General features: G+C 68.6%; 222 protein-coding genes, 3 tRNA genes and 1 pseudogene (1 of these 226 cut by a window edge). 85 read left to right on the top strand and 141 right to left on the bottom strand.

What is annotated here, in order from left to right:
* Positions 1-483, top strand: the 3' end of a protein-coding gene (locus tag ACWIBS_RS08925) for a hypothetical protein (RefSeq protein WP_376126991.1). It extends 588 nt beyond the left edge of the window; the window shows 483 of its 1,071 coding nt (coding positions 589-1,071); its start codon lies beyond the left edge, outside the window; its stop codon occupies positions 481-483.
* Here the strand turns inward: ACWIBS_RS08925 and ACWIBS_RS08920 are convergent.
* The 18 genes from ACWIBS_RS08920 to hisC form a co-directional block, all read right to left on the bottom strand.
* Positions 455-2,440: a cytochrome c oxidase assembly protein gene (locus ACWIBS_RS08920; RefSeq protein ID WP_376127061.1), complete on the bottom strand. Its 1,986-nt coding sequence runs from the start codon at positions 2,438-2,440 to the stop codon at positions 455-457. The genes ACWIBS_RS08925 and ACWIBS_RS08920 overlap by 29 nt on opposite strands.
* Positions 2,441-2,628: 188 nt before the next feature.
* Positions 2,629-2,916 (bottom strand): HU family DNA-binding protein, encoded by a 288-nt coding sequence (locus ACWIBS_RS08915; protein ID WP_376126992.1) that lies wholly within the window; start codon positions 2,914-2,916, stop codon positions 2,629-2,631.
* A 97-nt stretch (positions 2,917-3,013) separates the two neighbouring features.
* Entirely contained in the window at positions 3,014-4,153 is a 1,140-nt protein-coding gene (locus ACWIBS_RS08910; protein ID WP_376126994.1) for an alpha/beta hydrolase, read from the bottom strand.
* A gap of 79 nt (positions 4,154-4,232) precedes the next feature.
* A complete protein-coding gene (rpsN, locus tag ACWIBS_RS08905; RefSeq protein ID WP_376126996.1) occupies positions 4,233-4,538 on the bottom strand; it encodes a 30S ribosomal protein S14 in 306 nt (101 codons plus the stop codon).
* A gap of 4 nt (positions 4,539-4,542) precedes the next feature.
* Positions 4,543-4,713: a 50S ribosomal protein L33 gene (gene rpmG, locus ACWIBS_RS08900; protein ID WP_165140426.1), complete on the bottom strand. Its 171-nt coding sequence runs from the start codon at positions 4,711-4,713 to the stop codon at positions 4,543-4,545.
* Positions 4,713-4,949, bottom strand: coding sequence for a 50S ribosomal protein L28 (rpmB, locus tag ACWIBS_RS08895; RefSeq protein ID WP_376126997.1), 237 nt, complete (start codon positions 4,947-4,949; stop codon positions 4,713-4,715). The genes rpmG and rpmB overlap by 1 nt, the downstream gene beginning before the upstream one ends.
* Before the next feature lie 107 nt (positions 4,950-5,056).
* Positions 5,057-5,725: a DNA-3-methyladenine glycosylase gene (locus ACWIBS_RS08890; RefSeq protein WP_376127063.1), complete on the bottom strand. Its 669-nt coding sequence runs from the start codon at positions 5,723-5,725 to the stop codon at positions 5,057-5,059.
* Positions 5,722-7,116 carry a hypothetical protein gene (locus ACWIBS_RS08885; RefSeq protein WP_376126998.1) on the bottom strand — a complete coding sequence of 465 codons (1,395 nt, stop codon included), beginning with the start codon at positions 7,114-7,116 and terminating at the stop codon, positions 5,722-5,724. The genes ACWIBS_RS08890 and ACWIBS_RS08885 overlap by 4 nt, the downstream gene beginning before the upstream one ends.
* Entirely contained in the window at positions 7,106-7,891 is a 786-nt protein-coding gene (locus tag ACWIBS_RS08880; protein WP_376127000.1) for a TIGR03943 family putative permease subunit, read from the bottom strand. Before ACWIBS_RS08880 ends, ACWIBS_RS08885 begins: the two co-directional genes overlap by 11 nt.
* Positions 7,884-8,906 (bottom strand): permease, encoded by a 1,023-nt coding sequence (locus ACWIBS_RS08875; protein ID WP_376127065.1) that lies wholly within the window; start codon positions 8,904-8,906, stop codon positions 7,884-7,886. Before ACWIBS_RS08875 ends, ACWIBS_RS08880 begins: the two co-directional genes overlap by 8 nt.
* 7 nt (positions 8,907-8,913) lie before the next feature.
* The gene (locus tag ACWIBS_RS08870; protein WP_376127002.1) at positions 8,914-9,327 is read right to left on the bottom strand and encodes a Fur family transcriptional regulator; all 414 of its coding nucleotides are present in this window, start codon (positions 9,325-9,327) and stop codon (positions 8,914-8,916) included.
* 10 nt (positions 9,328-9,337) lie between these two features.
* Positions 9,338-10,195 carry a metal ABC transporter permease gene (locus ACWIBS_RS08865; RefSeq protein ID WP_376127004.1) on the bottom strand — a complete coding sequence of 286 codons (858 nt, stop codon included), beginning with the start codon at positions 10,193-10,195 and terminating at the stop codon, positions 9,338-9,340.
* Positions 10,192-10,998: a metal ABC transporter ATP-binding protein gene (locus ACWIBS_RS08860; protein ID WP_376127006.1), complete on the bottom strand. Its 807-nt coding sequence runs from the start codon at positions 10,996-10,998 to the stop codon at positions 10,192-10,194. The genes ACWIBS_RS08865 and ACWIBS_RS08860 overlap by 4 nt, the downstream gene beginning before the upstream one ends.
* Positions 10,995-11,954 carry a metal ABC transporter solute-binding protein, Zn/Mn family gene (locus tag ACWIBS_RS08855; RefSeq protein ID WP_376127008.1) on the bottom strand — a complete coding sequence of 320 codons (960 nt, stop codon included), beginning with the start codon at positions 11,952-11,954 and terminating at the stop codon, positions 10,995-10,997. The genes ACWIBS_RS08860 and ACWIBS_RS08855 overlap by 4 nt, the downstream gene beginning before the upstream one ends.
* A gap of 57 nt (positions 11,955-12,011) precedes the next feature.
* The gene (locus ACWIBS_RS08850) at positions 12,012-13,304 is read right to left on the bottom strand and encodes a dihydrolipoamide acetyltransferase family protein (protein ID WP_376127009.1); all 1,293 of its coding nucleotides are present in this window, start codon (positions 13,302-13,304) and stop codon (positions 12,012-12,014) included.
* A 104-nt stretch (positions 13,305-13,408) separates the two neighbouring features.
* Positions 13,409-14,392 (bottom strand): alpha-ketoacid dehydrogenase subunit beta, encoded by a 984-nt coding sequence (locus ACWIBS_RS08845; RefSeq protein ID WP_376127011.1) that lies wholly within the window; start codon positions 14,390-14,392, stop codon positions 13,409-13,411.
* The gene (locus tag ACWIBS_RS08840) at positions 14,389-15,525 is read right to left on the bottom strand and encodes a thiamine pyrophosphate-dependent dehydrogenase E1 component subunit alpha (RefSeq protein ID WP_376127012.1); all 1,137 of its coding nucleotides are present in this window, start codon (positions 15,523-15,525) and stop codon (positions 14,389-14,391) included. The genes ACWIBS_RS08845 and ACWIBS_RS08840 overlap by 4 nt, the downstream gene beginning before the upstream one ends.
* 4 nt (positions 15,526-15,529) lie before the next feature.
* The gene (hisC, locus tag ACWIBS_RS08835) at positions 15,530-16,642 is read right to left on the bottom strand and encodes a histidinol-phosphate transaminase (RefSeq protein WP_376127014.1); all 1,113 of its coding nucleotides are present in this window, start codon (positions 16,640-16,642) and stop codon (positions 15,530-15,532) included.
* A gap of 119 nt (positions 16,643-16,761) precedes the next feature.
* On the opposite strand from hisC, the gene ACWIBS_RS08830 reads away from it, so the two are divergent.
* A complete protein-coding gene (locus ACWIBS_RS08830) occupies positions 16,762-17,160 on the top strand; it encodes a phage holin family protein (RefSeq protein WP_376127016.1) in 399 nt (132 codons plus the stop codon).
* On the opposite strand, the gene ACWIBS_RS08825 is transcribed toward ACWIBS_RS08830, so the two are convergent.
* The 3 genes from ACWIBS_RS08825 to ACWIBS_RS08815 all read right to left on the bottom strand — a co-directional run bounded on the left by ACWIBS_RS08825 (position 17,108) and on the right by ACWIBS_RS08815 (position 21,468).
* The gene (locus tag ACWIBS_RS08825; protein WP_376127018.1) at positions 17,108-18,478 is read right to left on the bottom strand and encodes a hypothetical protein; all 1,371 of its coding nucleotides are present in this window, start codon (positions 18,476-18,478) and stop codon (positions 17,108-17,110) included. The two genes, ACWIBS_RS08830 and ACWIBS_RS08825, sit on opposite strands and share 53 nt — an antisense overlap.
* A complete protein-coding gene (locus tag ACWIBS_RS08820) occupies positions 18,475-18,726 on the bottom strand; it encodes a hypothetical protein (RefSeq protein WP_376127020.1) in 252 nt (83 codons plus the stop codon). The genes ACWIBS_RS08825 and ACWIBS_RS08820 overlap by 4 nt, the downstream gene beginning before the upstream one ends.
* 93 nt (positions 18,727-18,819) lie before the next feature.
* The gene (locus ACWIBS_RS08815; protein ID WP_376127022.1) at positions 18,820-21,468 is read right to left on the bottom strand and encodes an ExeM/NucH family extracellular endonuclease; all 2,649 of its coding nucleotides are present in this window, start codon (positions 21,466-21,468) and stop codon (positions 18,820-18,822) included.
* Between the two features lie 143 nt (positions 21,469-21,611).
* Here ACWIBS_RS08815 and ACWIBS_RS08810 point away from each other — a divergent pair, with 143 nt between their 5' ends.
* Complete coding sequence (locus ACWIBS_RS08810; RefSeq protein ID WP_376127024.1) at positions 21,612-22,118, top strand: low molecular weight protein-tyrosine-phosphatase; 507 nt, start codon at positions 21,612-21,614, stop codon at positions 22,116-22,118.
* A 28-nt stretch (positions 22,119-22,146) separates the two neighbouring features.
* Positions 22,147-23,529: an adenylosuccinate lyase gene (gene purB / locus ACWIBS_RS08805; RefSeq protein ID WP_376127026.1), complete on the top strand. Its 1,383-nt coding sequence runs from the start codon at positions 22,147-22,149 to the stop codon at positions 23,527-23,529.
* Here purB and ACWIBS_RS08800 read toward each other — a convergent pair.
* From ACWIBS_RS08800 to ACWIBS_RS08745, 12 genes are all read right to left on the bottom strand, one after another.
* Entirely contained in the window at positions 23,526-23,831 is a 306-nt protein-coding gene (locus tag ACWIBS_RS08800; RefSeq protein ID WP_376127028.1) for an amino acid transporter, read from the bottom strand. The two genes, purB and ACWIBS_RS08800, sit on opposite strands and share 4 nt — an antisense overlap.
* Positions 23,828-24,526, bottom strand: coding sequence for an acyl-CoA synthetase (locus ACWIBS_RS08795; RefSeq protein ID WP_376127029.1), 699 nt, complete (start codon positions 24,524-24,526; stop codon positions 23,828-23,830). The genes ACWIBS_RS08800 and ACWIBS_RS08795 overlap by 4 nt, the downstream gene beginning before the upstream one ends.
* Positions 24,527-24,629: 103 nt before the next feature.
* Positions 24,630-26,267 (bottom strand): HNH endonuclease, encoded by a 1,638-nt coding sequence (locus tag ACWIBS_RS08790; protein ID WP_376127030.1) that lies wholly within the window; start codon positions 26,265-26,267, stop codon positions 24,630-24,632.
* Between the two features lie 156 nt (positions 26,268-26,423).
* The gene (locus ACWIBS_RS08785) at positions 26,424-27,197 is read right to left on the bottom strand and encodes a siderophore-interacting protein (protein WP_376127067.1); all 774 of its coding nucleotides are present in this window, start codon (positions 27,195-27,197) and stop codon (positions 26,424-26,426) included.
* 25 nt (positions 27,198-27,222) lie between these two features.
* The gene (locus ACWIBS_RS08780; protein ID WP_376127032.1) at positions 27,223-28,011 is read right to left on the bottom strand and encodes a thioesterase family protein; all 789 of its coding nucleotides are present in this window, start codon (positions 28,009-28,011) and stop codon (positions 27,223-27,225) included.
* Positions 28,012-28,062: 51 nt separating this feature from the next.
* Complete coding sequence (locus ACWIBS_RS08775) at positions 28,063-28,632, bottom strand: NADPH-dependent FMN reductase (RefSeq protein ID WP_376127034.1); 570 nt, start codon at positions 28,630-28,632, stop codon at positions 28,063-28,065.
* A gap of 154 nt (positions 28,633-28,786) precedes the next feature.
* A complete protein-coding gene (locus ACWIBS_RS08770) occupies positions 28,787-29,620 on the bottom strand; it encodes an ABC transporter permease (protein WP_376127036.1) in 834 nt (277 codons plus the stop codon).
* Positions 29,617-30,483 carry an ABC transporter ATP-binding protein gene (locus tag ACWIBS_RS08765; protein ID WP_376127037.1) on the bottom strand — a complete coding sequence of 289 codons (867 nt, stop codon included), beginning with the start codon at positions 30,481-30,483 and terminating at the stop codon, positions 29,617-29,619. The genes ACWIBS_RS08770 and ACWIBS_RS08765 overlap by 4 nt, the downstream gene beginning before the upstream one ends.
* An 88-nt stretch (positions 30,484-30,571) precedes the next feature.
* Positions 30,572-31,375: an ABC transporter permease gene (locus tag ACWIBS_RS08760; protein WP_376127039.1), complete on the bottom strand. Its 804-nt coding sequence runs from the start codon at positions 31,373-31,375 to the stop codon at positions 30,572-30,574.
* Positions 31,372-32,295 (bottom strand): ABC transporter ATP-binding protein, encoded by a 924-nt coding sequence (locus ACWIBS_RS08755; RefSeq protein WP_376127041.1) that lies wholly within the window; start codon positions 32,293-32,295, stop codon positions 31,372-31,374. The genes ACWIBS_RS08760 and ACWIBS_RS08755 overlap by 4 nt, the downstream gene beginning before the upstream one ends.
* Positions 32,292-32,588: a transcriptional regulator gene (locus tag ACWIBS_RS08750; protein ID WP_376127043.1), complete on the bottom strand. Its 297-nt coding sequence runs from the start codon at positions 32,586-32,588 to the stop codon at positions 32,292-32,294. Before ACWIBS_RS08750 ends, ACWIBS_RS08755 begins: the two co-directional genes overlap by 4 nt.
* Positions 32,581-33,270, bottom strand: a complete 690-nt coding sequence (locus ACWIBS_RS08745) for a hypothetical protein (RefSeq protein ID WP_376127045.1) — start codon at positions 33,268-33,270, stop codon at positions 32,581-32,583. The genes ACWIBS_RS08750 and ACWIBS_RS08745 overlap by 8 nt, the downstream gene beginning before the upstream one ends.
* Before the next feature lie 86 nt (positions 33,271-33,356).
* On the opposite strand from ACWIBS_RS08745, the gene ACWIBS_RS08740 reads away from it, so the two are divergent.
* A complete protein-coding gene (locus ACWIBS_RS08740; protein WP_376127047.1) occupies positions 33,357-33,752 on the top strand; it encodes a PPOX class F420-dependent oxidoreductase in 396 nt (131 codons plus the stop codon).
* A gap of 20 nt (positions 33,753-33,772) precedes the next feature.
* Here the strand turns inward: ACWIBS_RS08740 and ACWIBS_RS08735 are convergent, their stop codons facing one another.
* From ACWIBS_RS08735 to ACWIBS_RS08705, 7 genes are all read right to left on the bottom strand, one after another.
* Positions 33,773-34,786 carry a sugar phosphate isomerase/epimerase family protein gene (locus ACWIBS_RS08735; protein WP_376127049.1) on the bottom strand — a complete coding sequence of 338 codons (1,014 nt, stop codon included), beginning with the start codon at positions 34,784-34,786 and terminating at the stop codon, positions 33,773-33,775.
* Positions 34,783-35,892, bottom strand: coding sequence for a Gfo/Idh/MocA family protein (locus ACWIBS_RS08730; protein ID WP_376127051.1), 1,110 nt, complete (start codon positions 35,890-35,892; stop codon positions 34,783-34,785). Before ACWIBS_RS08730 ends, ACWIBS_RS08735 begins: the two co-directional genes overlap by 4 nt.
* Positions 35,889-36,860 carry an ABC transporter permease gene (locus tag ACWIBS_RS08725; protein WP_454136815.1) on the bottom strand — a complete coding sequence of 324 codons (972 nt, stop codon included), beginning with the start codon at positions 36,858-36,860 and terminating at the stop codon, positions 35,889-35,891. The genes ACWIBS_RS08730 and ACWIBS_RS08725 overlap by 4 nt, the downstream gene beginning before the upstream one ends.
* The gene (locus ACWIBS_RS08720) at positions 36,857-38,377 is read right to left on the bottom strand and encodes a sugar ABC transporter ATP-binding protein (RefSeq protein WP_376128978.1); all 1,521 of its coding nucleotides are present in this window, start codon (positions 38,375-38,377) and stop codon (positions 36,857-36,859) included. Before ACWIBS_RS08720 ends, ACWIBS_RS08725 begins: the two co-directional genes overlap by 4 nt.
* 5 nt (positions 38,378-38,382) lie before the next feature.
* On the bottom strand, positions 38,383-39,561 hold the full coding sequence (locus tag ACWIBS_RS08715; RefSeq protein WP_376128980.1) for a levoglucosan dehydrogenase: 1,179 nt from the start codon (positions 39,559-39,561) through the stop codon (positions 38,383-38,385).
* 65 nt (positions 39,562-39,626) lie between these two features.
* Positions 39,627-40,790: a substrate-binding domain-containing protein gene (locus ACWIBS_RS08710; protein ID WP_376128982.1), complete on the bottom strand. Its 1,164-nt coding sequence runs from the start codon at positions 40,788-40,790 to the stop codon at positions 39,627-39,629.
* Positions 40,791-40,848: 58 nt separating this feature from the next.
* Positions 40,849-41,673: a sugar phosphate isomerase/epimerase family protein gene (locus tag ACWIBS_RS08705; RefSeq protein ID WP_376128984.1), complete on the bottom strand. Its 825-nt coding sequence runs from the start codon at positions 41,671-41,673 to the stop codon at positions 40,849-40,851.
* Between the two features lie 150 nt (positions 41,674-41,823).
* Here ACWIBS_RS08705 and ACWIBS_RS08700 point away from each other — a divergent pair, with 150 nt between their 5' ends.
* Complete coding sequence (locus ACWIBS_RS08700; RefSeq protein WP_454136812.1) at positions 41,824-42,984, top strand: ROK family protein; 1,161 nt, start codon at positions 41,824-41,826, stop codon at positions 42,982-42,984.
* Positions 42,985-43,056: 72 nt separating this feature from the next.
* On the opposite strand, the gene ACWIBS_RS08695 is transcribed toward ACWIBS_RS08700, so the two are convergent.
* The 7 genes from ACWIBS_RS08695 to ACWIBS_RS08665 are packed head-to-tail and all read right to left on the bottom strand — an operon-like array spanning position 43,057 to position 50,877.
* Positions 43,057-44,106, bottom strand: coding sequence for an ADP-ribosylglycohydrolase family protein (locus ACWIBS_RS08695; RefSeq protein ID WP_376128988.1), 1,050 nt, complete (start codon positions 44,104-44,106; stop codon positions 43,057-43,059).
* Positions 44,103-44,885: a hypothetical protein gene (locus ACWIBS_RS08690; protein WP_376128989.1), complete on the bottom strand. Its 783-nt coding sequence runs from the start codon at positions 44,883-44,885 to the stop codon at positions 44,103-44,105. Before ACWIBS_RS08690 ends, ACWIBS_RS08695 begins: the two co-directional genes overlap by 4 nt.
* Positions 44,882-45,739: a GntR family transcriptional regulator gene (locus ACWIBS_RS08685; protein ID WP_454136809.1), complete on the bottom strand. Its 858-nt coding sequence runs from the start codon at positions 45,737-45,739 to the stop codon at positions 44,882-44,884. Before ACWIBS_RS08685 ends, ACWIBS_RS08690 begins: the two co-directional genes overlap by 4 nt.
* The gene (locus tag ACWIBS_RS08680; protein WP_376128993.1) at positions 45,736-47,016 is read right to left on the bottom strand and encodes an ABC transporter permease; all 1,281 of its coding nucleotides are present in this window, start codon (positions 47,014-47,016) and stop codon (positions 45,736-45,738) included. The genes ACWIBS_RS08685 and ACWIBS_RS08680 overlap by 4 nt, the downstream gene beginning before the upstream one ends.
* Positions 47,013-48,242 (bottom strand): ABC transporter permease, encoded by a 1,230-nt coding sequence (locus ACWIBS_RS08675; RefSeq protein ID WP_376129063.1) that lies wholly within the window; start codon positions 48,240-48,242, stop codon positions 47,013-47,015. The genes ACWIBS_RS08680 and ACWIBS_RS08675 overlap by 4 nt, the downstream gene beginning before the upstream one ends.
* Positions 48,243-48,244: 2 nt before the next feature.
* Positions 48,245-49,768, bottom strand: a complete 1,524-nt coding sequence (locus tag ACWIBS_RS08670; RefSeq protein WP_376128995.1) for an ABC transporter ATP-binding protein — start codon at positions 49,766-49,768, stop codon at positions 48,245-48,247.
* A 29-nt stretch (positions 49,769-49,797) separates the two neighbouring features.
* Positions 49,798-50,877 carry a BMP family lipoprotein gene (locus tag ACWIBS_RS08665; RefSeq protein WP_376128997.1) on the bottom strand — a complete coding sequence of 360 codons (1,080 nt, stop codon included), beginning with the start codon at positions 50,875-50,877 and terminating at the stop codon, positions 49,798-49,800.
* A gap of 176 nt (positions 50,878-51,053) precedes the next feature.
* Here ACWIBS_RS08665 and ACWIBS_RS08660 point away from each other — a divergent pair, with 176 nt between their 5' ends.
* Both ACWIBS_RS08660 and ACWIBS_RS08655 read left to right on the top strand, forming a co-directional pair.
* On the top strand, positions 51,054-52,076 hold the full coding sequence (locus ACWIBS_RS08660; protein WP_376128999.1) for an adenosine deaminase: 1,023 nt from the start codon (positions 51,054-51,056) through the stop codon (positions 52,074-52,076).
* 143 nt (positions 52,077-52,219) lie between these two features.
* Positions 52,220-52,741 (top strand): DUF1801 domain-containing protein, encoded by a 522-nt coding sequence (locus ACWIBS_RS08655; protein ID WP_376129001.1) that lies wholly within the window; start codon positions 52,220-52,222, stop codon positions 52,739-52,741.
* Here the strand turns inward: ACWIBS_RS08655 and ACWIBS_RS08650 are convergent.
* The 4 genes from ACWIBS_RS08650 to ACWIBS_RS08635 are packed head-to-tail and all read right to left on the bottom strand — an operon-like array spanning position 52,702 to position 59,529.
* Entirely contained in the window at positions 52,702-55,407 is a 2,706-nt protein-coding gene (locus ACWIBS_RS08650; RefSeq protein WP_376129065.1) for a TIM barrel protein, read from the bottom strand. The two genes, ACWIBS_RS08655 and ACWIBS_RS08650, sit on opposite strands and share 40 nt — an antisense overlap.
* A gap of 35 nt (positions 55,408-55,442) precedes the next feature.
* Entirely contained in the window at positions 55,443-57,206 is a 1,764-nt protein-coding gene (locus ACWIBS_RS08645) for a thiamine pyrophosphate-binding protein (RefSeq protein WP_376129003.1), read from the bottom strand.
* A gap of 11 nt (positions 57,207-57,217) precedes the next feature.
* Complete coding sequence (locus ACWIBS_RS08640) at positions 57,218-58,084, bottom strand: citryl-CoA lyase (protein WP_376129004.1); 867 nt, start codon at positions 58,082-58,084, stop codon at positions 57,218-57,220.
* Positions 58,081-59,529, bottom strand: a complete 1,449-nt coding sequence (locus ACWIBS_RS08635; protein ID WP_376129006.1) for an aldehyde dehydrogenase family protein — start codon at positions 59,527-59,529, stop codon at positions 58,081-58,083. Before ACWIBS_RS08635 ends, ACWIBS_RS08640 begins: the two co-directional genes overlap by 4 nt.
* 269 nt (positions 59,530-59,798) lie before the next feature.
* On the opposite strand from ACWIBS_RS08635, the gene ACWIBS_RS08630 reads away from it, so the two are divergent.
* From ACWIBS_RS08630 to dctP, 6 genes are all read left to right on the top strand, one after another.
* Positions 59,799-62,777, top strand: a complete 2,979-nt coding sequence (locus tag ACWIBS_RS08630) for an outer membrane protein assembly factor BamB family protein (protein ID WP_376129008.1) — start codon at positions 59,799-59,801, stop codon at positions 62,775-62,777.
* A gap of 101 nt (positions 62,778-62,878) precedes the next feature.
* The gene (locus ACWIBS_RS08625) at positions 62,879-63,493 is read left to right on the top strand and encodes a hypothetical protein (RefSeq protein WP_376129009.1); all 615 of its coding nucleotides are present in this window, start codon (positions 62,879-62,881) and stop codon (positions 63,491-63,493) included.
* Between the two features lie 224 nt (positions 63,494-63,717).
* The gene (locus ACWIBS_RS08620) at positions 63,718-64,353 is read left to right on the top strand and encodes a TRAP transporter small permease (RefSeq protein WP_376129011.1); all 636 of its coding nucleotides are present in this window, start codon (positions 63,718-63,720) and stop codon (positions 64,351-64,353) included.
* A gap of 3 nt (positions 64,354-64,356) precedes the next feature.
* Positions 64,357-65,634: a TRAP transporter large permease gene (locus ACWIBS_RS08615; RefSeq protein ID WP_376129013.1), complete on the top strand. Its 1,278-nt coding sequence runs from the start codon at positions 64,357-64,359 to the stop codon at positions 65,632-65,634.
* A 31-nt stretch (positions 65,635-65,665) separates the two neighbouring features.
* The gene (locus tag ACWIBS_RS08610) at positions 65,666-66,115 is read left to right on the top strand and encodes a type II 3-dehydroquinate dehydratase (RefSeq protein ID WP_376129015.1); all 450 of its coding nucleotides are present in this window, start codon (positions 65,666-65,668) and stop codon (positions 66,113-66,115) included.
* Positions 66,116-66,316: 201 nt separating this feature from the next.
* Positions 66,317-67,375: a TRAP transporter substrate-binding protein DctP gene (gene dctP, locus ACWIBS_RS08605; protein WP_376129016.1), complete on the top strand. Its 1,059-nt coding sequence runs from the start codon at positions 66,317-66,319 to the stop codon at positions 67,373-67,375.
* A gap of 62 nt (positions 67,376-67,437) precedes the next feature.
* Here dctP and ACWIBS_RS08600 read toward each other — a convergent pair whose 3' ends face one another.
* Positions 67,438-68,205 (bottom strand): IclR family transcriptional regulator, encoded by a 768-nt coding sequence (locus ACWIBS_RS08600; protein WP_376129018.1) that lies wholly within the window; start codon positions 68,203-68,205, stop codon positions 67,438-67,440.
* Positions 68,206-68,208: 3 nt separating this feature from the next.
* Positions 68,209-68,964, bottom strand: a complete 756-nt coding sequence (locus tag ACWIBS_RS08595) for an IclR family transcriptional regulator (RefSeq protein WP_376129020.1) — start codon at positions 68,962-68,964, stop codon at positions 68,209-68,211.
* 115 nt (positions 68,965-69,079) lie between these two features.
* Here ACWIBS_RS08595 and ACWIBS_RS08590 point away from each other — a divergent pair, with 115 nt between their 5' ends.
* Both ACWIBS_RS08590 and ACWIBS_RS08585 read left to right on the top strand, forming a co-directional pair.
* Positions 69,080-69,976, top strand: a complete 897-nt coding sequence (locus ACWIBS_RS08590; protein WP_376129021.1) for a shikimate dehydrogenase — start codon at positions 69,080-69,082, stop codon at positions 69,974-69,976.
* On the top strand, positions 69,957-70,622 hold the full coding sequence (locus ACWIBS_RS08585; RefSeq protein ID WP_454136802.1) for a TetR/AcrR family transcriptional regulator: 666 nt from the start codon (positions 69,957-69,959) through the stop codon (positions 70,620-70,622). The genes ACWIBS_RS08590 and ACWIBS_RS08585 overlap by 20 nt, the downstream gene beginning before the upstream one ends.
* An 11-nt stretch (positions 70,623-70,633) precedes the next feature.
* Here ACWIBS_RS08585 and ACWIBS_RS08580 read toward each other — a convergent pair whose 3' ends face one another.
* The 12 genes from ACWIBS_RS08580 to ACWIBS_RS08525 all read right to left on the bottom strand — a co-directional run bounded on the left by ACWIBS_RS08580 (position 70,634) and on the right by ACWIBS_RS08525 (position 81,609).
* Positions 70,634-71,395 carry an IclR family transcriptional regulator gene (locus ACWIBS_RS08580; RefSeq protein WP_376129025.1) on the bottom strand — a complete coding sequence of 254 codons (762 nt, stop codon included), beginning with the start codon at positions 71,393-71,395 and terminating at the stop codon, positions 70,634-70,636.
* Positions 71,392-72,135, bottom strand: a complete 744-nt coding sequence (locus ACWIBS_RS08575; protein WP_376129027.1) for an IclR family transcriptional regulator — start codon at positions 72,133-72,135, stop codon at positions 71,392-71,394. Before ACWIBS_RS08575 ends, ACWIBS_RS08580 begins: the two co-directional genes overlap by 4 nt.
* 149 nt (positions 72,136-72,284) lie before the next feature.
* Entirely contained in the window at positions 72,285-74,327 is a 2,043-nt protein-coding gene (locus tag ACWIBS_RS08570) for a ThuA domain-containing protein (protein ID WP_376129029.1), read from the bottom strand.
* Between the two features lie 143 nt (positions 74,328-74,470).
* A complete protein-coding gene (locus ACWIBS_RS08565) occupies positions 74,471-75,562 on the bottom strand; it encodes a Gfo/Idh/MocA family protein (RefSeq protein ID WP_376129031.1) in 1,092 nt (363 codons plus the stop codon).
* A complete protein-coding gene (locus tag ACWIBS_RS08560; RefSeq protein WP_376129032.1) occupies positions 75,559-76,503 on the bottom strand; it encodes a YncE family protein in 945 nt (314 codons plus the stop codon). The genes ACWIBS_RS08565 and ACWIBS_RS08560 overlap by 4 nt, the downstream gene beginning before the upstream one ends.
* Before the next feature lie 302 nt (positions 76,504-76,805).
* Positions 76,806-77,591, bottom strand: a complete 786-nt coding sequence (locus ACWIBS_RS08555) for an acetoin reductase (RefSeq protein WP_376129034.1) — start codon at positions 77,589-77,591, stop codon at positions 76,806-76,808.
* A 14-nt stretch (positions 77,592-77,605) separates the two neighbouring features.
* Entirely contained in the window at positions 77,606-78,286 is a 681-nt protein-coding gene (locus ACWIBS_RS08550) for a recombinase family protein (protein ID WP_376129035.1), read from the bottom strand.
* 104 nt (positions 78,287-78,390) lie between these two features.
* Positions 78,391-79,488, bottom strand: a complete 1,098-nt coding sequence (locus ACWIBS_RS08545) for a PD-(D/E)XK nuclease family protein (protein WP_376129036.1) — start codon at positions 79,486-79,488, stop codon at positions 78,391-78,393.
* A gap of 141 nt (positions 79,489-79,629) precedes the next feature.
* Positions 79,630-80,193 (bottom strand): TM2 domain-containing protein, encoded by a 564-nt coding sequence (locus ACWIBS_RS08540; protein WP_376129038.1) that lies wholly within the window; start codon positions 80,191-80,193, stop codon positions 79,630-79,632.
* 327 nt (positions 80,194-80,520) lie between these two features.
* The gene (locus ACWIBS_RS08535) at positions 80,521-80,760 is read right to left on the bottom strand and encodes a toxin (protein ID WP_376129039.1); all 240 of its coding nucleotides are present in this window, start codon (positions 80,758-80,760) and stop codon (positions 80,521-80,523) included.
* Entirely contained in the window at positions 80,757-81,020 is a 264-nt protein-coding gene (locus tag ACWIBS_RS08530) for a ribbon-helix-helix domain-containing protein (protein WP_376129041.1), read from the bottom strand. The genes ACWIBS_RS08535 and ACWIBS_RS08530 overlap by 4 nt, the downstream gene beginning before the upstream one ends.
* Positions 81,021-81,144: 124 nt before the next feature.
* Entirely contained in the window at positions 81,145-81,609 is a 465-nt protein-coding gene (locus ACWIBS_RS08525) for a hypothetical protein (protein ID WP_376129042.1), read from the bottom strand.
* Between the two features lie 235 nt (positions 81,610-81,844).
* Here ACWIBS_RS08525 and ACWIBS_RS08520 point away from each other — a divergent pair, with 235 nt between their 5' ends.
* The 3 genes from ACWIBS_RS08520 (at position 81,845) to ACWIBS_RS08510 (ending at position 84,026) form a co-directional block, all read left to right on the top strand.
* Positions 81,845-82,921, top strand: a complete 1,077-nt coding sequence (locus tag ACWIBS_RS08520) for an alpha/beta fold hydrolase (RefSeq protein WP_376129044.1) — start codon at positions 81,845-81,847, stop codon at positions 82,919-82,921.
* A gap of 24 nt (positions 82,922-82,945) precedes the next feature.
* Entirely contained in the window at positions 82,946-83,545 is a 600-nt protein-coding gene (locus tag ACWIBS_RS08515) for a TetR/AcrR family transcriptional regulator (protein ID WP_376129046.1), read from the top strand.
* A 178-nt stretch (positions 83,546-83,723) separates the two neighbouring features.
* Entirely contained in the window at positions 83,724-84,026 is a 303-nt protein-coding gene (locus tag ACWIBS_RS08510) for a putative quinol monooxygenase (RefSeq protein WP_376129048.1), read from the top strand.
* A gap of 545 nt (positions 84,027-84,571) precedes the next feature.
* On the opposite strand, the gene ACWIBS_RS08505 is transcribed toward ACWIBS_RS08510, so the two are convergent.
* The 3 genes from ACWIBS_RS08505 to ACWIBS_RS08495 all read right to left on the bottom strand — a co-directional run bounded on the left by ACWIBS_RS08505 (position 84,572) and on the right by ACWIBS_RS08495 (position 85,768).
* Complete coding sequence (locus ACWIBS_RS08505; RefSeq protein ID WP_376129050.1) at positions 84,572-85,027, bottom strand: flavodoxin family protein; 456 nt, start codon at positions 85,025-85,027, stop codon at positions 84,572-84,574.
* A gap of 241 nt (positions 85,028-85,268) precedes the next feature.
* Positions 85,269-85,508: a toxin gene (locus ACWIBS_RS08500; protein ID WP_376129039.1), complete on the bottom strand. Its 240-nt coding sequence runs from the start codon at positions 85,506-85,508 to the stop codon at positions 85,269-85,271.
* Complete coding sequence (locus ACWIBS_RS08495) at positions 85,505-85,768, bottom strand: ribbon-helix-helix domain-containing protein (RefSeq protein ID WP_376129051.1); 264 nt, start codon at positions 85,766-85,768, stop codon at positions 85,505-85,507. Before ACWIBS_RS08495 ends, ACWIBS_RS08500 begins: the two co-directional genes overlap by 4 nt.
* Positions 85,769-86,086: 318 nt before the next feature.
* Between ACWIBS_RS08495 and ACWIBS_RS08490 the strand changes: the two genes are divergently transcribed.
* Both ACWIBS_RS08490 and ACWIBS_RS08485 read left to right on the top strand, forming a co-directional pair.
* A complete protein-coding gene (locus ACWIBS_RS08490; RefSeq protein ID WP_376129053.1) occupies positions 86,087-86,524 on the top strand; it encodes a helix-turn-helix domain-containing protein in 438 nt (145 codons plus the stop codon).
* Between the two features lie 25 nt (positions 86,525-86,549).
* Complete coding sequence (locus tag ACWIBS_RS08485) at positions 86,550-87,128, top strand: PIN domain-containing protein (RefSeq protein ID WP_376129055.1); 579 nt, start codon at positions 86,550-86,552, stop codon at positions 87,126-87,128.
* Positions 87,129-87,347: 219 nt separating this feature from the next.
* Here ACWIBS_RS08485 and ACWIBS_RS08480 read toward each other — a convergent pair whose 3' ends face one another.
* A complete protein-coding gene (locus ACWIBS_RS08480) occupies positions 87,348-87,557 on the bottom strand; it encodes a hypothetical protein (protein WP_376129056.1) in 210 nt (69 codons plus the stop codon).
* A 576-nt stretch (positions 87,558-88,133) separates the two neighbouring features.
* Positions 88,134-89,507, bottom strand: a complete 1,374-nt coding sequence (gene dnaB / locus ACWIBS_RS08475; RefSeq protein ID WP_376129058.1) for a replicative DNA helicase — start codon at positions 89,505-89,507, stop codon at positions 88,134-88,136.
* Between the two features lie 475 nt (positions 89,508-89,982).
* Between dnaB and ACWIBS_RS08470 the strand changes: the two genes are divergently transcribed.
* Together ACWIBS_RS08470 and ACWIBS_RS08465 are read left to right on the top strand one after the other, a co-directional pair.
* On the top strand, positions 89,983-90,939 hold the full coding sequence (locus ACWIBS_RS08470) for a hypothetical protein (RefSeq protein ID WP_376129060.1): 957 nt from the start codon (positions 89,983-89,985) through the stop codon (positions 90,937-90,939).
* Positions 90,940-91,020: 81 nt separating this feature from the next.
* Positions 91,021-92,565, top strand: coding sequence for a chaplin family protein (locus ACWIBS_RS08465; RefSeq protein WP_376129061.1), 1,545 nt, complete (start codon positions 91,021-91,023; stop codon positions 92,563-92,565).
* Positions 92,566-92,893: 328 nt separating this feature from the next.
* Here ACWIBS_RS08465 and rplI read toward each other — a convergent pair whose 3' ends face one another.
* The 4 genes from rplI to rpsF all read right to left on the bottom strand — a co-directional run bounded on the left by rplI (position 92,894) and on the right by rpsF (position 94,643).
* The gene (rplI, locus tag ACWIBS_RS08460) at positions 92,894-93,346 is read right to left on the bottom strand and encodes a 50S ribosomal protein L9 (protein WP_376130124.1); all 453 of its coding nucleotides are present in this window, start codon (positions 93,344-93,346) and stop codon (positions 92,894-92,896) included.
* 10 nt (positions 93,347-93,356) lie between these two features.
* Positions 93,357-93,611, bottom strand: a complete 255-nt coding sequence (gene rpsR, locus ACWIBS_RS08455; protein ID WP_045276591.1) for a 30S ribosomal protein S18 — start codon at positions 93,609-93,611, stop codon at positions 93,357-93,359.
* A gap of 83 nt (positions 93,612-93,694) precedes the next feature.
* Positions 93,695-94,228 (bottom strand): single-stranded DNA-binding protein, encoded by a 534-nt coding sequence (locus ACWIBS_RS08450; RefSeq protein ID WP_376130128.1) that lies wholly within the window; start codon positions 94,226-94,228, stop codon positions 93,695-93,697.
* Between the two features lie 4 nt (positions 94,229-94,232).
* Entirely contained in the window at positions 94,233-94,643 is a 411-nt protein-coding gene (rpsF, locus tag ACWIBS_RS08445) for a 30S ribosomal protein S6 (RefSeq protein WP_376130208.1), read from the bottom strand.
* Positions 94,644-94,898: 255 nt separating this feature from the next.
* On the opposite strand from rpsF, the gene ACWIBS_RS08440 reads away from it, so the two are divergent.
* Positions 94,899-96,050 (top strand): hypothetical protein, encoded by a 1,152-nt coding sequence (locus ACWIBS_RS08440; RefSeq protein ID WP_376130131.1) that lies wholly within the window; start codon positions 94,899-94,901, stop codon positions 96,048-96,050.
* A 3-nt stretch (positions 96,051-96,053) separates the two neighbouring features.
* On the opposite strand, the gene ACWIBS_RS08435 is transcribed toward ACWIBS_RS08440, so the two are convergent.
* The 5 genes from ACWIBS_RS08435 to ACWIBS_RS08415 all read right to left on the bottom strand — a co-directional run bounded on the left by ACWIBS_RS08435 (position 96,054) and on the right by ACWIBS_RS08415 (position 102,805).
* Positions 96,054-96,434: a DUF779 domain-containing protein gene (locus ACWIBS_RS08435; protein WP_376130134.1), complete on the bottom strand. Its 381-nt coding sequence runs from the start codon at positions 96,432-96,434 to the stop codon at positions 96,054-96,056.
* A gap of 179 nt (positions 96,435-96,613) precedes the next feature.
* Entirely contained in the window at positions 96,614-98,164 is a 1,551-nt protein-coding gene (exaC, locus tag ACWIBS_RS08430; protein WP_376130137.1) for an acetaldehyde dehydrogenase ExaC, read from the bottom strand.
* Between the two features lie 117 nt (positions 98,165-98,281).
* Positions 98,282-99,595, bottom strand: coding sequence for a GAF domain-containing protein (locus ACWIBS_RS08425; RefSeq protein ID WP_376130140.1), 1,314 nt, complete (start codon positions 99,593-99,595; stop codon positions 98,282-98,284).
* A gap of 59 nt (positions 99,596-99,654) precedes the next feature.
* On the bottom strand, positions 99,655-101,142 hold the full coding sequence (locus ACWIBS_RS08420; protein ID WP_376130143.1) for a CCA tRNA nucleotidyltransferase: 1,488 nt from the start codon (positions 101,140-101,142) through the stop codon (positions 99,655-99,657).
* A gap of 10 nt (positions 101,143-101,152) precedes the next feature.
* Positions 101,153-102,805, bottom strand: coding sequence for a DUF7059 domain-containing protein (locus tag ACWIBS_RS08415; RefSeq protein WP_376130146.1), 1,653 nt, complete (start codon positions 102,803-102,805; stop codon positions 101,153-101,155).
* 94 nt (positions 102,806-102,899) lie between these two features.
* On the opposite strand from ACWIBS_RS08415, the gene ACWIBS_RS08410 reads away from it, so the two are divergent.
* The 4 genes from ACWIBS_RS08410 to trxA all read left to right on the top strand — a co-directional run bounded on the left by ACWIBS_RS08410 (position 102,900) and on the right by trxA (position 108,108).
* Positions 102,900-105,035: a DUF6049 family protein gene (locus ACWIBS_RS08410; RefSeq protein WP_376130149.1), complete on the top strand. Its 2,136-nt coding sequence runs from the start codon at positions 102,900-102,902 to the stop codon at positions 105,033-105,035.
* Entirely contained in the window at positions 105,032-106,633 is a 1,602-nt protein-coding gene (murJ, locus tag ACWIBS_RS08405; RefSeq protein ID WP_376130152.1) for a murein biosynthesis integral membrane protein MurJ, read from the top strand. Before ACWIBS_RS08410 ends, murJ begins: the two co-directional genes overlap by 4 nt.
* Before the next feature lie 94 nt (positions 106,634-106,727).
* Complete coding sequence (trxB, locus tag ACWIBS_RS08400) at positions 106,728-107,714, top strand: thioredoxin-disulfide reductase (RefSeq protein WP_376130155.1); 987 nt, start codon at positions 106,728-106,730, stop codon at positions 107,712-107,714.
* A gap of 70 nt (positions 107,715-107,784) precedes the next feature.
* Positions 107,785-108,108 (top strand): thioredoxin, encoded by a 324-nt coding sequence (gene trxA, locus ACWIBS_RS08395; protein ID WP_376130158.1) that lies wholly within the window; start codon positions 107,785-107,787, stop codon positions 108,106-108,108.
* A 57-nt stretch (positions 108,109-108,165) separates the two neighbouring features.
* On the opposite strand, the gene ACWIBS_RS08390 is transcribed toward trxA, so the two are convergent.
* From ACWIBS_RS08390 to rpmH, 10 genes are all read right to left on the bottom strand, one after another.
* Positions 108,166-108,513 (bottom strand): tryptophan synthase subunit alpha, encoded by a 348-nt coding sequence (locus tag ACWIBS_RS08390; protein WP_376130161.1) that lies wholly within the window; start codon positions 108,511-108,513, stop codon positions 108,166-108,168.
* Positions 108,514-108,599: 86 nt separating this feature from the next.
* Positions 108,600-109,604: a ParB/RepB/Spo0J family partition protein gene (locus ACWIBS_RS08385; RefSeq protein WP_376130164.1), complete on the bottom strand. Its 1,005-nt coding sequence runs from the start codon at positions 109,602-109,604 to the stop codon at positions 108,600-108,602.
* Positions 109,604-110,587 (bottom strand): ParA family protein, encoded by a 984-nt coding sequence (locus tag ACWIBS_RS08380; RefSeq protein WP_376130167.1) that lies wholly within the window; start codon positions 110,585-110,587, stop codon positions 109,604-109,606. Before ACWIBS_RS08380 ends, ACWIBS_RS08385 begins: the two co-directional genes overlap by 1 nt.
* Positions 110,588-110,753: 166 nt before the next feature.
* Positions 110,754-111,050, bottom strand: a complete 297-nt coding sequence (locus ACWIBS_RS08375) for a GIY-YIG nuclease family protein (RefSeq protein WP_376130170.1) — start codon at positions 111,048-111,050, stop codon at positions 110,754-110,756.
* A 1,301-nt stretch (positions 111,051-112,351) separates the two neighbouring features.
* Entirely contained in the window at positions 112,352-112,975 is a 624-nt protein-coding gene (gene rsmG, locus ACWIBS_RS08370) for a 16S rRNA (guanine(527)-N(7))-methyltransferase RsmG (protein ID WP_376130173.1), read from the bottom strand.
* 21 nt (positions 112,976-112,996) lie between these two features.
* Positions 112,997-113,512, bottom strand: a complete 516-nt coding sequence (locus ACWIBS_RS08365) for a Jag family protein (RefSeq protein WP_376130176.1) — start codon at positions 113,510-113,512, stop codon at positions 112,997-112,999.
* A 30-nt stretch (positions 113,513-113,542) separates the two neighbouring features.
* Entirely contained in the window at positions 113,543-114,643 is a 1,101-nt protein-coding gene (gene yidC / locus ACWIBS_RS08360) for a membrane protein insertase YidC (RefSeq protein ID WP_376130179.1), read from the bottom strand.
* A gap of 8 nt (positions 114,644-114,651) precedes the next feature.
* On the bottom strand, positions 114,652-115,008 hold the full coding sequence (yidD, locus tag ACWIBS_RS08355; RefSeq protein ID WP_376130182.1) for a membrane protein insertion efficiency factor YidD: 357 nt from the start codon (positions 115,006-115,008) through the stop codon (positions 114,652-114,654).
* Positions 115,005-115,343: a ribonuclease P protein component gene (rnpA, locus tag ACWIBS_RS08350; protein ID WP_376130185.1), complete on the bottom strand. Its 339-nt coding sequence runs from the start codon at positions 115,341-115,343 to the stop codon at positions 115,005-115,007. The genes yidD and rnpA overlap by 4 nt, the downstream gene beginning before the upstream one ends.
* Before the next feature lie 9 nt (positions 115,344-115,352).
* A complete protein-coding gene (rpmH, locus tag ACWIBS_RS08345; protein ID WP_043595303.1) occupies positions 115,353-115,490 on the bottom strand; it encodes a 50S ribosomal protein L34 in 138 nt (45 codons plus the stop codon).
* A gap of 319 nt (positions 115,491-115,809) precedes the next feature.
* On the opposite strand from rpmH, the gene dnaA reads away from it, so the two are divergent.
* The 10 genes from dnaA to ACWIBS_RS08295 all read left to right on the top strand — a co-directional run bounded on the left by dnaA (position 115,810) and on the right by ACWIBS_RS08295 (position 126,692).
* On the top strand, positions 115,810-117,234 hold the full coding sequence (dnaA, locus tag ACWIBS_RS08340; protein WP_376130190.1) for a chromosomal replication initiator protein DnaA: 1,425 nt from the start codon (positions 115,810-115,812) through the stop codon (positions 117,232-117,234).
* A gap of 395 nt (positions 117,235-117,629) precedes the next feature.
* Complete coding sequence (dnaN, locus tag ACWIBS_RS08335) at positions 117,630-118,778, top strand: DNA polymerase III subunit beta (protein WP_376130211.1); 1,149 nt, start codon at positions 117,630-117,632, stop codon at positions 118,776-118,778.
* 186 nt (positions 118,779-118,964) lie between these two features.
* Positions 118,965-120,122 (top strand): DNA replication/repair protein RecF, encoded by a 1,158-nt coding sequence (gene recF / locus ACWIBS_RS08330; protein WP_376130193.1) that lies wholly within the window; start codon positions 118,965-118,967, stop codon positions 120,120-120,122.
* Positions 120,115-120,603: a DUF721 domain-containing protein gene (locus tag ACWIBS_RS08325; RefSeq protein ID WP_376130197.1), complete on the top strand. Its 489-nt coding sequence runs from the start codon at positions 120,115-120,117 to the stop codon at positions 120,601-120,603. The genes recF and ACWIBS_RS08325 overlap by 8 nt, the downstream gene beginning before the upstream one ends.
* 122 nt (positions 120,604-120,725) lie before the next feature.
* Positions 120,726-122,765, top strand: coding sequence for a DNA topoisomerase (ATP-hydrolyzing) subunit B (gyrB, locus tag ACWIBS_RS08320; protein WP_376130200.1), 2,040 nt, complete (start codon positions 120,726-120,728; stop codon positions 122,763-122,765).
* 42 nt (positions 122,766-122,807) lie between these two features.
* Complete coding sequence (gene gyrA / locus ACWIBS_RS08315) at positions 122,808-125,453, top strand: DNA gyrase subunit A (protein WP_376130203.1); 2,646 nt, start codon at positions 122,808-122,810, stop codon at positions 125,451-125,453.
* Positions 125,450-125,854 (top strand): DUF3566 domain-containing protein, encoded by a 405-nt coding sequence (locus ACWIBS_RS08310; RefSeq protein WP_376130205.1) that lies wholly within the window; start codon positions 125,450-125,452, stop codon positions 125,852-125,854. The genes gyrA and ACWIBS_RS08310 overlap by 4 nt, the downstream gene beginning before the upstream one ends.
* Before the next feature lie 75 nt (positions 125,855-125,929).
* Positions 125,930-126,003, top strand: a tRNA-Ile gene (locus ACWIBS_RS08305).
* Between the two features lie 13 nt (positions 126,004-126,016).
* Positions 126,017-126,089 (top strand) — tRNA-Ala (locus tag ACWIBS_RS08300).
* Positions 126,090-126,269: 180 nt separating this feature from the next.
* The gene (locus ACWIBS_RS08295) at positions 126,270-126,692 is read left to right on the top strand and encodes an NUDIX hydrolase (RefSeq protein ID WP_376129366.1); all 423 of its coding nucleotides are present in this window, start codon (positions 126,270-126,272) and stop codon (positions 126,690-126,692) included.
* A gap of 10 nt (positions 126,693-126,702) precedes the next feature.
* Here ACWIBS_RS08295 and ACWIBS_RS08290 read toward each other — a convergent pair whose 3' ends face one another.
* On the bottom strand, positions 126,703-127,266 hold the full coding sequence (locus ACWIBS_RS08290) for an aminoacyl-tRNA deacylase (RefSeq protein ID WP_376129364.1): 564 nt from the start codon (positions 127,264-127,266) through the stop codon (positions 126,703-126,705).
* Positions 127,263-127,847 (bottom strand): DNA helicase, encoded by a 585-nt coding sequence (locus ACWIBS_RS08285; RefSeq protein WP_376129363.1) that lies wholly within the window; start codon positions 127,845-127,847, stop codon positions 127,263-127,265. Before ACWIBS_RS08285 ends, ACWIBS_RS08290 begins: the two co-directional genes overlap by 4 nt.
* Before the next feature lie 102 nt (positions 127,848-127,949).
* Between ACWIBS_RS08285 and ACWIBS_RS08280 the strand changes: the two genes are divergently transcribed.
* Positions 127,950-128,507, top strand: a complete 558-nt coding sequence (locus ACWIBS_RS08280; RefSeq protein ID WP_376129361.1) for a peptidylprolyl isomerase — start codon at positions 127,950-127,952, stop codon at positions 128,505-128,507.
* A 19-nt stretch (positions 128,508-128,526) separates the two neighbouring features.
* Positions 128,527-129,423: a rhomboid family intramembrane serine protease gene (locus ACWIBS_RS08275; protein ID WP_376129360.1), complete on the top strand. Its 897-nt coding sequence runs from the start codon at positions 128,527-128,529 to the stop codon at positions 129,421-129,423.
* A 131-nt stretch (positions 129,424-129,554) separates the two neighbouring features.
* On the opposite strand, the gene ACWIBS_RS08270 is transcribed toward ACWIBS_RS08275, so the two are convergent.
* A complete protein-coding gene (locus ACWIBS_RS08270; protein ID WP_376129358.1) occupies positions 129,555-129,794 on the bottom strand; it encodes a cell division protein CrgA in 240 nt (79 codons plus the stop codon).
* 55 nt (positions 129,795-129,849) lie between these two features.
* Between ACWIBS_RS08270 and ACWIBS_RS08265 the strand changes: the two genes are divergently transcribed.
* From ACWIBS_RS08265 to ACWIBS_RS08255, 3 genes are read left to right on the top strand one after another with little or no spacing between them, the layout of a single operon-like run.
* Positions 129,850-130,626 (top strand): class E sortase, encoded by a 777-nt coding sequence (locus tag ACWIBS_RS08265; protein ID WP_376129356.1) that lies wholly within the window; start codon positions 129,850-129,852, stop codon positions 130,624-130,626.
* Positions 130,626-130,781: a hypothetical protein gene (locus ACWIBS_RS08260; protein WP_376129354.1), complete on the top strand. Its 156-nt coding sequence runs from the start codon at positions 130,626-130,628 to the stop codon at positions 130,779-130,781. Before ACWIBS_RS08265 ends, ACWIBS_RS08260 begins: the two co-directional genes overlap by 1 nt.
* On the top strand, positions 130,778-131,401 hold the full coding sequence (locus tag ACWIBS_RS08255) for an anthranilate synthase component II (RefSeq protein ID WP_376129352.1): 624 nt from the start codon (positions 130,778-130,780) through the stop codon (positions 131,399-131,401). The genes ACWIBS_RS08260 and ACWIBS_RS08255 overlap by 4 nt, the downstream gene beginning before the upstream one ends.
* 11 nt (positions 131,402-131,412) lie before the next feature.
* Here ACWIBS_RS08255 and pknB read toward each other — a convergent pair whose 3' ends face one another.
* The 7 genes from pknB to ACWIBS_RS08220 form a co-directional block, all read right to left on the bottom strand.
* Entirely contained in the window at positions 131,413-133,110 is a 1,698-nt protein-coding gene (gene pknB / locus ACWIBS_RS08250; RefSeq protein WP_376129350.1) for a Stk1 family PASTA domain-containing Ser/Thr kinase, read from the bottom strand.
* A gap of 48 nt (positions 133,111-133,158) precedes the next feature.
* Positions 133,159-134,883: a serine/threonine-protein kinase gene (locus ACWIBS_RS08245; protein ID WP_376129348.1), complete on the bottom strand. Its 1,725-nt coding sequence runs from the start codon at positions 134,881-134,883 to the stop codon at positions 133,159-133,161.
* Entirely contained in the window at positions 134,880-136,352 is a 1,473-nt protein-coding gene (locus ACWIBS_RS08240; RefSeq protein ID WP_376129346.1) for a peptidoglycan D,D-transpeptidase FtsI family protein, read from the bottom strand. The genes ACWIBS_RS08245 and ACWIBS_RS08240 overlap by 4 nt, the downstream gene beginning before the upstream one ends.
* Before the next feature lie 73 nt (positions 136,353-136,425).
* Positions 136,426-137,808 carry an FtsW/RodA/SpoVE family cell cycle protein gene (locus tag ACWIBS_RS08235; protein ID WP_376129344.1) on the bottom strand — a complete coding sequence of 461 codons (1,383 nt, stop codon included), beginning with the start codon at positions 137,806-137,808 and terminating at the stop codon, positions 136,426-136,428.
* Positions 137,805-139,043 (bottom strand): PP2C family protein-serine/threonine phosphatase, encoded by a 1,239-nt coding sequence (locus ACWIBS_RS08230; protein ID WP_376129343.1) that lies wholly within the window; start codon positions 139,041-139,043, stop codon positions 137,805-137,807. The genes ACWIBS_RS08235 and ACWIBS_RS08230 overlap by 4 nt, the downstream gene beginning before the upstream one ends.
* An 11-nt stretch (positions 139,044-139,054) precedes the next feature.
* A complete protein-coding gene (locus ACWIBS_RS08225; RefSeq protein ID WP_376129342.1) occupies positions 139,055-139,576 on the bottom strand; it encodes an FHA domain-containing protein FhaB/FipA in 522 nt (173 codons plus the stop codon).
* Positions 139,573-140,313, bottom strand: coding sequence for an FhaA domain-containing protein (locus tag ACWIBS_RS08220; protein WP_376129340.1), 741 nt, complete (start codon positions 140,311-140,313; stop codon positions 139,573-139,575). The genes ACWIBS_RS08225 and ACWIBS_RS08220 overlap by 4 nt, the downstream gene beginning before the upstream one ends.
* Positions 140,314-140,456: 143 nt before the next feature.
* Here ACWIBS_RS08220 and ACWIBS_RS08215 point away from each other — a divergent pair.
* A tRNA-Leu gene (locus ACWIBS_RS08215) sits at positions 140,457-140,540 on the top strand.
* A 53-nt stretch (positions 140,541-140,593) separates the two neighbouring features.
* Here the strand turns inward: ACWIBS_RS08215 and ACWIBS_RS08210 are convergent.
* The 3 genes from ACWIBS_RS08210 to ACWIBS_RS08200 all read right to left on the bottom strand — a co-directional run bounded on the left by ACWIBS_RS08210 (position 140,594) and on the right by ACWIBS_RS08200 (position 142,921).
* Positions 140,594-141,568 carry a magnesium and cobalt transport protein CorA gene (locus ACWIBS_RS08210; RefSeq protein ID WP_376129339.1) on the bottom strand — a complete coding sequence of 325 codons (975 nt, stop codon included), beginning with the start codon at positions 141,566-141,568 and terminating at the stop codon, positions 140,594-140,596.
* Positions 141,569-141,764: 196 nt separating this feature from the next.
* The gene (locus tag ACWIBS_RS08205) at positions 141,765-142,256 is read right to left on the bottom strand and encodes a GNAT family N-acetyltransferase (protein ID WP_376129337.1); all 492 of its coding nucleotides are present in this window, start codon (positions 142,254-142,256) and stop codon (positions 141,765-141,767) included.
* 26 nt (positions 142,257-142,282) lie between these two features.
* Entirely contained in the window at positions 142,283-142,921 is a 639-nt protein-coding gene (locus ACWIBS_RS08200) for a GntR family transcriptional regulator (protein WP_376129368.1), read from the bottom strand.
* A 259-nt stretch (positions 142,922-143,180) separates the two neighbouring features.
* On the opposite strand from ACWIBS_RS08200, the gene ACWIBS_RS08195 reads away from it, so the two are divergent.
* Positions 143,181-143,387, top strand: a complete 207-nt coding sequence (locus tag ACWIBS_RS08195) for a cold-shock protein (RefSeq protein ID WP_376129336.1) — start codon at positions 143,181-143,183, stop codon at positions 143,385-143,387.
* 51 nt (positions 143,388-143,438) lie between these two features.
* Here ACWIBS_RS08195 and ACWIBS_RS08190 read toward each other — a convergent pair whose 3' ends face one another.
* The 5 genes from ACWIBS_RS08190 to ACWIBS_RS08170 all read right to left on the bottom strand — a co-directional run bounded on the left by ACWIBS_RS08190 (position 143,439) and on the right by ACWIBS_RS08170 (position 149,616).
* The gene (locus ACWIBS_RS08190; protein WP_376129335.1) at positions 143,439-145,520 is read right to left on the bottom strand and encodes a bifunctional lysylphosphatidylglycerol flippase/synthetase MprF; all 2,082 of its coding nucleotides are present in this window, start codon (positions 145,518-145,520) and stop codon (positions 143,439-143,441) included.
* A gap of 4 nt (positions 145,521-145,524) precedes the next feature.
* The gene (locus ACWIBS_RS08185; protein ID WP_376129334.1) at positions 145,525-146,799 is read right to left on the bottom strand and encodes a hypothetical protein; all 1,275 of its coding nucleotides are present in this window, start codon (positions 146,797-146,799) and stop codon (positions 145,525-145,527) included.
* Positions 146,792-147,475, bottom strand: a complete 684-nt coding sequence (locus ACWIBS_RS08180; protein WP_376129332.1) for an HAD hydrolase-like protein — start codon at positions 147,473-147,475, stop codon at positions 146,792-146,794. The genes ACWIBS_RS08185 and ACWIBS_RS08180 overlap by 8 nt, the downstream gene beginning before the upstream one ends.
* A 17-nt stretch (positions 147,476-147,492) precedes the next feature.
* Positions 147,493-148,188, bottom strand: coding sequence for an endonuclease NucS (gene nucS / locus ACWIBS_RS08175; protein ID WP_376129331.1), 696 nt, complete (start codon positions 148,186-148,188; stop codon positions 147,493-147,495).
* Between the two features lie 201 nt (positions 148,189-148,389).
* Positions 148,390-149,616: an MFS transporter gene (locus ACWIBS_RS08170; protein WP_376129329.1), complete on the bottom strand. Its 1,227-nt coding sequence runs from the start codon at positions 149,614-149,616 to the stop codon at positions 148,390-148,392.
* 59 nt (positions 149,617-149,675) lie between these two features.
* On the opposite strand from ACWIBS_RS08170, the gene ACWIBS_RS08165 reads away from it, so the two are divergent.
* The 7 genes from ACWIBS_RS08165 to mnhG all read left to right on the top strand — a co-directional run bounded on the left by ACWIBS_RS08165 (position 149,676) and on the right by mnhG (position 157,193).
* Positions 149,676-150,719, top strand: coding sequence for a LacI family DNA-binding transcriptional regulator (locus ACWIBS_RS08165; RefSeq protein ID WP_376129327.1), 1,044 nt, complete (start codon positions 149,676-149,678; stop codon positions 150,717-150,719).
* A 113-nt stretch (positions 150,720-150,832) separates the two neighbouring features.
* Positions 150,833-153,865: a Na+/H+ antiporter subunit A gene (locus tag ACWIBS_RS08160; RefSeq protein ID WP_376129325.1), complete on the top strand. Its 3,033-nt coding sequence runs from the start codon at positions 150,833-150,835 to the stop codon at positions 153,863-153,865.
* A complete protein-coding gene (locus ACWIBS_RS08155) occupies positions 153,865-154,428 on the top strand; it encodes a Na(+)/H(+) antiporter subunit C (protein ID WP_376129323.1) in 564 nt (187 codons plus the stop codon). Before ACWIBS_RS08160 ends, ACWIBS_RS08155 begins: the two co-directional genes overlap by 1 nt.
* Positions 154,425-155,987: a Na+/H+ antiporter subunit D gene (locus ACWIBS_RS08150; protein WP_376129322.1), complete on the top strand. Its 1,563-nt coding sequence runs from the start codon at positions 154,425-154,427 to the stop codon at positions 155,985-155,987. Before ACWIBS_RS08155 ends, ACWIBS_RS08150 begins: the two co-directional genes overlap by 4 nt.
* Positions 155,984-156,568, top strand: coding sequence for a Na+/H+ antiporter subunit E (locus tag ACWIBS_RS08145; protein ID WP_376129320.1), 585 nt, complete (start codon positions 155,984-155,986; stop codon positions 156,566-156,568). The genes ACWIBS_RS08150 and ACWIBS_RS08145 overlap by 4 nt, the downstream gene beginning before the upstream one ends.
* Positions 156,565-156,834, top strand: a complete 270-nt coding sequence (locus ACWIBS_RS08140) for a monovalent cation/H+ antiporter complex subunit F (RefSeq protein ID WP_376129319.1) — start codon at positions 156,565-156,567, stop codon at positions 156,832-156,834. Before ACWIBS_RS08145 ends, ACWIBS_RS08140 begins: the two co-directional genes overlap by 4 nt.
* Positions 156,831-157,193: a monovalent cation/H(+) antiporter subunit G gene (mnhG, locus tag ACWIBS_RS08135; RefSeq protein WP_376129317.1), complete on the top strand. Its 363-nt coding sequence runs from the start codon at positions 156,831-156,833 to the stop codon at positions 157,191-157,193. The genes ACWIBS_RS08140 and mnhG overlap by 4 nt, the downstream gene beginning before the upstream one ends.
* A gap of 13 nt (positions 157,194-157,206) precedes the next feature.
* On the opposite strand, the gene ACWIBS_RS08130 is transcribed toward mnhG, so the two are convergent.
* Both ACWIBS_RS08130 and argG read right to left on the bottom strand, forming a co-directional pair.
* Positions 157,207-159,813 carry a penicillin acylase family protein gene (locus ACWIBS_RS08130; protein ID WP_376129315.1) on the bottom strand — a complete coding sequence of 869 codons (2,607 nt, stop codon included), beginning with the start codon at positions 159,811-159,813 and terminating at the stop codon, positions 157,207-157,209.
* Between the two features lie 201 nt (positions 159,814-160,014).
* Entirely contained in the window at positions 160,015-161,457 is a 1,443-nt protein-coding gene (argG, locus tag ACWIBS_RS08125) for an argininosuccinate synthase (protein WP_376129314.1), read from the bottom strand.
* Between the two features lie 76 nt (positions 161,458-161,533).
* On the opposite strand from argG, the gene ACWIBS_RS08120 reads away from it, so the two are divergent.
* The gene (locus tag ACWIBS_RS08120) at positions 161,534-162,478 is read left to right on the top strand and encodes a DUF1254 domain-containing protein (protein ID WP_376129312.1); all 945 of its coding nucleotides are present in this window, start codon (positions 161,534-161,536) and stop codon (positions 162,476-162,478) included.
* 42 nt (positions 162,479-162,520) lie between these two features.
* Here the strand turns inward: ACWIBS_RS08120 and ACWIBS_RS08115 are convergent, their stop codons facing one another.
* Positions 162,521-163,192: a peptidylprolyl isomerase gene (locus ACWIBS_RS08115; protein ID WP_376129310.1), complete on the bottom strand. Its 672-nt coding sequence runs from the start codon at positions 163,190-163,192 to the stop codon at positions 162,521-162,523.
* 39 nt (positions 163,193-163,231) lie between these two features.
* Positions 163,232-163,969, bottom strand: a complete 738-nt coding sequence (locus ACWIBS_RS08110; RefSeq protein ID WP_376129308.1) for a Pr6Pr family membrane protein — start codon at positions 163,967-163,969, stop codon at positions 163,232-163,234.
* A gap of 77 nt (positions 163,970-164,046) precedes the next feature.
* On the opposite strand from ACWIBS_RS08110, the gene ACWIBS_RS08105 reads away from it, so the two are divergent.
* Together ACWIBS_RS08105 and ACWIBS_RS08100 are read left to right on the top strand one after the other, a co-directional pair.
* Entirely contained in the window at positions 164,047-165,333 is a 1,287-nt protein-coding gene (locus ACWIBS_RS08105) for an adenylosuccinate synthase (protein ID WP_376129307.1), read from the top strand.
* Positions 165,334-165,412: 79 nt separating this feature from the next.
* Positions 165,413-166,588, top strand: a complete 1,176-nt coding sequence (locus ACWIBS_RS08100; protein ID WP_376129305.1) for a lactonase family protein — start codon at positions 165,413-165,415, stop codon at positions 166,586-166,588.
* A 270-nt stretch (positions 166,589-166,858) separates the two neighbouring features.
* Here the strand turns inward: ACWIBS_RS08100 and ACWIBS_RS08095 are convergent, their stop codons facing one another.
* Complete coding sequence (locus ACWIBS_RS08095) at positions 166,859-168,046, bottom strand: AI-2E family transporter (protein ID WP_376129303.1); 1,188 nt, start codon at positions 168,044-168,046, stop codon at positions 166,859-166,861.
* Positions 168,047-168,096: 50 nt separating this feature from the next.
* Here ACWIBS_RS08095 and ACWIBS_RS08090 point away from each other — a divergent pair, with 50 nt between their 5' ends.
* Positions 168,097-168,393: a chorismate mutase gene (locus tag ACWIBS_RS08090; protein ID WP_376129302.1), complete on the top strand. Its 297-nt coding sequence runs from the start codon at positions 168,097-168,099 to the stop codon at positions 168,391-168,393.
* A gap of 30 nt (positions 168,394-168,423) precedes the next feature.
* On the opposite strand, the gene ACWIBS_RS08085 is transcribed toward ACWIBS_RS08090, so the two are convergent.
* From ACWIBS_RS08085 to ACWIBS_RS08075, 3 genes are read right to left on the bottom strand one after another with little or no spacing between them, the layout of a single operon-like run.
* Complete coding sequence (locus ACWIBS_RS08085; protein WP_376129300.1) at positions 168,424-169,119, bottom strand: hypothetical protein; 696 nt, start codon at positions 169,117-169,119, stop codon at positions 168,424-168,426.
* Positions 169,116-170,030 (bottom strand): ABC transporter ATP-binding protein, encoded by a 915-nt coding sequence (locus tag ACWIBS_RS08080; protein ID WP_376129298.1) that lies wholly within the window; start codon positions 170,028-170,030, stop codon positions 169,116-169,118. The genes ACWIBS_RS08085 and ACWIBS_RS08080 overlap by 4 nt, the downstream gene beginning before the upstream one ends.
* The gene (locus ACWIBS_RS08075; RefSeq protein ID WP_376129296.1) at positions 170,027-170,413 is read right to left on the bottom strand and encodes a GntR family transcriptional regulator; all 387 of its coding nucleotides are present in this window, start codon (positions 170,411-170,413) and stop codon (positions 170,027-170,029) included. Before ACWIBS_RS08075 ends, ACWIBS_RS08080 begins: the two co-directional genes overlap by 4 nt.
* Positions 170,414-170,749: 336 nt before the next feature.
* Here ACWIBS_RS08075 and ACWIBS_RS08070 point away from each other — a divergent pair, with 336 nt between their 5' ends.
* The 3 genes from ACWIBS_RS08070 to ACWIBS_RS08060 are packed head-to-tail and all read left to right on the top strand — an operon-like array spanning position 170,750 to position 173,963.
* Positions 170,750-172,060, top strand: a complete 1,311-nt coding sequence (locus ACWIBS_RS08070; RefSeq protein ID WP_376129294.1) for a quaternary amine ABC transporter ATP-binding protein — start codon at positions 170,750-170,752, stop codon at positions 172,058-172,060.
* The gene (locus ACWIBS_RS08065) at positions 172,060-172,992 is read left to right on the top strand and encodes an ABC transporter permease (protein ID WP_376129292.1); all 933 of its coding nucleotides are present in this window, start codon (positions 172,060-172,062) and stop codon (positions 172,990-172,992) included. The genes ACWIBS_RS08070 and ACWIBS_RS08065 overlap by 1 nt, the downstream gene beginning before the upstream one ends.
* Before the next feature lie 44 nt (positions 172,993-173,036).
* Positions 173,037-173,963, top strand: a complete 927-nt coding sequence (locus tag ACWIBS_RS08060; protein WP_376129290.1) for a glycine betaine ABC transporter substrate-binding protein — start codon at positions 173,037-173,039, stop codon at positions 173,961-173,963.
* Positions 173,964-174,053: 90 nt separating this feature from the next.
* Here the strand turns inward: ACWIBS_RS08060 and ACWIBS_RS08055 are convergent, their stop codons facing one another.
* Positions 174,054-174,395, bottom strand: a complete 342-nt coding sequence (locus ACWIBS_RS08055) for an FCD domain-containing protein (protein ID WP_454136904.1) — start codon at positions 174,393-174,395, stop codon at positions 174,054-174,056.
* Between ACWIBS_RS08055 and ACWIBS_RS08050 the strand changes: the two genes are divergently transcribed.
* Both ACWIBS_RS08050 and ACWIBS_RS08045 read left to right on the top strand, forming a co-directional pair.
* On the top strand, positions 174,327-175,442 hold the full coding sequence (locus ACWIBS_RS08050) for an ATP-binding cassette domain-containing protein (protein WP_376130214.1): 1,116 nt from the start codon (positions 174,327-174,329) through the stop codon (positions 175,440-175,442). The two genes, ACWIBS_RS08055 and ACWIBS_RS08050, sit on opposite strands and share 69 nt — an antisense overlap.
* Complete coding sequence (locus tag ACWIBS_RS08045) at positions 175,439-176,128, top strand: ABC transporter ATP-binding protein (protein WP_376130217.1); 690 nt, start codon at positions 175,439-175,441, stop codon at positions 176,126-176,128. The genes ACWIBS_RS08050 and ACWIBS_RS08045 overlap by 4 nt, the downstream gene beginning before the upstream one ends.
* Before the next feature lie 68 nt (positions 176,129-176,196).
* Here ACWIBS_RS08045 and ACWIBS_RS08040 read toward each other — a convergent pair whose 3' ends face one another.
* From ACWIBS_RS08040 to ACWIBS_RS08020, 5 genes are all read right to left on the bottom strand, one after another.
* Positions 176,197-177,003, bottom strand: coding sequence for a hypothetical protein (locus tag ACWIBS_RS08040; protein ID WP_376130220.1), 807 nt, complete (start codon positions 177,001-177,003; stop codon positions 176,197-176,199).
* Between the two features lie 9 nt (positions 177,004-177,012).
* Positions 177,013-177,903: an HlyD family secretion protein gene (locus ACWIBS_RS08035; protein WP_376130223.1), complete on the bottom strand. Its 891-nt coding sequence runs from the start codon at positions 177,901-177,903 to the stop codon at positions 177,013-177,015.
* 46 nt (positions 177,904-177,949) lie between these two features.
* Positions 177,950-178,081, bottom strand: a complete 132-nt coding sequence (locus tag ACWIBS_RS08030; RefSeq protein ID WP_376130226.1) for a hypothetical protein — start codon at positions 178,079-178,081, stop codon at positions 177,950-177,952.
* A gap of 10 nt (positions 178,082-178,091) precedes the next feature.
* Entirely contained in the window at positions 178,092-180,482 is a 2,391-nt protein-coding gene (purL, locus tag ACWIBS_RS08025) for a phosphoribosylformylglycinamidine synthase subunit PurL (protein ID WP_376130310.1), read from the bottom strand.
* Between the two features lie 102 nt (positions 180,483-180,584).
* Complete coding sequence (locus tag ACWIBS_RS08020; RefSeq protein ID WP_376130229.1) at positions 180,585-181,592, bottom strand: ABC transporter permease; 1,008 nt, start codon at positions 181,590-181,592, stop codon at positions 180,585-180,587.
* Positions 181,593-181,720: 128 nt separating this feature from the next.
* Here ACWIBS_RS08020 and ACWIBS_RS08015 point away from each other — a divergent pair, with 128 nt between their 5' ends.
* The 5 genes from ACWIBS_RS08015 (at position 181,721) to ACWIBS_RS07995 (ending at position 186,213) form a co-directional block, all read left to right on the top strand.
* Positions 181,721-182,320, top strand: coding sequence for a TetR/AcrR family transcriptional regulator (locus tag ACWIBS_RS08015; protein ID WP_376130232.1), 600 nt, complete (start codon positions 181,721-181,723; stop codon positions 182,318-182,320).
* Positions 182,321-182,383: 63 nt separating this feature from the next.
* On the top strand, positions 182,384-183,523 hold the full coding sequence (locus ACWIBS_RS08010; protein WP_376130313.1) for a threonine synthase: 1,140 nt from the start codon (positions 182,384-182,386) through the stop codon (positions 183,521-183,523).
* A 17-nt stretch (positions 183,524-183,540) separates the two neighbouring features.
* A complete protein-coding gene (locus tag ACWIBS_RS08005; protein WP_376130235.1) occupies positions 183,541-184,182 on the top strand; it encodes a helix-turn-helix transcriptional regulator in 642 nt (213 codons plus the stop codon).
* A complete protein-coding gene (locus ACWIBS_RS08000; protein WP_376130238.1) occupies positions 184,166-185,089 on the top strand; it encodes an ornithine cyclodeaminase family protein in 924 nt (307 codons plus the stop codon). Before ACWIBS_RS08005 ends, ACWIBS_RS08000 begins: the two co-directional genes overlap by 17 nt.
* On the top strand, positions 185,086-186,213 hold the full coding sequence (locus ACWIBS_RS07995; RefSeq protein WP_376130241.1) for a DSD1 family PLP-dependent enzyme: 1,128 nt from the start codon (positions 185,086-185,088) through the stop codon (positions 186,211-186,213). The genes ACWIBS_RS08000 and ACWIBS_RS07995 overlap by 4 nt, the downstream gene beginning before the upstream one ends.
* Positions 186,214-186,231: 18 nt before the next feature.
* On the opposite strand, the gene ACWIBS_RS07990 is transcribed toward ACWIBS_RS07995, so the two are convergent.
* Both ACWIBS_RS07990 and ACWIBS_RS07985 read right to left on the bottom strand, forming a co-directional pair.
* The gene (locus ACWIBS_RS07990) at positions 186,232-186,690 is read right to left on the bottom strand and encodes a DUF1801 domain-containing protein (protein ID WP_376130244.1); all 459 of its coding nucleotides are present in this window, start codon (positions 186,688-186,690) and stop codon (positions 186,232-186,234) included.
* Positions 186,691-186,771: 81 nt separating this feature from the next.
* Positions 186,772-187,152 (bottom strand): cupin domain-containing protein, encoded by a 381-nt coding sequence (locus ACWIBS_RS07985; RefSeq protein WP_376130247.1) that lies wholly within the window; start codon positions 187,150-187,152, stop codon positions 186,772-186,774.
* A 156-nt stretch (positions 187,153-187,308) separates the two neighbouring features.
* Here ACWIBS_RS07985 and ACWIBS_RS07980 point away from each other — a divergent pair, with 156 nt between their 5' ends.
* Positions 187,309-187,560, top strand: coding sequence for a type II toxin-antitoxin system Phd/YefM family antitoxin (locus ACWIBS_RS07980; RefSeq protein WP_376130250.1), 252 nt, complete (start codon positions 187,309-187,311; stop codon positions 187,558-187,560).
* The gene (locus ACWIBS_RS07975; RefSeq protein ID WP_376130253.1) at positions 187,557-187,943 is read left to right on the top strand and encodes a type II toxin-antitoxin system VapC family toxin; all 387 of its coding nucleotides are present in this window, start codon (positions 187,557-187,559) and stop codon (positions 187,941-187,943) included. The genes ACWIBS_RS07980 and ACWIBS_RS07975 overlap by 4 nt, the downstream gene beginning before the upstream one ends.
* Before the next feature lie 22 nt (positions 187,944-187,965).
* Here ACWIBS_RS07975 and ACWIBS_RS07970 read toward each other — a convergent pair whose 3' ends face one another.
* Together ACWIBS_RS07970 and ACWIBS_RS07965 are read right to left on the bottom strand one after the other, a co-directional pair.
* Positions 187,966-188,595, bottom strand: coding sequence for an NAD(P)-dependent oxidoreductase (locus ACWIBS_RS07970; protein WP_376130256.1), 630 nt, complete (start codon positions 188,593-188,595; stop codon positions 187,966-187,968).
* Positions 188,592-189,062 carry a MarR family winged helix-turn-helix transcriptional regulator gene (locus ACWIBS_RS07965; protein WP_376130259.1) on the bottom strand — a complete coding sequence of 157 codons (471 nt, stop codon included), beginning with the start codon at positions 189,060-189,062 and terminating at the stop codon, positions 188,592-188,594. Before ACWIBS_RS07965 ends, ACWIBS_RS07970 begins: the two co-directional genes overlap by 4 nt.
* A 69-nt stretch (positions 189,063-189,131) precedes the next feature.
* On the opposite strand from ACWIBS_RS07965, the gene ACWIBS_RS07960 reads away from it, so the two are divergent.
* The 4 genes from ACWIBS_RS07960 to ACWIBS_RS07945 all read left to right on the top strand — a co-directional run bounded on the left by ACWIBS_RS07960 (position 189,132) and on the right by ACWIBS_RS07945 (position 192,544).
* On the top strand, positions 189,132-190,010 hold the full coding sequence (locus tag ACWIBS_RS07960) for an SDR family oxidoreductase (protein WP_376130262.1): 879 nt from the start codon (positions 189,132-189,134) through the stop codon (positions 190,008-190,010).
* Positions 190,011-190,224: 214 nt separating this feature from the next.
* Positions 190,225-190,599: an ArsR/SmtB family transcription factor gene (locus tag ACWIBS_RS07955; RefSeq protein ID WP_376130265.1), complete on the top strand. Its 375-nt coding sequence runs from the start codon at positions 190,225-190,227 to the stop codon at positions 190,597-190,599.
* Between the two features lie 2 nt (positions 190,600-190,601).
* Positions 190,602-191,582: an SRPBCC family protein gene (locus ACWIBS_RS07950; protein ID WP_376130268.1), complete on the top strand. Its 981-nt coding sequence runs from the start codon at positions 190,602-190,604 to the stop codon at positions 191,580-191,582.
* A 65-nt stretch (positions 191,583-191,647) separates the two neighbouring features.
* Positions 191,648-192,544 carry a TerC family protein gene (locus tag ACWIBS_RS07945; RefSeq protein WP_376130271.1) on the top strand — a complete coding sequence of 299 codons (897 nt, stop codon included), beginning with the start codon at positions 191,648-191,650 and terminating at the stop codon, positions 192,542-192,544.
* Positions 192,545-192,757: 213 nt separating this feature from the next.
* Here the strand turns inward: ACWIBS_RS07945 and ACWIBS_RS07940 are convergent, their stop codons facing one another.
* The 3 genes from ACWIBS_RS07940 to ACWIBS_RS07930 form a co-directional block, all read right to left on the bottom strand.
* Positions 192,758-194,050: a cytochrome P450 gene (locus ACWIBS_RS07940; RefSeq protein ID WP_376130274.1), complete on the bottom strand. Its 1,293-nt coding sequence runs from the start codon at positions 194,048-194,050 to the stop codon at positions 192,758-192,760.
* A 156-nt stretch (positions 194,051-194,206) separates the two neighbouring features.
* Positions 194,207-194,650, bottom strand: a complete 444-nt coding sequence (gene sufU, locus ACWIBS_RS07935) for a Fe-S cluster assembly sulfur transfer protein SufU (protein WP_376130277.1) — start codon at positions 194,648-194,650, stop codon at positions 194,207-194,209.
* A complete protein-coding gene (locus ACWIBS_RS07930; RefSeq protein ID WP_376130280.1) occupies positions 194,647-195,984 on the bottom strand; it encodes an aminotransferase class V-fold PLP-dependent enzyme in 1,338 nt (445 codons plus the stop codon). Before ACWIBS_RS07930 ends, sufU begins: the two co-directional genes overlap by 4 nt.
* A gap of 108 nt (positions 195,985-196,092) precedes the next feature.
* Between ACWIBS_RS07930 and ACWIBS_RS07925 the strand changes: the two genes are divergently transcribed.
* Positions 196,093-197,190: a VanZ family protein gene (locus tag ACWIBS_RS07925; protein ID WP_376130283.1), complete on the top strand. Its 1,098-nt coding sequence runs from the start codon at positions 196,093-196,095 to the stop codon at positions 197,188-197,190.
* 78 nt (positions 197,191-197,268) lie between these two features.
* Here ACWIBS_RS07925 and ACWIBS_RS07920 read toward each other — a convergent pair whose 3' ends face one another.
* Genes ACWIBS_RS07920 through ACWIBS_RS07910 form a run of 3 tightly spaced genes read right to left on the bottom strand, consistent with a single transcriptional unit; the run spans position 197,269 to position 201,257 of the window.
* Positions 197,269-198,489 (bottom strand): amidohydrolase, encoded by a 1,221-nt coding sequence (locus tag ACWIBS_RS07920; RefSeq protein ID WP_376130285.1) that lies wholly within the window; start codon positions 198,487-198,489, stop codon positions 197,269-197,271.
* Positions 198,490-198,546: 57 nt separating this feature from the next.
* Entirely contained in the window at positions 198,547-199,551 is a 1,005-nt protein-coding gene (locus ACWIBS_RS07915) for a LacI family DNA-binding transcriptional regulator (protein ID WP_376130288.1), read from the bottom strand.
* 23 nt (positions 199,552-199,574) lie between these two features.
* On the bottom strand, positions 199,575-201,257 hold the full coding sequence (locus ACWIBS_RS07910) for a glycoside hydrolase family 13 protein (RefSeq protein ID WP_376130291.1): 1,683 nt from the start codon (positions 201,255-201,257) through the stop codon (positions 199,575-199,577).
* A 55-nt stretch (positions 201,258-201,312) separates the two neighbouring features.
* On the opposite strand from ACWIBS_RS07910, the gene ACWIBS_RS07905 reads away from it, so the two are divergent.
* The gene (locus tag ACWIBS_RS07905; RefSeq protein ID WP_376130294.1) at positions 201,313-201,828 is read left to right on the top strand and encodes an adenine phosphoribosyltransferase; all 516 of its coding nucleotides are present in this window, start codon (positions 201,313-201,315) and stop codon (positions 201,826-201,828) included.
* A 26-nt stretch (positions 201,829-201,854) separates the two neighbouring features.
* Here the strand turns inward: ACWIBS_RS07905 and ACWIBS_RS07900 are convergent, their stop codons facing one another.
* From ACWIBS_RS07900 to purS, 3 genes are read right to left on the bottom strand one after another with little or no spacing between them, the layout of a single operon-like run.
* On the bottom strand, positions 201,855-202,778 hold the full coding sequence (locus ACWIBS_RS07900) for a 2-hydroxyacid dehydrogenase (protein ID WP_376130297.1): 924 nt from the start codon (positions 202,776-202,778) through the stop codon (positions 201,855-201,857).
* 34 nt (positions 202,779-202,812) lie between these two features.
* Positions 202,813-203,520 carry a phosphoribosylformylglycinamidine synthase subunit PurQ gene (purQ, locus tag ACWIBS_RS07895; protein ID WP_376130300.1) on the bottom strand — a complete coding sequence of 236 codons (708 nt, stop codon included), beginning with the start codon at positions 203,518-203,520 and terminating at the stop codon, positions 202,813-202,815.
* Complete coding sequence (purS, locus tag ACWIBS_RS07890; RefSeq protein ID WP_376130302.1) at positions 203,517-203,765, bottom strand: phosphoribosylformylglycinamidine synthase subunit PurS; 249 nt, start codon at positions 203,763-203,765, stop codon at positions 203,517-203,519. The genes purQ and purS overlap by 4 nt, the downstream gene beginning before the upstream one ends.
* A 297-nt stretch (positions 203,766-204,062) precedes the next feature.
* Here purS and ACWIBS_RS07885 point away from each other — a divergent pair, with 297 nt between their 5' ends.
* The 5 genes from ACWIBS_RS07885 (at position 204,063) to ACWIBS_RS07865 (ending at position 209,927) form a co-directional block, all read left to right on the top strand.
* Complete coding sequence (locus ACWIBS_RS07885) at positions 204,063-205,328, top strand: ABC transporter substrate-binding protein (RefSeq protein WP_376130305.1); 1,266 nt, start codon at positions 204,063-204,065, stop codon at positions 205,326-205,328.
* Between the two features lie 95 nt (positions 205,329-205,423).
* Entirely contained in the window at positions 205,424-206,470 is a 1,047-nt protein-coding gene (locus tag ACWIBS_RS07880; protein ID WP_376130724.1) for a carbohydrate ABC transporter permease, read from the top strand.
* On the top strand, positions 206,467-207,384 hold the full coding sequence (locus ACWIBS_RS07875; protein ID WP_376130721.1) for a carbohydrate ABC transporter permease: 918 nt from the start codon (positions 206,467-206,469) through the stop codon (positions 207,382-207,384). The genes ACWIBS_RS07880 and ACWIBS_RS07875 overlap by 4 nt, the downstream gene beginning before the upstream one ends.
* Positions 207,385-207,423: 39 nt before the next feature.
* Positions 207,424-208,893 (top strand): GH1 family beta-glucosidase, encoded by a 1,470-nt coding sequence (locus ACWIBS_RS07870; RefSeq protein ID WP_376130718.1) that lies wholly within the window; start codon positions 207,424-207,426, stop codon positions 208,891-208,893.
* Positions 208,894-208,913: 20 nt separating this feature from the next.
* Positions 208,914-209,927, top strand: coding sequence for a LacI family DNA-binding transcriptional regulator (locus ACWIBS_RS07865; RefSeq protein WP_376130716.1), 1,014 nt, complete (start codon positions 208,914-208,916; stop codon positions 209,925-209,927).
* A 12-nt stretch (positions 209,928-209,939) separates the two neighbouring features.
* Here the strand turns inward: ACWIBS_RS07865 and ACWIBS_RS07860 are convergent, their stop codons facing one another.
* Both ACWIBS_RS07860 and ACWIBS_RS07855 read right to left on the bottom strand, forming a co-directional pair.
* Positions 209,940-210,785, bottom strand: coding sequence for a VOC family protein (locus ACWIBS_RS07860; protein WP_376130713.1), 846 nt, complete (start codon positions 210,783-210,785; stop codon positions 209,940-209,942).
* A 181-nt stretch (positions 210,786-210,966) separates the two neighbouring features.
* Positions 210,967-212,301, bottom strand: a complete 1,335-nt coding sequence (locus tag ACWIBS_RS07855; RefSeq protein ID WP_376130710.1) for a uracil-xanthine permease family protein — start codon at positions 212,299-212,301, stop codon at positions 210,967-210,969.
* A 148-nt stretch (positions 212,302-212,449) separates the two neighbouring features.
* Between ACWIBS_RS07855 and ACWIBS_RS07850 the strand changes: the two genes are divergently transcribed.
* Both ACWIBS_RS07850 and ACWIBS_RS07845 read left to right on the top strand, forming a co-directional pair.
* Complete coding sequence (locus tag ACWIBS_RS07850) at positions 212,450-213,268, top strand: ABC transporter ATP-binding protein (protein WP_376130707.1); 819 nt, start codon at positions 212,450-212,452, stop codon at positions 213,266-213,268.
* Positions 213,250-214,827, top strand: coding sequence for a hypothetical protein (locus ACWIBS_RS07845; RefSeq protein WP_376130704.1), 1,578 nt, complete (start codon positions 213,250-213,252; stop codon positions 214,825-214,827). The genes ACWIBS_RS07850 and ACWIBS_RS07845 overlap by 19 nt, the downstream gene beginning before the upstream one ends.
* Position 214,828: 1 nt before the next feature.
* On the opposite strand, the gene ACWIBS_RS07840 is transcribed toward ACWIBS_RS07845, so the two are convergent.
* Entirely contained in the window at positions 214,829-215,812 is a 984-nt protein-coding gene (locus ACWIBS_RS07840) for a phosphoribosylaminoimidazolesuccinocarboxamide synthase (protein ID WP_376130701.1), read from the bottom strand.
* A 257-nt stretch (positions 215,813-216,069) separates the two neighbouring features.
* Here ACWIBS_RS07840 and ACWIBS_RS07835 point away from each other — a divergent pair, with 257 nt between their 5' ends.
* Both ACWIBS_RS07835 and ACWIBS_RS07830 read left to right on the top strand, forming a co-directional pair.
* Positions 216,070-216,306, top strand: coding sequence for a type II toxin-antitoxin system Phd/YefM family antitoxin (locus ACWIBS_RS07835; protein WP_376130698.1), 237 nt, complete (start codon positions 216,070-216,072; stop codon positions 216,304-216,306).
* Positions 216,303-216,692 carry a type II toxin-antitoxin system VapC family toxin gene (locus tag ACWIBS_RS07830; protein WP_376130695.1) on the top strand — a complete coding sequence of 130 codons (390 nt, stop codon included), beginning with the start codon at positions 216,303-216,305 and terminating at the stop codon, positions 216,690-216,692. The genes ACWIBS_RS07835 and ACWIBS_RS07830 overlap by 4 nt, the downstream gene beginning before the upstream one ends.
* A gap of 32 nt (positions 216,693-216,724) precedes the next feature.
* On the opposite strand, the gene purD is transcribed toward ACWIBS_RS07830, so the two are convergent.
* Positions 216,725-217,996, bottom strand: a complete 1,272-nt coding sequence (gene purD / locus ACWIBS_RS07825; protein ID WP_376130692.1) for a phosphoribosylamine--glycine ligase — start codon at positions 217,994-217,996, stop codon at positions 216,725-216,727.
* Positions 217,997-218,123: 127 nt separating this feature from the next.
* On the opposite strand from purD, the gene ACWIBS_RS07820 reads away from it, so the two are divergent.
* Positions 218,124-218,480, top strand: coding sequence for a sterol carrier family protein (locus ACWIBS_RS07820; RefSeq protein ID WP_376130689.1), 357 nt, complete (start codon positions 218,124-218,126; stop codon positions 218,478-218,480).
* Positions 218,481-218,583: 103 nt separating this feature from the next.
* On the opposite strand, the gene ACWIBS_RS07815 is transcribed toward ACWIBS_RS07820, so the two are convergent.
* The 3 genes from ACWIBS_RS07815 to ACWIBS_RS07805 are packed head-to-tail and all read right to left on the bottom strand — an operon-like array spanning position 218,584 to position 221,539.
* Positions 218,584-219,360, bottom strand: coding sequence for a heme ABC transporter ATP-binding protein (locus tag ACWIBS_RS07815; RefSeq protein ID WP_376130686.1), 777 nt, complete (start codon positions 219,358-219,360; stop codon positions 218,584-218,586).
* Positions 219,357-220,430 carry a FecCD family ABC transporter permease gene (locus tag ACWIBS_RS07810; protein ID WP_376130683.1) on the bottom strand — a complete coding sequence of 358 codons (1,074 nt, stop codon included), beginning with the start codon at positions 220,428-220,430 and terminating at the stop codon, positions 219,357-219,359. Before ACWIBS_RS07810 ends, ACWIBS_RS07815 begins: the two co-directional genes overlap by 4 nt.
* A complete protein-coding gene (locus ACWIBS_RS07805; protein WP_376130680.1) occupies positions 220,427-221,539 on the bottom strand; it encodes a heme/hemin ABC transporter substrate-binding protein in 1,113 nt (370 codons plus the stop codon). Before ACWIBS_RS07805 ends, ACWIBS_RS07810 begins: the two co-directional genes overlap by 4 nt.
* A 151-nt stretch (positions 221,540-221,690) precedes the next feature.
* Between ACWIBS_RS07805 and ACWIBS_RS07800 the strand changes: the two are divergent.
* Positions 221,691-222,949 (top strand): annotated as a pseudogene (locus tag ACWIBS_RS07800) (hypothetical protein); the annotation flags it as partial.

Below are 222,949 nucleotides of genomic sequence, written 5' to 3'. Positions count from 1 at the left end.
CTGGTCTTCTCTCCCGCGTTCTACTCGGTGTCGGTCGACACCGCGATCTCGTCGACCGCCGGCGTGGGAGTGCTCTCGGACAGCCCGTTCTCGGCCGTCGCGGTCGACGTGCAGGCCGAGCCCACCGAGGAGTTCGTGGCGGTCGTGCAGCAGCGCGTCGAGGAGTTCCTGACGTCGTGCGCGACGCAGCAGGTGCTGCAGCCGACGGCATGCCCCTTCGGGTTCTATGTGCAGGAGCGCATCGCGTCGGAGCCGGTGTGGTCGATCGTCGCGCAGCCCGTCATCACGCTCGTGCCCGACGGCGCGGCGTGGGTGATCCCCGACACCGAGGCGATCGCGCACATCGATGTCGACATCCGCTCGCTCTTCGACGGATCGGTCAGGTCCGTGAGCGAAGACGTGCCGTTCGTGCTGACGGCGCTCATCACGGTGCTGCCCGACGGCACCGCGACGATCACCGTCGGCGGGCCTGGTCTTCCCTGACGCTGCGGCGGGCGTCGCGCTCGGCCAGCTGCGCCAGCTGCGCGTTGTAGGCCTCGAGCTCGGCGTCATTCGTGCGGTCGGCGTGCCGGTCGCTGCGCTTCTGCACCCGGGCGTCGGAGCGCGACCACTGGATCGCGACCGTGACGGCGAGGATGAGCGTCGGGATCTCGCCGACCGACCACGCGACGCCACCGCCGATGTACTGGTCCTCGAGCGGTGTCGCACCCCATTCGCGGCCCATCGACCCGTACCATTCCGCGACCATGAGCCCGGACTGCATCATGATCGAGATGCCGAAGAACGCGTGCATCGCCATGACGCCGACGAGCAGCAGCAGGCGGCCGGGGTACGGCAGACGCCACGGCACGGGGTCGATGCCGATCAGCGTCAGCACGAAGAGGTAGCCCGAGATGAGGAAGTGCGCGACCATCCACTCGTGGCCGAGGTGGTCGTACAGCGCCCAGCGGAAGAGGTCGGTGTAGTAGAACACCCACAGCGACACGACGAAGATGCCCGCGGCGACGAAGGGGTTCGTCAGAACGCGGGACACCGGCGTCTGCACGGCCCACAGGATCCACTCGCGGCCGCCTCGCGTGCCGTCCTCGCGCTTGCGGATCGCCCGCGCCGCGAGCGTCACGGGGGCGCCCACGACCAGCAGCAGGGGAATCGCCATCCCGAGCAGCATGTGCCCGATCATGTGCACGCTGAACAGGTAGTCCTGGTAGACGTTGATGGGTCCCGCCGTCACCCAGAACAGCAGCAGCAGTCCGAGCGTCCAGGACACGGATCGCAGGAGCGGCCAGCGGTCGCCGCGCACGTGCAGGCGTCGCACGCCCGCCCAGTAGAAGAAGAGGCCGAACGCGACGGCGAAGACCCAGATGAGGTCGGGGTTCCACGACGTCAGCCAGCGCTCGGGGGTCAGTTCCGGGGGCAGCGGAGCGAGTGTCAGGATCTGCGCCGGCGTCGGCACGGCGGGGATGACGGGCTCGACGGGCGGAGGCGTGCGTGCCAGTGCCGCGGCGGCGCCGCTGGCGATGCCCATGAGGGCGAGCTCGAAGGCGATGAGCCCCCAGAAGCGCCGTGACGCGCCGTCTTCGCGCAGCCGTGCGATCAGCCGCTGCCGGTACCAGGCACCGAGCGCGCCGATCGCGATGAGGGCGACGATCTTGACGATGAGGATGACGCCGTAGGCCGAGGCGAGCATCGACCATTCGCCGAGCCCGATCATGGCCCGCACCGTGCCGCTCGCGGCGACGACGATGAAAGCCGCGAGCGCGATGCTCGAGTAGCGGCCGAGCACCGTGGCGACACCGTCGCGATCGAGGAGCGGCCGCACGAACACCATGAGCATCAGTCCGCCGAGCCACACGGCGGCGCCGATGATGTGGATGATGATCGCCGTCATCGCCTCGTGGTGGAACGCCGCCTCGCCGGAGTGTCCCTGCGTGCCCATCGGCACGAGCGTGGCGATCGACAGTGCCGCGACGAGCAGCGTCGCCGTCCACGACCGGACGGCGAAGGTCAGCACCGTCAGCAGCGCTCCCGCGACCGTCGTGATGAGCCACGTGCGGCCCACTTCGGTCTCGGTGAAGAAGCGCCCCAGCTGGGCCCCGAATTCGGGGCTCGCGCTGATCGCCGGGTTGAACGCGTCGACGAACGTGAAGAAGCCCGTCGCGCCCGCGGCCACGGTGAAGACGGCGGCAGAGACGGATGCCGCATCCAGCGCCGTGTCGAAGGGGCGCTCGCCCGCCTTGAGCGCGAACAGCGCCGTGACGAGGACCCCGACGACGCCCGCGGCGGAGAGGTTGACGAGCAGCTTCGAGATCGGAAGCCCCCAGCGCACGATCGGACCGGGGTCGGCGATCGCGAGCGGCTCCGCGCCGCCACCGAAGGCGAGCGCCCAGGCGAGGGTGACGAACGCGGCCACGACGAGGATCGCCGGGCCGACGGAGCGCAGGCTGCGCGGACGCGCTCGCCGCGCGGCTCCGGGCGGCGCAGCAGCGACGTGGGAAGAAGGCGCGGGGGTCACGATCCCAGCCTAGGCGCGCAGAAGGGGGATGCCGAGCGTTCGGCATCCCCCTTCGAGAGACAGAGGTCTCGATCCGCCTCGACGCTGCCCGCGGCAGCGTCGACCCGGGATCGCGGTTACTTGACGGCGGCCTTCAGCTTCGAGCCGGCCGTGACCTTGACGCGCTGGCCCGCGGGGATCTTGATCTCTTCACCGGTCTGCGGGTTGCGGCCCGTACGTGCCGACGTCTCGACGCGCTCGAACGAGATCCAGCCCGGGATCGAGACCTTGCTGCCCTTGGCGACGGCCTCGGAGACGGTCGAGAAGAGTGAGTCGAGCATGCCCGACACGGCGGACTGGCTCTGGCCGGTCGCGCTGGCGATGCTCGCGACGAGTTCGGTCTTGGTGATGGACTTGTCAGCCATTTGGGTTGTCCTCCAAGGCGGCTTGAGCACCGCCCCTATTGCTGGGACCGGTTGGCGAGCGCCTTCCGGCTGGTCGGATCGACCGCCTTGACTATAGTCACGAATCCGCGGAATCACGCGGATTTCTGCCGCTTTTCGACGTTCGTGACGGCGTGTCGGGGTCTTCTGTGGCTGTTGGGGCCGCTGTGGCGACCGTTTCGGGGGTTCCGGCGTGCAGACGGCGCAGCGCCGCGACGACGTCGTCGTGCCAGCGACGGGCGGCCGGGAGGGCACCGGTGAAGAGGGGAGTGTCGTGAGTCACGCCGAGATACTGCGCCACGCTCGCGTCGACGCCGGCCGCGCGCAGCGCCGCGCCATAGGCCGCCCCGTCGCCGCGCAGCGGGTCGTATTCGGCGGTCAGGATGACGGCGGGCGGCAGCCCCGCGTGCGACGGTGCGCGCAGCGGTGAGGCGTACGGTTCGCGCGCGTTCCCGGCCTCGCCCAGGTAGGTCCGGGCGACCGAGCGCAGTTCGCGCAGCGCGATGATGCTCGGGATGCCGAGCGCCCGGGTCGCGCGCAGGTCGAGGTGCCTTCCGGTGAGGTCGGTGACGGGGACTTCGAGCAGCTGCAGTCGCAGCGGCATCGCGGCGCGGTCACGGTTGACGAGCGTGAGCGCCGCGGCGAGGTTCGCTCCGGCCGACGTGCCCGCGACGGCGATCCGGTCACGGTCGATGCCGAGGTCGTCGGCCTGCGCGAAGAGCCACTCGAGCGCACGATAGGCCTGCTCGACCTGCACGGGGTAGCGCTGCTCGGGGGCGAGCGCGTAGTCGACGGCGACGATGACGACGCCCGCATCCTGCGCACGGCGGCGGAACGCGGCATCCGTCGTGGGATAGTCGATGCCGCCGATGCGGAACGCCCCGCCGAAGAAGGCGAGCACCGCCGGCAGGGGGTTCTCGGCGAGGGTCGGCCGGTATACGCGCACACGGAACGACGGCTCTGCCGCGACCTCGTGCTCGCTCGTCGGCAGATCGGGTCCGGGGGTGCCGACCGTGCGCAGCTCGGTGCGGTCCCACGCGAGTGCGGCCCGGCGATGACGCGCGCGCGGGCTCAGCGGCGCTTTCGGACTCGGGGGTGCCGATGGGCGTGAGAACGGCCAGAGCGCCGCCAGCCGCGAGCGCGCCGAACCGACCGCCTGACCGAGCAGGTACCGGCGGTGCACTCGAAGTCGCTCGGCGAAGAAGGGATCCAGCGGCACGCGTCCATTCGACCACGACGCGCCCCGGGAAAGGCGAAAGGCCCGGAGCGGACTCCGGGCCTTTCTGCTGCGGTGGTGCTTACCAGCTCGACTTGGTCACGCCGGGCAGCTCGCCACGGTGCGCCATGTCGCGGAAGCGGACACGCGAGATGCCGAACTTCGTCAGCATGCCGCGCGGGCGGCCGTCGATGACGTCGCGCGAGCGCAGACGCACGGGCGACGCGTCGCGGGGCAGCTTCTGCAGACCCAGGCGGGCGGCTTCGCGCTCTTCGTCGGTCGAGGTCGGCGAAACGAGCGCCTTCTTCAGTTCGGCGCGCTTCGCGGCGTAGCGGTCGACGACCGCCTGGCGCTGCTGGTTGCGCGCGATCTTGCTCTTCTTGGCCATGCGATCAGCGCTCCTCTCGGAAGTCGACGTGCTTGCGCACGACAGGGTCGTACTTCTTCAGCACGATGCGGTCGGGGTTGTTGCGGCGGTTCTTGCGCGTCACGTAGGTGTACCCCGTGCCGGCGGTCGAACGCAGCTTGATGATCGGACGGACGTCCTGAGACTTCTTGGCCATCAGAGCTTCACACCCTTCGCGATCAGGTCCTTCACAACCGACTCGATACCGCGCGCATCGATCACCTTCATGCCCTTAGCGGACACGTTGAGGGTGATCTTGCGGCCGAGCGAAGCCACGAAGTAGGTCTTCCTCTGCACGTTCGGGTCGAAGCGGCGCTTCGTCCGGCGGTGCGAGTGCGAGATGTTGTGACCGAAGCCGGGAACTGCTCCAGTCACCTGGCACACTGCTGCCATAGTGATGTCTCCTTAGTACCGTGACACCGGACGGTGTCACCCAAGATCCCTTGTCTGCATCCTCGTGAGGATACGTACTGCGTACTGGAGTGCACGCAGACAAAGAGTCAGCCTAGCACAGGGCCGGCGCCGCGCCCCCACCGGAAGGCGGACACGGTCGGGTCCCCCGGGATCCAGAAGCGCCACGGAAAGACGGCCGTGCCCGCGACGCCCGCGACGCCGACGCGCGGCCCCGTCGCGACCTCGGCGAGGGGCTCGTCGCGCAGGGCGAGGCGCGCGACGGCTCCGTGCAGCGCCGCGCCGGTGACGACGTCGATGCCGTCATGCAGCGGATGCCGCAGGCCGACGGCGTCGCCGAGCCGGCCGGGACCGCGGGCGAGGTCGCGCGCGACGCGCGCGGCGGGGCGACGCCGGGATGCGGCATCCGCTCCGTCGATCACCTCTCCCCCGCGCAGCAGGACTCCGCCGGCGAGGCCGTCGGGTCCGCACACGACGTTGACGCACGAATGGATGCCGTGGCTCAGGTAGACGTAGAGGTGCCCGGGCTCGCCCCACATGGTCGCGTTCCGCGCCGTGCGCCCCATGCGCGCGTGCGAGCCGGGATCGGGCACGTCGCCCGTGCCGCGACCGTGGTAGGCCTCGACCTCGGTGATGCGCACGGCGACCTCTTCGCCCTCGACGACCGTGCGCAGCACTCCGCCGAGCAGACGCGGCGCGACCGCGAGCGGAAGGGCGGCCAGCTCGTCGCGAGCGGCGGGATGCAGCGCCGCCGTCATGAGGTCGGCACCCGGCACCACGAGAGCGCGAAGCCCTCCAGCGACACGACGGGCTCGGCGTCGTCGAGCTGGAAGATCCGCGTCTCGAGCCGTTCCGGCAGGGGCAGCAGGTAGCCGTCGTAGGGGTTGTCAACGGCGTCGGGGGCGACGGTCACGGCGGCATAGCGCCCACTGGGCGAGACGCACGTCTGCATGAGCGCATCGGTGGGGCCGATGTCGGCGATGCCGCGGCTCGCGCCGTCGCCGTCCACGAGCGCGACCGACGTGCCGAGCGAGCGCGTGCCCGTCTCGTCGAGCACGACCGACGAGCGCAGCGTGCCGCCCCCGGGCACGGGCAGCGCCGTGCCGAGGAGGCCGAGCTCCTCGTCGGGCGTGACGAGCGGGCGCTGGGTGCCGTCGGTGAGGTCGAGCACGACGATGCCGTCGAGTCGCTCGACGATCGCCGCGGTGCCGGCGACGCCGTCGATCGAGATCGCGGTGCCCAGCGAGGTCGCCTCGCCGCCTTCCGCGCCCGTGAGAAGCAGGTTCCCGTCGAAGGTGAGCAGCAGGATGCTGTCGGTCTCGGGCACGAACCGCCACTGCGCGATCCGCGCATCGGTGCCGGCGACCTCGATCCGGGTGGGTGTGTCGCCCGCAACCGTGAACAGGGCGCTCTCGAGGCCGCCCGCGTCGCTGAGGGTGGCATCCGAGTAGGTGAAGCCGATCAGATCGCCGCGGTCGGCCGCCTGCAGGTGCGTCACGACGCCGTCGTCGCCGGGGAGCGGCAGCGCGCGCTCGCCCGAGCCGTCGAGGTCGGTCACCAGCAGCGCGGGGCGATCGTCGGCCGTGCGCACCGAGACGACGAGCTGCGATGCCGTCGCGCGGAAGTCCTCGATGTCGGGATGACTGAACACCGGCACCGCCTCATCGCCCGTGAGGTCGGTGCGGAAGATGGTGTCGTCGCTCGGGCCGCCGCGCTGCAGCAGGTGCACCGCGATGGGCGGTGTGCGGAACGTCTCGACGATCGATCCGTCGGGACCGCCGCCGAGGCCCCGCACCCCGTCGATCGTCACGGTGTACTCCGTGTCGTCGCGCAGCGGCACGCCGAACCGCACGCCCACGCTGCGGCCGGACGTGTCGACGGCGAACGGCGTCTCGGGCGTGACGGTGACCTGTGCGGGGTCGACCTCGGCGAGCGACTGCGACGTCGTCACGATGATCCGCGAGCCGGATGCCGCCACCGAGGCCGCCGGATCCACCTGCACATCCGTGATGCGCGGACCCTGCACGACGCCGATCGCCGCGGCTCCGGCGCCGGCGACCGCGAGCGCCGCGACGACCGCGACGAACGAGACCAGGAACGCCCGGCCGCGCCGCGCGCGGGAGCGGCCCCGACGCGTGTCAGTACTCATAGGGGTCACCGGGTTCGTCGATCGCCGTCACGTCGCTCGCCGCGATCGCGAGCCGCCCGTCGCCGGTTGCTCTCACCGTGCCCGTCACGGTGACCCACTGGCCCGTGTCCGGCACGCTCCCGGTCGTGATCGGCACGTTCGCCGGCTGCGCATCGATGACGCAGTGCGTGATGACCAGGCGCGTCAGATCGAAGCCGTCGTCGCCGGGGGTGACGAAGCCCGTCAGGGTGACCGGGTCGCCGTCGAACGCGTCGGGGTTCGTCGCGGTCGCGAACACCGCCGACCACTCCCCGACCCCGAACGTCGAGGTGTCGCCCGTCTCCGCGAGCGTGACGGCGTCGGCTCCCGCGAACAGCGGCGGCGCTCCGATGTCGCGGGACATCGCGAGTTCGGCGCTGAGGGATGCGGGAGGCAGCACGAGCGTCAGCAGCACGACCCCCGACGCCGCGACGCCCCCTGTCGCGATGGCGACCCGCCCCGCGGCGGCACCGGCGCGCTGCCGCGCGGGTCTCTTCGGGTGCGCGGACGACGGATCCGCGTGGTCGTGACCGTGGTCGTGACCGTGGTCGTCTTCGGCGCCGAGCGGCAGCGCGAAGCTCGCGACCGCGCCGATCAGCACGATGACCGCCATCCCGACGGCGAACCACGCGGAATCGGGATTGACATACAGGGCCAGGCGATCGGTCGCCGCGAGCGCGATCGTGACGACCGCGAGCACCGAGGCGAGGCCGACGCCGAGCCAGCGGGTCAGGAGCGCGCGAGAGGGGTCAGCCAATGAGGTTCACCCCCGCCCCGATCGCGAAGGCCGCGAGCACGACGATGACGACGATCCCCGCGAGGGCGCGCGTCGTGAAGGTCGTGCGCAGCAGCGCGAGCATCTTGACGTCGACGAGCGGCCCGACGAGGAGGAACGCGATGATCGAGCCCGGCGTGAAGGTCGACGCGAACGACAGCGCGAAGAACGCGTCGACGTTCGAGCAGATCGACACGACCATCGCGAGCGCGATCATAGCGACGATCGACAGCGCCGGATTCGACCCGATGGCCAGGAGCGCTTCGCGCGGGATGAGCACCTGCACGGCGCCGGCGAGCGCCGAGCCGATGACGAGGGCGGGCATGACGGCGCGCAGCTCGACGATGAACTGGCTGAGGGTGCGACGGCCTCGCTCGGCCGCGCCGTGCGCGTGTGCGTGCTGGCGGGCGCACGTGCTGCGGAAGCGGTCCGTGAGCAGTCCGTCCGGCGACGGATGCCGCGAATACAGCCAGCCGATGAGGTTCGCGATGAGGAATCCGCCGACGAGCCGGACGACGAGGATGCCGTCGGAGTAGCCGAACGCCTGGTGCGTCGTGATGATGACGATCGGGTTCACGATGGGCGCCGCGATCAGGAACGTCAGCGTCTCGGGCACCGTGAAGCCGCGCATCATCAGTCCGCGCGCGAACGGCACGTTGCCGCACTCGCACACCGGCACGACCATGCCCAGAAGCGACAGCACAGCCCGTCGCGCCCACGCGCGCCGCGGCATCCATCGCTCGATCGCACCGGGCGGGATCCACACCTGCACGACGATCGAGAGCACGACGCCGAGCGCGACGAACGGGAGCGACTCGATCAGGACGCTGATCGCGAGGGTCAGGCCGTCCTGCGCGCGGGCAGGCAGGCGCGCCGGGAAGAGCTCGGGCACGAAGAGGTCGATCGCGAACAGGCCCACGACGACGGCGGCGCCGATGACGAGGGGGACGAGAAGGCGTCCTGCGCGCGGGCGATCCGTCGAACCGCCGGGGCGCAGCGCGAAATCAGCCCGCGACACGCTCGCTCGTCCGCGACCGCGCGCAGGTCGCGCACAGCCCGAAGATGTCGACGACGTGCTCGGCCTCGGCGAAGCCGTGGCTCTCGGCGGTGCGGCGGGCCCACTGCTCGACGTCGGACGCCTCGATCTCGACCGTGAGTCCGCACGAACGGCAGATCAGGTGATGATGGTGCGCCGTCGTCGTGCACGCGCGGTAGAGGGCTTCGCCCTCGGGGCTCTGCAGCGAATCCGCTTCGCCCTGCGCGGCGAGACCCGCCAGAGCCCGGTAGACGGTCGCCAGGCCGATGCCGGTGTTGTCTTCGCGGAGCGTCGCGTGCAGCGTCTGCGCGCTCACGAAACCCGGGGTGTCGGCGAGGGCTTCGCGCACGCGCTCGCGCTGCCACGTGTTCCGCTGGGCCATGCCGGGGAGTCTACCCGCGGGCTCTGAGCGGTGCCCGGGAGCCGCGGAACCGGCACACGAGGTAGATCGCGAACGAGATCGTCGTGATGTAGGGGCTGACGGGGAGCGTGCCCATGATCGCGAGCAGGATGCCGCCCACGGCCGAGACGAAGCCGAAGACGGCGGCGAGCACGGGCACCGCGACGGGTCCCGTCGCGACGCGCATCGCGGCGGCGGCGGGAGTCACCAGGAGCGCCATGACGAGCAGGGCGCCGATGATGTGCACCGCGACGGCGACCATGAGGCCCAGCAGCAGCATGAACGCGAGCGACACCGCTGTCGTCGGCACTCCGCGTGCGGCGGCGGACTGCGGGTCGAGCGAGTCGAAGCGCAGGGGCCGCCAGATGAGCAGCATCCCGACCAGCACGAAGACGCTGATGCCGATGAGCCAGCCGAGCTCACCGGTCTGCACCGACACGATCTGACCCGTCAGCAGACTGAAGCGGTTGGCGCTGCGGCCGTCGTAGAGCGAGAGGAAGAGGATGCCGAGCCCCAGACCGAACGGCATGAGCACGCCGATGATCGAGTTGCGGTCGCGCGCGCGGGCGCCCAGCCAGCCGACGATCGCGGCGGCGAGCACCGATCCGACGATCGAGCCCGTCACGACGTCGACGCCGATGAGCAACGCCGCCGCGGCGCCCGCGAACGACAGCTCGCTGATGCCGTGCACGGCGAAGGCCATGTCGCGCTGCATGACGAAGACTCCGACAAGACCTCCGACGAGGCCGAGGACGGCGCCCGCGATGACGGAGTTCGACACGAGCCCGAGGATCTCGGCGTAGTCGCCCAGACCCCCGAACATGGCGTCGGCGATGTCGGACCAGCTCATTCGTGCTCTCCGTCGTGGTGGTGGTGAGCGCTCTCGGCGTCGGGGGCCCCGACGACGACGAGCCGGTCGCCCGCGCGCAGCACGAACACGTGTGCGCCGTACAGGTCGGTGAGCACGTCCGAGCGCAGCACCTCGCCGGGTGTGCCGAGCATGAACCGGCCGTTCGCGATGTACAGGATGCGATCCACCTTGCCCAGGAGCGGGTTGATGTCGTGCGTGACGAGCAGGACGGCGGCACCGGCGTCGCGGCGGTGGCGGTCGATGAGCCCGATGACGGCTTGCTGATTGGCGAGGTCCAGACTCGTCAGCGGCTCGTCGCACAACAGCAGTCGCGGATCGTCGGCGAGCGCCTGGCCGACGCGCAGGCGCTGCTGCTCGCCCCCCGACAGCAGGCCCACGGGCCGGTCGGCGAACGCGCGCGCGCCGACGGCGTCGACGAGCGCGTCGATGCGCGCGCGATCGCCGCGACGCGGGAAGGGCAGGCCGAAGCGGTGCCCGTCGACGCCGAGGGCGACGAGGTCGCGGCCACGCAGCGACGTCTCGGGCGGCAGCGGTCGCTGCTGCGGGATGTATCCGACGCCGCGGTTGCCGCGGTGGTGCACGCGCTGGCCGAACACCTCGATCCCACCGCCGCTGAGCGGCTCGAGCCCGAGGATGGCGCGCAGGAGGGTCGTCTTGCCGGTTCCGCTCGGCCCGAGCACCGCGATGAGCTCGCCGGGCGCGACGTCGAGGTCGAGACCCGACCACAGTTCACGGTCGCCGCGGTGCAGCGACGCGTCGCGGATGACGAGCGGGTGGGTCATCCGCGCAGCGCCTCGCCGAGCAGGGTGACGTTGGCCTGCATCCACTCGAGGTACGTCTGGCCCTCGGGCAGCGTCTCGCTGAACTCCACGACCGGGATGCCGAGCGACGCGGCGTCGTCGGTGATCGCGGTCGTCTCGGCCCCGCCGGTCTGGCGGTTGACCACGACGGCGGCGACCTGCCCGGTCTGCAGGAGCTTCGTCGCAGCCAGCAGCGTCGCCGCGGGCACATCGCGCCCGTCTTCGACGGCGTGCGTGAAGTCGTCGGGTGCGATGTTGACGAGGCCGGCCGCCTCGGTCAGGTACAGCGAGACGGGCTCGGTCACGAAGATCTCGGCGCCGCCGAATTCGGTCGACAGCGTCCCGAGCGTCGACTCGATCTCGTCGATGCCGTTCGTGAACTCGGCCAGGTTCGCCGCGAACGCGTCGGCGTTGTCGGGATCGAGCGCGCTCAGCTCCATCGAGATGGCCTCGGCCAGGTGCGCCATGACGTGCGGGTCGTACCAGACGTGCTCGTTGACCGAGTGGTCGTGGTCGTGGTCGTGATCGTGGTCGTCGTCGCCGTGGTCGTGGTCGTGGTCGCCGTGGTCGGCGGGGGGCGTCGCCTCGGAGAACTCGACGGCGGGCACGACGGGCCGGACAGCTCCCGCCCCGTCGACGAGGGCGTCCATGAACGCGTCGTACCCGCCGCCGTTCATCACGACGAGATCGGCGCGCGACACCGAGAGCTGGTCGCGCGCGCTCGCCTCGAACGAGTGCGGATCCTGCGAGGCCGACGACACGATCGACACGACGCTCACGGCGTCGCCGCCGATCGCCTCGACGATCTGCCCGTAGACGTTCGTCGAGGCGACGACCGAGATGCGACCGTCCTCGGCCTCGGCGCCGGTCGAACAGCCCGCGAGGGCGAGGGTGGCGGTCAGGGCCACAGCGGTCAGGATGCGTCGCGTCGAAGTCACTCGCAGACTCTAACAGCTAATGAGAATCGTTCTCAACACGGGTGCGGCCGCGCGGCCTCAATCGAGCAGCAGCGCGGGCTCCTCGAGCACCGAGGCGACATCGGCGATGAAACGCGACATGCCGTCGCCGTCGACGACACGGTGATCGAAGGACCCCGCGACCGTCGTGACCCAGCGCGGGCGGACCTCGCCGTCCACGACCCACGGCTTCTGCCGGATCGTGCCGAGGGCCACGATCCCGGCCTCACCGGGGTTGATGATCGGGGTGCCGGCATCCATTCCGAACACGCCGATGTTCGTGATCGTGATCGTGCCGTGCTGCTGATCGGCAGGAGTGGCGCGACCCTCGCGCGCCGTCGCGGTGAGCTTCTCGAGGGCGCGGGCGAGCTGGCGCAGGTTGAGGTCCTGCGCATCTTTGATGTTCGGCACGAGCAGGCCCCGCGGCGTCGCGGCGGCGATCCCGAGGTTGACGTAGTGACGCACGCGGATCTCGGCGCCGCCGTCGACCTCGACCCACGCCGCGTTGACCATGGGCGTGCGGCGGACGGCCCAGATGACGGCGCGCGCCATGATCAGCAGCGGCGAGACCTTGACGTCGGCGAAGTCGGGCGAGGCCTTGAGCCGCTTGACCAGTTCCATCGTGCGGGTCGCATCGACGTCGGTCCACACCGAGACGTGCGGCGCCGTGTACGCCGACCGGACCATGCCCGACGCCGTCGCCTTGCGGACGCCCTTGACGGCGATCGTCTCCTCGCGGCCGGCGCCGTCGTCGCCGACGGCGATCGTCTCTTCGCGCACGGCGCTGCGCTCGGGCGTCGCGATGTTGCGGAACACCGAGGCCTGCGACGCGTGGGTCACGACGTCGTCGCGCGTCACCTCTCCGGCGGGGCCCGTCGCCGTGACGGTCGACAGGTCGACGTCGAGATCGCGCGCGAGCTTGCGGATCGGCGGCCTCGCCACGACCCCGGTCGACGCCTCGATGCGCTTCGCCTGGTCGGCGGGCTTCTTGCGCCGCGACGTCACCTCGCCGCCGGTCCCGTACCCGACGAGGACCGAGCCGCCGTCGTCTGCGGGGGACGGCGCCGCCGCCGGCGGTGCGGGCGGGGTCGCAGCATCCGTGATCGTGATGATCGCGGCGCCGACCTCGACCGTCGCGCCCTCGGCCGCGAGCAGGTCGCCGACCGTGCCGGCGAACGGCGACGGCAGCTCGACGAGCGACTTCGCCGTCTCGATCTCGACGATGACGTCGTTGACGGCGACCGTGTCGCCCGGCGCGACGCGCCACGAGACGATCTCGGCCTCGGTCAGTCCCTCGCCCACGTCGGGCAGCGTGAAGGTCTGCATGCTCATGCTCATTCCTCTCCGAACCCGCGAGACTGCAACGGAGCGCCGAGACTGCGGGGTTCACCCGCTGTCTCGGCCTCCCGGTGCAGTCTCGCGGTCATGGGTGGGGGTCAGTAGGCGAGGGCGCGGTCGACGGCCTCGAGGATGCGGTCGGCGTCGGGCAGGTACGTGGCCTCGAGCTTCGCGGGCGGGAAGGGCGTGTCGAAGCCCGACACCCGCAGCACGGGCGCCTCGAGCGCGTAGAACGCCCGCTCCATGACGGTCGCCGCCACTTCGGAGCCGAGCGACGTGAAGCCCGGCGCCTCCTGCGCGTAGACCATGCGGCCGGTGCGGCGCACGGAGTCCAGGATCGGGCCGTAGTCGATCGGCGACAGCGAGCGCAGATCGATCACCTCGCACGACGTGCCCTCGGACTCGGCGAGCGCCGCCGCCTGCAGCAGCGTCGTCACCATCGCGCCGTGCCCGACGAGCGTGACGTCGGTGCCGGGGCGCACGAGCCGCGACGCGTGCAGCGGCAGCGGGCGGGTCGTCGTGTCGACCTCGCCCTTCTGCCAGTACTTCGCCTTCGGTTCGAGGAAGATGACGGGGTCGGGCGAGTCGATCGCATCCTGGATCATCCAGTACGCGTCGTTCGGCGTCGACGGGCTCACGACCCGCAGGCCGGGCGTGTGGGTGAAGTACGCCTCGGGGCTCTCCTGGTGGTGCTCGACGGCGCCGATGTGCCCGCCGTACGGGATGCGGATGACGACGGGGAACGACATCGCGCCCTCGTGCCGGTTCGTGATCTTCGCGAGCTGCGACGTGATCTGATCGAACGCGGGGAACACGAAACCGTCGAACTGGATCTCGCACACGGGCCGGAAGCCCGCCATCGCGAGGCCGATCGCCGTGCCGACGATGCCGGACTCGGCCAGCGGCGTGTCGATCACGCGGCGGTCGCCGAACTCGGCCTGCAGCCCCTCGGTGACGCGGAAGACGCCGCCGAGCGGACCGATATCCTCGCCCATCAGCAGCACGCGGTCGCTGTCGGCGAGCGCTGCGCGCAGTCCCGCATTGAGGGCGCGGCTGAACGCCATGGTGGTCGTCTCGCTCATGCGCCGGCCTCCTCGAACGATGCCTCGTAATCGGCCAGCCACGCCCGCTGCTCGTCGATGAGCGGATGCTGCGCGCTGTAGACGTGCGAGAACATCACGTCGTTCGGGATGCTGCCCAGCTCGGTCGTGCGCACCCGGATGTCGTCGGCCGTCGCCTCGGCTTCGGCGTCGACGTCGGCGAAGAAGGCGCTCGATGCACCCCGGCCCTCGAGATACGTGCGCATCCGCGCGATCGGGTCGCGCTCGGCCCAGGACTGCTCCTGCTCGGACGTGCGGTACTTCGTGGGGTCATCGCTCGTCGTGTGCGCGCCCATGCGGTAGGTCAGCGCCTCGATCACTCGGGGACCGGCGCCCCTGCGCGCCTCATCGAGTGCCGTGCGGGTGACGGCGTAGCTCGCGAGGACGTCGTTGCCGTCGATCTGGATGCTCGGGATGCCGTAGCCGTGGCCGCGGCGCACGAGCGGAACGCGCGACTGCGTCGAGACGGGCACCGAGATCGCCCACTGGTTGTTCTGCAGGAAGAACACCTCGGGAGTGCGATAGCTCGCGGCGAACACCATCGCCTCGTGCACGTCGCCCTGACTCGAGGCGCCGTCGCCGTAGTAGACGAGGACGGCCTCGTCACGGTCGGGATCGCCCGTGCCGCAGCGGCCGTCGAAGACGAGTCCCATGCCGAAGCCCGTCGCGTGCAGCGTCTGCGCACCGAGCACGAGCGTGTAGATGTGGGTGTTGCCGTTCGCAGGATCCGTCGGGTCCCACCCGCCGTGCGTCACGCCGCGCATGAGGCGGATGATGTCGATCGGGTCGACGCCGCGGATCTTGGTCACGACGTGCTCGCGGTAGGACGGGAAGAGGTGGTCGTGCGGCCTGGCCGCGCGCGCCGAGCCGACCTGTGCGGCCTCTTGCCCGAAGCTCGGAGGCCACAGGGCGAGCTGCCCCTGACGCTGCAGGTTCGTCGCCTGCCGGTCGAAGGCGCGGATGACCGCCATGTCGCGGTAGAGACGCTCGAGCTCTGTCTCGGGGAGCGCGTCGATGAGCGCCAGGTACGGTTCGGCGGCGGCGGTCGGGGCGAACGTTCCGTCGGCCGCGAGAACGCGGACGACCTCGGACTCCTCGCTGAGGGGCGTCGTCATCGTTCTACGCTATCGACCGGCCCGAGTGCCCTTCTGGGAGGTCCTTCACAACGGATGCCGCAATCCGTAGGACGTTCTCGACAGAGGCTTCCTCGCCGACCGAGATACGGATCCCGTCGCCCGCGAAGGGTCGCACGATGAGTCCGGCCGCGTCGAACGCCTCGGCGATCGCGAGCGTCTCGTCGCCCGCAGGCAGCCAGACGAAATTGCCCTGCGCCTGCGGGACGGCCCAGCCCGTGTCGCGGAGCGCCGCCGCGAGGCGATCGCGACGCTCGGCGATCGTGCGCACACGCTCGAGCAGGTCCGCCTCGGCGTCGAGGCTCGCGAGCGCGGCTTCCTCGGCGTGGTTCGTGACCGACAGGGGGATGGCGGTGCTCCGTGCCGCATCGAGGATGCGCGGGTGCCCCACGGCGTAGCCGACGCGCAGACCCGCGAGACCGAACGCCTTCGAGAACGTCCGCAGCACGACGACGTTCGGGCGGTCGGCGGCCCGAAGGACGCGCTCGCCGTCGACGGCGTCGGGGTCGGTCACGAACTCGGCGTACGCCTCATCGAGGACCACGAGCACGTCGGCGGGCACCTGCGCGACGAACGCGTCGAACTCCGCCTGGGTCACGATGGGGCCCGTGGGGTTGTTGGGGCTGCACACGATGATGGCCCGCGTGCGGTCGGTGATCGCGGCGGCCATCGCCGGCAGGTCGTGGCGCGCATCGGCGGTCAACGGCACCTGCACGGCGGTCGCCCCCGCCACGACGGCGAGCCACGGGTAGGCCTCGAACGAGCGCCACGCGTAGACGACCTCGTCGCCGGGACCCGACGTCGCCTGCACGAGCTGGGCGAGGATCGACACGCTGCCGGCGCCGATGTGGACGGAGTCCGGCCCGACGCCGAAGCGCTCGGCGATGCGCTCACGCAGACGCGCCGCCGACGCGTCGGGGTAGCGGTTGAGCGAGGTCGCGGACTGCACGGCCTCGAGCACGCCCGGCAACGGGTCGAACGGGTTCTCGTTGCTCGACAGCTTGAACGCTTCGCCACCGGCCTGCCGGCCCTGCTTGTACGGCGGCAGGGCGGCGATCTCGGCACGGACGCGGATGGGGAGGTCGGAGGCTTCGGTCACGATGCAGAGTCTACGAGCGAGAGCGGATGCCGCGTCAGTCGGCCGTTGATACCATTTCGGAACCGGGCGGCAGCGCTGTTCTCGCTCGCGCGGGTGGAGCGCGTGCGAGACTGCCGGGTATGCGCTTCATCATCCGCGTCGTCATCAATGCGTTCGCCATCTGGATCGTGACGCTCATCCCCGCGTTGCAGGTCAGCGTCATCGCGTTCCCTCCCGGCGAGACGCTCCAGCTCGTCCTGACCCTGCTGCTCGTCGCGGCGATCTTCGCGATCGTCAACACGATCATCGGCACGGTCATCAAAGTGCTCGCCTTTCCCCTCTATGTCCTGACCCTCGGACTCATCGGGCTCATCATCAACGCCTTCCTCCTCTGGCTGACGGGGTGGATCACGTCGTTCTGGGACTGGGGCCTGCGGGTAGAGAGCTTCTGGTGGGGTGTGCTCGCGGCGATCCTCATCTCGCTCATCAACTGGCTCTTCGGAATCCTGCTGCGCCCCCAGCAGAAGCGGCGGGACTGACGGCGCGTTCCGCACCGAACTCGACGACGTCGACCCGCTCGGCCGTGCCGAGTTCGGCGAAGACGGCACGCACGGCCTCGACGCGCGGATCCGTCGACGCGTCGACCATCGCCGCCGTCTCGGCGTAGTACCTCATGCCGTGCGACGGCGTCGCGGCGTCGATCACATCGGGCGTCGGGTCGGTCGAGCGTTCGACGACGAAGCTGCCGGGAGCCCCGACAGGCGCCATACTGCCGCCGCCGGCGAGCCCGGCGATCGGGTCATCGGTGTGGCGCAGCGCGACGCTCAGCGTGCGGTGCCCCACATCGGCCTCGACGGGAGAGCCGAACGAGACGAGCGTGCGCGTGTCGTACCCTCCCTCGAGAGCGAGGTGCGACGTGATCATGGCGCCCTGCGAATGCCCGAAGGCGTGCACCGTGTCGCCGGGGCGCGCTCCGGCGGATTCGAGCGCGGCGAGGGTCGCCTCGTAGGAGGCCGACGCCCGTTTCGCCGCGAGGTCGACGTTCGACCGCGCATCCCACGCCTCCGGCCCCCCGGCGCCGGCCGACTTCGTGCCCGACACGTAGACGGCGTACTGCGCCGATCCGCCCGGCATGGCGTACCGCTCGACCCGCACGCGCGTCGCACCGTCGCCGGGCATGCGGGATGCCGCAGCAGCGAGGCTCGCCGGAGCCGTCGTCGTGCCGGTGGACACGCGCTCCACCGTGACCGCGTCTCGCGCGGGAGCGAGTCGCTCATGCCGGCCGATCTGCCCCCAGCGGCTGAACCCGACGACGCCCGCTCCGAGGATCGTGCCGAGCCCGCCGACGACTCCTCCGACGACGGCAGCGGGAGCGCTGAAGATGCCGCCCAGATCGAAGCCCGTCTCGGTGGCCTGGCGTACGAGCTCGGACGGCCACATGATCGCGCGCTCGAACGCGAGCAGCGACGCCTGCTCGCCGATGCCGGAGTACTCCGCCCCGAGCGCGGCGCGACGGCGGGCGATCCGGTCCAGCGCGGCCTCGTCCCCCGTCGCGACGGCTGCCGCGTGCTGCGCATCGAGGTCGACGAGCTCGTAGATCGCCGCGGCCGCCCGCAGTTGCTCGGCGATCGCGTCGGCATCGAACTGCACGTGCAAGAGCCGCCTCGACAGCACGGATGCCGCACTCTGAGCCCCGGCATGACGCTCGGCGAACAGCATGTTCTGCACCGCACCGAGGCGTGCCGCCAGCTCATCGAGCTCGACGCGGGCACCGACGAACCGTGCCGCCGTCGCACGCAGCGTCTCGGTGTCGACGGCGACGGCACCACCGCCGCGGATGTCGAGCTCGCCTGTCACAGCGGGCCTCGATCGAGGCGCGCCCACTCGAGCGCGCGAGCGTGGACCGCCGCGGCTCTCGCCGTGTCGGCGAGCGCCGCCAGGCTCGCGACGTCGCCGGCCCAGCGTTCGGCGCGCTCGTGGAACGCCGTCGCCGCGCTCGACTGCCAGTCGGTGAGGCCCGAGAGGGTGCGCGCGTGCTGTGCGGCGTCGACGAACCGGCGGGCCAGCGCGTCGAGCTCCCGGATGATGATGTCGAGCTGCGTCACCCAGCCATGATCGGCGCGTCACTCATCGCACGACCGGCGCCCACCGGCATCCGTGCACTCCCGGGCTGTTGCCCCGGCTGGGGAGGAACCGGGTCAGCGGCGGAAGATCGCGGTTCCCACGTAGACCTTCGCCGTGGCGGTCGAGCTGTTGCCCGCGGCATCCGTGGCCGTATAGGTGAACGTGTAGACGGCGTCGTTCACGGCGCGGACGCGGAACGACGTGTCGCTGAGCGTGGTGATCGCCGCCCTCTTGGCGCCGGTCGCCGTCGCCGAGGTGAGCGTCACCGTGACGTCGCCGCTGTCGTCGGTCGCGCGCACCGTCATGTCGACACGGCGGTCGCCGATCGGCAGGACGATCCACCGCTGCGACGGCGTGACCGTGATGCTCGGCGCTGTCGTGTCAGGCGCCTCGAGGTCGAGCCCCACGACGACGGGGTCGTGGTCGCTCGAGCGGTAGACGTCCGGTGCATACAGGGCATCCTGCGCGTCGGCCTTGAACGTCATGTCGTAGTCGATGAGGCTCGGCTCGTCGGCGTTGACGTTCCACACGGCGGCGCCGGCGACCTCGTCGACGATGTCGCTGCCGGCCAGCGCGTGGTCGAGCGAGCCGAGCTGCCCGTCGAACACGTACGTGTAGCTGTCACCTCCGACGACGTCGCTATAGCCCGCGCCGTAGAGCACCTGCAGGGGGTCTTCCTGCGCGTAGGCGTTCAGGTCGCCGAGGATCAGCTCGCGCCCCGCGCCCTGACCGGTCGGATCGGTCGCGAGCCAGTCGGCGAGCGCCGCGGCCGCCTGCGTGCGCACGCCGTTGCAGTTGCCCTGCCCGTTCGGATCGGTCGGATCGCCGACGGCGGCGCAGGTCGAGCCCTTCGACTTCAGATGGTTCACGACGACCGTGAAGGATGCACCGTGCGCGTCGGTGAAGCTCTGCGTGAGGCCGGGCCTGTTGAAGTCGTCGAGCCAGCGCGAGTCCTGGGACTGGTCCATGAGCTGGAACGCGCCCGCCGGGGTGACCGATGCCGGCTTGTACAGGATCGCCGTCGCGATGACGTCGGTGCCGATGACGCCCGTCTCGATGTGGTCGTAGACGTCGGCGCCGAGCCGGGTGTTGAGCGCGGCGGCGAGGGCGGCGACGGCGGTGCCGTTGTTCTCGATCTCGACGAGCCCGAACACGTCGGCGTCGATCTCGGCGAGCGCCGTGACGATCTTCGCCTGCTGGCGTTCGAATTCGACCGGGTCGTCGGCGCCGCGCGCGTCGGGACCCGTGAGCGTCGTGAAGTAGTTGAGCACGTTGAAGCTGGCGACCGTCAGATCACCCTCGACCTCGGGCGCGGGCGGGCGCGGGTTCGCGACCTCGACGTCGGCTCCCTGCGTCGGCTGGACCGCCCACGTGTCGAAGCGGTAGTCGAGCACGCCCGTCACGTTCGCGACGAGGTCGCCGCCCCGGAAGCTGTTCTGCAGCGTGAACTCGGCGCCGTTCGGGTGGATCGCGGGGTCGGGGTTCTGTATGCCGCGGCCGTCGTCGACCGTGATCGACTCGGCGGCGTTCCGCGCGGCGAGCGCGACGGCTTCGGGTGAGCCGGCGTCGTACAGCTGCGTCGGCTGCATCTGGCGGCCGAGCGTCAGGGTGATCGTGCCGAACCGGCCGAACTCGAAGTGCTCGCCGATCGCGAGCTGCTGCGGCAGCGTCACGCGCATGCCCTCGAGGGCTTCGCGCTGCTCGGGCGTCGCGGGGAGCGTGAGCGGCGTCGCCGCCGGCAGCTCGGCCGTGCCGCACACCTCGATGCCGCCGGCCGTGATCTGCGTCATCCCGAACGCCTCGTCGGCGACGCCCGCGACGCTCACGACGTCGCCCGCCGCGACGTCGGCACCGCCGGGAGCGTAGACGAAGATGCCGTCCGAGGTCGCGGGGTCCGCATCACCGGCGTCCTGCACGTAGTAGCCGTCGAACCCGCCGACCTGGAAGTCGCCGACCACGGTTCCCTCGACGCGCACCGTCGTGCCCGGCACGGGCGTCGCCGAGCCCGCGCCCTGGATCGACCCGATCGTCACGGCGTCGAGGTCGCATCCCGCCTCACCCGGACCCGGCTCGGTCGGCTCGAGCGTCGTCGTGTTCGCCGCACCGGGGGTGTTGACGGCCTCACCGGCCACGAGAGTGCCCGTGAACCCCGGGATGCCGGCGAGATCGAAGTCGTTGCGCACCCAGTCCGCGGCGCCGTCGGGCATGCGCGACGCCCCTCCGGGAGCGAAGGCGAGACCGTCGTACGCGACGCCGAGCGTCACACCGCCGTAGGTCAGGTCGGTCGCGCCGCCGTCGTGCACGGCGACGGCGTCGACGACCTCGAATCCGAACCCGTCGTCGATGACGCCGTCGTCGTCGGCGTCAATGTCGGTGCCGACCGCCGGGATCGTCCCTGTCACGAGCAGCAGGCTCAGGCTGCCGTTCTCGAGCGTGTTGGCCGCGAGTTCGGCGAGCGACCGGCCCGCGGCATCCGGAGCGGGGAACGTGATGACGTTGTCGACGACGCCCGTGGCCGGAGCGTCGCCCTCGACGCCCAGCAGCGCGTAGCCGACGAGGTCGACGCCCGCGGGAACCAGCAGCTCGACGTATTCGACGTCGGCGCCGGCCGTCGATGCCGAGAACTCGTTGATGACGAGTTCGGGCGGCGGCGCGGCCGACGCGGGGGCGGAGCCGACCAGCACGAGTGCGACAGCGGCGATGAGGGCGGAAAGACGACGCACGGCAACCTCCAGCAGAGACGCGGGGAGCGGTTTTCAGGGGTAACGCTAGGGGAAGCGGCATCCGCGCGGAAGACCCTGCGGCGGAACATCCGTCGTCGAATCGGATGATGCGTGCGCGCGGACGGCACGCCACAATGGAGGCCATGACTGCGACCGCCGTGGATCCCTTCCGCGTCGTCTTCGTCTGCACCGGCAACATCTGCCGCTCCCCCATGGCCGAAGTCGTCTTCCGACGATTCGCGGATGCCGCGGGCCTGGGCGCCCGCGTCGGCTCTGCGAGCGCCGGCACGGGCGACTGGCACGTGGGCGAGCGCGCCGATCACCGCACTCTGGCGGCCCTCGAGCGCCGCGGCTACGACGGCGCGCGGCACCGCGCGCGGCAGTTCGCGCACACCGACTTCGAACGCAGCGACCTCATCGTCGCGCTGGATCGTTCGCACGAGCGGATCCTGCGGGGGTGGGCGCGCTGCGAGGCCGACACCGACAAGATCGCGCTGCTGATGTCGTTCGATTCGTCGCCGCACGTCATGGACGTGCCCGACCCCTACTACGCCAGCGCCGGAATGTTCGATGACGTGCTCGGTATGATCGAGACTGCGAGCCGGGCGCTCTTCCGGCAGCTCGAACCCGCGATCCGCCCGGCCGTCTGACGTCCGCGCTGTCGCCGACGGGAGACCCGTGACCTCTCTGCCTCCCCAGCCGCTCAGCCCCCTCGACGGCCGCTACCGCGCCGCCGTCACGGGGCTCGCCGACTACCTGTCCGAGGCCGGCTTGAACCGCGCCCGCGTCGAGGTCGAGGTGGAGTGGCTCATCGCCCTCACCGACCGGTCGCTCTTCGGCACGTCGCCACTGCCGGACGACGACAAGGCGCGGCTGCGCGCGCTGTACCTCGAGTTCGGGCAGGCCGAGATCGACTGGCTGGCCGAGAAGGAGGCCGTCACCCGCCACGACGTCAAGGCCGTCGAGTATCTCGTGCGCGATCGCCTGTCGACGCTGGGACTCGACGCGATCGCCGAGCTCACGCACTTCGCGTGCACGAGCGAGGACATCAACTCCGCCTCGTACGCCCTCACGGTGCAGCGTGCCGTCGTCAACGTGTGGCTGCCCAAGCTGCGCGACGTCATCGCGCGGCTCGGAGAACTGGCGATCGAGCACCGGGATGCCGCGATGCTGTCCCGCACCCACGGTCAGCCGGCGACGCCGTCGACGATGGGCAAGGAGCTCGCCGTGTTCGCGTGGCGCCTCGAGCGCGTCGCCCGCCAGATCGAGGGCGGCGAGTACCTCGCGAAGTTCTCCGGCGCGACGGGCACGTGGTCGGCGCATCTCGCCGCCGAGCCCGACGCCGACTGGGTCGAGATCTCGCGTTCGTTCATCGAGGGACTCGGCATCGGGTTCAACGTGCTGACGACCCAGATCGAGTCGCACGACTGGCAGGTCGAGCTCTACGACAGGGCGCGCCACGCCGGCGGCATCCTGCACAACCTCGCGACCGACGTGTGGACGTACATCTCGCTGGGCTTCTTCTCGCAGATCCCGGTCGCCGGTGCGACGGGGTCGTCGACGATGCCGCACAAGATCAACCCGATCCGGTTCGAGAACGCCGAGGCGAACCTGGAGATCGCCGGCGGGCTGTTCCAGACTCTCGCGCAGACCCTCGTGACCTCACGCCTGCAGCGCGATCTCACCGACTCGACGACGCAGCGCAACATCGGCGTCGCGTTCGGCCACTCGCTGCTCGCGCTGGACAACCTGCTGCGCGGCCTCGGGGAGATCTCCCTCGCGCAGCCCGTTCTCGACGCGGACCTCGACGCGAACTGGGAGGTCCTCGCCGAAGCGATCCAGACCGTCGTGCGCGCCGAGATCGCGGCCGGGCGCTCGCAGATCACCGACCCGTACGCCCTCCTGAAGGACCTCACGCGGGGCCGCCGGGTGGGCGCGGTCGAGCTGGCGGAGTTCGTGCGCGGCCTCGACATCGGCGACGCGGCGAAGGAGCGCCTGATCGCGCTGACACCGGCCGGCTACACCGGCATCGCCTCGCGCCTCGTCGACGAGCTGAACTAGCTCTTCGCGTCGTCGTCCTGCTCTTCTTCGGGCAGCAGGACGGCGCGGTCGACCGTCTTGGTGATCTGGGCGGGATCGATCGCGAGCAGCAGCAGCGCGACGACGACGAGCACGACGACGAACGTGATGCCCGCCACGACGGCGGCCACGACGAGCGCGTGCTCGGACTGGCCGTCGAAGCGCTGCTGGAAGAAGCCCATCGAGACGAGGGTCACGACGCCGGCGAACAGCGCGGACCCGAATGCGAGGCCGAGGAGCTGAATCGGCTTCATGAGGTCACGACGAGTGGGGCGTTCAGTCATGACTGATCCTCCGATTCGGGGCGGTTCGCGGCGTCCACCGGCGTGCGACGCGGCGAGAACCCGGCGATGCCGAGATAGACCGCGACGATCGCCGCGTAGACGCCGAAGAGGCCGACGGCGATCGTGATGCCGGTGAGGGTGTACGACGCGTTCGCCTCTTCGACCGTATAGGGCAGGGCGTATTCGGCGGGCACGAGCAGGAGCGCGACCGCGAGGGCCACGCCGGCGATTCCGACGACGATGGATTCGCGGGCCGCGAGCGGCGAGACGGATGCCGCGGGCGTGCCGTCCGACCACGGCGCGACGTCGCCCGGCTTGAGCGCGCGCGGACCGCGACGGGCGACGAAGCCGTCGATCGCCTCGACGAGTCCCGTCGTGAACGCCCACGTGATGACGATCGCGAAGAAGCCGGTGGAGGTGCGCAGATCGCCGACGCTCGCGACCATGCCCGCCGCGATCGTCAGCGCCGCGAGGATGATCGAGGGCCAGCGCCGGCCGGTGGGCTGGACGAGCCACGCCGCGAGGACGTGCACGATGCCCGTCGCGAGGGCGAAGCCCCCGAAGACGGCGAGGCCGACTCCCGCGGAGTGGTCCTGCGAGAAGGTGACCATGATCGCCGCGATCGCCGCGAAAGCGGCGCGCGCGAGCTGAACGTGGCGCGCGTCGAAGACACGGGAAGAATTGGCGGTGGTCACGGGGTTCCTCAGAAAGAAGAGCGGCGTGTCCAGTCTAACCGGGGTGCGCCGCGCGGTCGCCCGGCGGCAGCGGTCACGCCGCGCGGTCACCCGGCGGCAGTGGTCACGCCGCGCGTGCCCAGCCGTCGGGATCGAACCGTCGTCGGCCACCCAGTCGTGGGGTGCGGGTCGCGTCGAGGTGGGACGGGGGAATGAACCAGACGGTGCCGCCGGTCGGATCGCCGCCCGGTGGCGGGTCGATCCGGATCTCCCAGCCGTCGGCGTGGACCCGGTGATGACACGACGCGCACAGCAGAATGCCGTTGCCGAGATCCGTCGGGCCTCGGTCGCGATCCCACCAGAGGATGTGGTGCGCTTCGGTCGTCGACGGTGGCAGGTGGCAGAACGCGCAGCCCCCGTCACGCTCGGCGAGAGCAAGACGCTGTGCCGTCGTGAAGAGGCGCTTCGCGCGCCCCATGTCGAGGATCTCACTGTCGCCGCCCAGCACGCACGGCACGATCGAGGCCGCGGCCGCCATGCGGCGCGCTGTTCCCGCGTCGATCGGCTGATCGATCCCGTCGATCTCGCCGATTCCCTCGCCCGTCGTCAGCGCGCTGAGCGGCATGCGCACGACGACGGTCGTCGCCGCGGCCGGTACGCGGTCATCGGTGCACCCGAGCAGGTGGCGGCAGATCATCGCGAGCGCGTCGGCCTGCATCTGCGGGATCGAACGCGTCTCGGGCGCGACCGCTGCCGGCCCGACCGCGACGCCACCCGCGCCGTCCTCTGGGCCCGCCGCGACGCCTGCCGGACCGGCCGACTCGCCTGCCGAGCCGACCGACTCGCCTGCCGGACCGCCCGCGTCGCCGACCGCACGGACCGCACCGACCGCACCGACCGACTCGCCGACCGCCCCGACCACGCCGCCGGCCACGCCGCCCGCGACGCCGGCCGGACCGGCCGACTCGCCCGCCGGGCCGCCCGCGTTCGAACCGCGACTCGTGCGCAGCTGATGCGTCACGATCGACTCGATAGCCGCCTTGATCGGCGCCGCTGTCTCGGGGTCGAGTCGAGCGGTCATCACGACCATGCCTGCGCGGTCCCGCGAGATCCGCAGTGACCGCTCCGCGTGCATCTCTTCGATGACCGGCTCGAGTCCGTCGGGGTCGAGCAGCGCTTCAGCGCGCCGCAGCACGACCGCGAGCTCATCGAGCGTCAGCAGCGGCGCCTGCGCGACGACCGCCGCCTCTGCCTCGAGGATGCGTTCGAGTCCGGCCCGCAGGCTCACGCGGTCGAGCATGGCGATGATCGCTGCGGCTGCGGCGATGCTCACCCGGCCGTCTGAGACGGCGGCGGCGACGTGGGGATGGCGGGCCGGCGCACGCTCACCGGACAGCTGCTCGCGTTCGCGCGTGGCTTCGCCGACCTGAACGAGCCGAGCGGCGTCACCGGCGTGGCCGCCTGTCGCGGCGGCGATGAGCTTCGCGGCCGTGCGGTGCCCTGTCTTGCGCGCGAGGCCTTCTTTGCCGAGCTCGGGTCGTGAACGCCGCGAGATACCGGCCGCAACGCTCGCGTGGAGGCCGTCGACCTGTCGCCGCAGGGCGGCGAGCGCGTCGTTGACCGCGAGAAGGCCCGGTTCGGACATCGCGTCGACGGCGGTCTGCACATCGGCGGGAGCGAGGCCGGCAGGAAGGGCCGCGTCACTCCACGCTCGCGCGAGAACGGCGACGGCCGCCTCGAGCGCTGCGGTGGGAGAGGACATCGGCGCACTCCGATCAGTGGAGAATGATCCGCCCCGTCAACTCCGTCGCCGTACACCCGTGGATCGAGACTCCGCTACTCACCTGACACGCTGTCCTGAACACAGGATAGTACATCCGTTCCCCGGAGCGCAAGACTTTCTCGAAGATTTCTCCGATCAGATCGACGGGAAGATCTGCCCCACCGGTTCGCGCTTCTCGGCCTGGAAGCGGTCTTCCGCACGGCCGCGCGCCCAATAGCCCGACAGCGACACCTGCGTGCGCTCGAGCGCCCGCTCGTCGAACAGCACACGCCGCAGAGCCTTCATCGATTCGCGCTCACCGTGCGCGAAGACGTCGACGGGCCCCTCGCGCCAGTCGATCCGGCCCACGGCGGCGGCCAGCAGATCGACCGTGTGCGCCGGGTCGACGATCCACTGCACGTCGACGCCGTCCGGGGCCGTCAGCTCGATGACGGCGTCCTCGGTGTCGACCTCGATGAGCACCGTGCCGACGGCGTCGGCGGGCAGGGCCTCCAAGGCCGCGGCGATCGCGGGAACCGCCGACAGGTCGCCGACGAAGAGGTACCACGCGGCATCCGGATTCGGGGAGTATCCGCCGCCGGGCCCCGTGAGGCTCAGCGCGCTTCCGGGCTGGACGGAGTCCGCCCAGGGACCGGCGATGCCCTCGTCACCGTGCACGACGAAATCGATGTCGAGCGTGCCGGCGGCGACGTCGACGCTGCGCACCGTGTAGGTGCGCGTGACGGGATGCCCCTCGGGAGCGGTGAACTTCAGCTTGACGTACTTGTCGGTCTCGGGCCGGTTCTCGAACGCCGTGAAACCCTCACCGCCGAGGCGCACGCGCACGAGCTGGGGGCTGAGCCGCTCGGTCGCGACGACGACGAGATCGACCGACGGACGGGGAGGACGCGGAGACGTACGGGATGCCAGGGCCACGATCCCACGCTACCCGCGCCTACGTGGCGCGGCTCCGAACCGTGAGGATCTGCTGCGCCGTCCCGACCGGACCGTCGAGATCGTGCAGCACGGTGCTCGTGAGCCCGAGCCCCGCCGGCCCGTAGGTCACGGTCGTGTCGAGCCCCACCCATGCGCCGGACGGCGAGCGGAAGAAGTGCAGCGTCAGGTCGAGGTTCGGGAAGAGCCACTCGTCGGGACTCTGGCGCACGGCGATGCCGTTGGCCGTGTCGACGAGCGCGACGAATCGCGCCAGCTCGCTCGTCTCCTCCCCCGCCACGAGATCCAGCTCCGTCGTGAGCCAGGCCGCGGCACGACCGGGCCGTCGCGGCCCGACGGCGAGCGCGCGGATGCTGCTGATGTAGCCTCCGCGCCAGAGTTCGGCGATCGGGTACACGGCCTGCGCGTCGGGCGCGGGGAGCGGCATCCACTCTCCACCGGCGACCTGCTGCGTGTCCTCGGTCGCCAGCAGCCACGCGCGAGCAGCCAGGGTCGGCCGTCCCGCGATCGTGGCCGTCGTCTCGAGCAGTTCGATCGTGCGCCCCGGCCGGATCAGGCGCGTCTCGAGCTCGATGTCGCCGCGGGTGAGTCTGCCCAGGATGTCGATGCTGATCCGGCCGAACACCTTGTCGGCGTCGCCGTGCTCTCGGCGCCACCGGTCCATGTGGTGCACGAGAAGGCCCGCGACGGTGGCGACGTGGAGGTCCTCATCGCTCCACGCGCCGCCGACGTGATCCGTCGGCAAGTAGCGGTCGGGTCCAGCGGGGACGAAGTAGCTGTCGCGCGGCATGCGGTCTCTCTCGAGTCGGGGGCTCCTCCCAGCATGGCGCAAGCCCAGCGCTCAGTCGCGGGGCAGCACCGTGAGCACCCGTTCGATGTGGTCGCGGAACTCGTTCATGAAGTCGCGCAGGAACCCGGCGGTCTCTTCCGAGGTCACCTCGCCCTCTTCGGTGTAGTCGTCGGGCTTGAAGTAGATGTACGCCTCGGGAGCGGTCATCTGCCGCGCGTTGCAGAACGTCAGCACACCGCGCAGGCTCTGCTGGGCGACGGCCGTGCCGATCTGCCCGATCGAGGCGCCGATCACGGCGGCGGGGATGTGGTCGAACGAGTTCTGACCCCACGGCCGTGAGGCCCAGTCGATCGCGTTCTTGAGCGCGCCGGGGATCGATCGGTTGTACTCGGGAGTGACGAACAGCACCGCGTCCGACGCGGCGATCGCCTCTTTCAGCGCGGTCGCCTCGGGCGGGTAGTTCTCGTCGTAGTCCTGGCTGTACAGCGGAAGGTTGCCGATCGGGATCTCGGTGAACTCGAGGCCGTCGGGCGCCAGACGGATCAGGGCTTTCGACAGTGTCCGGTTGATCGACGTCGACGACAGGCTGCCGACGAAGTAGCCGACTTTGTGCGTGGCCATCACTGCTCCATTCGTTGCTGCGACTCGGCACGATGACGCGGGGGTGCGGTCACCGACGAGTTCGCCTGAGTGCCAGCATCCGCCGCGGCAGCCGCGCAGGGAACCCCCTTGCGCTTCGGCGTCTGCCCACTCGGATGCCGCGGACCGGCGTGCGTCAGTCCTTGCGGATCCAGCGGAAGGTGAGTCGCGTCACGATGAGTCCGGCGACGAGCCAGATGCCGCAGACGATCGCGACGCCCCCGAGGTTCCACACTTCCCCCGCCTCGAGCGAGGCGTAGCTCTCGGGCAGGAAGACGGCACGCATGCCGTGCGCGAGCCACGCGAGCGGGAAGATGTTCGCGATCTGCTGCAGCCAGTCGGGCAGCAGCGAGAACTGGATGTAGACGCCCGAGATGAACTGCAGCACGAGCACGGTCGGGATGATGACGGCCGTCGCGCTCTTGCCCGATCGGGGCAGGGCCGACATCCCGATCCCGAGGATCGCGCACGTGGTCACCCCGAGGAGGAAGACCCAGGTGAAGGTCAGCCACGCCGAGGGCTCGGTCGGCAGGGGCACGTCGAAGGCCGTCGCCGCCACGACGATGAGCACGGCCGCCTGCAGGATGCCCGTCACGAGCACCTGCCCGATCTTGCCGAGGAAGTAGCTGACCGGCGACAGCGGGCTGCCCGCGAGTCGCTTGAGCGTGCCGTCGCTCTTCTCCATCGCGATGTCGGTCGCCATGTTCTGCAGCCCCGACAACAGCACACCGGCGGCGAGCATCGCGGGCAGGTAGTACTGCGCTGCCGTCATCTCGTCGCCGTCGGGCGTGCGGCCGAACTCGGCGTCGCTGAAGGCGACGGCGAAGATCGTCAGCATCAGCAGGGGGAACAGGAACGTGAAGAAGACGGTGTCGCCTTGCCGGAAGTACGAGCGGATCTCGTAGCCGGCGCGCCTGACGCCCAGCCGGACCGTGCGCAGCGGTCCGAACCGCACCGCCGTCGTGCTCACGAGATGACCGCCTCGACATCGGCCGCCGTCTCTCCGACGAGCTCGAGGTAGATGTCTTCGAGGCTCGGACGGATGACCTCGAGTCGCTCGGGTTCGCCGCGCGCCAGGAGCTCGGCCACGAAGCGCCCGGGCTCGGTCGTGCGTTCCTGGCGCGGCATCCCGTCCTGTCTCCATCGGACGATCGGGATACGCGCCTGTGCTCCGCCCAGTTCATCGATCGCGCCGATCGCGACGAGTTCGCCGCCGGCGATGATGCCGCCGCGGTCGGAGAGCTGCTGGGCTTCGTCGAGATAGTGGGTCGTGAGCAGGATCGAGGTGCCCTCGTCGCGCAGCAGGCGGATCAGCTGCCAGAAATGGCGGCGGGCCTCGGGGTCGAAGCCGGTCGTCGGCTCATCGAGGAACAGCAGTTCGGGGCGGCCGATGATGCCGAGCGCCACATCGACGCGGCGCTTCTGACCGCCCGAGAGCTTCGAGATGCGCGTGTCGATCTTGGCCTCGAGCCCGACCGCCGCGATGACCTCGTCGACGTCGCGCGGGTTCGGATAGTAGCCCGCGAAGTGGCGGAGCTGCTCGCGCACCGTCGTCGTCCCCGTCTCTCCGCTGGACTGCAGCACGATGCCCAGACGGGACTTCCAGGCGAGCCCGCCGCGGCGCGGATCCGTGCCGAGGACGCTGACCTCGCCCGCCGTGCGGTCGCGGTATCCCTCGAGGATCTCGATCGTCGTGGACTTGCCGGCGCCGTTCGGACCGAGCAGCGCGAAGGTCTCGCCGCGGCGGATGTCGAAGTCGATGCCGCGCACGGCTTCGATGTCGCGATAGCTCTTCCTCAGCCCCCGCACCTCGACGACATTGCCAGCCGTCATGCGACGCCTCGCACCCGCCCGTGTCGATTTCGCGTGCGGGTCATGGCGCAAGGATACGCGACCGTCCGAAATCGACCCTGTGCGGGCGTCAGCGGTAGCGGCGTCCTTCGTCGCGACGGAACAGCGTCAGCGCCGCGACGAGCAGCACCACGGTCCAGACGAGGATGCCGGTCCAGACCCACCACGGCAGCTCACCGCCCTGCACGGCCCAGATGACCAGCTCGCGCGCCTGTCGCGAGGGGAACCACATCGACAGCGCGTTCAGCCAGTCCGCGAACATGAGGGGCGGCAGGAACAGCCCGCCCGCGAACGCGAGGCCGAACATGACGACCTGCACGACGGCGATCGCCCCCGCCATGGGCAGCGCGTAGCCGATGCAGATGCCGATCAGCATGAACGGCAGCGCCGATACGGCAAGGGCGACGAGTCCGAGCAGGATGCCGCCGGCCGACGCCTCGGCGGCGGTGAAGAGCGCGCCGATCACGATGACCGGAAGGATCGCGACGAACCCCATGAGGCCGGTCGAGAAGATCTGCGCGAGCACGCGCACGATCCCCGGGGCGGGCAGCGTGCGCAAGTACGGGTCCCACGGCTTCTGCCGGTTCTCGGCGATCGTGAGCCCGAAGCTGAACAGCCCGTTCGCCATGACGGCGAACACCGACAACGAGATGACCGCCTGCGTCGCGAACGCGGGGTTCGAGGCGACCGTCGAGTTCGGCACGACGAAGAACAGCAGCGCGAGCGACGGGAACGCGATCGCCCCGATGATCGCGATCGGCGTGCGGGACAACTCGACCAGGGTGTATTTCGCGTGAAGCGCCGTCAGTCGCGCGACTGCGGGCGCCCGTGGCGCATCGGCGACCCGGGTGGCGGCATCCATCGTGGTGGTCATGCTGCAGGCCTCTCTGTCGTCGTTGCGGTGTCGGCCGTGCGCGTGAGCGCGAGGAACGCCTCTTCGAGGGTCGCGCCGCGTACGGTCAGATCCCGGAACGGGATGCCGCTGCGCACGAGGTCGCCGATGAATCGGTCCGAGTCGGTGGTCGTGAACACCTCGGTGTCGCCGTCGGTCTTGTGGAAGCCGGAGGTGTCCAGCCGTGCGATGGCCGCGGCATCCGCGGTCTTCATCGCGACCCGGCTGCGCCCGACGTGCCCCAGCACGGCGTCGAGCCGGTCGTCGGCGAGCACGCGGCCCTCTCCGATGACGACGACGCGTTCGGCGAGCGCTTCGATCTCTTCGAGGTAGTGACTCGTGACGATGACCGTGACGCCGGTGTCGTGCTGGGCGCGGATGGCGTCCCACAGGGCCCGGCGCCCGTCGATGTCGAGCCCTGTCGTCGGCTCGTCGAGGAGGACGAGGTCGGGGGTCCCGGCGAAGGCGAGCGCGACGCCCAGCCGCCGCTTCTGGCCGCCGGAGAGGGACCCGGTCTGGCGGCGCAGCAGATCGGTGAGACCGAACTGCTCGGCGAGGGCGGCGGGCGGCGTGCGTCGATCGAAGTGACGCCCGACGAAGTCGATGACTTCGCCGACGCGCAGCGCATCGGGCAGCGCCGTCTCCTGCGGGGTCGCGCCCAGACGCATCCGGTTCGGCGCATCGCGCGGGTCGCCGCCGAAGAGCGTCACGCTGCCCGCGCTCGGGCGGCGAAGGCCCTGGATGAGCGAGAGGATCGTGGACTTTCCGGCACCGTTCGGGCCCAGCATGCCGACGATCTGCCCCGGCTGGATCTCGAGGGTGACATCGTCGACGGCGATCGTGTCGCCGTAACGGCGGGTGACGCCGCGCAGCGATGCGAGCGGCGGTCGCGAAGCGCTCATTTCATCTCTCCCAGCATGGACCGCAGAGCGTCCATATAGTCCTCGAAGGCGCGCCGGCCGGTGCGGGTCAGCGCGATGTACGTCACGGGGGTGCGCCGCTCGTGCGTCTTCTCGACGGCGACGTAGCCGGCGTCCTCGAGCTTGCGCAGGTGCGTCGAGAGGTTGCCGGCGGTCATGCCGAGCAGCTCCTGAAGGCGCGGGAAGGCGATCTGCTCACCGGCATCCAGAGTCGCCAGCGCCGAAGTGATGCGCAGTCGCGCCTGTGCGTGTATGACGGGGTCGAGCTCATCCACGACGCACCTCACCCGCCCTGGCGATCGTGCGACGCAGTCGCGCGAGATGGATGAATGCCGCCACGGCGAGCGCGATGAGTCCGAGCCCGCCGGCCAGCGCCATGAAGAGGTAGTGCGTGGGGTAGCCGAAGAACGGGGCGACCAGGCCCACGATGATCGTCCAGACCCCGAGGATCAGAGCCGGCACGGCGCGCCACATCGCACCCGAGACCACGTACATGAGCCCCGCGAAGAGCACGTAGGCGACGGGGTAGTAGATGTTCGCGACCTCAGGATCCATGCCGTTGACGATCAGACCCTGTCCGAAGACGGCGATGGCGATGCCGCCGAGCATCCAGGCGCAGCCGTAGACGATGCCTTGGAAGGCGTCGCCCGCGTTGCCGCGCATGCCCCGGCCGGAACGGATGCCCAGTATCGCCGAGAGCACGATGGCTCCCACGATCAGGATCGCGAAGATCGTGGCCGCGACGGGGAGCGGGATCGAGAGATCGGGCTTCAGGCCGTCGATCATCCACAGCACGCCGAACCCGGCGAGCCAGGCGATGCCCCACGTCAGGATGATCGTCGGGACGAAGCTCGCGACCTGGCCCTCGACGCTGCGCCGCTGGTTCTCCAGAAGCGCCAGCATCTGCTCAGGGGCGAGCGGTGCGTCCTCGTCTGTGCCTTCCGTGTGTGCGTTCATACCTACTTTGTACTGCAAAGTAGTTGGTGAGCGCAAGGGGTTTGGATTCACGGCGGGATTCGCGGATGCCGCGAGAGAATGGGCGGATGACTTCTCTCGCCACCCTGACCGACGACGGACGACGGTTCTTCACCGAATACCACCTCGCGACCCTCTCGACGCTCGGCCCGGATTCCGGCATCCATGTCGTCGCCGTGGGCTACACGCTCGACGACGCCGGCGTGATCCGCATCATCACCTCGGACGGCAGCCAGAAGGTGCGCAACATCGAGCGGGACCCGCGCGCGACGGTGGCCCAGGTGGCGGGCCCGCAGTGGGCGAGCATCGCCGGCACGGCCGTCATCGAGCGCGAGCCGGACGCGGTCGCCCACGCGGTCGCGCTCTACGCCGCCCGCTACCGGCAGCCGCGTCCGAACCCGCTGCGTGTCGTCATCCGCCTGACGCCCGCGAAGGTGCTCGGCTCGGCCGGGCTGTGGGGGTGACGCGCGTCAGGGAAACCCACTCATTGGTGTGAGAATGCCGCGTCGAAGGATGCGTCCGGTCTCTTCCACAGCAGAGACCGCACGAATCGCACGGCTTCGGCTGCACCGTGCAGACGGTCCATTCCGGCGTCTTCCCACTCGATCGAGATCGGGCCGTCGTAGCCTATGGCGCGCAGCGCCCGAAACGCGTCCTCCCACGGGACATCACCATGGCCCGTCGAGACGAAGTCCCACGGACGCCGCGGATCACCCCACGCGAGGTGTGAACCGAGCACCCCCGCACGCCCATTGGGTGCTCGGAGCCGCGTGTCTTTGCAATCAACGTGGTAAATGCGATCGCGGAAGTCGCTGATGAAGCCGACAGGATCGATGTTCTGCCACATCATGTGCGACGGATCCCAATTGAATCCGAATGCATCGCGGTGGTCGATCGCCTCCAGCGTGCGCACCGATGTCCAATAGTCATAGGCGATCTCGCCGGGATGGACCTCGTGCGCGAACCGCACGCCCTCCCCGTCGAAGACGTCGAGGATCGGGTTCCACCGCTCCGCGAAGTCCTCGTAGCCGTGGTCGATAATCTCCGCCGACACAGGAGGGAACAAGGCGAGGTACGGCCAGATCGAAGATCCCGTGAATCCGACCACCGTGTCCACGTCGAGCTTGCGTGCCACGCGCGCCGCGCGCTTCATGTCCTCGGCGGCCCGCTGGCGCACGCCCTCAGGTTCGCCGTCACCCCACACGTACTCGCGCAGGATGGCCTGGTGTCGGAAATCGATCGGGGCATCGCAGACGGCCTGACCTGCGAGGTGGTTCGAGATCGCGAACACCCGCAAGCCGTGCCGATCGAGCACGTCCCGGCGCGACCGGAGGTAGGCGTCGTCCTCGTCGGCGCGGCGAAGATCGAGATGATCTCCGGATGCCGCGATCTCGAGCCCGTCGTAGCCCCATTCGGCGGCGAGGCGGGCCACCTCTTCCAAAGGCAGGTCGGCCCACTGTCCCGTGAACAACGTCACCGGGTGCGAAGTCTGAGTCACGCGATCCTCCCAAGCGCGGCGATGTCGAGATCGGCCCACCCCCCCTGGCGCGAAGAGGCGATGACCGCGTCTGTGATGCGCGCCGCACGCACTCCATCGGCGAAGGTGGGCATGCCCCCGACTGCGTGTCCGCGCACAGCCGAGATCATCTCACTCATAAGCAACGTGAAGGCATCCTGGTATCCCTGCGCGTGTCCCGATGGAGTTGTGATGTAGCGACCGACCTCGGGATCGGGCATGGTCTCTACGCCCTTGGGAACAATGAGGGTGCCCTCTGCCGTGCCGATCTCAAGTCGGTCGGGGTTCTCCTGATCGAACGCATACGACGAACCCGCACCGTCCAGCTCGATCCAGAGGCGGTTCTTCCGGCCGCGGCTCGCCTGTGAGATCACCACACTGCCCGAAGCGCCCCGATCGGTCTCGAAGAGCATCGTGACGGCGTCCTCCGTTTCGACGGGAACCTCACCGTGTGGAGCGGTACGGGCGTCGTGAAGGCGAGTGGACCTCGCGGACAGCCGTGAAATTCGGTGACCGCTCATGAACTCGAACAGATCGCACCAGTGCACGCCGATGTCGGCAAATGCTCGAGACTCACCCTCCCCCACCCGCCAGTTGTAGGCGTCGCGGTCGGCGAGCCAATCCTGCAGGTAGTGTCCGTGAGCGAGCCAGATGCGGTCATCCGTGCGGGCGATTCGGGCACGAGCCTCCCGCACCGCCGGATAGTAGCGGTAGACGAACGGAACGACATTGACGACGCCGGCCGCCCGCGCCGCTCGGTCGAGAGCGATCGCGTCGTCCGCGTTCAGCGCGAGGGGCTTCTCGCACACCACGTGCTTACCCGCAGCGATCGCCGCAGCCGTGAACTGAACGTGCTGCGAATTCGGTGTGCACACGTGCACGACGTCGATGTCGGGGTCGGTGATCAGTGCCTCCGGTGTCAGCACACGCTCGATGCCGGCGCGCCCGGCGGCATCCGCAACGCGATCAAGGTCGCGGCCCGCATAGGCGGCCACGGTTCCACCGGCCGCACGTACGGCGCGGGTGTGCACGGCGCCCATGAATCCTGTCCCGATGATTCCGCTGCGCACGGGACGCACAGCCGTCACTTCTTCCTCGACAAGGCGACTGCCGCGATGATGATCCCACCGCGGACGACTTGCTGCTGTGCGACGTCGAGACCCGCGAGAATCAGACCGTTGTTGACGAGGCCCATGAATAGCGAACCGAAGAGCGTGCCGATGATCGCACCGCGACCGCCGAACAAGCTCGTCCCACCGAGGATGACCGCGGCGATGACGGTGAGTTCGTCACCCTGGCCCCACTGGAAATGGCCGGATTCCAGACGGCCGGCGTAGAGCATTCCCGCGAGCGCGGCCACCACGCCCGATGTCAGCAGGACCGTGAACTTGATCCTCGCCGTGCGAATGCCCGTGTAGGCCGCAGCCGTCGGGTTGCCGCCGGTCGCGAGCACCTGCCGCCCGTAGCGGGTGCGGTTCATCACGATCCAACCGACGGCGACGGCGAGCACCGTCCAGACCAGAAGGCCGGGCACGGGTCCGAAATCTCCGCCACCGAAGATGAGGACGTAGACCGGGTCAGTGATCGGCTGCGGCGCTGACCCCGTGATCCATTGCGCGAGCCCAGCCGCGAGCCCCAGCATCCCGAGCGTCACCAGGAAGGAGGGGATCTTGAGCCACGCCACGAGACCGCCGTTGACCGCGCCGATGACGGCACCCGAGGCGAGTCCTGCGAGGATGCCCGGAAGCAGTCCGTAGTGCGTGACGGCCATGGCGGTGACGACCGATGAAAGACCTGCGACAGAACCGACGCTGAGGTCGATCTCGGCGTTCGCGATGACGAATGTCATCGCGACCGCCATGACCGAGATCGTCGCCGTCTGGCGAACGATGTTGAGCAGGTTCGTGCCGGACAGGAAGCCGCTGTCGCCGAGTGTCACCGCGAAGAGGATGAACACGAGGATGAATGCGACGTAGATGATGTTGCTACGCCAGTCCATGCGCGCGGTGATCCGGGTGATGAACGACGGCTTGTCCGTCGTCACGGTGCTGCTCATGCGGCTTCTCCTTGGATGATGAGTTGAAGTTGCTCTTCGCTCTCGACCTCGGTGCGATCCAGCACGCGGTACGTGCGGCCCTCACGGAGGACGACGATCCGGTCGGCCACGGCGAGCAGCTCGGGGAGCTCCGAGGAGATGAAGACGACGGCGTTGCCCTGAGAGGCGAATTCGCGGACCATGTCGAGGATCTCGGTCTTCGTGCCGATGTCGACGCCGGCCGTGGGCTCATCCATCACGAGCAGTCGGGGGGCGGTGTTGATCCACTTCGCGACGACGACCTTTTGCTGGTTGCCGCCCGACAGCAGGCTCACGGGCGCATACGGATCAGCCACCTTCACCTCGTAGGTTCTCACCAGACGCTCGGTGAGACGTGCCGTCTTCGACGGGCTGACGAAAGGTCCCGTCATGATGGTGTCGAGGACAGGAAGCACAAGGTTGTCGGAAACCGAGTGATCCAGCACGAGACCCTGTTCTCGCCGATCCTCGGGGATCAAGGCGATACCCGCGCGCTGCGCAGCACGCGGGCCCGAGAACACGGTTTTTTCTCCGTCGATCCGCAGCTCCCCACGCGTGGGCTTGTCCATCCCGCTCAGAACGCGGGCGAACTCGGTCCGGCCACTGCCCATCAGTCCCGCGAGACCGACGATCTCGCCTGCGCGGACGGACAGGCCGACGGAGCGGAGGACGCGGTCGCTGGCAACTCCCTCTGCAGACAGCACCACCGGTGCGTCCGGATCCCGATCCCGCTCGCGATACACCAGGTCGCTGGCCAGTCGACGACCGATGATGGCTTCGATGATCTGCGGCGAGGTGAGTTCGGACAACCGCTCGCTGAGCACGACGCTGCCATCGCGCAGCACTGTGATGCGGTCGGCGACCTGCCGGATCTCGTCCATGCGATGGGAAATGTAGACGATCGCGATCCCTCTGCTCTTCAGCCGCTCGATGAGTCCGAAGAGATTCGCCACTTCGTGCTTGGCCAGACTCGCGGTGGGCTCGTCCATGACAAGCACCTTCGCGTCCTTCGCGATCGCTTTCGCGATCTCGACGAGCTGCCAATACGCGGTGCCGAGATCGCCGACCGTCACCCGCGGGTCGAGGGCCACGCCGAGGTCGTCGAAGATGCGGCGGGCCTCCGCTTCACCGGCGCGGTCGTCGACCAGTCCGAAGCGTCCGCGCTTCTCCCTGTTCAGCGAGATGTTCTGCGCAACCGTCATCGACGGAATGAGGCTGAACTCCTGGAAGACCATACCGATGCCGGCACGCTCAGCGTCTGCGGTGTTGCGGATCACGACCTCTCGACCGTCGACCTCAATGGTGCCCGACGTGATGGTGTAGACGCCCTGCAGGATCTTCATGAGCGTCGACTTGCCGGCGCCGTTCTCGCCGGCGAGGGCGTGAACTTCGCCGGCGCGGATGTCGATGTCGACCTTCTTGAGGACGCTGACGGGACCGAAGTTCTTGACGACGTTCCTCATGCGGACCGTCGGCACGGACTCCTCGACGTCGGACACCGTCATCATCGTCCCCGGATGTGTTCCGTGACGGCAGTCCACGCACCGGTGCGGCCGGAGTCGAGGATTGCCTCGTCGACGAGGGCGGTCTGGTAGCCGTCGGCGAAATCAGGCCGGACCGCGCCACCCTCGGCGATCGCCTTCATGAACTCGTAAGCCTCGATGATCTTCGTCTCGCCGTAGCCGATACCGATCGCAGGGATCGGCCACAGGGCGTCCCCGTACGGCGTGTTCGGCCCCGTGTACACGGTGCGGAATCCGCGACGGTCCGCAGGATCGCTCTTGAACACGACCTGTAGTTCGTCACGGTTCTCGTAGTTGAAGACGATCGATCCTTCCGTCCCGTGGATCTCGAACGTCAGGAAATTGTTGCGACCCCAGGCGTTGCGGGTCGCCTCGATCGAGCCGACGGCGCCGTCGCGGAACTTCACGAGAGTGATCGCCTCGTCATCGACGTCGACTTCACCGCGCGGTCCGCCCGACTTCGAAGCTCCGCCCAGTGCGTCGAACCCGCCCGACTGCAGCGGGCGGTCCTTGATGAAGGTTGAGACGACGGAGTTCACTTCGCTGATTTCGCCGACGAGGTAGCGGGCGAGGTCGACGACATGCGAACCGATGTCACCGACGGCACCCGATCCGGCGATCTTCTTCTCGAAGCGCCAGCTCAGCGGAGAGTCGGGGTCCGCACTCCAGTCCTGCAGGTACGTGCCGCGGAAGTTCAGGATGCTGCCGATCGCGCCCTCGTCGATGTACTTCTTCGCGAGGGCCACGGCGGGCGTTCGACGGTAGTTGAAGGCTACGGCGCTCACGACGCCGGCCTTCTCGACAGCATCCAGCATCCGCTTGGCGTCCGTGGCGGTGGGAGCCAGCGGCTTCTCGCAGATGATGTGCTTGCCGGCCTCGGCCGCCGCGATGGCGATCTCGGCATGAAGATGGTTCGGCGTCGCGATGTCGATGACGTCGATTGTCGGGTCGGCGACGACGTCCTGCCACGACGTGGCATAGCCTTCCCAGCCGTAGCGCTCCGCTGCTGTGGAGGCGAGCTCCTCAGTGACATCGACGATGGTCTTGCGAACCGGCCGCGCGGGAGCAGGCCAGAAGAACATCGGCATGGCCGCGTACGCGAGCGAGTGGGCTTTACCCATGAAACCGCCGCCGATGAGAGCGATGTTGACGTCCTGCATGTCTTTCTCCTGTGCGAGGTCGAGGGGCGGCCCGCGGCGTCCACGGCCCGCCCCCAGGGGGGTGATCAGTCGGTGAAGGCGTCCTTGACGGCTGCCGGGGGCTCGGCGTGGTACACGGTCTCCCATGCCTCGAGCACGTTGTCGTGGTCGACAGGGAGGGAGCTCAGCGCCACGTACGGCGGCACCTCGACACCCAGCATGCTCAGCGCTGCCAACCGGGCTTCGGCGACGCCCTGGTCGTACGGGAGCTGCGCGCCCAGACCGACGATCATCTGGTTGCGAGCGAGTGCGATGGCGACATTGGTGCCGAGGTCTTCGGTGGCGATCTTGATGTCGGTGCGTCCCGTCTCTCGCGCGGCCGCCATCACACCCTCGGCGGGAACATCCCAGACGGCCCAGATGCCGTCGAGGTCCGCGTTGCGGGTGAGCATCGCGTTGGCGACACCCTGCGCGTCACCGGCGAAGTCCGGACCGGCGATGCCCTGTTCCTGCACGATCTCGATGTCGGGGAACTCTTCGGTGATCGTGGCCATGAAGCCGTCGTACCGCTGCTGCGTGACGAAGAAGTCCGCTTCGTGATAGATGACCCCGATCGTTCCCTGCCCGCCGAGTGCGCGGGCGAGCAAGTAGGCGGATGTGACGCCGTTGCCGTAGTTGTCTGCGGAGACCATCGAGACGTAGTCCTCACCGGCGACGAACCCATCTGGCACGTTGTCCATGAAGACGAGCTTCACGCCCTGCTCGGCAGCGCGACGGTATGCGCCCGCGGTCGCGATTGGATCGGTGGGGATCGAGATGATGATGTCGGGGTTCTGCGCGAGCACCGTCTCGATGTCGGACACCTGCTTCGCGGGATCGAAGTCGGCGTCAGTGGTCGCGATGACCCTGATGCCGAGTCGGTCGAATTCGGCGTTGAGGCCGGCGATCTGCGCGTTGGCCCAGTCGTTGCCGCCGTAGTGCATGACGATTGCCGCGGTGAGGCCCATGCCGGCGACTTCAGCGACCTGTTCGTCCGTCATCTCCGTGACGGAGAACGGCGAGGGCTCCTCCCCATTGGGACCGTCGCTGAGAACTTGTCCGGTGACCTCTTCGAGGGCGGCATCGATCTGTGCCGCGACATCCGCATCGACCTCGGCCTGTCCGCCTTCGCTGGCAGGGGTGCAGGCTGCAAGGCCCAGCACCGTCGCGAAGGCCGCGATCGCGATGAGCGGCTTGGTGAACTTTCTCATTCACATCTCCTTTGCTGTGTGAGCTGGCGTGAGTACGCCGCTCGGTGTGTCCGGTGCGTCAGTCGGCGAGCCCGTGCTCCGTGAGGAAGGCACGGCTGGTGGCAGCGGCGGCATTCAGGTCGCCGTCGTAACCGTCGAGTTCCACGGTGATCCAGTCGTCATAGCCGGCTGCCCGGACGGCTTCGACGACGGATGCGAGGTCGACGTCGCCGGCGCCGAGCGGGAGGAAGCCGCCGGCTGTGAGGTCGGCGTCCTTGAGGTGGACGTAGTCGAGGCGATCTGCATACCGACGGATGATCTCGGCCGGATCCGAGCCACCTGCCGCCAGGTGCGCTACGTCGGCGCAGAGGCCGATGTCCGACGCTGCGAAGAGTGCGTCAACCTGCGCTCCCGTCTCGGCGAGGCTACCGAGATGCGGGTGGTAGCTCGGCACGAGGCCTTCCGAACGCGCCTTATCGGCGACACGGTCGAGCAGTTCCCCCATCACGAGGAAGTCGTCGTCACGACGACCAGTGCTGCGAATCGCTCCGCCACCAATGACATAGTGGCGCGCGCCTGCGTTTGCAGCCAGCGCTATCGAGCGTTCGAAGCGGGCGTACTCGTCTTCGTGTGCGTCCCGGTAGATGAAGTGGCCGCCCGAGTAGACGCCCGCGAGTTCCAGGCCGTTGTCGGAAAGCGCCTTGCGAAAGCCCCCCAGATGGCTCTCGACAGCAAGGAGGTTCCCGTCGAAGAGTTCGACACCGCTGAAACCGTTTCGGGCGATCGCCTCGAGCGTAGGGCCGATCTCGCCGGGAGTCAGATAGAAGCCGGTCGGCAGGTCGGTCACCGAGCTGGGCGTTCCGACGACGCCGCCCCAGGCATTCGCCTCGTATGCGAGCTTCATGGTTTACCTACCTCCTCGTAGTGAATGGATCCGACCATACTCCTTTTGACTTTTGTAAGTCAAATGTTGCCTTCTCGAGAATCGCAAGTCCTCAGTCCGGTAACGTTTCACGCACCAGAATGCGTCGGAACGATCCGGAAGGTACGAGCAATGTCGCTGCCCCCGATGACTGGAGTGGGTGACCTGTTCCAGATCCTCCGAGACGGACGCGCGCGAACCCGCGCCGAGCTCGTCCTCGAGACCGGGCTTGCGCGAACGACGGTGGTCGTTCGGATGGCAGCGCTCGCACAGCTAGAGCTCATAGCTCCAGCTGGCACCGCTGCGTCATCCGGAGGACGCCCGCCGAGCCGGTTCGCCTTCGACGCCCGATCGCGATCGATCGTGGGCATCGACCTCGGCGCGACTCACGGCACGGTCGGACTCACCGACCTGCGGGGCAACGTCGTCGCGCAGCAGCAGCACGTGCTCGACATCGCGTCCGGCCCCGATGAGATCCTCGGGCTCGCGCTCGATTCCGCGTCACAGCTGATGGCGGAGTGCGGGACGGATCCGGTCTCACTGCTCGGCGTCGGCGTCGGGGTCCCCGGTCCCGTCGAGCACTCTTCGGGGCGTCCGATCAGACCACCGATCATGCCCGGGTGGGATGGATTCGACATCCCGGCCTTCGTCCGTCGCCGATTCGATGTCCCCGTGCTCGTCGACAACGACGTCAACCTGCTCGCGCTCGGCGAGCGCGCGACCGCATGGCCCGACGTCGACGATCTTCTCTTCATCAAGGTATCGACGGGAATCGGTGCGGGAATCATCTCGGGAGGTATTCTGCAGCGCGGCGCTCGCGGATCGGCCGGTGACATCGGTCACGTCCAGGTACCGCATGGACGCGGAGAGAATGACCTCGAGGCGACGGCGAGCGGACCCGCCATCGCGCAAGAGTTGAGCGAAGCGACCGGAGAGTCGGTCGATCCCGCCAACGTCGTTGATCGCATCCGGGTCGGCGATCCGAGCGCGATCGCCGCAGCACGCGAGGCGGGCCGAGCGATCGGTGAGGTCGCTGCCATCTGTGTGAGCATGCTCAATCCTTCGACGGTCGTCGTGGGTGGGCGGCTCGGCGTCCATGTGCAAGAGATCATCGCGGGTGTCCGCGAGGTCGTCTACCGGCGGTCCATACCTCTCGCGACGCAGCACCTGAGCATCGTTCCCGCGCAGGGCGGCGTCGACGCGGGTGTCCGCGGCGCCGCGCTTATGGTCATCGAGGACAGACTTGCTCCGAGCGCAATCGACGCGCTGGTTTCGGAAGCCGCGAGCGTTTGACGCGCGTCCAGCCGCAGCTCCTGTCGTCGAGGCCCGTGCCCGCGCCAGGGTTCGGGCACGGGCACGGCAGGACTAGACCGCAGCCCGCCGGTAGCCCACGAGCTTCGCGATGACCGGCTCGATGTCGAGCTCGTTGACGCGCACGAGCTGCTCGCTCATCTCTTCGGGGATGGCGCTGTATCCGGCGATCGCACCGCACATCCCGCCGGCCATCGCGCCGACGGTGTCGGTGTCACCGCCGAGGTTGGCCGAGAGGACGGCGACCCGGACCGGGTCGCCGTCCGCGCGCACGACGAGACCGAGGGCGGCGGGCACCGACTCGGTGGTGTCGGTGTTGGCGCCGACGACGTCGTAGACGTACTGCAGGAAGTCGTCGTCGCTGCGGTCGCTTCGCGCGGCCTCGACGGCGAGCTCGGTGCGGCGAAGAAGCGACGCCGCCGCTTCATCCTTGCCGCGCGTCATGCCGATCGCGCAGGCACGGTACGCGGCGTCGATCGCGGCGGCAACGGTCTCGTCGCGGCTCTGGCCCTCGGGTGCGTCGATGCCGGTCGAGACGACCGCCGCGATCATCGCGGCACCGGCGATCGCGATGTTGGTGAGGTGGGCGATGACGCAGGTCGCCTCGACCTGATCGACCAGCTTCTCGAGGTCGTCGCTGGGGCACAGCACTCCGACCGGCGCGATGCGCATCGCGGCGCCGTTGGTGAGGCCGGCCACTCCCGTGTCGAGCGGATCGGCACCTTCGCGCAGCGCGTGGATCACGCGCGCGCTCGTCGGCCCGAGAAAACGGCCCTCGGTCGCGCCGACGCGGTCCGCCCAGGCGACGAGATCGCGGGCGAGCGTGCGCACGTCGACCGTGCCACCGGCGTTGATGATGGATTCCGCGAGCATGACCATCTGCTGGGTGTCGTCGGTCACCTGGCCGGCGACCCACCCGTCGACGATGGGGTGCCCCTCGGGTGCATCCAGGAACCGATCGATCCAGCCGAACGTGTCGACGACCTTCGCGCGGGACCAGAGCTCTCCGGGCATTCCCATCGCGTCGCCGAGCGCGACCCCGTAGAGCGCGCCACGGGCTCGGTCCGTCACGATGGCCGCCGTGGTGAGTGTGGATGCGGTCATGAGTGGTGCCTTTCACTGGGACTGTCGGTGCTGAGGGTCGCGACGAGCTCGATCGGGAGATCGTCGCGAAGAGCGAGCGTGCCGGCGGCCTCTGGCGCGACGGCGACGAGGACGCAGGTGGAGGGGCCGGAGGTGACGGCCCGGTCGATGCGGTGGGGCCCGGCGGCCGTGACCACGAGGCCCTGCGCGAGCTGTGCGATCTCGTGTGCGATGCCCTGCGAGCCGACGGGCAGCAGTTCGTGCACGCCGTCCATGCCGGCCAGCAGAGCGACCTCGGCGATACCCGGCATCCGCGGGTCGCCGGGGATCAACCGGTCCTGCGGGGCCGACAGCGGCACCCCGACCGCGTAGACGTGGTCGCCGGCTCGGGCACGCGTCGCGCGGAAAGCGCCCGCCGGGGCGATGCCGATCACGGTGACGCCGATGCCCGTCGCGATCGTGGCGACGTTGTCTTCCGTGCTGCCGGTGACGCTCACGTCGGGGTCGAGTCCCAGCTCGAGAGCCATCGCCCTGATCTCGTCGATCATGTCGATCGCCGAGGGGTCCTTCTCGACGCTCAAGGTGTCCACGATCACCGTCGGGGCGGCGCCGGCGGCGAGCACCTCGAGCAGCGGCACGCGAGCGGCGAAATGGGTCACGGCACGTGCATCCGTCGTGAACGTGTCGCACGATTTCGATCCGATGCCGCCCACCGAGTCGCAGGCGATGACGATCGTGCTGCCGTCGGGCGAATCGATCAGGGTGAGGTCGCGAAACCGGCGGACGGGCCACATGCTCATCGGGTGTCCACCGCGAGGGTCTCGAACTGGCTGAGACGTTCGGATGCGTCGGGCAGCCGGTGCGGTGCCTCGAGCGTCGTGGCGTAGAAGTACCGGTCGCCGCGCAGCAGGGTCTCGACGTACTCGATGGGCGCACCGTCGGCGTCGTACGTCGTGCGGTTGACGCGGAACGCGGGCGCACCGGCGTGCGTCTCGAGCTGCTGCGCCTCCTGTGCGTCCAAGACGGTGCTGCGCAGCCGTTCCGTGGCGTGATCGGGAACGATTCCGCGGGTCTCGGCGAGCAGGCGGAACAGCGAAGCATCCGTGAGGTCCTGCCCCAGCAGATGCGCGGCGATCGGCGACGGCAGCCAGGATGTCTCGAAGGTCGAGGCGATGCCATCGACCGAGCGCACCCGCACGAGCCGGATGACGGCGAGCGCGTCGGGCCCCACCCCGAGCGCGTCGCGCACGGCGGTGTCGGCGGCGCAGTAGCCGAACTGCAGCACGCGGGTCGTGACCGTCCGCTGCGCGCTGCTCAATTCGTCGGAGAGTCCGCTCAGCAGGTGCAGGTTGCCCTCGATGCGCGCCGACGACACGTAGGTTCCCGAGCCCTGCCGTCGCTCGACGGCGCCGCGCGCCTGGAGCGCCTCGAGTGCCTGCCGCACCGCGAGCCGCGAGATGTCGAGCGTCTCGGCGAGGTGCCGTTCCGTCGGCAGGCGGCGGCCGCTCTCGAGAGTGCCGTTGTCGATGAGCGCCTCCAGGGCATCGCGCAGCTGCGTCGCGGGGGTCCCCGCGCGCGCGGAGTCGGGGCGCAGAAGGGCGATCAACTCGTCGTCGGTCATCGTGGTCCTCGCGGGTGTGGGGGTCTGGTTCATGCGGTCACGTAGGGTTTGCCGGCCGCGGCGGGTCCGCGGACGTGTCCGACGAGACCGGCGACGGCGAAGATCGTGACGACATAGGGCAGCATCAGCATGAGCTCGCTCGGCACGGGAGAGCCGATGATGCTGAGAACGTATTGCAGGCTGCTGGCGAAGCCGAACAGAAGCGCCGCCAGGGTCGAGCGGATGGGGTCCCACCGCCCGAAGATCACGGCGGCGAGCGCGATGAACCCCGCGCCGGCAGTCATATCGATGTTGAACGAGCCGACCGACCCGAGGGTGAAGTACGAGCCGCCGAGACCGGCGACCAGACCCCCGAGCACGACGGTGCGGAACCTCGTGCGATTGACCGGGATGCCGACCGTGTCGGCGGCCTGCGGGTGCTCGCCCACAGCGCGGACGCGCAGACCCCACGTCGTGTGGAACAGGGCGTACCAGACCACCGCGACGGCGACGTACATGACGTAGACGATGAGTGTCTGCTGGAACAGCACGGGCCCGATGATCGGGATGTCGGCGAGGAACGGGATGGGAAGCGCCGCGAACCGGGGCGGCGAGTTCAAGGCCGCGGCGTTGGGGCTCAGCACCTGCGTGAACAGGAAGGCCGTGAACCCCGTGACGAGCACGTTCAGGACGATGCCGACGATGACCTGATCGACGACGTAGCGGATCGAGAACACCGCGAGCACCGCGCCCACCAGCATCCCCGCGATCATGGCGGCGACGAGGCCCGCGAAGAGGTTGCCGGTGAGGGATGCCGCGACGGCACCCGAGAACGCACCGGCGAGGAACTGCGCCTCGATCGCGACGTTGACGACCCCGACGCGCTCGGAGATCACGCCGCTGAGCGAGCCGTAGATCAGCGGCACCGAGACGCTGAGGGTTCCGACGAGCAGACCCGTGAGCGGGAGGGTCGCTCCGGACCCCGCCCAGATCAGGAAGCCGTTGACCAGGACGACGCCGAACACGACGCTGACCCACAGGGGCGTCGGTCGGTGCCGATACGCCCGCACGGCTGACGTGCCCGCCCCGATGAGGAGCAGCACCGCAGCGACGACGGCGGCGGAACCGGGCACGACGAGGTCGGGGAGAGCGATGACGTCGGTGTCGGTGGAGAGCCGGAACGTCGTCGCCTGCGTGCGCGGGATGCCCAGGAACAGCGCCGTCGCGGCGAGGGCGAGGGTCGCGAGGATCGTCGGGGTGCGCCAGCTGCGGGGCGTGGGGATGTCGTCGTCTTCGGTCGGGACGAGCGGGGTGATCGTGGGGACCGTCATGACACCGCACCCTTCGCGAAGGTCGTGCTGGGCTGGGGCAGGTGGAAGATGGCCCGGACCAGCGGCGGTGCGGCGATGAGCAGCACGATGATCGCCTGCACGACCACGACGATGTCGGCGGACACGCCCTCGGAAGCCTGCATGACGAACCCGCCGGCTTTGAAGGCGCCGAAGAGGATGCCGGCGGCGAAGACGCCCCAGGGGCGGGAGCGTCCGAGCAGGGCGACGATGATCGCGTCGAACCCGATTCCGGCGTCCACCCCGCCGGTGAAGCCCGAGGTGTTGGTGCCGAGCACCTGGCTCGCGCCGGCGAGGCCGAGGAGGCCGCCCGAGACGAGCATGGCGAGCACGTAGGTGCGGCCGACGTCGATGCCGGCGACCCGGGCGGCGTGCGGGTTGAACCCGACGGCGCGGAAGCGGAAGCCGATCGAGGACCGGTTGATCAGCCAGGCGCCGCCGATCGTGACGACGACGGCGAGGACGAAGCCGAAGTGCAGGTTGTAGCGGTCGCCGAGGAGCAGCGGGAAGACGGCGGTGTCGTCGATGGGCGGCGACTTGGCGTTGTTCTGACCCGGCGCCTGCAGCAGCGGCGTGCGCAGCAGGTACGAGATCAGGTAGAACGCGACGTAGTTCAGCATGATCGTCGTGATCACTTCGTGCGCGCCGGTGCGTGCCTTGAGCAGGCCGACGAGACCGCCCCACAGTGCTCCGCCGATGATGCCGGCGACGACGGCGGCGAGCATGTGCAGGCCCCACGGCAGGTCGAGGGTGAAGCCGACCCAGCCGGCGGCTCCCGCGGCGATGAGCATCTGTCCGCGGCCGCCGATGTTGAACAGGCCCGCGCGGAACGCCATCGCCACGCCCAGCCCCGCGATGATGAGCGGGGTCGCGAAGGTGAGGGTGTCGGTCAGCGGCTTGATCGCCGAGGGGAAGTCGGGTGCCGAGAAGTTGATGACCGACCCGCGGAACAGCGCGCCGTAGGCACCGGTCACCGCCTCCCAGATCGCGACGAGCATGTCCATGGGGCGCCCGAAGAAGTAGGCGGATGCCGCGATGACGTCGTCGTTCGTCGCGGCGATCAGGACCGCGCCGATGAAGAGGGCGACCACGATGGACAGCACCGCGATCATGGCGCTGCCCGTCGTCGCGGCGCGCAGCGCGCCGTGCCAGTCGACACGGCGCCGCCGGTCTCGACTGCCCGATCGGGTCTGCTCGGAGGCAGGCATGGTCATGCGGTCGCCTCCTGGGCGTCGGGAAGGATGCCGGCCATCATGAGGCCGAGGTCGTCGCGCGGGGTGTCCGCGGGCACGATGCCGACGATCTGACCGTGGTACATCACCATGATCCGGTCCGCGAGGGCGGCGACCTCGTCGAGCTCGGTGGATACGACGAGCACGGCGACGCCGGCGTCGCGCGCGTCGACGATGCGGTTGTGCACGAACTCGATCGATCCGACATCGATCCCGCGGGTCGGCTGCGAGGCGATGAACACGCGCAGGTCGCGGCTGAGCTCGCGCGCCAGAACGACCTTCTGCTGATTGCCGCCCGAGAGCGTGCCGATCGGGCTGTCGATACCGCCCGCACGCACATCGAACTCGTCCATCCGATCTCGACTGAACTGATCGAGCGCCTGATTCTGGATCGTCGCGTGCGCGACGAAGGGTCGGTCGTGCGACCGGTTGAGCATCAGGTTCTCGGCCAGCGTGAACTCGGACACGATGGCGTCGTGGTGCCGGTCTTCGGGCACGTATCCGACACCGGCAGCGATGATGTCGCGGACGTCCATTCCCGTGAGCGACGTGTCATCCAGACGGATGCTGCCGCTCGTCGCCTCGCGCAGACCCATGATCGCCTCGACCAGTTCGGTCTGCCCATTGCCCTGCACCCCGGCCACGGCGAGGATCTCGCCGGCGCGAGCGTGGAACGAGACCCGGTCGACGGCACGGTGCCCGTTGGCATCGAGCACCGTGAGGTTGTCGACGACGAGACCGCCGTCCTGCTGCGGCTGCGCCGGCTTCTTGTCGACCGTCAGCTGCACGGGACGGCCGACCATCATCGTCGCGAGCTCCGCGCTGCTCGCCGTCGGAGCGGCCTGGCCGACGATCTTCCCGTGGCGCATGACGGTGATGGTGTCGGCGACTTCGCGCACTTCGCGCAGCTTGTGCGTGATGAACACGATCGCGGTACCGGCATCCCGCAACTGGCGCATGATCTGCATGAGCTCGTCCGTCTCCTGCGGCGTGAGCACGGCCGTCGGCTCATCGAAGACGAGCACTTTCGCCTGACGCGAGAGGGCTTTGACGATCTCGACGCGCTGCTGCACACCGACCGGCAGGTCTTCGACGAGGGCATCCGGGTCGATCTCGAACCCCAGCTGCTGCGAGATGCGTCGCACGGTCTGCCGCCCGGCATCCGTGTTCAGCCGCCCACCGCGCCGGGAGTTCTCGTGGCCCAGCATGACGTTCTCGGTCACGGTGAAGACCGGGATGAGCATGAAGTGCTGGTGGACCATCCCGATCCCGGCCTGCATCGCGTCGCCGGGTCCGCCGAAGTGCTGCGGCACACCGTCGAGGAGGATCTCGCCCTCTTCGGCGCGGTACAGCCCGTAGAGGATGTTCATCAGCGTCGACTTGCCGGCGCCGTTCTCACCGAGCAGGCAGTGGATCTGCCCGGGAAGAACCTCGAGGTCGATGCGGTCGTTGGCCACGAGCGGTCCGAACCGCTTCGTGATGCCTCGCAGCTCCAGTTTCATGCGCGCGCCTTCTGCGTGAGGAGCCGGGCTCAGCCGAGGGTGTCGAGGGAGCCGTCGATGATCTGCGTCGCGAGTTCGTCGAGGGCGTTCTGCAGTTCGGGGCTCACCGCCGAGGCGAAGTCGTGGAAGGCCGAGAGTCCCGTGCCCGCGTTGGCGAGCGTTCCGACGTATGCCTCGGGGGTGAACTCGCCCGCGCTGGCCTGCGCGATGATCTCGAGCACGGCCGCGGTCGTGCGCTTCTCGACCGAGGTGAGGATCATGGCGGCATAGTCGGGGGCGGTCACCGCGACGTCGGAGTCGACGCCGATGAAGACGACGTCCTTGCCGGAGTCCTTGATCGCCTCACCGGTCGCGGCGAAGAGAGGGCCGGCGACGGGGAAGAGCACGTCGGCTCCCTGATCGAGCTGCGCGGCCGAGATCGACTTGGCGGTCACCTGGTTGACGAAGTCGCCGACGAAGACGCCCGTCTCGGTGGCCGGATCCCAGCCGAGCACCTGGGTGGGCGTGTCGTTGTCTGCCGCCCACTGCTGCGCGCCGTTGTAGTACCCGGTCATGAAGTCGGTGATCGCACCGTTCTGGATCGCGCCGAACGTGCCGATCGTGTGCGTCTCGCTGTGCGCTGCCGCGAGGTAGCCGCCCAGGAACGCCGACTCGCTCATCGCGTAGGTGACGGCCTTCAGGTTCGTGGTCGCCTCGTCCTTCACGAAGCCGTCGACCGTGACGAAGTCGATGTCGGGGTTGGCTGCGGCCGCGTCGTTGACGGCGTCGTTCGCGTCGAAGCCGATGCTGAAGATGAGGTTGCAGCCCTGGTCGACGAGCGATTCCAGGCCGGGGCGGAAGTCATCGGCGGTCTTCGACTCGAAGGGGATGACGGTGACGCCGAGATCGCTCTTCGCGGTCTGCAGGCCCTCGTAGACCTGCTCGTTGAAGGACTTGTCGTTCCATCCGCCCGATCCCGAGACGGCGCACGCGATGAAGTCGCTGTCTCCGGATGCACCGCCCTCGTCGACAGGCGGCGGAGTGGAGCATCCCGCCAGCAGCAGGGGCGCGGCGAGGAGGGCGGTCGCCGAGGCGATGAGGGACGTGCGGGTGCGGGAACGCGTGGTCATGTCGGGTGTGTCCTAGGGATGAGGAGAAGCACCGAGAAGAAGCTAAGGGTGCGGGTCACGACGAGAGTCGCTCCTCGATAGAACCAATGGCATGATTGGTTTGTCAAGCGGCGCCGGTTCTATGAGCACTTGCGTCGATTGGTACCGATGGCCTGGGTTGGATCCTGAGGAGACTGATGTCGGCGGCAACGCTCGAAGACGAGACCGGCAGCCTCGCGAAGGCGGAGCTGCACCTGCACATCGAAGGCACGCTCGAACCCGAGCTGGCCTTCGAGCTCGCGGCGCGAAACGGCGTGCAGCTGCCGTTCGCAGACGTCGAGGAACTGCGCGACCGGTACGACTTCACCGACCTCGGATCATTTCTCGACCTGTACTACGTCTGCATGACCGTGCTTCGCACAGAAGCGGACTTCACCGACCTCGCGCTGGCCTACTTCGCGCGCGCGCACGCCGATGGCGTGCGCCACGTGGAGATGTTCTTCGACGCGCAGGTGCACCAGCGCAACGGTGTGTCACCGGGCGTCGTCATGGACGGTCTTCTCGCAGCGTTCCGCGAGGCTGAGCGCCGATGGGACATCACCGGGGGGCTCATCCTCTGTTTCGTCCGCGACCTTCCGGTCGAATCGGCAGAGGCGCTCTTCGACGAGATCGCGCCGCGTGCGCACGAGCTGCTGGGGGTCGGGCTGGACTCCGCCGAGGTCGGCTATCCGCCGGCCCTCTTCGCGAGCCTCTTCGCGCGCGCCGAGAGCCTGGGGCTTCGCCGGGTCGCTCACGCGGGCGAGGAGGGTCCGCCCGCGTACATCTGGGAAGCCCTCACCGACCTGCAGGTCGACCGCGTCGACCACGGCATCCGCGCCATCGAAGACGCCGACCTGGTCAACTACCTCGTCGAGCACCGGATCCCGCTCACGGTCTGCCCGCTCTCGAACGTGCGGCTGCGCGCCGTCGCCGACATCCGGTCGCACCCGCTTCGCGCACTGTTCGACGCGGGGGTGCTCGTCACCATCAACTCCGACGATCCGGCCTACTTCGGCGGCTACGTCGGCGCCAACTACGACGCCGTCGCCGCCATCGGGTTCGACGCCCACGAGCTCGCCACCCTCGCCGAGAACTCCATCATCGCCTCGTTCGCGACGGACGCGCGCAAAGACGAGCTTCGCCGGCTGATCGGCGACTGGAGGGCGGCGAACGGCGCGTAGGGTCTGCGCGTCGATGCCGTGGAGCTGAAACCGGTCGCGCCCTATCGTGAAGAGATGACCGAGGACCCGCGACCCTGCTGAGGGTTATCGTCGCGGGGCAGCCGCGTCAGGATGGTCATCACCAGCGAACGGACGGACTCGACATGAGCGAGAACACAGGATCCGCGAAGAAGTCGCCGGCGATGTCACCGTCGGACGTTCCCGTCGAGGTGGCTCTCGAGAAAGCGACGGGTGCCCGCCGCGACGAAGCCGACGAGCTGCTCGAGCTGTTCGGCGAGATCACGGGCGAGCCGCCGGTGGTCTGGGCCGGTCGCATCGTCGGCTTCGGGACATACGAGTACCGCTACGAGAGCGGGCACAGTGGACAAGCGCCTCTCCTCGCCTTCGCCTCGGGCGCGGCGCACCACACGATCTACTTCCTCACCGATTTCACGACGCGGTGGCCCGATCTTCTCGACCGACTGGGCAAGCACCGCGCCAGCAAGGCGTGCCTGTACGTGACGCGACTGTCGGGTGTCGACCGCGACGTGCTCCGCGAGCTGCTCGAACTCTCGCTCGCGGCGACCGGGGTGTCGGAGGCGCAAGGATCTCATCCCCCCGCTCCGCGCGTCGAGGCCGCAGGCTCTCAACCGCCCGCGAGAGATGGCGCCGCGGCATCCAGATGACGGCGTGACGCGGCGATCGCGAGCCGCGCGTGCTCCTTCGCTCCGACCTGGGCGACGAGGGTCGCACGGGGGATCTCGAGCGCCAGGGGCAGGTTCGGTGGAAGCGCGTCGAGGATGCCGGCGATGTCGAGGTCGCCTTCGCCCGGAAACAGCCGTTCGAACCGGGCCGTGTGGATGAGCCCTTCGGTCGTTGTGGGGATCTCTCCGGGTGCGTCGCACACGTGCACGTAGTGGAACCACTCGCGCGGCAGCGCGCGCAACTCGTCGAGCGTCGATCCGGATCGCCAGAAGTGCAGCGCATCGATGAGGAGCCCCGCGTTCGGCTGATCAGCGGCGCGCAGCACGCGAACGGCCTCAGAGAGGTTCGGCGTCTCGGTCCACGAGGGGAACTCCAGATCGAGCGTGAGCCCGAGGGGTCGCGCGAGCTCGCACAACTCGGCGAATCGGTCGGACTTGCGCGCGAAATCGGCGTCGGGGAGCTGCGTGATGACGTGGCGGGCGCCGAGCTCGGCGCCCGCTTCGAGAAAGCGCAGGTAGTCGCGTGGGCTGTCACTCGAGGTCATGCGGGCGAGCTCGATGTCGAGCACTTCGACCCCCATGGCCGCCAGGTGCGTCTTCGTGGCCCGCATCAGCTTCGGGTCGTACGAGAGGGGGTAGTTGGGCTCTTGCGCCGTCACCTTCGTCATGCGCAGGCCGACGTAGCGGTAACCGGCGGCGGCCGCTGCGTCGACGAGTTCGGGTGGCGTCAGGCTCAGCGCGGTCAGGTGCGCGAGCGAGTAGTCGTAGCGGTGGTCGGTCGGAACCTCCGATGACGTGACCTCGAGCATCCGCATCCGCTGGCGGCGATGGGCCGACATGCGGAGGGGGACGCTGTGCGGATCACCGAAGCCGTCGTAACCGTCGATGCGCTGCACGATCTCGAAGAAGACCCGCGATCCCACCATCTCGGTGAAGAAGTGCAGGTACTCGCCGTGTCGATCGCGGTCGTAGACGATGTCGTTCTCGCGAAGCACGGCGATCATGTCAGCCGGAAGGCCGACCCGCGCCTCGAGATCGTCGTAGTAGTTGCCGGGGATGCGCAGGATCGATGCTCCACTGTCGTGCAGCGCCCGCGCACACGCGACGACGTCGTCGGTGCGGAACGCGATCGACTGCGGGCTCGAGATGCTCGGAGCCCAGTCCCCGCGGCGCAGCGGAGATGTGCTCAGCGCGATTCGAACGCGGTGAGCCGGGTCGGTCGCAGTCCACCGGTGCACGACGCCGAACGGCGCATTGACCTCGGTCGGCTCACCCGCCGACAGGCCCAGCACGGTACGGAGGAAGAGAGTCGACGGCTCGAAGTCGTCGACGGAGTCCGTCATCGACACATGATCGATGTCGTGCAGGAGCGGTGACGTCGATGCGGAAGCGCCCGTCGGCTCGAAATCTGCGAGCCAATCCCCCTCGCAGAAGAACAGCGCCGTGCCGTCGGGAGTGGCGACGGAGTTCAGGTCGGCTTCGCCCTCGCCGAGCTTGCGGGCGAGCTTGGGCGCGAGCAGGCTCTGCGCTCGCCGGAAGGACGCGCGCGCGTCTGACGTGTCGACCCCCAGCGCGATGATCGACGCCGTCGCGGGGTCGATCGATCGGTCGGGCGCGAGGTCGAGAAGGACGCGCGCGTCTCCCTGCTCCCACAGCTCGACAGGCTTCGAGCGGTGCTGCCCGGTGTGGGTGAAGCCCAGCCTGCCCAGCAGGCGCGCGAGGAGGGGGCGCGACAGCGCATCGACCGCGAACTCGACGAACGCGTACCCGTCGAGGCGCGGAGCAGGTGGAAGGGTGCTCGATGCGGACCGGAGGGCGGCCGGGCCGCGCTCCCCCACAGCTTCGGCCAGCGCACGCACCGACCGCATGGCATCGATCGCGGCGTGGCGTGGATCTTCCTGCTGATAGACGTCGTTGAACACCTCGAGCGCGATCGAGCCTCGATACCTCTTCACCGCGAGCTGCTCGAGGAATCCGTGGACGTCGAGCACGCCCTGCCCCGGGAACACCCGTGAGTGCAGACTCCATTCGCGCACGTCCATGCCGACGCGCGGCGCGTCGGCGAGCTGCACATGGAAGATCTTCGCGGGATCGAAGGCGGCAAGCTCCACCTGCGGATCGTTGGCGTGCGAGAGCACGTGGAAGCTGTCCAGGCACATTCCAAGAGCGGCATGATCGGCCCGCCGGACGATGCGCCACGCGTGCTCGTGCGTGCGGACGCGGCCCCACGGCACCGCCTCGAGCGCGAGTCGAACACCCCGCTGCGCGGCCAGGTCGGCGATGCGCGACAGCTGCTCCGCGGCGAGCTCGTCGTCGTCGATTCCGTCGTCCGAGGTCGTCGAGCAGCAGACGAGCACGCGCGCGCCGAGCTCGCTCACCAGATCGAGCTTGCGTTCGGCATGGCGCAGGCGGGCATCGAACAGGCCGGGCCGGACGGCTTCAACATGCAGCGGCTGGTATACATCGATCGAGAGACCGAGGTCCGCGGCCTCTTCGGCGACGCGCCGGGGCGACCACGGTGACACGAGGAGGTCGTATTCGAGCAGTTCCACCCCACCGAATCCGGCCGCGACGGCAGCCCGCATCTTGTCCTGGAGCGTGCCCGCCAGCGACACCGTGGAGATCGAGACAGAAGACTCGTCACTCATGGGCGTCACCGGTCATCCGACGTGAGCTGGGCATGTCACGAGGTCGCGACGTGTTCGATCTTCTCGTCGGGCGAGTAGATGTCGAGGATGTTCCAGTGGCCGGTCGTCGGTGTGGGGACGTTGACCATCGACACGTCGATCACGACGGGACCCTCATGCGCGATCGCACGCTCGAGCGCCGGTCTGAACTCCGCGGCTGACTCGACCTTGATGCCCGTGACGCCGTATGCCCGCGCGATCGCCGCGAAGTCGGTATACATGGGGTCGTCCGCCGTGCCGAAGACCGTTCCGTACGTCGTGCCGAACGCCGCCTTCTCGAGCCCGGCGATCGTCCCATACGCGTTGTTGTTCATCACGACCCACACGACGGGCGTGTTGTGCTCGCGGGCCGTCGCCAGGACGGAGGGATTCTGCCCGAAGCCGCCGTCGCCGACGAGAGAGACGACGACGCGGTCGGGGCAGGCCATCTTGGCTCCGACGGCGGCCGGACCGCCGAACCCCATCGTCGCGAACCCGCCGGGTGTCAGGATCGAACCGGGCGTCAGGATGTCGAACTGCTGACCGACGCCGTTCTTGTTCCAGCCGACGTCGGTCGTGATGATCGCGTCGGCGGGCAGCACGGCGCGCGCCTCGGCCAGGATGCGCTCGGGCCGCATGGGCCACGCCTCCGACACCTGCGCCGCCGCATTGCGGCTCTTGAGATCGTCGCGATTCGCGGCGATCCTGCCGATCAGCTCGGCGCGATCGATCGTTTCGGGAGCGAGCCGGCGCGCGATGCGCACGAGCGTCTTGAGCGCGGACTTCATGTCGGCGAGCGCGCCGATCTCGAGCGGATAATTGCGCCCCAGCTCGGCGGGATCGATGTCGATCTGCATCAGCTTGGTCTTCGGGATGTCGAATGTGTACTCGGGATACCACGAGCTCGAGTCCGCTTCGGCGAAGCGCGTGCCGAGAGCGAGGATCCAGTCGGCCGTTCGGGTCATCTCGTTCGTGAACGCCGTACCCCAGAATCCGGTCATGCCCAGCACGAGCGGATTGTCGTCGGGGACAGCGCCCTTGCCCATCAGGCTGTGCGACACGGGCAGCGAGAGCAGCTCGGCGAACTCCAGCAGCTCGTCGGTCGCGTCGGCGCTGATCACGCCGCCGCCGACGTAGAGCACGGGGTTCTCCGCCTCCAGCAGATTGCGCACGATCTGTTCGGCGACCTCTTCGTCGAGACCGGGCTTCGCGAGCGTGCGCGTATTGCTGATTGCCTTGTCGAACGTCGCGACGTCGACCTCGGCCGAGAAGACATCCATCGGCACATCGACCAGGACGGGGCCGGGTCGCCCGCTCTCCGCAAGCGTGAACGCCTTGTCGAGCACTTCGGCCATGAGGTGCGGCTGGTCGACCCGCCACGCCCGCTTCACGAACGGGCGGTAGATCTCGTATTGGGCCGCGTCCGCGTGGAGATTGACCTCCTGATGCGGATGCTTCCCGTAATAGTGCGTCGGGATGTCGCCGGCGATGACGACCATCGGAATCGAATCGAGTGCGGCGTTCGCCACCCCCGTCGCGGCGTTCGTCAGGCCCGGCCCGAGGTGCGACAGCACGACACCTGTCCGCTTGCCCGCTCGCGCGTAGCCGTCGGCGGCGTGCGAGGCGATCTGCTCGTGACGCACATTGATGAAGGAGATCTGCTCGCTCTTTTCGAGGGCAGCCAGAAGTGCGATGTTGGTGTGCCCGCACAACCCGAACACGTGCTCGACGGCACGCGCCTCCAGGTACCTGATGATCTGGTTCGACACCAGGTCTTTCATGTCGTTCTCCTTCATTGGTCGGTCTCTTTCGGGACGGCACGTCGGGCCGGTCCGGTGTAGGTGTATCCGAGTGATTTCGGCAAGGGTCCCTTGATCCGCACGCCCTGCGTCATCTGCTCGTAGGCATGCGCGAGGATGCCGACCGACCGCGCCAAGATGAAGACACCTCGACCCAGCTCCGGCGGAAGACCGAGCTCGCAGTAGATGACGGCGGTCACTCCGTCGACGTTCATGGGGATGCGTCGTGTCCGGCCGTGGCTGATCTCGTCTTCGACGGCCCGGCCGATCTCGGCGAACCGCCCATCGATCTCGCCCTGCGCGACGGCGTCGTCGACGAGCGAGAGAAGGCGCGGAGTGCGCGGGTCGAGGGGGTGGAAACGGTGCCCGAACCCCGGCACGTACGTGAGTCCCGCATCGCGGTGTCGCTGCAGAACGCGGCGCGTCGCTTCGCGGACGTCGCCCGCGCTGTCGAGCTCGGCGTCGATCTCGAGGTAGATCTCCATGCACTGCTGTCCGGGTCCGCCGTGGATGTCGTCGAGAACGTTGATCGCCGACGCCATCGCGCCGTTCACGGGCGCTCCGCACGTCGTCGCCATCCGCGCGATCGCGATCGACGGCGCCTGCGGACCGTGATCGACGGATGCCACGAGTGCGGCCTCGAACAGCGCAGCGCGAGCCCGAGTGGGCAGTTCGCCCTGAACCATGAGCCAGATGGTGTCGACGAAGCCGGCGTTGCCGATCAGGTCCTGAATGGGATACCCGCGCAGCGCGATCTCGCCGGGATGGATGTCGATGATGTCGGTATGCCACCACCCGCGCGCTTCGGCGACGAGGGCCTCGGCGGATTCGCCCGTGGTCGACTCATCGATCGTGCTCACCGAGCGACCGCTGACGGTTCGGCCGCTTCGAGAGCAGCGTCGTAGAAGTCACCGAAGAGCTCCTCGTCTGAGGGCCGGTCTTCGGCGATGACCCGAGAGACCCAGGTCGTGTTCATGTAGTGCTTCAACGACACGTTCTCGGACGTGATGTTGCCGCCCCACGTGCCGCACCCCATCGACGAGGTCATCGGCATCCCATTCGTGAACGCACCGGCGTTCGCCTTCGAGTTGGGCTGCCGCACCATGATGCGCGAGACCGGCATGTGCCGGGCGAAATAGTCGACGTGGGCGTCGTCCTTCGACGCGATGCCGCACGAGTGACCCTTGCCGCCGATGTCGTAGAGACGCTTGGCGACCTCGACTCCGTCTTCGAAGCTCCCCTCGTATGCGTGGACCGCCATGAGCGTCGTCAGCTTCTCTTTGCAGAACGGCCGGTCATCGGCGATGCCGTCGCCCTCGACGAGGATGAACTTCGTGCTCGCCGGCACCTCGAACCCGGCGGCTCGGGCGAGCGCCTGCGGGGACACCGCGACGGTGTCGGCGAGGCGGTGGCCTTCGTCATCCCACATCACCGCCTGCAACGCAGCCCGCTGGTCGGCGGTCGCGAGGTGACCGCCTTCGTCCTGCAGTGCGGCGAGCATGTCCTGGTACCGCGACGCGGGCACGAGGACGTTTCCGTCTGCCGAACAGCCCGAGCCGAAGTCCGATGTCTTGGAGAGCATGCAGTTGCGCGCCGTCTCTTTCAGATCGGCCGTCTCATCGACGAACTCGGTGGCATTGCCGGCGCCGACGCCGTAGGCGGGAGTACCCGAGCTGTACGCGGCGCGCACGAGACCCTGTCCGCCGGTCGCGATGACCAGATCGGAGCGGCGCATGATCTCCTGCGATGCGGTGAGGCTCGGCAGCGTGATGCACTGCAGGATGTCGGCGGGAGCGCCTTCTGCCTCGAGCGCTTCGCGCATGAGACGCACGGTCTCGAAGGTGGTGTCCTTCGAGCGCGGATGCGGCGAGAAGACGACGACATTGCGCGCCTTGACGGCGTAGATCGCGTTCCCCGCGGGAGTGAGATCGGGGTTCGTCGTCGGCACGACGCACCCGATCACTCCGACGGGCTTGCCGTACTTGACGAGACCGCGCTCTTCGTCGGTTTCGATGATGCCGACGGAGGGGCTGCGCAACGCGTCGCGAAGGACACCGCGGATCTTCATGCGCTTGTTCATGCGGCTGTCGAAATCGCCGAGGCCGGACTCTTCGATCCCCATGTCGACGAGTCGGTGAAACGACGAGCGATTCGCGACGGCCCAGGCGATGGCCTGAATGAGGCGATCGACGCGCGCTTGATCGTACGTCTCGATGACGGCGAGCGCCGCCTGTGCCCGCGCGAACACCTCATCGAGTTCTCGAGTCTGTTCGCTCGTGAGGGTTTTGGATGCTGATGCAGCCATGACAACTCCGTCCAGGGCTAGGTGCCGGTCGTCGCATGCTAAGCAGGCGCACTGATCCCGACCAACCGTTGTCCCACTGAGCAGAAAGGCAACGCGGTGTACCACTCGATGGGCCGATCGGTTGCCCCCTCGGAGCGGGCGGTCTAGCGTCCGGAGCGCTGACCGGCGCCGATGCCTCCAGTTCGGCACTTCGGTCGGCATACCCCCAGGGACGTGAGGCGGGCACGCACCGCCCTCCGTCTGATCGATGACGATCAAGGAGCACGCACATGCGCAAGACATTGAGAAAGAGGCTGGCAGTAGTGGGGGTGGGCGCGCTCGCGCTGACCCTCGCTGTCGCCGCCTCACCCGCCACAGCGGTGGGAACGGGTTCAGACCCCGTTCCCCCCGCCGGTCTGACCGGCCTCGAACCCACGGGTGTCGACATGCCCACGGTCGGCGGAAACCTCGGAAACCAGCACTACTCCGGACTGACGCAGATCAATAAAGACAACCTCGACCAGCTCGCGCCGGCGTGGCGCACGCACGTGTCGGCTGTTGCACCGGCGACCAACCACACCGGACAGCAGACGACCCCCATCGTCGTGGGAGGCGTGATCTACCTGGACACGCCCCAGGGCGGCGTGATCGCCGTGGACGGCGCATCCGGCGACCCGATCTGGAAATGGAACGGTGGCGGCTTCGGGCTGTCCGGAACGCGTCGCGGCGTCTCGGCCGGCGACGGCAAGATCTTCACGTTGGCAAGCGGCAGCAACATCATCGCGCTCGACCAGGAGACGGGCGAGCAGGTGTGGGCTGTCCCGGCGCGGGGCCCGGAAGGCCAAAGCCTCGGCGGGTTCGGCAAGGTCGCGACCGTCTACAACAACGGCATCGTCTACGCCCACGCGGCGGACGGCAACCGCGGAGCGGTCGCCGCATTCGATGCCGATGACGGATCGTATCTCTGGCACTTCTTCGGCGGGCCGCAGCGCGGTGAAGAGTTCACCGGCCTCGACGGGATCACCTTCGACGCGTCCGAGACGTGGGGTCCCGTCCTGGACAACGGCACGGACTGCGCCGCTGTGGCCGGTGCCGCTCCCTGGATGCACGGCTCGGTGGATCCCGAGCTGAACATGTACTACATGACCTTCGGCAACGCCCGCAGCTGCACCTCGTCGCAGAACGGCTCGCAGCGTCCTGGAGACAACCTGTTCTCGAGCACGATGGTTGCCGTGGATGCCACGACCGGCGCGTACAAGTGGCACTACCAGTCGATCCGCCACGACGTGTGGGACATGGACAACGTCCACCCGCCGACGCTCGCGGACATGGAGGTCGACGGCGTCGAGCGCAAGGTGGCGTTCTACGGCAGCAAGTCGGGTCACCAGTTCGTGATCGACCGCACGAACGGCCAGCCGGTCACCCCCACGATCGACAAGCCCATGATCGTCGACTCGCGCCAGAACCAGCCTGACACGCAGCCGTTCCCGGTAGAGCGTCAGCTGCCGGAGTGCGTCGTGTGGGAGAAGCTCGATGCCGACAACGTGCCCGGCAACCCGTGGCGCGCGGTGCCGAACTACAACGGCTACCAGGCCGACGCCGAGGGCAACCTCGTCTTCAACCCGGACAGCTACGTCGCCGCCGATGAGCCGTTCCTCACGTACCCCGAGGGTCACTTAGGGCACCGCGAGGGCTGCATGTACGACCCGCAGTGGGATATGCCGATCCTCTCGACGACGAGCCAGAACGGCGGCGGCGACTGGTCGAACCAGTCGTACAGCCACAGCACGAACATGGTGTACTTCCCGTACGGCACGAACCCCGTCGCTCACTACAACGGAGCCGGCTCGAACGGACTCCGCGCGATGGGTCAGTACCAGACCGGCGGCATCCTCGCCTATGACGCCTCGACGGGCAAGGTCGTGTGGACGAACCACCTCGGGACCGACATGTCGCACGGCCAAGGGCCGCTGACGACGGCATCGGACCTGCTCGTGGTCGGGCAGATCGACGGCCGCGCCCTGATCATGGATGCTGTCAACGGTGACGTCCTCTGGGACTTCCAGACGGGGTCGGGCATCGCTGCCGCTCCGGTCACCTACGAGGTCGACGGCGAGCAGTACATCGCCGTGTTCGCTGCCGGGTCGACGAACCCGTACGGCGGATCGGTCACGCAGGGCGACTCGCTGTGGGCCTTCAAGCTCAACGGTGCCTATACGAACGCGACGGGAAGCCAGGAGGGGCCGAACACCTCTCCCTTGACCATGCGTCGCCCCGTGAGCGGTTCCGCCGTCGCGGGCGAGACGGTCGACAACACCGTTCTGCTCGCGCGCAGCAGCCGCACGGCGGACACGGCAGCGGCGCAGGACAGCGTCGCGACGAACGCCATGCAGCCCACGCACCTGCGGGTGCCGGTCGGCACGACGGTCACCTTCCGCAACCCGGGGGCCGAGACGTTCCCGAACTTCCCCAACCTGAAGGAGCACTGCGCGACGCAGTACTTCGAGGGTGAGTTCAACGCCAGGCTGCAGCCGGGCGAGACGTACCAGCACACCTTCACACGTGCCGGTGAGTACTTCTTCAACGACTGCACCGACCCGCGCCCGACCGGCAAGATCGAGGTCGTCCTCGCACCGCAGGATCAGCCGGGCGCTCTGCGATTCACTCCGGGTCACCTGCGATTCGGCACACCCTCGGGCGTGTTCTCGCAGGTCGACGGGACGATCGACGCACAGTTCGACCTGCCCGCCGGGTACACGTACGACAGCGCGGCCGAGCTCATCACTCCGCTGTCGGCGACGCCCGTCGAGCCGTCCGACGTCACGGCCGAACCGAGCCGCGTCACGCTGCAGTTCGATGCGGCCGACGTCGACAACAACGTCCCGGCCGGCGCAGTCGACCTCACGGTGCGATTGAACGTCCTGAACGCCGACGGTGAGCAGGAACAGCTCACCTCGACGGCCACGGTGACCGTCTCGAAGGGTGTCGCAGCGCATACGACACCTCGCACGCTCGCGGGCAAGGCGTACGTGTCGGTGACCGCGACGAACTACACGGGCGCAGCCGCGGACATCACGGTGACGACAGAGTTCGGCAAGAAGGTCTTCCCGAACGTCGCTCCCGGAAAGTCGGTCGCCGTGTCGTTCAACACGCGAGCGACGTCTGTTCCGGCCGGCGAGGCCACGATCACTTCGACGACGATCGTCGACGGTGAGTCCGTGACCGAGACGAGAACGGCGCCGTACCGGGCTATTCCCGCGGGCGGCTGACACCGGGCGTGTGGGGTGCGAGCACCCGGCTCGCACCCCACACGTCACCCGAGCCTCGGTCACACGATCGAGGCAGAAGCGATCACACAGAAAGAGATTCAATGATGAAGAGATCAACCCTCACCCGCGCGGGCGGCATCGCGTTCGGCGCGCTGCTGCTGGCGTCAGCTGGCACGGCTGTCGCGACTGCTGACGAGATCGACGATGGCACCGTCGACATCAACGTCGAGATCACCGACCGCTACCCGTCGGGCGTGCTGGCTCTCTCGGTCGCGGCGAACGACACCGCGCTCGAAGAGGTCGACTCGGGCGACCCGCTGGTCCGCGAGTTCACCGGCGTCCTCCCGACCGTGACCGTCACCGACACGCGCAGCACTGTCCCCGACAGCCCGTGGTTCGTCCTCGGCACGGCGAGCGCTTTCGTCTCGGGCGACGACTCGATCTCGGCCGACCATCTCGGGTGGTCGCCCGCTCTGGCCGCGGACTACGGCACAGCGATCGAGGTCGGCGGCGACATCGAAGGTGTCCTGGACGACGAGGACAGCGAAGGCCTCGCCTACGCTGACGGCGAGCTGCTCTACCTGAACACCGACCAGGTAGCGACATACGACCAGGGTTCGTGGTCGGCCAACGCAGCCCTCAACCTCAAGGTCGCCGCCGAGAACGCGGCATCCGGTTCCTACACCTCGGTGCTCACCCTCTCGCTCTTCGAGTAGGACTGTCGAACCCCGACGAGGCGGGGGATGCCGGCACGACCGGCGTCCCCCGCCTTTCGCTCGTCATCTGCGGCACCCGGACGTGCAGAGGATGTCCCATTCGGCGAAACTCGACTTTGCGCGGCCACCTGCGCAGACCAGAGTCGCAGGGGCAGTGAGCGCGGTGCCCGACCCGCAGCAACAGAGAGGTTGACCATGCAGCCCGAACGAGTGGCGACGACGCCATGACGACGAACGGTCCCGAGGAGGTCACTCCCGACGACCCGGCCGCAGCCGCGAGCGCGGAGGAACTCGGCGAGTCGATCTTCCCGCCCACGCGAACGTTCTTCATGGAGCCCGACCTCAACAAGGGCGTACCGCCCGACCCGTGGTTCATCAGGGCGCTCTCCGGTGTCGAGATCGCCGTCGGCGTCACCCTGTTCGCGTTCGTCATCTTCGGCACCATGTACCAGGTCGTCGGGCGCTACTTCCCCCAGATCGGCTGGGTCGGCTCGGGCGAACTCGCACTGCTGTCCATGATCGCGCTCACCTTCACGATGGCCGGCTACCTCGTGGGTCGGAACGGACACATCGTGCTCGAGATCTTCGACCAGTTGCTGGCGGGAAAATGGCTCTTCACCGCGTTGCGAATGATCTCGGCCGTCATCATGGTGGCCGTCTGCCTCGCGCTGACCTATGAGGCGTACGTCAAGCTCGAAACCGAGTGGGTCCGCCTCAGCGCCGCCATGAACCTGCCCCTCGGCATCCTCTACATCTTCGCGCTGGTCGGCTTCGCCTCGGCCGCCGTGCAGTCCGCATACAAGATTCGTTACGCAAACCGCCCCGAGCGCCAGCTCGACATCGGTGAGATGGAAGGCTGATCGATGGAACTCTGGCTCTACATTCTGCTCTTCGTCGCGCTCTTGCTGCTGCGCGTCCCGGTCGCGTTCGCGATGATCGGGTCGAGCATGCTGTACTTCTACACGAACGGTCTCTCCGCCGGGTATGCCCTCTCGTCGACCGTCAACGGCATCAACAGCTTCCCCCTGCTCGCGGTCCCGCTGTTCATCTTCGTGGGGTCGATCGCCAACAATCTCGGCATCGCCACCCGGCTCTACGACCTGGCGCGCGCGCTCCTGGCGCGGCTTCCCGGCAACCTCGCCTACGTGAACCTCGGCACGGCGATCGGCTTCTCGTGGATCAGCGGCTCGGCCCTCGCCGATGCCGCATCGACGAGTAAGGTGCAGATCCCGCAGATGCTCAAGGCCGGGTATCCCTACGGGTTCTCGTCAGGTCTGACCGCATCGGCGTCGCTCATGAGCACGATCATGCCGCCCAGCATCCCGGCCGTGCTCTTCGCCGCGACGGCATCGATCTCGACGGGGGCGCTGTTCGCCGGCTCGATCATCCCGGCCGTGCTCATGGCCCTCGGGTTCGCCATCTACATCTTCATCTGGGTGCGCCTGCACCCCAAGATCGCCGTGAAGAGCACGTTCGACGGCAAGCTGCTCGGCAAGGCGGCCGTTCGTGTCATCGGGCCCGCGATGCTGCCGGTCATCATCCTCGGCGGAATCTTCAGCGGAATGTTCACACCGACCGAGAGCGCAGGCATCGCGTGCGTCTACATGCTGCTGCTCGGTCTCATCTATCGCACACTCACGTGGCAGGTGTTCTGGAAGTCGTCGAAGGAGACGATCATCATCTCCGGCGGCATCCTTCTGATCCTGGGAGCTTCGAACCTCATGGGTCAGGTGCTCGCCCGCGAGCAGGTGTCGCGCAACCTCGGCGAGTGGCTCGTCAGCTTCACCGACAACCCGCTGGTGTTCCTGCTGATCCTCAACGTGCTGCTGATCCTGCTGGGCATCCCGCTCGAAGCCCCGCCGGTCATCCTGGTGCTCGTGCCTATCCTGATGCCCATCGTCGCCCAGTTCGGCATCGACCCCCTGCAGCTGGGCGTCGTCATGATCCTGAACCTCATGATCGGCTCTCTGACACCACCGGTCGGTGCCGTGCTGTTCGTCGTCGGGTCGATCACGCGCAGACCGATGGGCGAGCTGTTCCGCGGCGTCCTGCCGTTCCTCATCCCCCTGGGTACCGTTCTGCTCCTTCTGACGCTCTTCCCGGGCATCATCACGTTCCTGCCGTCGCTGATGGGACTGTGACCCCGCGTCGCGCCTCGGAAAGGACTCGTCGATGGCGAGAAAGCTGTTCGTCCTGAACGGCCCGAACCTCAACATGATGGGACTGCGTCAACCGGAGCTGTACGGCACGGCGACGCTCGATGATGTTCGGGCTCTCTGCGAACGGGTCACGGACGAGCTGGGATTCGACCTGTTCTTCGCCCAGTCCAATGCCGAGCACGAGCTCGTCGAATGGGTGCACGAGGCGTTTCGTCAGGACGCGGTCGTCGTCATCAACCCCGCCGGTTTCAGCTTCACGTCGATCCCGCTCTTGGATGCGCTGCGGATGCTCTCGACGCCGATCGTGGAGCTGCACATCACCAACATCCTGGCACGGGAGTACGAGCCGTCTCTGGTCTCGAAGGTGGCTCACGCGGTCCTCGCAGGAGCCGGCATCTACGGCTACGAGCTCGCGGTCCGCGCCGCCCACCGCCTGTCGGCGGACGAGGGTCTGGCGCGATGACGACGCGCGATGTTCCACTCGCCGGGACATATGTTTGTCACCGCGGTGAAGTCCGTCAGAGTCGGCACTGCCACCAACCGAACCTTGGCATTCCGGTCGAGTCGAGCAGTGCCCGAAAGTCCTTTCGTCGACCGATTGTCATGACCCGGTGACGAGTGTCTACAACCCGTACGACGACGTGCGAAGCCAGAGGAGAATCCCATGAGCACAGCCCATTCAATGCGTCGCAGCATGTTCGCAGCGACGGCGCTGGCAGCGACGGCGCTGATCGTCGCCGGTTGTTCCGGCGGCGGAACGCCGAGCGGCTCGGCCAGCGAACCCGCGGCAGACCAGGACAACCCGGTCACGCTGACCGTCGCGACGAGCCAGAACGAGCAGACGCCGAACTACTTCTGCGGAGTCGAGCTGCTCAAGGAGCGCCTCGAGGACGCTGACATCGGCTTCACCGTCGACCTCTACCCCGCGAGCCAGCTCGGCCCCGACGCCGACCGCTTCCCGCTCGTTCAAGCGGGCGACATCGACATCGATCTGCAGGGTGCGTCGGCCCTGAGCGCGACGTACGAGCCGATCGGCGTCATCGACGCGGCCTACGCGTTCAACGACATCGACCACGCTTTCCAGTGGATCGACGAAGGGTCCGACGAGCTCTTCACGAACTTCCACGACGCAACGGGCGTCCGGGTCGTGGACGGCTGGTTCTTCGGCAACCGCACGCTGACGACGAAGGACGTCGAGGTCCGCAGCCCCGACGACCTCGCCGGGGTCCCCATCCGCTTCCCCAACTCGCCGCAGTTCCTCGCGAACGCGGAAGCGCTGGGTGTCACCAACCCCGTCTCGGTCGCTGTCGAAGAGGTCTACTCGGCGCTGCAGCAGGGCATCGCGGTCGGACAGGAGAACCCGATCGTCGCGACCCACTCGTCGAGCTACGACGAGGTCCTCGACACCATCGTGCTGAACGACCACAACGCGGGCATCCACTGGCTCATCGTCAGCGACAAGACCTACGACAAGATGAACGACGAGCAGGCCGCGCTGCTCGAGCAGACCATCCACGAGATCCGCCCCGAGAACCGTGACTGCGTCGAGACGGAGACCGAAGAGATCCTCGACACCTACCGCGGCGATGACACCTACACCGTCATCGAGCGGGAGGAGATCGACATCGACGCCTTCATCACGAAGGCCGAGGAGTACTTCGAGAACCGTTACCAAGGCGACAACCTCACCGCCTACCAGGCCATCCGCGACATGGCGGGCTGACACGACACATCGCACGGTGATGGGGCGGGTGCATTGCGCACCCGCCCCATCACTTTTCGTCCTCAGTGCGCGGCGACCGTCGCGAGTCGGCGACTCAGCGTGAGCGCCGCGGCACGAACGGCCGGAACCACCGAATCGATGAGGAACTCGCCCGTCGGGCCGGCGACCGAGATCGCCGCCACCGGGATCCCGGCCGCACCGAGCACGGGACTGGCCGTGCCGGTCACCCCGGGCACGTACTCTTCATGATCGGTCGCTGCACCGCGGTGGCGAACACCTGCCAAGTCACGCAGGAGCGTCGGCTCGTCGGTGATCGTCTGCGGCGTCCGCGGCTCGAACCCCGCCGCGACGACGCGTGAGACGACGTCTCGCCGCGAGACGGCGAGGACGGCTTTACCCATCGCGGTGGCGTACGCGGGAAGGCGTGCGCCCACCCGCAGCGGGGGCGGCAACGTCATCGATGCTCCCGGCAGAACGGCGATGACGACGACGTCCGCGCCATCGAGGACACCGAGGTTCACCGTCTGGCCCGTGACGTCCCGCAGCTCTCGCAGGACCGGAAGCGCCTGCCGGCGCAGCACGCGCGGCTGCTGCACCGTCTGCCCGAGCTCGAACAGCCGGACCCCGAGGTAGAGCTTGTCGCCGTCACGGTCCAAGAACCGCTGCTCGACGAGGTCGGCGGCGATCCGCGACACCGTGGACTTCGGCAGCCCCGCCCGACGTGCGAGCTCTGAGACTCCCAATCCCTCATCGTGCTCGCCGAACGCGTCGAGCACCGCCGACAGCCGGTCGAGCACGCTGACAGAGGCGGTCCAGTCGGCTGTGCGCACGGTCTACGCCGCCGCCAGACGCCGGGCGATGGAGGTGCCGGCGGCGCGGATGAGCGGCGCCGCCTGTTCCGGGTCCATCGATCCACTCGGACCGGCGATCGACACGGCGCCGATGACCGCGTGGCCTGTCGACAGCACCGGACTGGCGACGGCCGTGATTCCGGGGTAGGACATCTGAGCGTCCACCGCCACCACCGCGGTGCGCACGTGCGCGAGCTCATCGCGGAAGACCTCGGCGTCGACGTCGCCCAGCGTCGCGCTGATCCGGTCGAGGACCGCGACGTCTCCGCAGAAGGCGAGATACGCCTTTCCACTGGCGGTCGTGAGAGCGGGCGAGCGCATTCCGGCGCGTGTGGGGAGCATGGACAGCTGTCCCGCCACCGCGATCGACACCATGTCGGTGCCCTGCTGAACCCACAACCCGACACGTTCACCGGTCGTGGTGCTCAAACGGCGCAGAACGGGCGCGGCGGCGTTGATCAGTCGCCGCGGCAGGTTCGCTCGCGATCCCAGCTCGAACAGGCGCAGTCCCAGTGTGACGCCGGCATCGGTGCGCTCGAGATATCTGTGATCGGCGAGATCGGCGACCAGTCGCGACACCGTCGATTTCGGAAGTCCCGTGCGACCCGCGATATCGGTGATCGAGATCGAGCCATCGCCGTCTTTGACGGCGTCGAGGATCGCGAAGATCCGGTCGAGCACGGCGACGGGCGCCGTGACGGCGCTGGGAGTGGTGTTCCATTCGGCGAGACTCGACATCGAGCGTCCCCTTCTACGCAGTTGAATCATCGGTGATTCTCCTCGCCTCTCGAATGTACTAATCAGTACGTTTGGGCACAAGGGCTCGTCCCGGTACACACAACGGAGGCGCGGAATGCGTTACCTGATCGGCCTCATCGGCGAGGGCATCTCGGCCTCCCTGACCCCGAGAATGCACGAAGCCGAGGGCAGCCTTCTCGGCTTCGACTACGAATATCGCGTCTTCGATGTGCTGAACCCTGCGTACATCGATGAGAACCTCGGCGGACTGCTCTCCGCCGCGCGCGCCCAGGGATTCTCGGCCGTCAACATCACGCACCCGTTCAAGCAGCGGGTGCTCGCCCTGGTCGATCACCTCGACGAGCATGCGGCGGCGCTCCAGGCCGTCAATCTCGTCGTCTTCGATGAGGGCCGCCTCGTGGGTTACAACACCGACTGGAGAGGCTTCGGCTTCGGTCTCGAGACCGGGCTTCCCGGCGCATCTCTGAACCGTGTCGTACAGGTCGGCTGCGGCGGCGCGGGGGCCGCAACCGCATACTCCCTGCTCGCCCGCGGCGCCGCGCGAGTGGACCTGCACGACGCCGACCCTCGACGGGCCGAGGATCTCGCCCGACGTCTGGGTGCGCATTACAGCGAGCAGCAGGTCTCCGCTCTTGCCTCGGACGACCTGGCGGCGGCGCTCTCCTCCGCCAGCGGCGTCGTGCATGCGACTCCCATGGGCATGGTGCATCATCCCGGTGTAGCCGTCGATCTCGACGCGCTCGGGTCAGGCGCGTGGGTATCCGACATCGTCTATCGTCCCTTGGAGACTGAATTGCTTCGACAGGCGCGGCGTCGGGGTCACCCGACGATCGATGGCGGTCGAATGGCCGTCGGGCAGGCATACGTCAGCCTTCAGATCATCACCGGCGCCGAGCCTGACATCGACCGGATGCAACGCCACTTCCGCGCCCTCGTGAGGGCCGAAGAACAGTCAGGAGGAGCCGGCTTCGATGATCGATCAGACAGGTGAGGCGAAGTCTGCGGTCACAACGACTCGGGCCGTGCGTGCGCGCGCAGACATCCTGCGGGCCGCGACGTCGGAATTCGCCTCCAAGGGGTACACCGGCGCACGTGTCGACGAGATCGCGGAGCGCACGCGCACGACGAAGCGGATGATCTACTACTACTTCGGGTCGAAGGAGGGCCTGTATGTCGAGGTGCTCGAGCAGGTCTACGCGCAGATCCGCCGCGTCGAGAAGGGTGTCGACATCGACCGCCTCGCTCCCGACGAGGCTCTGCGCGCCATCGCAGAGGTCACCTACGACCACCACACGACGCATCGCGAGTTCATCCAGCTCGTGAGCATCGAGAACATCCACCGCGCAGAGCACCTCGCCCGGTCGAGCACGATCCTGCGCGAGAACAAGACGGCGATCACCCTGCTCGAGCAGGTGATCGGTCGCGGGGTGCGCGAGGGGATCTTCCGCGACGATGTCGATGCGATCGACGTGCACATGATGATCAGCGCCTACGCGTGCTTCCACGTCGCCAACCGGCACACGTTCAACGCCGTCTTCCAGCGCGACATGCTGGATCCCGCACTGCAGGAGTCGCATCGACGCCTCATCGGCGACATGATCGTCGCAACCATGACATCACGCCGCGAGATGCCCTGACGCTCGCGCGATCAGCGCGGCGGCGCTGAGAGGCGGCGGCAGAGGGCCGCTGCCGCCCCTCTCAGGACAGGTGCGATGCCCTCGATGTCGAACTCGTCGGCGAGTCCCGACACCGAAAGCGCCGCCGCAAGCCTCCCCGGAGCAGTGAACACGGGAACCGCGATGCCGGCGGCATCCGAAGCGAACTCGCGCTGCTCGATCGCGAGCGCACCGGCGCGAATGTCGGTCAGCTGCCGACGCAGCCTCGCGTCGTCGGTGATCGTGTACGGCGTCAGTGACGCCAGCCCGGCGGCGAACGCATCCTCGACGACCTGCGGGGGCGCATACGCCAGAACGGCCTTGCCGAGGGCCGTGGCATGCAGGGGCAGTCGCACTCCCATTCCGACGCGCGAGAGTGCGTCGGTGCGTCCGCGCACCGCTGCGACGCACACGAGTTCCCGTCCGTCGGGAATCGCGAGGTGGACGTTCTCGCGCGTCTTGTCGCGCAGCTGCACCAGGATCGGCAACGCGACCATTCGCAGTTCCCGCGGTTCGCGGGCGAGCTGTCCCAGCTCGAACACGCGCAGACCCAGATGAATGCGCCGCCCATCACGTTCGAGGTAGCGCTGCTGCACGAGCGTCGCGACGAGGCGTGACACGGTCGATTTCGGGAGTCCTGACCGGCGGGCGAGGTCGGACAGCGCGATGCCACGGTCATCATGGTCGAACGCCTGCAGGATCTGGGTCATCCGATCGAGGACACTCACGGTGTCGTCGGCGGATGGGCCCGTCATCCTCCCGCCAGCGATGCCAGCCGGCGGGTGAGCACGAGCGCTGCGTGCCGCACGAGGGGGGCGATGCGCTCGAGGTTCATGTCGTTCACGGGTCCGGCCGCCGAAATGGCCGCGACGGGCAGACGGTCGGGTGAGAGGACGGGGCTGGCGATCCCGACGACGCCGGGGAACGTTTCGCAGTGGTCGACGGCGATCGCATCGGATCGGATGCTCGGAAACTCCCGCTCGAGACTGTGGCGTCGTCGCACGTCCAGATCGACCATGACCTGGGTCAGGGACAGGTCATCTTCAGAGAACGCCAGCACGGCCTTTCCGAGCGCCGTCGTCGCCGAAGGCACGCGCACGCCCGCCCGGGACGGTGCCGGAACGAGGCGTCCCCTCACCGAGATCACCGAGAGCATGTCGCAGCCCTCGTGCACGGCGACATTCAGGTGCTCGCCCGTCGCGTTGTAGAGCTCGGCCAGAACCGGCATCGCCGCCCTGCTGAGTCGACGCGGTGTGAGCGCCTGGGCGCCGAGCTCGAACAGCCGCAGGCCGATCTCGACCTTCCCGCCATCGCGAGTGAGGTACCGCTGGCGCACGAGATCACCGACGAGACGCGACACCGTCGATTTCGGGATGCCTGTCGTCATTGCGAGCCGGGTGATGGTGCTGGAGCCCTCTGCCTCGCGCACGGCGTTGAGAATTGCGAGGATGCGATCAAGCACCGACACGCGCTCGCCTCCGGGAGCGGAACGCATGTCTGAAGTATCCGCCGGGGCTGGAGACCAGGCAAGGCGCGTCCGCTCGAGCATCGGAATGTTCCCGCTGAGTGGGACGCACGAAGGTCCGGGCAGTCACCAGACCTGCCCGGACCTCCGTGTGCGTCAGCGGACGAGCCGCATCACCGTCACGCGGTGCAGAAGGGCTTGACGCCCATCGTGCTTTCGATGCCCGCGACGACGTGCTGCTTGAAGAACTCGTCACCGGCCAGTTCCGCATCCGTCCACGCGGCGACATCGTGTCCCAGCGTCGTCAGCCACGACTTCGCACCGTCGTAGTACTGGCACCAGCTGACGGGGTGGAAGTCGCCGTGACCGTTGCCCCGCACCTCACTGGTGTCCCGGTCGACCTTCAGGAGGAAGTTCACGTTCGTCGGGAACGGGTCGAGGTTGTACCACTCGTCCTTGAACGCCCAGGTGGCCGGCATGAACGACGTCGACACGTCGCGGTTGTTGAGCACCTCGACCGTTCCGTCACGGTTCGGCCCGTGGTTGCGGAAGTTCGCGTTGCCGAGGAGTCCCTCGTAGTAGGGCCAGTCGTACTCCGCACCGAAGGCGTTGTGGATGCCGACGAAGCCGCCGCCGCCGTTGAGGTAGGCCGTGAGCTGGGCCTGAGCGGCGTCGTTGAACGTGTCGCGGTTTCCGCTGAGGTTGATCACCGTGTGATACCGCTCGAGGTCCTTGAACTCCGCCAGATCCTCGGTGTAGTCCACCGCGATCCCCCGCTCTTCGACCCACGACTTCAACGCGGCCTGCGCCACGTTGTTGGCAGCCAGCGGCGGGTTCAGGCCTGCCGGCAGTGCCGTGCCGAGGTGCGCGTGACGGGGACCGGCGGTGCGGCTCCAGATCAGGACGCGCTTCTGCTCGCCCTCGGTCCAGCCATTTCCGCCCTCACTGTTGAAGCACTCGACATCGGTGCCGCGGCACACGCCGTAGTAACCCTCGTAGGGCGTCGTCGTCGTCGCGGTGAACGCTTCACCGTCGCGCTCCCCCGTCGAGGTGGCCGTCACCGTGCCCGCGAGCAGCGGCAGCGACCGCGAGTTGAACGACACCGACACCGTCTGGCCGGGCTTGACGTTCGTGAACGTCTTCTTGCCGAACTCGTTCGTCGAGGTGTTGGTGGAGTTCGCGGCGGAGAGGTTGATCGTCACGGGAACGTCGGAGGGGTTGCGAACCGACGCCGACACGTACACGTTCTTGCCGAGCACGCGTTCGGTCGTCGTCACTTCGGGCTCGTCCGAGGCCGGGGCGCAGAAGTCCGACACGCCCATCGTGCTCTCGATGCCCGCGACGACGTGCTGCTTGAAGAACTCGTCACCGACGAGTTCCGCATCCGTCCAGGCGGCGACATCGTGACCCAGCGTCGTGAGCCACGACTTCGACCCGTCGTAGTACTGGCACCAGCTGACGGGGTGGAAGTCACTGTGACCGGCGTCGCGCACCTGGCTCGTGGCCTTGTCGACCTTGAGCAGGAAGTTCACGTTCGTCGGGAACGGAGTGAGGTTATACCACTCGTCTTTGAACTCCCAGGTCTCCGGCATGAACGAGGTCGACACGTCCTTGTCGTTGACGACCTCGACCGTGCCGTTGCGGTTCGGACCGTGGTTGGAGAAGTTCGCGTTGCCGAGGAGTCCCTCGTAGTAGGGCCAGTCGTACTCCGCGCCGAAGGCGTTGTGGATGCCGACGAAGCCGCCGCCCCCGTTGAGGTACGCGGTCAGTTCGTCCTGAGCGGCGGGGTTGAACGTGTCGCGGTTGCCGCTGAGGTTGATGACCGTGTGGTACCGCTCGAGGTCCTTGAACTCCGCCAGATCCTCGGTGTAGTCCACCGCGATCCCACGCTCCTCGACCCATGACTTCAGGGCAGCCTGCGCGACGTTGTTCGCGCCCAGCGGCGGGTTCAGCCCCGGGGGCAGCGCCGTACCCAGGTGTGCGTGACGGGGACCGGCAGTGCGGCTCCAGATCAGGACCCGCTTCTGCTCACCCTCGACCCACCCATTGCCGCCGTCGGTGTTGAAGCACTCGGGATCGATGCCACGACACACCCCGTAATAGGGGTCGACGGCAGGCTCAGACGAGGGACCGCTCGCCGCCGCCGCTCCGCCGGTCAATAGACCGGCCCCGAGGGTCGCCGCAGCGAGAAGCGCGACCCCCGAGAGTTTGAGGGATTTCATGTGATCTCCTTTGATCGATCGGGCTGACGCCTCGGGCGCGTCCTGCGCTGGGCCCAGGCTCGACGCGAGAGTATGACGCGCCGCGCGAGGCTGGCAAAGGTCGTTCCACCCAGTAAGCCGACGGGATGCGTCGTCCCCGGCGTTCAGGCTCCCGCGTGTGCCCGCCGGCGATCCGCACGGAATCGCTCGAGATCGACGACTTGGCGCGTCGTGGCCGAATGGTGCACGGCTTCGATCAGCGCGAGGGTGCGCGCGGCATCCTTGGCCGAGACGAGGGGCTCCGCGACTCCGTGCGCGACGTCGATGAAGTGGTCGAGCTGCGCGTCGAAGGTGTTCTTCGGCTCGACGGGGAGGAACGTGCGCGACAGCGGAGAGTGCCAGTTCGGTGAGACGTCCGCTCCGTACGAGTACTGCGCGAGATCGGGCACCGACAAGGCTCCGGTCGTTCCTGTGACGCGATATGCCACACCGCCGGGCAGGAAGGGGAACTGCTTCGACTCCTCGGTGGACTGATCCCAACCCCACGGAGAGACGCCGGCATCCGTCGCGAGGAAACTGCCGAGCGCGCCGTTCTCGAATCGCACGGTCACCGAGGCGGAGTCCTCCACGTCGAGTCCGCGTGTCGCCGAGCTCAGCATCGCGTGCACCTCGACGATCTCGCCGCACACGTGACGCAGCAGGTCGAGATCATGCACGAGGTTGATGAACGTGACGCCCGCGCCGGGGCGGCGGTGCCATTCGATGTCGGTGAAGTACTCGTCTTCCTTCCGGGCCGCCCACATCCCGCTCACCCCGACGAGGTCGCCGACGGCCCCGCCCCTCAGAGCATCGCGGGCACGGGTGATGGCCGGATGATGCCGACGGTGGTGGCCGACGAGGAGCCGTGCCTGGGTACGTTCGACCGCCTCGATCAGGCGGAGCGACTCGACATAGCTCGTCGCGACAGGCTTCTCGAGCAGAACGGCCGCTCCCCGCTCGATGCACGCGATGGCGGAGTCGACGTGGAACCGGTTCGGAGTGACGAGGATGACGGCCTCGACATCGGCGTTGCCGAGCAGTCCCTCGAGATCGCGGTAGGCCGCGCATCCGACGTCATCGAGGTCGGCGACCGGATCGGCGACCGCGACGAGCTCTGCCCGCTGCGAGCGGCGCACGAAGTCGATGTGCTGGCGGCCCATGAATCCGACCCCCGCAATGCCGATGCGCAGGGGAGATGGTGGGGTCGTTGTGCTCATGGCAGCTCCTCTATCCAGCAGATTCCGTCAGGGTTGCGACCGACGGCGATCTCGCGCGTCACCTCACCCCGGTCCAGGTCGACTTCGACGACGACGTCGTCGTGCTGACAGGCCGAGTAGGCACGGCGAGTGTGCGGGTCGAGCACGACCATCTGGGGACCTCGCGGCACGGCGACAACGCGCTCGATCTGGCCGGAGACGGGGTCGAGCACCGCGATCGCGTTGTCCCGCCGCAGCGCGATGACGATCGCTCCGCTCTTCGTCATCGCGGCGCCGAACCCGATTCCCGGCAGGTCGATCCAGTCGCGCACTTCGGCCGACGCGGTGTCGACGACCGCGAGACGCGGACGGTGCTGGTCGGCACTGTATGCGGTGCACCCGTCGGGCGAGAGCACGATGCGGTTGATGCGTTCGGCGACCGGAACGACGGCGCGCAGCCTGCGATTCTCGAGATCGAGGATGCTGATGCTTCCGGGTTCGACGTTGGCCGTGCACCCGATCGTGGAATCGGCCGAGAGCGCGAGCATGTGAGCTTGCGGTGCGCCCGTCGGGATGCGGTCCCTGACCGCGAGGGTGTCTGCGTCGAGGGCGAGCACCTCGTTGCCGGTCTCGGCCGTGACGTACAGTGTCGAGCCGGCGAACTGCGGACAGTGCGGGCGCACGGGCGCACCGAGGTCGACCGCGGCCACGCGCGTGCGCGCGGCGAGGTCGATGACGTCGACGGTTCGACCATCGGTGCCCGCTACGCCGACACCCGCGTTGCCGTAGATCGGGACCACCGCCCGGCGGCCGTCGGGAGCGACGGCGACTTCGTGCCCCGTCGTCCCGCTGAGTGGAACAGCGGCGACCATCCGCTCCGAGGACAGGTCGACGAACCCCAGGGTCTCGTCGTCTTTGTTGACGACGAGGATGGCACCGGCGCGCGGGGAGGAACTGCTCATCGCCGCGGAATCACGCGGGTACGATCGGCGCGCCGGCGGGTGGAGCGACGTCTCATGGCACTCGTCCTCTCGAGCTCGGGGGTGCTCCGCACGATAGCGCCGCAGCCACCCCTACCCGCGCCGCGGCAGGCGAGCGGCGTGTCCGGCATCCTCGCGAAGCGTCCGCCGCTGCGCCCCGTGACCCAGGGTCGGCGACAGCACGATGACGCCGAAGCGTCGGCGATCATCGTGCTGCCCCGTCGCCCAACTGGCCTGCTCGCGAACCGCGCGCAGCCTCGACCTCGGCTAGGACCGCGAGCCGCTCAGTTGTAGAGCATTCCGCCGTCGACGAGAAGCACCTGACCGGTGACGTAGTCCGAGTCGGGGCCGGCGAAGAACGACACGACCTTCGCGACGTCCTCGGGGGTCTCGATGCGGCCGAGCGCGATGCCCTCCACGTTCTCCTTGAGGTTCTGGCCGAGCGGCTTGCCGTTGATCTTGCTGAGCTCGGCGTCGATGAGCTCCCACATGCCGGTGCCGACGATGCCGGGCGCGTAGGCGTTCACCGTGATGCCCTTCGGAGCGAGCTCCTGCGCGGCCGCCTGGGTGAACCCGCGAACGGCGAACTTCGAGGCCGAGTACGCGCTGAGAATGGGGAACCCCTGGATCGCCGCGATGGATGCCGCGGAGATGATCTTTCCACCGTGACCGAGCTGTTCGAACTTCGCTGCGGCTGCCTGGATGCCCCAGACCACACTGTCGACGTTGATCCGGAAGATCTGATCGAGCTCTTCGGCGGTGATCTCGAGGAGGGGCTTGATCTGAGCGATGCCGGCGTTGTTGACGATCACATCGAACCCGCCGAGCTGGTCGGCGGCGGCGTCGACAGCGGCAAAGACCTGGTCGCGCTTCGACACGTCTGCAGCGACGAAGATCGCCTTTCGGCCCAGCTGCTCGATTTCGGCGACGACCGAATCACCCTTCTCGCGCTGCGGCTCGATGTCGGCGACGGCGATGTCGAAGCCGTCGGCGGCGAGACGAAGCGCGATGCCGCGCCCGATCCCCTGTCCGGCTCCGGTGACCAGTGCAACCTTGTCCTGAATAGCCATTCTCGTACTCCTTTTCAGATGCGAACGGACGCCCAGCAGATTGGATGTTCGCGGGCCTGGCGCGTCGTACAGTGCAGGGCCAGCAGAAGTGGCTGCCCGCCTCTTACTTCAACACAGCGAATCGATTTGTATTCCTTCGCATGCAATTCCGGGCACTCGATCACCGCCCATGCCGATGACGGTCTTGTACGTTCAGGCGCCGCCCGCGTCCATCCCTGAGCCGACAACGCGTGATGCGGGGTCGCGTCTGGTCGAGGCCGCGAGTAGCGGCCTTTGAGGTGACCTTTCGCTCGGGCGACTGCCATTCCTTCCTTGGTGCGCATGCTGATCAGGTCGCGTTCGAACTCGGCGACCATGGCGAGTACGTTGAACAGCAGCCGACCCACTGGGTCTGTGGGGTCGTACCTGCTGCCGCCGAGGTTGAGCGCGACGCCTTTCGTCGTCAACTCGTCGGCGATGTCGCGTGCGTCCTTCACAGAACGGGCGAGCCGGTCGAGCTTGGTGACGACGAGCGTGTCACCTGTCCGGACGGCGGCGGGCGCTTCGCGCAGTCCGGGCCTGGCCGGTTGGTGCCTGTCAGTCCGTGATCGGGTAGATGTTCGAATCGGGGACTCCCAGCCGTAGCAGCGCGTCGCGCTGCGAGGTGAGTCCTGATCGGTGGAGACCCTGGCATAGCCAATCTGTATTCGGTTCATGCCGCCGACGGTGCCACCGTCACGGCAGAGGCGCACCCGGGTTGGATCCATATACGGGCAGTGCCCACTGAGGGGCGTTTGCGTGCACCGAGCCGATCGTCGCGCTAATACTCAGAGGCCGTGGCCGCTCGACGTTCGGAGACCAGGTGAGTGACCTGCGTCACGAACTCTGCGGCGATCTCGGCGTCGCTGGCCGACCATCCCAGGGAAAACGGGTGGACGGTCTCGTCTTGATAGGTTCGCCCGCGGTACTCATAGATGAAGATGCTCGGGTACTCGGGTTTCACGGACAACTTGAGCTCATAGCTCCAGTCGACGTCTGGGAGGTGGTAGGCGTTCCAGGCGACGCCCTTTGATCCGCTGTGCGACTCCCAACCGACGACGAGCCCAGCGTTCTTGAGTTGTGTATCGATCAGCGGCTCTAGCCTTCTGATGCGAGCGCGAAGCGTTCGCTCGACGTTGCTCCGTGCCGTCAGGAACTGACTGACAGCCTCCCCGTGTTCCTCAAGCAGCGCTCGCCATTCATCGATGCGTGCTGCCTCGACTGTGTTGTCCGTCATGCTCCACCCTTCAGTTCGAGCTTCCATGAATTGCTGCAACAGATCGAGGCTCCGCCGTTGATCGGTGTCGACAGGGCTGAGCAGGTGATCGACGAGGTCCGTTGAGGAGCGGATCTGGGCGCGTAGTTCCGCGTAGGTGATTGAGCGAGAGTGCCAGGAAGCTTGCGACTCCGGAGCAACGCGGTGTTCAGGCGCGAGCGTCGCCACCAGCGCTGCGTCGACGCCCTCCTCGGAGAGGGCGCGCCGGGCGTAGGCATCGAGGGGATTATTGAGTTTGTGACCGATCTTGTTCTCGACAACGACTGCCAAGCCGCTCGTCCGGTTTACGGCGAGGACGTCGATGTAGTCGACCTGGCTGCCCAGCTCCCACTCGTCGGATCCAAGGTGGCTTCCGGCGTCGAATGGGACTCCGGTTCTGCCGCGGGCGCCGACGAGATCGGCACCATCCAAAAGAGCAAGCAGCGCGTCGATGACCAGCGACCCGAGGCCGTGCCGCTCGTTCGGGTCAAGGAAGAAGAGCAGGGTCATGTCTACCCGCGTCTCTCGCCAGCCCTCCCGAAGGATGTCGTAGACATTCACAGGTCGGGCTGGCGGCGTCGTTACCCCCAAAGGAACGGTGAGGAACGAGATGTCAAGCGCCACAAGACCACCGTATCCAGTTGGGTCAACGAGCGTGCCGCTCGCGATCCCCGTACGGACGGTGCACGCAGAGGGCGCCGCCGATTCACTTGATTCGGATAGCTGATATCGCGCGAATGCCGGATGCCGGATGCAGCTGGAGGGCTAGCGCGGCTCGAGGCGTCGTGCGTTCTCATCGCGCACCATGGATGGCAGCACAAAGAGATCGACGAGTAGCCAGATTCCGCCTGCGATGAGAAGCGGGACACCGACAGCGACGCCGACCAGGAACCATCCTGCCCACCAGATGCATAGCAGCGCGATCGCGGAACCGATTCGACCGAGGTAGAACCGATGCGCGGCGAACCCACCGAGCAGAAAGAAGAAGAGGTACGCGATACCCACTTCCTTCTGCGGCTGGGCTGTTTGCGGCGCAAAGGGACCCCACGACCTGCCGTCCCACCATTGGAGGAGACCTGTCGGACCCGGATACCAGCCTGCGGGCTGAGCAAACGAACCGGCCTGCGGTTGTACATAGGCGGGAGGCAGTTGTTGTGGAGGGATCACGACTGTAGGTGCAGGAAGCGTGGGAGACAGAGCCGCCCACTCCGCCTCCGGGGTCGGGGCGCCGATGACATCGGTCGTCCACTCGTATCCGTTCCAGTAACGTTTCCCGCCGCTGGCCACGGAGTACCAGCCTGGCGTTGCCGCCGGAGCGTCGTTGGACATCCAGTTCCTCCCCAGAACAGACCCGATGCTGCTCAACATAACGCGACGTACGCGGGAGTGAAGCTCCCGCGACCTGCCGCATCTCAGATGTCGGAGGTGTGCGGCACAATCGTCTAGATCGGCGATTCGCCGTGGGACTACTACTTGGGGGACTTATCATGCGCCCGTCTCGGCGACGGAATTCACATGATCGGTAGCGCCACATACTCGTGCGCACCCGGCTCGTTCTACGTCAACTACGTTCGCTAGATCCGGGCGCAAGTCGGTCTGCCGGCGCCCGGAGAACGGTCCCTCACCGCACACGGACCGGGCTAATGACGATCGTCTCTACGGGAGCAGATCCAGCATCTGGGGTCGGGCCTTCATCGCGTGGATCACGAGTTCGTTGCCGCTGTCGAAGACGAGCACGACGAGCTCAAGAAACCGTCCTTGCGCGTCGAAGCCGAGCCGTAGTTGACGGACAGGTGAGCCTTCGTCGAGATCGTCGATCCACAGCGGCCACGACGCCGCCTGGATGATGTCCTCCGTTGCGATGCCGTGCTTGAGAGCGGAGTCGTGGACCTTCACGCGGCGTACGCGGCGATTGCTTCGCGGATGAGCTCCGAGCGGGACTTGTGCTCGCGTTCAGCGCGGGCATCAAGAGCGGCGAGCTCGTCGGCGGTGAGTCGGAGCGCGACGACCTGGGCGGGCGCCGCTCCTCGGCCGGGTCGTCCGCGTCCTCGCCGTTTGAGAACCTCGACGTCGTAGCCGGCCTCAGCCTCGGCCGCCCACGCCGCGATCTGCTCCTCCGTCACTGGAGCCCCGTTGATCGTCTCTTCGCCACCCATAGCGGAATCGTATTACGAAATTACGATCGCGTCCACCGCTGCACGCGCGCCGGTCCCCGCACGAACGCGAGAGCGCACCGCTCAGACGACGCTGGACGCGGCGCGGCGCCCTCACAACGGACAACTACTGCTGTTCCATCTCCACAGTCATCGTCACACCCATCGCGGCTAGTTCGTACTTGAGCTTCCCACCCTCGTACGTGAACGTCTTCGTCGAGTCACCGGAGGCGAGAATTGCCGTGTCGGTCTGGCTGGTGTCGTTCACCGAGTCCCACGTGTACATGTCGGTGGCCTCCATCGGCGCGTTGTACGTTCCCGCCCAGTACAGGGCGGTGGTCGACTCGGCTTCGTTGACCCAATTGATGACGATCTCGTCGCCAGAGATGGTGGCTTCCTGGTACGAGTCCTCCGAGCTTGAGTTCGTCTGCGTCCATTCGCCGGTGAGATCCAACGGCTGCGCGGGCTCTTCGACGGCCGACTGCGGCGCTTCCCGCTCGGTCGAGGTCGTGGTGCCGGCGCTTGAGGAGCATCCGGCGAGGAGCAGAAGCGCGGCCAGTGCGGCCCCTGCTGAGGCAAGGCGGAGGTTCATGCTCGAAGCCTATTGGACTGTCTGCCACGGCCCACCCTGCTGAACCGCCCAGGCAGGGTCCCCCAGCGCGCCGAGAAGTGCCTCCCTCGAGATGATGTCGTCGTAGGCCGCGCGCGAGTCCTTCGAGGCCAATCACATTGATGCCGGGTAGGACAAGCGACAGCAAGTCTTCCGCTCGCGCGTTCGAGATGCATGACCAGTTGACATGACTAACCACAGGGTTAGGCTACTAACCATGAGGTCAGCAAGCGTCACTACCGAACCCCGACCGGCGACCGGCGACCAAGTCATCACGGGCGCGCCCGACACCACGCCCGACCACCTGTCGCGCCCGGCCCGCCCACGCCGCCGGCGGTGGCCCCGCGTGCTGCTCGCTCTCGCTCTCGTCGTCGCGGGGATGATCATGGGCGGCGTCCTGTTCGACGGTGGCGCACCGGTCGGCCACTTCCGCAGCGCCGACGGACACGACGCCTACCTCGCGGCCTACGACGCCGCCCTGGCCGAGGGCCCCGCCGTGTCGGAGGCGGTCTCGGTTCCCACTTCCGCCGGCGACGTGCACGTGTTGCGCTACGACGCGACCGACCCGTCCGCGCAGGACGCCGATCCGCTCCTTCTCCTCCCCGGTACTCAGTCCGGGGCGCCCATGTGGGTCGACAACGTTCCGGCGCTGAGCGCCGAGCGCCCCGTCTACGTGATCGACCTGCTCGGCCAGCCGGGACGCAGCATCCCCTCACGCCCGATCGAGACGCACGAAGACGACGCGCGCTGGCTGGCCGAGGTCGTCGATTCGCTCCCCGGGGAGCCTGTCGTCATGGGTCACTCGCTCGGCGGGTGGATCGCCATGAACCTCGCCGTCCACGAGCCCGACGCCGCCGACCGCGTCATCGTGATCGACCCCGTGCAGACGTTCGGCGACCTCTCGCTTGCCGCCGTCGTGCGATCGCTTCCGGCATCCGTGCCCTGGACGCCTCGCAGCTGGCGCGACGACTTCGCGAGCTGGACCGCGAACGACGCCCCCGTCGAGGACGAGCCGGTCGCCGACATGATCGAAGCGGGGATGCAGCACTACGCACTCGGTGCGCCGGCTCCGGCCCGTTTCTCCGACAAGCAGCTCGCCGCCGTGGACGCGCGCGTGCTCGTGATCATGGCCGGGGAGTCGCGGATGCACGACGCCGCCGCGGCGGGCGAGACGGCCGAGCGCGTGCTCGCCGACGGCACCGTCCTCACCTACGACGGGGCGTCGCACGCGATCACGGGCGAAGAGCCCGACCGCATCGCGCGCGACGTGGAGGCGTTCCTGGACCAGGATTGAGGAATGCCCACACGATCCCGCAGCGTGCGCGAAGCCGCCGGCCGGCCGCCCACCGCGGCCGAGCTGGCGCGCCGCCGCGAAATCCTCGACGCCACGATCGCCGTGATCGCACGCGGCGGCTGGGCCGCCTGCACGCTGCAGAGCGTCGCCGACGAGATCGGCGTGACCAAGGCCGCGGTCATCTACCACGTGGGCACCAAGGCCGGGCTCGTCGAGCAGGCGTACTCGTTCGTGATCACCGCCTTCACCGAGGCTGTGCAGGCGCGGGTGGAAGCGGCGACCGATCCAAGCGACGCGCTCGTGCGGTTCGCCCACGCGCACCTCGACTACATGCGCGACCACCGCGACCACGCTCGGGTCATCGCGGAGGCCCTCGACGACGCGCATCCGAACGAGCTTGACGACCGCCCCACCTCGCCAGACCGCGCGCTTCCCGTAATCGCCCTGATCGAGGCGGCGCGCGCCGCCGACACCTCCCCCGCGCCACAGGAGGGCCCCCGCGTCGTCGCGACCGCGCTCGGCGGCATGATCGATGCGGCGGTCGCGGCCTGGCTGCAAGATCCCGCCTTCGACCTCGACGCAGCAAAGCGGCTGCTGACGACCTTCCTCGCCGCCGCAGTCTGAGCGCGGCGGCAAGGTCATCGATGCGCTCCGCGTGCCGGCCCGCGCGGCGTACCGGCCTTTAGCGCGGCCGAAATGCGCGATAGGCGTAGCTCCCCGATCACCACGCCGTCCGCTGTGATCAACTCCAGCGGTGCACGCATTCAGGTGGTTTGTCGGGCGCCGACTGTAGGTTCGTCGCATGGTCTTTGCGAACGTCGGAACACTCGACGCGGCCCCTGGCAAGCGCGACGAACTCGTCGCTCACTTGATACGGAGGAGCAGCGTCCTTTCGGAAGTCGGCTGTATCGCGTACGAGGTGGGTACCAACGATGCCGAGCCCGACACGGTGTTTGTCGTTGAGCTCTGGAAGGATGCCGCTGCCCATCAGGCGTCCCTTGCACTTCCCGAGGTCGCAGAAGCCATTGCGGAAGCACGCCCACTCCTGTCCGGGGTCTTCGGGGGATTCCACTTCGAAGTGGTTGGCTCGCCGCTACGCGACTGACTCCCGACTGCCCGCCGCCCGGTCGTCTGCCGAGCGCAATTCACTTGTCGTTCCGGGGCGCCAACATGGGCGTTGTGTCAACATCGATCTATGAGTTCGCGCCAAGGTCTCTCCGCCGGAGAAGTCATCTTCGTAATCTTGGGTGGCATCTCGATCGTTGGCGCGGGCGTCTGGCTCTACGCCATCGTGAGCGGCGGAGCAGCTGGCTGGTGGGGATTCGTGGGATGTCTGGGCACAGCTGTTGCCATGGCGATCCTCTTTATCAACGGGCGGCGCGAGCGTCGTAACAAGAGTTCAGCGGGACGGAGCAGGGATCAGAAGAAGCGCCGGGGCTAGCCCACAGTCCCACAAACGCGGGCCATCTTGATCGACGTTGCTCGCGGGGGCGAGTCATCACGGCGCGGCAACCGGATCGTGTCTTGCTTCAAGGAGAGCTTCGTCGCTCAGGAGCCCGAGCTCGCGAGCGGGTCGCCAAGCGTGCGACGTAGAGCCGAGAATCGGCTCGGGACCGGTGAAGACCGAAGCCGGTGCGCACCGATGCCTCGTCAGGCCTCCAGGAGCCCGGCGGCGAGGGTGGCGCCAAGGTCGGCGGCGGCCTCGAGATACGAGGTGTCTGCGTCCCCCGTGAACACGAGTGGGGCGGCGGCGAGCCGCAGACCGTAACCCGTCGTGATCGTGCGCATCGCTTGCTCGGCGCCGGTCGTATCGTGGCCGCCGTGGATCCAGTAGCCGAAGGGTCGGCTCGCGATCACCTCGCGCGTCTCGTAGTACGTCGTGTCGAAGAAGTGCTTCAGCGCACCCGACAGGTAGCCGAAGTTCGCGGTCGTGCCGAACACGTAGCCGTCGGCGGCCAGCACGTCGTCGACCGTCGCCTCGAGTGCAGGACGCTCGACCACCGCCACACTCATGAGGTCCTCGTGCTGAGCTCCCGCGAGCACGGCATCGGCGATCGCCCGCACCCGCGCGGTCGGCGAGTGATGCACGATGAGGAGGCGAGGCACGGCGACCAGTATGCCCGTTGTGTGCGTGGTGAATTCAGGGCGGGCCGGGAATCTGCAACAGGTCGGCGTCGCGCGTCACGGCGGCTTGGCCCTGATCAGACAGCAAGTGTTTCGATGATGACTTCGATCCGCAGCGACGGCCAGTTGACCTAAATGTTGCATCTGACCGCGGCACCGATGTCGAGATGAGTTCGGATGCGGTCCTCCACCGCACGCGAATCCGTGGGAATGCCGATCGTCTCTACGGGAGCAGATCCAGCATCTGGGGCCGGGCCTTCATCGCGTGAATCACGAGTTCGTTGCCGCTGTCGAAGACGAGCACGACGAGCTCAAGAAACCGTCCTTGCGCGTCGAAGCCGAGCCGTAGTTGACGGACAGGTGAGCCTTCGTCGAGATCGTCGATCCACAGCGGCCACGACGCCGCCTGGATGATGTCCTCCGTTGCGATGCCGTGCTTGAGAGCGGAGTCGTGGACCTTCACGCGGCGTACGCGGCGATTGCTTCGCGGATGAGCTCCGAGCGGGACTTGTGCTCGCGTTCAGCGCGGGCATCAAGAGCGGCGAGCTCGTCGGCGGTGAGTCGGAGCGCGACGACCTGGGCGGGCGCCGCTCCTCGGCCGGGTCGTCCGCGTCCTCGCCGTTTGAGAACCTCGACGTCGTAGCCGGCCTCAGCCTCGGCCGCCCACGCCGCGATCTGCTCCTCCGTCACTGGAGCCCCGTTGATCATCTCTTCGCCACCCATAGCGGAATCGTAATACGAAATTACGAATCGGGTCTACCACTGCACGCGCGCCGGTCCGCCAGTGCACGGCTAACAAGGGCGCACTGGCAGGGCACGGCCGTGAGTGCGCACCACGTGCGGCGAGGCGCGGGGTTACGCGGCCTGCCGGGACTAGGCTTCCGGTGACTTCGTCACGCGTAGCGCCTCCAGCCGGAAGCCTAGTCCCGTGCAGGTTGGGTTCTAGATATAGCTGTAGAAATTGCATTTGCAAGTGCAAACTTCTATGGTGGATCCAACGACGTATCCCACCACTAGGCGTCGTACGCATGGGAGTCCATCATGACCGTGCTCTTGACGAATGGAACAGTCCTCGTCGACGAGACGCTGCGCGCGCAAGCATCCGAGCTTGTGCGGCAGGCGCACGACCGAAGCTTTAGAGGCGTCAAGCTGGTGACCGACGATGGCTCGGAGGTTGAGCTGTCCGAAGACCTCGGAGCCTTTGTTGGGCACGTGCTTGAGGGCCTTGCCCGCGGCCCGGTGTCTGTGACCACTCTTCCCGATGAGTTGACGACGACTGTTGCGGCGGAACTTATCGGAGTCTCGCGCCCGACGCTAATGAAGCTGGTTCGCGACGGAGAGTTGACGGCCAAGAAGGTTGGCAGCCACACGCGGCTCAGCACGACTGATGTCTTGGCGTTCCGCAAGACACGCGCGCGTTCGCGTCGAGCCGCTTTTGCAGCACTCCGCGCGTTGGACGACGAGTTTGGCGAGGACTAAGGTCGCTCCTCAGTAGTCTGAATGCGTGCTCCAACGCGTGTTCGTCGACTCCAACGTGCTCGCGTCCCGCACGCAGTATGACTGGCTCTTCATGTTGCGTAACGAGACCGACAGTATGTTTCAGCTGCATTCGTCGTTCGACGTCTTGGTGGAAGCGGTTCGGGTGTGGCGCAGACGAAATCCGACCGCGCGCGGGGCATCATCGAAGCGACGGTTTGACCACCTACTCGCGAACCTTGATGAAGTCGTCGACGATTTCGACGCCGACATTGACTTCGACGGTGAGGACCCAGGCGACATTCACGTCAACGCGGCGGCGGTCGCCAGCGGCGCCCACAAGCTGCTGACCATGAATGGACGAGACTTTGGCGATCCCGATCTCCTTCAATACGAGATCTATAGGCCGGATCAGTTCTTCTGCCTGGTGGACGACGGCGCCGACGCGTGCGTCCGCCGCGTGACGATGGAGCAGGTCAATTACTGGAAGAGGCAACGAGAAAGGGGGCGTTCAACGAAGCCCCTGGCGGACGCACTGAGGGATGCTGGCTGCCCCACTTTTGCGACACGGGTGTCCAGGCATCTGCGCGTGCTCGGCGGTCAGTAGTTCGCAGGTTGAACGCGACATGGCTTCCGCGCGAGATCAGTGACCGCGCGTCGAGGCGGAATCAACAAGCACGGGTTCGCATCGTTACTGCATAGCTCTGCCGAGCGCGCGACTGCCGCGTCGCTCCGGCCCGCTCGACGGCGCTGCCTCGCACCGACCGTACGCCGGTCCCTCAGCGGACGCCAACCAGCGCTCGTCTGGATCGAGGTCGTCCCTGAGCTACTCGCGAGGTCTCCGGCCGACCACCCGACCTGCGAGGAAGGCGAGCGCAACCAGCGCCAGAGCGAAGATGACCCATCCTGCGACAGCGATGCGCGAGAGGATCACTGCTGATCCGCCCGGGGAGAAGGTCGCGTCGGTCAAAGGCTGGTAGGCGAACCAACCGAATGAGGCGACCCCCGTTGGTGTGAACATTCCGATCACGATCATGGTTGCGCCTACGAGCGCGATCAGCGCCGCACCTCCCCAGAGGAGCACCGCTCGACTACGTCTGCCCGCCACACCTTGACACTAGCGAGCCGCGCAATGAGGACAGGTCGCTTGCGGGTCCTCCAAGAGGCCGGCAACGTCGCAGACCGGATCTCGGAGAGCGGAACCGGCCGATACCAGGCACAACAGGCGAGCGCCGGGGATCCTTCCCCGGGATGACCGCCGCCCGCGACCCCCACGCGTTGTCTCAGCGAGGTAGTACGGCCCCAGAGCGTCGCCCCGAGGTTCGAATGTGAGGTCAGGCGACAGGTTGTGCTGTATGACGCGAGCGTGAACAACAGCGCGCCGGGACACTCCACGCGCCTCTCGGTGGTCAGCCGCCCACAGGCCGGTCTGACCACCGCGACGCTTGTCGATTCCGAGGCTGATCCGGCCGTAGCTACCGGTGCCGTGCGAAGGCGGTTCTCGTTGGACCCGCCCGCAAAGATGCCCGGTGAAGGCCCGTCAAATGCAACAGCGAAGCGCATCCGCGATTGGACATCTTCAACCGATGCCTAAATCAGCTGCTCGCTGCTGCTACCCGAAGTCGCCCGGTGCCATGTCGGCAAAGCGCGAGAAGTGGCCTTGGAAGGCGACCGTGATCGTGTCGGTGGGGCCGTTACGGTGCTTGGCGACGATGAGGTCGGCCTCGCCGGCACGTGGGCTGTCCTTCTCGTAGGCGGCCTCGCGGTGCAGGAGGACGACCATATCGGCGTCCTGCTCGATCGAGCCTGACTCACGCAGGTCGGACAAGGCGGGCTTCTTATCGGAGCGCTGCTCGGCACCACGGTTCAGCTGCGAGAGGGCCACGACCGGCACACCGAGCTCTTTCGCGAGGAGCTTGAGCGCGCGTGAGAACTCCGAGACCTCTTGCTGGCGCGACTCAACGCGCTTGCCCGACGTCATGAGCTGCAGGTAGTCGATGACGACCATCTTGAGCCCGACGCGCTGCTTGAGACGGCGGCACTTCGCGCGAATCTCGACGAGAGTCATGTTCGGGGAGTCATCGATGTAGAGCGGCGCATCGTTGATGCGACCCCGTGTTGCGGCGATCGTCGTCCAGTCGCGCGAATCGAGCGTGCCCTTGCGCATGGCCTGCAAAGGGATCGCGCCCTCGGCGCTCATGAGACGCATGGCGATTTCACTGCGACCCATCTCGAGCGAGAACAGGATGGTCGGCATGTCGTGCTTGATCGCCGCAGAACGCGCAAAATCCAGAGCGAGCGTCGATTTTCCCATAGCAGGGCGCGCCGCGATGATGATCATCTGTCCGGGGTGCAGCCCGTTCGTCAACTGGTCGAGACCTGCGAACCCCGTCGGGATGCCGGTCATCTGACCGTCGCGCCCGCGGGCGGCCTCGATCTCATCGACGGCCGCATCGACGGCGATCGTGAGCGGGACGTAGTCTTCGGCCACCTCGGCACCGGTCACCGAGTAGATCTCGGCCTGCGCGCTGTTGACGACGTCGACGGCTTCGCCCTGACCCGAGTAGCCCATCTGCACGATGCGGGTGCCGGCCTGCACGAGGCGGCGCAGGAGCGCCCGCTCGGACACGATCGAGGCGTAGTACCCGGCGTTCGCGGCCGTCGGCACGATCGACGTGAGGGTGTGCAGGTAGTCGGCGCCACCGGCGCGCTGGAGCTCACCGGTCTTGATCAACTCGTCGGTCACCGCGACGACGTCGGTCGGCTCGCCGTGCGAGTAGAGCGTGAGGATCGCTTCGAAGATCAGCTCATGCTTGGGGATGTAGAAATCGGCGCCGCGCAACGTCTCGATGACATCGGCGACGGCATCCTTCGACAGCAGCATGCCGCCCAGCGCGCTCTGCTCTGCGAGCAGGTCGTGCGGCGGGGTGCGCTCATGCTCACGGGGGCCCCCGAGACGTTCCTCGGAGATGTCCGCGATCGACATGCGCTCCCCCTTCTGCGCGAGATCGCGCGTCGTCCCCAGATGGCCGCTCACCACGCTAGGGAGGGCCTCCGACACTCGCAAACCAGCCTGTGGATAACTGTGTGGAGAGTCAGCGTGAAACGCCGACGCACCTGTGCACAAGTCCTGTGGATAAGATCATCACCCTCTCGCATTGGCGTCCAATAAATGCCTATTGACCTGGGCTTACCAAATCCACACCCTGTGGATAAGGATGTGGTTTAAGTAGGCGTTGAAGGTTGCGAGGTTGTACACAGATCACCCCGGATCGCAACTCGAAGACGCGCCGGGTCAGACGGGATTTTTCGGCGCGCACAGCACGCGCCACTCGCAGACACCACGCGCACGAATCGTGCACGCCATGGACAGCTGCCGCACTCTGGAGTACCGTCGGACATCCAGGCACCCTCAGACGCGTTCAACCGGACGCGCAACGTTCTTATCTCGGGAGATGAACGTGGAGACCGTTACCTGGAGTGAGCCGCGCAGGCTCGCTCGCGCAGCGCTGATGGGCATCAGCGTGGCGTTCGCGGGCACCGTGGTCTCTGTGTTCCTCGGGCTCGGCGCATCCGATGCGCACGCGGCCACCGATGACGAACGCGGTCTGACGGGTGCCGTGACCGGACTCATCGGCGGCACGACCGATCTGCTCGGAGCGACTGTATCGAGCGTGACCTCGACGGCATCCAACGCTGTCGAGGCAATCGTGGACGTTGCACCCGAACCCGTGCAGAAGCCTGTTCAGGCGGTGGGCGAGGCGATCGATACGACGGTCAGCACGGTCACGACGCCCGTGCAGCAGGTCGTCTCCGGCGGCGTCGTGAGCGCCGTGACGGCACCGGTCGTCGAAGTGCTGACCGAAGTTCCCGTCGTCGGCGCCGTCGTGTCGGGCCTCGGCGTCGACGACGTCGTCACGAGCATCGGCGCCGGCGTCGACGACACCCTCACGACCACGGTCGATGCCGTCTCGGACGTCGGCGCGATTCTCGTGCCCGCCCCGACCTCGCCCTCGCTCGACGAGGTCGAGCCCCCCGCATCCGTCTCGGATGCCGTGGACGCTTCCGGGGCACTGTCCGCTCCGGCCCACCACTTCACCTCGATCGTGCCCGCAGCCGGCACGGTCGACGCGCTCGTTCGGCACGCGGCATCCGCGCAGCCCTTCTCGCCACCACCGTCGACATCGTCGGCCGTGTCGTCGGCGACGGACGGCGGCCTCGCCGTGCCCGTGTTCGCGGGTGACCCCTGCCCTTCTCTCGCCACTACTTCGGGACCCGCCGGTGCGGGTTCCGGCGCCTGGGCGCTTGCCGCCCTCCTGCCTCTCGCCGCACACCGTGCCTGGGTGCGCCGAGCCGGGCCGGGGGACGACGACGCGCCGCCGGCGCCCGCAGACCCCACCGACGCTTCCCCCGATTGAGTCGAGCTCTGCCGCCCTCGGCGGCGTGCATCCTCGCGCGCCTCTTGCGCGCACCATTCGACTCAATCGAAAGAAGACATCATGAACACCCTCATCAAGCGCGCCCTGTGGGGCACGCTCCTCGCCGGCGGCATCACGCTGCTCGGCGCAACGGCCGCTCACGCGGCCGAGACGACGGGAGAGGACGGACTGCTCTCGGGCACGCAAGCCCTCGTCGACATCTCACTCCCCATCATGATCGACGGCACGTCGCTCTCGCTTCTCGGCGACTCGACGAGTTCGGGTGCGACGGCCCCCGTTCCGGCCGCTGCCGAGCCCGTCGCGGCCTCGACGAGCGGTTCGGATGCCGCGGCATCAGGCACGCAGGCGCTCGTGTCACTCGACGTTCCGATCACGATCTCGGGCAACGCGATCTCGGTGATCGGCGACAGCGGGTCGACGGGGTCGGAGCCCACAGTCGAACCCGAGGTGGCGGAATCAGCTCCGGCAGCACCCGCTGCATCGGAGACGACGAGCGGTGACGACGGGATACTGTCCGGAACGCAGGGCATCGTCTCGCTCGATCTGCCGATCGACGTCACCGGCAACGCCATCTCCGTCCTCGGCGACAGCTGGTCCGACACCACCACGGCACCCGCCGCACCGGGCATGACCGACACCACACCCGCGGCAACCACCGACGGAAGCGACGGCATCGCCTCCGGCACCCAGGTCATCGCACCGGTCACCGCGCCGATCGACGTCACCGGCAACGCCATCTCCGTCCTCGGCGACAGCTGGTCCGACACCACCACGGCACCCGCCGCACCGGCCACGACCGACACCGCACCCGCCGCAACCACCGACGGAAACGACGGCATCGCCTCCGGCACCCAGATCGTCGCACCGGTCACCGCGCCGATCGACGTCACCGGCAACGCCATCTCCGTCCTCGGCGACAGCTGGTCCGACACCACCACGGCACCCGCCACACCGGGCATGACCGACACCGCACCCGCCGCAACCACCGACGGAAACGACGGCATCGCATCCGGCACCCAGATCGTCGCACCGGTCACCGCGCCGATCGACGTCACCGGCAACGCCATCTCCGTCCTCGGCGACAGCTGGTCGACCGGTTCGGCGGCCTCCGACGTGGGCACCTCCACGGGAACGGCCCCGATGCCGATGACGTCAGGGCTCGACTCGGTGCTCAGCGGGACACAGCTCGTCGCGCCGATCGCGCTGCCGATCACGCTCGGCGGCAACGCGATCTCGGTCGTCGGTGACAGCACGTCGGACACTCCGTCGACGCCGACCGACCCGGGAACGCCTGGCACCCCCGGCACACCCGGAACGCCCGGAACCCCCGGCACCCCGGGAACACCCGGTACGCCGGGAACACCCGGAACGCCGGGAACGCCCGGAACGCCGGGAACGCCCGGAACGCCCGGAACGCCCGGAACGTCCGGTAACCCGGGAACACCCGGCACGGCCAGCACGCCCGTCATGGGCGCGGCGGCTGCGGCCGACGGCCACATGCTCGCCGAGACGGGCGGCGGGTCGCTGCTGCCCTTCGCGGGCGCAGCGTTCGCGCTCTTCGCCGCGGGAGGCATGCTCCTCGCCGCGCGTCGTCGCAGCGCCTGAGTCGTGAGGGCGGGCCGACCCCAGCGGCCCTCCCTCCACACCTCGTCCGCGGAGTACGGGACCGTGCCTGGACCGTGCTCCGCGGCCGACGGACCGGGCGGGCGTCGCTCTCAGGGGGAGAAGCGGCGCCCGCCCCTCGTCATGTCCGGAAACGACGGATGCCGCGGACCCGATGGGCCCGCGGCATCCGTTCTACGTCTCGACCCTTCGACAAGCTCAGGGACCGGAGAGAAGCTCTCGACCCTTCGACAAGCTCAGGAACCGGAGAGAAGCTCTCGACCCTTCGACAAGCTCAGGGACCGGAGACAAGCTCAGGGAGCGGAGAGTGCTACTTGGCTGCGACCACCTGGAGGGTGATCACGGCGGTGAGGTCGTCACGCAGGCGGATCGTCGCCTCGTGCTGGCCCACCGACTTGATCGCCGAGGTGATGTGGATCTTGCGCTTGTCGAGGTCACCGAGACCGGCGGCCTTGACGGCGTCTGCGACGTCACCCGTCTTGACCGAGCCGAACAGTCGCCCTTCGGCGCCGGCCTTGACGGGCAGGCGCACCGTGTTGGACTCAAGGGCGTCCTTGAGCGCGACGGCCTCTTCGTGGTCGTGGATCGCGCGCGACTCACGGGCCGCGCGAATCGACGCGACCTGCTTCTCGCCACCGCGGCTCCACGCCACAGCGAAGCCCTGGGGGATGAGGTAGTTGCGGGCGAACCCGTTCTTGACCTCGACCACGTCACCGGCGCTACCGAGCCCGGCGACCTCATTCGTGAGAATCAGCTTTGCCATCGGATGCCCCTTAGCGGCCAGCGCCGGCGTAAGGCAGGAGCGCCATTTCGCGCGCGTTTTTGATCGCCTTGGCGATCAGACGCTGCTCCTGCACCGAGACACCGGTGATACGACGGGCACGGATCTTGCCGCGCTCCGAGATGAACTTGCGAAGAGTGGCGACGTCCTTATAGTCAATGACGCCGACACGGATCGACTTCGCGGGGGCCGCGTTCTTCGCGCCCTTCCGCGGCTTCCGGCGATCGCCGGTTGCCTTTCCAGCCATGGTGTTTCCTTTACAGAGTGAGAAAAGTTGTTGCCGTGACCCGGTCTCGACGCTCTAGCGAACTCAGGGACCGGAGGTCGGCGTCAAAACGGGGTGTCGTCGCCGTAGGACGCACCGGGCGTCGCCCAGGCGTCTCCACCGCCGGCGTTGGAGGAACCGGGGGTAGCCCACGGCTCCTCTGCCACCTGCGCGGGACGCGACTGTCCGCCGCCGCCACCGCCGCCGCCGAAGTTGCCTCCGCCGCCACCGCCGCTCGCGGCACGCGTGACCTGGGCCGTCGCATAACGCAGCGACGGTCCGATCTCGTCGACCTCGAGCTCGATCGCGGTGCGGTTGTTGCCCTCGCGATCCTGGTAGCTGCGCTGCTTCAGGCGGCCGGTCGCGACGACCCGCATGCCCTTGGTCAGCGAACCGGCCACGTGCTCGGCGAACTCGCGCCACACACTCGCGCGGAGGAACAGCGCTTCGCCGTCCTTCCACTCGTTGGTCTGGCGGTCGTAGTTGCGCGGCGTCGACGCGATCGTGAAGTTCGCGACGGGGAGCCCGTTCTGCGTGTACCGCAGTTCGGGGTCTGCCGTGAGGTTGCCCACGACGGTGATGATCGTCTCGCCGGCCATGTCGTTACGCCTTCGCAGCCTTGGCGGGAGCGGCAGCCTTCGCGGGAGCAGCAGCCTTCGCGGGAGCAGCGACCTTGGCGGGAGCAGCAGCCTTGCGGGCGGCCTTCTCGTCGGCGCGCTGCTTCTCGGAGGCGACCATCGCGATGGCCTCTTCAGCGCGGAGGACCTTCGTGCGCATGATGCGCTCGTCGAGCTTGAGCTGGCGGTCCAGCTCGTGCGTGGCCTCGCTCGTGGCGGTGAAGTTGACGACGGCGTAGACGCCTTCGGTGTGCTTCTGGATCTCGTAGGCGAGACGGCGGCGACCCCAGATGTCGACGTTGTCGACAGAGCCACCGTCGTTCGTGATGACCTTGAGGAACTTCTCGAGGTTCGGAGCGACCTGGCGCTCGTCGATCTCGGGGTTCAGGATCACCATGAGCTCGTACTGGTGTGTGTGCGTCACTAACCCACCTCCTTCGGACTAGAACGGCTGCGGGGAATCTCCCCACAGCAGGAGGGTGTGGTGCACGTCATCCGGCTTACCGCGCATCGAACGCGAACGGACAACCCTCCTATGATACCGGATGCCGCGGCGCGGCGTGGTGCGCGCTCTTCGGCACGCTCAGGGATCGAGTCAGGGGGCTCGGCGTCGGCGGGTAGCGTGGGCTCGGCATGACCCAGGGGAGGACGGATGTCGCTGCATCAGGAACAGGGGTCGACCTCGTTCGACCCGCGCCCTCTCGTCGAGCCCGTCGACCGCGCCGACGTGCGCGCGTTCACGCAGCGGCTGCGCGCGACCGGGGCGCTGCGCGGCAGCGGAATCGGCAACGTGATCGGCGTCGTCGTCCTCATCGCCGTAGCGATCATGATCCTGATCTCGGTGTCGACGGCCGCGACCGCCTTCCTCACGGCGGCCGTCTCGGGCACAGCGCCGCCGTGGTTCGTCGCGATCGGTGCGACGATCTTCATCCTCTTCGTGCTGGGCATTCTGGCGGCGGTCATCACGGCGGTCGTCCGTGCGGTCGGCGGAGGAGCACCGACCCGGCGGTTCAGGCTCGACCGCTTCGCGCAGGCGAACGGCATGGGCTACCTGCCGACGCTCGCGAACCCGCGCCTGCCCGGGATGATCTTCGGCCTGGGCTCGTCGAGACAGAGCCTCGACCTCGTGCGCGGCACGCGCCCGAGGTTCGTCGAGTTCGCGAACTACCGGTACACGACCGGTTCCGGCAAGAACCGCACGACGCACTCGTGGGGCTACGTCGCCGTCAAGCTCGACGTGCCCCTCCCCCACATCGTGCTCGACGCCCTCGGCAACAACGGCCTGTTCGGATCGAACCTTCCGACCTCGTTCGACCGGGATCAGCGGCTCAGCCTCGAGGGCGACTTCGATCGCTACTTCTCGCTGTACTGCCCCACCGGGTACGAGCGCGACGCGCTCTATCTGTTCACGCCCGACATCATGGCGCGGTTCATCGACAACGCCGCGGCCCTCGATGTCGAGATCGTCGACGATTGGCTGTTCCTCTACGCCAAGCGCGACTTCTCGACCCTCGACCCCGCGACGTGGAGCTGGCTGTTCTCGGTCGTGGGCGCCCTGCTCGACAAGCTCGCACAGTGGGAGCGCTGGCGCGACGACCGGCTGACCGCTCCGGCCACGGCGCACGAGGGGCTGCCCTTCGCCGCGCCGTCGACCGCGCTGCGCCCGCCCCCGGGCGTGGCCGCGCCGGGTCGCCGGCTGAAGCGCGGCATCCCCTGGGCGGTCGTCATCGTCGTGGGCATCATGCTGCTGATGTGGTCGCTGCCGCAGATCATGGGCTTCGTCTGGTCGGTCCTCGGACGCTGAGCCTCACCCGATCCCGAAGTGCTCCAGTTCGGGCTCGTCCAGCATCCTCGAGCGCACGATGAAGCGCATGCCGGTCGGAGACTCGACGCTGAACCCCGCACCCCGACCTGGCACGACGTCGATCGTGAGGTGCGTGTACTTCCAGTACTCGAACTGCGCTTCCGAGATGTACACCTCGATGGCCCCGTCGAGCCCGACGTCGAGATCGCCCAGCAGCACGTCGGACGGACCTGTGATGAACATGCCGACGGGATAGCACATGGGCGCGCTGCCGTCGCAGCATCCACCCGACTGATGGAACATGAGCGGCCCGTGCTGCGTCGTCAGTTCACGCAGCAGCGCGGCTGCGGCATCCGTGACGGCCACGCGGCTGTGGGTGACCATGCGTGTTCTCCGTTCGCCGAGGGGGAAGTCAGAAGAGGCGGAGTGAGACGCGAACGTCTGGGGAACGTCGTGGTGCGTCTCACCCCGCCAACCGATGCGCGGGTGCCCCTGGCTCACCCGGCTATCGAGCCGTCCCTCCAACCGGCTGGGGTCCGGTGGCAGAAGAGGGACGAGCCGGATCAGAAGAAGCCCATCGCGCCCTCGGCGTACGACACGAGCAGGTTCTTCGTCTGCTGATAGTGGTCGAGCATCTTGAGGTGGTTCTCGCGACCGATGCCGGACTGCTTGTACCCGCCGAACGCGGCGTGCGCCGGGTACTGGTGGTAGGTGTTCGTCCAGACGCGCCCGGCTTCGATGGCGCGTCCCGCCTTGTAGGCGGTGTCTCCCGAACGGCTCCACACCCCGGCACCGAGGCCGTAGAGGGTGTCGTTCGCGATCGAGATGCCGTCGTCGAAGTCGTCGAAGGACGTCACCGAGACGACGGGGCCGAAGATCTCCTCCTGGAAGATCCGCATGTCGTTCGTGCCCTCGAACACGGTCGGTGCGACGTAGTACCCCCCGCTGAGGTCGCCGCCCAGGTCGACCCGCTCGCCACCGGCGAGCAGCTTCGCGCCACCGGCCTTGCCGATGTCGATGTACGACAGGATCTTCTCGAGCTGATCATTGGATGCCTGTGCGCCGATCATCGTCGCCGGGTCGAGCGGGTTGCCCTGCACGATCTTGGCCACCCGATCGAGCGCGTCGCCCATGAAGCCGTCGTAGATCGAGCGCTGGATGAGAGCGCGCGAGGGGCACGTGCACACTTCGCCCTGATTGAGGGCGAAGAGCGTGAAGCCCTCGAGCGCCTTGTCGTAGTAGGCGTCATCGGTCGAGCGGGCGACGTCTTCGAAGAACACGTTGGCGCTCTTGCCTCCGAGCTCGAGCGTCACGGGAATGAGGTTCTGCGACGCGTACTGCATGATGAGCCGGCCCGTCGTGGTCTCACCCGTGAACGCGACCTTGCGGATGCGCTTGTGCTGCGCGAGCGGCGCCCCCGCCTCGATGCCGAAGCCGTTGACGATGTTGACGACCCCCGCGGGCAGCAGATCGCCGATGATCTCGAACAGGAACAGCAGCGACGCGGGCGTCTGCTCGGCGGGCTTGAGCACGACGCAGTTGCCGGCGGCGAGCGCGGGAGCGAGCTTCCACGTCGCCATGAGGATCGGGAAGTTCCACGGGATGATCTGCCCGACGACACCGAGCGGCTCGTGGAAGTGGTACGCGACGGTGTCCTCGTCGAGCTGGCTGAGCGTGCCCTCCTGCGCGCGCAGCACGCCGGCGAAGTAGCGGAAGTGGTCGACAGCGAGCGGGATGTCGGCGGCGAGCGTCTCGCGCACGGGCTTGCCGTTCTCCCACGTCTCGGCGACGGCGATCCTCTCGAGGTTCTGCTCGATGCGGTCGGCGATCTTGTTGAGGATGACGGCGCGCTCGGCGGGTGTCGTACGCTTCCACGACTCGAACGCCTGCCAGGCGACGTCGACGGCACGGTCGATGTCCTCGACGGTGCCGCGCCCGACCTCGGTGAAGGGCTTGCCGTTGACGGGCGAGATGTTCTCGAAGTACTGGCCCTTGACGGGCTCGACGAACTCGCCGCCGATGTAGTGGCCGTAGCGAGGACGATACTCGGCGACCGAGCCGCGCTGCCCGGGGGCAGCGTAGACGCTCGAGACGCTCTCTTCGACGATGGTCATGACTGGTCTCCTTCGACGGTTTCGCGACGTCGGTGTCGCGTGGGAACGACGGTAGGCGCCGCAACGTTGCAAACCGTTGCGCGGGGGATGCGGCGCCCGCGCGGGCTCACCGCCGGGTCAGGACTCGAGACGGTCGAGGCGGGCGACGAGGTGGGCCCGCTTGGGCGAACGGGCGGGGAGCATCTGCAGACACAGGCGGAGGAGCTCGACGTCGTCGGGCGCGGTGTCGGCGTAGGCGAGCAGGACGTCGAGGGATGCCTCGGCCATGAGCGCCTCACGCAACGTCGTGCGCACCGTGTCGCGGAACTCCTCGACGCCGGGCGCCGTCGAATCCGGGAGCACGTCGCCGCGGTAGGCGGCGAGCGCGACGCGATGCGCACCCCGGTCGAGCAGCGACAGCACGTGGTGCGCGTCGGTCTCGAGGGGAACCGTGAGCCGATACGGGCGCGACGCGGGTGCGAGCTGCGGCGCCGTGCGTTCGAGCACCTTGCGCAGGCGCACGAGCTCGGGTCGCACGGTGTCGGCGGCGGACGGGTCGCCGTAGACCAGCTCGCCGAGCCGGTCGGCGGACAGCCCGCGGCGGTGAACGGCGAGCATGAGCAGGATCTCGGCGTGCCGCGCTCCGAGCTCGCTCACCGTCTCGACACCCTCGCCCGCGAGCTCGAGCAGCGCCCGGTCTCGGCCGAGCACCCGAAGCGTCGCCCGCGTCATCTCGGGGCGACGCGACGGCTTCGCGGGCGGTGCGGACTCGGCCCGAGCGCGCAGTCGCGTGACGAGCAGTTCAGTCTCGATCGCGCGAGCGGTCGCGGCGACGAGCAGCTGGGCCTGCGCCGACGCGGCGGGCGACTCCCCCGTGACGTCGACGACGCCGAGGATGCGACGCGTCTCCGGATCGGTCACGGGAGCAGCGGTGCAGGACCACGGCTGCACGAGCCGGTTGAAGTGCTCGGCCCCGCGGATCTGCACCGAGCGCCCCAGCGCGAGCGCCGTGCCGGGGGCGGAGGTTCCGACGGCGTCTTCGGACCAGTTCGCGCCGGGCACGAAGCCCACATCGCCCGTCAGGCGCCGCACGGCCCGGTCGCCCTCGACCCAGAGCAGCCGACCCGCGGCATCCCCCATCGCGACGACGACCCCCGAATCCTCGGCGCCTCCAGGAAGCAGGAGTCCGCGCACGATGTCGACCGCAGCGGCCAGCGGATGCTCCCGGCGGTACGTGTCGATGACGTCGGCACCGAGTTCGAGAGGCGGCAGGCTCTCGACGCCGACGAGGGAGGCGATCGAACGGCGCCACGAGTCGCGCACGAGCGGCCGGACATTCTGCAGCCGCTCGTCGGCTTCATTGCCCGCAACGAGCTCGTCGTGGGCGCGCTCGATCAGAAGGCGCGCGCCCTCCGGTGAGACGCCGCGCTGCGGGGACCATGGCGAGGACATGGGGCTCCGATCGACGCCTGACCAGTGTAGGTCGACGGCGCGCCGCACGGGAGGTCTGCTCAGGCGCGGTCGGCCCACCACGCGCGCAGACGCCGCTCGGCTTCGTCTTCGCCCAGCACGCCCTCGTCGAGGCGCAGGTCGAGGAGGAACCGATAGGCCTCGCCCACTTCGCGCCCGGGGGTGAGGCCGAGGATCGCCTGGATCTGATTGCCGTCGAGGTCGGGACGGATCGCCTCGAGCTCCTCTTGCGCCGAGAGCTCGGCGATCCGCCGCTCGATGTCGTCGTAGGCGTTGCGCAACCGCGTCGCCTTGCGCCGGTTGCGGGTCGTGACGTCGGCACGAGTGAGGATGTGCAGGCGCTCGAGCTGCGATCCCGCGTCGCGTACGTACCGCCGGACGGCGGAGTCGGTCCATGCCCCCTCGGCATAGCCGAAGAACCGCAGGTGCTGCTCGATGAGCTGCGTCACGCCCGAGATCGTGTCCGAGTCGAACCGCAGCGCCTGCAGCCGTTTGCGCGCGAGCCGGGCGCCCTTGACGTCATGGTGATGGAACGTGACGCCGCCGCCGGGCTCGAGCCGCCGGGTCGCCGGCTTGCCGATGTCGTGCAGCAGCGCCGCGAGCCGCAGCGCGACGTCGGGGGCGGCATCCGGGTGCCGCTCGTGCTCGAGGTCGATCGTCTGCTGCAGCACCGTGAGGGAGTGCTCGTAGACGTCCTTGTGATGGTGGTGCTCGTCGACCTCGAGCTGCAGGGCCGGAATCTCGGGGAGGAACTCGCCCATGAGGCCGGTCTCGACGAGCAGCCGGATGCCGCGTGTCGGATCGTCGGTCTGCAGCAGCCGCACGAGCTCGCTCTGGATCCGCTCGGGGCTCACGATCTCGAGGGTGGCGCGCAGCTCGGTGATCGCCTCGACCGTCGCGGGGTCGACCTCGAAGCCCAGCTGCGACGAGAACCGCGCGGCACGCAGCATGCGCAGCGGGTCGTCGCCGAAGCTCACGTGCGGGTCGGCCGGTGTGCGCAGCACGCCGCGCACGAGGTCTTCGACGCCGCCCGTCGGATCGACGAGCGTCTGCGACGGCACGCGCAACGCCATGGCGTTGACGGTGAAGTCGCGGCGACCGAGGTCGGCCTCGATCGTGTCGCCGAATTCGACGGTGGGCTTGCGGGTCACGCCGTCGTAGCTGTCGGCCCGATAGGTCGTGACTTCGACCTGAGCCCCCGCGCCTCGAGGCTCCGCGGAGCGCGAACGCGATCCGTGGAGAAGGAGTGGGGAATCCCCCGCGACCTTCGCACCGATCGTGCCGAAGGCACGGCCGATGTCCCACTGCGCCGTGCTGATGGGCTTGATGATCCGCAGGATGTCGTCGGGCCGCGCGTTCGTCGTGAAATCGAGGTCGTGGGTCTCGCGGCCCAGCAGCGCGTCGCGCACCGGGCCGCCGACGATCGCGAGGTCGAACCCGGCGTCGGCGAAGGCGCGCGCGAGCGTCGCGACGACGGGAGACTCCGCGAGCGCGGCCAGGCGCGCGACGCCGTCGGCCATATTCAGCATGGGTTCGAGCCTACCGAGCGCCGTGGGGCGGATCCGGCGTCCACTTCTCCGGACGGATCGTCGGTTCCCGCTCCCCTGCCCCCGAAACGCCGTTTCTGTCCGGAGAACTCGACGCCCCACCGACGAGACTCAGGAATCCGGTGAACACGAGTTCGCGCACGCGGGGCAGCAGGTCGGCGCGCAGCGCGACGGCATCGACCTCGAGCAGCTCCGCGATGGCGTCGATCAGCAGGCCGAGCGGCAGGTCGCCGTCGCACGCGCCGACGAGCGCCGCCAGACCCGGGTCGACCGACAGCGACCGGCCGAACCCCGCACCCTGGCGCAGCTCGATGACGGTCGGCGCCTCGGCTCCCGGCAGCTGGTGCCGGGCCTCGGTGACATCGGCCGCGACGAGCGCGACGCAGGCGGCCAGCGCCGCATCGTCGAGCCGCGCGAGCGCGTCATGCGCATCGAGCGCGTCGGCGAGATGCCGCCCGAGCCCGCCGTCGGGCAGCGCCTGGGTCACCCGCTCGTACCGTGACAGCGTCGCCTCGCCCGCCGCCGGGCGCCGCAGCAGGACGTAGCCGAAGCCGATCGATGACACGGCGCGGGCGTCGAAGTCCTCGAGCCAGGCGTCGATGAGCCGCGCGTATTCGGGCGTTCCGAGCAGGGTGCCGCCGTCGCGCACCCACAGCTCGGCGTACGACAGCGGGTCGAGCTGCTCCCGCTCGACGACCCACGCGTCGAGGGCGACGGGCGCCGCCGCGATCCACTCCCGAACGCGCTCGAGACCGTCGACGCCGTCGCGGGTCTCCCAGTTGCCGAGCAGCTGCGCGACACCGCCAGGCGAAAGGTGGGCCCCGACACCCGAGACGACGGCCGCGACGAGCCCGTCACCCGTGAAGCCGGCGTCGCGGTACTCGTAGGCGGGCACGCCCGCGACACGCGGCGTGATGACGAAGGGCGGGTTGGACACGATCCGGTCGAACTGCTCGCCCGCGACGGGCGCGAACAGGCTGCCGTGCCGCGGCTCGATGCCGTCGACGCCGCACAGCGCGGCGTTGAGGCGCGTGAACCGCAGGGCGCGCTCCGAGATGTCGGTCGCCACGACGCGATCCACGGCGCGACGTGCCCGCAGCGACTGGATGCCGCACCCGCTGCCGAGATCGAGGCCCCGCTCGGCGGGCGTCGGCAGCTGCAGCGACGCGAGCGTCAACGACGCGCCACCGACCCCGAGCACGTGGTCTTCGGGCAGCGCACCCTGCAGGGCGCTCTCGTCGAGGTCGCTCGCGATCCACCATTCCCCGTCGCCGCGCTCGTCCGCGAACGACTGCGGACGCACGATCGCCACGGGTTCGATCTCGTCCCCGGACACGACGGCAAGACCGAGGGCGACGAGGCCCGTGCACCCCGTGCGCGGCAGGCTCCGATCGACGGATGCCGCGGGTTGCGGCATCCCGAGCACGAGAAGTCGTCCCAGCACGGCGAGGGGGTCGTCGCGGCCGGTGAGCGCGCGCAGCGCCGGTGAGCGCAGGCCGCGCGCGATCGCCGTGTCGGCGGTCTCACCCCACGCGGCGCGCAGCGCGGCCGACGTGAAGCCGGCGTCGCGCAGGTCGTCGGCGAGCGCGCGGCACAGGGCAGGATCGGGCTCGGGAAGCAGGGGTCGAGAGGTCACGTCCTCCATTCAACCGCGTGCGCTGTCGGAGGTCTCCGAGGGGCGGACCGTAGAATCTGTTCGGTCGTGCGGTCCGCAATCGCACAGGAGCGAACCCAGAGCAATGATCGACACCCCCCTGAGGAAGAGCCGGCCCCGGCGCGCGCTGTCGATCCTCACGGCGCTGACGGTCGCCCTCGGGCTCGGGATGCCGCTTCCCGCGGCCGCCGACGCACCGAGCCCGTCGCCCACGCCCGCCGCCACGGATGCGGCCCCGACGGGCACGACATCTTTCACCCTCGCACCGCTGCGCAACGGCATCCTGAACGCCGGCGAGACGCTCACGGTGTCGGTCACGCTGCACAACGACACGACGGCGGGGATCGCCGCGACACCCGTGACCCTCGCGCTCGGCACCGCTCCGCTCGCGGGGCGCGCCGAGCTGACGGCGTGGCTCGCGGGCTCGTCCGACGTCACGACGCGCACCGTCGCCACCGGCACGATCGACCCCGTCTCCGCCGGCGAACAGCAGACCACCGCGATCCTCGTGCCGCCCGAGACCCCCGAACTCGTCGAGCTGCGACCGGGCGTGTATCCGCTCGAGGCCGCGTACGACTCGCCCGACGGCGCCGTGGTGTCGACGAGCGTCATCGTCGTGCCCGCACCCGACCGACCGCTCAGCGCGTCGTTCATCGTGCCGATCACGGTCGACGCGCGCGCCGACGCGCTGCTGACGGCGAGCGAGCTCGAGCGACTCACGGCGCCTGACGGAGAGCTGACGAGCCAGCTCGAGGGCGTCTCGGGCACGAGCGCGATCCTCGCGGTCGACCCCGCGATCCCGGCCGCGATCCGCGTGCTCGGAATCGCCGCTCCGGAGAGTGCGACGAGCTGGCTGGAGAGTCTCGAGGCCCTCGGCAACACGCGCTTCGCGCTGCAGTTCGGCGACGCCGACCCGGCCGTGCAGCTCGAAGCGGGGCTCTCGCGCCCGCTCGAGCCCACGTCGTTCGCGGCCTCGATGACGGCGGCCGACTTTCCGCCCGTCGCCGAACCGACCCCGACACTGCCCGTGGCCCCGACGCCGGCCCCGACCGAGCCGGCCGACCCGCAGGCCCCCGTCTACCCCACGGTCGACGACGTGGTCGCGATCGGAACGGTCCGCGGCACGGTGTACTGGCCCGACGCCGGCAGCATCACGCGCGACGCCGTCGCGAAGCTCGGAGCCCTCGACGACGGCGCTGCGCTGACCGTCGTGCCCTCGACGGCGACGACCGCCGGCGCGAAGGGCGACGCGGTCGGCGCCCGCGCAGCCACGGGCGACGCGGGGCTGCTCGTCGCCGACGCCGAGATCTCGCGTCTGCTCTCGCAGGCCGCGGCGATCGACGAGTCGGCGCTGCGCGGCTCTCCCCTCGCCGCTGCGACCGGCTACCTCGCCTTCGCCGCCGCCGCCGATGCTCCCCTCCTCGTCGCCCTCGACCGCACGACCGCCCGGTCCTACATCGGGATCCGCACCGTCCTGAGCGCCGTCGCCGACTTCCCCGGCGTCATCACGCAGTCCCTCACGGGTGTCGCCGGCACGGCCGCCCAGGCGGTCGAGCTGGTCGACACCGAGCCTCCCGCCGAGCGCGTCGCCGCGGCATCCGCTCTCTTCGGCGACGAAGACGAGCTCGGCCGCTTCGCGACGATCCTCGACGATCCGGGTCTGCTGACCGGCATCGAGCGGGCCGAGATCCTGCAGCTGCTCGGCGTCGGCTGGGCCGCGCGGGCCGGCGACTTCACGACGGCGGTCGCGGAGCACCGCCTCGCGACGCGCGAGACGCTCGGGGCCGTGCGGCTGCTGCCCAACAAGACGATCAACCTCTTCGCCGCCGGCGCAGGCCTGCCGTTCACGGTGCGCAACGACCTTCCCTACGCCGTCAACCTCGTGCTCTACGCCAGTCCCAACGACCTGCGACTGAACGTGCGCCGCGCGAACGACATCGTCGCGACGCCGCAGAGCAACACGCGCGTGGAGGTTCCGGTCGAAGCGCGCGTCGGAAACGGCGAGGTCACCCTCGAGCTGCAGCTGCGCAGCCCCTCGTTCGTCGCGATCGGCCCATCCGAGCGGGTCGAGGTGAACGTGCGGGCGGAGTGGGAGACGGTCGGCCTCGTCGCGCTGGCCGTCATCGTCGGCGGACTCCTCGTGCTCGGTGTGCTGCGCACGATCCTGCGTGCTCGGGAGCGCCGCCGTGGCGAAACACCCTCGAGCGAGGATGCACCGTGAGCGTCGGCAGGGCGAGCGCCCTCATCGGCGCGGGCACCCTCGTCTCGCGCGTGACGGGCCTCATCCGCACGATCGTGCTCGTGACGGTGCTCGGTGCGGTCTTCAGCCGCGCGGGCGACGCCTTCGCGATCGCGAACCAGCTGCCCAACACGATCTACGAGATCATCTCGTACGGCCTGCTCACCGCCGTCATCGTGCCGCAGATCGTGCGCGCCAGTGCGCACGCCGACGGGGGTCGCACGTTCATCTCGAAGCTGTTCACGCTCGGCACCGTCGTGCTGCTCGTGACGAGCGCCGTGGCGACGCTGTGCGCTCCCCTGCTGGTCGAGCTCTTCGCCCCGGGGTTCGCGCCCGATCAGAAGGCGCTCGCGACGGTGCTGGCCTACTGGTGCCTGCCGCAGATCTTCTTCTACGGCCTCTACGCCCTCGTGGGCGAAGCGCTCAACGCCCGCAAGGTCTACGGGCCCTTCACCTGGGCGCCGATCGTCAACAACGTCGTGTCCATCGCCGGCTTCGGGCTCATCGGCGTGGTCTTCGGCACGGAGCTGACCGCGGTGTCCGACTGGACACCGACGATGGTCACGGCACTCGGGGCCACCGCGACCGGCGGGATCGTCATCCAAGCGCTCGTGCTGCTCTTCTTCTGGCGGCGCACAGGACTGCACCTGCGGCCGGACTTCCGGTGGCGTGGCGTCGGCCTCGGTCACATCGGACGCCTCGCGGGATGGACCTTCGCGATGGTCGTCGTCCGCACGCTCGCCGGGCTCGTGCAGACCCGCGTCATCACCGAGGCATCGGGCGACGGACCGTCCGCGTTCGCGATGGCCAACGCGTGGCTCGTCTTCATGCTGCCGTACTCGATCATCGTCATGTCGATCGGGACGCCGTACTTCACCCGCCTCTCCGAGCACGCGCACGCCGGACGCGACGACGACGTGCGAACCGACCTGTCGGCCAGCATCCGTGTCACGGGGATGCTCATCACGATCGCCGCCGCAGCCCTCATCGCCGCCGCCGTTCCCGCGACCCGGGTCTTCGCCGACAGTGCCGGGGCGGCCGTCGCTGCGGCTCCCGTCCTCGTGGCCTACCTCGTGGGGCTGATCCCGCTCTCGGTGCTGTTCGTCGTGCAACGTGCCTTCTATGCCTACAACGACACCCGCACGCCGTTCGTGTTCACGGTCATCCAGTGCGGGCTCTTCGTGATCCTCGTGCTCGTCGCGCAGGCGACGCTGCCGCTCGCGCAGCTTGCCGCGGGAGTCGCGCTCGGCCAGTCGATCTCGACGCTCGTGCAGGTCGTCATCGCCACGACCCTCCTGCGGCGGCGGCTGGGTGCGCTCGGCGCGGGCGCGTGGTTCGTCGCGTACGGGCGCTTCCTCATCGCCGCCGTCCCCGCCGCCGCGGCGGGGTGGCTGACCTTCCTGCTGCTCGGGGGCGATGCCGGCTGGGCCGTCGCCGACAAGCTGCTCGGCGCCGTCGCGACGGCACTCATCGGTCTGGTCTCGTTCGCGGTGTATGTCGGGGTGCTCGCACTGCTGCGCGCGCCCGAGCTGCGCCCCGCTCTGGATCTCGCACGCCGCGTCATCCCCCGCCGTCGCTGATCGCCGCGGGTCCCGCCGGCGGTGGAATGCGGCGTGGTTAGCATGGGTTGATGTCAGCGGATGCCGCAGCATCCGTCATCGAGAAGGAGTCTTCGTGCGTCACGTCATCGTCATCGGTTCCGGACCGGCCGGATACACCGCCGCCATCTACGCGGCGCGGGCCAATCTCGAGCCGCTCGTCGTGGCGAGCTCGGTCGAGGCCGGTGGTGAGCTCATGAACACGACCGATGTCGAGAACTTCCCCGGTTTCCCCGAGGGGATCATGGGCCCCGACCTGATGGCGAAGATGCAGGCGCAGGCGGAACGGTTCGGCGCAGAGGTGCTGTACGACGATGTCGTGTCGCTCGATGTCGACGGACCCGTCAAGCGCGTGGTCCTGGGCTCGGGTGGCGTGCACGAGGCGGAGTCGATCGTGTTCGCGACCGGTTCGGCGCCGCGCAAGATCGGGATCGAAGGCGAAGCCCGTCTCGCCGGCCGTGGAGTGTCGTACTGCGCGACCTGTGACGGGTTCTTCTTCCGCGAGCGCACGATCGCCGTCGTCGGCGGAGGCGACTCGGCGATGGAGGAAGCCACGTTCCTCACCAAGTTCGCCTCGAAGGTCTACGTCATCCACCGCCGCGACGAGCTGCGCGCATCCAAGATCATGCAGGACCGCGCCTTCGCCAACGACAAGATCGAGTTCGTGTGGAACAGCGAAGTCGCCGACATCCTCGGTGAGGACGCCGTCACGGGCATCGTGCTGAGCGACACCCGCACGGGTGAGACGCGCGAGCTCGCGCTCGACGGCGTCTTCGTCGCGATCGGCAACGACCCGCGCACGCACCTCGTGCACGGCAAGCTCGACCTCACCCCCGAAGGCACGGTGTGGGTCGACGGTCGCACCTCACGCACCTCGGTGCCGGGCATCTTCGCCGCCGGCGACGTCATCGACCCCACGTACCGGCAGGCCGTCACGGCCGCGGGCAGCGGCACCGTGGCCGCGCTCGACGTCGAGCACTACCTCGCCGCACTCGGCGAGGCGGGGACTCCGGCCGCCGAATCCTCCCCCATCGACGGGCTCGCCGACGTCGGCGTCGCCTGACACCCTCGGAACAAACCCGGCGTCTCGCACGTTTCCCCCATCCAGAGACGTCCCACAGAAGGAGATACACATGACCGCCAAGGCGACGACGTCGGCCACCTGGGAGCAGGACGTGCTCCAGGCCGAAGGACCCGTGCTCGTGGACTTCTGGGCCGCATGGTGTGGACCGTGTCGCATGGTCGCTCCCGTTCTCGACGAGATCCAGGCCGAGAACCCCGACAAGATCACGATCCTCAAGCTCAACGTCGACGAGAACCCTGATCTCGCGATGAAGTACCAGATCACCTCGATCCCGGCGATGAAGGTCTTCAACAAGGGCGAGGTCGAGGCGACCATCGTCGGCGCCAAGCCGAAGTTCGCGCTCGAGCAGGACCTCGCCAAGTACATCGGCTGACACCTAGCATCCGAAGCCCCCGGTGATGTTTTCCTACGTCATCGGGGGTTTCGTGTTCTATGAGGCGTCTGCGCGCACCGTGGCATCCCAGAGGCGGTGCGTATTGGCGTCACCGAGCAGCCGCCAGACGGCGGGCGTCAGCTGCGGATAGTCCTCGGCGATCTGACGCAGCACGCGATAGTGCCGGGCAGCCGTCGGACGCACGCCGCCGTCGGCCTCGATGTTCTCGGCGCGCAGCGTGAACACGACGAGCTCGTCAACCGTCGGCAAGTCCTCCATGAACTCCCACGGGTCTTCACCGGAACGCAGACGCTCGTCGATGACGACGGAAAGTTCGTCGGTCGCCTCGGCACGCAGCAGTTCCAAGCTCGCTCGGCGCCGGGGCGTCTGGTCGTCGTTCCTCACCTATCCAGGGTACGTCGGTACGGCGATGCGGGTGCCGACGCCGACCGGGATGTTCTCGAGGCGGGTGCCGCGTGCTCGACGCTTCGTCAGCTCGCGCCGAACGGCGTCTCGCCGAGTTCCTCGAGGATGCGGTTGAGATCCTGGATGCTGGCGAAATCAATGCTGATCTGGCCCTTTCGGGCGCCTAGTGCGATCTTGACGCGCGTGTTGAGGCGATCCCCGAGCCGTCCCGCGAGGTCGTCAAGGTGTGCGCGCCGGGACCCGGCTTGCGGCTTCGGACGGCGTGTGCCGGCGGCATCCGTCATCTTCGCGGCAGCTTCGGCGGCGCGCACGGAGAGGTCCTCGTTGACGATCTTGTCGGCCAGCCGCTGCATCGCGTCAGTGTCGTCGACCGACAGGATCGCGCGGGCATGACCGGCCGTGAGCACGCCGGCGGCGACGCGCTGCTGCACGGGCACGGGAAGCTTGAGCAGGCGGATCGTGTTGCTGATCTGCGGGCGGGAACGGCCGATCCGGCTCGCGAGCTCCTCTTGCGTGATCCCGAAGTCGGCGAGGAGCTGCTCATAGGCCGAGGCCTCTTCGAGCGGGTTCAGTTCGGAGCGGTGAAGGTTCTCGAGCAGAGCGTCGCGCAGCAGGTGCTCGTCGGAGGTCTCGCGGATGACGGCGGGGATCGACTCGAGGCCCGCCTCGCGGGCGGCGCGGGTGCGGCGCTCGCCCATGATGAGCTCGTACGTGCCCTCGCCTGTGTCGCGCACGACGACGGGCTGCAGTACGCCGAACTCGCGAACGCTGTGCACGAGCTCGGCGAGGTCGTCGGCATCGAAGTGCGTGCGCGGCTGGCGCGGGTTGGGAACGATCGTGTGCGGATCGATGTGCGCGAGGTGCGCGCCGGGGACCGCGACGAGCTCAGGCGACGCGGGAGCCGTTGTCGTCGTGGTCGCGTCGTCGGGCGATGCGGCGCCGTCGGGCGAAGGATCCCCTTCTGACGGGGTCCCCCGCGGGAAGAACACGTCGGCGGGACGAGCCTCAGTGGGTTCGCTGGTGGGAATGAGGGCGCCGATGCCGCGACCGAGGCCTGTGCGCTTCGCCATCAGGACTCCTCTTCTTCTCGTGGGGGTTGAGGGGCGCCGTCGCGCCGGATGATCTCGACAGCGGCTTCGCGGTAGGCGACCGCGCCGGCGGATTGGCCGTCGTAGGCGATGACCGTCTGTCCGAAGCTCGGCGCTTCCGAAACACGCACCGAACGTGGGATGACGGTGTCGAGCACCTCGTTCGGAAAGTGCTGTCGTACTTCTTCGGCGACCTGCTGAGCGAGGCGGGTGCGCCCGTCGTACATGGTGAGCATGATCGTCGACAGGTTCAGACGCGGATTGAGGTGCTTCTGGATCATCTGGACCGTGCCGAGCAGCTGGCTCAGGCCTTCCAGCGCGTAGTACTCGCACTGGATCGGGATGAGCAGCTCGGTGGCGGCGGTGAAGGCGTTGATCGTGAGCAGACCGAGCGAGGGCGGGCAGTCGATGAGCACGAAATCGAGGCGATGCTCCTCGTTCGCGAGGTAGCTGTCGAGTGCGGTGCGCAGGCGATGTTCGCGGGCGACCTGCGAGACGAGCTCGATTTCGGCACCCGCGAGGTGGATCGTGCTGGGGGCGCAGAACAGTCGGGGTGATTCGGGGCTGGTCTGGATGACGTCGGCGAGCGGAAACTCGTCGATCAGGACGTCGTAGATGCTCGGGATCTCCGCGCTATGAGGGACGCCGAGCGCCGTCGATGCGTTTCCCTGCGGGTCCAGGTCGATCACGAGCACGCGGGCGCCGGCAGCCGCGAGCGCGGCGGCGACATTGACCGTCGTGGTGGTCTTTCCCACCCCGCCCTTCTGGTTCGAGATCGTCAGGACGCGCGTGCGACCACTGAACTGAACTTCCGCGCTCTCGAGGACTCGTCGACGGGCATTGAGATCCGCGAGTTCCCGGGCGATCGGCGAGTCGTCGAGGCTGAAAGAGGATGCCGTCGGCGCCGGTTCGTCGGGATGTTCCACGTGAAACGGTCTCCTGGATGGGGTCGTCGGACAACGCATCCCACTCTAACCTGCCCCACCCCCACGCGGTGCTTCCGCGCAGGTGTCATGATCTCGATACGCGCACCGAACCACCACCCCCGGTGGTCGAGTAGGCGGCCCCGCCGCCGTATCGAAACCCCCACGTTTCACGTGAAACAAGAGATCTCGATACGCGCCTCCGGCGCTACTCGATCACCGAGGGGCGGCGGCGCTTCTTGCTCAGCTCCGGAAGCCGTTCGGCGCGTTCCTTCACGAGGGCCAAACGCTTCGCGCGACCCCAGTTTTGAACTTGCTTCTCGCGGCGGAACGCGTCTTCTACTCGCTCGTACTCTTCGAAGTACAGCAGCCTGACCGGCAGGCGACATCGCGTGTACGCCGATCCCTCGCCATTGTTGTGTTCCCACAGACGCCGCTCTAGATCACGGGTGCTGCCGACATAGGTAGTTCGGTCGCTGCACTCGAGGATGTACATGTATGCCATCGGTCCACGTTGACGTACGCGTGCGATTCTCAAGCACCACGGTCGGGCATTCGTGGTGAATGCCTGACGGACGTGCTCTGTGGAGGACACGTATGGACATGATCTCGATACGCGCCGCAGGCGCTACTCGATCACCGGGGACAGCGCACCCAACCGGTGGTCGAGTAGACGGCGAAGCCGGCGTATCGAGACCAGTTCGCCGCTGAGATCGTGTTTCACGTGAAACGAGGGGAGGATCTCGATACGCGCCGGAGGCGCTACTCGATCACCGGGTACGTGCGGCTATCCGGTGGTCGAGTAGACGGCGAAGCCGGCGTATCGAGACCAGGACACCCACTCACACCGGTGTTTCACGTGAAACGAGTGAAGATCTCGATACGCGCCGAAGGCGCTACTCGATCACCGGGTACGTGCGGCTATCCGGTGGTCGAGTAGACGGCGAAGCCGGCGTATCGAGACCAGGTCGCCCACCCACGCGGGTGTTTCACGTGAAACGTGGGGAGGATCTCGATACGCGCCGAAGGCGCTACTCGATCACCGGGACCGGCGCACCCACCGGTGGTCGAGTAGACGGCGAAGCCGGCGTATCGAGACCAGTTCGCCGCTGAGATCGTGTTTCACGTGAAACGCGGGGAGGATCTCGATACGCGCCGCAGGCGCTACTCGATCACCGGGGTTCGGCGCACCCACCGGTGGTCGAGTAGACGGCGAAGCCGGCGTATCGAGACCAGTTCGCCGCAGAGATCGCGTTTCACGTGAAACGAGTGAAGATCTCGATACGCGCCGCAGGCGCTACTCGATCACCGGGGTTCGGCGTCCCCACCGGTGGTCGAGTAGACGGCGAAACCGGCGTATCGAGACCAGTTCGCCACCGAGAGCGTGCTTCACGTGAAACGAGTGAAGATCTCGATACGCGCCGGGGGCGCTACTCGATCACCGGGGTCTGGCGTCCCCACCGGTGGTCGAGTAGACGGCGAAGCCGGCGTATCGAGACCAGTTCGCCGCTGAGAGCGTGCTTCACGTGAAACGTGGGGAGGATCTCGATACGCGCCGGGGGCGCTACTCGATCACCGGGACCGGCGCACCCGCCGGTGGTCGAGTAGTCGGGGAAGCCGGCGCATCGAGACCAGGAACCTCGCCACGCGGGTGTTTCACGTGAAACGTGGGGAGGATCTCGATACGCGCCGGAGGCGCTACTCGATCACCGGGACCGCGCGCCCACCCGGTGGTCGAGTAGACGGCGAAGCCGGCGTATCGAGACCACGCGCCGCAGGCGCTACTCGATCACCGGCGTCCGGAGGTCAGCGAACGGTGGCGCGGACGACGCGGGTGGGTTCGTCCAGGAGGTCGGCGCCCACGATCTCAACGCGCACGTCGGTCACGTGGAATCGGCGCAGCTGCTTCTGAGCCGCGTCGATCTCTCCCGGCGCGGAAGCTCCCTTGAGGAGGATCAGTTCACCGCCGTCCTTAACAAGAGGTGCGGTGATCGCCACGAGGGTGCGCAGCGCACTGACGGCTCGCGCGGTGACGACATCCAGCACGGGACCGCGATCCCAGTCCTCTGCCCGCGTGCGCAGCACTTCGACATTGTCGAGGCCGAGGTCGGCTACCTGCTCCGTCAACCAGGCGACGCGTCGCTCCATCGGCTCGATCAGCACGAACTCGACGTCAGGACGCGCGATAGCCAGGACGAGCCCGGGCAGTCCCGCACCTGATCCGACGTCTCCGACGCGGCCAGAGAACAGGGGAGCAACGACCGCACTGTTCAGAATGTGGCGCGACCACAACCGCGGCGGTTCGAGGGGACCGATGAGCCCGCGTTCTTCGCCGTGACGCCCCAGGGAATCGGCGAACCGGCGCGCCAGGTCGATGCGGTCGCCGAAGATCTCCGTGGCTGCGGCCGGCTCGATCTCGATGTCACTCATGAATGTTTCACGTGAAACGCGTCAGGCGCGCCGGATCACGGTGTGACGATCCGCGGCCTCGCCGTAGGACTCCGACACGAATCCCCGTTCCGCCACGACGTCGTGCACGAGCTTGCGCTCATAGCTCGACATCGCCGGCAGGGATGCCTGGGATGCGCCCTCGTCGAGCCGCTCGATCGCCCGGTCGACGAGCGCCTCGAGCTCGCGCTGGCGCGCATCACGGGATCCGCCGATGTCGAGGATCAGGCGTGAGAACCGACCGGTCTGGTTCTGCACGACGATGCGGGTGAGTTCTTGCAGCGCGTGCACCGTGTCGGGGTCGGACAAGAGGTCCACCGAGCCACCCTCCGGCGGCTCCACCGAGACATAGGCTCGACCGGACCGAACGTCGAGGTCGAGATCGCCGTCGATGTCAGCGATATCCAGGAGGCCCTCGATGAAGTCGGCGGCGATGTCGCCTTCCTGTTCGAGCTGCTCGACCGTCGCCGGCGCGCGCTCAGGCCGTTCCTCGGCGGAGACGTCGGGGGAGATGCTCATGGTGTCCTCGTTATCGTTCTGGTTCGGGTGTCAGCTTTTGCCGTCAGCGTCCGGCTTCTTCTGCGGTCCGGCACCGCCCTGCTTCTTCTTGGCACGCTGCTTGCTGACGGGCTGCTGGCGCTTCGGGGCCGCGGCACGAGCGCGCTCGGCCTCTTCGAGCAGACGCTGCTGCTCTGCGAGGTACTTCTCCATCGGGACGACCTTGCCCGACGAATCGATCGCCTTGCCCTTGCGAGCGAGCCGCTCTTCGCGTGCCTTGGCGGCATCCGAACCGGGAGTGGGCATTTCGCGGATGACGAGGAACTGCTGGCCCATCGTCCACAGGTTCGACACGAACCAGTAGATGACGACACCGAGCGGGAAGAACACACCCGAGAAGACGAACGCGAACGGCAGCACCCAGAGCATGATCTTCTGCATCTGGTAGGCCTGGCCGGTCTTGGCCTCGGGCGACAGGTTCTTCGAGATGATCTGCAGCTGCGTGAAGAACTGCGACCCGATCATGAGCACGACGAGGATCACGAGGATCACGATCGCGACGGTGTTGCTGCTCTCGACGGCGTTGATCAGCGTCTCGTGCAGGGATGCCACACCGAAGAGCTTCGCGTCATAGAACTCCTGTGTGAGCTCTGTGTTGAGCAGCCCGACACCGCTGAAGTTCGGATTGTCGCGGATCTTCTGCACATCGTTCAGCACGCTGAACAGGGCGAAGAAGACCGGCATCTGCACGAGCAGCGGCAGACAGCTCGACACGGGTGTCGTGCCGTGCTTCTTGTAGAGGGCCATCGTCTCGCGACTCATCGCCTCGCGGGAGAGCTGATCGCGCTTCCCGCGGTATTTCTCCTGAACTTTCCGCAGTTCAGGGGCGATTTCCATCATCTTCCGCTGGCTCTTGATCTGCTTGACGAAAAGCGGGATCATCGCCGAGCGCACGACGATGACGAGACCGACGATCGACAGAACCCAGGTGATGCCCTCTGCGGCAGGAAGCCCGGCCGCCGTGAACAGCCAGTGCCATCCGACGAGGACGAGCTCGACGAGCCATTTCAGCGGCCACAGGATGGTCCCGATGAGGTCGAATCCGCCTCCACCCGCGTCCGGGGCGGGTGTCGAGGCAAGCAGAAGATCCATACGGCGGATCAATCCTTTCCGGTGGGGACAGGCACGACGAACCCGTGAGGGGTCAGCGCGTGACGAAAGCTCGAATGGGCCGGAACGTCATCGACGCCCCCGACGGCCCACGGGTGGCAACGTGCGAGACGGGCGGCGGTCAGCGCCGCACCCTTGAGCGCACCGTGCTGCTGGACGGCGCCGACGGCATAGGCCGAGCACGACGGATAGTACTTGCAGACGTCGCCGTAGAGGTGCGAGATCGTCGCGCGGTAGCCGTGCAACAGCCCGAGCACGAGGTTGCGCGGAGCAAGCGGGATGGAAGGCAGCAGATCGGATGCCGCCCATCGGGCATCGCCGAGAGCATAGGCCGGAAGGACGCTCATGCTGCCGCCCGACGCGAGAGGCAGCGGACGACCTCGTCGCGCAGCTCACCGAAATCGGCCGTCGCCGCGCTCGGCAGCGCACGGATCACGATCTCGGCACCGGGCCGGACCGACGGCAGCGCTCCGGCACAGACGGCTTTGAGCCGACGGCGGACGGTGTTGCGCACAACGGCGGAGCCGACCTGGCGACTCACGATGAAACCGAAGCGAGCCGCGGAATCATCGGCCGAACCGCCGACGTACGTCACGGTGTGCTCGCCGACGCACCGTCGGCCCCGACGGACGACGGCCTTGTACTCCGCTCCGCGAGTGAGTCGGTTCGGCCTCGCCAGCAACGTGCTGGGTCAGGCGGAGAGCTCGGTGCGGCCCTTGCCGCGACGTGCCGCGAGGATCGCGCGGCCGGCGCGGGTGCGCATGCGGGCACGGAAGCCGTGCTTCTTGGCGCGGCGGCGGTTGTTGGGCTGGAACGTGCGCTTGCTCATGAGATCACTCCGGATGAGGTGGTCCGCGGGCTCCACGTGGATACGTCGAGGGCCGAAGACGACGATGAGGGGACCAGCCCCGAAGGGCATAAGTCAACCGGCTAAGGCTACGTGCATCGTCGTCAGAACTCAAACCGAACCCGGAACGGGTCATTATCCCCATTTCCCGCTCGGACCCTGGCAAAGACACGCCGCTCCTCCCTACAGTGGAGTTTGCTCCCGGGTCGCACCGTGACTAGCGTTGCTCCGGCAGTTATCCACAGGCGGTTCGCGATGAATCCGCGGCATCCGGTGGAATCATCAACACCCCGGGGGGGCTATGTCAGCGCACGAGAATCCAGATGTTCCTGTCTGGTCCGCTGTGCTGGATGTCCTTCGCACCGACGATCGCATCACCCCCCAGCTCGAGGGCTTCCTGAACCTCGCCGTGCCGCAGGGCGTCATGGCCGGCACCCTCTATCTCGATGTGCCCAACGACCTGACCGCGGCACAGTTCACCAAGCGCATGCGCGGTCCCGTGCTCGAGGCGATCGCCACCGCCTCGCCCCAGGGCGAAGTCACGCAGTTCCGCGTCGTCGTCAATCCCGATCTCGTCGATGCCCACCTCACCGTGCCGATCCCGATCCACACCGAGTCGCCGATCGCGTCCGCGCCGGCTCCGCGCTCCCCGATCGAAGACGTGCCGGATGCCGCGCCCGGCGTCACCCGCAGCGACACCCGCCTGAACCCGAAGTACACGTTCGACAGTTTCGTCATCGGGCAGTCCAACCGTTTCGCCCATGCCGCCGCCGTCGCCGTCGCCGAAGCCCCGGCCAAGGCCTACAACCCGCTCTTCATCTACGGTGACTCCGGACTCGGGAAGACGCACCTGCTGCACGCCATCGGCGACTACGCGATCAGCCTCTATGCCGGAATCAAGGTGCGCTACGTCTCGAGCGAAGAGTTCACGAACGATTTCATCAACTCGATCGCGAACAACCGCGGCTCGGCCTTCCAGGCGCGTTACCGCGAGGTCGACATCCTCCTGATCGACGACATCCAGTTCCTGCAGGGCCGCGCCGAGACGCAGGAAGCGTTCTTCCACACGTTCAACACGCTGCACGACCACAACAAGCAGGTCGTGATCACGAGCGATGTGCCGCCGAAGCACCTGACCGGATTCGAAGACCGCATGCGCAGCCGGTTCGAGTGGGGCCTCATCACCGACGTGCAGGCACCCGACCTCGAGACCCGCATCGCGATCCTCCGCAAGAAGGCCCAATCCGAGCGACTGCACATCCCCGACGAAGTGCTCGAGTACATCGCGACCGTCGTCTCATCGAACATCCGCGAGCTCGAGGGAGCGCTCATCCGCGTCTCCGCCTTCGCGAGCCTCAATCGCTCGACCCTCGACATGTCTCTCGCCCAGACCGTGCTGCGCGACATCATCGATCAGGACGACGCCAACGTCATCTCACCGACGGACATCATCACGGCCACCGCGCAGTACTTCAAGCTCACGGTCGACGATCTGTACGGTTCGAGCCGCTCCCAATCCATCGCGACGGCCCGTCAGATCGCGATGTACCTGTGTCGCGAGCGCACGAGCCTGTCTCTTCCCAAGATCGGGCAGCTCTTCGGCAATCGCGATCACACGACCGTGATGTACGCCTACAAGAAGATCAGCGAGCTCATGAAAGAGCGCCGCTCCATCTTCAATCAGGTGTCCGAGATCACGTCGCAGCTCGGTCGCGGCGGACGCTGATCCGTCGGTTTGACATGGGGCTCGCAAGGGCTCATCATGCAGGTTCTGCACATGTGGATAACCTGGGGATAACTTCGCCGGACTGTCGAATTCGTGTGCACGATCGACACAGCGCATGTGGATGAACACCGTCACCGACGAGATGCGCTCCCGCAGTCATCCGCAGCCATTCCACATCTCACACGGATGTAGTTTCCATGTCCCGAAAGGTATCCCCAGAGTTATCCACAGTTTCCACAGCGGTTAACACCATGACAGTGAATGACATAGAGATCCCGGTCCGATCACCTCAAGGGGAAAACTTCGACCGGATCCGATCTCGCCGATGACAGACTCCGGCATGACCAGTCGAGGGCACTAGCATGAGTACTCCCAACAAGATCGAGGGAGCATTCGTGAAGTTCCACGTCAATCGCGATGTGTTCAGCGAGGCCGTGTCGTTCGTCGTCAAGCTCCTGCCGCAGCGCAATCCGCAGCCGATCCTCGCGGGCGTGCTGATCGAAGCGTCCGATGCAGGGCTCTCGCTGTCGGCCTTCGACTACGAAGCATCCGCTCGCACGACGATCGAAGCGACCATCGACGAACCCGGCACGATCCTCGTGCACGGCCGGCTGCTCTCCGAGATCGCCAGCCGTCTGCCCAACGCACCGATCCAGATCGAAGTCGACGACGACGGCATCCTGCTCACGTGCGGCTCCGCGCGATTCACGCTCTCGTCGATGCCGGTGCAGGAATACCCCGCGATCCCCGAAGTCACCGGTGACTCGGGTGTCGTTCCCGGTGAGGACTTCGCGACGGCCATCGCCCAGGTCGCTTTCGCCGCATCGCGCGACGACGTCACCCCCGTGCTCACGGGGGTTCAGCTCGAGGTGTCCGGAACGACATTGAGCCTCGTCGCAACGGACCGCTACCGCGTCGCCCTGCGTGAGATCCCGTGGGACGGCGGCACGACGGCCTCCGATGAACCCGTCACGGCCCTCGTGCCTGCGCGCACCCTCACCGAGGTCGGCAAGACCTTCGCGCACTCCGGTGAGATCCGTGTCGCGTTCTCGGGATCCGGCGATCGCGAGATCATCGCGTTCACGTCGGGCAACAAGACCGTGACGTCGCTGCTCATCAAGGGCAATTTCCCGCCGGTGCGGCGACTTTTCCCGGATGCCACCGAGCATCACGCCGTCGTCAACACCGCCGATCTCGCCGAGGCGGTCCGTCGTGTGTCGCTCGTGCTGGATCGCTCGGCTCCGCTGCGGTTCACCTTCACGACCGACACCGTGTCGATGGATGCGTCGGGCACCGAGCAGGCGCGGGCATCGGAGTCCGTCGATGCCAATCTCGTCGGCGACGAGGTCACCCTCGGACTCAACCCGCAGTACCTGCTCGAGTCGCTCGGCGCCGTGCGCAGCGAGTTCGCGCGCGTGACCTTCACCTCGAGCGACAACGCCAACAAGCTCAGCCCGATCCTCATCACGCCGCAGACCTCGGTCGACAAGTCGGGCGAGGACTCGTTCAAGTACCTGCTGCAGCCGAACCTGCTGCTGCGCTGACTTCGCCCCGCGGTCCGGGAGTTCGCTCACGGACCGGGAGTTCGCTCACGGCCCGGGAGTTCGCCCGCGGTCCCTGAGTTCATCGAAGGGTCGCGGTTGCGGACGACCCTTCGGCAGGCTCAGGGACCGAGTCGATCCCACCGTGGAGGCGAGGAGCCTGTCAGGGGCCGTCGTTAGGCTGGCGGAGTGATCGTGGAACAGCTCAACCTCGTCGACTTCCGCAACTATGCGGCCGCCGACGTCGCGCTCGTGCCCGGTCCCAACGTTTTCGTCGGGCGCAACGGTCAGGGAAAGACGAACCTCGCCGAAGCGATCGCGTTCTTGGCCACGCTCGGCTCCCACCGCGTGTCGAACGACGCCCCCATGGTGCGAGACGGTGCGGATGCCGCGATCGTTCGCGCCCGCTTGGCTCACGGTGAGCGCAGCGTGCTGCTCGAAGTGCAGATCAATCGGCAGGGCGCGAACAAGGCGCGGGTCAACGGTGCATCCGTCAAGCCCACCGAACTCCCGCGGTACGCGCAGGTCGTGCTGTTCGCCCCCGAAGACCTGCAGATCGTGCGTGGTGACCCCTCATCGCGGCGGCGCTTCGCCGATCAGCTGCTCGTGCAGCGCTCGCCCCGCATGGCCGGTGTCCTCTCCGACTACGAGCGAGTGCTCAAGCAGCGCACCGCGCTGCTGAAATCCGCGCGTGCCCGCGGCATCCGAGGTGACGCACTGTCGACGCTCGAAGTGTGGGACGACAAACTCGTCACGCTCGGGGCAGAGGTCATCCGCGCCCGAAGAGACCTCGCCGAAGATCTCCGCGGTCCGCTCATCGCGGCATACACGGCCATCGCCGGGGCCGATCACCGCCCCGAGGTGGTGTGGGCGCTGTCGATCGGCGGCGGAGATCCTGAAGAGGGCATCGACGCCGCGGCATCCGATGATCCGGCTCGCGCACTCGAGGACCAGTTCCGGGTCGCCCTCGCTGCGAAGCGCGCGACCGAGCTCGAGCGCGGCCTGACTCTCGTGGGACCGCACCGCGACGACCTGCTGCTGCGGCTGCGCGGACTTCCGGTCAAGGGCTACGCCTCGCACGGGGAGTCGTGGTCGATCGCCCTCGCGCTGAGACTGGCGTCGGCCGAACTGCTGCGCGCCGAATCGCGACTCGGCGACCCCGTGCTGATCCTCGACGACGTCTTCGCCGAGCTGGATGCGGATCGGCGTGCCCGGCTCGCCGCGCTCGTCGGAGACTTCGAGCAGGTCGTCGTGACGGCCGCCGTCGATGCCGATGTGCCCTCCGCGCTGCGTGCGCGGGTCGTGCGTGTCGAGGCGGGCAGGATCCTGGAGACGACCGATGTCTGAGCCGGTCGAGGTTCCCGAGACGGTCGCCACCTACCTGCGGCTTCGCGGACTCGAGCCTTCTGCCCGCACGTTCCGGCGCAAGAAGCGCCGCTCGGGCGACGACGAGCACGAGCCGTTCACGCCCGGCCGCGACCCGCACGGTCTCGGTGACGTGCTCTCGGCCATGACGCGTGAGGCCGGATGGGACTCGCAGCTGGCGCGCGAAGACGTCGTGCGCGCGTGGGATGAAGTGGCCGGCGCCGACACGGCTCGTCACACCCGGCCTGTCGCCTTTCAAGAGGGCACGCTCACGGTCCAGGCCGATTCCACGGCGTGGGCGAAGCAGCTTCAGCTCATGCGCTCGCACATCCTCTCCGAGATCGTGCGCAGGTTCCCCGAGGCCCGTGTCACTGCCATCCGCTTCTTGGGGCCGGACGTCCCCTCGTGGAAATGGGGCCCGAGAGCCATTCCAGGCCGCGGTCCGCGCGATACCTACGGCTGAGCCATGCCGATAGGTGGCTGATCCGTTTTCATCGCGCCAGACGGGCGCAGAACGGGCGGCGACGGCTCGAAGACGATAGACTGACGGGTGCCCTCGCCATCGATCTGGAGTGCTTGAACCCAATGACGTCTGAGAATCCCGAACGCGCAGTGGAAACGACCGGATCAGAAGCGCGCGGCGGGGTCGCCGGAGAGTACGGCGCAGATGAGATCCAGGTTCTCGAGGGCCTCGAGGCGGTGCGCAAGCGCCCCGGCATGTACATCGGCTCGACGGGACCGCGCGGCCTGCACCACCTCGTCTACGAGATCGTCGACAACTCGGTCGATGAGGCGCTCGCCGGTCACTGCGACACGATCACGATCACGATCCTCCCCGACGGGGCGGTGCGTGTCGTCGACAACGGTCGCGGCATCCCCGTGGACATGCACCGCACCGAAGGCAAGTCCACCGTCGAGGTCGTCCTCACGGTGCTGCACGCCGGCGGAAAGTTCGGCGGCGGCGGGTACGCCGTCTCGGGTGGTCTGCACGGCGTCGGATCGTCGGTCGTGAACGCGCTGTCGACACGACTCGACGTCGAGGTGAGGCGCCAGGGCTACGTGTGGCGGCAGTCCTTCGAGGGCGGCGGCATTCCGCAGGCACCGCTGGAACGCGGCGAAGAGAGCACGGAGACGGGCACGACGATCACGTTCTGGCCCGACGACACGATCTTCGAGACGACCGACTTCGAGTACGAAACGCTGCGCACCCGGTTCCAGCAGATGGCGTTCCTCAACAAGGGTCTGCGCATCGATCTGCGCGACGAGCGTCCGTCCTCGGCCTACGAGGAGGAGACGGAGCCGGGCGAGGTCGTGCTGCAGCAGCCCAACGACAGCTTCCTCTACGAGCGCGGACTCGTCGACTACGTCGAATACCTCAACCACGTGCGCAAGGCCGAGCACGTCAACGACGACATCATCGCCTTCGAGTCCGAGGACGGCAATCGCAAGATCGCCCTCGAAGTCGCGATGCAGTGGACGACGAGCTACACCGAGAACGTCTTCACGTACGCCAACACGATCAACACGCACGAGGGCGGCACTCACGAAGAGGGCTTCCGCGCGGCGCTCACGACGCTCGTGAACAAGTACGCCCGCGCGCAGAACCTGCTCAAAGAGAAGGATGAGAACCTCTCGGGCGACGACGTGCGCGAAGGGCTGACGGCCGTCATCTCGATCAAGCTGTCCGAGCCCCAGTTCGAAGGCCAGACCAAGACCAAGCTCGGCAACACCGAAGCCAAGGCCTTCGTGCAGAAGGTCGTCGGCGATCAGCTCGGCGACTGGTTCGGCCGCAACCCCGTGCAGGCGAAGAACGTCGTGCGCAAGGCGATCGATGCGGCGTCGGCCCGGATGGCGGCGCGCAAGGCGCGAGAGACGGCGCGACGCAAGAGCGTCTTCGAGTCGGCGGCGATGCCCGACAAGCTCAAGGACTGCTCGAGCAAGGACCCGTCGATCAGTGAGATCTTTCTCGTCGAGGGAGACTCCGCCGGCGGCTCGGCCGTGCAGGGGCGCGACCCGCACACGCAGGCGATCCTCGCGCTGCGCGGAAAGATCCTCAACGTCGAGCGTGCGCGCCTCGACCGGGCGCTGGGCAACAGAGAAGTCCAAGCCATGATCCAGGCCTTCGGCACGGGCATCGGCGAGGACTTCGACATCGAGAAGGCGCGCTACCACAAGATCGTGCTGATGGCCGATGCCGACGTCGACGGCCAGCACATCACGACGCTGCTGCTGACGATGCTCTTCCGCTACATGCGCGGGCTCATCGAAGCCGGGTTCGTCTACCTCGCTCAGCCGCCGCTGTACCGCATCAAGTGGTCGAACCAGCCGCACGAGTACGTCTTCAGCGACCGGGAGCGTGACGCCCTTCTCGCCGACGGAATCGCTCTGGGCAAACGCATCCCCAAGGACAATGCGATCCAGCGGTACAAGGGTCTGGGCGAGATGAACGCCAAGGAACTGTGGGAGACCACGATGGACCCGACGACTCGCACGCTCAAGCAGGTGACGATCGACGACGCGGCCGCGGCCGACGAGATCTTCACGATCCTGATGGGCGAAGACGTCGAATCGCGCCGCGGATTCATCCAGCGCAACGCCAAGGACGTCCGCTTCCTCGATATCTGACCCTGCACCAGGCTCAGCGACCCGTTCACAGAGAAGACGAGAATGACTGACGATACTTCGACAGGCGCAGCATCCGAGCGCCCCGTGCCGGTGCACGACCACGGCAAGATCGACCAGGTCGATCTGCAGTCCGAGATGCAGCGCAGCTACCTCGACTATGCGATGAGCGTCATCGTCGGGCGCGCGCTGCCCGACGTCCGCGACGGACTCAAGCCCGTGCACCGCCGTGTGATCTACGGCATGTACGACGGCGGTTTCCGGCCTGACCGCTCGTTCTCGAAGTGCGCGCGCGTCGTCGGCGAGGTGATGGGTCAGTACCACCCGCACGGTGACTCGCCGATCTACGACGCACTCGTGCGTCTCGTGCAGCCGTGGTCGCTGCGCTATCCGCTCGCGCTCGGGCAGGGCAACTTCGGATCGCCGGGCAACCAGGGCGCCGCGGCGCCGCGGTACACCGAGACGAAGATGGCTCCGCTCGCGCTCGAGATGGTGCGCGACATCGAAGAAGACACCGTCGATTTCCAGGACAACTACGACGGTCAGACGCAGGAACCCACCGTCCTCCCGGCGCGGTTCCCGAACCTGCTGGTGAACGGCTCGGTCGGCATCGCGGTCGGTATGGCGACGAACATCCCGCCGCACAATCTGCGCGAGGTGTCCTCCGGTGCGCTGTGGGCGCTGGAGAATCCGGATGCCACGCGCGAAGAGCTGCTCGAAGCGCTCATGGAGCGCATCCCGGGCCCCGACTTCCCGACGGCGGCGCAGATCCTCGGCACGCGCGGCATCAAGGAGGCGTACCGCACGGGCCGCGGGTCGATCACGATGCGGGCCGTCGTCTCGATCGAAGAGCTCCAGGGGCGCACGTGCCTCGTCATCACCGAGCTGCCCTACCAGGTCAACCCCGACAACGTCGCGATCAAGATCAGCGATCTCGCGCGCGAGGGCAAGATCACGGGAATCGCCGACATCCGCGACGAGACGTCCGATCGCACGGGGCAGCGCCTCGTCATCGTGCTCAAGCGCGACGCCGTGGCGAAGGTCGTGCTCAACAATCTGTACAAGCACACGCAGCTGCAGGACAACTTCGGTGCGAACATGCTCGCGATCGTCGACGGCGTGCCGCGCACCCTGCCGCTCGACGGGTTCATCTCGCACTGGATCGATCACCAGATCGAAGTCATCGTGCGCCGCACGACGTTCCGCCTGGCCAAGGCCGAGCGTCGCATGCACATCCTGCTCGGATACCTGAAGGCGCTCGACGCCCTCGACGAGGTCATCGCCCTCATCCGTCGCTCGCCCACGGTCGACGAGGCGCGCGAGGGCCTGAAGTCGCTGCTTGACATCGACGACGACCAGGCGCAGGCGATCCTCGAGATGCAGCTGCGACGCCTGGCAGCGCTCGAGCGTCAGAAGATCATCGACGAGGCGAACGAGCTCGAACTGCAGATCGCCGACTTCAAGGACATCCTCGCGACGCCGGCCCGCCAGCGCACGATCGTGCACGAGGAGCTCACCGACATCGTCGCCAAGTTCGGCGACGATCGGCGCACCGAGATCCTGCACGGATTCGACGGCGACATGTCGATCGAAGACCTCATCCCCGAAGAGGAGATGGTCGTCACCGTCACGCGCGACGGATACGTCAAGCGCACGCGCAGCGACAACTATCGCTCGCAGCACCGGGGCGGCAAGGGCGTCAAGGGCGCGCAGCTGCGCGCCGACGACGTCGTCGAGCACTTCTTCGTCACGACGACGCACCACTGGCTGCTGTTCTTCACGACGAAGGGCCGGGTCTACCGCGCCAAGACGTACGAGATCGCCGAGGCCGGCCGCGACGCGAAGGGCCAGCACGTCGCGAACCTGCTCGCGCTCCAGCCGGGTGAGGAGATCGCGCAGATCCTCGACATCCGCGACTACCAGGTCGCCACGTACCTCGTCCTGGCGACGCGGGGCGGGCTGGTGAAGAAGACGCGCCTGGAGGAGTACGACACGAACCGTCAGGGCGGGATCATCGCGATCAAGCTGCGTTCCGACGGTTCGGACGACATCGACGACGACGACGAAGATGACACGGTTCCGACGACGAACGGATCCGACGAGCTCGTCAGCGCTCTGCTCGTCGACGAAGGCGACGACATCCTGCTGATCAGCCGGCACGGCATGTCGCTGCGATTCTCGGCGACCGACGAGGCGCTGCGTCCGATGGGACGCTCCACGTCGGGCGTCAAGGGAATGTCATTCCGCGAGGGCGATTCCCTGCTGTCGGCGTCGGTCGCCGCCGACGACGGATTCGTGTTCGTCGTGACCGAGGGCGGCTACGCCAAGCGCACCGCGGTCGACCAGTATCGCGTGCAGGGTCGTGGCGGGCTGGGCATCAAGGTGGCCAAGCTCAACGACGATCGCGGCGATCTCGCGGGCGGTCTCATCGTCTCGGAGGACGACGAAGTCTTGGTGGTTCTTGCCAGCGGCAAGGTGGTACGCTCTGCCGTGGCCGAGGTCCCCGCCAAGGGCCGCGACACGATGGGTGTCGTGTTCGCCCGCTCCGCCGCCGACGATCGCATCCTCGCGATCGCACGGAATGGTGAACGGGGTCTGGCCGACGACGCCGAGGCAGCCGAGCCGGCGAACGAATCCGCCGACGATCCCGCTGTCTCGCCTGAGATCCCCGAAGAGAGTACTGACGCATGAGCACGGTAGCCGACAAGCTCGCGAAGAAGTCCAGCCGCAAGACCAGCGCGAAGCAGGTGCGCCTGCGGCTCGTGTACGTCGACTTCTGGTCGGCGGTCAAGCTGTCGTTCCTGGCGGCGATCGCGATCGCCGTCGTGACGGTCGTGTCGTTCGTGCTGATCTTCCTCGTCGTGCAGACGACGGGCCTCATCGACCGGGCCGACGAGTTCTTCGCGGGCTTCTCGGACGGCAGCTTCCTGCTGTCGACGTTCGTGAGCCTGCCGCAGGTTCTCGCCTTCTCGGCGATCGTGGCGATCCTCAATCTCGTCGTGGTCACGGTGCTCGGTGCCGTGTTCGCCGGGATCTACAATCTCGCCGTCAAGGTGACGGGCGGACTCCTCGTCGGCTTCACGTCGAACTGAGGGTCCGTCGATTCGTGAAAACGGCACGGTTCCGGTAACCTCTTGGAGGTTGACCGTGCATCACGAGTCACGATCGGGGCTATAGCTCAGGCGGTTAGAGCGCTTCACTGATAATGAAGAGGTCCCAGGTTCAAGTCCTGGTAGCCCCACACACAAAGCCCCGGGGCCTTAGCTCAGTTGGTAGAGCGCCTGCTTTGCAAGCAGGATGTCAGGAGTTCGAATCTCCTAGGCTCCACAAGATGCGAGAAGGACCGTCCCGAAAGGGGCGGTCCTTCTCGCATGATGATGCTGGATTCGAACGAGGCCGCGGAGCGGCCGTTCGATGGGCCCCCGGCGGAGTACGTCGGGGACTCCTAGGCTCCACAAGATGCGAAGCGCCGCCCCTCGGGGCGGCGCTTCTCGCTTAGGGTGAAGCATGGACATGCGGGTAGCCGCGTACGCGATCATCGTCGATCCCGATGACCGGGTGCTCCTCGCCCACTGGATCGAGGGGCGCCGCGCCGCCTGGACGCTGCCCGGCGGCGGACTCGAGAGCGGCGAGAACCCCGAAGACGCCGCGCGCCGCGAAGTCCACGAAGAGACGGGCTATCACGTCGCGCTCGATGGGCTGCTCGGCATCCATTCGCGGGTCATCCCCGCGCGCCGGAGGCTGAGCACCTCGTCGTCGCCGCTGCACACGCTGCGCATCGTCTATCGCGCGCACATCATCGGCGGAGAGCTGCGCAACGAGGTCGGCGGCTCCACGGATCGCGCTGAGTGGTTCCCGCTCGCGGACGTGCCATCGCTGCAACACGTCAAGCTGGTCGACATCGGCCTCGAGATGGCCGGTGTCCTCTGACGGGATGCCGCTACCCGGCCTCGCTCGAGATGTCGGCGATCGTCGCGTCGAACGCGGCGATGAGGGCGTCTGCGTCGACGAACAGGCTGTAGCCGTGGGCGCCGGCACCCATCGCGATTCGGCGGCCGACGATGCTCTCGTCGGCGAAGACGGGCCAGTCGCCCTGGGCGCCGATGGGCACGATGGTGCCGCGCTCGTAGCCCGTCGCTGCGAGTGCGACGTCAGGGTCGGGGAGCGCGAGCTTGTTGACGCCCACGACCGCCCGCAGCTTCGGCCACGAGATCGACCGATCGCCCGGCACGAGGGCGTAGAGGAACTCCGGCGTGTTCCCCGAGCCTGTCGCGGCTTCTGAGCCGGTCGCGCTCCCTGAGCCGGTCGCGTTCCCTGAGCGTGTCGCGTTCCCTGAGCCTGTCGAAGGGCGCTTGACGACGAGCGTCTTGACGATGTCGGCCGGCTTCACACCGAGCAGCGCCGCCGCCTCGGGCAGGCTCTTCGCGGCGGGCCGCTCGCGCAGCTCGATCTCGAGCCCGCGAGCGGATGCCGCCTCTCGAACCCGCGCGAGCGGATCGGTCACGCGTCGGGCGCGCGCAGCGGGTCGTCGGCCACCCACAGTTCGTCGTCGGCGCGCAGCGTCTGCCACGCGGCGTACAGCACGCCTGCCGCCGCGGCGACACCCAGGATGATGGCGATGACGCCGCCGGCGCCCATGCCCTTCTTCTTCGGCTCGAGGGCGCTCACGCCCGCCGAGAGGCGACGCGACACCTTCTTCGCGTACTTGTCGGCCTTCTTCGAGTACTTGCCCGAGTCGGGAAGCGCGAATCCGCGGCCGGCCGCGAGGCGAGCGCGCGTTTCGTTGGCGGCATCCCATGCGGACAGCGCCGAACCCACGACCGCACCCGCGGCGGGGACGACATTGTGCTCGAGCACGTTCTTGGACAGCTTGACGCCGCGGTCGACGTAGGGCGCCGCGTACTTCTCATATCCGGCCTGCACCTGCGGTGCGACCTGCTCACGGCCGAAGTGTCCCAACTGTCGTCCGGCCTCGCGAGCGACGTCGGACGCCTGCCCGACGAGCACCTGCTGCGACTCCCACAGGGCGTTTGCCTGCGACTGAAGCTTTCGTAGTTCCTTCTTGCGCTTGCGGCTGAGGCTCACGGGGATCCTCCCTCTCGACGGGGTCGGTGGTTTCTCCATCTTGCCAGACGGTACCCGGGCAGGGAGAAAGGGCTTGTCAAGTTGTCTGCGAGAATGTACGACATGCCCCAGCACTCCGCCGTTGCCACGATCCACACCAACCACGGCGACATCGTCGTCAACCTGTTCGGCGACCACGCGCCGCGCACGGTCAAGAACTTCGTCGGTCTCGCCGACGGAACCGGTTCGTGGACCGACCCGGCGACGGGCAAGCCCGGTGAGGGGCCGCTGTACAACGGCGTCATCTTCCACCGCATCATCCCGAACTTCATGATCCAGGGCGGCGACCCGCTCGGACAGGGTGTGGGTGGCCCTGGCTACAACTTCGACGACGAGATCAACGGCGAGCTGAACTTCAACGAGCCCTACATCCTCGCGATGGCCAACGCCGGCCTTCGCCGCAACGCCATCACGGGCAAGCCCGAGGGCACCAACGGATCGCAGTTCTTCATCACGACCGACCCGACGCCGTGGCTGCAGGGCAAGCACACGATCTTCGGCGAGGTCGCCGACGCCGACTCGCGCGCGGTCGTCGACGCGATCGCCGCTGTGCCGACGGGTGCGGGCGACCGTCCCGTCGAGCCCGTGGTCATCGAGTCGATCGACATCCAGGCCGTCTGACGCCGCGCACCTCCACCCCGTGACCTCGGCGGACTTCGCGAGCAACCGCGACAACTTCTGCTACCGGCATCCTGACCGGCAGAGCTTCGTGCTCTGCCAGCGATGCCTGCGCACGATCTGTCCCGAGTGCCAGACGCCCGCCGCCGTAGGCGTGGTCTGCCCCGAGTGCATGAAGGCGCAGCAGTCCGCCCAGACGACCGCGCAGCGCAAGGCCGAACGACGCTGGACCCGGTCACGACCGGTCGTCGTCAGCGACACGCGGCCGCTCGCGACCTACGCGATCATCGGGATCACCGCGATCGCGTACATCGTGTCGCTCATCCCCGGGTTCGGTCGCACGGTCGAGAACTTTTTGCTGTTCTGGGCCCCGACGCTGTACCCCCCGCTCACGGGAACGTTCGAGCCGTGGCGCATCCTGACCGTCGCGCTCGTGCACTCGGGCTTCTGGCACATCGGGCTCAATATGCTGGCGCTGTGGCTCATCGGCCGCAGCCTCGAGCCGCTTCTCGGCAGGGGACGGTTCGTCGCCCTCTACCTGTTGAGCACGGCAGGAGGATCGGTCGCCGTCACGCTGCTGTCGTTCGGCACGCCCGTCGTCGGGGCGTCGGGTGCGATCTTCGGCCTGTTCGGGGCGCTGATCGTGATCGGCCGGCATATCGGGCTCAATATCGCCGGGATCGCGGTGATCCTCGGCGTGAACCTCGCGATCGGGTTCATCCCCGGATTCAACGTGTCGTGGCAGGCGCACGTGGGTGGCCTCGTGGTCGGACTGCTCGTGGGGTTCATCTTCACGCGTACTCGAGCGCAGCGGCAGCAGAAGACGCAGCTCTTGCTGCTCGGCGCCGTCGGCGCGGGGCTCGTGCTGCTGCTGGTCGTACCGGTCTTCACGGTGCTGCCGCCGTACATCGGCCTCTGATCCGAGGAACTACACCGGTGTGATTCATCCCCACCTGTGGATGAACCTGTGGATAACTTCCCCGCGGCGCGCAAAAACCACCGGCGCGCGCACATCGCGGGCGCCGGTGGCGGAGAGTGTGAGACGGGCGGCTAGCGCCAGCGCGTCGTCATGAGGAAGCCGAGGAACGCGATGCCGAAGCCGATCACGAGGTTCCAGCCCTGGATACCCGGAATCGGGTACTGCATGCCGCTGAGGTAGAAGACGAGCACCCAGACGAGTCCCGCGAGCATCAGCCCGATCATGATCGGCTTGAACCACACGGGGTTGGGGGCCGCTTCGCCCTCTGCGCGTTCGATCAACGCGTCGTCATCTTTGCCGGATCGTGCCATGTCCGCCAGTCTAGCTGCCAGGCTCGCTTCAGCATGTTCTCACTACACTTCGAGTGTGCAGCAAGCCACACTGACGACATCGGGAGCGCCCCCGACCCGTCGCTCCGCGCGACCGCGCCGACGCGTGTCGGTCGCCGGGGTCATCGGGGAACTGCTCATCACCGCCGGTGTCATCACCCTGCTCTACGTCGTGTGGCAGCTGTGGGTGGGCGACATGATCTACGGCGCGCAGCGCAACGCGACCGGCAACGAGACGATCACGCGGTGGGCGCAGGAGTATGTGCCGCCGGCGGACTGGCCCGATGAGGAGCCGATCGCCGAGACGTTCGAGCCGATCATCCTGCCCGAACCGGCCGACACCGAGGTCTTCGGCGTCATGCGGGTGCCCCGCTTCGGAGCGGACTACGCCGTCGAGATGGCCGGCGGCGTAACGCGCCCCGGCACACTCGACCCGATCGGCATCGGGCACTACCCTGGGTCGCCCATGCCCGGCGAGGTCGGCAACTTCGCCCTGGCCGGTCACCGCACGACGTGGGGCAAGCCCTTCAACCAGGTTGCCGAGCTGCGTATCGACGACCCCATCGTCGTCGAGACCGCCGACGGCTGGTACACGTACCGCTTCCGCACCCTCCAGTACGTCCGCCCGGATGAGGTCGATGTGCTGCTGCCCGTGCCGCAGGAGCTCGACGTCGAAGCGACGACGAGCTACATCACGCTGACGAGCTGCAGCCCCATGTTCTCGATGGCCGAACGTATCGTGGCGTACGGCGTCTTCGATTCGTTCACGCCCCGCGACGCGGGAGCACCCTCCGCCCTGAACGAAGGAGCCTGATGTACGCCGCACTGTGGCGGGCCCTCCCCGGACCCTGGTGGGTGCGCCTGCTCATCCTTCTCGTCGCCGTTGCCGCGATCCTCTACGGCCTGGCGTTCTACGCCTTCCCGTGGATCAGCCAGTTCGTCAACCCGCAAGAGGTCACCGTCCAGTGACGCCGGTGCTCGTCGTGGACAATCACGACAGCTTCGTCCACACCCTCGTCGGCTATCTGCACGAGCTCGGCGCGTCCACCGAGCTGATCGAGGCCGACGAGATCCGGGATGCCGCGGGCACGGTGTCCGCCTTCGCGGGCGTGCTCGTCTCACCCGGCCCGGGCACACCGGCCGCCGCCGGGGCGTCGATCGCCGTCGTGCGGGCGGCGGCACGCCGCGGCATCCCTCTTCTGGGCGTCTGTCTCGGGCACCAGGCGATCGGCGAGGCCTTCGGCGCGCGTGTCGCCGAGGCGCCCGAGCTGATGCACGGCACGACGTCGCTCGTGCACCACGACGGCTCGGCGCTGTACGCCGGTCTGGCCGATCCGTTCGTCGCGACGCGCTACCACTCGCTCGCGATCGTCCCCGAGACGCTGCCCCGCGACCTCGTCGTCACGAGCCGCACCGATTCGGGCGTCATCATGGGCGTCGCGCATCGGACGGCACCGGTGCAGGGCGTGCAGTTCCACCCCGAGAGCGTGCTGACCGAGGGCGGCCACCGGCTCCTGGGCAATTGGCTCGCACAGGTCGGATACGCGGATGCCGCGGCTCGCGGCGCGACGCTGCACCCGCGTCGCTGAGGGCCAGCCGTTCACGATCCCGAGCAGTACACCAGCGTCACGGCGGAGCGCACGGGAACGTCACCGGGCGCGAGTGACTGCGATCGGACGGTGGGCGGCGAGTCGGCGGGACACGTCGTGTCCTCCTGCGACCCGACCTCGAGACCGAGGTCGGCGAGCTGACGGCTCGCGGCATCCACGGTGTATCCCGTCACGTCGATGAGCGTCACGCGCCCCGACGCGACGACGAGGTTGACCGCCGTGCCCTTGGGGATTTCGGTCTCGGCGCTTCGGTCGGCCGACATCACGATCCCGGCCGACAGGGTCGGGTCGTTGCGCTGGGTCACGGTGCCGAGCGTGAGGCCGGCCGCGTCGAGGGCCGCGACGGCGGCGTCTTGCCCGAGCCCTTCGAGCACGGGAACGGTCGACATCTCCTGGCCCGACGAGACGTAGACACGGATCTCCTGCTCGGGCGACACCGACTCGCCCGCTTGCGGATCGGTGCGGATCACGATGCCCTCGGCGACGTCGGGGTTCGGCTCATCGACGCGGAACGAGATGAGGTCCTCATCGCCCAGGTCGCGCGCCGCGCGCTCGTAGGTCACGCCCGTGACATCGGGCACGATGCGCGCGATCGACGGCACATCTCCGCCGTCGGGCTTGATCGTGAGCACCCAGAAGAGCACCGCCGCGAGCAGCACGGCGATGAGGGCGACGCCCGACCAGATCCACGCGACCGGCGGCCCCGCCTGCGTGCGCTTCATCGTCGTGTCCGTGCTCAGCTGCCGCAGCGACCGGGCCGTCTCCGCGGCCTGCCGCGGGTTGGGCCCGTACAGCTCGCTCGTGAGTGCGTTCATCTGGCGCTTCGTGGGGGCGTTTCCGTCGACGGTCGCGTCGAGGGCCTCGCGGAAGCCCGCGGCGTCCTGGTAGCGCTGGAAGGGATCCTTCGCGAGGGCGCGCAGCGCGACGGCGTCGAGCGCGCGCGGCACCGTCTCGTTGAACTCCGACGGCGGAACGGGCGCTTCACTGACGTGCTGGTAGGCGACGGCGACGGGGGATTCGCCGCGGAACGGCGGACGACCCGCGAGCAGCTCGTACAGCACGACGCCGGCCGAGTACAGATCGGCGCGCGCGTCGACGGGCTCGCCCTTCGCCTGCTCGGGGGAGAAGTAGGCAGCCGTTCCGAGGATCGCGGTCGTCTCGGCGACCGTCGATGAGCCGTCGGACACGGCGCGGGCGATGCCGAAGTCCATGACCTTGACCTGCCCGGCATCGGTCACCATGACGTTGCCCGGCTTGATGTCGCGGTGCACGACACCCGCGCGGTGGGAGTACTCGAGCGCTTCGAGGATGCCGTCCATGTAGCGCACGGTGTCGGTCTCGGGCACGGGTCCGCGCGCGATGATGTCTTTCAGCAGGGCGCCTTTGACCAGCTCCATGACGATGAACGGAACGGGCCGGACCGAGCCGTCGGGCTGGGTCTCGGAGTCTTCGCCCGCGTCGAAGACCCGCACGATCGCGGGATGCGCCATGCGCGACGCCGCCTGCGCCTCGAGGCGGAAGCGGGTGCGGAAGGCGTTGTCGTTCGCGAGATCGCGCGCGAGAACTTTGATCGCGACCTCGCGGCCGAGCGTCAGATCGTATCCGCGGTAGACGCTCGCCATGCCGCCGCGCCCGATGAGCTCGTCGATACGGTAGCGTCCCGACAGCACACGCGGCTCAGCAGACACTTGACTCCCTGATTCGGACCTTCAGCCAGAATAGTCGAGCCGGTGCCCTCACTCCTGCTCTTCGTCGGTGGGATCGGGGTCCGGTACGGGCGGCGCCTGGATCGCGGCACTCACTTCTTGCGAGGCGCCGGTCGTGCGCTCACCGGCGGTTCCGCCCGTGCACGTGACGGTGTAGGTCACGAGCAGGGTCGAGCCGGCGGCACCGGTCACCTGCAGGTCGGCGGAACGCTCGTTGGCGCCGAACCACGCGCTGGACTGGCCCGAGGCGGGGAACACTCCCTGCGTCGCGGTGAACTGGTATCCGCTCACGTTGCCCGTGCCCGAGGGGCAGCTGTAGCCGTCCCATCCGATCTGCACCGTGCTGCCCGCTTCGGCCGTTCCCGAGATCCGCGCCGCGGCCGGCGTGCCCATGGGCACCTGACCGGCGTAGCGGGTGAGCGTGATGACCCGGTCGAACGGGACGTTGCCCATGGGGTCGACCTGGTAGACCAGGCCGACGCTCGCTTCGTCGGGCGCGGAGTCGCCGTCGACGCAGCTCACGCCGAAGCCGAGGTCGTCGAGGATCGCCGTCGCCGCTTCGCAGGTCTGGCCCGTGAGGTCAGCCGCAACGACGTTCGCCGACGTCGGCTCGGGGGTCGGCGTGTTCGCCGGAGTCGAGCGCGTCGGCGAGGGCGACGAACTCGTCGGCTCGGGTGCAGGCTCCTGATTCGCGACGAGACCCCAGATCGTGGCGCCGAGCACGAGCACGAGCAGCGCGATGAGCGCGACGAGCGGCCACGTCCACGGGCTGCGCTTGCGCTTCTCGGTGTCTTCGCCCTCGACGGCGTCTTCTTCTGTCGGAGCGGCCAGCAACCGCGTCTCGGCCGAAGTGTCGGTGCCGAGCAGCTGCGTCATGTCGTCGCCGACCGAGGTGCCCGCCGCGATCGCCGGCACGGCCGCGGCCGCGGCGACGACATCACCGCGGCGCAGGGCGGTCGCGGCACGCGCGACGGCGGCCGACGACGCCGGGCGGTCTTCGGGCTTCTTCGCGATCATCGCCATGACGAGGTTCTGCACCGGCACGGCGACGGTCGGCGGCAGCGGGGGCGGCTGCTCGTTGATCTGGGCCATCGCTATCGCGACCTGCGACTCGCCCGTGAAGGGGCGCTTGCCGGCGAGGCATTCGTAGGCGACGATGCCGAGCGAGTACGTGTCGGTCGCGGGGGACGCCGGGTGGCCCGACGCCTGCTCGGGCGAGAGGTACTGCACGGTCCCCATGACCTGGCCGGTCGCCGTCAGCGGCACCTGGTCGGCGATGCGCGCGATGCCGAAGTCGGTGATCTTGACGCGGCCGTCGGGCGTGATGAGCAGGTTGCCGGGCTTGATGTCGCGGTGCACGAGGCCGGCGGCGTGCGCTGCCTGCAGCGCGGCCGAGGTCTGCGCGACGATGTCGAGCGTCTTGTCGGTCGAGAGCGAGCCGTCGCGCTCGATGATCGTCGAGAGCGCCTCGCCGGGCACGAGCTCCATGACGAGGAACGCACTGCCGTTCTCTTCGCCGTAGTCGAAGACGCTCGCGATGCCCTCGTGGTTCACGAGGGCCGCGTGGCGGGCCTCAGCGCGGAAGCGCTCGAGGAAGCCCGGATCCCCCATGTACTCGTCTTTGAGGATCTTGATGGCGACGGTTCGTCCGATGACGTGGTCCGTCGCTTCCCAGACCTCGCCCATGCCGCCGATCGCGATCCGCGAATCGAGCTCGTAACGGCCACCGAACGTCACACCCTGTGTCGGTCTCATCTGCCCAGCACCGCCTCCATGACCTTCTTCGCAATGGGAGCCGCGATCGCGTTCCCGCTGCCCGACTGTCCTTGACCGCCGCCGTCTTCGACGACGACCGCAACGGCCACCCGCGGATCGTCCGCGGGCGCGAAGCCCGTGAACCACAGCGTGTAGGGCCTTGCCCCGTTCTCTGCCGTCCCGGTCTTCCCGGCCACCTCGACCCCGTCTATTCTTGCACCGCTCGCGACACCCTCACTGACATTGGCCACCATCAGCGCGACCATGTCCGCCGCGATGTCCTCGTCGAGAGCGCGTCCGAACTCGGTGTTCTCGAATTCCTGCTGCACCGACAGGTCGGGTCCGATGATCCGATCCACCATGCGCGGGTTCATGACGATCCCCTCGTTGGCGATGCCCGCCGACACCATCGCCATCTGCAGCGGCGTCGCCGTGACGCGGCCCTGTCCGAAGCCCGTGAGCGCCGTCTGCGCGGCGTCGAGGATGCGCGGGTCGTCCTCGTTGGGCGGGTACGACGAGGGGGTCGAGACGAGCGGCATCGCGAACGACGAGTTGAATCCGTACTTCTCAGCTTCGGCGCGCATCGCCTCGTTGCCGAGCTCGACGGCGAGCTCGGCGAACGGGATGTTGCAGCTCAGCCGCAGCGCGTCGGCGATCGTGACCGTCTCGCCGGGACCGCACGTGCCGCCCGAGGCGTTGCGCACGGTGGCGGTGGACTGCGGCAGCTGATAGATCGCGGGGTTCGGCAGCGTCGATTCGGGCGTGTAGTCGCCCGATGCGAAGGCCGCCGAGGCGGTGACGAGCTTGAAGGTGGATGCCGGTGCGTTCAAGTCGCCCGCGATCGCGCGGTTCGACAGCGGCTTGCCCGGATCGGCGACGAGCTCCGCATACACGTCGTCGACCTCGCCGGCGTTGTGCGAGGCCAGCAGGTTCGTGTCGTAGCTGGGGCTCGTGACCATCGCGAGGATGCGGCCGGTCGAGGGCTCGATCGCGATGATCCCGCCCTGCAGGTCGCCGAGCGCTTCGTACGCGGCCGCTTGGACGGCGGCATCCATCGACAGCGCGACGTCGGAGCCGCGGGGCGGCTGTCCCGAGATGATGCGATCCAGGCGCGAGAGGAACTGCGAACCGGCCGTGCCGCTGAGCTCCTGGTTCATTGCGGCCTCGATGCCCGTCGACGAGCCGAGCACGGGGTTGATGTAGCCGGTGACGGGCGCCCACATGGCGGCATCCGTGTAGACGCGCTGCCAGCTGTACAGGTCGCCCGAGGGCACCGATCGGGCGATCGCCGATCCGCTCGCGATGATGGCGCCGCGCTGCACTTCGTACGAGTCGTACAGCGCACGGCGGTTCGCGGCGTTCTCGGCGAGCTCGTCGGCCTGGACGATCTGGATCCAGCTCGTCGAGGCGAACAGCCCCACGAACATGAGCAGCATCAGGATGCTGAGCCGGCGCAGTTCTTTCGTCACAGGTCGCACCCCCTCGGTACACGACGCCCACTGGTGCCTGAGGAGGTCGCGAAGCGACCGTATCGACGGGTCGTCACCCGATCACCACCCTCGGCCGGGAGCGCACGGAGTCCGAGATGCGCAGCAGCAGGGCGACGATGATCCAGTTCGCGATGAGCGAGGACCCGCCCGCCGCGAGGAAGGGCGTCGTGAGGCCCGTGAGCGGAATGAGACGGGTCACGCCGCCGACCATGATGAACACCTGCAGCGCGATCGTGAAGGACAGCCCCGTCGCGAGCAGCTTGCCGAAGTCGTCTTGACCGGCGAGCCCGATGCGGATTCCGCGACTGGTGAAGACCATGTAGAGGCACAGGATCGCGAACACCCCCACGAGACCGAGTTCTTCGCCGAGCGCCGGCAGGATGTAGTCGCTCTCGGCGACGGGCGTGAGGTACGGCCGTCCCTGGCCGAGTCCCGTGCCGACGAGCCCGCCCTGCGCGAGTCCGAAGATGCCCGTGACCAGCTGGAAGCTCGAGTTGTCCATGAGGTCGGGGTTGAAGGCATCCAACCAGATCGTGAAGCGCGTGCCGACGTACGGCAGCAGGCGGGATGCCACGAACGCGCCCGCCGCCGCCAGCACGACGCCGATGATGACCCAGCTCGTCTTGCCGGTTGCGACGTAGAGCATCGCGACGAACATGCCGAAGATGAGCAGGCCCGTGCCGAGGTCGCGCTGCATGACGATGATGCCGAGCGAGATGAGCCACAGCACGATGAGCGGACCGAGCTCGCGCGCGCGCGGCCACGTGACGCCGAGGAACCGCTTGCCGACCGAGGTCAGGCTCTCGCGTGTGCGCACGAGGTAGCCGGCGAAGAAGATCGCGAGGCAGATCTTCGCGAGTTCGCCGGGCTGGAAGGTGAACAGCCCCACGTCGACCCAGACGTCGGCGTTCCCGCCGCCGCTCAGTCCGGGCACGATCGGCAGGATGAGCAGCAGGATCGCGACGAAGCCGAAGATGTACGTGTAGCGGAAGAGCACGCGGTAGTTGCGCAGCAGGATCACGACGGCGATCGCGAGCACGAGCGCGATCGCCGCCCACGCGAGCTGACGCGTCGAGAACGCGCCCCACCCGGTGCGGTCCCAGTGCAGATCGAGTCGATAGATCATGGCGAGCCCGAGGCCCGTCAGCAATGTGGCGATCGGCAGCACGAACGGGTCGGCGTCGCGGGCGCGCAGGCGCAGCACGATGTGGATCGCGAGCACGAGGACCGTCAGCACGCCGCAGTAGACGAGGAACGAGCTGTCGATCGTGCCCTGAGCACCCAGCTGCACGAGCGCGACGGCCGATCCGTTGATGACGAAGGCGAAGACGAGCAGTGCGAGCTCGCGGTTGCGCTGCATCTGCGGCACGCGGATGCGCCGCAGAGCCCGCACGACGGCGGTATCGGCGGTCACCGCCTGCGTGTCGGCGCTCATGGCGCGTCTCCTTCGGAAATCGTGATCGATGAGACGATGCTGCGTGCGCGGTCGAGCGAGTCGGCCGAGATCGTCTGCTCGATCCTTTCGCGCGTGAAGGCCGAGAGCGAGTCGAGCTCGATGCCGGTGTCTTCATAGGGCGTCGAGAGGGTGATCGGACCGATCGTCTGCTGGATGCCCCGGAAGATCACGACCGTGTCCTCGTCGGCCCCGACATAGAACCGCGTCTGCGTCCACTGGTAGGCGCCGAAGGTGCCGGCTGCGAGCAGCCCCAGCACGAGAACGAGGCCGACGATCCAGCCGAGCCGGCGGCGACGCGCACGACGGCGGTCCTCCTCGATGAGCTCTTCGAGGAACTCCGCCGCCGGTTCGAAGTGCGTCGGCTCGTTCGCCGCCTGGCGTCCCACGTGCAGCCAGCTCGTGCGTCCGGGGCGCGCGGCGGGCACCTCGATGCCGATCGGGTTCGACGCCGACCCCACGATCGTGGCGGTTCCCGAGAAGAGCGGATGCTGCCCCCCCACGTCGACGAGCACGATCGTGACGTTGTCGGGCGCTCCGCCGTCGAGGGCCTGCTTGAGCAGCTGATCCGCCGTGCGGCCGGGGGCATGACCGAGACCGAGCACTTTCGCCAGGTGCGCGTCGTCGACGACGCCGGACAGACCGTCCGAGCAGAGCAGCCAGCGGTCGCCCGGCAGCGTCGGCATGACGAAGGTGTCGATCTCCGGCTCGGTGGCCATGTCGCCGAGCACGCGCATGAGTACGGAGCGACGCGGGTGGTAGCGGGCCTCTTCGGGCGTGATGCGCCCCGAGTCCACGAGTCGCTGCACGAACGTGTGGTCGGTCGTGATCTGGGTGAGCGCGCCGTCGCGATACAGGTAGATGCGCGAATCGCCGATGTGCGCGATGACGGCGTAGTCGTCGACCATGACGAGCGCACTCACGGTCGTGCCCATGCCGGCGAGTTCGGGTCGCACGTGCACCGTGTCGATGAGCTCGACCGCGGTGTCGGCGATCGCTTCGCGCAGGGCCTCCTCGGCCTCGGGCGGAGAGGTGAACGGCTGGTCGACGGCCTCGAGCCGGGCGACGGCCAGGCTTGACGCGACGTCTCCTCCGGCGTGACCGCCCATGCCGTCGGCGACGACGAACAGGTTCGGTCCGGCGTAACCGGAGTCCTGGTTGTTGGAGCGCACCTTGCCGGTGTGCGAGATCGCGGTGCTCGAGCCTTGGAAGACCATGCGCTCGGAGACTACTTCCTCAGCTCGAACGTCGTCGCGCCGACCTTGATGGGCGCGCCGAGCGTCACCGGCACCGGGGTCGTGACGCGATTGCCGTCGTGCCAGGTGCCGTTGGTCGAGTCGAGGTCCTGCAGCATCCACTGGTCGCCCCACAGCACGAGACGCGCGTGGTGACTCGACGTGTAGTCGTCGCGCACGACGAGGCCCGATTCGCTCGACCGGCCGATCGTGAGTGGTTCGGACCCGAGGGCGAGCTCGAGGCCGGCCTTGGGTCCGCTCGTGATGACGATGCGTTCCGCCGTTTCGGTCGTGGCGGGGCCGCCCTGGGACGGCCGGCCCTTCGCGGGAGGGGGAACGGGGGCGGTGACCTGTGCCGCGGCCGGCGGGGCACCCGCGGCCATCGCGGCCTCGGGCATCTTCCGCACCTTGACCCCGAAAAGATCGGCCCGCAGCGAGTACACGACGGCGAAGACGAAGAACCAGAGCAGAAGGAGGAAGCCGATGCGCAACAGCAGCAGGGTCAGTTCGCTCACGGCAGCGGTCCCTGTTCTCTCACGTCGAAGGCGCGTGTGACATCGCGCGGGGGCGTCGACGTCGTCGGCGGTGTCGCCTGCGCGACCACGCGGAACACGATATCGGTTCGCCCGATCCGCACGGTCGAGTCCGGCGTCAGCGCGGCTTCGGTCACCTTGTGACCGTTGAGCAGGGTGCCGTTGGTCGACTTCAGATCGCGCACCATCGCGCGCTCGCCGTCCCACAGGATCTCGACGTGCTTGCGGCTCGTCCCCGTGTCGGAGATCGTGATGTCGGCGTCGCTGCCGCGGCCGATGACCGTGCGGGACTTCGTCAGCGGGTGGCGGCGTCCGCCGATGTCGAGCACGCCGCGCCACGCGACCCGCCCCTGCGCCGTCGAAGACTCGACACGCAGGGTTCCGGTCGACTGATGGTCGTCGCGCTCGAGAGTGATCGAGACGGGACCGGCGAAGGAGTATCCCTGCTTCTTCGCGTGCTTCTGCACGAGTGCCTGCAGCTCGTCGTCGAGCGATGCCCCCAGCGCCGCCATCTTGTCTTCGTCGGTCGGCGCGAGGTGCACGGCGAACGTGTTGGGCGCGAGGATGCGGTCGCGACTGACCACGGCCGCCTTCTTGTCGAGCTCGCTGCGCAGTGCGGAGGCGATCTCGACCGGCTGGATGCCGCTGCGGAAGGTCTTCGCGAACGCGCTGTTCACGGCGCGCTCGAGACCCTTCTCGAAGCTGTCAAGTAGTCCCACGGAGCTCCTCGGACGGGGGTGCTTGGTTGCTACATGCTAGTTGCACACGCTGGAGGTTCCCGGATTCGACCGGATTCCGGGGGCGCGTGGTGCGCGTGATATCCTCGCTGAGTTGAGTGCGACGTCTTCGGATGATGCATCTCGCGCGAGTGGCGGAATAGGCAGACGCGCTGGCTTCAGGTGCCAGTGCCCGAAAGGGCGTGGGGGTTCAACTCCCCCCTCGCGCACGAAATGGAATGGCCCCCGAAAGGGGGCTTTTCCATTTCTTCGCCCGGTGTCCCTACATCCACTTCTGTCGTTTGAAGATGAGATACAGCACCAGCGCGAACGCGACCATGCCGCCGATGGCGAGCGGGTAGCCGAAGGTCCAGTGCAGCTCGGGCATGCTGTCGAAGTTCATGCCGTAGACCGCGCCGATCAGCGTCGGTGCGAAGAGGATCGCGGCCCAGCCGGAGATCTTCTTCATGTCCTCGTTCTGTCGCTGTGCGACGAGGGTGCCGTTGACGGTGAGGATCTGCGAGAGCGATTCGCGGAGCTCGCCGACGTGCGCGTCCGCGCGGCTGAGATGGTCTGCGACATCCTGCAGATAGGTCTTCAGTGGTTCGGGGATGCCGTAGTGGTCGAAGCCCCTCTGCAGCGCGGCGAGGACTTCGACGAGTCCGGACGTCGCCTGCTGAAGGTCGATGACCTCCTCGCTCAACCGGTAGATGCGTTCGGTGACGGAGGCGTCTCCGCTGAAGACCTGGCGCTCGATCTGGGCCTTGTCGATGGCGAGACCGCGCAGCACGGGGGTGTAGCCGTCGACGATGGCGTCGAGCAGACGATAGACGACGGCCTCCGGGCCGTGGTGCAGCAGGTGCTCGTCGTCGAGAAGCGCGTGGCCGCCATGCTCAGCGGTTCCCGAGGCGCCGTCGGCATCGAGCCCGTCGATCCAGCGGCCGTCCTGGCAGAACACGGCGACCGCCTTCGGCCGGAGGAGGATGTGGAACTCGGCGAAGTCGACATCCTCCGTCGCGTCGATGTACCACGCTGATCGGACGACGAGGAACAGCGCATCATCGTGCCGCTCGATCTTCGGCCGTTGTCCCGCCTGAAGGAGGTCCTCGACGAGCAGCGGATGGAGCCGCCAGCTGGTCGCGAGCTCCGCGATGTCTTCGGCTGTCGGCTTCGGGTACAGCAGGAGTGCCGTCCGATTCGCGTGCCCGTCGATGTACTCCTGCGCGTCTGCGACGCTCGTGTCGCTCGGGGCCCGCACGAGGTGCCCGTCATCGACATAGCGGGTATGGCGCGTCGTGCTCAGGCCATGCGCGGGCGAAGTGGCGGGGGCTCGGTGTCGGAAGACGCCGGGACGGCGGTGATGCGCTTCATCTTGCCGTGGTTGCACCATTCCTGGCCCCTTCCCTCCTCCCGAGTATGTCGCACGCGGCATCGACCACCCTGGCGGGCGCCGGTCAGACGCCGTCCAGGGTCGGGGGGAGGACGAAGAGGATCTCTTCGGCGTCGCGGTCGAGGGCGGGCGCGCGCGTGATCGTGCGCGAGACCTCGGTGAAGCCGTTGCGCTCCAGCACGGCGACAGCGCCGGCGTTGTGCGCAGCGACGCGGGCGAACAGCGGACGCAGCGGTTCGCGTGAGACGAGGATGCGCAGCGCTTCGGATGCCACCCCTCTTCCCCACGCGTGACGCGCGGTCCAGAAGGTGACCTCGCGCTCGCCGTCGACGGTGAAGGCCGCCACCGTGCCGGCGAAGCCGCCGTTCTCGGTCACGACGGCCAAGAGCACATCGTCGGCGGCGCGTTCGCGAGCGATCCACGCGTCGAACGCGCCGCGGTCCTCCGGGTCCTCCGCGGTGAAGGCCGCGAGGGCGGCACCCTCGGGGTCGCTCATCATCGTGAAGACGGCGTCGAGGTCGTCGTCGTCGAGATCACGCAGCTCGATGTGGTTCACGGCCCCACCGTATCCAGCGTCGCGCCTTACGAGAACCCGTGCAGCTCTCGCACGAGCGATTCGGCGAGAACGCTGTCGCGCGCGGCGATCGCCTCTCGCAGCCTCTCGTACGACGCCGTGCGCTCGACGGGGCATGCGATGAACGGATGCCACGCCGCGAGGTTTCGCCGGATGACCGTCTCCGCCTCGCGCAGCACGGTGAGGAAGACGACGTTCCCGGTGGCCGTGACGACGAACTGGAAGAAAGCCGTCGTGGCGTGCATGACGCCCGCGTGATCGTCGGCCCGCGACGCCGACACGACGTCGCCCACCAGACCGACGGCGCTCGCGAGCGCGTCGTCATCGATCCGGCCGAGCGCGATCCGCAGGCAGTTTCCGAGCATATAGGCGACGAACTCGTCGGTGTCCCCGAGGAACTCCGGATCGGGCACGGAGACGCGTGTGTAGCGGTTCGGTGCGATCTCGACGAGACCGATGCGCTCGAGGCGTTGCAGCGCTTCGCGCACGGGGGTCCGCGAGACACCGAGGCTCCCGGCGAGCTCCTGATCGCGCAACCGTTGACCCGGTCGGAGGGTGCCGTCGAGGATCGCCTCGCTGAGGGTCGCGTAGACCTCATCGCCGAGCACCGTTGCGCGCGGGCGGAGCGGAAGCAGAGGGGTGGCCATCACTGCGCCAAGTGTACGTCCGGTGCGCGGGGAGGGCGCCGCTTCTGCAGCGCCGGTAAATCGGTAGAGTGTGGATGTCGCGCTTCGGCGTGACGTATCCGGGGGGATCCGTCGACGCCCGGGCTTTGAGCTCCGCTCGGCCCGGGCGTCCGATGGCGTCTGCAACATTTGTGTCACGCTAATCCCGCGTGTCGCCGCTCTTCGTTAGCGTGTCAATCGACCCGCGCAGGTCGCGCGAGCACGCAAGGAACGGCATTTCATGAGCACGCAAGGTACTGTCAAGTGGTTCAACTCGGAGAAGGGCTTCGGCTTCATCGCTCCCGACGAGGGCGGCGCTGACGTCTTCGCGCACTACACCGCCATCGAGTCGAGCGGCTACCGTTCGCTCGAGGAGAACCAGCGCGTCGAGTTCGAGATCGCGCAGGGCCCCAAGGGCCTGCAGGCGGAGAACATCCGCCCCGTCTGACTCGCGGATGCGCGGCGCGGCGATGTCGCGCCGCGCATCCTCAGACGATGTTCACGTGCTGCGGTCTCCGCGCACGAGTTCCAGGCCTGCTCCTGCGAACTGGCGCAGTGTCGCGTCGGGGAGGAAGGCGCGGGTCAGGCCCGCGCCGATGCGGGTGAGGTCGCTCTCGTCACGGAACAGCAGGTGCATCGTCTCGTAGCGCGGGTGGAACTTCTCCTTGAACCGGTGCAGCGAGCGAAAACCGTACACCGGCTCGAGTGCCTCAGCGAGACGTTCGGACAGCACGGCGATGGCGCCGGCATCCGGCGGATAGTCGTGAGCGAGCGGCGCTCCCGACAGTGACATGATCTCGGCGCCCTCTTCGGAGAAGAGCTTCGCCGACGCGCCGATCAAGAATTCCATGACGGGACCGAAGCCGCCCTCACGGCGTCGCATGAGGTCGAGCGTCCAGCCGCGCACGCGCCCGTCATCCCCGTATACGGGCAGCCACGAGAGGAACCCGTCGACGTCGCCCTGCGGGGACATCGCGAGCGCGACGCGCACTTCGGGATCCTCGGCCTCGGTGAGGGTTCCGAGCGTGAAGCCCATCTCGGGAAGTCCCTTGTCGCCGACCCACATCTCCGAGATCGCGCGGAGCTGCTGGCGGATGCCCCACGGCTCGTCGACGAGTCGCGTCATCCGGAAGGTGATCTCCTCGCGCTCGGCGCGGTTCAGCGCGCCGCGCACGGCGGCCCAGGCCTTGCCCGTGAACGCGAGACCGGGAAGATCGACGATCGTGTCGTCGGCGACGACGAGGCTGCGCCATCCCTCGGGCACGGCGTCGCGCGTCGCGTCGCTCGCGCTGAAGAAGCAGGGCGCGAGGCCCGCCGCTTCCGCCGCGGCGATGAACTCGCGGACGCTCTCGGGTCGGGATGCCACCGGGCCGAGCGGATCCGCGAGGGCGAGGGCGACGCCGGCGCGGCGCTGGTACGCCACGATTCCGCGCGACGTTCGGGCGTAGGTGTTGCCGTCCCACGTCGTCATCCAGGAGAGGGTCCCCCCGCCGTGTGTGCGGAGCATCTCCTTCACGTCGTCGACGTCGGGCGCCGGTGCCTGTCCGATCCGCGACGTGCGGCGGGAGCGGAAGGCACCGCGCACGGAGATCAGATAGACGAGCAGAAGCAGCCAGAGGATGCCGCTTGCGAGGGCCAGTTCGGTCTCGGCGTCGATGAGGCCTTCGATGTGTGCCTGCGTCGTGATGATGATCGCGACGAGCACGAGGGCGCCGACGAGGATGTTGAACGTCGCCAGAACGAGACTGAGGATCCACGCCCAGCGGCGGCCCTTGCGCAGGAAGTGGGCGATGACGCCGATCACCACGACGTCGATCGCGACGTCGATGAACCCGCCCGACGCGGGTTCCGTGCCGCCGAAGGGCCCGTTCGTGGGCACGAGCAGCGTGATGATCTCGATCGTGCCGAGCACGATGACCGCGATGAAGGCGACGAGCCGCTGCTCGCGCACGGTCTGCCGCTGCAGGCGCAGCGAGCGGTCGGCGAACAGCACGAGAAGAACCGCGAGAGTGTGCTCGAGGTCGGCCAGATTTCCCCAGAACAGCATCGCGACGAAGATGAACGACAGCAGCACGAGCCACCCCCGTACGCGCCACGGCGGTGCGAACAGGCCGATCGCCGCCGCGATGCACGCCATCGTGCCCCCGGATGCACCGACGTCGGTCAGCGCAGCCTCGGTCTGCGCCCATTCCCACTGTGCGAAGGAGAAGAGCCACAGCAGCAGCGCCGAGGCGAAGATGGCGAAGAGCTGACCGACCCAGAAGTACGCGAGCGCGACGACGGACCCGCGCTTGTACTCCAGGTACGCCATGCCCCAGAAGCCGCCGATCGTGAAGAGGTACACCCAGGGCTGATTGACGAAGAACGTGCCCGTCAGCGGCGTCCACCACAGCCCGTCGCTGAAGGCCGGCAGGCCATAGCCGACGCGCTCGAACAGGGCCGTGTCTTCGAACGGCGACCACAGGCCCGCGAAGACCACGCCGACCGCGAGGATCAGCCCGATGAGCGTCAGCGTCGCCGGAATGCGCCGGACGAACGTGAGGACGAGCGTCAGCGGAGTCGTTCTCGTAGCGGCATCCATGCCTTCACGATAGCGAGCGGGGCGCGGACGCCTCGGCGAGCCGATCGTGATCGGCGAGGGCCTTGGCGTCTTCGGCGTCGCGCATCGCGCGGCGCGCGGCGTCGAGCGCTGCGACCGGGTCGGCGGACTGTCGCGCGTTCGCGAGTTCGGCCTGTGCCGACAGCAGTCGTGTGCGGGCCTCCGCCCCGGCGCGGGCGCGCGTGACGGATGCTTCCGCTGCGACGAGCGCGGCGCGCGCGGCCGCGAGCGTCCCGGGCAGGGCGGTGCGGGCGCCGCGCAGCCGCTGCTGCGCCGTCCAGGCGTCGCCGAGGGCGAGGTCGAGCCGACCGCGCAGGCGCGCGATGGCGTCGACCGAACGGGTGGGGTGACGCGCGGCATCCGTCTCGAGGTCCGACAGCGCTGCGTCGATGGCGCGCAGTTCGGCTCCGAGCCGCGCGGCGGCGTCGGGGTCGAGGCGCACCCGCGTCGTCAGCGCACCGCGTACGGCGTTGCGGGCCGACTCGAATTCGCCGGGCAGGGCGAGCGCCGCCTGGTGCACGAGCCGGTGCGATTCTTCGAGGCTGCGCGCGTCCGTCTCGGCTGCGCGCAGCCGGCGCTCGGCGGCGGCCAGATCGGCCAGGGCCGAACGGGTGGGGTCCTGCGCGTCCGCGGCGGCCCGGGCGAGCAGGTGCTCCACCTCGTCAGCGCCCTCGGTCGCCGCTCGGGCGGAGCGGGCCGCCGCCGCCCACTCGCCCTCGGCGAAACGGGCCGACAGGTCCGCGACGAGGGCATCGGGGTCACCCATCGTGGTGCGCAGCTCGCGCAGGCGTGCCCGCGCCGCCTCGACCTGGGTCTCGGCCGACACGTGCGCCTTCGTCCAGGCGGCGTGGTCGGCGCGAGCCGCCTCGACGCCCGCGAGAGCCGCCGTCGCACGGCGCTCGATCCGTGTCGCGGCCCGGCGCATCTCGTCGGGGGCGACCGTGTCGCCGGTGAGCGCGCGGTACTCCTCGAACGATGCGTCGCGCACGTGCTGCGCAGTCATGCGCGCTCGCCGCAGTGAGGCCGGCGCGCCTCCGCCGTACAGCGCGCCCGACAGGCCCACCTCGAGATCGAGCTCGTCGACGGCATCGTCGAGCCGGACCAGCACCGCGCCCGCCCGTCCGCGCACCTGTTCGGCGGCAGCGCGGGCTCGCGGCGACCGCTGCGCGCGCCGCAGGGCCCACGCGGCGGCGACGACGCCGAGCGCCGCGGCCCCGAACACGACGAGGGCGGGGATGATCCAGCCCAGCGGCTCAGTCATCGGCGGAGTCGACCAGAAGCAGGGCGCGCAGTGCCGCGACATCGTGGACGACCTCTGCCGCGCCGTCGGCCTCGTGCGGCCAGCTGAAGCCCCAGCGCACGAAGATGACCGGCACGTCGTGGTCGGCTGCGCCCTCGATGTCGTGGTGCCGATCGCCGATGAGCACGGGACGGCTCGTGTCGACGCCGAGCTCTCGCAGGCGCCGCAGGGCTTCGCCCACGACGTCCGACTTCGTCGCGAGCGTGCGCTCATCGGGCGTCGCGCCGACGAGGGTGCGCACGTGCGAGGCGAGGCCGAAGTGCTCCATGAGCGCGATGACCTGGATCTCGGGCTTGGATGACGCGGTGGCCTGCGGGACGCCGATCGCTGCGAGGTCGGCGATCAGCTCGGCCATGCCGGGGATGAGCGTGGCGCCCGAGGTGTAGCCCTCGCGGTGCGCCAGCTCCCGGTAGAACTCGACGGCCTCTGCGGCTTCGGCGGGGCTCATGCCGACGTTGTCCTGGAACGAGTCGAACTGCGGCGGACCGATCCAATGCGCGAGCTCGTCGCGCGTCGGGGGTGTGCGACCGAAGTGCTCGAGCGTGATCGTGAGCCGGCGCAGGATGCCCTCGGACGCGTCCACGATGGTTCCGTCGACGTCCCACAGGACGCAACTCCACGGTGGTCGGCTCGGCATACGAACCACCCTAGGTGTCAGAACAACCGGGGTGCGCCGGACTCGATGCCCTTCATGCCCTCGTAGTCCAGCGTGACGCAGCGGATGCCGCGGTCGGTGGCGAGCACGCGGGCCTGCGGCTTGATCTCCTGCGCCGCGAAGACGCCCGACACGGGGGCGAGGTGCGGGTCGCGTCCGAGCAGCTCGAGGTAGCGCGTCAGCTGTTCGACCCCGTCGATGTCGCCGCGGCGCTTGACCTCGACCGCGATCGTGCCGCCGGCGGGATCGCGCAGCAGAAGATCGACGGGGCCGATCGCGGTGGGGAACTCGCGCCGCACGAGCGACACGCCGTCGCCGATGACATCGACCTGTTCGGCGAGCAGGCGCTGCAGGTCTGCTTCGACGCCGTCCTTCTGCAGTCCCGGATCGATACCGAGTTCGTGCGACGAGTCGTGCACGATCTCGTAGATGCGCACGAGCAGCGAGTCACCCGACTTGGCGTGCGTGACGCGCCAGTGCTCGAGCACGCCCGCGCTCGCCGAATCCTCGTCGGGGATCTCGACCGTCAGGGCGCACGGCGGCGACATCCAGTTGAGCGGCTTGTACGAGCCGCCGTCCGAGTGCACGAGCAGCGAGCCGTCGCCCTTGTGCACGAGCAGGCGCGTCGCGAGGGGCAGGTGCGCGTTGAGTCGACCGGTGTAATCCACGGAGCAGCGGGCAATGACAAGACGCACCCGACGAGCCTAATGCCGCTGCCGGCGGGGTTCGTCAGATGCCGATCCCGTCGAACAGTCCGAGTTCGACGGCGGCGCTGCGGGCGACGAGAAAGCCGAGGATCCCGATGACCCACGCCGTCGCGCTCGCCGCGGGGGCGGCCGAGGTCTGACCCCGCGGGCACCGGCGGCCGCCGCCGCGCCGACCCGGGGGATGCGCCGTCAGTGCCCGGCGCCGACCCGCGACCCGGCGATGGGCTTGGCGGCACCCGAGGCGAGGCCCGACAGAACGATGAGTCCGACGAGGATCCACAGGGTCGGCAGCAGGCCGACCTGATGACTGATCCAGCCGAGCACGGGCGGCCCGCAGAGGAAGGCCACGTAGCCGATCGTCGCGGCCGCGCTCACCGACGCCGCCGCTCTGGTGGGGTCGTCGGCCGCCGCAGACATGCCGAGGGGGAAGCCGAGCGACGCACCGATGCCCCACAGCGCGACGCCGACGAGGGCGAGCGGCAGGTTCGGGGCGAGGATGAACAGGGTGAGCCCGCCGGCCGCGGCGATGGCGAGGATGCGCAGCGTCCAGACCCGCCCGAAGCGGTCGACGAGCGGACCGCCCACGGCGCGCACGACCGTCATCGCGACCGAGAAAACTGTGAGGGCGATCGCGCCCTGCGCCTCGGTGCCGGCGTGCCCGTCGACGACGGCGAGGGGCAGCCAGTCGTTGGCGCCGCCCTCGGCGAAGGCCATGCCGAGCATGATGAGTCCGATGAAGTAGATGCGCGGCTCGCGCCAGACGGCCAGGGCCGCAGTGAGCCGTTCGCGGCGCGACCCGCGCGCGTCGTCGGCGCCGACGACCTCGCCGCGCGTGCGCCGCGGGACGAATCGCACGGCGACGGCGGCCGTGGCGACGACGATCGCCCCGAGGCTCCACAGGTGCGCGGCGACACCGACCCCCCACGCGGTCATGCCGACGCCGATGCCGGCTCCAGCGACCGTGCCGAGACTGAACAGCGCGTGGAACAGCGGCATCATGGTGCGCCCGAGCCCCTGCTCGTTGGCGGCGCCCTCGACGTTCATCATGATGTCGGTGGCGGCCATGCCGAAGCCCATCACCGCGAGCCCGACCGCCGTGACGGAGTAGGAGGGCACGACGTCGACCCCCACTCCCACGATGGCCAGGCCCACCCCGAAGGTCACGAGACCGGCGAGCAGGCCGCGGCGCGCGCCCCACTGCGCCAGCACGAGGTTGGCGAGCGAGAGTCCGACGAGCGACGCGGCGCCCAGGACGAACAGCAGGATGCCGACCTGGAAGTCGTTGATCGCCAGCCCTGTCTTGACCGACGGGATGCGCGATGCCCACGTGGCGAACCCGAGCCCCGTCGCGAAGAAGATCGCGAAGATCGCGTTGCGCCAGTTGACCAGTTCGCGGCGGGCGGGCGTCATCTTCATCGGAATACTGTATCGAATCGTTTCGACGCGAGGGGGCGTCAGGCTACGATCGGTCGGACATGAGCACGCGTCGCCCGACCATCGCCGACGTCGCGCGCGAGGCAGGCGTCTCGCCGTCGACGGCCTCGGTCGTGTTCAGCGGCAAGACCCCCGTCTCGGACGCCACCCGCCGACGCGTGCTCGATGCGGCAGAGCGACTCGGGTACACGGGACCCGACCCGCGGGCGGCCTCGCTGCGCACGGGGCGCTCGGGCATCGTCGGCGTCGTCTTCGAAGAGCATCTGGGCACGGCGTTCCTCGATCCGGTCAAGACCCTCACGATGGACGGCCTGGCCGACGGCGTGGCGGGGCTCGGCGCGGGCCTGCTGCTGCTGCGAGATCACGCCGATCCCGCTGCCGTCGGACCGTCGCTCACGACGGCGCCGATCGACGCGGCCGTCCTGATCGGCTGCAGCGGGCTGCTGCGGGAATCCCTCGACGTCGTCCGCTCCCGCGGCATCCCGGTCGTCGTGATCGAGGGCGATGCCGGCGCGGGGGTGCCGCGCATCGGGCTCGACGATCGCGAGGCGCAGCGCCACGCCGCGAGCCACGTGCGCGGCCTCGGCCACACCGACGTCCGGATCGTCACGCTCCCCGTCCGACCCGGGTGGACCGGCGGCTGGATCGCGCCCGACATCCGCATCGTGATCGAGGTGACGCGGGACCGTCTCGCCGGCGCGCGCGACGTGTTCCCGGATGCCGCCGCCTACTCGGCAGCAGCGAGCTCGATCGACGAGGGGCTCGTGGCCGGGCGGGCGATCTTCGCCGACGCGCGGCCGACCGCCGTCATCGCGCAGAGCGATCTTCTCGCGGCGGGCATCATCCGTGCCGCTGAGGAAGCGGGGCTGCGCGTGCCGGAGGACGTCAGCGTGACGGGCTTCGACGGGATCGTGGTCGACGGGCTCGCGCCCTACGTGCTCACGACGCTCGTTCAGCCGGCGACCGAGAAGGGGCGCAGCGCCGGACGCGCCGTCGCCGCTCTGCTCGAGGGCCGCGAGGCGGCATCCCTGCGCTTCACCTGCGTGTTCCGCGAAGGGAACACGACCGCGATCGCGCGGGCCTGAATCGCACAATGCGGTTCGGGGACGAATCTCGCGCCGTTAGACTTGACCGACACTTCGATCGCCCCAGCCGCCCGCGGGAACACCCCGCCCGACGACTCTGAGGAGGGCCGCCCTTGCTGCTCATCCTCGGCGCGTTCGCGATCGTCCCGATTCTGCTGCCGTGGCTCGTGCACCGCATCGGTCCCCGCGCGTTCTTCGCTGCGGCGCTGTTGCCGACCGGCGCGTTCGTCCACGCGGCGCTGCAGGCGCCGACAGTGCTCGCCGGAGGAATTCCGTTCGAGGCATACGACTGGATCCCGTCGCTCGGGATCGTCCTGTCGCTGCGGATGGACGCCCTCTCGTGGGTCATGACGCTCATCGTGACGGGCGTCGGCGCGCTCGTGATGTTCTACTGCCGGTGGTACTTCGCGGGCAAGAGCGAGGGCCTCGGCCAGTTCTGCGCCGTCCTGCTCGCGTTCGCCGGAGCGATGTACGGGCTCGTGCTCACGGACGATCTCGTCGTGCTCGTGATGTTCTGGGAGCTCACGAGCGTGCTGTCCTACCTGCTGATCGGCTACTACAACAGGCGCGGTGCGAGCCGTCGAGCCGCCCTGCAGGCGCTGCTGGTGACGACGCTCGGCGGGCTGGTCATGCTGATCGGCGTCGTGCTGCTGGTCGTCCACGCCGGGACCTCGAGCATCTCTCTGATCCTCGCCGAGGCGCCCACCGGCGCCCTCGTGAACACGGCGCTCGTGCTGATCCTCGTCGGCGCGCTGAGCAAGTCCGCGATCTTCCCGTTCCACTTCTGGCTGCCCGGCGCCATGGCCGCCCCGACGCCGGTCAGCGCCTACCTGCACGCGGCGGCGATGGTGAAGGCGGGCATCTACCTCATCGCCCTGTTCGCGCCGATCTTCGCGATGGCTCCGACGTGGCGCCCGATCGTCATCAGTCTGGGCGTGTTCACGATGCTGCTCGGCGGCATCCAGGCGCTGCGCGAGACAGACCTCAAGCGCATCCTCGCGTTCGGCACGGTGAGTCAGCTGGGACTGCTGACGCTCGTGCTCGGCTACGGCACGCGGGATGCGGCGCTGGCAGGCCTCGCTCTGCTCATCAGCCACGCCCTGTTCAAGTCGTCGCTGTTCCTCATCGTCGGCGTGATCGATCGACAGCTGTCGACGCGCGACATCCGCGAACTGAGCGGTGTCGGCCGCCAGGCGCCCGCGCTCGCGACCGCCGCGATCGTCGCGGTCGCGTCGATGGTCGGCATGGTTCCCACGATCGGCTTCGTCTCGAAAGAGGGCGCGCTCGCGGGCCTGCTCTACGAGGCGACGGCGGGAGAGGCGTGGGGCATCGTCGCCCTCGTGGGCATGTCACTGGGCTCCGCCGTCACCGCCGCCTACGGCATCCGCTTCATCTGGGGCGCGTTCTGGACGAAGAAGGAGCCCGTGTCCGTTCCGGCGGACGCCGATGCTCCGCGCGGGGCCTCGCGGAGCGCACGCCGCTCCGACGCCGTCGCGATGCCGCGTACGGAGTGGCCCCATCCGCCGGTCGGCTTCGTGCTCGCTCCAGCTCTCCTTGCCGCGCTGACGCTCGTCACCGGCCTGGCGGCACCGTTCCTCGACCTCGCCCTGTCGGGCTACGCCGATCTGGCGCCACGGGCGACACCGGGGATCACACCGCCCGCGGACGTCGCGCACCTCGCCCTGTGGCACGGCTTCGAACCGGCGCTGTGGATCTCGATCGGCACGCTCGTGTTCGGGTTCCTGCTGTTCTGGGTCACCAAGCGCGGATGGACGCGACGGGTGCTGCCCTTCACGGCGGCCGACGTCTACAACGGCGTGCTGCGCGGTGTCGCACGACTGTCTGTGCTGACGACGAGCCTGACCCAGCGGGGATCCCTTCCCGTGTACGTCGGCACGATCTTCGTCGTGCTCATCGCCGCCGAGACGACGGCGCTCGTCATGGGCGGGGACTGGGTCATCAGCATCGACGGGTGGCACACGCCGATGCAGCTCGTCGTCGCGCCCCTCATGATCATCGCCGGCATCATCGCGGTGCGCGCCCGCAAGCGGTACACGGGCGTCGTTCTCGTCTCGGTCACCGGCTTCGGCATGGTCCTGCTGTTCGGCACGAGCGGTGCTCCCGATCTCGCCCTGACCCAGATCCTCGTCGAGACGGTGACCCTCATCGCCTTCGCCCTCGTGCTGCGACGCATCCCCTCGCGCATGGGCGAGCACAACGCCTCGGTGCAGCCGGTGATCCGTGCGGTCCTGGCCATCGCGGTCGGTCTCACGATGGCCGCGGTCGCACTCATCGCGACCGGCGCGCGCGACTACCTGCCCATCTCGACCGAGTTCCCCGACCTCGCGTACGACATCGGTCACGGTCAGAACGTCGTCAACGTCGCCCTCGTCGATCTGCGCGGGTGGGACACGATGGGCGAACTGTCGGTGCTCATCCTCGCCGCGACCGGTGTGGCATCCCTCGTCTTCGTGACGCACCGCGCCGACACGCTCTCGCTCGTGACGGCGCTGCCCGCGTTCTCGAATCGCACACGCCGCCCGCTCGTCGAGACGGACGAGGGCGTTCGTCCGCGCACGGCGGCGACGTCGGGCCGGCGCCAGGCGTGGCTCGTCGGCGGGCAGCGAGTCAAGCCCGAGGACCGGTCGATGATGCTCGAGGTCATCGTGAGGATCCTCTTCCACACGATCATCATCGTGTCGCTGTACCTGCTGTTCGCCGGTCACAACCTTCCGGGCGGCGGGTTCGCCGGTGGGCTCGTGGCGGGCATGGCGCTCGTCATGCGATACGTCGCCGGCGGGCGCTACGAACTGGGCGCCGCGGCGCCCACCGACGCCGGGCGACTGCTCGGCATCGGGATGACGCTCGCCGTGGGGTGCGCCATCGTGCCGCTGTTCTTCGGTCAGGCGCCCCTGACGAGCACCATCTTCGAAGCCGACGTGGTGCTGTTCGGCCACATCGAGTTCGTCACGTCGACGCTCTTCGACGTCGGGGTCTATCTCGTCGTGATCGGACTCGTACTCGACGTGCTGCGCAGCCTCGGCGCCGAGGTCGACCGCCAGCTGCAGGCCCTTCGACCGGCTCAGGGACCGGGTGGACCGGGTGGACCGGCTCAGGGACCGCGCGCGCAGGGGGTGAACGCCTGATGGGCAACTCCGGTGGCTATGACGTGAGCCTCGTGCTCATCGTCATCATGGCGGCGCTGTTCGCGTGCGGCGTGTACGCGATGCTCGAGCGCAGCCTGACGCGCGTGCTCATCGGATTCCTGCTGCTGGGGAACGCGGCGAACCTGCTGCTTCTCATCGTGATGGGAAGGCCCGGCGCCGCACCGTTTTACGGTGCCGCCGATTCGGCCGACGAGATGTCGGACCCGCTGCCGCAGGCCCTCACGCTGACCGCCATCGTCATCACGTTCGCCGTCTCGGCCTTCCTCCTCGCCCTCATCTACCGGTCGTGGCAGCTCGGCCAGGCCGACACGGTGCAAGACGACGAGGCCGACGTCGAGGTGCGCGAACGCAGCGCCGCTGCCGAGGACGTGCTCGACGACGAGACCGAGATCGAGGACGAAGACGACGACGTGACCACCGACTTCATCGGCACCGATACGGCGCCCATCACGGTGCTCGGCAGTCGCGATGTGCCGGGGCTGAACGACGACGCCCCGCTCAACCGGCCGGGCCGTCGCCCGACGGGAGGTGACGGCGAATGAGCGCCCTCGTCCCCCTCCTGGTGACGCTGCCCCTGCTCGGGGCGGCCGTCGCGCTCATCGCCGGTCGTCATCGCAAGACGCAGGTCGTCGTGTCGATCGTGACGTTCACGCTCGTCTTCGCCATCGCCGCGGTGCTGTTGGTCACCGTCGACCTGACCGACCAGCCGATCGCCGTGTCGGTGGGCGGCTGGCCGATCCCGTTCGGGATCGTGCTCTACGTCGACACGCTCGCCGCCCTGCTCGTGGCCATCTCGAGCCTCGTCCTGCTGGCGGTCCTGCTCTTCTCGGTCGGTCAGGGCGCCGCCGACAACGACGACGACACTCCCGTCTCGATCTTCCACCCGTCGTACCTGATCCTCGGCGCCGGCATCTTCAACGCCTTCATCGCCGGGGACCTGTTCAACCTCTACGTCGGCTTCGAGATCCTGCTCGTCGCGTCGTACGTGCTCATCACGCTCGGCTCGACCGAGTCGCGGATCCGCACGGGCGTCGTCTACATCGTCGTCTCGCTCGTCTCGTCGATCCTCTTCCTCGCCGCGATCGCGATGATCTACGGCGCCCTCGGCACCGTGAACATGGTGCAGATCGCCGAGCGGATGGGGGAGCTCCCACAGGAGACGCAGCTCGTGCTGCACCTGCTGCTGCTCGTGGCGTTCAGCATCAAGGCCGCCGTCTTCCCGCTGTCGTTCTGGCTGCCCGACTCGTATCCGACCGCCCCCGCACCGGTGACGGCCGTCTTCGCGGGTCTGCTCACGAAAGTGGGCGTCTACGCGCTCATCCGCACGGAGACGCTGCTGTTCCGCGACAACGACGTCAATGTGCTGCTGCTGATCGTGGCGCTGCTCACGATGATCATCGGCGTCCTGGGTGCGCTCGCGCAGGCCGAGCTGAAACGCATCCTGTCGTTCACGCTCGTGAGCCATATCGGCTACATGATCTTCGGCCTCGCGATAGCGACGCCACTGGCGATCGGCGCGACGATCTACTACATCGTCCACCACATCGTCGTGCAGACGACCCTGTTCCTCGCGGTCGGACTCATCGAACGCCGGGCGGGGAGCACGTCGATCCTGCGCGTCAAGGGGCTCATGCGCGCGGCACCCGTCATCGCAGTGCTGTACTTCATCCCCGCCGTCAACCTGGGCGGTCTGCCGCCGTTCTCGGGCTTCATCGGCAAGTTCGCCCTCTTCGACGCCGCCGCGCAGGTGGGCACACCCCTCATGATGATGCTGATCGTGAGCGGCGTCGTGACGAGCCTGCTCACGCTCTACGCCCTCATGCGTGCGTGGAACCTCGCCTTCTGGCGCGAAGACGACGAGTTCGCCGAAGCCGAGGTCGAAGCCCGGGTGTCCTACCTCGGCGGTGCGCCGGCCGCGAAGCTGCAGACCGAGCGCCGCGTCATCCCGCGGATCATGACGACGGCAACGGCCGGCATGGTCGCCGTCACGGTCGCGCTGACGGTGTTCGCCGGACCGCTGTACGCGCTGTGCGCCCGCGCGGGAGAGCAGCTGATGGGCACCGTGACGATCGTCGAGCTGAGCGAGGAGGCGCAGCAGTGAGCCCCGACTCCCGTCCCGCCTCCGTGCTCTTCCAGCTCTGGCGCCAACTGCCCTTCTTCATCTGGCTCATCGCCCTGTGGATGCTGCTGTGGGGCCAGTTCACGTGGGTCTCGTTCGTCACCGGGCTCGTGGCGGCGATCGTCGTCACGCGGGCATTCCGCCTGCCGCCGGTCGAGCTGTCCGGACGCATCAACCTCTGGTACGGCCTCGTCTTCGTCGTGTCGTTCGTGATCGCCGTCGTCGCCGGCTCGCTCATCGTCGCGTGGCAGGTGATCGACCCGCGCCGCCAGCCGGGGGCCGCGATCATCGCGGTGCCGATGGTCGTCGACGACGACCTCATCATGACGCACACGGCCGTCACGTGCTCGCTCATTCCGGGGTCGCTCATCATCGACGCCGACCGCGATCGCGGCATCCTCTATCTGCACGTCATCGGGGTCCGCAGCGCCGCCGACGTCGAGAAGCAGCGTCAGGACGTGTACGCCTGGGAGCGCCGCATCGTCAAGGCCGTGGGATCCCGTGCGCAGGTCGAGAAGATCCGGGATGCCGCCCGCCCGACCCCGATCGGAGGCACCGTATGACCGCCCTCCTCATCCTCATCTACGTCATCTTCGCCGTGTCGGCCCTGCTGACGCTGTGGCGCGTCATCGTCGGACCGTCGATCCTCGACCGAGCCGTCGCATCCGACGTGCTCATGACCCTCGTCATGTGCATGCTCGGCGCGGACATGGCGATCAACCAGCACACGCGCACACTTCCCGTGCTGCTCATCATCGCCGCCGTGGGCGTGTTCGGCTCCATCGCGATCGCGCGGTTCGTCGCGAGAAGGGATGGACAGAGCTCATGACCGGCGACCAGTGGCTCGACATCGCGGTGTTCGTGCTGATCCTCATCGGTGCGCTGCTGTGCCTCACCGCGGCGATCGGCATCCTGCGGTTCCGCGATGTGCCCACGCGACTGCACGCCGCGACCAAGCCGCAGGTGCTCGGCCTCATCCTCATCTGCCTCGCGATCGCCCTGTCGCTGCGCTCGTGGCCCGTCGTGGCCTTCCTCGCGCCGATCGTGCTGATCCAGCTCGCGACGGCGCCGCTGTCGGCGCACATGGTCGCGCGCCAGGCCTACCGCAACGGCACGATCGCGCAGCGCTCGCTGTACACCGACGAGCTCGCCGAGTCGCGGCAGACGCCGCCGGCCGCGGGAGGCTGACCGGCGGCATCCGTCACGCGGCAGGTGTCAGCGTGAGGGTGTGCGTCGCTGCGGCGTCGACGGCATCGGGGCTGAAGGCCCACGGCGTCAGGGCGACCTGCTGCCAGGCCGCGGTCTGATCGACGTAGTTCGGGTGGAACGCGTGTCCGCTCGCGCCGGTGAGGTGGTTCCACCGCGAGGCGTCGAAGTCGTCGAGGTCGATCACCATGCGCATCGAGGGCACCGTCACGGTCGCGAAGTCGACGCCGAGATCCCAGCCCGTCGCATTGACGACCGACGCGCCGCCGCCCACGGGGTAGGGCCCGCGGTTGAACAGCATCTCGATCGGCGCGATGCCCGACGAGCCGAACGTCTCGCTGCGCAGCGGGAGCGCGTGCAGGGCTCCCCAGTTCCAGCGTGACGGGTTGTCGGTCTGCAGTTCGACCAGGCGCTCGTACGCGTCCTCGGCCGTGCGCGTGAGCATCGCCGTACGGGTCGAGACGTCGAGGGCGTCGTTCTGCCACCACTCGGACTGCGGATCCCGCAGGATCTCGTCGACGAGAAGGAACAGCCGGCCCTGACCGGCGACGGGAAGGTCGTCGTCGCGCCCGCGCACGAACAGGTTCTGCACGAGTTCGTCCCACAGCACGTTCGCGTAGGCGGCGGCCGCCGAGTCGGCGTCGTTCTGGGCGTCCCACGAGCGCATCAGCTCGAGGGCGGCATCGGGTCCCTGACGGCCCGTCGACAGGTCGTGGAACGCGGCGGCGAGACGCTTGCCCATGAAGAACTCGTTGTCGGCCTGGATGCTGCGCATGTCTTCGAGCGTCAGCTCGCTCTCGGCCGATTTGCGCTCGATGAGGTGTGTGATGCGGGCCGCACGCCAGCCGTAGTCCCAGTCGCGCGTGAGGAAGTACTCGTAGTCGTCGTCGACGACGGCGTTGTTGGCCGTCACGATGTAGCCCTCGGGCGGATTGAAGACGACGGGCAGGTCCTCGAACGGGATGTAACCCTGCCAGTCGTAGGCCGAGTCCCACCCCGGCTGCGGGAGCCAGCCGTCACCCGCGCCGCGGATGGGCAGGCGGCCGGGCGTCTGGTAGCCGATGTTGCCGTCGACGTCGGCGTAGACGAGGTTCTGGGCCGGCACGTCGAAGAGCGATGCCGCGCGGCGGAACTGCTCGAAGTCCTGGGCGAGGTTGAGCTCGAAGATCGCCGTCGCCGTCGTGCCCGGGCTCAGCGCGGTCCACTCCAGCGAGACGGCGTACTCGCCGTCGGGTGCATCCGTCGGTGCCGCGCCGTCGCCGACACGGGGGTCGGTGGCGATGCCGGTGAAGTCGTCGGTCAGGCCCGACACGATCGGTCCGTGCCCCGTAGAGCGGATGACGAGCTCGACGTCGTCGCCGCCGGCGACCTCGATGGTCTCGGTGCGCTCCTCGAGGGGCAGGAGCTCGCCGTCGCGCCAGTACTGATCGCCCTCGATCTTCTCGATGAACAGGTCGGCGACGTCGGTCGTGAGGTTCGTGAAGCCCCACGCGATGCGATCGTTGTGCCCGATGATGACCCCCGGCACGCCGGAGAAGCCGAAGCCCGCGACGTCGAACGGGCAGTCGACGGTGACCGTGTCGCAGCGCAGTGCGATCTGGTGCCACACGCTCGGCAGCGCGGCACCGAGGTGGGGGTCGTTGGCCAGCAGCGGCATGCCGCTCTCGGTGAGTTCGCCGGAGACGACCCACGAGTTCGAGCCGATTCCCTCGCCCGTGTCGCCGACGAGCGCAGCGACGGCCTCGACGACGCCGTCCCCTTCGGTCCACTGCACCGATGCCGTCGCGATCGCGACCTCGTCGTCGGCATCGGCGGTCGGCGCCGGAACCTCGGAGATCGTGGGCACGATCACGGGATTGCGGTCGAACGGATAGCCGGGGTAGAGCTCGACCAGCTGCTCTTCGTCGAGCTCGGTCGCCAGGAGCGCGCGTGTCGTCTCGTCCTCGAGGTTCGAGCGGAGGTCCCAGGCCATGGCCTTGAGCCACGCGACCGAGTCGGCCGGGGTCCACGGCTCGATCTCGTAGTCGGGGTTCTGCAGTCCGAGCACGGCGTACTCGAACGACGCGTCGGCGCCGTCGTTGTCGGCGAGGTAGGCGTTGACGCCCTCGGCATAGGCGTCGTAATAGCTGCGCGTGGTCTCATCGAGCGCGTCGACCTCTTGCTCGGCGATCGCGCGCCAGCCGAGGGTGCGCAGGAATCTGTCGGTGCCCAGCTGCGACTCGCCGAACAGCTCGGCGACGCGTCCGCTCGTGACGTGCCGGCGGAAGTCCATCTCCCAGAAGCGGTCCTGCGCGTGCACGTAGCCCTGCGCGAAGAGCAGGTCGTCGGTGCTCGAGGCGGTGATGACGGGGATACCCAGGTCATCGCGCTGCACCGTGACGTCGGCGGCGATGCCGGGCACCTCGATGACACCGTCGCGCTGGGGGAACGAGCGCTGGATCGTCCACACGAGCGCTCCCGCCGCGATGAGGGCGATGATCGTCACGCCGGCGATGACGCCGAAGACGCTCCTGCCGACGATGCGACCGACGGATCGACGTCGCTTCGCGGGCTCGGGCACGCCGTCGTCGGAAACGACGGGGTCACTGACGGTACTCGTCATCGAAGGCTCTCCACGGCTCGGGCAGCAGGTACGCCGTGTCATCCACGACGAGCCTCGGTGCCACCTTTCGGGTCGGTGTCACCGTCGAGAATCGTAACCCCACCGACGCGAGGCGTCGAATAATCCGGATGAATTGTGCAAAGTGGTGCTCAGCGCACCCGACCCTGTGATTCCTCCGGAGTTATCGACGCCGTCTCGGTGTCAGTCCGTGCCGAAGTCGAACGCGGCGCCCTCCGACACCGCGTCGGTCGCGTCGGCGAGCTCTTCGCTCGCGGCGTCGTGCTCTTCGACGTGCTCGGTGATCTCGCCCGCTTCACCGGCGTGCACGCGGCCCACCAGGGCGCCGGTCGCGCCGCCGATGAGGCCCATGCCGGCGTACTGCTCGAGCCGCGAGCGCGAGTCGGCGATGTCGAGGTTGCGCATCGTGAGCTGGCCGATGCGGTCGGTCGGGCCGAACGCCGCGTCGCCGACGCGCTCCATCGAGAGCTTCTCGGGTCCGTACGACATCATCGGGGCGGTCGTGTCGAGGATCGTCCAGTCGTCGCCGCGGCGCAGGCGCAGCGTCACGGTGCCCGTGATGGTCGACCCGACCCACTTCTGGATCGACTCGCGCAGCATGAGCGACTGCGGCTCGAGCCAGCGGCCCTCGTACATGAGGCGGCCGAGTCGGCGACCCTGCTCGTGGTACGTCGCGAGGGTGTCCTCGTTGAGGATGCTGTTGACCAGGCGCTCGTAGGCGATGAACAGCAGCGCCATGCCCGGGGCCTCGTAGATGCCGCGCGACTTCGCCTCGATGACGCGGTTCTCGATCTGGTCGCTCATGCCGAGGCCGTGGCGGCCGCCGATGCGGTTCGCCTCGAGCACGAGTTCGACGGGGTCGGAGTAGGTCGCGCCGTTGAGTGCGACAGGGCGCCCCTGCTCGAAGGTGACCGTGACGTCTTCCGTCTCGATCTCGACGGCGGGGTCCCAGTAGCGCACGCCCATGATGGGCTCGACGGTCTCGAGCGACACGTCGAGGTGCTCGAGGGTCTTCGCCTCGTGCGTCGCACCCCAGATGTTGGCGTCGGTCGAGTACGCCTTCTCGGCGGAGTCACGGTACGGGAACCCGTGCTCGACGAGCCATTCGCTCATCTCCTGCCGGCCGCCGAGCTCGGTCACGAAGTCGGCGTCGAGCCATGGCTTGTAGATGCGCAGCGCGGGGTTGGCGAGCAGGCCGTAGCGGTAGAAGCGCTCGATGTCGTTGCCCTTGTAGGTCGACCCGTCGCCCCAGATGTCGACGCCGTCCTCTTTCATGGCGCGCACGAGCAGCGTCCCGGTCACGGCGCGACCGAGCGGCGTCGTGTTGAAGTAGGTCTTGCCGCCCGAGCGGATGTGGAACGCGCCGCACGCGAGGGCGACGAAGCCCTCTTCGACGAGTGCGGTCTTGCAGTCGACGATCCGCGCGATCTCGGCGCCGTACTCGAGCGCCCGGCCGGGGATCGCCTCGATGTCGTCTTCGTCGGGCTGGCCGAGGTCACCCGTGTAGGTGCAGGGGACGGCGCCCTTGTCGCGCATCCACGCGACGGCGACGGACGTGTCGAGCCCTCCTGAGAAGGCGATGCCGACGCGCTCGCCGACGGGCAGGGACTGAAGGACCTTCGACATGTCTCTGATTCTAGTGAGCAACCAGGATCCCGCCGTGTCGTGGGCAGGTTCGTTCGTCTGCGGCAGAGTAGGGGCCATGAGCACCAGAGTGAACGTCGACAACTTCGTGCGCGCAGAGACCGCACGCATGTTCCATGACATCCAACGCGATGCCGGTGGTGTCAACATGTTCCGCCACAACCGCGAGCCGGCGCCCATCGACCAGCAGACCGTCGTGCGGCTCAATCGCGACACGCTCTACAGCTTCGCCGTCGTGGACCTGGCAGGCGGCGCAGCGCTGGAGATTCCGGATGCCGCGGGTCGCTACCTGTCGGTCATGGTGCTCGATGAGGGGCACTTCGTGCGGGCCGCGCTGCACGACGCCGGCACATATGACCTCGCCGCCATCGCCCCGAACGCCGAGTACGTGCTCGTCGCGGTGCGCGCGCTCGTCGACCCCCTCGATCCCGATGACGTCGCCGCCGTCGCCGCGCTGCAGGACGAGATCTCGCTGTCGGCGGGCTCGTCGCGTCCGTTCACGCTGCCGGACTACGACACCGCCTCGTTCACCGCGACGCGCGGCGCGCTGCTGCAGCTGGCGGCGGGGCTCCAGGGCTTCGACCGCATGTTCGGCACCGAGGACGAGGTCGACGCCGTCCGCCACCTGATCGGTGCGGCCGCCGGCTGGGGCGGGCTGCCCACGAGCGAAGCGTCCTACATCGGCGTCGACCCGCAGCGCCCCGTCGGTCGCTACGACCTCGTGCTGCGGGACGTCCCGGTCGATGCGTTCTGGTCGGTGTCCGTCTACAACGCCGCGGGCTACTTCGAGCCCAATCCGGAGGGCAAGTACACCGTCAACTCCGTCACGGGCGTGCCCGACGAAGACGGAGCGATCACCGTACGATTCACGCCTCCCGGCGAGGCGGAGGAGCCCAACAGCATCCCCCTGCCCGACGGATGGAACTTCCTGGTGCGCCTCTATCGCCCCCGCGAAGCGTTCGTCGACGGCAGCTGGACGCTCCCGGAACTCGTGGCTCGCTGATCGAGGTCACCGAGCCGGTGCCGTTCCTCGATCCGGCGGCGATCAGCCGAGGGTGACGCCCGTGATCGTCACGGTCGTGGCCGGCGCTCCATCCGGCGCCCCGTCGGCCGTGCCCGCTGCCGCGACGGCCTGCACGACCTCGAGTCCCTCGGGGGAGAGCTCGCCGAAGACCGTGTACGACGGCGGCAGAGCCGTGTCCTCGTAGACGAGGAAGAACTGCGAGCCGTTCGTGTCGGGCCCCGCATTGGCCATGGCGATCGTGCCGGCGGGATAGGTCTCGCTGCCGTCGAGCTCGTCGGCGTAGCTGTAGCCGGGGCCGCCGCGTCCGGTGCCGGAGGGGTCTCCGCACTGCAGCACGAAGATGCCCGTCGTCGTGAGGCGGTGGCACGACGAGTCGTCGTAGTAGCCCTGCTCCGCGAGCGAGACGAAGCTTCCGACGGTGCACGGCGTGCGATCCGCGTCGAGCGTGAGCGGGATGTCGCCCGCCGAGGTCTGCAGGGTGGCGTCGACGATGCCCGCGACAGCGGGTTCGGCATTCGGCGCCGTCACGTCGCGTACGGCGCCGGAGTTCTCGACGTACTCGCAGCCCTGCGCCTCGGCGGGGGCGGGCGCGGAGGGTTCGGTCGTCGCGCCGGGCGAAGCCGGAGTCGAGCAGCCGGCGAGCAGCGCGAGCGTGAGGGCGAGGAGGGGGACAGCGATGAGACGTTTACGCACGCGTCCAGCGTAGGGGGACGGGGCCGCGGCCGCGTGCGATCACGAGACGGCCGCGCGTGGTCCCGCCTCTCGGGAGCGTGCGCGCCGCCGCCCGATCCACACGACGCCGAGCCCGACGATCATGATTCCGATCGCGATGCCGATGATGTAGAGCGTCACACCGACGTAGCCGTTCTCGAAATTGTGCGGATCGAGGAACGGATAGGGGTACCACCACGGGTCGCCCGTCGCGGGCGCCGTGATGAGAGGCCCGCGAACGAGGGTGTAGATGACCCAGACGACCGGGAAAGCGGCAACGGCCCACACGGTGCTCCATGCGAGTGCACGCCGCTTCGGCGCCAGGAAGAGGTCCAGCAGCAGCACGATCGGGATGACGACGTGGAGCACCTCGTTCGACCACGCGACCGTCACGCCCTGGTCGAGGGCGACCCCACGCAGGAGCGTGTTGTAGACGATGCCGGTGATCACCATGTAGGTCGTGGCGCACGCGAGCAGGACCGCGAACCAGCGCGGTTCCGCGGCGGCGGCGCGTCCCCTCCCCAACGCCCACATGCCGCCGATCGCGAGTGCGATCGCCGCGATGAGGTTCGATTCGATCGTGAAGTAGCTCAGGAAGTTCGCGACGACGGTCGGGACATCCCCCGCGTGACCCGACGTCGTCTCGTTCGCCCGCGCGACGGTGCGAGTCAGCTGTGCGACGATCGCCGCGACGCCGAGCGCGGCGGCGAGGATCCGCACGAGCGACCACGACAGAACCCAGGCGGAGGAGCGGAGCATCCGCTCAACATAGCGGGGCCGTGTCCCGTGCCGTCGATAGGATGGGACATCACCGTCCGATAACGGGGGAGTAGCCCATGCCAGGCATCGTGATCGTCGGAGTCCAGTGGGGAGACGAGGGCAAGGGCAAGGCCACCGACCTGCTCGGAGAACGCACCGACTGGGTCGTCAAGTTCAACGGCGGGAACAACGCCGGCCACACGGTCGTGATCGGCGACGAGAAGTACGCGCTGCATCTGCTGCCATCGGGCATCCTCTCTCCCGGTGTCAACGCCGTCATCGGCAACGGCGTCGTCGTCGACCTCGAGGTGCTCTTCGCCGAGCTCGAGGCGCTGCGCGCTCGCGGCGTCGACACGTCGCGCCTCAGGCTGAGCGCCAACGCGCACATCATCACGCAGTACCACCGCACGCTCGACAAGGTCACCGAGCGCTTCCTCGGAAAGCGCCAGATCGGCACGACCGGGCGCGGGATCGGTCCGACCTACGCCGACAAGATCAACCGCGTGGGCATCCGCGTACAGGACCTCTTCGACGAGAACATCCTGCGGCAGAAGGTCGAGGGTGCCCTCGACCAGAAGAACCACCTGCTCGTCAAGGTGTTCAACCGCCGCGCCATCACGGTCGACGAGGTCGTCGACGACCTGCTGTCGTACGCGGATCGCGTGAGGCCCATGGTGGCCGACACGTCGCTCCTGCTCAACGATGCGCTCGACCGCGGAGAGGTCGTCGTCTTCGAGGGCGGCCAGGCGACCATGCTCGACGTCGACCACGGCACGTATCCCTTCGTGACGTCGTCGTCGGCGACGGCGGGCGGCGCCGCGACGGGATCGGGCGTCGGCCCGAACCGCCTGGACCGGATCGTCGGGATCGTGAAGGCCTACACGACCCGTGTCGGCTCAGGTCCGTTCCCGACCGAGCTGTTCGACGAGCAGGGCGACTGGCTGCGTTCGCGCGGCTTCGAGTTCGGCACGACGACGGGCCGACCGCGACGCGTCGGCTGGTACGACGCGCCCATCACCCGCTACGCCGTGCGCATCAACGGGGTCACCGACCTCGTGCTGACGAAGCTCGACATCCTCACGGGACTCGAGCGCATCCCCGTCTGCGTCGCCTATGACGTCGACGGCGAGCGGTTCGATGAGATGCCGGTCAACCAATCCGACGTGCACCACGCGACGCCGATCCTCGAGTACTTCCCCGGCTGGTCGCAGGACATCTCGGGTGCCCGTTCGTTCGATGACCTGCCGATCGAGGCCCAGGACTACGTGCTCACGCTCGAAAAGATGAGCGGCACACGCATCTCGGTCATCGGCGTGGGTCCGGCGCGCGATGCCGTCATCGTGCGTCAGGACCTCGTCGACTGATGACCCCCCGGCCCCTGCGCCTGCCTCCCCGGTCCCTGACGCCGTCTCCCCGGTCCCTGAGCTTGTCGAAGGGTCGCCCGTGAGGTTCCTCATCGGCGGCTACTCACCCGACAAGGACGGCTCTGCCACCGGCATCGGGATGCTGCTCGCCGGCGCCGCCGACGATCACCTGGCGGGCGGGTCGCTCGGATACGCGGGCGAGGTCGCCGCGACGACCTCGCCGTCGTGGGTCACCGCGCACCCGACCCTCGATGTCGTCTACGCGTCGCTGGAGACCAGGGGTCTCGTGCAGGCCTTCCGGCGCACGGGCGACGCGACGTTCGCGCCGCTCGGTGAGCCCGTCGCGGCCGGAGACGCCGTGTGTCACCTCGCTGTCTCTCCCGATGCGCGCTTCGCTCTCGCGAGCTGCTGGGGCGACGGGCGCGTCGTGCGCATCCCGCTCGACGGCGCGGGTCGGCCCGGCACTCCGCGAGTGCTGCCGCCGGCGGTCGGCTCGGGCCCCACCGTCGACGCGGACCCCGACGGCATTGATCTCGCCGCTGCGGGGCGGGCGCTGCGCGCGGCGGCCGGCGAGGAGTTCGCTCACCTGGTGCCCGCGTACGACGATCGCGAGGCGGATGCGACGAGCGAGGCATCCGATGGCCGACCTTCTCGCGCGCACCAGGCCGTGTCGCTGCCGGGCGGTGCGTTCGCCACGACCGACCTGGGGCTCGACCTCGTGCGGTTCTGGCAGACCGACGGTTCGCGGCTCGTGCCGACGCAGCAGGTCGAACTGCCGCGGGGGAGCGGACCGCGTCACGCCGTCTGGCATCCGAGCGGTCACCTGTACGTCAACACCGAACTGTCGAACGAGGTGTACGTGTTGGCGTGGGACCCCTCGCTCGCGCAGGGTCGCGGCCGTTGGCGGATCGCGGCGGGAACGCCGCTCGGTCCGACCCTCGAGACCGACACGGGCGCCGAGCTCGCGATGTCGCACGACGGTGGATTCCTCTATGCCGGGGTGCGGGGAAGCGACACGATCGCGACGCTGCGCGTGCGCGGCGCGGGCGAATCCCTCGATCCCGTCGCGCTCGTCGAAGCAGGAGTCGTCTGGCCGAGGCATCACCTCGTCGTGCGGGACACGCTGCTCGTCGCCGGGGAGCGCTCGAACGACGTCGCCTCGCTCACCCTGGACACGCGCACGGGCGTGCCGGGCCGCGCACGTCACCGCACCGCGGCGCCCAGCCCCACGTGCATCCTCCCGATCGCCGGCTGAACAGTCGCTGAGCTTTGGGTCTCCGCGTGACGACGGTGGCGCGCTCGCGGTCATCGAGTAGCGCCGCAGGCGCGCTCGCGGTCATCGAGTAGCGCCGCAGGCGCGTATCGAGATGCGCGGGGGATCTCGATACGCGGCCTGCGGCCGGCGCGGGGGATCTCGATACGCGGCCTGCGGCCGGCGGAGGAGATCTCGATACGCGGCCTGCGGCCGCTACTCGATCTTGTAGCGAGTCGCCTCAACGCTGCTGCGCAGCATTGACCCGACTCGCTACAACTTTGCGTCCTGCCGGGGGATCAGGATCTGCTTGATGATGAGCAGGATCGATGCGGTCACCGGGATGGCGACGAGCGCACCGAGCAGCCCGAGCAGAGTGCCGCCGACGAGCGCGCCGATCACGACGAGCGAGCCCGGTACCGAGATCGTCCGGTTCATGACGCGCGGCGTGAGGACGTACGCCTCGAGCTGCATGTACACGAGGTAGATCGCCGCGAACAGCAGCGCCGGCAGCCATCCCGTGAACAGGGCGATGACCGTCGCGAGCGCCCAGTAGAGGACCGAGCCCACGAGCGGGATGAGCGTGATGCAGAAGGCGACGACCGCCATCAGCGCGGGGAACGGCAGTCCCAGCACGAGATGCAGGACGAGTGCGAGGATCGAGTTGCAGAACGCGAGGATCACCATCCCCATCAGATATCCGCCGATCGAGTCGGTGATCTCCTCGGTGAGGCCCGCGGCCTTCGGCCGGTTGCGGGCGGCGAAGACCCGGTTGAACGCCTTCTTCATCGTCGGGAGCGACGCGAGGAAATACAGGCTCAGAACGAGCACGATCACCAGGCCCGAGATCGTCGTGGCGATCGAGGCGCCGACCTGCAGCAGCCCGCCGCCGATCGTCGCGATGTTGGAGGGGTTGGTGATGAACGACTGGACCTGGTTGAGGATCGTGCCGACCTGGTCGCCGAAGTTGTCCTGCAGCGAGTGGTAGAAGTCGGACTTCTGGAAGTCGGCGATGAGCGACGGAACGTCACTGACGAACTGCGCGATCTGCCGGATGACGGTCGGGACGATGAGCAGCAGCACTCCGGCCATGAGGATCGCGAAGCCCGTGTAGACGATGACGATGCCCCACGAGCGCTTCACCGAGTGCTTCTCGAGCCACCGCACGATCGGGTCGAGCCCGAGTGCGGCGAACAGCGCGAACACGATGTAGATGAGGACGGTGGAGAGGTTCGTGAAAGCCACCCCGACGGCGAATGCCGCCAGTGCGCCGAGAGCGAGGAAGAACCCCGCGATGAAGGGTCGGTTGAGTGTCGTCCAGTAGCTGCGCGACGCCGGTGCCTCACCGGACGCGGTGAGGATCGCCTCTGCCGGCACATCTGCCGCGGGCGGTGCTGCGACCGACCCTGCGGGCGTCGGTGACGCGGGTGGTGGGGTGGCGGCATCCGAAGCATCGGTCATGTGTCACACTCTAGGGCCGAGCGGTCGGGTGGCACGGGTAATCTCGACCCATGACCGACGAGGACCCGACGACGACCCTCCTGCGCCTGCGCAGCAGCATCGACAACGTCGACGCTGCGCTGATCTTCCTGCTCGCGGAGCGGTTCAAGTGCACGAAGCAGGTCGGTCAGCTGAAGGCCGAGTTCGGGATGCCGCCCTCCGACCCCGCCCGCGAGGAGCAGCAGCTCGAGCGACTGCGTCGCCTGGCCGAAGACGCCGACCTCGATCCGGCGTTCGCCGAGAAGTGGTTCAACTTCGTCGTGGCCGAAGTCATCCGCCACCACACGGAAGCGGCCGACGGGCGCTGACGCCCGCCGGCCGCCACGCGGCATCCGTGTCTATGGAGTCGCGCGCCGCAGCGTGAGGTAGGACGTTCCCGAGAGAAGGACGATCAGTGCGAGTCCCCACAGTGTGAGTCCGAGCGCGCCCGTCGTCATGATCCACGAGAAGAGATCCGACCACGCGTTCTGCTGGCTCACGATCCACAGGAGCCCGACCAGGATCAGCGCGATTCCGAGGATGACGATCGTCAGGACGGCCGTGCCGAACCGCTTGAAGATCGTCGCGCCCCAGAAGCCCACGACGAAGAACAGCATCGCGAGAGCGAAGAAGCACAGACCGGCAGCGGCCGGACCGGCCTCCCAGACCCACGGCAGGTAGAAGAAGTACCCGTTCATGCCCCAGCCGTTCGAGGCCTGCTCGAACAGGCCGCCGAGCACGAAGATGAGGGCGAGGATCGCCGAGGTGAGCGCCGCCGTGAGGAGGGTGCCGAGGTAGAACTCCCGCCGCGTGACGCTCATCGCCTGCGAGAACGGGAAGGTCAGCGTCAGCGCCTGCGCGCCGACGACGGCGAAGTACCACAGCGGAGCCTGCGCCCCGCCCCCGTACAGGGCGCCGTCGACACCGGCGCTGGAGATGATCCCGTAGATCGCCAGGGTGATGATCAGCGAGCCGACCAGCACGATCACGGGAACCCAGATGTAGGTCTGACGGTTCACCAGCTGCATGCGGACGACATTGAGGGTGCGGCTCATCGGAGGGCTCCTTCGTCGAGGGCGGACGGGTCGGACTTCTGCTGCGCGTGCTGCGTCGTGCGCACGATCAGCTGCTGCAGTGAGACGGGCGCGACATCCAGGCCCGCTGCGGTGAGGCGCGCGCGGTCATCCTGGCTGAGCGCGCCGAGCACGGTCACCGACGAGACGCGGCCGAGGCTCTCGCGGTGGATCACCTCACGGCCATCGACGAAGGCATCGACAGCGGCCGAGTCGCCGACGATGTTCGCCGCCCGGTCGCGCACCGAGTCGGTGTCCTCGTCCATCACGATGCGGCCGCGATCGATCACGAGCACGCGCTCGATGAGGTTGGACACTTCGTCGATGAGGTGGCTCGAGAGGATGATCGTGCGCGGGTGTTCGCTGTAGTCCTCGAGCAGCCGATCGTAGAAAATCTGACGCGCGACGGCGTCGAGGCCGAGGTAGGGCTCGTCGAAGAAGGTGATCTCGGCGCGGGCGGCGAGCCCGATCACGACGCCGACGGCGGACAGCTGGCCGCGCGAGAGCTTCTTGATCGTCTTCTTCAGCGGCAGCTGGAAGTCGTCGATCAGGCGGTCTGCGAGCTCCTGATTCCAGTTCGGGAAGAACAGGCGGGCCGCGCGGAACGCGTGACGCGGTGTCGCATCATCCGGGTACTTCTGGCTCTCGCGCACGAAACACATGCGCTGCAGGACGTGCGCGTTCTCGTAGGGGTTCGCGCCGAAGACGCGGACATCACCCGACGTGGCGAAGTTCTGCGCCGTGAGGATCGACATGACGGTCGTCTTGCCTGCACCGTTGCGGCCGAGGAGGCCGTAGATCCGATCCTTCTCGATCGTGAAGCTGACGTCGTCGACGGCCAGCGTGTCGCGATAGCGCTTGGTGAGGTTCTTCACCTCGATCACATGGGTCATCGTGCGGGTCCTTCCGTGGTGGTCGTTCGTGCGGCGCGGTCGCGCAGCAGCGCGGCGAGGTCCTCGGCGTCGAGCCCGATCGTGCGGGCCTCGTCGAGGAGCGGATCGAGGTACCGCTCGGCGAACGTGGCGCGTCGCTCCGAGAGGAGCAGGTTGCGCGCCCCGCCGGCGACGAACATGCCGATGCCGCGGCGCTTGTAGAGCACCCCCTTGTCGACGAGCATGTTGATCCCTTTCGCTGCTGTCGCGGGGTTGATGCGGTAAAACGCGGCCAGCTCGTTCGTCGACGGCGCTCGGCTCTCTTCCGCCAGGCTGCCGTCGACGATCGAATCCTCGACACTCTCTGCGATCTGCAGGAAGAGTGCTCTGCCGTCTTCGATCACATCGACCTCACTGAGTTGGTTACTTACTTGACTAACTAACCATGCAACGGATGCTGCGCGCTTGTCAAGCCCCACGGGGTTTGGCAACGCGCAGTGGAGGGGACTAGGGTCGGTCGGGGCCTTTCCGAGGCCACGCACGACCAGTCCGCGACCGCCATGCCGCACCTTCTGGGGAGCCGGTGCGGGGGGCGTACGGTCGGCGGTCCAGGCGACGGACCCGATGTGTGTCGCCGCGCGCAGTCATCTGAACTCTCATCTCAGGGCAGGCGCACCCAGGATCGTCACCCGGGCGTAACCGATGCCGCACCGAAGCCGGGTGCGGTCGAGGCCAAGCACGTGACCACAGCACCAGTCGTTCCCGCCATCGAGGCGCGGAACATCTACAAAGTCTTCGGACGCAACCCGAAGGACGCCGTCAAACGGCTCCGTGCCGGTGAGACCCGCGCCGAGGTGAGCGATGTCGGGACCGCGGCCGTCATCGATGCCGGCTTCGCCGTCGCGCCGGGCGAGATCTTCGTCATCATGGGACTGTCCGGATCGGGCAAGTCCACCATCATCCGCATGCTCAACGGGCTGCACGACGCCACCGCCGGAACCATCTCGGTCTACGGCGACCCCATCACCGACATCCCGGCGAATCGCCTGCGCGAGCTGCGCCGGGATCGGATCTCGATGGTCTTCCAGCACTTCGCGCTGCTTCCGCACCGCACCGTCGCCGCGAACGTCGCGTACCCCCTCGAGCTGCGCGGCGTCTCGAAGGCCGAGCGACGCGCGAAGGCGGACGAGATGCTCGCCCTGGTCGGGCTCACGGGATGGGGCGACAAGCTGCCGTCGGAGCTGTCGGGAGGCATGAAGCAGCGCGTCGGCATCGCTCGCGCGCTCGCCGCCGACACCGACATCCTGCTCATGGACGAAGCCTTCAGCGCGCTCGACCCGCTCATTCGTCGGGAGATGCAGGAGCAGCTGCTCGATCTGCAGCAGAAGCTCAAGAAGACGATCGTCTTCATCACCCACGACCTCAACGAGGCGATGTTCCTGGGCGATCGGATCGCCGTCATGCGCGACGGCCGCATCGTGCAGACGGGCACTCCCGAGGACATCCTCACCGACCCCGCGAACGATTACGTCGAGCAGTTCGTGCAGGACGTGGACCGTGCGCGCGTGCTGACGGCGGCGAACGTCATGGAGCGCTCCCGGCCGGTCGTCACCGACACGGCGGGTCCGCGCACGGCCCTTCGGCAGATGCGCGACGCCTACATGTCGGCCGTCTACGTCGTGGGCCGCGACCGTCGTCTGCTCGGCGTCGTCTCCGACCGTGACGCGGTCAAGCTCGTCCGGCAGGGCGCCACGACCCTCACTTCGGTCATCAAGCCCGCACCGCAGACCGTTCGCGAAGACGAGACGCTGATGAACCTGTTCGTCCCCGCGGTCGAGTCGCCGCTGCCGCTCGCCGTGACGGACGCCGAAGGCCGTCTCGTCGGCGTCATCCCGCGAGTGACGCTCCTCGCGGCACTCGGACCAGGGCCCAACGCCACGGAAGAGATCGCCCTGCCGCTTCCCCCTGTGCCGCAGGCCGAGATCGACGCGGTCCTGGACGCGGCCGACGCCGTCGCCCGAGGGGCCGGCGACGGCGAGGGGGTGCGCTGATGGATGGGTTCCGCATTCCGATCGGCAGCTGGGCGAAAGCCGTCATCGACTGGATCAAGGCGAACCTCGAGTGGCTTCTCGACGGCGTCGCCGACGTCACGCGCTGGCTCGTCACGTCGCTCACCGATGTGCTGATCGCGACGCCGATTCCGCTCGCGATCCTCATCTTCGCCCTGATCGGGTGGCTCGTCCGCTCGTGGCAGCTGGCCGTGGGCACCGTGATCACCTTCGTGCTGATCGTCGGCATGAACATGTGGGTCGCTTCGATGCAGACGCTGGCCCTCGTGCTCGTCGCGACGCTCGTGGCCGTGGCGATCGCCGTGCCGCTGGGAATCTGGGCCGCGCGCAACGTCACCGTGAGCACGATCATCAAACCGGTCCTCGACTTCATGCAGACGATGCCGGCCTTCGTGTACCTGATCCCGGCGATCGTCTTCTTCAGCATCGGCATCGTGCCCGGCATGGTCGCGACGGTCATCTTCGCGCTTCCGGCCGGTGTGCGCTTGACCGAGCTCGGCATCCGCGGCGTCGATTCCGAGACCGTCGAGGCGGGGTACGCGTTCGGCGCGAAGCCGGGGCAGATCCTGCGCGGCATCCAGTTGCCCCTCGCGATGCCGACCATCATGGCCGGCGTCAATCAGGTCATCATGCTCGCGCTGTCGATGGTCGTCATCGCCGGCATCGCCGGCGCGGACGGCCTCGGTAAAGAGGTCGTGGCGGCGGTATCCACACTCAACGTGCCCCAGGGCGTCGAGGCAGGGCTCAGCGTCGTCTTCGTCGCGATCTTCCTCGACCGCGTCACGGCGGCACTGGGCAACCCCAATGACTACCGCACCTCGCTGCTGGGCATTCTCGCCCGACGCCGCGAGGCGCGGCAGAAGGCCTCGACAGAGGCACCCGCGATCGAGACGATCCCTGCAACCGTCTCGTGAGCACATACGGAACGCATGAACGTATACGGAAAGAAAGAGATCACATGAAAAAGCGCAACATCACAGCACTCCTGGCGCTGGGCGCCGCAACGAGCCTCGTGCTCGCCGGCTGCAGCACCGACAACGGCGACAATGGAGCCGACGGCGGCGACGCCGGCGCGGGCGCTGCCGACGAATGCAGCACGATCACCCTCGGCTTCCTGCCCGGATGGACGGACGGCCTGAGCACCGCGTACCTGCTTGAGAACCAGCTCGAGAAGCTCGGCTACACGGTCGAGATGAACACCCTCACCGAGGCGGGCCCGCTGTACACCGGCCTCGCCAACGGCGACGTCGACATCTACCCCTCGGCGTGGCCCGAGCTGACCCACGCGTCGTACATGGACGAGTACGGCGACAGCATCGAAGACCTCGGTGCGTACTACGACAACGCCAAGCTCACGCTCGCGGTGCCGACCTACATGGACATCGACTCGATCGAAGACCTCGTCGGCAACGCCGACCGCTTCAACGGCACGATCTACGGCATCGAGCCGGGTGCCGGCCTCACGCGTCAGACGCAGGAGGAGATGATGCCCGCCTACGGCCTCGACAGCGAGTACGAGCTGCTGACGTCGTCGACCGCGGCCATGCTCACCGAGCTCGGCAGCAAGATCGATGCGCAGGAGGACATCGTCGTGACGCTATGGCGTCCGTTCTGGGCCAACGACGCGTTCGACATCAAGGACCTCGAAGACCCGAAGGGCGCCATGGGCGACCCCGAGGCCCTGCACTTCCTCGGCACGGAGGGCTTCTCGGAGCGCTGCTCCGAGGCCGCCGACTACATCGCCGGCATCCAGCTCGATGACGCCGAGTACAACTCGCTCGAAGACCTCGTCGTGAACGAGTACGGCGAGGGCCAGGAGCGCGAGGCGATCGTCGCATGGCTCGAGCAGAACCCCGACGCCTTCGAGACGATCATCACGGACTGATATCCCACGCAGAACGGCCCCGGCGCTCGCGCCGGGGCCGTTCTGCGTCACGCGGGACCGGGGCGACGGATGCCGCTGCCCGATGCCGCGTCACACCGGTTCCAGAGGCGCGGGCCCTGTGCTGCGCTCGCGCAGCAGTGCATCCTTCGTTCGCCACCGGTGATTTCGGGCGGCGAGTTCGATCGTCACCGGGTCGACATCACTGCGCAGCATCTCGAGCATGTCGCAATGCTCCTGGACCGACTGCAAGGCGCGATCGGGCACGAAGGCGAACGTCGAGCCGCGCAATCCCGACAGTCGCGTCCCGCCGCGGTGGACGAGTTCGAGGATCTGGTCGTTGGGACACGGTGCGAACAGAATCGAATGGAACCGGCGATTGAGGCGGTGAGCGCGTTCATCGGCGGCATCGCCGGCGGACTCATCGTCGGACAGGTGACGACGGCGAACTACATCACGTTCCAGACCTTGAACTCGCTCGGGATGTACGTGCTCGCGATCGCGGTGGGCGCACACCTCCTGGACATGGCGCTGGTCGGCGGCATCCTCTTCGTGCTCGTTCCCGAGATCCTCAAGCAGTTCAAGATCCCGTTGGAGTGGTCGAACATCGCGTTCGCGCTGCTCGGGATCTATGCGCTCGCGACGAACTCGAACATCGGAAACGACATCCGCAACGCGATCATGCGACGTCGACGTCGTCGTGCCGGATTGCGCTCGGGGTCGTCGCTCGCTTCGCTGACACCCTTGGATGCACCGGTGCCGCGGCCGCACGAGGATGTCCTGCTCGACGTGCGAGGCCTCACGGTCAGCTTCGGCGCCGTGCGCGCGCTCTCCGATGTCGATGTGCAGATCCGCCGCGGCGAGATCCTGGGACTGATCGGCCCGAACGGGGCCGGGAAGTCCACGTTCATCGATGCGCTCAGCGGGTTTCTGCCGCAGCACGAGGGAAGCGTGACACTCGAGGGGATCGGGCTCGGGAGCCGTGCGCCGCACCAGATCTCTCGCGCCGGGCTGCGCCGCACGTTCCAACAAGACCGCGTGCCGACCACGATGTCGGTCGGTGCCTACGCGCGATTCATCGCACGCCGATCCGCGGACGATGAGATCGATGAGGCCCTCGAGTTCTTCGGCTGCCCCGACCCGGCGACGCCGTTGCAGATCGTGGATGTCGGCACGAGACGGCTCATCGAAGTCGCGGCGAACATCGCGGCCAAGCCGAAAGTCCTCCTGCTCGACGAACCCGCCGCGGGACTGTCGCACGAAGAGCACCTCGCGTTCGCGGACCGGCTGCGTGCCGTCCCCGACCGCTTCGGCGTGACTCTGCTCATCGTCGAGCACGACCTGGATCTCGTGCGGAGCGTGTGCACCAACCTCGTCGTTCTGAATTTCGGTGAGGTGCTCGCCGCGGGTGAGCAGGCGGCGGTTCTGTCCGACCCTGCCGTGCTCACGGCGTACATGGGGGAAACGGAGATGCTGTCATGAGCCTCGTTCTCGAGGAAGTCACGGTTCGACGCGGCGTGGGACCGGTCATCTCGGACGTATCGCTCGAAATCGTCCCGGGCGAGATCACGACCATCGTCGGGCCGAATGGCGCGGGCAAGACGAGCCTGCTGGAGGCCATCTCCGGTGTCGTGACGACGGTCAACGGGCGCATCACGATGGACGATGTGCACGACGTGCGCAAGCTGTCGCGACGTGGTCGCGCGCGGTTGGGCATCAATCACGTCGAACAGGGGCGCATGATCTTCCCCTCGTTGACCGTGCGGGAGAACCTGAAGCTCACCGCCCGCACGAAAGTCGATCTCGACGAGTCGCTCGCGCTCTTCCCGGAGCTCGAGAAGCGGCTCGACAATGCGACGGTGCTGCTCTCCGGCGGTGAGCAGCAGATGGTCGTGCTCGCGCGCGCGTTCGCCGCGAAGCCGAAGTACCTCCTGCTCGACGAGATGTCTCTCGGTCTCGCCCCCGTCGTGTTCTTGAGGCTCCTGCCCACGATTCAGCAGATCGCGCAGACGGGAGTGGGCGTGCTCCTCATCGAGCAGTTCGCCCACCTGGCACTGGGCGTGGCAAGCCACGCGGTGGTCGTGACCGGCGGGCGAGTGACCTACAACGGAACGCCGGCCGCACTGCTCGAGGACTCGTCGCTGCTGCGGGAGGCCTATCTCGGCTGACCGACCTCGACTGCGGTGTCCGCGCGTGAGATCCACGCTCCGCGCGGGCACCGCTTATCTCGCTGCGGTCAAGAGGACGCGTCGGAACCGTTGCCGGATTCGGGCGCGTGCGAAGGAGAGGCGCGTGGTGGCGACTGCGGCTGCGGAGCGCGGGATGACGACGCGGATGCCGCACCCGACCGCGTGGGAAGCTCGAGGGCCACGCGCGTTTCGAGCCCTTCGATCGCGTCGTCGGACAGCGAGATCAGTCCGTCGAGCTCTTCGCGCACGCGCTTGTAGGCGACCTGGCGCTCGGCCGGTGTCGCGGCCTGGTCGACCGCGATCGTCAGCAGCTGCTGCGCTTTGTCGAGGCGGCGCCGCTCGCTCTCGCTGAAGGTGGAGGCTTTCAGCCGGCGCGCATCGCGCTCGGCGACGTCGAATGCCACCTCGTAATCGACGACGGCATTGCGGTACTCCGTGAGCTCGTCCGGGGTGAGCCGGACCTTCGGTGACGCGGGCCGCAACCCGTCGGCGACGCGCTGCGCCCGCAGGAACGCCGCCGTGAGTGGCTGGCGACCGTCGCTCATCGCGGGGAAGGCGATGAGCTTCGCTACGTCGAGCTCGTAGTCGAGCCAGCGCGCGGTGACGGAGTCATGCGTCGCGAAGAGCTTCGCGAGCTGTGTCGCCTGCGACTCCGGCGGGGGTGCGACCGCACGCGTTTCGCGTGCTGCCCGCAGCTCGCTCTTGGCCTTGAGCATCTCGAGCTTCTCTTTGTGGCGGCGCTTCGCCCGTCGCTCCCACGAACTGCCGATCTTGCCCGCGACGGCGACCGCGGCGCCGCCGAGCGGAAAAATCAGCCACCAGTAGCTCTCCCAGAGGGTTGCGAGGGTCTCCACCCGCTCATGCTATGTCAGGGGCTTCTCGCCGGAGGGGCGGGATGTGCGTGCGGGAATCGGCCACACCGGTCGCTGGCTCCGCGGAGCTTCGGGCTCGGACGGCGGGAGCGATCGCGCGGCACCACGCGGGTCGGTCTCGACGCCGGCCGCGGGTCGCGTAGAGCGTGAGGAGGCGCCGGGGCGCGGCATCCGCGTCGGTGTCCCGGCTCCCGCCCGGCGCGCCTCGGCCTCGGCGTGCGCGAACGCCGCTCCGTATCTCGCCACGGCCGTGCGATAGGCGGCATACTCCTCCGGACGCATGCGGGCGAGCGCCGACGCGGGCCGGAGCCGGTGCGCTTCGCTCTGCGCGCGCAGAAAGGCGTGTGTCGCGGGATGCCGCGCATCGCTCATCTGCGGGAACGAGATCATCGCGAGTGGGTCGGTCTCGTATTCGAGCCAGCGCGCCGTGATGGCGTCGTGCTCGTGCATGAGCCGTTCGAGGGGCAGCGGATCGTTCGGTCCGGCGGCGCTGCGCCGGGCGTCGACCGCCTTGACCTGGGTGCGTGAAGCTCTCAGTGCCATCGTCGCGCTCTTGTGCGCCTGGCGCGCACGCTGCAGGTCGCGCTTGGCCTCGGTGACGGTCGGCGTGCCCGGTGTCGGGTTCGCGCGCTGTGCCTGCGCGTGCTGCACCCTCGCCTGCGCGGCACGGACGTCGGCGCGGGCCTCGAGCATCGTGCGGTAGGCGATCTGCACGTCGTGGCGTGCAGCCTCGAGCTCGAGACGTTTCGCGCGCCACCTGCTCATCGTGCCCCCCGAGCGTCGTCGGTGCGTGGTCACCGCGGCGTAGCCGACACCTCCGGCACCGGCTGCTGCCGGCGCGATCCACCAGAACTCGACGATGAACACCAGGAGGGGCTCCACCCTCCGATGTTAACCGTCCGAATCGGCGTGCGGGAGATGGGGTGGGTCAGCCGAAGAGCAGGGCGATGACCGTCGCGCCACCGCCGACGACGATGAGCGAGACGATGACGACCCACGCGACCACCTTGATCCGGCGCTGGCGTGCGTCGTCGTAACTGCCGTACTCGTCGTCGCTCATGTCGTCCAGGTTATCCCGCGACAGGCTCGGCGACCGTCGGCCCGAACGCCGCGGGCAGCGTCGAGGTCGACTGCTCGTACAGCTCGGGCAGCGGCACGGTGAACAGGCCCTGCACCTCGAGAGCGGCGACGCCGTCGTCGCTCGGCGAATCGGTCACGCCGATGCGCAGCACGGGGTAGCCGCGGCCTTCGCACAGCCCGCGGAACTTCACGTCGTCTTCGCGGGGGACGGTCACGATGACACGGCCGGTCGACTCCGAGAACAGCGCCGTCGCGACGTCGACGCCGTCGCGTTCGACGATCTCGTCGAGCCATACGCGGGCGCCCACGCCGAAGCGCAGCACGCCCTCGCCGAGGGCCTGGCCGAGTCCGCCGCCGGACAGATCGTGCGCCGACGAGATGAGCGACTGCTGCCCTGCCGCGTGCAGCAGTTCGGCGAGCTTGCGCTCCTGCGCGAGGTCGACCGCGGGCGGACGACCGCCGAGGTGCCCGTGCACGGTGTCGGCCCACTGCGATCCGCTGAGCTCGGTCGAGGTCACACCGAGCAGGTAGATGTTCTCACCGGCATCCTGCCACCCCGACGGGATGCGGCGCGCGACGTCGTCGATGATGCCGAGCACGCCCACGACGGGGGTCGGGAAGATCGGCTGGTCACCGGTCTGGTTGTAGAACGACACGTTGCCGCCGGTCACGGGGACGCTGAGCTCGAGGCATCCGTCGGCGAGGCCGTCGACCGTCTGCGAGAACTGCCACATGACCTCGGGGTTCTCGGGGCTGCCGAAGTTGAGGCAGTCCGTCACCGCGGTCGGCACGGCGCCGGTGACGGCGACGTTGCGGTACGCCTCGGCGAGGGCGAGCTTGGCACCCTCGTACGGGTCGAGCTGGCAGAAGCGGCTGTTGCAGTCGGTCGCGATCGCGAAGCCGAGTCCGGACTGCTCGTCGACGCGGATCATGCCGGCGTCGTCGGGGAAGGACAGCGCGGTGTTTCCGAGCACGTAGTAGTCGTACTGGTTGGTGATCCACGACGTGTCGGCGAGGTTCGGGCTCGAGACGAGCTGCAGGAACTGACCGCGCAGCGTGTCGGGGTCGAGGTCGCGCGGCAGCGCCGACGCGGAGTCCTCTTGGAGCGCGTCGATCCAGGTCGGGTAGGCGACGGGGCGCTCGTAGACCGGGCCGTCGACGGCGACCGTGGAGGGGTCGACGTTCACGATCTCTTCGCCGTGCCAGAAGATCTGCAGGCGGCCGTCGCCGGTGACCTCGCCCAGGACGCTCGTCTCGACGTCCCACTTGGCGGTGACGGCCAGGAACGCGTCGAGCTTCTCGGGCGCGACGATGGCCATCATGCGCTCCTGGCTCTCGCTCATGAGGATCTCTTCGGGCGTGAGCGTGGAGTCGCGCAGCAGCACATTCTCGAGGTCGACGCGCATGCCCGAGCCGCCGTTGGCGGCCAGTTCGCTCGTCGCGCACGAGATGCCCGCGGCGCCGAGGTCCTGGATGGCTTCGACGAGTTCGCCCTGATAGAGCTCGAGGCAGCACTCGATGAGCACCTTCTCGGCGAACGGGTCGCCCACCTGCACGGCGGGGCGCTTCCGCTGCGGCTTCGCCGCGCCGTCGCCGCCTGCGGCGACATCGGTCCCTGAGCTGGTCGAAGGGTCGAACGAGTCGGATGCCAGGATCGACGCGCCGCCGATGCCGTCACCGCCCGTGCGGGCTCCGAACAGGACGACCTTGTTGCCCGCGCCCGAGGCGTTGGCGAGCTTGAGGTCTTCGTGGCGCAGCACGCCCACCGCGAGGGCGTTGACGAGCGGGTTGGCCTGGTAGACCGAGTCGAAGACCGTCTCGCCGCCGATGTTGGGCAGGCCGAGGCAGTTGCCGTAGAACGAGATGCCGCTCGTGACGCCGTGCACGACGCGCGCCGTGTCGGGGTGGTCGATCGCGCCGAAGCGCAGCTGGTCCATGATCGCGACGGGGCGCGCGCCCATCGAGATGATGTCGCGCACGATGCCGCCGACACCCGTCGCGGCGCCTTGGAACGGCTCGATGTAGCTCGGGTGGTTGTGCGACTCGACCTTGAAGGTGACCGCCCAGCCCTCGCCGATGTCGACGACGCCGGCATTCTGTCCCATGCCCACCATGAGGCGGGTCTTCATCTCGTCCGAGACCTTCTGCCCGAACTTCCGCAGGTAGATCTTGCTCGACTTGTACGAGCAGTGCTCGCTCCACATGACGGAGTACATCGCCAGCTCACCCGATGTCGGGCGGCGGCCGAGGATCCGGCGGATCTCGGCGTATTCGTCGTCTTTGAGGCCGAGCGCCGCGTACGGCTGCTCTTTCTCGGGGGTGGCGGCGGCGTTGGCGACGGTGTCGGCGACGGCCGCGGAATTCTGCGAGGGGGTGGTCACGCGGCTGAGCTCCAGGAATTCGAGGGTGGCCAGACGGGTCAAGTCTAGTTGCGACCCGCCGTGGGCGGTGCCCCGTGGGGGCCGGGAGCGGAGTGTGATGACCTACTCGGTCAGCCGACCCTCCCCGCGTCGATCGCGGACGACGGCGAATGCGTACATGGCGAGCCCGAGCACGAGCCACGCGGTGAGGACGAGAATGGGATGCAGCGTCGCAGCCCCGTCGAAGAACCCGAGGTTGCGCAGCAGTGTCCCGGTGGCGCCGGGCGGCAGGAGCTGTCCGATCGCGCCCCACGGCACGGGCAGCACCTCGGGCGCGCTCGACAGGCCCGACAGCGGATTGCCGAGCAGGATCAGCAGCACCGCGGCGATCGCGATGCCGACGCCCTTGAGGAGTCGTCCGAGGCCGAGCACCAGGAACGCGGTCGCGGCGATGCCCAGCATGGCCCCCAGCGTGGTCATCCAGAAGTTGTCCTCGAACGTGCCGATCCAGAAATAGAGGGTCGAGGTGAGCGCGAGTCCGCCGAGTACGGCGAAGGATCCTGCGGTGGCGAGCCGCTGGCGGTTTCCACGAACCAGCGCGACCGTCGCCACGGCGGCGATCCATCCGCCGAGCGCCATCGGGAGGGCGCCCGCCGACAGTCCGATGCCGCGCGGATCCGCCTCCGGGAACGGCACGACGTCGTCGACGACGACCGGCAGCGATGTCACCGCACCGATCTGCTGCGCGGCGGCCTCCAGGATCGTCGCGACGTAGGAGCTCGCCGCCGACGCCGTGTCCACGGTCAGTCCGCTCGCCGGGTCGACGATGAACGCCCCGTAGACGTCACGATTCAGGATCAGCTCCCGGGCGTCGTCGGCGGAATCGGCCACGGTGATCTCGAATCCACCCGGCGCGTTCTCCTCGAGTGCATCACCGAGCGCCGTGACCACCTGGCCGGGCCCGACGACGGCGATCGGGATGTCGTGCGGTTCCGAGTTGACGCTCGGCAGGGCGAAGGCGAGGAGGAAGACGACGATGATCGCGATCAGGATCGCGACGACACCGGCGACCTTGCTCCAGCTCGATGGCGCTGTCGCCGTGTCGGTGGTCGCGGCGGGGGTGAGGGACATGCATGCTCCTGAGTTATTTCCACAAGCGTGGAGTTCTGGGCGTGAGCCTAATGGCTGGAAGCGCGATGATCCAGTCGAATCTCCCCATATGTGGAATTGCGTCGCAACGCCACATATCCTGAGGGGCGATGACCCCCAAGCCGCAGACCCGCCCCGGGCGTCGTCCGGGCGACAATCGCACGCAAGACGTGATCCTCTCGGCCGCACGAGAGCTGTTCTCCCGCGATGGCTATGCAGGGGCTTCGCTGCGCGCGATCGCCGCCGCTGCTGATGTCGATCCCGGCATGATCCGGCACTTCTACGGCAGTAAGGACGGTCTCTTCGAAGCGGCCCTCGCCCTGCCCGACGGGTATTCCGCAGCGCTCACCGCAGCGATCGATGGCGCGCCCGACGGCATCGGCGAGCGGATCACGCGTGCATATCTGAGCCTCTGGGAGAACCCCGAAACCGCCGCGCCGGTGCTTGCGATGGTGCGCACGGCGCTGGCTTCCGAACGCGCGGCGGAACGATCGCGCGACCTGGTGACGTCGCGACTGATCACCCACGCCATCCCGGCGCTCAGCGCCGACCGGCCCGCACTGCGAGCATCGCTCGCCGGTGCACACCTCACGGGAGCAGCATTCGCCCGGCATGTCCTGCGGATCGAGCCGCTCGCCGACCTCTCTTTCGAAGAGGTCGTCCGCCTGATCGCGCCGGCCATCCAGAGATATCTCAGCGGGCCGCTCTAGCAGCCAGGAGCATACCTGGACACTCTGTCCAGATCTACTCGTTTCGTCTAGGCTGGACGCGTGATGCGAAGGTATCGAGATCTCGTCGATGGCTCGTCGTACCCGTTGGACGTGCCGAGGTGGCGGTCGGATTCGGGTCGCCCGCTGTGGATCGACGCCGGGCCGGGGATCGGCCGAGGCGATATCGACGACTCGCAGCGGTCGCTGTGGCGATATCGCGCCGCGCTTCCGGTCGAGATCCCGTCTCCGATCAGCATGGGCGAAGGCGTGACCCCGTTGATCGAGCACGCGTGGGAGGGAACGGCGCGACCGCTGTTCAAGGCGGAGTGGTTCAGCCCGACGGCGAGTTTCAAGGACCGGGGGACGAGCGTGATGCTGTCCTACCTGCGGGACCGTGGCGTCACCAGCGTGTTGGAGGACAGTTCCGGCAATGGCGGGTCCTCCGTCGCCGGCTACGGGGCCGCCGGCGGGCTGCAGGTGAAGATCTTCGCGCCGGCTACGACGTCGCCGGCGAAGATCGCTCAGGTGCGCGCATACGGCGCCGAGGTCGAATTGGTGGAGGGCCCGCGGGAGGAGTCGCAGAACGCCGCGATCCGTCAGGCGACGGCGCCGGCGTTCTACGCGTCCCACAACTGGCAGGCGTTCTTCCTGCAGGGGACGAAGACGCAGGCGTACGAGCTGTGGGAAGACCTCGGCTTCCGTGCTCCCGACAACGTGGTCATCTCCGTCGGCGCCGGCAGCAGCCTGCTGGGCTGCTACCTCGGTTTCCGTGAGCTGATGAACGCCGGCCAGATCGCGAGGATGCCACGACTGTTCGCCGCGCAGCCGGTGAACTGCTCCCCGGTCGACGCGAGCTTCACCGCACACGTCGACACTCCGGTCGAGCGGCCCGTCCTGCCGACGATCGCCGAAGGCACGGCGATCGCCCGTCCATTGCGGCTGGCCCCGATGATCGCGGCGCTGCGCGAATCGGGAGGCTCGACGGTCGCGGTCTCGGAGGAGCGCATCGTGCGGGCTCTGGACGAACTGTGCTCACGTGGCCTGTTCGTGGAGCCCACGAGCGCCACCGCCGCCGCCGCGTACTCGATGCTGCTGCACGCCGGCACGGTCCATCCGGCCGAGACCACCGTGGTCATGCTGAGCGGGTCGGGTCTGAAAGCCGCTCCGACGGTCCGCGATCTGGTCGAGGCGGTCCGCGCATGAACGACTCCGCCGACCGGGTGTTCGCGACCGTCCGTGATCTCGTGCCGGGGATCGCGGCGACATTCGGGCGGTCCTGCGAGATCGTGCTGCACGATTACCGGGACCCCGACCGTTCCGTGATCGCGGTGGCAGGTGATGTCACCGGCCGTCGGGTGGGTGACGGGATGAGCGAGATAGGCCACCGGGTCCTCGCCGACGGCGACAACGCCGCCACCGACCTCAACTACATCACCCGCACACCCGACGGGGTGCTGCTCAAGAGCACCACGATCCCGCTGCGCGACGACGCCGGCGCACTGATCGGCGCGTTGTGCATCAACGTGGACGTGAGCGCACTGAACCGGATCACCGAGGCCGTGAACGACCTCATCGGGCTTCCCGCCGCCGAGACCGAAACGGCGCCGGTGACCGAGTTCCCGACGGGGCTGACGGAAATGATGAACCGGATCGTCGAGCAACGCGAGCGGGCCGCGGGGATCGCGGCGCGAGGGTTCGACCGGCAGACCCGGACGGCCGTGATCCGCGACCTCGCCACGGCGGGAATCTTCGAGCTCCGCGGCGCATCGGCCGCCGTGGCGACCCGGCTCGGTGTGTCCCGGGCCGGCCTCTACAACGACCTTCGCAAGATCAGGGAGACCAGCGATGCAGTATCTCAGTGAGGCGGTGACCAGTGAGCTCGTCGACGAACAGCTCGCTCTGGACGCCGCGCGCGCAGCTTTCACCTCCGAAGGGATGGTCTTCCCCGTCGTCGTGGGGCGGACCCCGGTGGAGGGGCAGCGGTTCACTCTCAAGTCCGGCAGCACCGGCTCAGCGACGGGGGTGAAGATCGGCACCTACTGGCTCGGCAACAGCGAACTCGGAATCCCCCGCCACGGGTCGACCACGATCCTGCTCGACCCTGCGACGGGGCGTCTGGCCGCGGTCATCGAGGCGGCATCCGCAAACGCGATGCGCACCGCGGCGGCCGATGCGCTCGCCGTGCAGACCCTCGCCCGCCCCGACGCGGCCACCCTCGCCGTCGTGGGAACCGGCACGCAGGCGTACTACGAAGCAATCGCCGTCGCGCGGGTCCGTCCGATCACCACGGTGCTGGTCGCCGGACGCGACCCCGAGAAAGCCGACGCCCTCGCCGCGCGGATCGGTGCGCGCCTGAACACGATTCACACGCAGGCCGCTCCGATCGACGCCGCAGTCGCGTCGGCCGATGTCATCGTGACCGCCACGACCTCTCGGGAACCGCTCTTCGAGGCGGGATGGGTGCGGCCGGGAACCCACGTGTCGGCGATGGGAGCCGACGGCCCTGGCAAACGCGAGCTGCCCTCCGCGCTCTACGAGCACGCCGCGCTGTTCTGCGACGTCGCCGAGCAGACCCGCACCCTCGGGGAGTTCCAGCACGCGCCCGAGCACGTCACGATCACACCCCTCGGCGCCGTGATCTCCGGCTCCGCACCCGGACGACAGACCGCTGACCAGATCACGATCTTCGACAGCTCCGGCTTCGCGCTGCAGGACCTCACCCTCGCCGAACACATCCTCGCCGCCTACGAAGCGACCCGAAGCCGATGACCACTCTGCACACCCCAGACACCCCCTTCCTCGCGCTCGACGTCGACCGCGTCGACGCCAACATCGCCCGGCTGCGCACCCACCTGAAGACCCTCCAGGTGCCGCTGCGGTTGCACGTCAAGACCGCGAAGTCCATCGAGGTGGCATCCCGCGTCTTCCCTAGCGGCACCGGCCCGATCACCGTGTCGACACTGGCCGAAGCGGAGTACTTCGCCGACGCCGGATACACCGACATCCTCTACGCCGTCGGTATCGACCCGCACAAGCTGCCCCGCGCCGCAGCCCTCGTCCGCGGCGGCGTCGACCTGACGCTGCTGCTGGACAGCGTCGCCCAAGCCGAAGCGTTCGTCGACTACGCGTCGACGAACGGCGTCGCTCTGCCGGCTCTGATCGAGATCGACTGCGACGGGCACCGGGGCGGTCTGCGCCCGGACGACCCGACACTGCTGGACATCGCCCGCATCCTGGATGCTGCGGAACTCATGCGAGGTGTCCTCGACCACGCCGGCGAGTCCTACTACAGCCCCACCCCAGAGGGTCGACAGGCCGCGGCCGAGAACGAACGAAGCACCGCCGTCGACGCAGCCGCGCGGCTGCATGCGGCCGGGCTTTCGTGCCCCGTCGTCAGCATCGGCTCCACGCCCACCGCCCACGCCGCCACTCAGCTCGAGGGAGTCACCGAAGTCCGGGCCGGCAACTTCGTCTTCTTCGATCTGGTGATGGCCGGCATCGGAGTCTGCACGACAGAGGACATCGCGCTGTCCGTCGTCGTCACCGTCATCGGCCACCAACCCGCCCACGGATGGATCCTCACCGACGGCGGCTGGATGGCCACATCGCGTGACCGGGGCACCGCCGCACAGCGCACCGACCAGGGCTACGGACTCGTCGCCACGATCGACGGCGAGCTCATCCGGGATCTGATCATGGTCGCCGCCAGTCAGGAGCACGGCCAACTCGCCATCCGCGACGGCAGCCACCGACCGCTCCCCGACATCCCGATCGGCACGCGCCTGCGCATCCTTCCCAACCACGCCTGCGCGACCGCATCCCAGCACCAGCGATATCACCTGACCGGAGTGAACCCGCCGGCACCCACCTGGGAGCGGCATAACGGGTGGTGACCACCGGCAACGACCTCGTCAGCCCTCCGGACGCTCGCGTTCGGTCGGACCGGGTTCCAGGTGATCCACCGCGGCGACCATCAGCGTGCGCAGCTCGGGGCGCTGCACCTCGTCGACAGACGCGAGCTTCAGGCTGCGCATCGCGAGACGTCCCGACGCCTGCCGCCCACCCGACGTGGGGAGCAGCCCACTCGGGTCGGGCAGGTCGCCGCCGTAGTAGAAGCCGAGCGTCACGTGGTTCTTGAACGGCATCAAGTAGGCGAACTGCTCGGTGAACTTCTTCGGGCCGATTCCCCATCCGACCGACCGCTGCTTCTGCCACACGACCTCCACCGTCTGCGGCAGAACGTCGTAGACGAGGTCGCGAACGGCGTCCGCCACCGACTGCGCCTGTTCGGTCGCCCGCGACAGGATGCCGCGGAATGCCTCGCCGTCCTTTGGACCTGACCGATTGATGATCCCGGCCGCTTCCGCCATGTCGGAGCACCTGCCCTTCGCCGCGGTGACGCATCGACTGTATCCCCGGTGGGGGCGGACGAGTGAAGCCCTCGGGCCAGATCAGCGGGGGCGGCTGGCGATCGTCAGCCCTGGCTTGCGCTGATGGACCGAGAAGTAGCGCAGGCCGTGCGGGCCGGCGAGGAAGCGCCGCGTCGAGTGTGGCGGAAGCCACACGATCGTGCCGACGGCGAGAGGGATGCTCCCGTCATCGGTTTCGAGGGATCCGTCACCGGCGAGGACGTGGATGAGCACATCGAGGGCGGGTCCGACGTGGTTGCGGATCTCGTCGCCGGGCGGAAGATCGATGACGTTCGCATCCAGTCCTCGCGTGGGTGGCTCCAGCCGCCAGGCCGAGCCGCCCCGGATGGAGGGCAGCCGCGAGGTGTCTCCGACGACGCGCGGCCGCAGGGTGTCGACGTCGTCTCCGCGATCCGTGGTCATGGCCGATCCTTCCGTCTCGGTTTCGTGCGCATCTTCGAGTCAGCGGCTGAGAAGGTCGTGCTCCATCGCGACAGCGCCGCGGCCGCGCGAGTGGAATGGCCGATCTTGGCACAGATGTGCCGCACGTGGTTGTGCTACGCGTGCTACGTTCGAGGGATGAAGACGATCAGCCACCGCGATATGCGCAACAACAGCGCGGAGGTGTTGAAGCGCGTTGCTGCGGGTGATTCCTATACGGTCACGAATCACGGGACGGCCGTTGCGCAGATCATTCCGATCGGTCGAACCGCTGCCGACCTGCCGCTTGCGCAGCCCGCTACGCGGCAGGGTGGCTTCAGTTCTCTGCCTCGACGCCGTGTCGACGGCACGATCACCGAAGCGTTGGACGATCTTCGAGGCGAGCGGTGACGCGGTTCTATCTCGACACATCAGCCGCCGCCAAGCTTCTCGTCGAGGAGCCGGAGTCCGCCGCGTTCGTGAAATGGGCCGACGGAGATTCCGTTGAACTGGTTGCGACGCTGCTGCTCGAAACGGAGCTGCGCCGACTCGCGACCCGGTACGCTCTCCCGCAGCTCCAGGTCACCCACATCCTCGCGGCCGTCTCGCTCTACGACCTGCCGCTCAGCCTTTACCGGGAGGCAGGCCTCCTGCCGGGCGTTGCGCTGCGCTCGCTCGATGCGCTGCATCTCATCGGGGCACTGCGGCTCGGAGTCGATGCGATTGCCACATATGACGAGCGGTTGGCACGTGCTGCACGGGAGGTCGGCGTCGCCGTCATCGCTCCGTCGTGAGAGTGGCTCGTCGGGGCCCGCGCTACCGCAGGTCTGTGACGAACGGCGCCTGTCGCGGATAGGAGCCGGTTGCGACGGTGTCGGCGAGGAAGCAGGCGAGGTTCGCCCGAGTGAGGGTGGTGCGGCGTCCGGAGCGGTGCGGGTCGACCTCGACTGCTCCTGCTCCGCCGTCGATGAGTCGCGGGACGCGGACGAGCGTCCAATCGACATCACTCTCTTCCCATGCGGCGTGTTCGGCGATCTTGTCCTTCGCGAGCTCGCCGCCGAGCCTGTTCAGCAGCCAGGAGATGACCTTGTCGCGGCCGCGCTTGCGATCGCCCTCGAGGGTGAGGCCGGCGACGCTGATGCCGACGTAGCGCGTCACATCGGCATCGGCCATCGCGGACGAGAGGATGCGGGCCGTGTCGCGCAGGAGTGTGGTGTCTTTGCCGACGGGCCCGAGGGCGGATACGACCGCGTCGGCGCCGTCCAGCGATTCCGCAACAGCGCCGGTGTCGCGGATGTCACCGGCGACGATCGTCGCCTGATCGGCCCACCGCGCGGCCTTGGCGGGGTCGCGCACCAGGAGGGTCAGCTGATGGCCGTCGTTCAGAAGATCCGGGACGAGGAGGCGGCCGGTGCGACCGGTGCCGCCGAGAACGGTGAGCTTCATGGGATGTCTCCTCGGGGAGGCGTCGGGGGGTCGACGTGCACGGCGGTGGCGAATCGGGTGAGGAGCCGCTCGAACGTCTGGACGTCTTCAGATGTCCAGACGTGCAGGATGCGGCGCAGGTAGTCGAGCCGGAAGGCTTCGGACTGCGCTCGCAAGGCCCCGCCGGCCGGGGTGAGCGTGAGGGAGAGCCGGCGCGCGTCGGCGGCGGCGTTGGCCTTTGCGACGTACCCGCCGACGACCGCGCGATCGCACAGCCGGCTGGCCGTTGCAGGTGCGACGCCCAGCTCGCTCGCGATGTCGGCGACCGACAGCCCATCGGGCGCATCGCCGATCGCGGTGACGATCAGCACCGTCGACAGGTCGACGCTCGCGGCCTCACCCCGCGCGGCCCGCCCTGACGTGGTCGGTGCCCAGATCCGGCGCATGTCGATGAGCGCCCCATCGATCCGCGCGAAAGACGAATGCATAGCTGTATCATACATACATACATACATACATACATACATACATACATACATACATACATACATACATACATGCTGAATGATTCCCGTCCCGTCGTGTTCGTGACCGGAGCAACCGGCACGGTCGGCTCCGCCGTCGTGGAGCTCCTCCTCGACCGCGGTGAGCGCGTCGTCGCGGGAGTGCGCAGCGAGGCGGATGCCGCGGACCTGCCGGCGGGTGCGCAGTGGAGAATCTTCGAGTTCGGGTCAGACGAGGACGCACTGCGCGAGGCGATGACCGGATGCGACCGGCTGTTCCTCATGCGACCGCCGCCGATCGAGGATGTCGACACCTACCTGTTCCCCGTGATCGACGTCGCGATGGATCTCGGCTTCCGCCAGATCGTGTTCCTCTCCCTGCAGGGAGTGCAGCACAACAAGGGGGTTCCGCACCATCGGGTCGAACAGTACCTCGAAGCCCGGAATGCGCCGTTCACGTTCCTGCGCCCCAACTTCTTCATGCAGAACCTCTCCACGACCTACCGTGGCGGCATCCGCGACGACGACGAGATCTACGTCCCCGCGGGTCACGCCTTCACCGCGTTCATCGACGCCCGCGACATCGGCGACGTCGCCGCCGCCGTGTTCACCTCACCCGGCCACGAGGGCAGGAAATACACCCTGAACGGCGAGCAGACCCTCACCTACCGCAACGTCGCGCGCATCCTCTCCGAGGTCCTCGGCCGTGTCATCCGCTACCCGCGGCCCACCGAGCAGGAATATCTCGCCCGCCTCGCCGAGCAGGGCGCGCCCGCCGACTACATCGCCGTGCAGCGCATGATCTACCGCGTCGTGCGATTCAACGTCTCCGCGTTCCCCAACCGGATGGTCCGCAAGCTCACGGGTCGTCCCGCCACGAGGTTCCGCGAGTTCGCGCTGCGCGAGCGGTCCGTCTGGAGTCGTGCTCGCTGAGGCGCGGCACCCCGTGCGACACCTTCCGGCGCCATTCGCGCCCGTCTCACGCCCGCGACCGATCGCGAGCCTCGGTCAGATCGTCGACCGCGAGTTCGGTGAGCCGGGGCATCACTGTTCGGCACGAAGGTGAGCGCGGACCTGACCCCAGTCGCGGCTCCGGGGGTTGCAGAGGTATTGCCGAGAGCGTGAATCGGGAGTAACGTGCAACCAAATGGTTGCACAAAGGGAACTCAGCGATGACGAGATCGACCGCGTCTTCCAGGCGCTCGCCGACACGACGCGGCGCGACATCGTGCGGCGCACGATCGACGACGAACTGTCGATCTCGATGCTCGCGGCCGAGTACGACATGTCATTCGCCGCGGTGCAGAAGCACGTCTCGGTGCTCGAGGCCGCGCGGCTCATCGTCAAGCGCGCCGAGGGGCGCGAACGACTCGTGCGAGCGGATCCGGCCATGATCGCTCGCGCCCGTGCACTGCTCGCGCGCTACGAAGAACTCTGGCGCGCCCGCATCTCGCGTCTCGATGCGCTGCTGTCCGCCCCAGCGACCGAACCGTCCGAACCCTCCGAAGAAGAAGGAGCTTGATCATGCCTGTCACCGATGTCACGACCGACCCCGAAGCGCTCACCATGACGCTCACGGCCGATTTCGATGCGCCCGTCGAACGGGTCTGGAGCGCGTTCACCGATCCGAGCCAGCTCGAGCGGTTCTGGGGCCCGCCCGGATGGCCCGCGACGTTTCCGACCTTCGATCTCACCGTCGGTGGTCGCGCCGTCTATACGATGACGAGCCCGCAGGGTGAGAAATCGTCGGGGTCGTGGGAGTTCCTCGAGATCGACGAGCCGCGTGGGTTCACCGTGCTCGACAACTTCATCAATGAGGATGGTGCGCCGCTCGAGGGGATGCCCGCCATGCGCGTCGTCTTCCGGTTCGAGCCGACCGAGACCGGGTCACGCCTGATCAACACGACGTACTTCGACTCCGCCGATGCGCTCGAACAGGTCGTCGCGTTCGGCGCCGTCGAGGGATCGACGATGGCGATCAACCAGCTCGACCGCGTGCTGCAGGGGCTGCGCGAGTATGCGGCCGGCAAAGGCACGCGCACCGAGATCCTCGATGACACCCACGTGCGCATCACGCGGCTCATCGAAGGTCCGCGTGAGCTCGTCTGGCGCGCGCACACCGAGCCGGACCTGATCCGGCAATGGATGCTGGGGCCCGATGGCTGGCGGATGTCGGTGTGCGACGTCGACCCTGCCGTGGGCGGGCGCTACCGGTACGAGTGGGAGCCCCTCCCCGGCACCGAGGGGGAGCGCTTCGGGTTCGACGGCGAGACGGTGCTCAGCGAACCGCCGCGTCGGGGCGTCACGACCGAGCACATGACGGGCACCGACTACCCGTCGACGCTCAACGATCTGCAGCTCGAAGAAGAGGACGGCGCGACCCTCATCACGACGCTCATCGAGTACCCCGACAGCGCGACGCGCGACATGGTGCTGGCCACGGGCATGGCCGATGGCATGGAGTCCAGCTACGCGCGGCTGGAACGCGTGCTCGCCGAGGCCTGAGCACGACGGGGAGGGATGCCGCAAGCCCTCGCGGAGCAGCGGCATCCCGACCCTAAGATCACTGCGTGGACTTCTCTTTCGCCTTCACGCCCGACCTCATCGCCGTCTTCCTGACGCTGTTCGTGCTCGAAGTCGTCCTCGGGGTCGACAACGTCATCTTCATCTCGATCCTCGCCTCGAAGCTGCCCAAGGAGCAGCAGGCGAAGGCGCGCAACCTCGGGCTCACGCTCGCGATGCTGATGCGCATCATTCTGGTCTTCTTCGCCGGGTGGCTCATCACGCTGACCGAGGAGATCTTCTCGATCGGCGACCTCGGGTTCTCGTGGAAGGACTTCATCCTCATCGCGGGCGGTCTCTTCCTCGTCTACAAGGCCGTCACCGAGATCCATCACAAGCTCGAGGGCGAGGAGGAATCCGAGGGCACGTCGAACGGCAAGGGGGTGACGTTCGGATCGGTCATCGCCCAGATCCTCGTGCTCGACCTCGTCTTCTCTCTCGACTCGGTCATCACGGCGGTCGGCATGACGACGAACATGCTGATCATCATCACGGTCGTCGTGCTGTCGTTCGGCATCATGCTGTTCGCCGCCCGGTTCATCTTCGGGTTCGTCAACGCGCACCCCACGGTCAAGATGCTGGCGCTGTCGTTCCTGCTGCTGATCGGGGTGTTCCTGATCGCCGAGGGCTTCGGTTTCCACATCGACAAGGCCCTCATCTACGGCCCGATGGCGTTCGCGATCTTCGTCGAGGCGCTCAACCTCTTCGCGGCATCGCGCAAGGCGAAGCGCGAGCAGCGCGCCCGGAACGCCGTGCAGCTGCGGCCGCGTTACCCGAGCGTCGACGAATCGGTAGCCGTCACGGCGGCACTGTCTAAGGAACCGGGTGCGGGTTCGGTCGGCCTCTCCCGCAAACCCGTCGACGGTGAAGCGGCGTCCGGTGAGGAGCGCCGCGGCCTCGGCTGAGCGCTTGCCGAAGTGTCGTCGTCGCCGCAACTTTCGGCTCCCCGAGCGTGGTTTCGGCTCCCCGAGCGTGGTTTCGGTCCCTGAGGTGGTTTCGGTCCCTGAGGGTGGTTTCGGTCTCTGAGGGTGGGATCGGTCCCTGAGCTTGGACCGGTCCCTGAGCTTGGATCGGTCCCTGAGCTTGTCGAAGGGTCGTCGGGCTCGGCGACGTCAGCGTCAGTGGAAGGGGCAGCGGATCTTGCCGCCGGATCGGGGCTTCGTCGGCAGACGCCGTTCGTTGACGTCGAGGCCCTCGTCGAGGATCGTCAGACGCGGGTCGCTCAGGGTCGCGACCGCGGCGGCGAGTCCCGCGATCGCGAGCTTCTCGCCCGGGCAGCGGTGGCCGTCCGGAACCGACGCGCCGCCGTGCGGGACGAAGGCGGCGATCGCCTCGTAGTCGTCGACGCCGACGAAGCGATCGGGGTCGAAGGCGTCGGCGTCATTCCATGACCGGTCGTCGGTGTTCGTCCCGAGGATGTCGAGCACGACGCGGCCGCCGGCGGCGAGATGCTGCCCGTCGATCTCGACATCGGTCGTCGCCCACGCCGGCAGCATCGGAACGAAGGGCGCCGTGCGACGGATCTCCTGCGCGAACGCCGTCGCGAGCGGCCCGTGAGTGAGCGTGCCCCGCTCTTCGGTCTCTGCGGCGATGCGCTGCCGCCATTCGGGGCGATCGTGCAGCTCCTTCGCCGCGAACGCGACGAAGCGGGCGACGGCGATCATGGGCCGCATGCTGTTCTGCAGCTCGACGCCGGCCAGCTTCGGCGAGAGCCTTTCGCCCGCGGCATCCGTATGCCAGGCCCATTCGTGCAGCGCCGTGCCCTCGCGGGTCGCGAGCCGCCCGTCGCGGACGGCCTCGATGAGGCGGGCGGCGTGCCGATCCGACCAGAGCCGGTTGAGCTGCGCGAGCACGAACGACGGCGAGTAGGGAGCGCCGAAGCCGTCGACGATCTGGGCGAGGCGCGTCGCCCATCGCGTCTGCGCATCGGGGGTGCCCGGGAGCCCGGCCCAGCGCATGATGGCCCGGCCGAAGGCTCCGACCGCCGCGTCGTAGGCGCTGCGCCGACCACCCGCGAGCCACGAGTCGCGCTCGAACTGCCACTCGTGCTCGAGCAGCGGGGTCAGGCGCTCGACCTGCGCGTCTTCGTAGGCGACGTCGACGAAGGTCGCCTTGCGGTGGCGGTGCGCCGCGCCGTCGAGGCTGTGCACCGAGTCGTGGCCGAAGAGGGTCTCCTGGACGATCTTCGGCATCGCCCCGTGCCGGGCGATGCGCTCGCCGTCATAGAACAGCGCGACGCCCTCCGCCCCGCGCACGAACATCGCGTCCTTGGCGAGCAGCCGCATGGGAGCCGATCGCGCGCCGTCGCGCACGCGCCGCCAGATGTGGGCGCTGATGCCGTAGCCCCGCACGAGCAGCGACACGCCGTCTTCGCGCAGGGGGTGGGCGGCGGACTGCTGAGTGTGTGCCATTCCGCCACGATGCCAAAGCCGCTCGGCCGGCTCCAGGGGGCGGCGCTCCCCGGGCGGGTGTGCTATCGGGCGACGGGCGTCGACAACTCCGGACGAAACTGCGCCGGCCGGGCCCAGGGGCCGGTTCGCGTCGACGGGTCCGGAGTTGTCGACGCGTCAGGCGCGGGCGAGGGCATCTTCGAGTGCGACCCACGCGAGCATGGCGCACTTCACGCGCGCGACGTACTTCGAGACGCCCGAGAGCGCGGCGGCATCCAGGTAGACGTCCTCGTCGAGGGGGATCGCGCCGCGCGAGCGCAGCGCCGTGCGGAACCCGTCGATCAGGGCGGACGCCTCGCCGACGGGCAACCCCTCGACGAGCTCGCTGAGCATCGAGGCCGACGCCTGCGAGACCGAGCAGCCGGCGCCGTCCCACGTGACATCGCGAATCGTCTCGCCGGCCTCGTCGAGCCGCACGCGCAGCGTGACGTCGTCGCCGCATACCGGATTGTGCTGGTGCGACGTCGCCGAGCGACCGTGCTCGTCGGCGAGCTCCTTGCCGCGCGGACGCTTGGAGTGGTCCAGCAGCAGCTCCTGGTACAGCGCCTCGAGGCCGCTCATGCGCCGACTCCGAAGAACCCACGCACGCCCGCGACGGCGTCGAGGAACACGTCGATGTCGTCCTCCGTCGTGAAGACGGATGCCGACGCCCGCACCGACGCCGTCAGGCCGAGTCGTGCGTGCAGCGGCTTGGCGCAGTGGTGACCCACGCGCACCGCGACGCCGCGGTCGTCGAGGAACTGCCCCACGTCGTGCGCGTGCACCCCGTCGACGTCGAACGCCGCGATCGCGATCCGCTCGACCCCTGGGCCTGTCGCGCTCCCTGAGCTTGTCGCGCTCCCTGAGCTTGTCGCGCTCCCTGAGCTTGTCGAAGGGTCGCCCAGCACCCGCACGCCGTCGATCCCACGCAGCCCCTCGAGCATGCGCTGCTCGAGCCTCCGCTCGCGGGCGTGCACGCGCGGCATCCCGAGCCCGTCGAGATAGCGCACGGCGGCAGCGAGGCCGATCGCCTGCGACACGGGCTGCGTGCCGGCTTCGAACTTCTGCGGCGGCGGCAGGAAGCCGGCCTCGTCGAGGGTCACGGTCGTCACCATCGATCCGCCCGTGAGGAAGGGCGGCAGGTCTTCGAGCACGTCGCTGCGCCCGAGCAGTCCGCCGACGCCGTACGGGCCGAGCATCTTGTGCCCGGAGAACGCCGCGAGGTCGACGCCGAGCTCGGCGAAGTCGAACGGCAGGTGCGGCACCGACTGGCACGCATCCAGCACCGTGAGCGCACCGGCGGCACGGGCGAGCGCGGCGATCTCGGCGACGGGATTGACGATGCCGAGCACGTTCGAGACGTGCGTGAAGGCGACGACGCGCGTGCGTTCGCCGATGACGGATGCCGCGACCTCGAGGTCGAGCGTGCCGTCATCGCGCACGGGGATGTGGCGCAGCACGGCGCCCGTGCGGGCGGCGAGCTCCTGCCAGGGGATGAGGTTCGCGTGGTGCTCGGTCTCGGTCACGACGAGCTCGTCGCCCGGGGCGAGGGCGAACCGCGCGCTGCCGCGCCCCGCCGTGGCGTTGCCGATCGCGTAGGCGACGAGGTTGAGGGCGGCGGTGGCGCCGCTCGTCCACACCAGCTGGTCGGGTCGCGCCCCGAGGAACCCGGCGACGGTCGAGCGGGCGTCCTCGAAGACCTCGGTCGCCTCGGCGGCCAGCGTGTGCGCGCCGCGGTGCACGGCGGAGTTCGCCCGCGTGAGGAAGTCGATCTCGGCGTCGAGCACGGCCTGCGGCTTCTGGCTCGTCGCGCCCGCATCGAGGTAGACGAGCGGCCGCCCGTTGAGGGTCTGCGACAGGATCGGGAAGTCCGCGCGCACGGCCGCGACGTCGAAGTCGGTCGTCGTGGCGCTCATCCCTCCAGGCTACGCGGGATGCCGCGCCGCGGCGCCGTCCACCGTCATTGCGTGCCGTCTCGGCCCGTGTGCGCGAAGCGCGCACGCGAGGGATGACATGATTCTGGCGTGGACGAACAGGTCATCCTCGGCATTCTGGCCATCTTCATCGGCGCCGCCGTCGGGTTCGTCTTCTTCGTGCCCTTCGTCGCGATCAGCTATCGCCGGCGCGGAGGGCTGAGCTTCGGTCGCTTCGTGCTGTGGGCTGCGGCGCTGGTCTACTTCTGGGCGATCTGGACGTACACGCTGCTGCCGCTGCCCGATCCCGACACGATCCGCTGCGCCGGGGTGAACCTCGATCTGTTCCAGTTCGTCGACGACGTGCGCGGCGCGATGCGCCGTCCCGGCAACACGCTGACCGACCCCGCCGTCCTGCAGCTGCTGCTCAACGTGCTGCTGTTCACACCGCTCGGCTTCTTCATCCGCGTGCTCGGCGGCCGCGGCATCCTCATCGCCTTCGTCGTCGGTCTCGGTCTGTCGGCATTCATCGAGACGACCCAGCTGACCGGCGTGTGGGGCGTCTACCCGTGCGCCTATCGGGTCTTCGACGTCGACGACATGCTGACCAACACGACGGGAGCCGTGCTCGGGTCCGTCCTGTCGCTCGTCGTCCCGAAGCGGTACCGCGGTGCGCATCGCGCGACGGATGCCGCCCTGCCGCATCCCGTCACCCGCGGGCGCCGCTTCGTCGCGATCGTGTGCGACGTCGTGGGATTCGGCCTGCTGTACTTCACCGTCGCCATCACGACCCAGCTCGTACTGGAGTTCACGGGGCAGCGCGAAGCCCTGCTCGCCGGGCACGTCGCGTCCGTCACCGCGACCTGCGCGGCAGCGGCGATCTGGCTCATCGTCATCGTCGCGACGGGCCGGTCGATCGGCGACCTCGCCGTGCAGCTCCGTTATCGCGGGGGACGGCTTCCGGCGCTGGTCGCGCGCCCCCTTCGCTGGGTCGGCGGAGTCAGCGGCGCGGCGCTCCTCGGGCTCCTTCCGATGCCCTGGAATCTCGCGTCGGCGGTCTTCGTCCTGCTGTCGCTGCTCGTCTTCTTCACGACGGCTTCCGGGCGGGGCCTGCCGGGGCTCCTTTCGGGGATGCGGCTCGCCGACGCCCGCGAGGATGCCGGAGCAGCATCGCGTCCTGCGGCAGCTCCTCGATCCACGTCCCCGTGATCCTCGAGAGCGCGGCCGTATCCGTCAGCGCGGCGAACGCGATCTCGTGCGGCGGCTCCTCGTCGTCGAAGTAGAGCCTCACCGCCCGCCGAGGAACTCCCGCGCGGCGACGACGAGGCCGTCGACACCGTTCTCGAGGGTCGGGTGCAGCACCGGTGCGAAGAACGGCGAGTGATTCGTGGGGATGTCGCTCGCGATGGTGCCCGCTGCCGCGGCCGTCGCGTACGTCTCGGGGTCGACCCCGCCCCAGAACCAGAAGACGAGGGGCGCACCGGACTCGCGAGCGAACCATGACACGTCCTCGCTGCCGGTGAACATGCCCGGATCGACGACGGTGCCCTCGCCGAACGCGCGGTCGAAGGCGAGCGTCAGCCGCGCCGTCGCGGCGTCGTCGTTGATCGTGGGGGGCAGCGAGTGGTCGGTCGCGATGACCGGCTCCTGCTCGGCTCCGGATGCCTGGGCTTCGGCCCGCACGATGCGCTCGACCTTCTCGAGCACGGCGGCGCGGGTCGTCTCGTCCGGATACCGCAGGCTCAGCTCGAGACGCGCTTCCGCCGGGATGATGTTGTTCTTCAGTCCGGCGTGGATCGAGCCGACCGTCACGACGGCGACGTCGCGCGGATCGACTTCGCGCGACACGATCGTCTGCAGCCGCATGACCGTCGCCGCCGCCATGACGACGGGGTCGATCGTCGAGTGCGGCCGTGACCCGTGGCCGCCGCGGCCGAGCAGGGTCACGGTGATGCCGTCGGATGCCGCCATCTGCGTGCCGCCCCGCACGCCGATCGTGCCCGCGGGCAGCGGTGTCACGTGCTGCCCGAGCACGATGTCGGGGTGCGGATACCGATCGAGCACGCCGTCGGCGATCATCGCCAGTGAACCGGCGCCGTACTCCTCTGCCGGCTGGAAGACCGCGACGACGGTGCCCGACCACTCGTCCTTCGTCGAGACGAGCCGCTCGAGCGCGCCGATGAGGGCGGCCACGTGCATGTCGTGTCCGCACGCGTGCATGACGGGCACGTCGAGCCCCGCGGGGTCGACGCCCCGGGCGGTCGAGGCGTAGGCGAGGCCCGTCTGCTCTTCGACGGGGAGGGCGTCCATGTCGGCGCGCAGCCACACGACGGGGCCGTCGCCGTTGCGGATCACGGTCACCAGGCCCGTGCGGCCCACGCCCTCTTCGAACTCGAGTCCGAGCTCGGTGAGGTGCTGCGCGATGACGCCGGCCGTGCGGGTCTCCTGGAACGACAGCTCGGGGTGGCGGTGCAGGTCGATGTAGAGCGCTTCGAGGTCGATGGCCATGCTGCCGAGCCTACTCACGCGACCTCGGTCGATCCCGTGACCGCCGGATGCCGCGGCTCAGCGCCGGGCGGTCGAGTCGCGCACGATGAGCTCGAACGGCAGGCGCGCGGGATCGTGGTGATCACCGGGCGCCTCGAGCTCGTCGAGGATCGCCTCTGCGGCGCGCGCCCCCTGCCCGAGCGGGAACTGGTCCACCGTCGTGAGGCGGAAGAACTCGCCGTGCTCGTGGCCGTCGATGCCGATGACCGACAGGTCGTCGGGCACGCGGCATCCGAGTTCGCGGGCGGCCAGCAACGCGCCGATCGCCATCTCGTCCGACGCGGCGAAGATCGCCGTGGGTCGCTCGCCGGGCCGCTCGAGCAGGTGCCTGGCCGCGCGGAAGCCGCCCTCGATCGTGAAGTCCGCCGGCTCGTAGAGAGCGGCGCGGGTGGGGATGCCGGCATCTGAGAGCGCCTGCTCGAACCCGAGGCGGCGACGGGTGGGGATGTGGAAGTCGATGTCGAACTCGGGGCTGGCGCCGATGTGCGCGATGTCGCGGTGGCCGAGCGCGATCAGGTGCTCGGTCGCGAGTCGCGCGACCGAGACGTCGTCGACCGTGAGGGTCGTCAGGCGCGGGTTGGGTCCGCCGATCGCGATGACGGGGAGCCCCAGTTCGGCCAGCCGGTCGGTCTCGGCCTGATCGAGCTCGAGCGCGATCGCGATGACACCGTCGACGCGCCGTCGCCGCAGGAACGTCTCGAAGATCTCATGGCGTTCGCCGCGGTCGGCCGTGAGGGAGTAGAGCGTGATGTCGTAGCCGCGGCGCATGAGCGCGGAGGCGATGCCGCTGAGCACCGTCGAGAAGAACCAGCGGTCGAGGAACGGCACGAGCACGCCGATGTTGCGGGTGCGGCCCGAGGCGAGGCTCGACGCCGACGACGAGACGACGTAGCCGAGGCTCTTCGCCGCCGTCTCGACGCGCAGACGGGTCGCGGCCGACACGTGACCGCGACCGCTCAGGGCGCGCGACACGGTCGCCGTCGAGACACCCGCCGCACGGGCGACCTCACTGATGCCGACCACGTCGTCGCTCTCTTCCGCCAGGTTCAGTCGTCGAGGAGCCAGACCGCCGTGTCGGCGGGCAGCATGCCATCCGACACGTCACCGCTCGCGACGACGACGATACCCTCCGGCATCGGGATCGGACGAGCCGCGACGTTGGCGATGACCGTGACATTCCCGTTGCGGAATGCGACGACGCCGTCGTCGAACCCGTCGAGCCACAGGAGCGAGCCCGCACCGAGTCCGTGCGCGGCGCGGGCCGCCAGCAGTTCGCGGTACAGCGACAGGGTCGACTCGGGATCCGAGACCTGCACATCGCGGGCGAGCGCGGCCCATTCGGCCGGCTGCGGCAGCCACGAGGCGCCGGAGTCGCTGAAGCCGTAGGACGGGCCGTCCGCCGTCCACGGGATCGGCACGCGGCATCCGTCACGGCCGTAGCGTTCGCCGTTCGTGCGGAACCAGGTCGGGTCCTGGCGTGCGTCTGCGGGGATGTCGATGACCTCGGGCAGGCCGAGCTCTTCGCCCTGGTACACATAGGCGGAGCCGGGCAGGGCGAGCATGAGCGTCGTGGCGGCGCGCGCACGGCGCAGGCCCACCTCGGCGATCGGCTTGCCGGGCGAGTCCGGGCCGATGCCGTGCCCCTGCGGGTTGTCGGCCGTCAGGGCGAGTCGCGACGCGTGCCGCACGACGTCATGGTTCGACAGGACCCACGTGCTCGGAGCCCCGACGGCGCCGTACGCCTCGAGCGACCGCGTGATGACGTCGTGCAGCGCGGCGGCATCCCAGCCGGTCTCGAGGTAGGCGAAGTTGAACGCCTGGTGCATCTCGTCGGGACGCACCCACAGGGCGGTCTTCTCGGGCGTCGACAGCCAAGCCTCGGCGCACAGCGCGCGATCGCCGTCGTACTCCGCGAACAGCTCATGCCAGTCCCGGTATATCTCGTGGACGCCCTCCTGGCCCCAGTACGGCACCTCTTCGGCTTCGCCGCCCATCGAGCCCGCCGCGGGGTCGGGCGTGTAGTCCGGCAGACCGTCGGCCTTGACCAGTCCGTGCGCGACGTCGACGCGGAATCCGTCGACACCGCGGTCGAGCCAGAAGCGCAGGATGCGGCGGAACTCGGCGCGGACCTCATCGTTCGACCAGTCGAAATCGGGCTGCGACGAGTCGAACAGGTGCAGGTACCACTGTCCGGGCGTGCCGTCGGCCTCGACGATGCGCGTCCAGGCGGGACCGCCGAAGACCGACTCCCAGTTGTTCGGTGGCAGGTCGCCGTTCTCGCCCGTGCCGTCGCGGAACATGTAGCGGGCGCGCTCGGGGCTTCCGGGGTCTGCGGCGAGGGCCTCCTGGAACCAGACGTGCTGATCCGACGAGTGGTTCGGCACGAGATCGACGATGATGCGGATGCCGCGCGCGTGCGTCGCCGCGAGCATCGTGTCGAAGTCGGCGAGGGTGCCGAACAGCGGGTCCACGTCGCAGTAGTCGGCGACGTCGTAGCCGGCGTCCTTCTGCGGGGACCGCTGGAACGGGCTCAGCCAGATCGCGTCGATGCCGAGGGTCGCAAGGTCGTCGAGCCGTGCCGTGATGCCGGGCAGGTCGCCGATCCCGTCGCCCGAGCTGTCCGAGAAGGAACGGGGGTAGATCTGATAGATCACGGCGGTGCGCCACCACTCGTTCCCCGTGGGGGAGCCGGTGAGCGCGGAGAGCTCGGTGGATTGTGTCGACGTCATCGGTCCAGGATAGTGCAAGCGCTTACATTCCCGGCAGCCCGGGTATCGTAGGCGGGTGACCGAACCCCTCGCCCGCGCCGAATCGCTCATCCGCACGATCGCGGACTACCCCGAACCGGGCGTGAAGTTCCGCGACATCACGCCGCTCCTGGCCGATGCGGCAGCCTTCCGCACCGTCATCGACGCGATGATCGATCCCTTCGAGGGGCAGTTCGACGTCGTGGCGGGTATCGAGGCGCGCGGGTTCCTGCTCGCGGGCGCGGTCGCGACGGCGGCGGGGGTGGGTCTCGTGCCGATCCGCAAGGCGGGCAAGCTGCCTCGGCCGGCGGCATCCGTCTCGTACTCGCTCGAGTACGGCACCGCGACGATCGAAGCCCACGACGACATCGCCCCCGGAACGCGCGTGCTGCTGGTCGACGACGTGCTGGCCACGGGCGGCACCCTCCGGGCCGCGCACGAGCTCGTTCCCACGCTCGGCGGCGTCGTCGTCGCGACGAGCGTGCTCATGGAGCTCACGGCGCTCGGCGGCCGTGCCCTCGTGCCCGACACGCACGCGGTCTTCACCGCCTGAGCTCCGGTGCGGATCACGACGTTAGCTCAGGTGCGGATCACGACGTTCAACGGCTCCTCGCCCGCACGCATCCGCTCGATCTGAGCGCGCAGCAGCGCCGTCATGCGCGGGCGCATGGCCGCTGACGCGCCGCCGACGTGCGGCACGATGAGCGCTCCCGGCAGTGACCACAGCGGGTGGTCGGCGGGAAGCGGCTCGGGGTCGGTCACGTCGAGGGCAGCACGCAGGCGCCCGCTCGCGACCTCGGCGACGAGCGCGTCGGTGTCGACGAGCGATCCGCGCCCGACGTTGACGACGAGCGCGCTGTCGGGCAGTGCGGCGAGGAAGGCCGCGTCGACCATGCGGCGCGTCGCGTCCCCGCCGGGCAGGGTGAGGATCACGATCTCGGTGTCGCGCAGCAGCGCGGGCAGCTCGTCGATGCCGTGCACGGCGACGCCGCTCTCGTCGCGCGCCCGCGAGGCGACGACCGTCAGCGCGGTCTCGAAGGGTGCCAGGCGTGCCGCGACGGCCTTGCCCACGCCGCCGTAGCCGAGCAGCAGCACGCGGCGGTCGGCGAGGCTCCCCGTCTCTTCGGGTGCCCATCGGTGCGCGTCCTGCGCGCGCACGAACTGCGGCAGGCTGCGCTGCGAGGCGAGCGTGAGGGCGAGGGCGAGCTCGGCCGTGGATGCCTCGTGCACGGATGCCGCATTGGCGAAGACGAGTCCCGCGGGCAGAAGCCGCGCGAAGCCGTCGTATCCGATCGACTCCCCCTGCACGAGCCCGACCGAGACGCCGTGCAGCCGGTCGAGCACGCGCGTCGTGGACATGTACGGCGGCATGACGATGTCGAGATGCGCGCGGGGCGCCGCATCTTCCATCGACCACACGACGATCTCGACGTCGTCGGGAAGGTCACGCAGATCGTCGGCGAACTCCTGCGTGGGGACACTGATGACGAGGGGGCGGCTCACCGCTCCACGATATCGAGGCGCCGGATGCCGGGGGTCAGGCGGCTGCGCCGACGACGGCGGCGACCGCCGAGGTGAAGAACGGCAGGCCGTCGACGCCCGACCGCATCGCGGCGGGGGTGTTCGGGCCGAAGCCCTCTTCGACGGCGTGCTCGGGGTGCGGCATGAGACCCACGACGTTGCCGCGCTCGTTCGCGATGCCGGCGATGTCGCGCAGCGACCCGTTCGGGTTCACGCCGACATAGCGGAACGCGACGAGGCCTTCGCCCTCGAGGCGGTCCAGCTCGGACTCCGAGGCGATGTAGCCGCCGTCGGCGTTCTTGAGCGGGATCGTGATCTCCTGGCCGGCCGTGAAGTCGCTCGTCCACGCCGTGTCGGCGTTCTCGACCCGCAGGCGCTGGTCGCGGCGGATGAACTGCTGGTGCGCATTGCGGATGAGGCCGCCGGGCAGCAGGTGCGCCTCGACGAGCATCTGGAAGCCGTTGCAGATGCCGAGGATCGGCATGCCCTTCGCCGCGGCATCCGACACTTCGGTCATGATCGGCGCGAGGGCCGCGATCGCGCCGGCGCGCAGGTAGTCGCCGTAGCTGAAGCCTCCGGGCAGCACGAGCGCGTCGACGCCGTCGAGATCGTGCGAGCCGTGCCAGAGGGCGACGGGTTCGGCGCCGGCGACGCGGATCGCGCGCTGCGCGTCGCGATCGTCGAGCGAGCCGGGGAAGGTGATGACGCCGATGCGGACGGTCATTCGACGACCTCGATGCCGACGACGTCTTCGATGACGGAGTTCGAGAGGATCTCGTCGGCGATGCGGCGGGCCGTCGCGAGGGTGGCCTCGTCGACCTCGCCCTCGACGGTGAGCTCGAAGCGCTTGCCGATGCGGACGCCCGTGATGGCGTCGACGCCGAGACGGCTCAGTGCACCCGACACCGCCTTCCCCTGCGGGTCCAGCAGCTCGGCCTTGGGCATGACGTCGACGACGATGGTGGGCATGACGGGGCTCCGGAATGTCGCGGGCGGGGGGACCCTGACAGTCTACGGCCGCCCGCCCTCCCGCCCCCGCTCCTGACCGCGAGACTGCAACGGCGGGTCGAGACAGCGGGTGAACCCCACGGTTTCGGCGCCCCGATGCAGTCTCGCGGTCAAGGAGATCGGGGTCTTGCGCTCGTGGGAGCGCTCCCGTAGTGTGGGCGCCACTTCGGTGGGACCGCTCCCACGAACGACCGGACGCCGCACCGCGACCGATCCTGCACGTAGCATCAACCGACCTGACAACACATAGGAGTGACAGTGAACACTCGAGCCATCCGCAAGGGCGCCGTGGCCGTGGCCGCCCTCTCTGCGACCGCCATGGTCCTCGCCGGCTGTTCCGGTGGCGGGGACTCGCCCGACCCCGGGGCCGACGGCGACGTGACCCTCACGCTCTCGACCTTCAACGACATGGGCTACACCGACGAACTCCTGGCCGAGTTCACCGAAGAGACCGGCATCAAGGTCGTGCACAACAAGGCCGCGACCTCGAACGACGCCCGCGCGAACTTCTTCCAGAAGCTCGGCAAGTCCGGCCTCGGCGATGTCGAAGCCGTCGAGATCGACTGGTTCACCGAGATGATGCAGTACTCCGACCTCGTCGCGCCCGTCCCCGACGACCTGAGGGGCCGCTGGCTCGACTGGAAGGAAGCCGCCGCGACCGACGCCGACGGCAACCTCGTCGCGTACGGCACCGACATCGGACCGCAGGCCGTCTGCTACCGCGGCGACCTGTTCGAAGCGGCCGGCCTGCCCAGCGACCGCGAAGCCGTCGCCGAGCTCTTCCCCACGTGGGACGCCTTCTTCGAGGTCGGCGCCGACTACGTCGCCCAGACCGGCACGCCGTTCATCGATTCGGCCAACTCCGTGCTGCAGGGCCTGGTGAACCAGCTCGAGTTCGCGTACGAAGAGCCCGACGGCGCCATCATCGCCGCCGAGAACCCCGAGATCCGCGCCGCCTACGAGACCGTCGTCGACCAGGCGATCCCGATCTCGGCCTTCCCCGGCCAGTGGAGCGACGACTGGTACGCGGCCATGGCCGGCGGCGAGTTCGCCGCCATGCTCTGCCCGCCGTGGATGCACGGCATCATCGCGGGCGAAGCGCCCGAGGTCACGGGCTGGGATGTCGCCGACGCCTTCCCCGAGGGCGGTGGCAACTGGGGCGGTTCGTACCTCGTCGTCCCGGCCAACGGCGCCAACGTCGAGGCGGCGCAGCAGCTCGCCGACTGGCTGACCGCACCCGAGACGCAGATCAAGGCGTTCGTGAACGCGGGCACCTTCCCGAGCCAGCTCGAGGCGCAGACGAGCACCGACCTGACCGGCTACGTCAACGAGTACTTCAATGACGCGCCGACCGGCGAGATCGGCATCGAGCGCGCCAACGCGATCACCGTGTCGACCTACAAGGGGCCGAAGTACTTCCAGTTCCACGACGCGCTGCAGAACGCCGTCACCCGCGTCTTCGACGGTCTCGAAGACAAGGAGAAGGCCTGGGACACGTGGCTCACCGAGATATCGGCATTCTGACCCGGTCGCTGACCGATTGACCGGCGGGGGCGGATGCCACCACGCGGCATCCGCCCCCGCTTCTGCCCCTCCGACGACGACGACGAAGGACGATTGTGACCGCGACGGATACCACCGGAACGAGGGCCGCCGCCCCCGCTCCGGCGAGGCCACCCCGAGTGATCTCGTTCTCCCATCGGCTGAGCCGCTGGGACCTGAAGATCTCGCCCTACCTGTACATCTCGCCGTTCTTCATCATGTTCGCGATCGTCGGGCTGTTCCCGATCGCCTACACCGCCGTCATCTCGTTCATGGACTGGGATCTCGTGCGCAACTCCGGCGAGTTCGTCGGGTTCGACCAGTACGTCTGGATCCTCACGCAGCCGCACTTCTGGACGGCGATGCGCAACACGTTCAGCATCTTCCTGCTGTCCTCGATCCCGCAGCTCATCCTCGCCGTCTTCATCGCGGCCGTGCTCGATCGCAACATCCGCGCGAAGACGTTCTGGCGCATGAGCGTGCTTGTGCCTTTCGTCGTCGCCCCCGTCGCCGTCGGCCTCATCTTCAACGCGATCTTCGCCGACCAGTCGGGCCTGGCGAACTCGTGGCTCGGCACGATCGGCATCTCGGCGATCCCGTGGCACGTCGATCCGTTCTGGAGCCACGTCGCGATCGCGACGATGGTCAACTACCGCTGGACCGGCTACAACGCTCTCATCCTGCTCGCGGCGATGCAGGCCGTGAACCGCGACTACTACGAGGCGGCCACCGTCGACGGTGCCGGTCCGATCCGCCAGTTCTTCAGCATCACGCTCCCCTCGCTCAAGCCGACCCTCATCTTCGTCATCATCACGTCGACGATCGGGGGGCTGCAGATCTTCGACGAACCGCGCGTGTTCGACCAGTTCGGTCGCGGCGGAGCGGGTCAGCAGTGGCTCACGGTCACCCTGTATCTCTATGACATCGGCTGGGGGCAGTGGAACTTCGGCCGCGCGGCGGCGATGGCGTGGATCCTGTTCCTCGTCATCCTGCTCATCGGACTCGTGAACCTGCTCGTCACGCGCACCCTGCTGCGCGATGAGGGGCTGCGCTCCGAACTCACCAAACGACAACTGCGCGAACGCGCGCGAGAAGCGAAGAAGAACGTGGGGGCCCGGTCATGAGCACTCTCGGCACACCCACCCCGCTCGCCGTCGTGGAAGAGGGCATCCCGAACGCCCGCAGGCGACGCCGCGGCGCGAAGACGACGCGCATCCGCGGAGCGCGGCCGGGCTTCTGGGCGTACGCGACGCTCGGGGTCGTGTTCCTCTCGGCGATCTTCCCGCTCTACTGGTCGTTCATCATCGGCTCGGGCGACGCGACGACGCTGCGTCAGCCGTTCCCGTGGATCCCGGGCGGCAACTTCATCGACAACGCCATCTCGGTCGTCACCAATCCGGCCGTGAACTTCTGGGGCGCCCTGTGGAACTCCATCTACAGCTCGTTCCTCATCGCCGCTGCCGTCGTGATCACCTCGACCCTCGCCGGGTGGGCGTTCGCGAAGCTGCGGTTCCACGGCGGTGCGGGCCTGCTCGTCTTCGTCGTCGCGACGATGGCCGTGCCGCAGCAGCTCGGCGTCGTGCCGCTGTACATCCTGTTCTCCGAGCTCGGCTGGACGGGTGAGATCGGCGCGATCATCATCCCCGCCCTCACGAGCGCCTTCGGCGTGTTCTGGATGACGCAGTACCTGCGCCAGGCCGTGCCGAACGAGCTCATCGAGGCCGCGCGCGTCGACGGCGCGACGATGTTCCGCACATTCCTCACGGTGGGTCTGCCCGCCGCGCGCCCGGCCGCCGCGATGCTGTTCCTCTTCACCTTCGTCGGTGCGTGGAACAACTTCTTCTGGCCGTTCATCGTGCTCGACCGCCAGAACCCGACCCTGCCCGTGGCGCTGTCGCTCCTGCAGTCCAACTACTTCGTCGACTACTCCGTCGTGCTCGCCGGCGTCGTGCTCGCCACCATCCCGCTCCTGCTGCTGTTCATCTTCGCGGGCAAGCAGCTCGTGAGCGGCATCATGGCCGGCGCCGTGAAGGGATAGCCCACCGTGACCACCGCAGAAAGATTGGATCCCGTTCGCATGACCGCGTCCGCGTCTCGCCCGTTCCCGACGGACTTCTTGTTCGGAGCGGCCACCGCTGCTTACCAGATCGAGGGCGCCGCCTTCGAAGACGGCCGCCAGGCCTCGATCTGGGACACCTTCAGCCGAGTCCCCGGCGCCGTCGTCGACGCCGACAACGGCGACGTGGCGTGCGACCACTACCACCGGTACGCCGACGACGTGGCGCTCATGCAGCGCATGGGCTTGCAGACCTACCGGTTCTCGACGTCGTGGGCCCGCGTCGCCCCCGACGGTGCCACCTTCAACCCGAAGGGCCTCGATTTCTATTCGCGCCTCGTCGATGAGCTGCTCGGCGCCGGCATCCTGCCCTGGCTGACGCTCTATCACTGGGATCTGCCGCAGGCGCTGCAGGACCGCGGCGGCTGGGCCGCACGCGAGACGAGCGAGCGGTTCGTCGACTACGCGCTCGCGATGCACGACACGCTCGGCGACCGGGTCGGGGTGTGGACGACCCTCAACGAACCGTGGTGCTCGTCGTTCCTGTCGTACACGGCGGGTGCCCACGCGCCCGGGCACCGCAGCGTCGAAGAGGGACTGCTCGCCTCCCACCACCTGCTGCTCGGACACGGGCTCGCCCTTCGCGAGCTGCGCGCCCGCGACGCATCGCTCGACCTCGGCATCACGCTCAATCTCACGGTGGCGGATGCCGCTGACCCGGCCGACGCCCGTGACGTCGATGCCGCCCGTCGCATCGACGGGCAGTTCAACCGGTGGTTCCTCGACCCGATCTACCGCGGGGCGTACCCCGCCGACGTCGTCGAGGACATCCGCGCCGTCGACGCGGAGGCCGTCGCCGCGTTCGAGACAGCCGTGCGCCCCGGAGACCTCGAGGCGATCTCGAGCCCCTTCGACACGCTGGGCGTGAACTACTACCACGGCGAACTCGTGGGCGGCACGGCGGGGTCGGTGGCGGTGCCGTCCGGCAATCCCGACATCGACCGGCCCACGGCCTCCCCCTTCCCGTCGCACGACGGCATCCACTGGCATGAGCGCGCTCTGCCGCGCACGGCACAGAACTGGGAGGTCCAGCCCGAAGGGCTCACGCGCCTGCTCACCCGGGTGTGGGAGGAGTACGCGAAGGATGCCGGCACGGTGCTCTACGTGACCGAGAACGGCGCGGCCTACGACGACGAACCCGTGCGCGAGGGCGCGGCCCTGCGCGTCGCCGACGTCGAGCGCACCGAGTTCGTGCGCTCCCACCTCGCGGCGGTCCTCGATGCCGTGGATGCCGGCGCCGACGTGCGCGGCTTCTTCTACTGGTCGCTGCTGGACAACTTCGAGTGGGCGTGGGGCTACGACAAGCGGTTCGGCATCGTGCACGTCGACTACGACACGCAGGAGCGCACCATCAAGGACAGCGGCCGCGAGTACATGCGCATCATCGCCGCGCGGGCGCTGGATGCGGCGCCGGTGGCCGCGGCATCCTGATCATCGAGGAGAATCAACGGATGAGCACGGAAGCGATGCGCGGCTCGGTCACGATCGAAGAGGTCGCCGCCGCGGCGGGGGTCTCGCGGTCGACCGTGTCGCGCGTCGTGAACGGCTCGACGGCGGTGAGTCCTGAAGCACTGGATGCCGTCACCCGAGCGATCGCCGAGCTCAACTACGTGCCCAACCGGGCCGCGCGTTCACTCGCGAGCAGGCAGACGCACGCCGTCGCCCTCATCGTCCCCGAGGACACGACACGCTTCTTCGGCGACCCGTTCTTCGCCGCGATCGTGTCGGGCATCAACGCGCGACTGAGTCGTTCGGATTTCGTGCTCAACCTCTTCATCGCCAGCGACGACCCCGGCGACAAGACGACGAGCTACGTGCGCAGCGGCGCGGTGGACGGCGCCATCATCGTCTCGCACCACACGAGCGACACATTCATCGACCGCATCGCGTCGGCCGTGCCCGTCGTGTACGGCGGTCGCCCGGCGCGGGAGCGTGACCGCGACTACTACGTCGACGTCGACAACACGTCGGGGGCGCGCATCGCGACGGAGCATCTCATCGACGCCGGTCGGCGCCGGATCGCGACGATCACGGGACCGCGCACGATGCCGGCGGGGATCGACCGGCTCGACGGGTTCCTCGCGGCGCTCGCCCGTCGCGGCCTCGATCCCGTCGCCGTCGAGGACGGCAACTTCACCGCCGACGGGGGCGCGGCGGCGATGCGGCGCATCCTGTCCGCGGGTTCTGCGCCCGACGCGGTGTTCATCGCGAGCGACCTGATGGCGCGGGGCGCGCTGAGCGTGCTCGGGGCTGCCGGGCTGCGCGTGCCCGAAGACATCGCGATCGTCGGGTTCGACGATTCGCCCGTCGCGACCTCGGTCGTGCCGCAGCTCACGACGATGCGTCAGCCGTCGTTCGCGCAGGGGGAGCAGATGGCCGGCATCCTGCTCGATCTGCTCGCGGGCCGGCAGCCGCAGCACGTCACGATCCTCGAGACCGACCTCATCATCCGCGACTCCGTCTGACCTGCGGGCGCTTCAGGAGCGGGCGGGCTCCGGGGCCGTCGCGTGCAGCGCGTTGTTCCAGGGGTCGTCGAAGCTCAGCGTGCGGCCATCGTCGCGCGTCGCGACACCCGCGAACGCGAGTCGCTCCCCGAGCTCGCCCAGGGCGTCGCCGTGGGGAAGCGCCAGATCCACGCGTCCGAGGCCGAGTGCCGGCATCCGCGGACCCGCGCCGCGCGAGTTCCAGACGTTCATCGCCATGTGGTGGTGGTACCCGCCGGCGCTGACGAACAGCGCCTGGTTGCCCATCTGCGTCGTGACGTCGAACCCGAGCGCGTCGACGTAGAACGCGCGCGCCGTCGCGACATCGCCCACCGAGAGGTGCACGTGACCGATCGTCGCCGCCTGCGCGCCGGTCGAGCCGAGGGCGGCCTGCTCGGTGAGGTGCTGCTCGAGGAACGCGTTCGGATCGAGGTGCAGCGTCGCCATCTCGACCTCACCGTGCACCCACGACCACTCGCTGCGGTCGCGGTCCCAGTAGAGCTCGATGCCGTTGCCCTCGGGGTCGGTCATATAGAACGCCTGGCTGACGAGGTGGTCGGCGGAGCCGGTGAACGTGCCGGGGGCGTGCCGCGCGACGCTGTACAGCGCCGCCGCGAGGGCCTCCTGCGTCTCGAAGAGGATCGCCGTGTGGAACAGGCCCGCCGATCCCGGCGCCGCGTGGCGCAGTGCGGGGTCCCGGCGCAGCACGACGAGGGGCAGCCCGGCGCGACCGAGCGTCGCCGTCTCACCCTCGGTCGCGAGCAGCTCGAGCGTCACGACGTCGCGGTAGTACGCCGTCATCGCGTCGAGGTCGCCCACCATGAGGGTGACGGGTCCCATGGCCGTGTCCGAGGCAAGTCGTGGTGCATTCATGTGCATAGACAACCCGCATCCCCCCGTTCTCATTCCCCGCGCCCGCAATGACCGCGAGACTGCATCGGGAGGCCGAAACAGCGGGTGGAACCCACGGTCTCGCCTTCCCGTTGCAGTCTCGCGGGTGAGGGGGCGCGTGTCGAGAGCGTCAGCGGACGGGGGCGTCCTCGGGGTCGCCGCCGAGCGGGCCGACGGCCGGGATCGGGCCGCCGTCGTCGGCGCCGGTCTTGCGCCAGCGCGCGATCGCGTTGCCCAGGTGGTAGATCAGCAGCGCCGCGGCGGCACCGACCACGATCGCGCCGAGCTGGAAGTCGCCCCACTCCATCGTGAAGCCCGCGATCGCGATGACGAGCGCGACGGCACCGGTGTACTGGTTGACGGGGCGCGAGAAGTCGACGCGGTTGTCGACCCAGATCTTGATGCCGATGATGCCGATCAGGCCGTACAGCGCGGTCGTCACGCCGCCCAACACGCCGGCGGGGATCGAGTTGAACAGCGCCCCGACCTTCGGCGACATCGCGAGCAGGATCGCCACGACACCGGCGACCCAGTAGGCGGCCGTCGAGTACACGCGCGTCGCAGCCATGACGCCGATGTTCTCGCCGTACGTCGTCGTGCCCGATCCGCCGAAGAAGCCCGCGAGCGTCGTCGCGGCACCGTCGGCGATGAGCGCACGACCCGTGTGCTTGTTGACCGCCGGGGTGGTCATCGTGGCGACACCGCGCACGTGTCCGACGTTCTCGGCGATGAGCACGAGCACGACGGGCAGGAACATCGCGATGGCGCTCCATGTGCCCGGTGAGGCGAAGTCGGCGATGTGGAACTCCGGCAGACCGATCCACGCGGCTTCCTCGAGCGCCGAGAAGTCGACTTCGCCGAAGATGAGCGCCGCGACGTAGCCGACGATGACGCCGAGGAAGATCGAGATCCGCCCGAGGAACCCGCGGAACAGCACGCTGAACAGGATGACCGCGACGAGCGTGATGGTCGCCGTGCCCGGCTGCAGCTGGAAGTTCGACCACGCGACGGGGGCCAGGTTGAACCCGATGAGCGCGACGATCGCGCCCGCGACGACGGGCGGCATGAACCGATCGACCCACCCCAGGCCCGCGAACTGCACGATGAACCCGACGACCGCCAGCAGCACGCCGACGGCGACGATGCCCGCGAGCGCGGACCCCATCCCGGCCGTCGCGGTCGCCGCCGTGACCGGCGCGATGAAGGCGAACGACGAGCCCAGGTAGCTGGGCAGCTTGTTCTTCGTGATGATCAGGAACAGCAGCGTGCCGATTCCCGAGAACAGCAGTGTCGTCGGCACCGGGAAGCCGGTCAAGACGGGCACGAGGAACGTCGCCCCGAACATCGCGACGACGTGCTGCGCCCCGATCGCGATCGTCGCGGGCCAGTTCAGTCGCTCGTCGGGGGCGACGACCTTTCCGGGTTCGACGTTCCGGCCGTTGCCGTGCAGTTTCCACAGGGCCATGGGGCGCTCCTTGCGCTCGATTCGATTTTGCTCGCCTCACCTTAGCGAGCACGGCGCGGCGAGATCGGCAACCGCGCACGAGTTCGAAAGGCTGGTGGATGCCGCAGGCCTCTGCCCGCGGCATCCGAGATGTGTGACGGAGTCGATCTTGACCGAACCAGTCCCGCCCGGCACGCCGCCGGTCCCGCCGATTCCCGCCCCCGGACCCGTGGACGGCGCGGCCCTTCAGCTGAACGGACTGCACAAGCGGTTCGGCGAGAAGGTCGCCGTCGAGGGGATCACCCTCACGGTGCCGACCGGTTCGTTCTATGGCCTCGTCGGCCCCAACGGCGCGGGCAAGACCACGACCCTCTCGATGGCGACGGGCCTGCTCGTTCCCGATGCCGGGCAGGCGCTCGTGCACGGCGTCGACGTGTGGCGCGAGCCCGTGCGGGCGAAGGCGATGCTCGGCAACCTCGCCGACGGCGTCAAGCTCTTCGACCGGCTCACCGGCGAGCAGCTCGTCACCTACAACGGTCTGCTCTTCGGCCTGCCGCACGACGAGGTCGCGCGGCGCACGCACGACCTCCTCGCCCTCATGGACATGACGGATGCCGCCGGCACGATGGTCGTGGATTACTCGGCCGGCATGACCAAGAAGATCGCGCTGGCGTGCGCGCTCGTGCATGCGCCGCGACTGCTCGTGCTCGACGAGCCGTTCGAGTCGGTCGACCCGGTCTCGGCAGCCAACATCCAGGACATCCTCACCGGCTACGTGCGCTCGGGCGGCACGGTCATCGTCTCGAGCCACTCGATGGACCTCGTGCAGCGCACGTGCGACCACGTCGCGATCATCGCCGCCGGGCGTTTGCTCGTCGCCGGCACGGTCGACGAAGTGCGCGCCGGACAGTCGCTGCAGGACCGCTTCGTCGACCTCGTCGGCGGCCGTCGCCACACGGAAGGGCCCGAATGGTTGCGACACTCCTGAAGCTGCGCTTCCGGGTTCTCGGCAACCAGCTCGCCCGCAGTCCGTGGCAGCTCGTCGGGTTCATCTTCGGCGCGCTGTACGGCCTGGGGGTGCTGCTCGGTGCGATCGTCGGCCTGGTCGTGCTCGGGTTCGGACCGCTCGACCTCGCAACGAGCGTCATCGTCGGGGCGGGATCGCTCGTGACGCTCGGGTGGGTGCTGGGACCGCTCATCGTGTTCGGCGTCGACGCGACGCTCGACCCCGAACGGCTCGTCGTCTTTCCGATGTCGCTGCGGCGGATGATGGTCGCGCTGACGCTGGCCGGAGTGTGCGGCATCCCGGGGATCGTGACCTCGGTCGCCGCGCTCGGCACGTTCGCGACGTGGATCCACTGGCCCCTCGCGCTCGCCGCCGCCGTCGTGTGCGTGCCGCTGGCCGTGCTGACCGCCGTCGTCGCGTCGCGTGCGGTCGCCTCGCTCGCGTCGGGCCTGGGCGGCAGGCGCCGGCTGCGTGAGGCGTCGGGTGTGCTCGTCCTCGTTCCGCTCATGCTCGCCGGGCCGATCGTCGCGGGCGTCGCGACGGGGTTCGCGCTCAACGTCGACACGCTGCTCGTCGCGATCCGCGTACTGGGGTGGACCCCTGTCGGAGCGGCCTGGGCCGTGCCCGGCGATGTCGCGGCAGGGGACTGGCTCGCCGCCGCCGTGAAGCTCGTCATCGCTCTCGCGACGCTCGGCCTGCTGTGGGCGCTGTGGCGCTGGTCGCTCGCATCGGCTCTCGCCAACCCGCGCTCGTCGTCTGCCGCGCCTACCGCCGCGGGCAGGATCGGCCTGTTCGGACGCGTGCCGACGGGCCCTGCCGGAGCCGTCTTCGCGCGATCGCTCACCTACTGGCTGCGCGATCCGCGCTACCTGCGTCAGCTCATCGTCGTGCCGCTCGTGCCCGTGCTGCTGTGGTTCTATCTGCGTGACGGCGACGTGGCGAACGGTCTGAGCTTCGCGGCGCCCCTCATCGCGCTCGTCATCGGCATCGTCGTGTACGCGGACATCTCGTACGACGGCACGGCGTTCGGTACCGAGCTCGCCTCGGGCGTCAGCGGCCGCGCAGACCGTGCGGGGCGCATCCTCGCGGCCGCCGTCGTCGCCGTGCCGCTCGTGCTCCTCGCGGCCGTGCTGCCGTTCGTCTTCTCGGGCAACTGGGCGCAGCTGCCGGGGATCCTCGGAATGTCGCTCGGGATCCTCCTGACCGGGTACGGCGTGTGCGCCGTGACGAGCGCGCAGATCGTCGTTCCGGTCGCCGGCTCGGGGGACAACCCCTTCAAGAAGGTGCCCGGCACGACTTTCCTGCAGAGTCTCGTCTTCTTCGGGGTCTGGCTCGTGTCGATCGTGCTCGCGGCCCCGGCGATCGTCGTCGGGCTCATCGGGTTCTTCACGGACAGCGCGCTGCTCAGCTGGATCGCGGGCGTCGTGGGTGTCGTGCTCGGGGCGGTGTTCGTGGTCGTCGGCGTTCTGATCGGCGGGCGGATCCTCGACCGATCCGGCCCGGTGCTGCTCTCGCGGCTGAAGGCGATGAAGAACGCGTGACTCAGGCGCCGGTGAGGCGCTCGAGCAGTTCGCGATAGCGGGCGGACGTGCGCTCGGCGATCTCGGCGGGAAGCGCGGGGGGCTCACCCGTCTTGCCCTCCCCACGCCCACTCGACGCATCGCTTGCGCGCTGCGCCGAGCCTCCGGGCGCGTGGGCCCAGTTCGCGGCGAGCCAGTCGCGCACGATCTGCTTGTCGAAGCTCGCCATGCGCTCGGCCGGAGTCGCGCCGTTGGCCCACGCCGCGGCATCCCAGTACCGAGACGAGTCGCTCGTGAGCACCTCGTCGGCGAGGGTCATGACGCCGTCACCGTCGAGGCCGAACTCGAACTTCGTGTCGGCGAGGATGAGCCCGCGCTCCTCGGCCGTGCGCGCGGCGCGTTCGTAGATCTCGAGTGACAGGTCGCGCAGCAGTTCGGCGCGCTCGTTGCCGACGAGCTGGACGGTCTGCTCGAACGAGATGTTCTCGTCGTGCTCGCCCAGCGGCGCCTTGTAGGCGGGGGTGAAGATGGGTGCGGGCAGACGGTCGCCGTTGGACAGGCCGTCGGGCAGGCGGATGCCGCAGACCGTGCCGCTTTCGACGTACTCGGCCCAGCCCGACCCGGTCAGGTAGCCGCGCACGACGCATTCGATCGGCTGCATGTCGAGGTTCTTGACGATCATGGACCGGCCGGCGACGGCCTCGGGGATGAGGTCGAGCGCCGTGTCATCGGCAGCGAGCACATGGGACGCCGCGAGATGATTCGGGATGCTACGACCCCCGTCGGCCCCGGCGAGCATGTCGAACCACCACAGGCTGAGGGTCGTGAGCAGCACCCCCTTGTCAGGGATGCCGGGCGAGAGCACGTGGTCGAACGCGCTGACGCGATCGCTCGCGACCACCAGCATTCGCCCCTCGGACGCCGTCGGCGAGTCGGGTTCGTACAGGTCGCGCACCTTGCCCGAGTACACGTGGTGCCAGCCGGGCAGATCGAGGGGCTTCGTCACGCGCCCATTATCCCGGACGCGGTGCAACGGCCAGACCCGGATGCCACGGAGTCAGAGGGATCCCAAGCGTGCTCGGCCGGCGAACGCGATGCCTGGACCGGGTCGATCAAACCTCCAGCAACCCCGTTGGATGTCTGCCTCCGCTTGGGCAACATGGCTCTCAAGGAGAGCCAGCGGGGTCGAGTCGTATCGTCCCAGGTGAACCCGGTGGTCACCAAGTCTAGCTAAGTCCGACTAACCTGGATAAGGTGGAGCGCATGGCGCAGGTGAACATTCACGAAGCGAAGTCGCAGCTGTCGGCGTTGATCGTGCGCGTGCTCGCGGGGGAGGAGATCACGATCGCTCGAGCCGGCACCCCTGTCGTCGACATCGTTCCGCATCGCGAGGTCCGCATCGTCTTCGGGCTCGGCGCCAGCGAGGCCGAGCACGACCCGCAGCTGTTCGACGGGATCGACGCCGAGATCTCCGACATGTTCTACCGGGTCGACGCGTGATCCTGCTCGATACCAACGCGTTGCTCTGGCTCTACCGCGACAGCGCTGACCTCGGCCCGCAGAGCCGCAGCCGGATCGCGACGGCCCCGCGGGTGCACTACTCCTCGGCGACGGTCATGGAGATCACGATCAAGCACATGCTGGGTCGGCTTCCTCCGCCCGGCGGGGAGAGCTTTCCTGGCGTCTTCGCCAAGTCCGGACTCACCGAGCTGCCGTTCACCGCCGACCACGCGGCGGCGATGGCGCGGTTCCCCGCGCTGGCGCGTCACGACCCCTTCGATCGGATGCTGCTCGCCCAGGCATCGAGCGAGTCGTTCGAGCTGCTGACGTCCGACGCGGTGCTGCTCGGGCTGGGTGCGTCGTGGATCCACGACGCACGGCGCTGAGTCGCGGCATCCCTCAGCCGAGACCCCCAGGCTCAGCGTTCGACGACGCGGGCGGCGATGTCGGTGCGGTGCTGACCGCCCTCGAGGGCGATCTCGCCGAGCGCCCGGTAGGCGCGGTCGCGGGCCTCGGCGAACGACGTTCCCACCCCGACGACGTTGAGCACGCGCCCACCCGTCGCGGCGAGAGCGCCGTCGCGCTCGGCGGTCGCGGCGTGCGCGAGGTGCACCCCGTCGACGGCGGCCGCCGCGTCGAGGCCGGTCAGCCTGCGACCGGTCACGGGTGCCTGCGGGTAGCCCTCGCTCGCGAGCACGACGGTCACCGCGACCTCGTCGGCGAATGCCGGTCGTGGCTGATCCTCGAGATGACCGGATGCCGCGGCCAGCAGCAGCTCCGAGAGCGGGTCGACCAGGCGCGGCAGCACGACCTGGGTCTCGGGGTCGCCGAAGCGCGCGTTGAACTCGATGACCTTGACGCCCTGCTCGGTCAGGATGAGTCCGGCGTAGAGCAGGCCGATGAAGGGGGTGCCCTCGGCATCGAGCTGGTGGATGACGGGCTCGGCGACCTGGGCCGTGACGAGGTCGACGAATGCCTCTTCGCTGCCGAAACCGTCGGCGAGCCAGGGCAGTGGGGAGTACGCGCCCATGCCGCCCGTGTTGGGCCCGGTGTCGCCGTCGCCGAGGCGCTTGAAGTCCTGCGCGGGGCTCAGCGGCAGCACGTGGTCGCCGTCGCTCAGGAAGAACAGCGACACTTCGGGGCCCGCGAGGAACTCCTCGACGAGCACGGCGCCGTCGGCGAGATACGCATCCGCGTGAGCGAGGGCTGCGTCGCGGTCCGACGTCACGATGACGCCCTTGCCGGCGGCGAGCCCGTCGGCCTTCACGACGTGCGGAGCACCGTACAGATCGAGCGCGGTCTCGACCTCGGCGCGCGTGCGCGCACGGGTCGCGCCGCCGGTCGGCACTCCCGCCGCTTCCATGACCCGCTTCGCGAACGACTTCGACCCTTCGAGCTGTGCGGCCGCCTTGCCGGGGCCGAACACGGGGATGCCGCGCTCGCGCAGCGCGTCGGCGACCCCCGCGATGAGCGGGGCCTCGGGGCCGATCACGACGAGGTCGATCGCGTTCTCGTTCGCGAACGACGTGACGGCAGCGGGGTCGTTGGCGTCGAGGTCGGCGATCGACGCGTCGCGCGCGATGCCGGCGTTGCCGGGGGCGGCGAAGATCTCGTGCGAGGCCTCCTCCGAACGCAGCGCGAGGATGATGGCGTGCTCGCGCGCGCCCGAACCGAGGACCAGGACTCTCACGCGCCCAGCCTACCGAGGCCCGCCGGGACGGGTCGTGTGCACAACTCCTCACGTACCAGGGCCGACGCGGCGTTCGAGGGCCTGGGCGCGCGTTCTTGAGGAGTTGTGCACGGCGTAGCGTGGAGCCATGGCCCGCAAGATCTCGACCGACGACGGCCGTGCCGCGCTCGCGTCTGTCCGCGCCGCCGACAGCCCCGCCCGCACCGATCTCGCCACGGCCGTGCGCTATCTGCTGCAGCTGCTCGCCGAGAAGGCGCCCGGCCACACCGTCGAGGTGCGCGTGCCGCCGTTCGGTGCCGTGCAGGTGCTCGAGGGGCCGCGGCACACGCGGGGCACTCCGCCGAACGTCGTCGAGACCGACCCGGCGACCTGGATCGCGGTCGCCCTCGGCGACGAGCTGTGGTCGGATGCCGCGACCGCGGGCCGCATCGTCGCCTCCGGCACGCGCGCCGATGTCTCCGACCTCCTGCCGTTGCGGCCCTGACGGGCGCACCGACTCCACACCGACGGGCACCGACCACACCTCGACAGGCACCGGCTCCGGTCCGACCGCGCACCGGCCCGGACCGGCTCGATCGACCGCCCCGTCAGCGCCGTGGCATGACGACGGGCGTGCCCGTCACCGGATGCCGGAACACGTCCACCGGCTGCGCGTAGACCTCTTCGATGCGCTCCGCCGTGAGGACCTCGGCGGGATCCCCGGATGCGACGACAGACCCCGCCGACAGCAGCGTCACGCGATCAGCGGACGACAGCGCCGCGTTGAGGTCGTGCAACACGACGGCGACGGCGGCTCCCTCACGCGCCCGGCGCCGCGCGACGGCGAGCACGTCCTCCTGGTGCTTGAGGTCCAAAGCCGCGGTCGGTTCGTCCAGCAGCAGGATGCCGGTGCGCTGGGCGAGCACGCGCGCCAGAGCGACGCGGGCGCGCTCTCCTCCCGAGAGCGACGGCATCGTGCGGGCGACGAGCTGCGTGATGTCGGTGTCCTGCAGGGCGCGGCGGATCGCGTCGTCGTCCTCGTCCTCGTGGGGCGTGCGCGCCCACGGCGCCCGCCCCATCTCGACGACCTCGGCGACGGTGAACGGGAAGGTCACGGTGTTCTGCTGCAGCAGAACACCGCGCAGCCGTGCGAGCTCGCGCCCCGGGTACTCCCGCAGGGGCCGCCCGTCGAGCAGGGCCTCGCCGTGCGTCGCCGTCGTGTCCCCGGCGATGACGCCGAACAGGGTCGATTTGCCGGCTCCGTTGGGGCCGACGAGGGCGTGCACTTCACCGTCGTGCACTTCGACCGACGCGTCCGAAAGGATCGCGCGGCGCGACCCGTCGGGGATGACGGTGACGGAGCGGGCTTCGAGGCGGACGGTCATCCCCAGCCCCCTGCCCGGCGGCGCGTGCGCACGAGCAGCCAGAGGAAGAACGGGCCGCCGACGAGCGAGGTGAGCATGCCGATCGGCAGGTCGGCGAGGGGCACGGCGGTGCGCGCGATGAGGTCGGCGATCGCGATGAGCAGCGCTCCTCCGATCGCGCTGGTGATGACCAGCGGCAGGTGCGCGGGTCCGATCGCCATGCGCATGAGGTGCGGGATGACGAGCCCGACGAACGCGATGATCCCGGCGAAGGCGACCGCGGCGCACACGAGCAGGGCGACCGTCACGATCACGACGATGCGCAGCAGTTCGACCCGCACCCCGAGGTGACGCGCGGTGCGCTCGCCCAATGCGAACAGGTCGAGCCGGCGCGCGACGACGAGGGCCGCGATCGTGCCGATGAGAAGCAGCGGCGCGACGAGTGCGATGTTCTGCCACAGGGCGCCGTTGAGGCTGCCCAACTGCCAGAACACGATCTGCTCGCGCGTCGCGTTCGTGCCGAGGAAGGTCATGAAGGCCAGCCCCGCCCCCGCGATCGCGTTGACGGCGATGCCCGTGAGCAGCAGCGTGACGACCTCGGTGCGTCCCCCCGACCGGCTCACGAAGTACACCGCGAAGACGGCGGCGAGCCCGCCGACGAACGCGAGGCCGGGTGTCGACCAGCCGCCCAGCGCCGTGACGCCGAACGTGATGCTCGCCGCAGCCCCGAGAGCGGCTCCCGACGAGACGCCGACGACGGCCGCGTCGGCGAGCGGGTTGCCGAAGATCGCCTGCATGAGCACGCCCGAGACGGCCAGGGCAGCGCCGACCAGAAGGCCCAGCACGACCCGCGGCATCCGGATGTCCATCACGACGCCGCTGGCCGTCGGCGCGTCAGGCGCGAGCCCGGTGTCTATTCCGATGGCCTGCAGCAGGATGCCGAGCACTTCGGCCGGCGGCAGCGGATACTGGCCGATGCCGAGCGACACGAGCGCGGTCGCGACGAGCGCGACGGACATCACGATCGTCAGCACGACGAAGCGCGGCGTACGATCCCGGGTCGGTGTCGGGACGACGACTTCGCTCGTCATGCGCCCGGGCCGGACGCGGCGGGGGGCGCGTAGAGCGCTCGCGCGAGCGCGCGGACGATGTCGGGAGAGCGGGGCCCGTAGCTGAGGATCGCGGTGTCGGCCATGTCGATGACACGACGGTTGGCCCCGGCGGGAGTCTGCCCCACGGCGGGGATCACCTCGATGAGTCCGTCGACACCGCCCACCGACGACAGGCCGTCGGTCATCATGACGATGACATCGGGCTGCGCCGCCACGAGCGCCTCGGCCGTCATGGGCTTCATGCCCTCCCAGCCGATCTCACCGGCGACGTCGATGCCGCCGACCGCCTCGATGAGCGAATCCGCACCCGAGTCGCGACCGAAGATGTAGTAGATGTTCGCATTGCCGCGGGCATAGAGGAACAGCATCCGGACACGATCGGATGCCGCGGCCGGAGCGACGTCGGTCGCTTCTGCCCGGGCGTCCGCGATCTCGGTCTCGAGCTGCGTGCGGAACGCGTCGCCGCGCTGATCGACGCCGAGCGCGTGGGCGATCTCGTCGACGAGGTCACCCACGGTCTCGAGGTTGTGCTCGGACGAGATGACGACGACGGCGATGCCCACGTCGCGCAGCTGCTGGCGCACCTCCTTCGGGCCGATCGAGGTGTCGGTCAGCACGACGGTGGGGGCGATCTCGAGAATCGCCTCGGCGTTGAGGGTGTGGCCCGACTTCGTCACGACGGGCAGCTCCTCGGTGCCCGGAAAGTCGGTCGACGTGTCGCGGCCGACGACGTTGTCGCCGAGCCCGAGGGCGAACACGGTCGCTGCGATCGTGCCCGAGATGTCGACGGGAAGGATTCGGGACACATCGGTCACCTCGACCTCGCGGCCTTCGGCATCGGTCAGCGTCACCGGGAGCGCGGGAGCAGAAGTGTCGGCGACGGGCTCGATGGCGAGCGAGGGGATGCACGCCGTCGAGGGCCCTTCGACCGCGCGCGGCTCGGTGACAGGCTCGAGATCGCTCAGGGCGACGACGGCGTCGGGACAGTTCGCATCGACCGGTTCGGGCGAGGTTGCGCCTGCGGCCGAGCATCCGCTCAGCAGCAGTGCAGCCGCGGCCACCAGGGCGAGGAGACGGGTGCGATGCATGAGGTAAGCCTTACTTAAACTTGACGGAGGCCAGAGGGCTGCCTTACGGTCGACTCAAGTTTAGGTAAGCCACACCTAATTGCCGAATCCCCACCCGTATGCACAGACGCACCGGCCGCGCTGCGCGCGCGTCGGCAGAGCCGGAGACACCGTGTCCTCACAGCCCGTCCTCGATCGCGGCAAGACCGTGATCGCGACGCTTCTCGCCCTCTTCCTCGTGATCGCCGGTGCGATCAGCGCCCCGGCCGCCTTCGCCGCCGGCCCCGCGCTCTCCGCCGACGCGGCGCCCCGCGAGGGGGGCACGGTCACCGTGACGGGTTCCGGATTCGCCGGCGCTGCGCCGGGCGTGTACATCGGCGTCGGGCCCGTCGGCCTGCCGGGGTTCTACCCGGGCAGCGCGCAGATCACCGATGTGGTCTGGGTCGGCGTCGGGAATGTCGACGGCGCGGGCGGCGGGCAGCGCACGGCGCCGATGACGGCCGACGGGTCCTTCCAGGTGCAGTTGACCGTGCCCGCGCACGCCGAGGGCGCGCAGTACGCCGTCTACGCGTCGAAGGCGCACGGGCAGGGTATGACCGATCCGAGCCAGAACGCGACGCTCGCCCTCGATTGGCAGCCGCTCCCGGATCCCGAGCCGACCCCGGATCCCGAGCCGACCCCGGACCCCGAGCCGACACCGGATCCCGAGCCGACCGACCCCACAGACCCGACCGATCCGGCCGACCCCGCCCCGGTCCCTTCCGTGTCGGTGTCGAAGACGTCGGCTCTCAATCCTGCCGGTGAGACGGTGACGGTCACGGGTACCGGGTTCGTTCCGGATGCGCCGGGCACGACGGGCACGCGTCCGCCGCTGGCGGGTACCTTCGCCGGCGCGTATGCCGTGTTCGGCGCGTTCGCTGATGCGTGGCGTCCGTCCGAGTCGGCGCCCGCGTCCGCGCGCACCGTCTTCGAGCAGCGCTGGGGTGTGGCTGCGGCCGACTTCGGTGGCGCGGTCAACGCCGGCAACGGCGGGTTCGTGATCGCGGCGGACGGTTCGTTCGAGATCGAGCTGACGGTCGCCGAGGCCGATGATCTGGTTTCGGGCAACTACGGCATCTACACGTACTCGGGTTCCGGGGCCAAACACGCCCCGTTCGAGACCTACACGCCGATCGCCTTCGCCGAGCCCGCACCTTCCGTGTCGGTGTCGAAGACGTCTGCTCTCGATCCTGCCGGTGAGACGGTGACGGTCACGGGTGCCGGGTTCGTTCCAGATGCGCCGGGCACGACGGGCACGCGTCCGCCGCTGGCGGGTACGTTCGCCGGCGCGTATGTCGTGTTCGGCGCGTTCGCTGATGCGTGGCGTCCGTCCGAGTCGGCGCCCGCGTCCGCGCGCACCGTCTTCGAGCAGCGCTGGGGTGTGGCTGCGGC

The organism is Microbacterium sp. NPDC055442 (genome assembly GCF_053644215.1).
The sequence above is the reverse complement of the archived record's forward strand: the minus strand, read 5'-3'. Positions and strand labels throughout refer to the sequence as shown.

What these genes read in the sequence shown, in the direction of transcription:
- ACWIBS_RS08915 (WP_376126992.1), bottom strand. Translation starts at nt 2,916, where the DNA reads ATGGCTGACAAGTCCATCACCAAGACCGAACTCGTCGCGAGCATCGCC.
- rpsN (WP_376126996.1), bottom strand. Translation starts at nt 4,538, where the DNA reads ATGGCCAAGAAGAGCAAGATCGCGCGCAACCAGCAGCGCCAGGCGGTC.
- rpmG (WP_165140426.1), bottom strand. Translation starts at nt 4,713, where the DNA reads ATGGCCAAGAAGTCTCAGGACGTCCGTCCGATCATCAAGCTGCGTTCG.
- rpmB (WP_376126997.1), bottom strand. Translation starts at nt 4,949, where the DNA reads ATGGCAGCAGTGTGCCAGGTGACTGGAGCAGTTCCCGGCTTCGGTCAC.
- ACWIBS_RS08890 (WP_376127063.1), bottom strand. Translation starts at nt 5,725, where the DNA reads ATGACGGCGGCGCTGCATCCCGCCGCTCGCGACGAGCTGGCCGCCCTT.
- ACWIBS_RS08885 (WP_376126998.1), bottom strand. Translation starts at nt 7,116, where the DNA reads ATGAGTACTGACACGCGTCGGGGCCGCTCCCGCGCGCGGCGCGGCCGG.
- ACWIBS_RS08870 (WP_376127002.1), bottom strand. Translation starts at nt 9,327, where the DNA reads ATGGCCCAGCGGAACACGTGGCAGCGCGAGCGCGTGCGCGAAGCCCTC.
- ACWIBS_RS08865 (WP_376127004.1), bottom strand. Translation starts at nt 10,195, where the DNA reads ATGAGCTGGTCCGACATCGCCGACGCCATGTTCGGGGGTCTGGGCGAC.
- ACWIBS_RS08860 (WP_376127006.1), bottom strand. Translation starts at nt 10,998, where the DNA reads ATGACCCACCCGCTCGTCATCCGCGACGCGTCGCTGCACCGCGGCGAC.
- ACWIBS_RS08850 (WP_376127009.1), bottom strand. Translation starts at nt 13,304, where the DNA reads ATGAGCATGCAGACCTTCACGCTGCCCGACGTGGGCGAGGGACTGACC.
- ACWIBS_RS08845 (WP_376127011.1), bottom strand. Translation starts at nt 14,392, where the DNA reads ATGAGCGAGACGACCACCATGGCGTTCAGCCGCGCCCTCAATGCGGGA.
- ACWIBS_RS08840 (WP_376127012.1), bottom strand. Translation starts at nt 15,525, where the DNA reads ATGACGACGCCCCTCAGCGAGGAGTCCGAGGTCGTCCGCGTTCTCGCG.
- ACWIBS_RS08830 (WP_376127016.1), top strand. Translation starts at nt 16,762, where the DNA reads ATGCGCTTCATCATCCGCGTCGTCATCAATGCGTTCGCCATCTGGATC.
- ACWIBS_RS08810 (WP_376127024.1), top strand. Translation starts at nt 21,612, where the DNA reads ATGACTGCGACCGCCGTGGATCCCTTCCGCGTCGTCTTCGTCTGCACC.
- ACWIBS_RS08800 (WP_376127028.1), bottom strand. Translation starts at nt 23,831, where the DNA reads ATGACTGAACGCCCCACTCGTCGTGACCTCATGAAGCCGATTCAGCTC.
- ACWIBS_RS08790 (WP_376127030.1), bottom strand. Translation starts at nt 26,267, where the DNA reads ATGTCCTCTCCCACCGCAGCGCTCGAGGCGGCCGTCGCCGTTCTCGCG.
- ACWIBS_RS08780 (WP_376127032.1), bottom strand. Translation starts at nt 28,011, where the DNA reads ATGCCGCGCGACAGCTACTTCGTCCCCGCTGGACCCGACCGCTACTTG.
- ACWIBS_RS08775 (WP_376127034.1), bottom strand. Translation starts at nt 28,632, where the DNA reads ATGGCCACGCACAAAGTCGGCTACTTCGTCGGCAGCCTGTCGTCGACG.
- ACWIBS_RS08765 (WP_376127037.1), bottom strand. Translation starts at nt 30,483, where the DNA reads ATGACGGCTGGCAATGTCGTCGAGGTGCGGGGGCTGAGGAAGAGCTAT.
- ACWIBS_RS08760 (WP_376127039.1), bottom strand. Translation starts at nt 31,375, where the DNA reads ATGACCACCACGATGGATGCCGCCACCCGGGTCGCCGATGCGCCACGG.
- ACWIBS_RS08755 (WP_376127041.1), bottom strand. Translation starts at nt 32,295, where the DNA reads ATGAGCGCTTCGCGACCGCCGCTCGCATCGCTGCGCGGCGTCACCCGC.
- ACWIBS_RS08745 (WP_376127045.1), bottom strand. Translation starts at nt 33,270, where the DNA reads ATGAACGCACACACGGAAGGCACAGACGAGGACGCACCGCTCGCCCCT.
- ACWIBS_RS08740 (WP_376127047.1), top strand. Translation starts at nt 33,357, where the DNA reads ATGACTTCTCTCGCCACCCTGACCGACGACGGACGACGGTTCTTCACC.
- ACWIBS_RS08725 (WP_454136815.1), bottom strand. Translation starts at nt 36,860, where the DNA reads ATGAGCAGCACCGTGACGACGGACAAGCCGTCGTTCATCACCCGGATC.
- ACWIBS_RS08715 (WP_376128980.1), bottom strand. Translation starts at nt 39,561, where the DNA reads ATGCAGGACGTCAACATCGCTCTCATCGGCGGCGGTTTCATGGGTAAA.
- ACWIBS_RS08710 (WP_376128982.1), bottom strand. Translation starts at nt 40,790, where the DNA reads ATGAGAAAGTTCACCAAGCCGCTCATCGCGATCGCGGCCTTCGCGACG.
- ACWIBS_RS08705 (WP_376128984.1), bottom strand. Translation starts at nt 41,673, where the DNA reads ATGAAGCTCGCATACGAGGCGAATGCCTGGGGCGGCGTCGTCGGAACG.
- ACWIBS_RS08700 (WP_454136812.1), top strand. Translation starts at nt 41,824, where the DNA reads ATGTCGCTGCCCCCGATGACTGGAGTGGGTGACCTGTTCCAGATCCTC.
- ACWIBS_RS08695 (WP_376128988.1), bottom strand. Translation starts at nt 44,106, where the DNA reads ATGACCGCATCCACACTCACCACGGCGGCCATCGTGACGGACCGAGCC.
- ACWIBS_RS08690 (WP_376128989.1), bottom strand. Translation starts at nt 44,885, where the DNA reads ATGAGCATGTGGCCCGTCCGCCGGTTTCGCGACCTCACCCTGATCGAT.
- ACWIBS_RS08685 (WP_454136809.1), bottom strand. Translation starts at nt 45,739, where the DNA reads ATGAACCAGACCCCCACACCCGCGAGGACCACGATGACCGACGACGAG.
- ACWIBS_RS08680 (WP_376128993.1), bottom strand. Translation starts at nt 47,016, where the DNA reads ATGACGGTCCCCACGATCACCCCGCTCGTCCCGACCGAAGACGACGAC.
- ACWIBS_RS08675 (WP_376129063.1), bottom strand. Translation starts at nt 48,242, where the DNA reads ATGCCTGCCTCCGAGCAGACCCGATCGGGCAGTCGAGACCGGCGGCGC.
- ACWIBS_RS08670 (WP_376128995.1), bottom strand. Translation starts at nt 49,768, where the DNA reads ATGAAACTGGAGCTGCGAGGCATCACGAAGCGGTTCGGACCGCTCGTG.
- ACWIBS_RS08665 (WP_376128997.1), bottom strand. Translation starts at nt 50,877, where the DNA reads ATGACCACGCGTTCCCGCACCCGCACGTCCCTCATCGCCTCGGCGACC.
- ACWIBS_RS08660 (WP_376128999.1), top strand. Translation starts at nt 51,054, where the DNA reads ATGTCGGCGGCAACGCTCGAAGACGAGACCGGCAGCCTCGCGAAGGCG.
- ACWIBS_RS08655 (WP_376129001.1), top strand. Translation starts at nt 52,220, where the DNA reads ATGAGCGAGAACACAGGATCCGCGAAGAAGTCGCCGGCGATGTCACCG.
- ACWIBS_RS08650 (WP_376129065.1), bottom strand. Translation starts at nt 55,407, where the DNA reads ATGAGTGACGAGTCTTCTGTCTCGATCTCCACGGTGTCGCTGGCGGGC.
- ACWIBS_RS08645 (WP_376129003.1), bottom strand. Translation starts at nt 57,206, where the DNA reads ATGAAAGACCTGGTGTCGAACCAGATCATCAGGTACCTGGAGGCGCGT.
- ACWIBS_RS08635 (WP_376129006.1), bottom strand. Translation starts at nt 59,529, where the DNA reads ATGGCTGCATCAGCATCCAAAACCCTCACGAGCGAACAGACTCGAGAA.
- ACWIBS_RS08630 (WP_376129008.1), top strand. Translation starts at nt 59,799, where the DNA reads ATGCGCAAGACATTGAGAAAGAGGCTGGCAGTAGTGGGGGTGGGCGCG.
- ACWIBS_RS08625 (WP_376129009.1), top strand. Translation starts at nt 62,879, where the DNA reads ATGATGAAGAGATCAACCCTCACCCGCGCGGGCGGCATCGCGTTCGGC.
- ACWIBS_RS08620 (WP_376129011.1), top strand. Translation starts at nt 63,718, where the DNA reads ATGACGACGAACGGTCCCGAGGAGGTCACTCCCGACGACCCGGCCGCA.
- ACWIBS_RS08615 (WP_376129013.1), top strand. Translation starts at nt 64,357, where the DNA reads ATGGAACTCTGGCTCTACATTCTGCTCTTCGTCGCGCTCTTGCTGCTG.
- ACWIBS_RS08610 (WP_376129015.1), top strand. Translation starts at nt 65,666, where the DNA reads ATGGCGAGAAAGCTGTTCGTCCTGAACGGCCCGAACCTCAACATGATG.
- dctP (WP_376129016.1), top strand. Translation starts at nt 66,317, where the DNA reads ATGAGCACAGCCCATTCAATGCGTCGCAGCATGTTCGCAGCGACGGCG.
- ACWIBS_RS08595 (WP_376129020.1), bottom strand. Translation starts at nt 68,964, where the DNA reads ATGTCGAGTCTCGCCGAATGGAACACCACTCCCAGCGCCGTCACGGCG.
- ACWIBS_RS08590 (WP_376129021.1), top strand. Translation starts at nt 69,080, where the DNA reads ATGCGTTACCTGATCGGCCTCATCGGCGAGGGCATCTCGGCCTCCCTG.
- ACWIBS_RS08585 (WP_454136802.1), top strand. Translation starts at nt 69,957, where the DNA reads ATGATCGATCAGACAGGTGAGGCGAAGTCTGCGGTCACAACGACTCGG.
- ACWIBS_RS08580 (WP_376129025.1), bottom strand. Translation starts at nt 71,395, where the DNA reads ATGACGGGCCCATCCGCCGACGACACCGTGAGTGTCCTCGATCGGATG.
- ACWIBS_RS08575 (WP_376129027.1), bottom strand. Translation starts at nt 72,135, where the DNA reads ATGCGTTCCGCTCCCGGAGGCGAGCGCGTGTCGGTGCTTGATCGCATC.
- ACWIBS_RS08570 (WP_376129029.1), bottom strand. Translation starts at nt 74,327, where the DNA reads ATGAAATCCCTCAAACTCTCGGGGGTCGCGCTTCTCGCTGCGGCGACC.
- ACWIBS_RS08565 (WP_376129031.1), bottom strand. Translation starts at nt 75,562, where the DNA reads ATGAGCACAACGACCCCACCATCTCCCCTGCGCATCGGCATTGCGGGG.
- ACWIBS_RS08560 (WP_376129032.1), bottom strand. Translation starts at nt 76,503, where the DNA reads ATGAGCAGTTCCTCCCCGCGCGCCGGTGCCATCCTCGTCGTCAACAAA.
- ACWIBS_RS08555 (WP_376129034.1), bottom strand. Translation starts at nt 77,591, where the DNA reads ATGGCTATTCAGGACAAGGTTGCACTGGTCACCGGAGCCGGACAGGGG.
- ACWIBS_RS08550 (WP_376129035.1), bottom strand. Translation starts at nt 78,286, where the DNA reads ATGAACCGAATACAGATTGGCTATGCCAGGGTCTCCACCGATCAGGAC.
- ACWIBS_RS08540 (WP_376129038.1), bottom strand. Translation starts at nt 80,193, where the DNA reads ATGTCCAACGACGCTCCGGCGGCAACGCCAGGCTGGTACTCCGTGGCC.
- ACWIBS_RS08530 (WP_376129041.1), bottom strand. Translation starts at nt 81,020, where the DNA reads ATGGGTGGCGAAGAGACGATCAACGGGGCTCCAGTGACGGAGGAGCAG.
- ACWIBS_RS08525 (WP_376129042.1), bottom strand. Translation starts at nt 81,609, where the DNA reads ATGAACCTCCGCCTTGCCTCAGCAGGGGCCGCACTGGCCGCGCTTCTG.
- ACWIBS_RS08520 (WP_376129044.1), top strand. Translation starts at nt 81,845, where the DNA reads ATGAGGTCAGCAAGCGTCACTACCGAACCCCGACCGGCGACCGGCGAC.
- ACWIBS_RS08510 (WP_376129048.1), top strand. Translation starts at nt 83,724, where the DNA reads ATGGTCTTTGCGAACGTCGGAACACTCGACGCGGCCCCTGGCAAGCGC.
- ACWIBS_RS08495 (WP_376129051.1), bottom strand. Translation starts at nt 85,768, where the DNA reads ATGGGTGGCGAAGAGATGATCAACGGGGCTCCAGTGACGGAGGAGCAG.
- ACWIBS_RS08490 (WP_376129053.1), top strand. Translation starts at nt 86,087, where the DNA reads ATGACCGTGCTCTTGACGAATGGAACAGTCCTCGTCGACGAGACGCTG.
- ACWIBS_RS08480 (WP_376129056.1), bottom strand. Translation starts at nt 87,557, where the DNA reads ATGATCGTGATCGGAATGTTCACACCAACGGGGGTCGCCTCATTCGGT.
- dnaB (WP_376129058.1), bottom strand. Translation starts at nt 89,507, where the DNA reads ATGTCGATCGCGGACATCTCCGAGGAACGTCTCGGGGGCCCCCGTGAG.
- ACWIBS_RS08465 (WP_376129061.1), top strand. Translation starts at nt 91,021, where the DNA reads ATGAACACCCTCATCAAGCGCGCCCTGTGGGGCACGCTCCTCGCCGGC.
- rplI (WP_376130124.1), bottom strand. Translation starts at nt 93,346, where the DNA reads ATGGCAAAGCTGATTCTCACGAATGAGGTCGCCGGGCTCGGTAGCGCC.
- rpsR (WP_045276591.1), bottom strand. Translation starts at nt 93,611, where the DNA reads ATGGCTGGAAAGGCAACCGGCGATCGCCGGAAGCCGCGGAAGGGCGCG.
- ACWIBS_RS08450 (WP_376130128.1), bottom strand. Translation starts at nt 94,228, where the DNA reads ATGGCCGGCGAGACGATCATCACCGTCGTGGGCAACCTCACGGCAGAC.
- rpsF (WP_376130208.1), bottom strand. Translation starts at nt 94,643, where the DNA reads ATGGTGATCCTGAACCCCGAGATCGACGAGCGCCAGGTCGCTCCGAAC.
- ACWIBS_RS08440 (WP_376130131.1), top strand. Translation starts at nt 94,899, where the DNA reads ATGTCGCTGCATCAGGAACAGGGGTCGACCTCGTTCGACCCGCGCCCT.
- ACWIBS_RS08435 (WP_376130134.1), bottom strand. Translation starts at nt 96,434, where the DNA reads ATGGTCACCCACAGCCGCGTGGCCGTCACGGATGCCGCAGCCGCGCTG.
- exaC (WP_376130137.1), bottom strand. Translation starts at nt 98,164, where the DNA reads ATGACCATCGTCGAAGAGAGCGTCTCGAGCGTCTACGCTGCCCCCGGG.
- ACWIBS_RS08425 (WP_376130140.1), bottom strand. Translation starts at nt 99,595, where the DNA reads ATGTCCTCGCCATGGTCCCCGCAGCGCGGCGTCTCACCGGAGGGCGCG.
- ACWIBS_RS08420 (WP_376130143.1), bottom strand. Translation starts at nt 101,142, where the DNA reads ATGCTGAATATGGCCGACGGCGTCGCGCGCCTGGCCGCGCTCGCGGAG.
- ACWIBS_RS08415 (WP_376130146.1), bottom strand. Translation starts at nt 102,805, where the DNA reads ATGGAGGACGTGACCTCTCGACCCCTGCTTCCCGAGCCCGATCCTGCC.
- ACWIBS_RS08410 (WP_376130149.1), top strand. Translation starts at nt 102,900, where the DNA reads ATGATCGACACCCCCCTGAGGAAGAGCCGGCCCCGGCGCGCGCTGTCG.
- trxA (WP_376130158.1), top strand. Translation starts at nt 107,785, where the DNA reads ATGACCGCCAAGGCGACGACGTCGGCCACCTGGGAGCAGGACGTGCTC.
- ACWIBS_RS08385 (WP_376130164.1), bottom strand. Translation starts at nt 109,604, where the DNA reads ATGGCGAAGCGCACAGGCCTCGGTCGCGGCATCGGCGCCCTCATTCCC.
- ACWIBS_RS08380 (WP_376130167.1), bottom strand. Translation starts at nt 110,587, where the DNA reads ATGCGTTGTCCGACGACCCCATCCAGGAGACCGTTTCACGTGGAACAT.
- ACWIBS_RS08375 (WP_376130170.1), bottom strand. Translation starts at nt 111,050, where the DNA reads ATGGCATACATGTACATCCTCGAGTGCAGCGACCGAACTACCTATGTC.
- rsmG (WP_376130173.1), bottom strand. Translation starts at nt 112,975, where the DNA reads ATGAGTGACATCGAGATCGAGCCGGCCGCAGCCACGGAGATCTTCGGC.
- ACWIBS_RS08365 (WP_376130176.1), bottom strand. Translation starts at nt 113,512, where the DNA reads ATGAGCATCTCCCCCGACGTCTCCGCCGAGGAACGGCCTGAGCGCGCG.
- yidC (WP_376130179.1), bottom strand. Translation starts at nt 114,643, where the DNA reads ATGGATCTTCTGCTTGCCTCGACACCCGCCCCGGACGCGGGTGGAGGC.
- yidD (WP_376130182.1), bottom strand. Translation starts at nt 115,008, where the DNA reads ATGAGCGTCCTTCCGGCCTATGCTCTCGGCGATGCCCGATGGGCGGCA.
- rpmH (WP_043595303.1), bottom strand. Translation starts at nt 115,490, where the DNA reads ATGAGCAAGCGCACGTTCCAGCCCAACAACCGCCGCCGCGCCAAGAAG.
- dnaA (WP_376130190.1), top strand. Translation starts at nt 115,810, where the DNA reads ATGTCAGCGCACGAGAATCCAGATGTTCCTGTCTGGTCCGCTGTGCTG.
- ACWIBS_RS08325 (WP_376130197.1), top strand. Translation starts at nt 120,115, where the DNA reads ATGTCTGAGCCGGTCGAGGTTCCCGAGACGGTCGCCACCTACCTGCGG.
- gyrB (WP_376130200.1), top strand. Translation starts at nt 120,726, where the DNA reads ATGACGTCTGAGAATCCCGAACGCGCAGTGGAAACGACCGGATCAGAA.
- gyrA (WP_376130203.1), top strand. Translation starts at nt 122,808, where the DNA reads ATGACTGACGATACTTCGACAGGCGCAGCATCCGAGCGCCCCGTGCCG.
- ACWIBS_RS08310 (WP_376130205.1), top strand. Translation starts at nt 125,450, where the DNA reads ATGAGCACGGTAGCCGACAAGCTCGCGAAGAAGTCCAGCCGCAAGACC.
- ACWIBS_RS08295 (WP_376129366.1), top strand. Translation starts at nt 126,270, where the DNA reads ATGGACATGCGGGTAGCCGCGTACGCGATCATCGTCGATCCCGATGAC.
- ACWIBS_RS08280 (WP_376129361.1), top strand. Translation starts at nt 127,950, where the DNA reads ATGCCCCAGCACTCCGCCGTTGCCACGATCCACACCAACCACGGCGAC.
- ACWIBS_RS08270 (WP_376129358.1), bottom strand. Translation starts at nt 129,794, where the DNA reads ATGGCACGATCCGGCAAAGATGACGACGCGTTGATCGAACGCGCAGAG.
- ACWIBS_RS08260 (WP_376129354.1), top strand. Translation starts at nt 130,626, where the DNA reads ATGTACGCCGCACTGTGGCGGGCCCTCCCCGGACCCTGGTGGGTGCGC.
- ACWIBS_RS08245 (WP_376129348.1), bottom strand. Translation starts at nt 134,883, where the DNA reads ATGAGACCGACACAGGGTGTGACGTTCGGTGGCCGTTACGAGCTCGAT.
- ACWIBS_RS08235 (WP_376129344.1), bottom strand. Translation starts at nt 137,808, where the DNA reads ATGAGCGCCGACACGCAGGCGGTGACCGCCGATACCGCCGTCGTGCGG.
- ACWIBS_RS08230 (WP_376129343.1), bottom strand. Translation starts at nt 139,043, where the DNA reads ATGGTCTTCCAAGGCTCGAGCACCGCGATCTCGCACACCGGCAAGGTG.
- ACWIBS_RS08200 (WP_376129368.1), bottom strand. Translation starts at nt 142,921, where the DNA reads ATGGCCACCCCTCTGCTTCCGCTCCGCCCGCGCGCAACGGTGCTCGGC.
- ACWIBS_RS08195 (WP_376129336.1), top strand. Translation starts at nt 143,181, where the DNA reads ATGAGCACGCAAGGTACTGTCAAGTGGTTCAACTCGGAGAAGGGCTTC.
- ACWIBS_RS08190 (WP_376129335.1), bottom strand. Translation starts at nt 145,520, where the DNA reads ATGGATGCCGCTACGAGAACGACTCCGCTGACGCTCGTCCTCACGTTC.
- ACWIBS_RS08185 (WP_376129334.1), bottom strand. Translation starts at nt 146,799, where the DNA reads ATGACTGAGCCGCTGGGCTGGATCATCCCCGCCCTCGTCGTGTTCGGG.
- ACWIBS_RS08180 (WP_376129332.1), bottom strand. Translation starts at nt 147,475, where the DNA reads ATGCCGAGCCGACCACCGTGGAGTTGCGTCCTGTGGGACGTCGACGGA.
- ACWIBS_RS08170 (WP_376129329.1), bottom strand. Translation starts at nt 149,616, where the DNA reads ATGAAGATGACGCCCGCCCGCCGCGAACTGGTCAACTGGCGCAACGCG.
- ACWIBS_RS08165 (WP_376129327.1), top strand. Translation starts at nt 149,676, where the DNA reads ATGAGCACGCGTCGCCCGACCATCGCCGACGTCGCGCGCGAGGCAGGC.
- ACWIBS_RS08155 (WP_376129323.1), top strand. Translation starts at nt 153,865, where the DNA reads ATGGGCAACTCCGGTGGCTATGACGTGAGCCTCGTGCTCATCGTCATC.
- ACWIBS_RS08150 (WP_376129322.1), top strand. Translation starts at nt 154,425, where the DNA reads ATGAGCGCCCTCGTCCCCCTCCTGGTGACGCTGCCCCTGCTCGGGGCG.
- ACWIBS_RS08140 (WP_376129319.1), top strand. Translation starts at nt 156,565, where the DNA reads ATGACCGCCCTCCTCATCCTCATCTACGTCATCTTCGCCGTGTCGGCC.
- mnhG (WP_376129317.1), top strand. Translation starts at nt 156,831, where the DNA reads ATGACCGGCGACCAGTGGCTCGACATCGCGGTGTTCGTGCTGATCCTC.
- ACWIBS_RS08130 (WP_376129315.1), bottom strand. Translation starts at nt 159,813, where the DNA reads ATGACGAGTACCGTCAGTGACCCCGTCGTTTCCGACGACGGCGTGCCC.
- argG (WP_376129314.1), bottom strand. Translation starts at nt 161,457, where the DNA reads ATGTCGAAGGTCCTTCAGTCCCTGCCCGTCGGCGAGCGCGTCGGCATC.
- ACWIBS_RS08120 (WP_376129312.1), top strand. Translation starts at nt 161,534, where the DNA reads ATGAGCACCAGAGTGAACGTCGACAACTTCGTGCGCGCAGAGACCGCA.
- ACWIBS_RS08110 (WP_376129308.1), bottom strand. Translation starts at nt 163,969, where the DNA reads ATGCTCCGCTCCTCCGCCTGGGTTCTGTCGTGGTCGCTCGTGCGGATC.
- ACWIBS_RS08105 (WP_376129307.1), top strand. Translation starts at nt 164,047, where the DNA reads ATGCCAGGCATCGTGATCGTCGGAGTCCAGTGGGGAGACGAGGGCAAG.
- ACWIBS_RS08095 (WP_376129303.1), bottom strand. Translation starts at nt 168,046, where the DNA reads ATGACCGATGCTTCGGATGCCGCCACCCCACCACCCGCGTCACCGACG.
- ACWIBS_RS08090 (WP_376129302.1), top strand. Translation starts at nt 168,097, where the DNA reads ATGACCGACGAGGACCCGACGACGACCCTCCTGCGCCTGCGCAGCAGC.
- ACWIBS_RS08085 (WP_376129300.1), bottom strand. Translation starts at nt 169,119, where the DNA reads ATGAGCCGCACCCTCAATGTCGTCCGCATGCAGCTGGTGAACCGTCAG.
- ACWIBS_RS08080 (WP_376129298.1), bottom strand. Translation starts at nt 170,030, where the DNA reads ATGACCCATGTGATCGAGGTGAAGAACCTCACCAAGCGCTATCGCGAC.
- ACWIBS_RS08065 (WP_376129292.1), top strand. Translation starts at nt 172,060, where the DNA reads ATGGATGGGTTCCGCATTCCGATCGGCAGCTGGGCGAAAGCCGTCATC.
- ACWIBS_RS08060 (WP_376129290.1), top strand. Translation starts at nt 173,037, where the DNA reads ATGAAAAAGCGCAACATCACAGCACTCCTGGCGCTGGGCGCCGCAACG.
- ACWIBS_RS08050 (WP_376130214.1), top strand. Translation starts at nt 174,327, where the DNA reads ATGGAACCGGCGATTGAGGCGGTGAGCGCGTTCATCGGCGGCATCGCC.
- ACWIBS_RS08045 (WP_376130217.1), top strand. Translation starts at nt 175,439, where the DNA reads ATGAGCCTCGTTCTCGAGGAAGTCACGGTTCGACGCGGCGTGGGACCG.
- ACWIBS_RS08030 (WP_376130226.1), bottom strand. Translation starts at nt 178,081, where the DNA reads ATGAGCGACGACGAGTACGGCAGTTACGACGACGCACGCCAGCGCCGG.
- ACWIBS_RS08020 (WP_376130229.1), bottom strand. Translation starts at nt 181,592, where the DNA reads ATGTCCCTCACCCCCGCCGCGACCACCGACACGGCGACAGCGCCATCG.
- ACWIBS_RS08015 (WP_376130232.1), top strand. Translation starts at nt 181,721, where the DNA reads ATGACCCCCAAGCCGCAGACCCGCCCCGGGCGTCGTCCGGGCGACAAT.
- ACWIBS_RS08010 (WP_376130313.1), top strand. Translation starts at nt 182,384, where the DNA reads ATGCGAAGGTATCGAGATCTCGTCGATGGCTCGTCGTACCCGTTGGAC.
- ACWIBS_RS08000 (WP_376130238.1), top strand. Translation starts at nt 184,166, where the DNA reads ATGCAGTATCTCAGTGAGGCGGTGACCAGTGAGCTCGTCGACGAACAG.
- ACWIBS_RS07995 (WP_376130241.1), top strand. Translation starts at nt 185,086, where the DNA reads ATGACCACTCTGCACACCCCAGACACCCCCTTCCTCGCGCTCGACGTC.
- ACWIBS_RS07990 (WP_376130244.1), bottom strand. Translation starts at nt 186,690, where the DNA reads ATGGCGGAAGCGGCCGGGATCATCAATCGGTCAGGTCCAAAGGACGGC.
- ACWIBS_RS07985 (WP_376130247.1), bottom strand. Translation starts at nt 187,152, where the DNA reads ATGACCACGGATCGCGGAGACGACGTCGACACCCTGCGGCCGCGCGTC.
- ACWIBS_RS07980 (WP_376130250.1), top strand. Translation starts at nt 187,309, where the DNA reads ATGAAGACGATCAGCCACCGCGATATGCGCAACAACAGCGCGGAGGTG.
- ACWIBS_RS07970 (WP_376130256.1), bottom strand. Translation starts at nt 188,595, where the DNA reads ATGAAGCTCACCGTTCTCGGCGGCACCGGTCGCACCGGCCGCCTCCTC.
- ACWIBS_RS07965 (WP_376130259.1), bottom strand. Translation starts at nt 189,062, where the DNA reads ATGCATTCGTCTTTCGCGCGGATCGATGGGGCGCTCATCGACATGCGC.
- ACWIBS_RS07960 (WP_376130262.1), top strand. Translation starts at nt 189,132, where the DNA reads ATGCTGAATGATTCCCGTCCCGTCGTGTTCGTGACCGGAGCAACCGGC.
- ACWIBS_RS07955 (WP_376130265.1), top strand. Translation starts at nt 190,225, where the DNA reads ATGGTTGCACAAAGGGAACTCAGCGATGACGAGATCGACCGCGTCTTC.
- ACWIBS_RS07950 (WP_376130268.1), top strand. Translation starts at nt 190,602, where the DNA reads ATGCCTGTCACCGATGTCACGACCGACCCCGAAGCGCTCACCATGACG.
- ACWIBS_RS07940 (WP_376130274.1), bottom strand. Translation starts at nt 194,050, where the DNA reads ATGGCACACACTCAGCAGTCCGCCGCCCACCCCCTGCGCGAAGACGGC.
- sufU (WP_376130277.1), bottom strand. Translation starts at nt 194,650, where the DNA reads ATGAGCGGCCTCGAGGCGCTGTACCAGGAGCTGCTGCTGGACCACTCC.
- ACWIBS_RS07930 (WP_376130280.1), bottom strand. Translation starts at nt 195,984, where the DNA reads ATGAGCGCCACGACGACCGACTTCGACGTCGCGGCCGTGCGCGCGGAC.
- ACWIBS_RS07920 (WP_376130285.1), bottom strand. Translation starts at nt 198,489, where the DNA reads ATGGCCATCGACCTCGAAGCGCTCTACATCGACCTGCACCGCCACCCC.
- ACWIBS_RS07910 (WP_376130291.1), bottom strand. Translation starts at nt 201,257, where the DNA reads ATGACGTCGACACAATCCACCGAGCTCTCCGCGCTCACCGGCTCCCCC.
- purQ (WP_376130300.1), bottom strand. Translation starts at nt 203,520, where the DNA reads ATGACCGTCCGCATCGGCGTCATCACCTTCCCCGGCTCGCTCGACGAT.
- purS (WP_376130302.1), bottom strand. Translation starts at nt 203,765, where the DNA reads ATGCCCACCATCGTCGTCGACGTCATGCCCAAGGCCGAGCTGCTGGAC.
- ACWIBS_RS07875 (WP_376130721.1), top strand. Translation starts at nt 206,467, where the DNA reads ATGAGCACTCTCGGCACACCCACCCCGCTCGCCGTCGTGGAAGAGGGC.
- ACWIBS_RS07870 (WP_376130718.1), top strand. Translation starts at nt 207,424, where the DNA reads ATGACCGCGTCCGCGTCTCGCCCGTTCCCGACGGACTTCTTGTTCGGA.
- ACWIBS_RS07865 (WP_376130716.1), top strand. Translation starts at nt 208,914, where the DNA reads ATGAGCACGGAAGCGATGCGCGGCTCGGTCACGATCGAAGAGGTCGCC.
- ACWIBS_RS07860 (WP_376130713.1), bottom strand. Translation starts at nt 210,785, where the DNA reads ATGGGACCCGTCACCCTCATGGTGGGCGACCTCGACGCGATGACGGCG.
- ACWIBS_RS07855 (WP_376130710.1), bottom strand. Translation starts at nt 212,301, where the DNA reads ATGGCCCTGTGGAAACTGCACGGCAACGGCCGGAACGTCGAACCCGGA.
- ACWIBS_RS07845 (WP_376130704.1), top strand. Translation starts at nt 213,250, where the DNA reads ATGGTTGCGACACTCCTGAAGCTGCGCTTCCGGGTTCTCGGCAACCAG.
- ACWIBS_RS07835 (WP_376130698.1), top strand. Translation starts at nt 216,070, where the DNA reads ATGGCGCAGGTGAACATTCACGAAGCGAAGTCGCAGCTGTCGGCGTTG.
- ACWIBS_RS07820 (WP_376130689.1), top strand. Translation starts at nt 218,124, where the DNA reads ATGGCCCGCAAGATCTCGACCGACGACGGCCGTGCCGCGCTCGCGTCT.
- ACWIBS_RS07815 (WP_376130686.1), bottom strand. Translation starts at nt 219,360, where the DNA reads ATGACCGTCCGCCTCGAAGCCCGCTCCGTCACCGTCATCCCCGACGGG.
- ACWIBS_RS07810 (WP_376130683.1), bottom strand. Translation starts at nt 220,430, where the DNA reads ATGACGAGCGAAGTCGTCGTCCCGACACCGACCCGGGATCGTACGCCG.
- ACWIBS_RS07805 (WP_376130680.1), bottom strand. Translation starts at nt 221,539, where the DNA reads ATGCATCGCACCCGTCTCCTCGCCCTGGTGGCCGCGGCTGCACTGCTG.